The sequence below is a fragment of the Bifidobacterium favimelis genome (genome assembly GCF_037963085.1).
GTDB lineage: Bacteria > Actinomycetota > Actinomycetes > Actinomycetales > Bifidobacteriaceae > Bombiscardovia > Bombiscardovia favimelis.
Map to the genome: position 1 here is coordinate 1,040,126 of NZ_JBANDZ010000001.1, position 230,686 is coordinate 1,270,811.

Here is a 230,686-nt window from a genome sequence, read left to right on the forward strand (position 1 = left end):
CTCTATGTCACCCGCCAGGCGGTCTCGCGTTGGGAGACCGGGGAGACCTCACCCGGTATCGACATGGCCAAGCTGATTGCCTATGTACTCGAGGTACCGGTGGTGGAACTTCTGGAGATACCCCAGGGCCCCGTCTGCCAGTCCTGCGGCACTCCGTTCTCCTCGCCGGACATGGAACGAAGCCTGGAAGACGACGGGAGCGGGAACGCCGATTACTGCCGATGGTGCTATAGCGCCGGGGTCTTCACCCAGCAGGGGATGGACGACCTCATCGAAGCGACCGCCCCCTGCTTTGCACAAGCGACCGGGGTCAGCATCGAAGTGGCCGTTTCGTATCTGGGCGCCTTCCTGCCCAGCCTGAAACGGTGGCACCGGCAGAGCCACCTTATGGAGCATGGTGGGCAGACACATGCTCTCGGGTCCACTGCGTCAAGTCAAATCACGAACAAGGAGACAACATGCCGAGACCAAAGACAAAAGACGAACTGATCACAGCCAGTGCCGAGCAATTCGACAAGCTGATGACCCTTCTTGATTCCATGAGCACCGAGGAGCTCAACGGCGAATTCCATTTCGACCTGAACAAGGAGAAGGAAGCCCACTGGAAGCGCGACAGGAACATCAGGGACGTGCTGATCCACCTCTACGAGTGGCAGGTTCTGCTTCTGAACTGGGTCGAAAGCAACCAGAAGGGCGTGAGCAAGGACTTCCTGCCTGAGGGGTACAACTGGCGCAATTACGGGGAAATGAACCAGGAGTTCTGGAAAAAGCACCAGGCCACCCCATACGCTCAGGCCCTTGACCTGCTCAAGGACAGCCACAGCAAGGTGATGGACCTGATGAAGTCCTTCAGCAACGAGGAGCTCTTCACGCCCGGCTACTTCCCCTGGACCGGCAAGAACACCCTTGGTTCCGCTTTCGTTTCCAACGTTTCAAGCCACTATGAATGGGCCCTGAAGAAGATCAGGAAGTACGCCAGGTCTCTGAAAAAGTAGCACCTTCCATAGGCTTTTGCATATACACGCTCCAAGGCCTGATGGTCTGGGAGCGTTGTTCTTGTCTGTCGGCACGCAGGATCTGCTCATGCCCTCTTGGAAAGACCGGTCGACCTCTACCGGGCTGCAACCATCTCCAGCCGCTGCCGACTGGCTGAGGAATGAGGCCTATGGCAACCTGCTCCCGGCACTGCTCTCTCAGGATGAGCGGAGGTGCACCGCCGAATGCGCCCGATTGGATTCACCTCCCGCAGGTGGATGTGAAACGAACCGAAGGTGCGGTCCGGGAGAACGATCGGAGAATGACCCGTCTGGCCGCCACCGGACAACTTTACTCTCGCGGGCGGTAGCTGCGGTAGGCCTTGCTGCTTCATGAAGCAGCACTCTATCATCCAGTCGGTGCATAAGTCACTCTTCCTGTGGCCACTTCTGATGTTTCCGGCATCCTCCTCAATCCGGCATCAATGGATATAAACCGGTCTGTCAAATTGCACTCAGGGTTGACGGGCAGAAATTCAGGGATGAATCAGGGTATCACCGGATATTGCCTCACGGGTTTCCTTATAAGAATGGTTGGAACATATACCCCCACCCTGTGGAGGCCTTATAAGGAAGGAGGTAAACAGACCATGACCCGAACCTCACAATGTGATGAGGCTGTAGTCGCTGTTGGGCTGAGCAAGACTGTCGTCTCAGGCGGTGGGAACCTGACAACAGTATTCAGACAATCTATCCTTCATGGCAGGCCGGGGCATGACAGCCATCACCGGCCCCTCCGGATGCGGAAAGTGCACTCTGCTGTATTGCCTCTCGGGTTTGGAAGAGCCGACAGGAGGGGAGGTTCGGGTGCTGGGTGAAAACCTGCAGGAAATGAATCAACGCGAATTGGCCCTTTTCCGCAGGTCGCATGTTGGTTTTGTCTTCCAGGCATACAATCTGGTTCCCTCAATGACCGTATGGGACAATATCATGCTTCCTATAACTCTTGCCGGACGCAGGGTCGATCACAGAGCCGTGTCGGAACTGATTGACGAGTTCCTGCTGAAGGGGCATGAAAGGGATGCCGCTGGCTCCCTGTCCGGTGGGGAACAGCAGAGGGTCGCTTTGCTGCGCACCCTGCTCTCAGACCCTGATATCGTTTTTGCCGACGAACCCACGGGGGCCTTGGACCAGAGAAGGGGACGGATGGTGTTCGAAAAGCTCCAGGCTTTTGCCCATCATCCGCGCAAATGCCTGGTCATGGTCACGCACGACCCACACCTCGCCGAACAATGCGATTTCATATACACAATGCGGGACGGATAATTTGTCGGTCCGGATGCCACAGTACCTGCAGACAGACTGGCGCCGGCCGGCATCGTGATTCCGAAAGCGGGTGAGCAATGAAGTGGGCGTTGAATGATCTAAGGGCCAACAAAGATATATGGGCAAGTGTCTTGCTGGTGCTGGTGGTCACGCAGACGATTCTGTGCACCATGGGTGTGAGCATGGGAGTCAACAACCAATACATGGGGCTTTCGGACAAGACAAGGGACCCGGCCAAACATCTCGCCTCAGGCCTGAGTCTGGTGTATGGCACGGCCATCATCATCGACTGTCTGGTCATCATGCAAGCCCTTCAGGCGTCGATTCGGCAACGGAGGCAGAGTCTGGCGTTGTTGTCTCTCCTGGGTGGCACGCCACGTCAGGTATTGATGTTTACCATGGTGCGGGTGCTGGTTCTGGACTGTGCTGGCTTCTCTCGTCGGGTTGGTCCTGCCCCCTAGCCTTGCTCCCCGAATCCTCGATTTCTGCTCTTCTGGCATGAAAATGCCCATGCCTATTCCCTTCAAATGGCGTGACTTTCCGCAAATCGGATTTTACCGCTTGGCCGCTGGATTCGTCGTGACTTTACCGGCGACCTGACTGTGATATTTAATAATACGATCAGCTGTTAGGTGATTAGTCGACAACTCTTGTCCAACAATGTCGATGTCAATATTCCTGGAGTTAGGAAGTAGATATTTACTAATTAATGTCCTGATAAAGTTCATCACGTCCTCTTCCAAATGTTGTAAATCAGCTTGCGTGATAACTCGCGTTCCAGCTGGAACATGTGCCCGTGGATCAAGCGTTGTGTATGGATGCAAGAAGACAGGAATAGCGGAACAACCTGGATATTTCTCTGGGAACCAAGCCTCTGCTGAGTGAGTAAGTTGTTCCGCTTCACTTTTGCTGATCGTTTTATCATCCCGGGTTATTTCTGTTTTTAATTCGATGACAGCATATTGCTCAGTTGACATCGCCCACAGCACATCAGGGCCTCCATCCCCTTGTTCTTTTTCAGGCCGACTTGCGTCGAAGCCGAGTAAGTTGCCAAGTATCTTCACTGATTCTTCTGCTTTGTTTGCTGTCTCTTCGATGCCCCAAGCAATATTCGTAAACAAATCCTCGACATCAAGTTCTGACAGTTTTGGTTCCTTCAGTGATTGAAGATTGTCAATAACTTGTTGGCCCTGTAGTTTTGGAGCTGATAAGCGATGGTACATGGGCTTTTGGTCGGGCATCATGACTTCAGGATTACACCGTTTAGCTTCCTCTAAGCAGCTTCGCGCCTGATTATGATCCACAAATTCAAGATATCCTGATAGCTCTTCTTTATACCAGCCGCGTTCCGCGTCATCTTTCACATCGTTCAAGGCTTTTTCGAGGATAGACACAGCTGACGGGAAATCATTGATTATAGCAGCGTTGAATGCTCTGCGTCTCGCTATTTCAAGGTCGCTGATTCTCGCGTCAGAGTTGTATTCAACAGTTGCAGTGTTCGCAAGACTGCGTGAGACCCAACGATTATCTCGTTGAAGGAAAATCGAGAGTAGCTGCGTTATAGCTTCTAACCCTCCACCCTTCATTTGCTCTGCCAATTGACTGCTCAATTGTATCTGCGCTTTCGTCGCTGGTGAGTAAAACTGTAATTGTTGTTCATCTTTAATTGTTAAAGCTTCTGTTGAACCCAGTAAGAGCACTGCACAATAGTCTGTCACAGTACGGGTGCCTCTTCCCATTCCCTGCTCAATTTTTTGCACAATTTTGGCTTTGAGTGACGGCGACCGAGTCAACGCAGATTCTTCGCGCTGCTCACTGGGTGTTCTAGCTATGGGAACTCCATCAATAATAAGAAGCCTACATGCTTCATCAGGAAGGTCAACGCCATCATACTTATTTACTAATACAACGACTCCTATATCGTTTCTGGTTTTCATTTCTTGTATTACAGGACCCATATCTTGCACATGAAGAATATAGTCAGCTTGTCCTTGCCATTCCTTGGCCTTTTTATCACTAGGTACAAGCACGACAACGTTGATCGTTTCGGATTCTTTCTTCCCATCTAGGTCACGGTCGCCATTTGCAAAAGCCCTGGCCAGCTTGTGTATAGCAGAAGCATCCATTCGGGTATCAATAGCCAGCGGCGCTATAATAAGTCTGTCACCTAGGTCTGATGCCCTCTTAGGAACAATAACTTTCTTTACTGTTTCAGGATTAGCATTTAATTCAGTGACGAGTTCTCCTTCATCTTCAAGCGTAGCGGTCAAGTATATTTTCCTTTTTGCCTGTGCAAAAGAAAAGATGCGATTAATATCGGGGCAAGGAGTTTTTATTTCAATTGATTGTGTAGAGACTGTAATAACTGACAGCTTTAAATGGTCAGCTACATAAGGCCAGGTAAAAAAGATGGATGGGAGTTGATCGTCCTTTGCGAATGGTTGCATTATATCCAGTATTTCATCCGCATGCTGTATTACCGCTCTTGTTGGAACACGTATCGGGCTACTGAATTCACCCTCACAAATCTCGGAATATGCTTTTGCACTTTGTTGTTTCAACTGATTTTCGAACAGCTTAAGGAGCTGGGTAAAAGCCTTGCATTCCCGAGGTATCGAAACACTAAATAGGTTATCCGAGTTCGCTAATGCTGCATGAGCGTCATCTATGATAACTGTACCTAGCGCTTTTCTTGCAAGAACGCTGCGTCCGTTTAATAGCTTATAAAAGTTAGTTACTAGTATTGCTTTCGAAGCTAGAAAATCTTGATTACGTTCCTCTTGGGTAACGGGAATGCTCGCAAGTCTTGCTTCGGAGACAACTTGACAAGCTAAAAACTTATCGGGTACTAAATAAATCGATGGACCAATCTTCTCATTTAACCCCGATTGTGCTATGAGTAAACCCGTCAGAGTTTTTCCGCTTCCAGTATTCTGCTTAATTACAAGATCTGTTTCTTCTCGTCGTTGATACCAACATTCAAGCACTTCGTTTTGCTCAGGTCGCAATCTAGGGAATTGCCGACCGTTCAGAGAAGAATATATATCTCGCGGATCTGTGATTGCTTCTTGCTTGTTAGCTCCGATACTATTCCAATTTATATCAATGCTCATGCTGCTCCCTAAGAACATCTCTGTTACTCACAGTCTCTATAATAACAGTTGTGTATGAACGAGTTCTTTTCATATTGCTATACAGTTCCAGTCTGATCCTCGCTCCATCTGGAAGAATAGAAATGGAGCTTTCGGCAAACGGTCGTATACCCATGTTTTAGCCAGATATCCTCTATGCGTCATATTGCGTAAGCCGGGCGACGCATGCATAGGGGTATTGTGCAGTAACAGCGAGTTTGAACTTACCAAACTCTGATGTCCCAAAATTACTTATGCCTGGTGAAGTTGCAAGCCTGTTGGTTATACGAATATCAGCGTTGACTCGTTGGCGAAAAAGAACATCGAAAATTACTATACATGAGAGTTTATCAGTATGCGCGATATAACATCTACGAAGTAAACAAGTACTGAGCCGAGAATACGGCTATCCCCGAATGAGAGAGAAAGAAGGAAAACAGTGCCCCTCAGTTTTCCCCAAGCAAAGAACAGAACAGTATTCAGATATAGAAGCCACTTATTTCCTGACGTTTCGTCGGGCCGGCGGGATTTGAACCCGCGACCCCTTGACCCCCAGTCAAGTGCGCTACCAAACTGCGCTACGGCCCGACGGCGCATAAGCACCGAGAAGAAATGCTACCACAAGGCACGGAATCGTCCAACCTGGCGAGTCTCGCGGGGAATGGACCGTACGGGAGACCGGCTGATCCAGCCATCAGGGCCCAGGCCGGCGGGGTGGCGGTCAAGACAGGAACGGGTATCATAATCTGATGGAGTCCGGCATGCAGTTGGCCGGCAGGACCTGTAGGAAGCCCGAAAGGGGATACATGAACGACAATGCTTTCGAACTCTCCGCATCAAAGATGCGCGCGGAGGGCATGAGTGAATTTTCGATAGCACAGTTCAAGCACCTGTACGAATGCTGGAGGAGCGGGGATTTCGGGGGATCGGTCAGGGAGGCCGATGTGTCGCCCTTGAAGAACGTGCCGGCCATCCGTGACATCCACGAATCCATCGACATGGACATGGCCCTGGACGCCTTTTCGAAAACCGCCTTCCTCAAGCTGAATGGTGGTCTGGGCACCTCCATGGGTCTGGAGAAGGCCAAGTCCCTCCTGCCGGTCCGCCGCCACAAGGCCAGGCAGATGCGTTTCATCGACATCATACTGGGTCAGGTCCTCACCGCACGCAAGCGCCTGGGCGTTCCGCTCCCACTAACTTTCATGGATTCCTTCCGCACCTCCCATGACACGATGACGGTCCTGAAGAAGGACCGGCGCTTCATCCAGGAGGAGGTCCCCGTCGAAATCATCCAACATGTCGAGCCCAAGATAGATGCGCAGACGGGGGAGCCGGTATCCTTCCCCGCGGATTCCGACCTGGAATGGTGCCCTCCGGGCCATGGTGACATCTTCGCCACCATCTGGGAGTCCGGCCTGCTCGACACCCTCCAGGAGCAGGGGATGGAGTACCTCTTCATCTCCAATTCCGACAATCTGGGCGCCCGTCCCTCCCGCACCCTGGCAGGGCACTTCGCCCAGTCGGGAGCACCCTTCATGATCGAGGTCGCCCTTCGTACCGATGCCGACAGGAAGGGGGGGCACATCGTCATCGACAAGAAGACAGGCCATCTCCTCCTGCGCGAGATGACCCAGGTCGACCCTGCCGACAGGTCCGCCGCCATGAGCATCAAACGGCATCCCTACTTCAACACCAACAGCATATGGGTGCGGGTTGATGCACTCAAGGAGAAACTGGCCGAATACGAGGGGGTCCTGCCGCTTCCGATCATAGAGAACAAGAAGACCGTGGACCCTGCCGATCCCTCCACCCGCCCGGTCATCCAACTGGAGACAGCGATGGGGTCGGCCGTATCCCTCTTCGACGGGGCCACCTGCGTGCAGGTGGACCGGATGCGTTTCCTCCCCGTCAAGACGACCGACGACCTCTTCATCATGCGGTCCGACCGTTTCCACCTGACGGATGCCTACGAGATGGAGGACGGGAACTACAATTTCCCCAACGTGGAACTGGATGACCGCTACTACAAGAACATCGCGGATTTCAACGAGCGCTTCCCCTATGGGGTTCCCTCGCTGGCGGCGGCGAACTCGGTCACGATAAGGGGGGACTGGACCTTCGGCAGGGATGTGACCATGTATGGCGACGCCGTCCTGGACGACAAGGGGGTATCCTCATACGTGCCCAACGGCCAGTACATAGGACCCCAGGGAGTGGAACCCGACGAGTGGGTATGATTGCGGTGGTTCCCGAGGTTCAGCCTGTCAAGAAATGACATCGGATTTGCAGGTTTGAACCACGCCGGGCAAGAAAAGAATCTATGATGAGAGAGTGTGCGATAGGCGCACTACAGCATTTACCTTAACGATACGCGAGGACTGATGGCAGAGGGTACAAACGGAAGACGGCGTTTTTCTGACAAATGGGGCAAGCACGAGCTTGATGTCCTGGCCGTCTTATCCTCGGCGTTCCCTCAATGGCTGACGTCCCGCCAGATAGCCCAAAGGGTCAAGGCTTACGCCGATTCTTACGGGGAGCTGGCCGACCAGGCCGCCAAGGCCGCCTTCGCCAAGCAGTTCCAAAGGGACCGCGCCAAACTAGCCGCCATGGGGATCGCCATCGAGTCGCGTCAGCCCGAATACTCCTCCAAGTCGGAGGGACAGGATTTCGCCTCCTACCGCCTCCAGTTGGGCGACGAACCAAGGATCAGGATGCACTTCGACCAGGAGGATATGCCGGTCCTGGCCGCCGCCAACTATCTGGCCCGGTCCATCGCCATGTCGCAGGAGGCATGTGAGGAACCAGTCAGGCCTGTCTCGCGCACGACTCCACGCGTTCCACAGGTTCCCATACCGGGATTGGGCCTGGACTCCATCGCCCCGGGCCTGGGGGTCCAGCACCTGCCCGATGACCTGGTCAAGGTCATCGACTCCCGCCGCTTCGCAGCCACGGTCGACGTGGATGGGGAGAATCTCAACGTGGCCTATGCGGATTCCGACGACCTTGCCATGTTCGTCCTGGAGCACCCGGGCGCTTCCATCATCAGCCCCCAGGAGGCGGTCGATGCCTTCCGCCGCCGCCTGGATGCCGCCACCCGGTTCACCCTGGCGGATGAGTCCCTCAGTCCCGAGGCCGCCACTGTCGTCTCTCCCTCGATCGCCCGTAGGGCCGGATCGCAGGCAACCCCCTCACATTCCGGCGACCAGGAGGATCAGGAGGGACCCAAGGCCCGCAAGGTCAGCGCCTCGGCCTTTCAGACCGGTTCGGAGGTTGACCGTCGTCTCCGCCTCATGCTCTTCCTCTCCGCACACCTGGGGGAGGAGTTCTCCCTGGCCGAGCTTGCCGAAAGATTCATCGGCACGCCGAGGACCAATGAGGAGGAGCGCAAGTTCGTCAACACCATCCACAAGGACATCAACACCCTGACCACGGTCTCCGACGACGGGGAGATGGCGGGCAGCCAGTTCTTCGACATCGACTGGTCCCTCCTGGATGAGAGCGGAATCGTCTCCGCCACCAACTCCTTGGGGCTGGAGCGTCTGGCCGGCATATCGCCCCAATATCTGAGCATGCTGACGGCCTCGCTGAACTATCTGGCACATTCCCCCCTCCTGCCCGAAGACTCACGCGAACAGGCCGAGTCCCTCTATGAGCGCCTGCGCACCCATGTGGGCCCGGGGGAGACCCCCTGGTTGAGTCTGACCGGATACGAGACCGAACCCAGGGCCTTCTCCGTGGTCAGAAGCGCCATCAAGACCGACTCCCTCCTCGACATGGAGTACACGGACGGTGCCGGCAGGACCATCCGCAAGGTGGTGGCTCCGGCCAAGATCTTCGTGGACGAGGGTGTTTACTATGTGGCCGTCTGGACCGACATAGGCGACGCGGCGGAGGGGACCGAGGCCGAGGATGCCCCGGCCGACTCCAACTCCAAGAAGGGGACCCACCGCCACCTCAAGCAGGGGACCGGACGCAACAGGCAGTGGCAGGTCCTGCGCATCGCCCGCATCGAACGGGCCGTCATCGTCAAGCCCAAGCACAAGGTGGACTTCCCCGACGTCCCCGTCAGCGAGTTGCGGAAATGGAGCTTTGACAACGGCACGCCGGCCGTCTTCATCACGGACGTCCCCGGCCTGCCCTACATCAAATCCCTCCCTGGTGCTTCGGTGGAGCCCTGCGGATCGGGGCAGAAGGTCCACCTGGTGGTTTCCTCCGATTCCTGGTTCGTGGCCTTCTGCATCGCCCATGCCAAGCACATCACCGCCGTGGCCCCCCAGACCCTACGGACCATGATCCTGGCCCGTGCCCAGCGGGAGATCACCATCAGCGACGAGGCCGCCGACAGGCATGTCCAGGACCACAGGATCTGAGGAGGAACGATGCCCGGTTGGATATGGATCGTACTGGTTGTCTTCATGGTGGCCATCCTGGTCATCGGATGCGCCTACGCCATCATGCATGCGGTGGCAGCGGGGAAGGTCGTGTCCGCCATGTCCGAAGAGGTCTCCAGGCATATGCCCGATCTGGACGACGGGAAGCGGACGGCTTCGGATGAGGATCAGGCCCCCTTCTTCACCCAACCGATCTCCGTCGCCTCACATCGTTATGCGCGTGCCCATGCTGGGAAACTGATACGCCGTGACCGGTCCCGCCTGAGGCACGAGTCGATCTGGGTCAGGTGGGCCAGGTTCAATAAGTAAGCACCCGCTTCGGTTTTCGATGGAGTCTCCCGGTCTGCGCGACCGGACAGCCCCCGCCCTAATCTCATTCCGGCCGGAGGTTCCCTTCCGGCCGGAATGAGATTGGAAGACCCGGAGGAGCGACGACGGGGTAGAGTCTCTAATCAGTGAAGTGTGTCATCGGTCGAGGGACAAGTTCAGGGGAGGGCCACATGCCCTTCTCCCGTATGCCCTCGAGGCTGCAAGAGCCAGTTTCGCATGGAGGATAATGTCAAGTCATCAGCGTGTAAACAGGGTCGATGAGGACAGGGAGCCCGACCCCGCCCAACGGTATGCGGACTTCCGCAGGAGACGGCGGCGCCTGGTCGGAGCCTCCGGCCGGTTCGAGGCCGAACAACCCTTTGCCCTTGACGACTTCCAAAAGGAGGCCATCGAAGCCCTGGAGGACGGCGAGAACGTCCTGGTGGCCGCGCCCACAGGGGCAGGCAAGACCATAGTGGCGGATTTCGCCGTCTTCCTGGCCCAGGAGCAGAACGTCAAGGCCTTCTACACCACCCCGATCAAGGCCTTGAGCAACCAGAAGTACCATGACCTGGTCGACCGCTACGGCGAGGACAGGGTGGGGCTCTTGACCGGAGACACCTCAATCAACTCCGAGGCCGACATCGTGGTCATGACCACGGAGGTCCTGCGGAACATGCTCTACGAGCATTCGACCACCCTGACTGCCCTCAAGTACGTAATACTGGATGAAGTCCACTACCTCGCCGACCGGTTCAGAGGGCCGGTCTGGGAGGAGGTCATCATCCACCTGCCCGCCTCCGCCAGGATAGTGGGCCTTTCCGCCACGGTCTCCAATGTGGAGGACTTCTCCAGCTGGATAAGCTCGGTCAGGGGGGCGACCCGCCTTGTGGTCTCGGAAGACAGGCCCGTCCCGCTGGAACAGCACGTATTGGTCCAGGCCGACCGCAGAACGGAGCCTGAGATCATCGATCTCTACCGCCACGACGGTTCGGGCAGACAGACCAGCAGAATCAACCCCGCTCTGACCAGCCGCCTGGACCAGTTGACCAGGCAGCACGAACGCGCGCAGGAGGAGGGTCGAAAGGGCGGCCACCGCCATGGCAGGAAGGGGGCCGACCGGGACCGCAGGCGCCAGGGTGAACGGTACCGCCCCTCCCGCGAGGCGGTGGTGGATGAGCTCGACTTCATGGACATGCTGCCGGGGATCTACTTCATCTTCTCCCGCAACGGATGCGACCAGGCCGTCCAGCAGTGCATGAGGGCCGGCCTCCAGCTGACCACGGACGAAGAGGCGAGACGGATCAGACGGATCGTGGACTCCATGGTGGAGGGGCAGCTCAGCCGTGAGGACCTCAAGGCCCTCGGATTCGCCCAGTTCCGCTTCGCCCTGGAAGAGGGTTTCGCGGCCCATCACGCCGGTGTCATCACCCTCTTCAGGCAGATAGTCGAACATCTCTTCGAACTGGGTCTGATCAAGGTCGTCTTCGCGACGGAGACCCTGGCCCTGGGCATCAACATGCCGGCCCGTTGCGTGGTCGTAGAGAAGCTTGACAAGTTCGACGGTACCGGCCATGTGGCCCTGACGCCGGGGGAGTTCACCCAGCTGACGGGACGGGCCGGCAGGAGGGGGATCGACGACATCGGCCATGTCGTGGTCGTCGACCACAGGGACTTCAGCCCGCAGATCATGGCAGCCCTGTCCAGCAAGAGGGTCTACCCCCTGCATTCCAGCTTCCGGCCCACCTTCAACATGGCGGTCAACCTGCTCAACTCCAGCGACTACGACACGGCACGCACCACCCTCGACCACTCCTTCGCCCAGTGGGAGGCCAACGAATCCGCCTCGGAGCTTGAGGAAAGGATAAGGACGCTGACCCAGGCCCTGGAGGGATACGAAGAGGCGGCCAAGTGCAGCAGGGGCGACTTCATCGAGTTCGTCCGCATCAGGGCAGCCCTGTCGACGGCCCAGAAGAACGGCCGCAGGGAACTGGAGCGGCGACGGTACTCCGGGGAGCAAGAACGCGCCCAGGCCTATGCCCGGCTCGACGCCCACATTGAGGAACTCAAGGAGAGGGAGCGCCATCATCCCTGCCGTCAGTGCCCTGACCTGGCCAAGCACATGAAGTGGGGCCACAGGTGGGTCAGGGAGGAAAGGGAACTTGAACGTGTCCAGGCCCGGTATGACTCCCGGACCGGTTCCGTCTCCCGCCAGTTCGACAGGATCTGCACCATACTGACCAGGCTGGGTTACATCCGGCGCGTGGGCGGCAAGGACTACAGACTGACCGATCAGGGGCAGCTGCTCAGGGGGATCTACAGCGAACAGGACCTGACCCTGGCGCAGATACTGGTCAAGGGAATCTTGAACGACCTGGAACCCGAGGAACTGGCGGCGGCCATGTCCGGCATGATCTACGAGGCCAGGCGGGGGATGGGCGGCGAACCCCGTTACCTGCCAGGCGGACCCTCCGGCCCCTTGGCCAGGTCCATCTCGGCCATGGAGGCCCAGTGGGGACGGGTGGCCCAGGAGTGCGACGAGGCCGGCCTGATGGTGCCGGACGAGTTGGACTTCGGCCTTGCCAACGTCATCTATGACTGGGCCTGCGGCGACTCCCTGGCCGCCGTGCTCAACGATACGGAGCTGACTGCAGGGGACTTCGTCCGAAACGCCAAACGGCTCTCCGACGTACTCACGCAGATCGTGCAGGTCGAGGCCTACCTGGGGGAGGAGGGCCCCGCCCTGGCCAGGAAGGCACGCATCGCCGCCGATCAGGTCAACAGAGGGATCGTGGCCTACACGGGTGTGGAATGAAACAGGACCCAGCCGGCAATCGGACCGGCGGGGTGGGAATAATGAACAGGTCTTAGCTGTTCTGTAGCTTGGAAGCTAGAGGGAACGACCGGATGGAGGAAGAATGGCAGAACGCAGTCTTCGCGGCATGAGCATAGGTGCGAAGTCACTGGAATCGGACCAGAACGTTGATTTCGCAGCCAGGAGTGACGTGGCCTACGTCTGCCCCAAGGGGCACAGGACCATCCTCCCGCTCGCCGAGGGGGCCGAGATCCCTGATGAATGGGAATGCCGCTGCGGCCTGATAGCAAAGCGTGAGGGGAGCGACGAAAACCCGGACGACAAGAACGCGAAGCCGGCCAGAACCCACTGGGACATGCTGCTGGAGAGGCGGTCCGAAGAGGAGCTCCAAACCCTGCTCGACAAACGCCTCAAGATGCGTCGCGAGGGCTGGTTCCCCGATTACGAGTGATTTCGCCGGGCCCGGCGAAAGGGCTTGACGAGTCATGTTCAACCGGCACAGATCCAGCGGAGACAAGGAAGATGATTCAAAGGATGACTGCTTCACGACCGGGACGAAGGGTGGTCCTCTTGGACCTGGATGGGACCCTGACGGCCTCACACCCCGGAATCATAGCCTGTGTGCGCAAGACCTTCGAAGAGTTGGGCCATCCGGTCCCAGACGAGGCGGAGCTGCGCAGGTTCATCGGTCCTTCCATCGGTGAGTCCTTACGCCGCAATCACGTGCCTGAAGATGAAATCGAAGAGGGAATACGTATATACAGACACTATTACTCGGACGTTCCCGCCTTCGACGACCCCAACCAACCTGGCGGCAAGGTGCCCGGGCGACTGGTCAACACCGTCTTTCCGGGCATTCCGGACCAGCTGCGCATGCTGCGGGCTGACGGCTGCTTTCTGGCCGTTGCCACCTGCAAGCCCGAATATCAGGCCCTTCCTGTATGCGATCACTTCGGATTGACCGATCTGGTGGACGGCGTCTACGGGGCCAGCAAGGATTCCTCCCGTCTGGACAAGGAGGATGTGATTGCATGGGCATTCAGCCACATAGGCTTCAACAGTGACGACGGCGACCGTGCACTCATGGTCGGTGACCGCTGGACGGATGCCGAGGGTGCCGCCAAGATGGGCCTGGACTGTCTGGGCTGTGGTTGGGGCTACGCCGATGAGGGCGAACTCCTGGACCATGGCTGCTACAGGATCATAGACCGGGTCGACCTTCTCTCCGGCGCCGTCGAAGAGTACTTTGAAGGCAGGGGCTGATAAGACCTCCTGGAAGCCAGGGACTTATGGGACCGCCTGGAAGCAAGATACAGAAAACGCCGATAATGTACGTTATGTCAGATTAGATGTAGCGGCAAAATGCCACTCCACCCCCAGGGTCACCGTCCTGCCCTGGCCCTCATCTCGTGCTGTTCTTCCAGCCGATGCCGTATCCGCATGGCCGTTATTTCATCTATGGGCCGCTTGGGCAGTCCTGATTCCATTTCTCCGGTGGCCAGGTCCACGTGGTCCTGTGTCCTCAGCGAGTCATCCATGCGCTTGTAGATGGCGCCGACCGAAATGGCGAAAACCGCCCGGCCGGTTTTCATGAGGGAAAACACCTGATCTGCCGAAGAGCATTCGACCACCTGTTCACCATCACAGACGATGGTGACACGGGCCAACTGCCTCTTGGTCTGTCTGACCAGGTACCGCACGGCCCGGGTGGCGTTCTGCAGGTTCACACCGGCATCCAGCAGGCGCTTGAGCACGCAGAGAATGACCACATCCTTGAATGAGTACAAGCGGCGTGATCCTGAACCATGCGAGGGGTTGATCGAGGGCTCGAGAATCCCCTTCCGGGCCCAATAGTCCAATTGACGGTATGTGATGCCGGCCACGTCGGCGGCCACGGTCCCCCTGTAACCGCGTGTGACGCCCTCGGCATCCTCAGCGGTGAAGAGCTCGCCCTGTATCAGGCCCTGTGCATTGCCTGCCCGGGGAGGAGCAGGCAATGCAGCGGAATCGGATGGTCTGCCCACCGGATCGGTTCCCGGAATCCCGGCGGTGCCGACTGGCACTCCCCCACTGCCCGCTTCCGTATCAGAGCCCATATCCCCACCTTCCGGGTCCTTCCTGCCCTTCTCAGCCGGCAGCCCACCGGCCTTCACCGGGCCGGCGGCGTTATGACGGCGGACTTCGTGAAGTAGACCAGGCGGAACTTGCCGATCATCAGCTCGTCGCCGTTGTGAAGGTCCGCGGAATCCACCCTCTGACGGTTGACGTAGGTCCCGTTCAGACTTCCGGAGTCCTCCACCCTGAAGCCCCCGTCGATGCGGCGGAAGACCGCATGGGACCTGGAGACGGTTGCGTCGTCCAGGAGGATGTCCGCCTTGGGGTCGCGGCCAACCGTCACTTCGTCCTCATCCAGAAGGTACCGGGAACCGGAAGCCCCCCGTGTCGAGATGAGCAGTGCGCTTCCCTCAGGCAGCCTGGCCATGGTGTCCAGGTCCTCGGCCGTCAGGGGCCTCTCACCTGTGGACGTTATGGGAATGTTGATGGCGGGCATGCCGATGACCGTCGTCTCGCCTGCTGTGGGAATTGGTTCTGTCATATCGCCTATTCTACAGTCTTCGCGAACTGATAGGACCCCTGCCGTCGAACTTGGTCTATCTTCACCTCGTCGGACTGGGAGACGCTGACCGTGGCATTGAACTGAACCTTGATCCGGGAACCCACTCCCCCGGCGATCTGGATGGCGTTCTGAAGGGCATCGGGGTCACCGATCGCTTTTATGACATAAGGGCTGGCATACTCGGTGCCATCGCAGCGCAGTCCCTTCTTCGTGTCCGTCAGGTGGGTGCTGGTCACCACCCTGGTCTCGTTGAAGGACATGACCTCGGCCCCGGCGTTGCGCAGCTCTTCGATGACCGTGAACATGGTGGAGGCATCCAGCTTTGTGGGCCCCTCTCTTATGGTGATCACCACGCCACGCCCCACGGCCGGCAGCCTGCCCGAGAGTATCCCGCTGCTCTGTTCGTTCTGTTTGGCTATCCTGTCAGCCTCTTCCTGCTTGTCGGCGGCTGATTTGATGGCGGTCAGCTGTTGGCTTAACTCGCTCTTCCTCTCCTCCAGCTTGTCCACCTGGGTGCTGGTCTCGTCCAGGAGCCGGACCAGTTCGTCCTCGCTCAGACTCTGGTAGGTCGACTCCTTGTTGCGGACCTGTACGGCGTATCCGAAGCCGAGGAGGGCGCACATGAGGATGACCAGGACGCTGGTAACCAGCCTCGCCCGTGAAGCATTCGAGTTCAGAGAACGCGGGGGCTTCCTTCTGATGACCGGGAAGGACCCGGTCTGGGTGTCGTCACTGGACCTGTGGGTCCTCCCCTTGGGCTTGGGGGGAATGCGCACCGGTTCGGCATCGGAGGGGGCGTTTCTTTTCCACTTCATGCGCTCATCCCCTGAAGATGAATCGACGGATCGAAGATACGTTGGAGAAGATCCTGATGCCCAACACCACGATGACGGCAGTCGACAGCTGGGCGCCCACCCCCAGTTGGTTTCCGAGGAAGACGAGGAGTGTGGCCGTTATCACATTTGAAATGAAGGAGACGACGAAGACCCTGTCGGAGAAGCTGCGCTCGAAGTAGGACCTGGCAGCGCCCACCAGTGCATCCAGGGCCGCCACGACCATGATGGGCAGGTAGGGCTGGAGACCGATGGGGATATCCGGCTTGAGGAAGATGCCGGCGACTACCCCTACGATCAATCCCAGTATGGCCGCCATGTTCAATGACTCCTTCTCGCGTAGGACAGGTTGGGCATCCCCACCGCTTTCAGTGTAATGCTTCGTTCCTTGGATATCCTGACACGGATGTTCGCCTGTCTCATGGAATCCAGCCTGGGCTGGGCAGCAGCCTTGTCGAAGGCGGCGGCCAGCACGCCCGGATCCCCTATGGCCTCGACCGTGTACGGGCTTTCGACGGAGGAGGTTCCTACAAGTATGGTCTGACCGGCCGTCCTGACTGAGGTCTGGGTCCCGATGCGGCTGCCGTTGATGGCTACGGCCTCGGCCCCGGCCCCCCACAGGAGGGAGACGACCCATTGGAGGTCGTCGTCGCGCACCAGCTTGACCTTGGTGTTGGGATCCTGGTTCTCTGTGTTTGAAATGGGGTTCGACAGGACGACGGAGACCCCGCCCCCGGTCACCGAGGAGGCCCCGTTGGTGATGTCGTCGTCCTCCTGGACCGGATCCCTATGGCTGGCACCGGCCTGTGAGGAGAGCGCCTCTATCTGCGAACGCATGGAGGTTATATCTCCCGAAAGGGTCTCCGACCGGTCCCGGACGTCCTCGACCTGGGCAATCAGCTTCTGCCTGACCTTCTGCCTGGGGTCCCTGTTGAGGACCTGGACTATTCCGGTTCCGGCCAGGCCCACCACCGTGCAGATGATGAACACGATGACCCTGGTGGCCCAGATGTTGAGCTGCGAACGGTGCTCGCCCGCCAGCAGGCGGGCATCCTCGAACATGGGGTCCATGGGACGGTTGGTCAGGTCGTCGATGAGCCGGAGGGACTCGTCGTCGAGCTTGCGGCGTCTGGCCTCCTCAGCGCCGGGCTGGGACCCTTCCCCGTTGACGTACCTGGTGCTCAGACCAGCCGCCGAGCCGGAGAAGACAGCCCGCCGGTGTATAAGCGTCCTGTCTGGGGGGACGGCGAAGGATGGGAGCCCGGGCACCTTGTCATTCATGCGGACGGTCCTCCGCGAGAAGCCGTATCCCTTGCCGCAGGTAGATGATGCCTGACAGCCAGTAGAGGGCCACCCCCCATATCACGGCGGAAAGGGCGATCAGGTGGAAGACCCTGAAGAAGGCCGAGGTGCCCACATCTCCGAAGATGAGCGCCGGAATGGCAAGCATCAGCATGGCCGTACCCGTCTTGCCCACGAAGTGGACGGGAAGGGGTCCGTAATCATGCTGGGCCAGGAGGAAGACCAAAACCCCCATGATCACATCACGCAAGCCCACGAGGGCGAGGACCCACCAGGGCAGGATGCCGGCGATGCTGAGGGCGAGGACGCTGCACAGTATGAGAAGGCGGTCGGCCACGGGATCGAGTATCTGCCCCAGCTTGCTGACCTGGTTGAACCGCCGGGCGATGATGCCGTCTATGCCATCGGAGAGGGCGGAAATCAGCAGGACCACCAGGGCGATGATCAGATGGCGGTCGGCGACCAACCAGGCGATGACCGGGATCGAGAGGATGCGCAGGCAGCTGATCACGTTGGGCAGGGTGAAGACCACGTCTCGGGGCTCGGGGCTGTACTTGCTGCGTGAGAGACGCTCGATGAAAGACTTCACTCCCCAGCCACCCGCCCTGGCATGCCGGAGGCAGGGGACCACACCGGAACCGTCCGGGCGGACGGCCGGACACCTGTCTGCCAGGGCTGCCGGCAGACGGCCTCAATCAGTGCCTGCTCATCATTCATGGGCACTTCCCCCTTCAGCTTCCTGCGGCTCTCCTTCGCCGCCCTGCAATGACTCCGTGTCAACCGTACCCCTACGGGCGGCCTAGAGGGAGGAGGGAATCAGGGGCGGTAGGCCGCTGTGGCCTTCTCCCGGATGGCCTCGATGGCAGCGGCCCGGTCAGCGGCCCCGTAGACCGCGGAACCCGCCACCAGCACATCCGCCCCGGCCTGGGCTACCGTGGCCGCCGTGGACGGGCTGACGCCACCATCCACCTGTATGTGGGTGTCCAGCCCCCTCCGGCTTATCTCATCACGCAGGCGACGGGTCTTGGCCATCTGGTTGGCCAGGAACTTCTGCCCGCCGAAACCGGGCTCCACGGTCATGACCAGTATCATGTCGAACTCGTCCAATATGTCGAAGATGGGTTCGACCGGCTCGGCGGGACGGACCGCAAAGCAGGCTTTGACACCCATGTCGTGCAGCTGCCTGGCCAGACGGACCGGGGCATGGGCGGCCCCCATGTGGAAGGTGACGGAAGCCGCGCCGAGCTTGGCGAATTCAGGGGCCCAACGGTCGGGATCCTCGATCATAAGATGGACATCGACCGGAAGGTCGGTCACCTGGCAGATTCGTTCGACCACCGGCTCGCCCAGGGTCAGGTTGGGTACGAAGTGGTGGTCCATCACATCGACATGAACCATGTCTGCGCTGGCTATGGCCTTGAGGTCACGCTCCAGGTTGGCGAAGTCTGCTGACAGGATGCTCGGTGCTATCTGTATGCTCATAACCGTCATTCTACGGTCAACGAACGACCGGTTTCAGAGGTTTCCACCCTGTTCCGCCTCGCCTGAGGCCTGGGTCTGGCCCGGATCGGCCCCCACCTGATCGGCCTGTGGATCCGGGGTCCGGCCGCCGGACCGGTCGGCCTCCTTCTCCTGGCGCTTTTCAAGTTCCGTGACCGTCCTCAGCTTCTCCGACAGGAGTTGGATGGACTTGCCCAGCCGCATGTCCAGGACGAAAGCCAGGACACCGAGGATGAAGACGACCATGGAGACCCAGACATTGACTCTGATTCCCAGGAATTCGTGGGCGAAATCGATGCGGAGGGCCTCGATCCAGGTGCGGCCGGCCGTGTACCACATGACGTAGAGGGTGAAGAGGGCCCCGGCCTTCAAAGTCCTCACGGTCTTTCTCCCTATCCAGACAAGCAGGGCAGCCCCGACCAGGTTCCAGATCATCTCGTAGAGGAAGGTGGGATGGAAGAGGGTCCCGGTCGGACAGGTGGAACCGTCATAGCAGGCCTCGCCGTTGCCGATGGCCGAACCGGTCGCATCGATCTTCAACCCCCAGGGGAGGGTGGTGGGAGCCCCGTAGAGCTCCTGGTTGAACCAGTTGCCCAACCTGCCGACGGCCTGTGCGACCAGGAGGGCGGGCGCCACCGCGTCGCACAGGAGGGCGGCCGGATAACCGCGGTGACGGCACCAGGCCCAGGCGGCCAGACCACCCAGCAGTACGGCCCCCCAGATGCCCAGCCCCCCCTTCCAGATGCGGAAGATGTCGGCGAAATTGCCGGTCGGGCCGAAGAAACGTTCCGGCGTGGTGACCACGTGGTAGAGGCGGGCCCCGATGATGCCTGCCGGCACGGCACAGATGGCTATGTCCAGGATCTGCTCGAAATCGCCCCCCAGCCGCTTCCAGCGGACCGTCGTGATCCAGGCGGCGATGACGATGGCGGCCAGCATGGTCAGGGCATAGATGTGGATGGTCACCGGCCCGAGCGTGAAGGTCGATATGGCGGGTGAGGGAATGTAGGCAAGGTCCATAAGGCCTTCATCCTACCTGCAAGTCCCTACCGGGATCCGGACCGGTTCCCCACCCTGGCTGCCAGCTGTCCGCAGGCGCCGTCGATATCGGAACCGCGCGTGTCCCGCATGGTCGCCGCGATGCCGTTTGAATGGAGTATCTGCAGGAACCGCTCCTCGTCCTCCGGCTTGGAGGCGGTCCACCGGGACCCCTCTATCGGGTTCAGGGGGATGGGGTTGACGTGCACCCAGTCGTCTCCATAGTGGTTGAGCCGCCTGGCCAGGGTCCTGGCATGCTCGGCCTGGTCGTTGATCCCCCTCATCAGGGCGTATTCGATGCTGACACGCCTGCCGCTGGCCAGGTAGTAGTCGTGGGCGGCGTCCAGCACCTGGGTGGTGTTGAAACGGCGGTTCATGGGGACGAGTTCGTCCCTCAGGCCATCGGTGGGGGCGTGGAGGGAGACGGCCAGACGGACGGGGATGCCCTCCTTGGCCAGCTTGCGGATGCCGGGCACCACACCCACCGTGGAGACGGTGATGTTCCTGGCGGATATGCCGAACCCCCGGGGCGGCAGGGCGCTGATCTGACGGACGGCTGACATGACCGCCCTGTAGTTGCCCATGGGCTCCCCCATTCCCATGAAGACGACGTTGCTCAACCGACCCTGACCGCCGGCCACCTGACCGTCCCTCATCATGGCCGCCGCCACACGGACCTGTTCAAGTATCTCGCCAGCCGACATGTTCCTGGTCAGGCCCAGATGACCGGTAGCGCAAAAGGGGCAGCCCATCCCGCAGCCCACCTGGCTGGAGATGCATAGGGTGGCCCTGTTGGGGTAACGCATGAGGACCGACTCTATGCGGGAACCGTCAAACAGTTCCCAGAGGGTCTTGATGGTGGTCCCCCGGTCGGCCTCCTGCCTGGTGACCTCAGTGATCAGAGGCGGGAAGAAGGCCTGGGCCAAGGTTTCCCTCTGACCTGCCGGCAGGTCGGTGAAATCGGCCGGATCGGTGGACAGGTGGGCGAAGTAGTGGTTGGCCAGTTGCTTGGCCCTGAAGGATGGCACGCCCAGACGGGAGCAGACCTCCTTCCTCCCCTCCCCGTCAAGATCGGCCAGGTGGACGGGGGGCTTGCCCCTTCGTGCATGCTCGGTCGAGAGGACGTCCCGGAAGGCCCCGCTGTCTCCCCCCGGGGTGATGCCGCTGTCTTCTTTTTCCTCAAGGGTTGCCATGCTTCCGGTCATTCCCGGCACCTCCCTTTCACCGCTTATCCTGCCTTTCCTCCCGGGCCGCGAGAAGGGACCGGCCCAGCCGGACCGGTCCCGCCATGAATCAATTGTCTTCAGTGCCGCTGACCCGAAGGGGTCCGCTTGTTCACAGACCGGTCGCCAGAAGCAAGAGTGTCACAAATGGTGCGGACATGAGAATGGAATCCACCCTGTCCAGCACCCCGCCGTGGCCCTTGAGAAGGTGTCCCATGTCTTTGATGCCCAGGTCCCGCTTGATCATGGATGCCGAGAGGTCACCGAAGATGCCGGTGATTCCGACCATGAGCCCCATGAGGACGGCGACCCACCAGATGGACCCCCAGGAGGCCATGGGATAGGTGCAGGCGAAGATCACCAGGGAACCGATCAGGCTGCAGAGCATGGAGCCGAAGAGACCTTCCAGCGATTTGGCCGGGGAGATCTTCGGGGAGATCTTGTGCCTGCCGAACCAGGAGCCGAAGAAGAGACCGCCGATGTCGCCCAGGGCCGGCAGGAAGATCACCATGAAGGCATGGGCCGCCGGATGCCCCCCGAATGTGGTCGGCAGGACGATGAGGCAGGCCAGGAGGACGATGTAGACGGTTGTGAGCAGGGATACGCCGACGTTGGCGAAGCTGTTCCCCCTCCCACCGGCACCCGGCAGCCCCTCCGGGGTCTGTATGCCTTGGACCGGACCACCTGCGGCAACCTGCTTGGCAGTCACCGCACGGGAGAGACGGCCACCCAGCCTGTGAGGGAAGCTGGAGGCGATCGTCACGACCAGGGATGTGGCCAGAACGCCTGCGGACATCACGGCTACATGATCGCTGGCATAGAAAGAGGCGATCAGGGTGATGCAGGAGCAGATCCAGAGCTCCACGACCGGGATATGGAGGTCGGCCGTGGCGAAATCAACCCTGAGCTCCCACAAGCCCAGCACCATGAAGACGGCGATCAGGAAGGCGAAGGCATCGATCCTGATGAGGATGCAGGCCAGGATGATCACGACCAGGACCGCCCCCGTGGCCACGGCCTGGGGCATGTTGCGGCCTGTTTTCTTACTTACCGAGGCGGCGGATTCACCTGCCGTCTTTTTTTCCTGTGACATATGACTCACGATGCGGTAAAACCCCACTCCTCAGACTTCGAGGATCTCCTTTTCCTTGACGTCCAGCAGGCTGTCGACCAGGTCGCTCTGCTGCTTGGTGATGTTGTCCAGCTCCTTCTGGAGGCGGGCGCCTTCATCCTCACCCAGGTCTCCGTTCTTGACGGCGGACTCAAGCGTCTCCTTGCCCTTGCGGCGGATGTTGCGGATGGCGACCTTGCCCTCCTCCGCCTTGGACTTGGCTATCTTGACATAGTCGCGGCGGCGGTCCTCGGTCAGCTCTGGCAGGGTCACCCTGATCACGTTGCCGTCCCTGTTGGGGTTGACCCCCAGGTCGGAATCGCGGATGGCCTTCTCCACCGCCGAAGCCTGGCTGGGATCAAAGGGGGTCACCGCCAGGGTCCGGGGCTCGGGAACCCCGATGGAGGCCAGGTTCTTGATGGGAGTGGGAGACCCGTAATAGTCCACCACGATGTCATTGAGGAAGGCGGGGTTGGCCCTTCCGGTGCGGATGCCCGCGAAATTCTCTTTTGTGGCCTCGATGGTCTTGTCCATCTGGGCCTTGGCCTGATCCACGACGCTTGCCATGATTGTGCTCCTTGTTGCTCTTGGTCGAATCTGTCTGTCCTGTGCGGACCAACTCACTCCAGGATATCGTCCTCGGCGCAGACCCTGGTTCCCAATGTGGTCCCTTGGAGGGCCGCCGTCACGTTCCCAGGGCCTTCCAGGCCGAACACCCTGATGGGCATGGAATTGTCGCGCGCCATCGACAGGGCCGAGGCATCCATGACCGCCAGGTTGTCAACCAGGGCGCGGTTGTAGCTCAGGCTGGTGAACCTGCGGGCGGAGGGGTCCTTGCGGGGGTCTGCCGTATACACGGCATCGACCCCGTTCTTGCCCATCAGCACCTCCGCGCAGTGTATTTCAAGCGCCCGCTGGATGGAGACCGTATCAGTGGAGAAGTATGGCAGGCCGGCCCCCGCGCCGAAGATGACCACGCGTCCCTTCTCCAAATGGCGTATGGCCTTGAGGGGGATGTAAGGCTCGGCCACCTGGCCCATGGTGATGGCCGTCTGGACCCTGGTGGCCTGCCCCGCCTGTTCCAGGAAGTCCTGAAGGGCCAGACAGTTCATCACCGTGCCCAGCATGCCCATATAATCCCCACGGGACCTTTCAATCCCGGCCTGGCTGAGTTCTGCCCCGCGGAAGAAGTTGCCGCCGCCGACGACGATGGCCACCTGGACCCCGGAACGGACGGCCCGGACGATCTCGCCGGCGATCCGTTGGACGACTTTGACGTCGATGCCGACGGCGCCGCCCCCGAAGGCCTCGCCTGACAGTTTGAGAAGGACCCTGCGGGGAGACTGCGCGCCTACGGGCAATATCGGATTCCGATCGCTGGGGGCGGGTGATCCAGTCGGGGCCGATGCGCCCTCCGACGTCTGAGAACAGGTCATGGTGAACCTTCCTAATCATGGCGACGATATCGATAATGGCCGTATTCCAGCCTATCGATGAACAACGACAAGGTGCCGTCCAGGTCCCGGGGCGGAAGCCTCCTGTGTGCCCTTCCGCCCCTGATGGCCGAGCGCCGACCGCCGACCGCTGGAGGACAGGTCCGTCCGGCGGGCACGGCAAAGGGGCGGCCCCTGTCGGGACCGCCCCTCCTGCCCTGCCGAGACAACCACAGGGCATCAACCTCTTCAAACCGATTCGCCCGGGCTCACGCCCGGACCGGCTCACTGCTCCTCGTCGCCCTTGCCGACTTCGATCCGGGCGAAGGCAAGCGCCCTGCCGCCGGCCTGCTTGAACAGGTCGCCTATCGTCTTGGAGGAGTCCTTGACATACTGCTGCTCCAAAAGGACGGTCTCCTTGAAGAAGGCGTTCAGCCTCCCCTCGACGATCTTGGGGACTATCTTCTCCGGCTTGCCCTCGGCCAGCGACTTTTCGGTGGCCACACGGCGTTCGGATTCGACGACCTCTTCGGGCACATCCTCACGGCTGAGCCAACGGGGGCTCATGGCGGAAATCTGCAGGGCCACCTCGTGTGCCACGGAGGCACCCGGCTCGTCGGTGGCGATCATGGCCACGATGGAGGGCGGCATCTCCGCGGACTTGCGGTGGGCGTAGATCTCGACCCTGGGTCCTTCGATCCTGGCCACCTGGCCGATCTTGACATGCTCGTGGAAGAGGGCTCCTGCCTCCTCCACGGTTTCGTTGACCGTGCCGGACTTGGACGGGGCCTTGGCGGCCTCGTCGGCGTCCGAGGCGCCTGCCTTGGCCACATCCTCGATGACCTCCTCGCCGAACTCGACGAACTGGGGGGTCTTGGCCACGAAATCGGTCTCGGAGTTCAGCTCGACGGCGTAGCCGATCTGTCCGGCCCCCCCGTCGACGACCTTGGACGCAATGAGGCCTTCCTGGGCCTTGCGGCCCTCACGTGCTCCCGCAGCCTGGATGCCGGTGGCGCGGATGATCTCCTTGGCCCGGGCGATGTCTCCATCAGCCTCGGTCAGGGCCTTCTTCACATCCATCATTCCGGCGCCGGTCTGGTCACGCAGCTCCTTGATCAGCGCAGCGGTGATCTTTGCCATATGTAACTCTCCTGTCTATGCCCCTTCCGGCCGTGCCGGAAGGGGGTCAGATACCTTGGAAGGATATGTTCACTCAGCCTGGGCGGGCGCAGCGGGCTCGGCTGGCGCAGCAGGCTCGGCGGCCGCTGCAGGGGCGGCGGGGGCGCTCTGGGCGGTTTCACCGTCCTGGGGTTGGCCGTCCTTCTTCTCCAGCAGCTCCTTCTCCCACTCGGCCATGGGCTGCTCGGCCGTCTCCTCGGTCTGGGCGGCCTTGCCGGAACGGTCGATCAGACCGTCCGCCACGGCGTCGGCCATGAGGTTGGTCAGGAGTTCCACACCACGGATGGCGTCGTCATTGGCCGGAATCGGGTAGTCCACGGTCTCCGGGTCGGTGTTGGTGTCCACCAGGGCCACGACCGGGATGCCCAGCTTGTGGGCCTCGGAGACAGCCAGGGCCTCCTTGTTGATGTCCACGACGAAGAGGGCGGAGGGTGTGCGGCTCATGTTGCGGATGCCGCCCAGCTGGCGCTCCAGCTTGTCCTTCTCACGCTTGAGGAGGAGAAGCTCCTTCTTGGTCAGGCCGGAGCCGTGCACATCGGTGAAGTCCATCTCTTCGAGTTCCTTGAGACGGGAGACCCGCTTGGTGACCGTCTGGAAGTTGGTCAGCATGCCGCCCAGCCAACGCTCGGAGACGTAGGGCATGTTCACGCGGGTGGCCTGGTTCTTGATGGCTTCCTGCGCCTGCTTCTTGGTCCCCACGAAGAGGATGGTGCCGTTGTGGGCCACGGTCTGCTCGATGAAGTCGTACGCCTTGTCGATCAGGTCGAGCGACTTGAAGAGGTTGATGATGTGGATGCCGTTGCGCTCCATCAGGATGTACTGCTTCATCTTGGGGTTCCAACGACGGGTCTGGTGCCCGAAGTGGACTCCGGCCTTCAACATTTCGCTCATGGTGATCTGTGCCATGTCATTGCCTTTCATTGTCGGTTATTGCCTGGCCATGTGCGCCTGCGTGCAGCTCCGGGGAGCCGACCGACACAGGGCGTCGCGGACATGGCGCGATCTCGTACGCCCGGCTTGGTTCGGTTCATGCGGGAGGACCACCCGTGACAGCGGTTCTCCCATGTGGGCATACAAATAGTAATAATAGCATGGGGTGGGGTCCTCCATGCAGGACCCCACCCCATGCCGTCCGGCCCGGTGGCAGCCGGAGGGAGACAGTCTCAGCGCACCCGGCGGAGGTTGCGCATTGCCGCCTTCCTGACATCCTTCTCCAGCCGGTCTATGTAGACATGACCGTCCAGATGGTCGCACTCGTGTTGGATCATCCTCGCCATGATCCCATGCCCCTCCAGTGTCACCGGCCGCCCCTCCAGGTCGATTCCATGGGCCCGGGCATAGTCGGCGCGACGGGTGGGGTACCAGAGGTCCGGAAGGGAAAGACAGCCTTCCTCCCCATACTGCTCCCCCGACGTCTTGTCGATCACGGGGTTGATGATGTAGCCCACCTTGCCGCCAATGTTGTATGAGAAGACCCTCAGGTTGATGCCGATCTGGTTGGCCGACAGGCCCGCCCTCCCGGGGTCGTCCACCGTGTCCAAGAGGTCCCGGACCAGGCTCCTGATGGCGGGGGTCATCTCGGTGACGGGGTCACAGACGGTCCTGAGCACAGGATCGGGCACAACACGTATCTGGCGGATCGTCACCGCTTGTTCTCCTTCTCTCCCTGGTCCTGCCCCTCACCTGTCCTTTCGGCCGGATCCTCACGGCCGGCCTCGCGGCCCTCCCGAAGGAGACCGGAGACGCTGGCCAGGGAATCGGACACACTGGTCCTGGCCCGGTTGACGATCGGGGCCATGGATTCATTGACCTTGTCCCGCTTGATCTGGGCGGGGGCCGACTTCGGGGTCGCCTTGGGGGCATAAAGGACCCTGTCGATCAGCTCGGCGTACTGCTTGAGGACTTCCGGCCGAACCACCTTGAGGCTGGGGGTCAGGGTGCGGTCCTCCTCGCTGAAGTCCTTGTCCAGGATGATGAACTTGCGGATGGACTCCGCCCGGGAGACATTGCTGTTGGCCTCGTCGACGTACTGCTGCACGAAGGCACGGACGGCGTCGTTCTGCGCCACCTGCGCCGGGGTCATGTCCGGGTCGAGCTTCTGGGTCCGCAGCCAGGAGGAAAGCATCCCCTCGTCCAGGGTGACCAAGGCCCCGATGAAGGGGCGGCCGTCGCCGACGACCACGGCATGGGAGACGATGGGGCAGGTGGCGACCGTTTCCTCCATGGGTGCCGGGCTCACGTTCTTGCCCCCGGCGGTGATGATGACGTCCTTCTTGCGGCCGGTGATGAACACGAAGCCCTGGTCGTCGATTTCCGCCAGGTCACCCGTGTGAAGCCAGCCGTCAGCGTCAAGGACCGTGGAATCCAATTCCGGGTTCTTGTAGTACCCCATGAAGACGCTCGGCCCCTTGACCAGGAGCTCGTCATCGTCGCTCAGCCTCACCGTGATGCCGGAACCGGGCCTCCCAACAGAGCCCACCTCGTTGGCATCCTCGAAGTTGACGCAACAGGGGGCGGCCGTCTCGGTCATCCCGTAGCCCTGGATGAAGGTGATTCCGTCGATGCCGTTGAAGAAGTGCGCCAGGTCTGCGTTCATCGGGGCGCCGCCGCAGGCCAGGTAGCTCAGATTGGAGCCCAGGGCGCTCTCGATGGTGTTGCCGACGGTCTTCATGTAGAAGGAATGCTTGATCCTCATGGGCAGGGAGTGTCCCCTCCCCTCCTGCTCGCTCTTGGACCAGTGGATGAAGTGCCTGGTGGCGTTGGCGAAGACCCTGCCGGCGAACCCCGCACCGGCCTTCTGGGAGGCGGCGTTATACACCTTTTCGAAGACCCTGGGAACTCCGAGAAGATAGGTGGGCCGGAAGGTGCGCAGGTCGCTCAGCAGGTGTTTCGCATTGGAGACGTAGCCCACCACGCCCTGTGCACCGATGGCCACGTACTGGATGTAACGGGCGAAGCAGTGGGCCAGTGGGAGGAAGAGCATGAGGCGGGAGGGGGCGGCCAGCATGTGGTAGAGGACATCCCAGCCGACGAAGACGATGTGGACGAAGTTCCTGCTGGAAAGCATGGCCCCCTTGGGCTCGCCGGTCGATCCGGACGTGTAGACGATGGTGGCCAGGTCGTCGGCCTTGACCTGGGCTATGGCCTCGTCCAACTGACTGTCGTCGATGGATTCGCCGAAGTCGCTCACCGCGTTGAGACCCTCGGCTTCAAAGTTGAACACGTACCTGAGGTTGGGGGATGATCCCCGCAGCTGCTCCAGGGTCTGGGCATGCTCTTCGTCACCGGCGAAGGCCAGGACGCAGTCCACGTTCCTGACGATCTTCTCCGCCTGCCGGCTGGAGTCCGTTTCGTAGATGGGGACCGAGACGGCGCCGATGGCCGCGCAGGCGAAGTCGGTGACCCCCCAGTCATAGCTGGTGGCCGCGTAAATCACCACGGTGCTCCCCTTCGTCACGCCAAGGGCCATCATCCCCTTGGCCACGGCCCTCACGCGCGACATCATCTGACCGGCCGTCACATCATGCCAATTCCTGGTGACCGGATCCTGCCACTGCGCCACAAGGTCGTCGGCACCCCGGGCCGTCCTGTTGGCCAGCAGGGAGAAAATCGTGTCTTTATCGGTCGTCGGATGTTGAATCTCGACGGTATATTCACGCAACATGGTCTCCACTATATGAGCTCTACCGGCCAAAAGACCTCTTCAACCCATGTCGAGCCGGGTGCACAGCCAGCGGGAACCCAGGCGGTCATGGGTCTCGTTGACATGGACGGCACGCCCGGAGACCAGGAGGGTGACCGTGGATTCGAAACGGTCCGGACCTGTCCTGTAGAGTTCCACGACCAGGGGGATGACCGGGAAGCAGATGCCGGCCGCCTCCCCCGGCCTGTCCAACCGCCAGAGGTCCGACCCCCCGGCCAGGGTCGCGAAGAGGGAGAGCCGGTCCATACAGGCCTGACTGACCTGGCGACGCAGGATGTCGACCGTCAGACGGCCCCTGACCACGTCGAAGGCGCGGGCAGCCAGGATGCAGGTCCGTCCTGCCAACTCCGAGAGCGTTTCCCGCCCCTGCATGCTCAGCGAACCGGTGTTGTCGACAAGGCTGACCGCGACGCCCCGCTTCATCCCACCCAAAGGAATCCGCCAGTGTATGGCTGGCCGCCAACCCCCAGCCCCTGCCGACGGCTGGCCGTCTCCCCAGCCGACTCCTCTTCCGGCTTCCATGACGGCATCACCTCCGGGACCATCCTGACCCGGGGCGGGCAGGCAGAGACCCCCTGCCGGGAACCTTGTGGACAAGTGTACGGTTCCGGACAGGGGGCCTCATACCACGGTCCCGCAGGCGCCTTGCCGTGAGAGTGCGATGCCTGCAAGACCGGCGCGGTCTCAACGGGTGGGGGTTATGGCCACCTTGCATCTCTGGAAATCCTTGACGTCAACATAGCCGGTGGAGGCCATGGCCCGTCGCAGGGCGCCCATGAAGTTCAGACTCCCGTCGGCCCGGCTGGAAGGACCCCGCAGGATCTGCTCCAGGCTGCCGACGGAGCCCACCGGGACCCTCTGCCCGCGCGGCAGGGAGGTGTGGCGGGCTTCGGACCCCCAGTGGAAACCGAGGCCTGGGGCCTCATCGGCCCTGGCCAGGGGCGTCCCCAGCATGACCGCATCCGCCCCCATGGCGAGGGCCTTGACGAAACTGCCCGAAGTCCCCGTGCCGCCGTCGGCTATGACCTGGACGTAGCGGCCGCCGGACTCGTCCAAGTAATCCCTGCGTGCCTCGGCCACATCCGCGATGGCGGTTGCCATCGGGGCCTGGATGCCGATGATGCTTCCGTCGGAGGAGGCCGCCCCTCCCCCGAAGCCGACCAGGACGCCGGCTGCCCCTGTCCTCATCAGGTGAAGGGCCGCCTGGTAGGTGGCGGCTCCTCCGACGATGACGGGGACATCCAGGTCGTATATGAACCGCCTGAGATCGAGGGGCTCATGGGTGGAGGAAACGTGTTCGGCGGAAACGGCCGTCCCCCGGATAACAAAGAGGTCCACCCCCGCCTCGACCACTGTGGAGTAGAACTCCTGGGTCCTCTGCGGGGAGAGGGCGGCGGCCACTGTGACCCCGGCCTGCCGGATTTCATGCAGCCTTTCGGTGATCAGCTCCGGCTTGACCGGCTCCTGATAGACCTTCTGCATGACCGGGGTGGCATCCTCCCGGCCGGCTTGCGCGATCTGCCGGAAGACGGGGTCCGGATCCTCGTACCTGGTCCACAGACCCTCAAGATCCAGCACACCAAGGCCGCCCATCTTGCCCAGTTCGATGGCTGTCCTCGGACTCATCACCGAGTCCATCGGGGCCCCCAGGACAGGCATGTCGAACTCATAGGCATCCACCTGCCAACTGGTCGACACGTCCTTCGGATCCCTCGTGCGGCGCGAAGGGAGGATGGATATGTCATCCAACGAATAGGCCACTGAGGCCCTTTTGCCCAAACCGATTTCAATTTCCTGTGACATGGCTTCCAGGCTACCGCCCTCTTGAGACGCTGGCTGCGGCAGGGATCCCCATGCAGCGACTGCGCAACCGCTCCGCCGGGCCGGGCCCGGCCGTGAGACCAGGTCCTCCTCCCACGTTTTGTGAAGGCTGGGACCGGATGGGCATGAAGGGAGCGGGCTGCCCATACAATGGTGACGATGACGGGTTCCTTCAGGGGGTCCACGATTTTGAGGAGCTGATGTGAATCGGTTGCACAGGACGATCATGCGATGGATGGCCGCTGCGGCGAGTCTTACCCTCCTCCTGACAACGGCGGCATGCTCCTTCCACGAGGGTGCCAAGACCGGTTCCCCCTCCCCCACGACGAGCGGCCCGGCCAGGACGAAATCAGGCCACTTCGCAATCTTCCTACCCTCCGACGGCATCACGCTCTCCCAGCACACGCCCAACAACAAGTGGGCCGCCTTCCTGCCCGAACTGCGGCAGGCATTGAACGCCAACCATGTCGAGAAGTCAGACATCTTCGTATCCACAGACACCTCCCTGACCGACCAGAGCAGGTACCTTGCGGAGTATGTGACCTCCCGCATCAAGGACCGAAAGGCCGGCGACCCGACCACCATCATCCTTGCACCCGTGGCCGGTGCCGACTCCATCACGAGGCAGTACGGGGACTACGTCAGCCAGGACCTGACCAACCTGGCAGCCCAGGCCGCCCGGATCTCGGACCCAGCCGCCGGTGACGGCTCCACCGGGGACCAGGACAGGTCGCCAGCCGCCAGCCCTTCATCCGGCGGGACGAAGTCGGGCGGCAAGGAAGGTTCACCCACCCCGGCCCCTTCCGCTTCCAAGGAGGAGGAATCGGATGACGGGGACGACTCCGATCCGCAGAGGTGGAACGAAGACGCCATAGCATACAAGAAGATGGTATCGGCCCTGAAGAAGGCCCGGCAGAGCGGGATGCATGTCGTCCTCCTCTCCAGCGACCTCCCGGACGTAAACCCCGACCTCTTCGTCTCCTTTGCGGACGCCAGGAAGATAGGCAGGATACAGGCCACCGAGTTGGTCCGAAAGCTGGAGTTGGACAAGGCCAGCAGGCAGAATCCGCGCAGGGTCGAAATCCTCCTCCCCATCCAGGCGGAGGATGCCGATGCTTCGGCGCGGGCCGGCGACCAGACCCGGTCAGCCAGGAATCCCGGCACCTTCCCGGCCGAGGCCTTCACCGGAATCTGGGAGGTGTTGGGCCCGTACTTCAAAGACGGACGGGCCGTGAGCCCCTCCGCTCTGCTCGGCACGGGCAGCGGGCCTCAGGATTGGCCTTCCATTTCCTACGACCCCGGCAAGGACATCTCCGCGACCAAGGCCGAGCTGGCCAAACGCCTACATGGATCGGAAGGCGGCAGGACGGCCATCGACGGGGTCATCGCGATGAATGACTTCATAGCGTCGGGTGTCGTGTCCGAACTGGGTGATTTGGGTTATACGGGGTCCTCTGCAGACATCAACCCCGAAATATCCATATCCGGCATCGTCGGGAACTTCACGGGGCGGCGGGATCTGAACAAGAAACCGGTCCCCTCCCCCAAACCGACCGCCTCCCCGCACACCCCCCCTGCGGCCGACGGACGCAAGGGACCGGACGGGACCACCGTCCAGAATGGTCAGGAGGAGGATGCGGGCGGGACGGACCGGGCGGCCGGGACACCCGGCGATGACCGACCCTCATGGCCCATCGTCACCGGTTACGGTGCTTATACGGACAACATCCCCCAGATCGTCGACGGGGAACAATGGATGACCGCCCTGGAAGACAGGAAGGGACTGGCCAATGACCTGGCCCGCGCCTGCATAGGCCTGAACGAGAAGGGCAAGACGGGCGACATCGCGACGATCACACGGCTGAAGACGTCGGGCAGGGAGCTGATGACCCTGGACCGTCCATTGGTGGCGGTCTCCGCCTCCAACCTGAAGAGCGCCATGATCGACACCAATTACATCAAACCGGCCGACGCCGGCCTGTGACCCCGGTCAGGCCCCCTTACGCCCTGCATAGATGGACCGGTCGATGAGTTCGGCGTAGCGCTTGACGATTTCCGCGCGCCTGGGCTTGAAGCTGGGCGTTAGGAGCCCCTCCTCCTGGGTGAAGTCTTCGTCCAGGATCTCGAACCTGCGGATGGACTCTGCCTGGGAGACCAGCATGTTGGCCGCATCCACCGCTCGCTCCACCTCCGTCACGACGATGGGGTTGGCCCTGGCCTCCTTCAGGTCCGCCACCGGCTCGGCCCCCTGATTGTGGAGCCAGTTGTTCGTGGCGTCCAGGTCGAGTGTGATCAGGGCTGATATGAAGGGACGGCGGTCGCCGATCACCAGGCACTGGCTGATCACCGGCGATGAGAGAACCGCGGATTCCAGGATGCTGGGCGAGACGTTCTTGCCTCCCGCCGTGATGATGATCTCCTTCTTCCTCCCCGTCAGGGTGACGAAGCCATCATCGTCGATCCGGCCCAAATCGCCCGTATGCAGCCAGCCGTCGACCACCTGGGAATGGGTCAGCTCCGGGTGGTTGTGGTAACCCAGGCAAACGCTGGGGCTCTTGACGCAGAGCTCCCCCTCCTCGTCCACTCCCATGCTGACGCCCGGCATGGGTTGGCCGATGCTGCCGATTCTGTATCCCTTGACGGGGTTGACGGCGATCGGCCCCATGGTCTCCGTCAGTCCGTAACCCTCCAGGACCGGCAGGCCTATGCCGTCGAAGAAGCGGGCCACATCCAGATCCAGAGGGGCCCCGCCTGAGATGGCATATTGGACCCTTCCGCCCATGACGTCCAGGATGTCCTCATAGACGGCGGTCTTATAGAAGGCGTACCTGGCCTTGAAGGACAGCGAGGCCTCCTCCCCCTTCTGACGGAGGACGGAGGCCTGGCGGGCCACCCGGGCGGCATCGAGGAAGACGTGCCCCCTGGTCCCCGATCCGGCCTTCTGGGATGCCGCGTTGTAGATCTTTTCGAAGACCCTGGGGACGGCGAGGAAGAAGGTGGGTTTGAAGGACTGCATATCCTGCAGGAGGGTCTTCAGCGAAGAGGATATCCCCAGGGTCAGGTCCGTCCCGATGGCGAAGAACTGCAGGCAGCGTGCGAATGCATGTCCCAGCGGGAGGAAGAGAAGCAGCCGCCGGCCATCCCCCAGGCAGATCTCCGGCACGGCCTGGATGCCGGACTTGACGGTGAAGACTATGTTGGAGTGGCTGAGCTCGATTCCTTTGGGGCTGCTCATGGAGCCCGAGGTGTAGACGATGGTGGCCAGATCGCCCCCGTTCACCCCCTCGGCCCTCTCCGCGAACTCAGCGTCGGAAACCCCCTTGCCATACGCCGCTATCGTGCCCAGGGCCCCCCTGGTTATGACATAGACATCATTCAGGTAGGCGCACTGGGAACGGACCAGGTCGAGCTTCTCCCTCTGGTCGTCATCCTCCACGAAGATCATGACCACATGGGAATCGTTGAGGACCCTCTTGACCTGGGAGGGGGAGTTGGTCTCGTATAGGGGAACGCAGACCGCCCCTATCGAGAGGATGGCCAGGTCGAGGGCGGTCCACTCCCAGCGGTTGCGGGAGAGGATTGATACGGCATCGCCGGGCATGATCCCCTTGGCGATCAGCCCCTTGGCCAGCTCTGTCACTTTCGATTTGAAGTGGGTTGCATCGAAGGACCCCCATGAGCCGTCATGGTTCTTGTATTCGATCAGACTGTCGTCAGGTAACCTCTCCACCCGGTCCTCAAGCAAGGAAAAAACGTTGACATCATCCTCGATAGGTTCCTCAAGAGGACGGGTGTACTCCTTCAGCATGACTGGCTCCAGACTCTGCACATCCAGCTTGTGACACTGTTATGTGTTGATTCTATCCTGGCCGGGCCACACCGACGGCCAGGTTGCCTCCTTGTTTGCACATTCCCCCCAGAAAGTGCCCGGGTGGACATGATTCAAACCGGTTTGAGAACAATGCGACGGCCCCGGAGGCGCGACGCCGGATCAAGATAGGCTCCCCTCCCCGACAGGAGCCCCCAATGCAGGCACCTGTCCCCGCAGTGGTCGGACTCCCCTTCCACCCGGCCGAAGGGCGCTCCCTGCCGGACCGGAGTGCCTTCGGGCAGTTCGGTTCTTGCCGGTTCATAAGTTGAGGTCAGAGAACCGTGACGTATCGTGACGACGGCCTTGCCGGCGACCAGGCCTGCAAAGGCGATGTGGCCTTCAGCGGGCGAAAGGAGACAGGCACCCGGCGATGCCGCCAGGTCCACCCCCCTATGGCCGGGCAACCAAGGCCGGTCCGGAAGATCGAAAGGGGCGGTCACCACGACCGTGTCCCCTCCGGGTCTTCCACCCTGTGAGGACTCATGACAGGCCCCACCCCCCTGCAGGGGCCATATCCAACGCCCCCTGCAGGATGGGGCCGATGACAGGGACTTGCTCCCGACAGCCCCGACATGGCCACAGGCAGGGGGTATAGGGGGCAGGACCCCAGGCAGGCCGGGCTTGAGCATGGCCAGGGCCAGGACCGCTCCTGCAACCGTCGTCTTCGTCCACATCTCCGCCTCCTGAACCGGGGTTCCCGGAAAGAGGGAACCGGATGTATCCCATCCTGCCCGCTTCGTGGTTTCATGAAGGCCGGAAACGGCCATGTGGTCGAACATGCCGAAGTGGAGAGATGCATATGCCCGACCTGATGGTCTATGACACGTGCAGGCCCCCGCTGATTTGGAACCCTCAGGCCCGCGCCGGGGACGGGTGCGTCAATCCGTGCTCCGACCGTCAAGTTCCATGGCCATGACCACCTCGCCGTCTTCGATCTCGCCAGTGGCCCGGAACCCGACCTTCTGGTAGACGTGCTCTGCCAGGTCATTGCCCGGCAGGTAACTCAAACGGATCCGGTCATAGGAGCCGCTGCCGGCTGCCTCTTCGATGAGGAGACGGAGGGCCGAGGTCCCGTAACCCCTGTTGACGAACTTTTCGGGAATCAAGAGACGCCATAGGTCCAGTACCCGGCTGCCCTCCTTGGCATAGGTCATGAGGAAGCCGATTAGGTCCCTGTCGGCGTAGATGGCGCGAGGGTCCACCCTGCCGGTATCCCTGTAAAGCCAGGCCTCTGCCAGACTGAGGACGTTGGGGGCCACGAAGGCCTCGTCTTCGGGACGTTTCAGTTCCAGCACCTGGTAGAAGTTGTCATGATCCACTGCTCTGAGTTGGACGGTCAACGGCAGGCTCCTCCATCTCCTTCAACAAGACGGAGACCACTGTAAACCCACCTCCTCACCTTTTGTCCCACCTGCCCGGAAACCCTGTAAGAAGCCCCACCGGAAAATCGGGAGGAAGTCATGACAGTCACCGGGGTCGTAATCGTTTCAGCCACCCCAAGGCAGGGAGATCACATGAACCGGCCCCTCGCACTCTCAGACCCGGAGCGCTGAGACAACTGGAGAAGAAAGTGCTGCCGGGCCCTGTTCCTACCGCCTTGGGGAGCCCTTCTGATTAGAAGTCCGCGATGCCAGGGGAATCTCCTCGGACTGGCAGGCAACCCTTTCCCCAGTCCAGCCCTCCATGAATACCTGAGCCGAAGGTGTAGCCGTAAAGCGTTGGCAGTCACCGGACCCAAGCCGGCTTGAGCGGAGACGATCGCTCAGTTTCCCGGGTCGGCATCATCCGCATCCCTTGACTTTGGGACAGCCTGCTGACGCTGTCGAGCATGTCGGCTCATCCCGTCTCTTCCACATTTGCCGACTGCACCCCCTCTTCCCGACGCGGTTGAGTCTGACCGGCACAGGACGGCCGACGACATCCGTGCAGACCGCGAAAGAACTGCCCGCACCATGACGGATCCAGCCCGGGCGCTTGGAGGGGAACAGGGGATGAAGGAATAAAAAAAAAGCCGCCGGAGACCGGCGGCCTTTCAGCTCCCGCAGCTGGGCTTGAACCAGCGACATTTCGATTAACAGTCGAACGCTCTGCCAACTGAGCTATGCGGGAATGGTGTCTCGCTCAACTCTCGCTGAACACAATTACCATATATTAGCCTTCCGCCCCTTGCCGTGCAAACTGGCGTGTCCTGGTCAGACGGGTCAACTGGGGTAAACAGGCCAAACAGGCCTGACAGGCCATGGGCGGGGGCCGGCAGGGGCTATCACATCACGATCTTGTCCATGGGCATGGCCGAGTCGATGGCGAAGTCCGGCTGGGAGGGTCTGACCCCGGCTTGGACCAGGTTGGACCCCAGCATGGCCACCATGGCCCCGTTGTCCGTGCACAGCTTGAGTTCCGGTATGCGAACCCGGACCCCCTTCTGCCCTCCGACCTGGGCCAGTTTGGCCCTCAGCTGGGAGTTGGCCGAAAAACCTCCGCCCACGATCAGGGTGTCGGAGCCAAAACGTTCGCAGGCCGCTATGGCCTTCCGGGAGAGCACTGTGGCCACCGATTCCGCGAGGGAGGCGCAGACGTCATCGACCGGTACGGGCCGGCCTGCCGCCTCCTGCTCCTCGATCCACCTGGCGACTGCCGTTTTCACACCGGAAAAGCTGAAATCATACGGGTGTTCCAGGCCGGCCCGCCCCTGGGTCAGCCCCTGTGGGACCCGGATGGCATGGGGATCACCCTGCCTGGCGTGACGGTCTATGTGCGGGCCTCCGGGATAGGGAAAGCCCAGAAGGCGGGCTATCTTATCGAAGCACTCCCCTGCGGCGTCATCCAGGGTGGTTCCCACCACGTCGACATGCCGGGCGACGTCTTTCACGTGCAAGAGGGAGGTGTGTCCACCGGAGACGATGAGGGCCAGCGTTTCATCGGGGAAGGGCCCGAATTGGAGCTGGGTCACGGCGATGTGCCCGATGACATGATTGATGCCATAGAGGGGCTTTCCCGCAGCCCATGCGAGTGCCTTGGCCCCTGAGACGCCGACGGCCAGGCAACCGGCCAGTCCGGGTCCCGCGCTGACTGCGATGGCATCCACCTGGTCCAGGTCCAGGTCGGCATCCGCCAGGGCCCGGGAGACGACCGGCACGAAAGATTCCGCATGGGCCCTGGATGCTATCTCGGGGATGACTCCGCCATACCGGGCGTGCTCCTCCATCGAGGAGGCCACGACATTCGATACAAGGCTGGCGCCACGCACGACGGCTGCCGCCGTCTCATCGCAGGTGGATTCGATTCCCAGGACCACCGGCTCACTCATGCCCGCTCCCATCTTCTCCATGATTCATCGCATTTCTGTCCCCGCCCACCGGACCCACCGGGGCAGATCGCGGGGAAAGGTCGAGGGCCATCGTGTAAGCGTCGACATCCTCTGGTTGGTAGTAATGCCGTCTCAGGCCCAGCCGTCTGAATCCCATCTGGCCGTAAAGACAGAGGGCGGGATCGTTGTCGACGCGGACCTCCAGGAGCATTCTTCCCGACCCGTCCGATCGGGCCTGGGAGACAAGCTCCTCCAGGAGGCGGCGACCGATGGACCGGCGGCGGAGACAGGGATCCACGCCGATGGTCATGAGCTCGGCATCCTCCCCGTCGAACCAAAAGCCTCCGTAGGCCAGGATGCGTCCATCCACCTCGTAGACCAGGTAGGTGCGGGCCGGGGCTTCGAGCTCCTGCCTGATCATACCCTCACTCCATGCCCCCCTGCCGAATACCCGCTCTTCCAGGCGGGCCAAAGCAGGGATGTCGGCCTGTTCGGCCCCTCGGAACATCATGGCTGCATCACACGCTTCAAGGGGTTGGGGACGGAGACATCAGGCCGACGCAGGTAGAGCGGTTCAACCGGACCGGCAGCCCTATCCCGGGCCTGCCGGCGGGCGCAGCGGACGAACATCTCCAGACCGTCGGCCCCCGCCTCCAGGCAGGACCCGCCATCCACACCGCCCAGGCAGGGCAGGGCCGGCCAGGCTGCCGCATACCGCCCGGCACCATGTCCGACCAGGTCGACCTGGATGGGCCTGTCATCATCCCCCTTCAACCCCTGAACGGCCTGACTCACCCTGGCGACGATGGCATCCGGATAGTCGATGTCCATGGGGATGAGGACATGGGCGGCCTCCCGGCCGTCGCCGAAGTCATCGTAGAGGGAGAAGTAGAGCTGCCTCCGACGGGCATCGTTCACGGACAGGGTCAGACGGCGCGGGCCGCCGGACCCCGCCTGTTTCCCGACCTCGGCCTTCCGCCCGTAGGACCACCTCGCCTGGGGCTCGAGGATGTCCTGTCCCAGGAGGCGGGCACCGGTGGCATAGGCAAGGGCCTTGGCGGTGACGATACCGGTTCGCAGCCCTGTGAAGGGGGCCGGACCCACCCCCACGACGATCTCGGCCAGGTCCGATGCTCCAAGCCCGGCATCCGACATGACCCGGCCTATGTTGACCTGGAGATGCTCGACGTGTGACTTTGAATCCTTCTCGACCAGTGGAAGGCCGCCAAGAAGGCCGACCGTGGATCCGAATGACGTGTCTATGATCAGAGTCGCCCCTGGCACGCCCTCATGATCCACATCGTTCGAACAGCTCATGCGCCGACCGCCTTCCGCAGGTTCTCCTTACGTGAGGTCCATGCCGGACCTACAAGATTCATCGTGACCAGCCGTCTGCCCTGGCTGGTCATAGGGGCATCAGGATCCACATGCGCCAACGGCCTGTCGATGGAAAGGTCCAGGCGCTGATCGCTCAGGGCCGAGGCCATCTGCGACCCCCATTCCATGAGGACGACCGTGTTCTGCCCGGGTTCCTCCAATTCCTCGTCGAGGCCGATCGACTCCAGCTCGTCCAGGAGGAGGCCCACCCGGTTCTCGCCCGGCACATAATCCATCCCCCCCAAGCGGTAGGCGTCCACATGGACCAGCCTGACCGGTTGGCCGGTGGCCAGGCGACCTCTCAACTCCCTGGCGATTGTGAAGGTGGGCGAGACCACGGGCCCATCCACGTGCAGGCCCCGGCCAAGTCCCTGGGCAAGGGTGGTCTTGCCTGCACCCAGAGGACCGGAGAGGACGACGACATCTCCGCCCTTCAGGCAGGAGGCCAGGCACCCACCAAGACGAAGCATGTCCTGCGACGTGGGCACTTCGACCTGGAAGCTGTCCCCGCCCGCGCACCCGGCGGACGGATGTGACGCGCAGGGGCGATCACCGCTTTCACCGCTCATTGCCTCGTCTCTCCTTTTGCTCCTATCAGACCGATGGTCCGTTCCAGAGCGTACTCCGGATCCCCCCCGGCCCCCTTGCAGCGCTCGTCGGCATCGGCCAGAGCCTCTATGCACCTGCCCAGCCCCCGTGAGGTCCACCCGCGCAGCTGTCTTTTGGCCGACCGGAGCTGCCAGGGGGAAGCCCCGGCCTCGGCCTGGCTGATGGCGCCGGATTCGATGGCGGACACCTTGCCCATCATCCGCAGTTTCAAGGCGAGGGCACCGATGATGGCTATTGGGTCGGTCCCCTGCTCCACGGCGGACCGCATGGCCACTATCGCCTGGGCTGTATTGCCTTCCACCGCCCTGTCGGCCACTAGGAAACCGGTGGCCGCCGGGTTGTCAGTCAGGTACTCATCCACAAGGTCCAAGGTGACAGGGTCCGTGTCGAAATCGAAGCAGAGCTGGGAGCACATGGCGGCCAATTCACCCGTGCGCTCCCCCAGGACATTGACCAGCTGCTGGGCGGCGGCGGGTTCGATCCTGCGCCTGCGCGAGGCGAACTCCTGATTCACGAATTTGATCTTCGCATCGTACTTCTTCAGATCGGGTACCTTCTCCTCGGCCGCACCCGCCCGGACAAGGGCGTCAAGAAGACGTCTGCCCTTGTTGCCCCCCTCATGGCGGGCCACAACGATGCTGAAGGCAGCCGGATCCTTGACGGCCCGCTTGCAGAAGTCGACGAGGGCCTGGCCGAGTCCGTCGCCCGACTGTTGGAGGTTGTCCAGACAGACGATGGAGGTTTCACTCAGGAGGGTGGGGCTGACGGCCTCCTCGAACGTGTAGGCGTCACAGTCGGCCGCATCCAATTCCATGCACTCCGCCTGAGGACGGGCCTGGCAGGCCCTGTCCCGCAGCCGGGCGAAGATCTGCCCGTTGAGGAAGCCGTCCCCGCCTACCACCACACGGACCGGTGAATCCTCTGATCGAGCTTGTGCCATAGTCTTCAATCTCCCTGTATCGGTGGACATTCAAGGCCTCGAAGACCCATTTTCTCACGGTCCCCCATCCAACTCACCTCCATCGCCACGGGCGTGACAGGCCGGTTCGAAAACGGCAGCCCCCAAGCTCTGCCAAGCCTCTTTGACGCGGCCGCTGAAGACCACCCACAGAGGCATCCTGTATCCCTGACCGCACTCCTCACTCCCCCTCCAGGAGCCGGTCCGGCCATCAGAGGCCACCTCCCCGCCCCCTGCGATCGTCGGGGATGGGTCCCCTCCGGCACGGTCCTCCAGCCTGAGGAGGCGGGTCGCCCCGATGAGGGCGATCCATATGGCCGCCTCACAGAGGATGACGCAGCCAGCACCTGCCAGCCCGGACGGCCATGCCAGGACGGAGACCGGCCCCCCTCCAAGCCACCTGGCGCAGACCTCCATGATCTTTGTCCCCCTGCCAGCCCCCCAGGCACAGACAAACCCCAAGTCCGGCCAGAGCCAGGCCGTCAGCAATCCGGCCAGACCAATCATTGTTGACAGATCGACGAAGGGGGTGACCAGGAGGTTGGCGGCCAGGGAGAAGAGGGGGATCTGCGGGTTCATGAGTACCTGCACCGGCAGGGTCGCCACCTGGGCCGCCAGACTGGTGGATAGGGGGCCGATCACGCAGGTCGGCAGGAAACCCCTCATCCTCCGCCCCCACCCATCGGCCAACAGGGTGATGCCCAGGACCGCCGAAGAGGACAGGGCGAAACCGTAGCTGGTCGCCATCCCAGGGGCCAACAGGAGGACCAGCAGAACCGTCCATGAGAGTGCATTCAGACTTTGGTTGGGCCTGCCCCGGGCCAGGGCCAAGGCGCCCACCAGACCCATCAGGGCCGCCCTGACCACCGAATCGGACGGATACATGAGTGATGCCAGCCCCAGGCACAGGCAGGCCTGTGCCAGACCCCGCCAGACCTTGCCGACCTGGAGGGCCCTGAGGAGGCGGTCGGCCATCGCGCCGACAAGGAGGAAGTGGCCTCCTGAGACGGCCATCAGGTGCAGGATGCCGGAGCGTTTGAAATCCTCCTTCAACCTGGCTGCGTATGCCGGGTCGACCCCTTCCGAAAGGCCATGGATTCCACCCTGTCCGCCATCGCGGCTGCCACCCGGGCCAGCCCCTCCGTGAAGGCAGGGCAAGAAACCGTCAATCTTCCCGCCGGCCACCACCCCCTCCTGGCCCAGCACCCCCATGGTCAGCCCCGGCACCAGGACCTGCCCCTGATCGTCCAGCCGCCTGGCGACTATCAGAAAACACTGCCGCATGATCTCCACGGCGCGCTCCGGGCCGGACGGCCCTTCCAGGACCTCGACGCCCTGTCCGCCCCCTCCGCCGGTCCCGGCGCCCCTCCCACCGGCCGCCACCTCCAACCAGAGCGGGTCCCGCCCGAAGGTGGATCTGAGGAGACGTCCCGACAGGCGGTATCGGCCGCCTTGGACCACCGAGCAGGCCGGCCCACGGGCATATACCCGTATCGCCGACCGCGAAGGGGACCTGACTGCACCTGACAGGATGTCCTCCAGGCGGGCCCGGAAACGGCAGTCCCACCCGAACCGTTCCGAGGCCGTCATCGGGGAGGTGGCCTTGGCCTGGACTCGGACGGTGACGGGACCCGCCACAGCCTGCCTGTAAACGGGGTCACCGATGACCGAGACCTCCTCCCCCGCCGCCCCAAGCGCAGCCAGCAGGGCGACGCAAACCAGAAGGATGCACTGGCAGCGCAATCCTGGACGGGCCGAACGGATCAGGAGAAACAGGAGGAAGACCGCGAGCGCAGGAAGGAGGGTCGGCTCGGTCTGGGTCCCTCCCTTCCCCTTCGCAAACTGAGGGGCAAGAAGGGTATGGACCAGGAGGACGGCGGTCCAGGCGACCAGGGCGGCCGGAAGCATCTTCGCGTCCCGGCTGCCGGACTCCGAACCCGCAGGTTCTTTGCACCCAGACCCCATGTCATGGCCCCGGCACAGGCCGGATGCCGCCCCTCCCCCATGGAGGATCCGGCCGGTCGGTGGACGGCGCTTCCAACCCGCCATCAGCCGACCACCAGCCAGGGTCTGATCTTCTGCAAGGTTCTGGCTCCCAAGCCTGGGATTTCCATCAATTGGTCCAGGCTGGAGAACCGTCCGATCTTCTTCCGCCTGTCGACGATCTTCCCGGCCATGACCGGTCCTATCCCCTTGATGGACATGAGCTGGTCGGCCGTCGCCGTATTGATGTCCACAGGGGCGGAGCCCCCATCGCCACCATGTGGACCGGCATTCTGACCGGCTGGACCGGAAACCCCACCCGGGCTGGAGGGTCCGGCGGACGATCGCCCGCCACCCCCCGTGGGCTTTCCGGCGGCCTGTCCGCCTTCTGCCTGCATGCTGCCGGGTTTCCCGGATGCACCCTTGCGGGAGGGGCCTGCGCCGGCCTGAACAGGATAAGGTTCCAACGAACGGATTGACAGGTACTGCTGGACCAGCAGGGTCAGGCTGGCCGCAAGGGCGGTTGCAAGGATCAGGACGGCGACCAGGGCGTGCACCGGCCTGACGCTCAGACGGGGCCGGTCTCGTCTCCGGACCGCCTCCTCGCCCTGGCCACGGGAGGCCCTGGACAGGGCCGTGATCGCCAGGAGTCCGTCAGGACCGCCTGCAGCCCCTCCTGCGGACGACAGGGGCGGGGGCGGGGGGCCTGCCCCTGTCCCGCCGTCACCTGAGTCGGCTTCCGACCGATGCACCACTGAAGAGGCCCCTGGGCTCACCGGGACCGCTGCATCCGCCGACCGCCCGCTCAGCCTGCGTATTCTCTCTGATGGGGTTCTCATGCCATCAGTATGTGGGGCAGGCAGGCAGGACGATGGCCGACCCGAACCCTGTGGTCGAATGGGGACCTTCTCCACACTGCAGGCGGCAGGTCATGGGCCCTCACACCGCTCGCACCTCAGGGGAGGCGGGCCGGCCCCCTACTCGGCCGGGACTATGGAGACGATCTTGGGTGCCTTGACGATCACCTTCCTGGGCTCCTTGCCGCCCAGTCGCTCCTGGATGGCCGGCAGGGCGAGGGCCTGGTCCCGAAGATCGCCCGCCGAGATGTCGGGGCTGACCTGGAGTTTGCCCCTGACCTTCCCCTTGATCTGGACGACGGCCGTGACCATGTCCTCGCCCAGGTACCGTGCCTCGTAGGTCGGCCAAGACTCCCAGGCCACACTCCCCCGATGGCCCAGACGGCTCCAGAGTTCCTCGCAGATGTGAGGGGCCACGGGAGAGAGCATGAGGATCAGGGGTTCTACGGCGGCCCTCGGCGTGCGCTCGCAGGAGGTGAGATGGTTGTTGAGGACGATCAGCTTGGAGATGGCCGTATTGGGCCTCATCCCCTCCATCTCGACGGTCACGTCGTGAATGGTCCTGTTCAGGAGCTTGAGCGTCTTCTCGTCCAGGGGATCATCGCTCACGCGCACCTGGCCGGTTGTTTCGTCGATGACGTTTCGCCAGAGCCTCTGCAGGAAGCGCATTCCGCCTATGACATTGCGGGTGTTCCAGGGACGGGACTCATCCAGGGGGCCCATGCTCATCTCATAGAGGCGGAAGGTGTCCGCCCCGTAGGTCCGATACATGTCATCAGGGGTGATGATGTTCTTCAGGCTCTTGCCCATCTTCCCGAATTCACGGTTGACCGGCTCCCCATGCCAGGTATAGGCCGCACGGCCCTCCTCCTGGACCTCCTCGACCTCGTCGGCCGGCACGTACTGGCCGCGCTCGTCGGTGTAGGCGTAGGCCTGGATCATGCCCTGGTTGAAGAGCTTGTGGAAGGGCTCCTTGGACGAGACATAGCCCAGGTCGTAGAGGACCTTGTGCCAGAAGCGTGCGTAGAGGAGGTGGAGGACGGCATGTTCGACGCCGCCCACGTACAGGTCCACCCCGCCGGATTCGCCGGCGGTCGGGTTGTGGTCAGGGCCCAGCCAGTAGTCGAATTCCTCAGGCTCCACCAGGTGCCTGTCGTCGTCGGGGTCGATGTAGCGCATGTAGTACCAGCAGGAACCCGCCCAGTTGGGCATGGTGTTGGTGTCCCTGTGGTAGGTCTTCGGGCCGTCGCCAAGGTCCAGGGTCACGTCCACCCAGTCCTGGTTCCGGCTGAGCGGGGCCTCGGGGCTGGATTCCGCATCCTGCGGATCGAAGGTCTTGGGGCTGTAGTCCGGCACGTCGGGCAGGCTGACCGGAAGCTGGTCGTCCGGTATCAGGTGTGGCAGACCCTGGTCGTCATAGACCACGGGGAAGGGCTCCCCCCAATAACGCTGGCGGGAGAAGAGCCAGTCACGCAGGCGGTAGGAGACGGTCCCCTTGCCCACGCCGGCCTTTTCCAGCCAGGCGGTGACCTTCTCTATGGCCTGGTCCACCCTCAGGCCGTCCAGGCTCAAAGCGTCGCCCAGGGCATGCGTGCGCTCGACCGAGGAGTTGATGACAACCCCGTCGTGGGAGACGAAGGGGGCATGGCCCCTGTAGCCCTCGAGGTCCTCGCCGGAATCGGGCAGTGGCTGGACGGTGTATATGACCGGGAGACCGTACTTGTCGGCGAAGTCATAATCCCTCTGGTCCCCACCGGGCACGGCCATGATGGCACCCGTGCCGTAATCCATCAGGACATAATCCGCGGTGAAGACGGGCAGCTCTGCTCCGGTTATGGGGTTTATGGCGTAAAGTCCGGTGAACAGACCGGTCTTCTCCCCGCCCTCGTCCACCCTGTCCTTGGCGGTCTTGGACTCGGCGGCCAGCCTGTAGGCCCTGACGGCCTGGCGGGGGTCCTCATAGCCTCCCGTCCACTCTTGGCTGACCCCCTGCGGCCACCGGTCCGGCACATGCGAAAGGAGGTCATGCTCCGGGGAGACGACGGCGAAGGTGGCGCCGAAGAGGGTGTCGGGACGGGTGGTGTAGACCTCCATATCCTGGTCTCCGTCCGACGTGGGCACCGTGAAATGAACCGAGGCCCCGTGGGATTCCCCGATCCAGTTGCGTTGCATGAGCTTTACTTTTTCAGGCCAATCCAGGGTGTCCAGGTCTTCGATCAGGCGATGCCCGTATGCGGTGATCCTCATGGACCACTGCTTGAGTTCCCTCTGGAAGACCGGGTAGTTCCCCCTCTCGCTCCTGCCCTCGGCCGTGACCTCCTCGTTGGCCAGGACCGTACCCAGGCCGGGGCACCAGTTGACGGGGGACTCGGAGATGTAGGCCAGACGATGGTCGTTCAGGATACGGGAACGCTCGGAGGCGTCCAGGTCGTCCCAGGATTCACCCTGGTGGCCGGGTATCGGTTTGAGGCCCCGGCGGAAGGCATCGACCAGTTCACTGATGGGTCTGGCCGACCCGATTCCCCCGTCGGCCCGCTTGTAGTCGGGGTCGTACCATGACTCGTAGATGCGGGAGAAGATCCACTGGGTCCAACGCACGTAGCCCTCGTCGATGGTGGCGAAGGAACGCCGGTCGTCGAAACTCAGGCCGAGCCTGTGCAACTGCCAGCGCATGTTCTCTATGTTCTGCTCGGTGGTGGTCCTCGGGTGCTGGCCGGTCTGCACGGCGTACTGCTCGGCAGGCAGGCCGAAGGCATCATAGCCCATGGCATGCAGGACGTTCTCGCCCTTCATCCGGTGGTAGCGGCTGACCACGTCGGTGGCTATGTACCCCAGGGGGTGGCCCACGTGCAGGCCCTTGCCCGAAGGGTATGGGAACATGTCGATGACGTAATACGGGGTCCTGCCGTCCGCGTTGCGGCCCTTGCCGTCCTTGAGTCCGCCTTTGACATTGGCCGCCCAGAAGGTGCCGTCCTTCTCCCAGCGGTCCTGCCAACGCTCTTCTATGTTCTGAGCCATGGCGGCGTCATAGCGGAAGGGTGGTTGTTCCGCCCTGTCCCCGCGCTCGCCCTGGTCGTCCTTCATGCTCTCATTCGCAGTCATAAGGTGAATTATCATCAATCATGTGGACACAGGAGGGATGGGGTCCACCCCTTGGAAAGACCGGGGTCTTCGGACTTCAACGGACTTCCGAGGACAGGGATCCATCCAGCCTGTCGGGACGGCGGGAGGACGGGTCCACCTGGTAGCCGATGGAGGAGGCGGCCTCCTTCACTGCGGCGGCCCAGCCCCCATCCTTCATCATCTTCTCCAAGGCGTGGTTGATGGTCGAGACCAGCTCGGCCTGGTCCTTGCGCACCCCGACACCGTACCGTTCCCGGGTGAAGGGGACGCCGACCAGGCGGAGCTGGCCGCCCCCCTTGACGTGGGCGAGACCGGCCAGGACGAAATCATCCGAGCTGGCCGCGTCTGCATCCCCGCTCAGGAGGGCCGTGATGCACTGGCCCAGTTCATCGCGCTCCTGCAGGAGGGCCTTGGGGGCACGCCGCCTGATCACCTGGGAGGAGGTCGACCCCTTCTCCGTGCAGACCCGGCGGTCCTCCAGACTGTCAACCCCCTTTATGGACCCCTCGTCCTTGCGGACCAGGAGGTCCTGCCCGGCCATGAAGTAGGGGCCGGCGAAGTCGACCACCTGTTTGCGGGCCTGGGTGATCGAGTAGGAGGCCAGGACCATGTCGACCTGGCCCGAGGTCAGGGCCCCCTCCCTGCTTCCGGGTCGGACCTGCTTCCAGACGATCTGATTGGGGGAATAGCCCAGATCCTGGGCGATCAGCCGGGCCAGGTCCACCTCCAGCCCCTTGTACTCGCTCGAGTGGGAGAACCCCAGGCCTGGCCTGTCGAAGGTGATGCCGATGTTGAGCTTGGGGCCGATGGAGCTGGCATCGTATTCGGAGGCCCCTTCGCCGCAGCCGCACAGGGAGACCGCCATGGCCGCCGCAGCCAGGACCCCCAGGACCTTCCTGATGCTCATGCGTCCCTCCTCAAGTTCCTGCGGCCGGCCGGCCGTCGTCCCACCTTCACTGTCTCATACCCCCTGGTCCCCGGACCTCCGGCATCGGACGACCCCGGCGGGCTACTTGAACATCCTGGATCTGGTGAGGAACCAGGTGACCAGGGCGGTCAGGGCCACGGAGGCTATGACCACCGCTGCGAAGCCCCAGGGCTTGTCTGTCAGCGGCATGCCGAACATGCCGCTGTTGAAGTTCATCCCGTACATGGAGAAGATCAGGGTGGGGACCGACAGGCTGATGGAGATGATTGTGAAGATCCTCATCACGTTGTTCACGTTGTTGGACACGATCGAGGCGAAGGCATCGGTCATGCCCGAAAGCACGCTGGAGTATATGTTTGCCATCTCGATGGCCTGCTTGTTCTCGGTGATGACGTCGCCCAGGAGGTCCTCGTCGTCCGGGTACCGCTTGATCCGTTCCAGGTTGGTCAGCTTCTCCAGGACGATCTCGTTCGATTTCAGGCTGGTCGCGAAGTAGACCAGGGTCTTGTTGAGTTCGAGAAGCATGAGGATCTCGCGGTTCTGCATGGAATGGCGCAGTTTGAGCTCGAGCTTGTCCGATTCGCGGTCGATGATCCGCAGGTAGCGCAGGTAGAGGGTGGCGTTGCGGTAGAGGATCTGCAGGATGAACCGGGATTTCATGAAGGTGTTGAACCCCCGTATGGTCCCCTCCATGAAGGGGTGGAGGAGGACCGTGTCCTGCATGCAGACCGTGACGATCAGATCCTCGGTGACGATGATGGACAGGGGGATGGTTTCGTAGTAGTCCCGCCCGTCACGTTCCTCGGCACGCGGGATGTCGACGATCACCATGGTGTAGTCGTCCTCGACATCCACCCGGGAACGTTCCTCGTCATCCAGGGGGGCGCGCAGGTCGGCAAGATCGATGCCGGTGGACTGGGCCACGTTGGCCAGTTCCACGTCGGTGGGGGCGGACAGGCATATCCAGGAACCCTTCTCCGCCCGTTTGATCTGCTCGATCTGACCGTTCATGGTGCTGAATACCCTCATCATCGCCATCACCACCTTTCATAGGAAGGCCCGCAGGACTTCACAGCGGCCGGTGGGAACAGATACTAACAGAATCCCCGCCGCCATCTTATCCAAGAAAGCAGGATAGTCCCGGCCCCGGTATTCGACGCGCCGGGGGCCGCAGCGTGCCCAAAGTGGTCGCATGGCCCATGCGAACCGATGGACGGCCCGTGAGTCTTCGCGTTTCCCTGTCGGTGGAAAATCCCGTCAACTCCGCCAAGGTCTCGGGACCGGGGGGCGACCCGATTGCCGCCAAAGCGGCAGTGCCCGGCGATCGGCCTGCGCTTGTTGCCTGCCAGGCAGGTCGTCAGGACCCTCCAGGGTCTCCCTGCGGGGCGCAGCCTTCCCCGTGCACCCCGGGTGCATGGGTCACCGGACCCTGTTTCGCAGGTCCTGTCCGGCCCGGTATCGGCGGAGGTTGTCGATGCAGATCGCGATGATCTTCCCCACGTTGGAGGCCAGGTGGGACCCCCCGGCGACATGCGGGGTGATCAGGCAGCGTGGCTGGGACCACAAGGGGTGGTCCGGGGGAAGAGGTTCGGGTTCGGTCACGTCCAATCCTGCGCCGAATATGCCCCCCTTTTCGAGTGTGGAGGCCAGGGACCGGCAGTCCACGGCATCACCCCGTCCCACGTTGAGCAGGATGGCCCTTTTCTTCATAAGGGCCAGCCGGTCGGCATCGATGATGTGACGTGTCTGCGGGGTCGAGGGGAGGGCCAGGGCCACGACGTCCACCTTAGGCAGGAGCCCATCAAGGGAGTCAAAGGGGAAAATCTCGTCAAAGCCTTCCACGGCCTGGTCGGCATGCCTTCTAACCCCGTAGGTGACCGCCCCCGCGCCCTTGCATAGCCTGGCGAAGTGGGCCCCGATGTCGCCGGTGCCCAGGACCAGGACGGTCGACTCCTGCGGGGAATAGACCTCTCCCCCGGGGTGCCAATCCCTTTCAGCCTGCCTGTCCCTGTAGAAGGGAAGGTCCTTCATCAGGGCCAGCATCATGGCGAACATATGCTCGGAGACCGCTTGTCCATATGCCCCGCTGGCGCTGGTCAGAATGGCGTTCCCTGGCAGGATGCCCGGGGCCGTGTAGGCATCCACTCCGGCGCTGGAGGTCTGAAGCCATCTGAGCCTGTGGCAGTGCGAAATCTGCTCGGCGCTGGGATTGCCGAAGATGATGGTGGCATCGCTGATGTCCGACTGGGATATGCCCATGGGCCACTGCATGTGGTCTCGGACGCTGACATCCGTCACGAACCTCTGCCTGATGCCCCCGGCCGCCTGGACGAACCGGGCCCTCTCCCCCTCATTCAGGGGCAGGCAGTTGACGATCAGCTCCTCCTGGTCGGTCTCCCGACCCCTGCTTCCACCCTGTGTATCCATGATGCACCTGCTTCCTTCCCAACACGATGACTGACCTTGCCCCATCCGCCCGCCTGCCTTTGCGGGCCGGACTCCTGCAGGCGGACCCCGTACCTGAATGACCGGCGGGATGGCCGCCTGACTCCATCCTAACGCCTGATTTCCCCTCGGAGGGGGAGGCCCACGGAGTCGTGGCGGAGGGGCGCGACACACTGATTTGCCCGATTCCCGAGGGCTGGTGTACTATAAACAAGGCTTCAAGAGCACGGGGCTATGGCGCAGCTGGTAGCGCGTCTCCATGGCATGGAGAAGGTCGGGGGTTCGAATCCCCCTAGCTCCACGGAGCGCCCGTTGCTGCCGATGATTCGGCGGCAGCGGGCTTTCTTTTAACCGCATGCACCAATGGCGACAGTCGAAGTGGACCGTCCTGCCAGTCCTTTGACCAGCCGGATTCCGATGGACATGGGGGGCATGGGACAGAAACCGAGGGGAAGGGTCCACGACCCCTGACCAGGCCTGCATAGGCCTGACGCGCCCACCAGGTGCCACTGGCTTCCGCCACTGCCCCTGACCGGACGTGCATAGGAGATAGGACCTGACGAAATCACCAGGAGGGGAACCATGAAAGTCTTCAACCCGCCGTTTGCACGGCCCCTGACGGAAGCGGAGGTCGCCCGCCTGTGTGGCGACGGGACCCGGGCGGCCACCGACGCCCTCGCGGCGGACATAGGACTGGCCCCGGATCTGGTCGGTCTGATCCATGAGGCTGGCCGGGACCTGGACCTGTCCTCCCTCATGCCCCAGTTGGAAGGGATCTTCATACCCGAACGGTGGCAGGAATCGGTGGACAGGCTGACCCTGCGCACCCGGCGGGACCAGTCGGGCATGACCATCCTGGCCATATACCTGCGCTGCCTGAATGTGACCCGGAGGCGCTACGCCGACTTCGGCCTGCCGGACCGGACCTTCCGGGACACGATGGGCTTCTTCCCCCGTATGCTTGAAGCCTACCGGAGTGCTCACGGCAGGGTCTGGTTCGATGAGGCGAATTGGGCGGTCAGACAGGTTTCCCTGACCCTCCTGCGCATCGATGAGTTGGAGTTCGAGTTCATCGGCGGCGACAGTCCCCGGGTCGACCTCCACATTCCTTCCGATGCCAGCCTGGAGGCCGCCGACTTGGCCAGAACCTTCGCCGCCTTCAGGACCTTCCTGAAAGATCACTGCCCCGCCTGGACCGAGGCGGCCGTCCACTGCGAATCCTGGCTCCTGGACCCCGGCCTGGACGAACTTCTGCCCCAGCGCTCCCGCATAAGGGTCTTCAGGGGCCTGTTCCACGTGGAGGGTCTGCAATGGGCCGACGATTTCAGAGAGTGGACGGCCGGTCGTACCGACCTGGCCGATGCCGACCTGCCGGAGAGGACCAGCCTTCAACGCGCCATCAAGCGCCACCTTTTGGCCGGCGGCAGGATGGGCGTCGGCAAGGGCGTTCTCATCCCGCAAGCCGTCTCGGCTCTGGACGGGCGGGGGGACCTCGCCCGTCCGGCTCAGTGACCGGAAACGGCCCTGCCGCCATCGGCGGTCTGGCCCCCGCCGGGCCCCTGGTCACCGCTGGCGTCCCTTGAGCCCTTGCCTCCCCCGTTGTCCTTCTGACCTCCCCAGTCGGACCCCTGGTCCCCGCCCGTGGAGGAAGGGGTATCCGTCGGCGAATCAGAGGGTGTCGATGACGGGGGTGTGGTCTGCGAGGGACTTGAGGAGGGCTCTGGGGAGGCATCCTGACCGTTGTGTCCGGAGGGTGCCGGATTCTGCTCGGGCTTTCCGCTCTGGCTGGGCGAAGATGAAGGCGAGGGGGCGGGCGAGGACGAGGACCCGTTCCCTTCAGACCCGTCATGGTCCTCATGGGGCGACTCCCTCCCGCCGGGTTCCTGGGAGGGGGTCTGTACGCTCTGGGAGGGACTGACGATGTTGCGCACCACCTTGTCGGTCCCCTCCCCCTTGGTGATCAGGTTGATGACCAGGGCCGTCAGGAGGACGGCGACCAGTGCGCTGACGACGGAGACGACGACGATCTTGCGCTTCCTCTCCCTTGCCTGGGATGCCGAAAGTATGCCGGTGGAGGCCCTGCGCCCGGTCTGGCCGGAGGAGGCCGACCTGCGCGGGGTCCTGTCTGCGGTCCGGTCCGGCCCTGGAATCTTCATGGTCGGGGCGCCGGCTTCATCGGCCCCGTCCCCTTCTGCGGTCTTGGTCCGGCCGCCCGTGTCGGCCGCCTCCCCGGTCGGCTCCCCTTTGCTTGGAGACAGGACCAGGGTGGTTTCCCCCGCACTGCTGACGACCCTGGCCCCGGCCGTCTGCACGTCCGCCCCCTCGCCGTCGCCTCCATCACCGTCAGGAGCCCCGATCACCGTCTCCTGGAACTTCTGGCCCGAGGCGTCGAGGACGTTCTTGTATATCTGCGAGGCGACCGCCGAAACTATGGAACCTATTGCCACGCCGATGGCGGAGCCCGCAACGCCGATCTTGGCCGACAGGAAGAAGGAGGTGACGGCTGCGAGGGCACCAGCCGCAACCTGGGCCCAGGACAACCCATGGAAGAAGTTCCTCAAGACCGACTCCTCTCCTCCTATACGCTCCGCTGGCCGATACAACCATCATGATAACGCCCATGACCCGGCGCAGACCGGCCCGCCATCCGCCCTGGATGAACAATGATGAAAGGGTGAAGGAGCCGGAGAGGAGGAGAGTGTCCCCAAGTCGACAGGGAAGGCAGGACGGTCAGTCCGCCGCGACCACGTCGCGGGGTTCGTCCCAGTCACCCCGCATGGCGATGGCCGGCCCCAGGTTGTATTCGACCAGGCACCACCTGACCTGACCGTCAGGAAGGTCCCGGGGGGTGAGACGGGCCCAGTGGGCGTTGCGCATGGAATCCATGTTGGCGAATTCGGGGTAGGTCCGGCTCATCCCCAGGAGGGTCTGCAGGGACTGGGAGATGAGGGAGCCATGCGAGAAGACGAAGAGGTCCGTGTCATCTCCGGCACGTCCCGCCCAGTCCTCGATGGCCTGGGCCCCCCTGGCGCCCACGTGGCCCTTGGTTTCGGCACCATGGTTGAGTTCCCCACCGGTAGACGACATCCAGGAACGGAAGTCTTCAGGCCACCGCTCACTGGCCTGTTCGATGGTGACACCCTCCCACTGGCCGAAGCTGCGCTCACGCAGGCGGGAATCCGGATGAACCTCCAGATGGAGGGGGGCGGCGAAGACCTGGGCCGTCGTAAAGGCCCGACCAAGGTTGGAGGCAACGACCAGCTGCCTGCGTCCCCCTGGGGCGGCATCCACATACCTGCGGCGGAGTTCCTCACCGGTACGCTCGACCTGCCAGAGACCGACCGCGTTGAGGGGTATGTCTATCTGGCCCTGCCACCTGTGCTCGGCATTGTAGGAGGTCTGCCCGTGCCGGACCAGGATGATGGAATGGACATGCCTGCCTGCCGGCTTCTCTTCGGCCACTGCTCAAATCCTCCTCGTGGTGTCATTCTTCTTCTGATTGCGCCCCGCCCGGGTTGGCAAAACGGCCGCGCAGACCGGTCTCATCCAGACCAAGGTCGATCTGCTCCTCCTGGTCGCCAGGATCGTCGTCGGCCAGTGTGAACTGGTGCTCCAGCTGGAGGTCGACCCGGGGGCAGTCCTTCCACAGGCGCTCCAAATCGTAGAAACGGCGCGCCTGCTTGTGCATGACGTGGATGACGAAATCACCGTAATCCAGGAGGACCCACTGGGCCTCTTCCAACCCCTCGCGTGACCTGGCATCAAGGCCGCATTGGATGTGGAGCTGTTTCTCCACCTCCTCGGCGATGGCCAAGACCTGACGTTCGTTGCCACCGGTGGCCACCATGAAGATGTCGGTGATGGCGATGGGCTGTGACACGTCGAAAGCCACGATGTCCATGGCCTTGATGTCGTTGGCGGCCTTGGCCGCCACGCGTACGGCGTCGATTGAATCCTGCAGTGCTGGCACTGGTCCGCCTTTCAGGTCGGAAAAGAAACGTCACCTACCATTATTCAGCAAGCCTCGACCGCCGGAAGGCTTGACCCCTCAGCGCTCCCACTTGGGCTTCCAGCCCTCGACAACCTGCTGGTCGTTGTCGGAGTAAACCATGGACCCGTCGGGCACGGCGTGCCGGATCACCGACCCGGCCCCCGTGGTCACCCCATCGCCCACCTGAACGGGGGCGACGAAGAGGTTGCCGGCCCCCACATGCACGTCGGAGCCGATTTCGGTCCGGTTCTTGTGGACACCATCGTAGTTTGCCGTGATGGTCCCACCCCCCACATTGGTCCGCTCACCGATGTGGGCATCCCCGACATAGCTCAGGTGGGGGACCTTGCTCCCCCGGTCTATGTGGGCCTTCTTCATCTCGACGAAGGCCCCGGCCTTCGTGTCGGGCCCCAACTCGTTGCCCGCCCGCAGGTAGGTCCAAGGGCCTATCGTCGCCCTGGCGCCGATATGGGTCTCCTGCACGCGGGAGCGCTCCACGCTGGCCCCCTCATCCACCTGGGCGTCGATCAGCGTCGCGTACGGGCCGATCACGGCACCCGGGGCCACCGCGGTCTGCCCCTGGAGGAAGGAGCCTGGAAGGATGGTGACATCCTGGCCCAGAATGACATCGTCCTCAATCCAGGTGGTGTCGGGGTCCAGTATGGTGACCCCCTCCCGCATCCACCTCCGGCAGATGCGGGCGTTGTGGGCCTTGGCCAGGGAGGCCAGCTGGATTCTGTCGTTGACCCCCTCCACGCTGAGTGGATCGGCGGCCGTGAAGGCTCCGACCGACCCCATGCCCCGTGCCGGCTCCAGGGCGTCGGTCAGGTAGAACTCTCCCTGTGCGTTGCTGTTGTTCAGACCGGCCACTGCCCGTCTGAGCACACTGGCGTTGAAGACATAGACCGAGGTGTTGACCTCATGCACGGCCAGCTCGTTCCCGTTGGCGTCCTTCTGCTCCACGATCCGCAGGACACGTCCATCCCTGTCCCTGATGATGCGGCCGTATCCGTTGGGGTCCTCCAGGCGGGTGGTCAGGACCGTGGCCACGTCACCCTGGGCGGCATGATGCTGCAGAAGCCCGCGAAGGGTCCGTTCATCCAGAAGAGGCATGTCTGAGGCGACGACCAGGACACAGCCGTCAGGGTCGATCCTGTCGGCCAGCTGGTCCATGGCGCACTGGACGGCCCTTCCCGTACCAGGACGGTCGTCCTGGTTGACGATGAAGACCCCGGAGGAATAGGACCGGGCCGCCTGCGAGACCATCTCGGCCTGGTTATGGACCACGACGGCCAGGGTAGGGGGTTCCAGCGCTCCGACGGAGGCCATGACCCTTTGGAGGAAGGTCTTGCCGGCCAGCAGATGGAGGACCTTGGGGGTGGCGGACCGCATGCGGGTTCCCTCCCCCGCCGCCAGGATGATGGCGGCCGTGAGATTCAGGTCAGACTTCAAAAGTCCACTTCCCCACTCTCGGCGATGCTGATCAGGTCCTGAATGGAGTCGACCACCCTGTCCGGCCGGTAGGGGAAGGTCTCCACCTCCTTGCGGTGGGTTATCCCTGTCAGGACCAGGAAGGTGTTCAGGCCTGCCTCGACGCCGGCAACCACGTCTGTGTCCATCCGGTCCCCGATCATCGCCGTGGTTTCCGAATGGCCGCCGACCCGGTTCAGGGCTGTGCGGAACATGATGGGGTTGGGTTTGCCCACGAAGTAGGGCTCCCTGTTGGTGGCCTTGGTCACCAGGGCGGCCACGGCCCCTGCCGCGGGCAGGACTCCGTTCTCGCTGGGGCCGGTGGCATCCGGGTTGGTGCAGATGAAGCGGGCCCCGCCGAGTATGAGACGGATGGCGGTGGTGATCGATTCGAAGGAGTATGTCCTCGTTTCGCCCAGGATGACGTAGTCGGGTTTGGAATCGGAAAGTATGAAGCCCGCCTCGTGCAGGGCGGTGGTAAGGCCGGCCTCACCTATGACGTAGGCCGACCCCTGGGGGATCGTTCTGGAGACGAAGTCGGCCGTGGCCAGGGCCGAGGTCCAGATCTTGTCCTCGGGCACGTCGATCCCGCTGCGGCCCAGACGGGCGGAAAGGTCACGGGGTGTGTAGATGGGGTTGTTGGTCAGAACCAGGAAGTTCCTGTCGTTCTTCTTCAGCGTCTCGATGAATTCGGCCGCCCCGGGCAGGGCGGTGTTCTCATGGACGAGGACCCCATCCATATCGGTCAGCCAGGTCTCGATTTTCTTGACTGTCAAGACTCATTTCCTTTCAGTTGGTCACCGACCCCCTGAAGGCATCTCTCCGACATGGACCGGCGAGCGAAAGCTCCCCCACCTGGATTCGAACCAAGACTAAGGGTTCCAAAGACCCGTGTGCTGCCCTTACACCATGGGGGATCGGCGACGGCCTCAAGCCGACGCCACAAACATTATGCCACTAACCAGCGATTACGCCACGCTCGGCCCTCCCGGGGAAGCCCTGACCGGCAGGGGACGGACCTGCCGGGAGGAGGTCCTCACGCGAACAGGAAGCCCTGTCCGTGATGTGCGGGATAGGTGTCGAAGAGCTTGGCGACGGAGCCGTCCTCGAAGACCGCCTTGATGGCACTGGCCAGGAGGGGGGCGATGGAGAGGACCGTAAGCCCGTCCCACCGCTTCTCCGCCGGAATCGGCACGGTGTCGGTCAGGACGACCTCCTTGGCCCCGCAGGACTTGAGCCTGTCGACGGCAGGTCCGGAGAGAACCCCATGGGTGGCCACCACGGTGATGGACTTGGCCCCGGCCTCACGCAGGACCCCGCAGGCCTGGGCGATCGTGCCGCCGGTGTCGATCAGGTCGTCCACCAGGACGCAGTCCAGACCGGATACGTCGCCGACCACCCTGTTGGCGGTGGTCTGATTGGGTCGTGTGACATCGCGGGTCTTGTGGATGAAGGCCAGGGGGACCCCGCCCAGGCGCTGGGCCCACTGCTCCGCCACCCTGATGCGGCCTGCATCCGGGGAGACGACGGCGACATTGGAAAGGTCCATCCTGTCGCGCACATAGTCCACCAGGACCGGCATGGCGATCAGGTGGTCCACCGGTCCGTCGAAGAAGCCCTGGGACTGGGCGGCATGGAGGTCGACTGACATGATCCTGTCGGCACCGGCCGTCTTCAAGAGATCGAACATGAGGCGGCAGGAGATGGGTTCACGCCCCAGGTGCTTCTTGTCCTGGCGGGAATAACCCAGCAGGGGGCAGACGGCGGTGATGCTGCGGGCCGATGCCCTCTTGAGGGCGTCTATCATGATCAGCTGTTCCATGATGGACTTGTTGACGGGGTTCGCATGGGACTGCAAAACGAATACGTCGGCACCGCGCACGGATTCCGTATAGCGGACGTACATCTCCCCGTTGGCGAAATCGTAGGCCGTGGTTTCCAGGAGTTCGATGCCGAGCTGGTCGGCGACGTCTGCGGCGAGCCTGGGGTGCGCCCTGCCTGTCACAAGTATCAGATTCTTGCCTGGTCTGCCTTTGAGGATTGTGCTCACCATATCTCCAAACGTTGGTGTCGTTGAAGCGGACGTACCTCATGATAACCGCGTACTGTGACAGTCCAGTGGACCCCGTGTTGACCGGCGGGCCCCGTCAGGCCCCTACTCCCCCATGCCCTGAGGGCAGATTCCGGTCCGGTGTCAGCAGGGGGAATCCTCAATCAGACCCGGCTGCCGTCCCCGGCCCCGCCCCTGTCTTTGTAGAGCCCGTGCTTGTTGATGTACTGGACCACTCCATCCGGCACCAGGTACCATACGGGCATCCCGCGGCCGGCCCTGCGGCGGACATCGGTCGATGAGATGGCCAGTGCCGGTATTTCGATCATGTCGACCTTGTGGTCCGGCAGGGGGAGGTCCTTGAGGTTCGATGAGTAACCGGGTCTGGAGACTGCGACGAAGTGGGCCAGGTCCCACATCTGGTCTGCGTCCTTCCACCGCATGATCTCGGCCACGGCATCGGCCCCGGTGATGAAGTAAAGGTCGCTGTTGGGCCTCAGGGCCTTCATGTCGCGCAGGGTGTCGATGGTGTAGGTGATCCCCGGCCGGTCGATGTCGACCCGGGAGACGGTGAACTTGGGGTTGGAAGCGGTGGCGATCACGGTCATCAGGTAGCGGTCCTCCGCCTCGCTCACCTGCTTGTCGAGTTTGAAGACCGGCCTGCCGGTGGGGACGAAGATGACCTCATCCAGGTCGTAGACCCAGGCCACCTCCGAGGCGGCGACCAAGTGACCGTTGTGTATGGGGTCGAAGGTGCCGCCCATGATCCCGACCCGGCTCCGCCTGCCCTCCTGCCGACCGGATGCCCGGTCCCGGGCCTGACGGACCTCCAACCTCCCCAGGGAAGCGGGCGAAGGAAGTTCGGCCATCCGACGGCCTGTTTCCAACTGGCTCATTCCCCCTCCTCGCGTTGGGCCTCTTCGGCCTCCTGACGGGCTTCGGTCCGGGCCTCCTGCTTGATTTCGGCCGCACTGGGGTCGGCCTTTTCAGGATCGATCCTCTCCATGTCCGCGTTCCACTCCTCCTGCACCACCCTGTGGATTTCCGCATAGGTCGGCAGGGCGAAACCGGGCTGGTAAACCCTCCTGACCTCGGCCACACACTGGGTTATGAAAACCAGGGACGAGCAGAGTTCGGCGATCTTCCCCTCCCTCTCCTCCTTGCGGAATTCGGGCACCCGCTGCTCCATGGTCAGGATGTGCCGGTGTACCGTCTCCAACTGGTCAGGGTCCAGATCCCCAACCTCCTGGGAGTCCTGCTCGGGCCAGCCGATCAGGACAGCATCGGCGTACTCCAGACAGGCCCTCTGGTCGGCATCGGGGATTCCGTCCTCTATCTGGACCAGGAAGACGTAACGCAAGAGGCTGAGCCGTTCCGAGGCCACCCGCAGCCATATGCGCGGGTTGTCCTCCTCCCGGCGAAACAGCTCTTCAATCTGCTGTTCATTCACTCGTCCACCTACCCTCTTCGCGGTCCTTCAACGGCGCCGGCCGGTTGTCATAAGCGGAGGGGCGCACGATCCCCACCCCCATCCTTCCCGATTGTATCCCGCCCGGGCCCGAAGGAGGCGCCGTGTGGACGCGATGGCCGGGGCAAGGTGGGGGGCCGACGGTGAAAGGCAGCCCGGGAACGGCCCTGGCACAAGGACAAGGACGGGCACGGAGACGGGCCCTTGGTCAGTCGGTCTGGACCAGGCCGGGGTAGAGGGGGAAGTCTTCGACCAGGCGGTCCACCCTGGCCCGCAGGGCATCCACGTCCGCCCCCCTGCCGGCTGCCAGTGCCGTCCCGATGATGTCGGCCACCTCTTCATACTCTGCGGCGCCGAAACCCCTGGTCGCCAGGGCGGAGGTGCCGATGCGCAGGCCGGAGGACACCGAGGCCGGTCGGGGGTCGAAGGGGACGGTGTTCCTGTTGACCGTGATGCCTACCCTGGCCAGGAGGTCCTCCCCCTGCCTTCCGTCCATATCGCTCTCGCGCAGGTCCACCATGACCAGGTGGACGTCCGTCCCCCCGGTCAGGACGGTGATCCCCCTGGCGGCCAGGTCCGGCGCCATCAGACGTTCGGCAAGGATCCTCGCCCCCTCCAGGGTCCTGGCCATCCTGTCCTTGAACTCGGCGGTGCCGGCCAGTTTGAAGGCCACGGCCTTGGCGGCTACCACGTGCATGAGCGGACCGCCTTGGTTGCCTGGGAAAACGGCCGAATCAATCTTCTTCCCATACTCCTTCCTCGCCAGGATGAAGCCGGAACGGGGGCCGCCCAGTGTCTTGTGGGCCGTGGAGGAGACCACATCGGCCCAGGGGACGGGGCTCGGATGGAGGCCGGCCGCCACCAGGCCGGCGAAGTGGGCCATATCCACCCAGAAACGGGCTCCGACCTCATCGGCGATCTCCTTCATGGCCTGGAAATCCTCGATGCGGGGGTAGGCGCTCCAACCGCCGATGATCAGGGCTGGGTGGGTTTCCAACGCCCTGCGTCGGATGATCTCGGGGTCGATGCGGAAGGTTTCCGGGTTGACCCCGTATGACTCGGCCCGGTAGAAACGCCCGGAGAAGTTGATCTTCATCCCGTGGGTCAGGTGGCCGCCATGGTCCAGCGCCAGACCGAGCACCGTATCACCCGGCTCGATCAGGGCCTGATAGACGGCCGCATTGGCCTGGGCACCTGCATGGGGCTGGACGTTGGCGTATTGCGCCCCGAAGAGGTCACAGGCACGGGTCCGGGCGATGGACTCCACCCGGTCCACCCACTCGCATCCCCCGTAGTAACGCCGGCCGGGGTAACCCTCCGCATACTTGTTGGTCAGGACCGAGCCCTGGGCCTGGAGGACGGCCCTGGGGACGAAGTTCTCGGAGGCTATCATCTCCAGGCCTTCCCGTTGGCGCTCCAACTCCCGGTCGAGCAGGCCGGCGATCTCGGGGTCCACCGCCCGGATCGGAGAGTTGAACGCGTCGTCGGATACTTGTGCCTGATGTTCCCCGGTCATGGTTCTCTCCTTCGTTCGGCCTGCCGGGCCGCCGTCTGACGGCCGGTTGAGAACACTGTACTCCGCCGGGACCAGCGAATCACCAATCGCGACCAGGTTCACATTGCCGACAGGCGACGGCGGACAAGACCCCGGATTAGAATCGCACCCACCACCGGGTATCCGGCGGCGGACCAGGAGGAAGCAAAGGGCGGAGGACGCGACCCCATGATGTCATTCCACAGCACGCGGAGCACCGATTCGACCGTGACCGCCAAGCAGGCCATACGACAGGGAATCGCACCGGACGGGGGCCTCTTCGTGACCGACGCACTGGCCGCCCTCCAGGTGAACCCGGCATCCCTGGCGGGGCAGACCTACCAGGAGACCGCAGTGAGGATCCTGGGCCTCCTCCTTGATGACTACTCCGCCGAAGAACTGGACCTGTGCGTCCGGGCCGCTTATGGCGCCCAGTGGTCCGACACCGACATAACCCCCCTGGTCAGGGTGGGCGACGACTATGTCCTGGAGCTTTTCAACGGCCCCACCTCCGCCTTCAAGGACGTGGCCCTGCAGCTGCTCCCCCGCCTGATGAGCCGCACCCTGCCCCAAGCCGACGAGACCGAGCGGATCATGATACTGACCGCCACCTCCGGCGACACCGGCAAGGCAGCCCTGGCCGGATTCGCGGGGGCGCCCGGCACGGCGATCACGGTCTTCTACCCCGAGGGGAAGGTCAGCCAGGTCCAACGGCTGCAGATGGTGACCCAGGCCGGGTCCAACGTCCGCGTCTGCGCGGTCAGGGGGAACTTCGACGATGCCCAGGCCGCCGTCAAGGCCGTCTTCGCAGACCGGGACCTGGCCGGACGTCTGCGGGACCAGGCGGGCACGGTCCTCTCCTCGGCCAACTCGATCAATGTGGGCCGCCTGGTCCCCCAGGTCGTCTATTACTTCCGGGCCTATGGTTCCCTGATCGACCTGGGCGCCATCAAGGCCGGAGACCCGGTCGAGTTCTGCGTGCCCACCGGCAACTTCGGGGACGTCCTGGCTGGCTACTACGCCTCCATGATGGGTCTGCCCGTGGCCCGTCTGACCGTGGCCTCGGACAGGAACAAGGTGCTGACGGACTTCCTGTCCACGGGGGTCTACGACCGGAACCGCCCCTTCTACACGACCACATCCCCCAGCATGGACATCCTCATATCCTCCAATCTGGAACGGATGCTCTATTACATGTCAGGGGGCGACACCCAGCTGATCTCCTCCCTGATGGAGGACCTGTTCACCCAGGGCCGCTACCAGGTCCCCGCCGGCCTCCTGAAACGGATACGCTCCCTCTTCGCCTGCGGCTGGGCCGATGAGGACCAGGTGTCGGCGGCCATCCGTGAGTGCTGGCAGGAGAACCGTTACCTGATCGACCCCCATACGGCCTGCGGATACCGGGTGATGGGGCAGGCACCACGCCTGGGGGGCGTCCCCCGGGTCCTCCTGTCGACCGCCAGCCCCTACAAGTTCCCCCGGGTGGTCGGCCGGGCCCTGGGCCTGGAAACCCCCACCAGCGACTTCTCCTGCATGGATGCCCTCTCTGCGGCCACGGGGACCCTGCCCCCTCCGGGCCTCAGGGGGCTGGAGGGGGCAGGGATCCGCTTTGATGACTGCATCGACGTAGATGACATGCCGGCCTACGTGTACCGGACGGCTCTGTGTATGAAACCCTAGGGAATCACAGGTCCCTGTCCCGGTAGGCCTTGATGGAGACGGCCTTGGAGATCACATCGACGACAAGGACGACCAGGAGGGCCATCAGGCAGGTCCGCCGGGTGCTGGCCGTGAGAAAGTCCATGACCCTTGAGAACAGGTCCTTCCAATCCAGGGGGAGACGGGCCGCCAGGAGACACAAGAATACCAGGCCTAAGGCGTATATGGACAGTTTGACCATGGCACGGCTGAGGGGGTTCCTGTACAAGAGGGGAATGCACAGATCGATGATGATGATTCCAATGGCCAGGACGGCCAGACCCAGCAGGAAGAGTTCATCCATATGCCCCAAGGCGGCGCGGACATCGACCTTGCCACCCTGCCAGCCATCGTTGACGAAGCGGATGAGGATCAGCCCCAGGGCCATGAGGAGGGGGAAGACATGATTGGCCAGATACCGTCCCAGCACCTGGTTGGTCCGCCGTATCGGCATGATTCCGTATAGACGGCCCTCTGGCCCGTCGTTGGCCATGAAGCAGGTCGTGAGCATGGCGAGGAGGAGGCCGGACTCGCTGCCGGTCACGCCGACGGCCAGCCCGCTGCCGAACTCGCCCCTGTTGCCCGCCAGCAGGACGAGGAGGACGGCCAGGAGGGGGAAGCCCAGGAGGATGGCGAAAAAGGTCAGGCTGCTGCCGACGGTCGAGAAACGGCTCCACTCCACCCTGGCCGCCGTGATGATCTGCTTCATAGCACTTCCTCCTTCTCATCCTGCCTGTCATTGGCCCTGCCACCCCTGTCCGGGGCGGTGCTGTCGCCGTCCGGTCCAGCCTCTCCCGCCTGTCCGGATCCGGCCCTGCGCCCCGTCAGTCGCATGACGGTGTCGAAATCGGCCCGTTGGAAGAGGTATCGCCCCCCGGCTGCCGGCCCGGCGCTTCCCGTCGCCTCCTCCAGGAAGGTGCACCTGTCCTCGCTCCTGATCAGGGCATCGAAACCTGTGGGATAGGACCGCATTCCCTGTATCAGGGAGCCCTGTCCGGGGCTGACGTCACCCGGTCCCCCCTTGACCAGGAGGAAGGCGTCCTCGAACTCATCCTTGGGACCGGTGTAGTAGACCGAACCTGCGTTGATGTAGGTGATGAAATCCGCCACCTCCTCCAAGTCGGAGGTGATGTGCGTGGAGAGGAGGACCGAATGCCGCCCGTCCGACACATAATCGATGAGGGTGTCCATGAGTTCGTCCCTGGAAAGGACATCCAGACCGCTGGTGGGCTCATCCAGGATGAGCAGGCGGGCGTCGTGGCTGAGGGCGATGGCCAGCATGAGCTTCATCTGCATGCCACGTGACAGCTTCTTGATCTTCTGCCTGGGTTGCAGGCCGAACCGTTTCAGATAATCGGCGTACCGGGCCCGGTCCCATTTCGGATAGAAGGGGGCCATGACCCTCTCCGCCGCCTCGACGTACCACTGCTCGTTGAGGTATATGCTGTCGAAGACCACGCCAAGCTGGCTCTTGATGGCCTCTTCCGGCCCCAAATTGTCCAGGCCCAGCACCTGGATGTCCCCCGAGTCGCGGGCGGTCATGTTCAGGATCAACCTGATAAGGGTGGACTTGCCGGCCCCATTGGGACCGATGAGCCCCATGATGTATCCCATGGGAAGGTCCAGCGTCACCTGGTCCAGATGGAAACCAGGTCCGCCCTCCCCTGCCGTCTTCCTGCCGAAGAACCAGCCCGGCCCGCCACCTTTCCCCTTCCCCCTGACGGATCGGTATCGTTTGCTGACGTCACTGACGCGGAGGGCATACTGCGCCCCATCCCGGTTCATGGTGCCCATTGTCTTCATCCTTCCTGGTTTCCGATTCCCGATCCACCGTCCGCAGATGGGTTCTCCGGCTTTCCACCGGCCCGGGCATCCATGGCCTCTTCCAGGAGCCCGCGGACCTCGCCGGGTTCCATTCCCGCCTGGCGGGAAATCTGGATGGCCTCTTGGAAGAGGAGACGGACCCGTTCCTTCAGCTGTCTGCGCATGACCTCGTCCCCCCTGTCCATGACAAAGGTCCCCTTGCCCTGGATGTTCTCGACCAGACCCTCCCTGGCCAGCTCGTTGTAGGCACGGGTGACGGTCAGGACGGATACGCGCAGGTCGCGGGCCAGGCTGCGCAGGGAGGGAAGACCCTCCCCGGCCGTGAGGTCACCGGTCAGGATGGCAGAACGTATCTGGTCCTCTATCTGCTGGTAAATCGGTTCGCCGGACACGGATGAGATGATCAGTTTCATCCAGTCCTCCTTTTGCGTTCGAACAGGAACATCCCTGGTTGGTCTGTATCACTGTTAAACAAAACAATATAACAGTTATGACAACTGTGCAAGTCAATTGCATAACAGTTGCCGGACCCTTGGCCCCCATGCCTTCAGTCCGGCCATGACCAATGTCAGAGCCGGCGGGGTGCCTGGTCGAAGTCGTCCATGCAGCCGTCAGCCTCCCTCTGGATCAGTTCCCAATCCCTGTCGGAGGAGGGGTCGTACATGGCCCATACCTGCATGCCCAGGGACCGGGCACTGCGGATGGCGATGAGGATATCCTCGAAGACCGTGCAGTCGCCGGGGTCCAGGCCCAGTCCCTGTGCCGCGTGGAGGAAGATTGCGGGAGATTCCTTGCCGCCCTGGCCGGCATCGTCGACACTACAGGTCAGGTCGAAGCAGTCCAGGAGGCCTGCGTGTTCCAAGGCGGCCTGCCTGAGACCCGGCGACAGGCTGGTGGCCACGGCCAGAGAGGCCCCGCTGTCACGCAAATAATGGATGTACTCAACTGCATGGGGCTTGGTCCTGACCTGGGTGGCATATAGCCTGCGGGCGGTCCGGTCCCACTCCTCCATCACATCCCTTTTGTCCTCGTGCAGGCGGAAGCGACGGATGGTGTAATCGGCTATGTCACCGAATTGCATGGCCGCCACCTCGTGGGCGAAATCGGCCGGCATCGGTATCCCCCGCCGGTCGAAGAAGATCCTGTCGACCTCCTGCCAGACCCCCATTGAATCCAGCAGGGTCCCATCCAGGTCGAATATGGCCCCCTTGCCCCTGTTGGGACCCTCCTTGCGGCCCATCCTTCCCGACGCTGCCGGCCGTCGCCCGAATGCGGGCAGGGGGCTGGAGCCGTCACTGACTGCCCCACCTCCTGCCCGCTCCAGGTATGAGCCCCCATCGCGACCGTCCAGGGTGGCCTCGCCTGGCCCTCCGCAGACCGGCCCGGTCACAGGCGGCTGGATTCCAGGAGCTCCCGGGCATGGTCCAGGGAGGTGGCCGACTCGCTGCCGGCCAGCATGCGGGCTATCTCGCGCTCCCGGTCCCCCCCTGTCACACGGCCGACGCTGGTCTCGACCCTGTCATCCCCTGCCGGAATCTTGGAGACCACGAACTGGGCGTCCGCCCAGGAAGCCACCTGGGGTAGGTGGGTGACCACAATCACCTGGGAGGTGACGGCCAGACGGGCCAGTCGCCGGCCAAGCTCGACGGCAGCCCGTCCGCCCACACCAGCGTCGACCTCATCGAAGATGAAGGTCATCGTGGGGTTGTCCGTCTTCCCCGCCTCCGGCTGGTTCGCCCGGGCATCCGCGGCCACCAGCTCCAAGGCGAGCATGAGGCGGCTGAGCTCACCCCCCGAGGCGCTTTTGCCCATGGGCAGTTGCGGTGAACCCGGGTAGGGGGTGAAGAGGAAGTCAACGTCATCCAGACCGTGGGCATCCAGATCCTCATCCGGCCTCGGCCTGACCTTGACCTCCAACCCGGCCCCGGACATGGCCAGGGAACCCAGTTCCCCGCTCACCTTGCGCCCCAGGTCGCGCCCGGCCTCGGCCCTGGCATCGGACAGGGCCCGGCCGGCACGGAGAGCGGCTTCATGCTCCCGCTCGCAGCGGTCCTGCAGCTCCCCCACCTTCTCCGGCGAGGCATCCATGTCTTCCAGATCGTAACCGGCCTTCTCCCGCCAGGCCAGGACATCGTCGATACCTGGCCCCCACCGCTTGACCAGCTCGTCCAGGTCGTGGATTCGGGCGTTGATCTTGTCAAGGTCGTCCTCCTGGCCCCCTTCATCCACCTCCCCGCTCAGGGTGAAGACCAGGTCCGACAGTTCCGTGTTCAATGACCTCAGGCGTTGCGCAACCTCCTGAAAGGTCCCTTCCACACCGATTCCCTCCAGGGAGGATATGGCCTCCTCCACAAGGCCGGCCGCCGATGGGGCGTCAGCATCGGGATCCACCTGGGAGGGATCCAGGGCCCCCAGGGCCCGGGCCACCCCCTGGTTTATCTGGGCCGCGTGCTCGATCCGGTCCCGCCTGGCGCGCAGGTCCCTGTCCTCCCCGGGGTGGGGATCGACCTGGTCGATGCGGGCTATGGATTCTCGCAGGTAATCGGCCTGGACCATGACATCCGCCTGTTGGTTGCGCAGGGCGTCCAGCCGTTTCCTGGTCTGCCCGTAGGCCGACCAGGCCTGTGCGTAGGCCTCCAGGAGGTCCTGGTCCCCGGCGTAGGAGTCCAGGAAGTCCCGTTGCCTGGAGGGGTTGGCCATCCGCATCTGGTCGGCCTGGCCGTGGACCGTCACCAGGTCGGAAGCCACTTCCTGCAAGAGGGTGCGGGGGGCCGACCTCCCGTTCACGGCCGCCCTGGAGCGGCCCTCGAGCGGGATGTTGCGTGAGATGAAGACCTGTCCATCCTCCTCCCGGGGCAGACCGGCTTCTTCAATGGTCCGCAAGGCCGCTGACCCCTCATCCAGGCTGAAAACAGCCTGGACCCAGGCCTCATCACCTCCGGGCGAGACCAGTTCCGTGCGGGACGGGGAACCAGATATGAGGCGGATGGCGTTGAGGAGCATGGACTTGCCGGCACCGGTCTCACCCGTTATCGCCGTCATCCCCGGGGAGGGATCCAGGAGGGCGTGGTGGATGGGGCCCAGGTCCCTCACCTCGAGCTCGTCAAGCATCAGTTCCCCTCCTCCTTGGCATCCTGGTCGGTGCCGGCGGCAGGCCTGTCGCCGCCTTTTGCGTCGAGATCGACAAGGGGCCTGTGCTGCTCCCGCCAACCCCGGACGGGAAGGTCGAACTTGGTCACAAGGCGGCGGGTGAAGGGGACCCCGGAGAGCCTGGCCAGTCTCAGGATGTCGTGCGACTTCCTGACGGTGACCCGGGATCCCTTGGGGACCGCCCTCTGTCGGCGCCCGTCGCAGCATATCCACCCCTCCGAGGCGGAATCGTCGAGCAGGTCCAGGGTGAACCGGGAGTCCGGCCCGATGATCAGGGACCTGGCGAAGAGGGCGTGGGCGGCGATGGGTACCATCTGCAGGGACTCGGCATCGGGCCATACGATGGGGCCGCCGACCGAGAAGGCGTAGGCCGTCGAGCCGGTCGGGGTGGCCACGATCATACCGTCGCAGCCGAAGGAGCTCATCTCCACGTCATCGACCCGGACGCTGACCTCGATCATCTTCCCCCGGTCATAGCGTTCCAGGGTCATGTCGTTCAGGGCCCAGTCGGTCAGGGGACGGTCGTGGCCGGGCAGCCAGAGGTCCACGTGTGCCACCATCCGCTCGTCGATCGAGTAGTCATGGTCGGCAACCCTCCTGATGGCTTCCCCTATCTGGAAGCTCTCGAACTCCGCCAGGAAGCCCACATGGCCCAGGTTGACCCCCAGGATGGGGACATCGGTGCACTTGACCAGTTCTGCGGCCCTCAGTATCGTGCCATCCCCTCCGAGGACGATGACGATCTCCGTGTCCTCATCCACCGTCCGGACCGGCTGACCGAAGGCGGGGGCCTCGATGTTGTCCAGGATGGAGACCATGAACCCGTCCGTCTCCAGTTGATGGACGGCCTCCGTCACCAGGTTGCCACCGGCCCGTATCCGGGCGTGGGTGACCACCACGGCCTTGCGTCTGCCCATGTGACCACTCCTTCCAGAAGACCACGATACGGATCACGCCCCGACGGGCCGGTCTGCACCGCCGATCACATGTGTCCACATCTTACCCGCTGCCCCCTGCCCCGGAAGGAATCCTGCAGAAAGGCGGATTCCCGGAGCCCAGCGACCCGGTCCTGCTTCATGCAGCCTTGCGGGCCCGCCTGCCGGACTGTCCGGCAAGTATGTAGCGGGGCGGCCTCAGCCCATCCACGGCCTGGGAGTCGACGACCACCCTGCTGACGTCCTCCCTGTCGGGAATCTCGAACATGGCCCCCTCCAGGGTCTTTTCGATGATGGCCCTGAGCCCTCGGGCCCCGACCCCCCGTTCCATGGCGACCTGGGCGATCCGGTCCAGGGCGTCGTCGGTGAACTCCAGATCGGCCCCGTCATCCAGGAACATCCTCCGGTACTGGTTCACCAGTGCGTTGTCGGGCTCCGTCAGGACCTCCCTGAGCTCCTCCAGGCTCAGGGGAGCCAGTGTGGTGACCACCGGCAGCCGGCCGATGAACTCCGGCAGGAGGCCGAAATCCTCCAGGTCTTCGGCGCTCACCTGGCTGAGCAGACCATCCGGTCCGGAGACGGAAGCATCCTCCTGGCGGTCACGGGAGGCGGCGAACCCGCTCTCATGCAGGCCCAGCCTCCGCTCAACGATGTCGGAGAGGCCCACGAAGGCCCCGCCGCAGATGAAGAGGATCCCCTGGGTATCCATCCGAACGGTCTTGGCCTCTCCCCTCCGGTGACCGCTTTCCACCGGGACGTCGGCCACGGTCCCCTCGATGATCTTGAGGAGGGCCTGCTGGACCCCCTCCCCCGATACGTCCCTGGTTATGGAGGTGTTCTCACCGGACTTGCGGGCTATCTTGTCGATCTCGTCGATGTAGACGATCCCGTGCTGGGCTGATTCGATGTCCCCGTCCGCAGCCTGGAGGAGACGCTGGAGGACACTCTCCACGTCGTCGCCCACATACCCGGCTTCAGTCAAGGTGGTGGCATCCGCGATGACGAATGGGACGTTCATTATCCTGGCCAGGGACTGGGCAAGGTAGGTCTTGCCGACCCCAGTGGGGCCCATGAGGAGGATGTTGGACTTGGCCACCTCGACGTGAAGGGCCGGGTCACTTTCGGCAGCCATGGGCCGGGCACCCTCCTGGCCTCCACGCCCGCGCTCCCCGGCCCGATCCGATTCCGTATCCATCCCCTCCTCGGGCGTCCGGTTGGCTCCGATGCCATCTTCCAGGTCCATGTTGACCCGCTTGTAGTGGTTGTACACGGCGACGGAGAGGGTGCGTTTGGCCGCCCGCTGGCCGACGACATAACGGTTGAGGTAGTCGAATATCTTGCTGGGCACGGGTAGGTCCAAGCGGTCCGACCGGGCATCCTTCGCCTTGTCCTCGTCGATGATCTGCACGCAGAGCTGGATGCACTCGTCGCAGATGGCCGAGGTTGGGCCCTTGACCAGGCGGCGAACCTGATTTTCGGTCTTGCCGCAGAATTCGCAGCGGCTCAGTCCGTCGTTGTAACTCACCACTCGTCCCATCGAAGTGGACCACCTTCCTCATGGACTGTGTTCGTGCATATTCGGTCGGGGAGCCGGAGGGTCCGATGCGGACCCGCCCCACGAATCCCATTCTAGGGCTCACCCCTGATGCATGCATGCATCCGGCTGCTGGATACCTACAAGACGACCCCGGCCCGGTGCCTGCCGCTAGCTTCAGGCGGCCATGCACCGGGTCGGGGTCTGCTCCACCCTCATCGAAGGATGACGGTTCTTACTTGCGCCGCTCCAGGACCTCGTCGACCATGCCGTACTCCTTGGCCTCGGTGGCCGTCAAGATGGTGTCGACCTCGATGTCCTTGCGGATCTTCTCCACGGGTTGACCCGTGTGCTTTGCCAGGGTCTCCTCCAGCCACTCCCTCATGCGGAGCATCTCACGGGCCTGAATCTCGATCTCGGTGGCCTTGCCGAAGTCCTGCTGCATGGCGGGCTGGTGGATGAGCACACGGGCATTGGGCAGTATCAGACGCTTGCCCTTGGTCCCCGCCGCCAGGAGGATGGCCGCGGCGGAGGCCGCCTGACCCAGGCAGACCGTCTGCACGTCCGGCTTGATGTACTGCATGGTGTCGTAGATGGCTGTCATGGCGGTCATCGAACCCCCGGGGGAGTTGATGTAGATGATCACGTCACGATTGGGATCCTGGCTCTCGAGGACCAGGAGCTGGGCCATGATGTCATCGGCCGAGGTGTCGTCGACCTGGACGCCCATGAAGATGATCCGGTCGTCGAAAAGCCGGGTGTAAGGATCCTGCCGCTTGTAACCGTAAGGGGTCCTCTCCTCGAACTGGGGCAGGACATACCGGTCCGACGGCACCGCAACCGGCCCACGCGGACCCGCCAACCGTTGCGCACGGGCCATGAACTTCGCTTCTTCGGATGCCATCAACGCTCACTTCCCTTGTCTGCCCGCATGCTGCCGGGGGTGGTCACGATCTTGTCGACGAAGCCATAGTCCAGTGCCTCCTGGGCCGTGAACCAATGGTCGTATTCATTGTCGCGGTAAATCTCCTCCAGGGTGTGGCCGGTCTGATCGGCGGTCAGCTGGGAGAGGGTCTTCTTCATGTCCATGATCAGCTCGGCATTGATCCGCACATCCGTGGCCGTGCCTCCCACACCGCCCGAAGGCTGGTGCATGAGGACACGTGCATGGGAGGTGATGAACCTCTTGCCCTTGGTCCCGCTGGAGAGGAGGAACTGGCCCATCGACGCCGCCATGCCGACCGCCACGGTCGCCACGTCGGGTTCGATCAGCTGCATGGTGTCGTAGATGGCCATACCGGCGGTGATGGAACCCCCGGGCGAATTGATGTAGAGCCAGATGTCCTTGCGGGGGTCTTCCGCCGCCAGCATGAGCAGCTGCGCGCAAATCACGTTGGCATTGGCATCCTTGACTTCGTCACCCAGCCAGATGATCCGGTCCTTGAGCAGCCGGTTGAAGATTGGGTCGGTCACCGCAGGCGCCGAACCTTCGTCCTCATCGCTGACGGGCGTGATGGTCATCATTTCGCTCACCGTGTCTCCTTCGATAAACATGTCATGTGTCTGAGCCTACCGCCGCCTGGGCGGAGGGCCGATGTCTTTCCGCTCAGTGCGCAACCTGGCAGGGGGCCCTCATCCGGATGGTTCCCAGCCTAGCGGCCATCCACCCCGTAAGAACAAGCCACGCCGGCCGCCCACCCATACAGATGGGGACGTACCGACGTGGCTGTTCGAATTCGGGTGCAGGGTGACGCATTGCCGGACCGTGCACCTTCACGTCCAGGCTTCAGGCCTGGTCGGACTCCTCCTGCCCGTCACTCTCATCCTGATCGGACAGCTGGTCGGCCACAGCCGCGGCCGCGGAGGCCGCCTGCACGCTCTCGGACTCCTCCTCCTGGGGCTCTTCCTCGCCCAGGAAGCGGCTCAGGTCGATGACCTCACCGGCGGGATCCTTGAAGGTTACCGCCCTCATGCCGGCGAGCATGCCCTTGGAGCGGCCCACCTCCTGGACGGCTGAACCCAACTGGCCGTTCTGGATGATGGAGTTGATGAAGCGGCTGGGGTCCATGCCGTACTGTTGGGCGATGGAGGCCAGGAAGTTGGTCACGTCCACCTGGCTGACGGTGACCGCCATCTTCTCTGCCAGGGCATCGAGGGTCATCTGGTCGCGCAGTTCCTTCTCCACGCTCTCCTCGGCCGTCTTCTTCTCCTCGTCGGAGGCATCCTTGGGGTCCTTGCCGGTGTTCCTCAGCTGGTCTTCCACCATGGACTGGGCCACGCCCTTGGGCACGGGCATATCCAGGCCCTCCTGGAGCTTGGCGATGAAGGCGTCACGCGCATCGGTGGCCTGGCGTCCCTCCACATCGGCCTGGCACTGCTTGCGCACATCCTCCTTGAGCTCGTCCAGGGTGTCGAACTCGGAGGCCTCCTTGGCGAAGTCATCGTCCAGGTCGGGCAGTTCCTCGGCCTTGACCGAGTTGACCTTGACCTTGATCTGTGCCTTCTCGCCCTGGTGGTCGCCTGCTTCGAGGGTTCCCTCGAAGGTGGTCTCCTCCCCTGCCGACAGTCCGTCCAGAGCCTCGTCAAGGCCGTCCAGCATGGTGTTGGAACCCAGTTCGTAGCTCACGCCCTGCTGGGAGTCGACGGATTCGCCGTCGATCTCGGCGTCAAGGTCGATGTTGGCGTAGTCGCCCTTCTTGGCCGGACGGTCCACGCTGACCAGGGTGCCGAAACGCTGGCGGAGATTGTCCAGACGCTTGTTCACATCCTCATCTGTCACCTCGGGCCGGGCCACTTCGATCTCCATGCCCTGGACATCGGGCAGGTCGAACTTGGGGCGGATCTCCACCTCTGCGGTGAATTTGAGCTTGGTGGAGTCGGACGCGGACTGGGGGACCTCCTTGACGTCGATCTGAGGCTGCGCCATGGCATGCAGCTTCTTGTTCTCAAGGGCCTTGGAATAGAGCTCCGGCACACCGTTGTTGATGGCCTCCCCGGCCACGGTGGAGAAGCCTATGCGCTGGTCGACGATAGGTCCGGGCACATGCCCCTTGCGGAACCCGGGAATGTTGACCTGCTTGCCGATCTCCTTGCGGGCCTGGTCCAGATAGGGGTCCAGCTCGTCCGGGTCGACGGTGACGGTGAGCCTGACCTTGGTGGGCTCGAGGTTTCTGACGCTGATTTTCACGCTGCGCTCCAATTCATCACAACCATTTGATCTGCCAGTAAGGCAACCGTTACATAATAACTCGGGACAGGGACTCTGACAGGAGGGAGACCTGCCAGGGGCGGGACCCCTCCGCCGTCAGGAAGTCTGCCACGTCACGCCCAGCGGGGTCGTCGGTCCAACAAAGGTCACGCAGGTATTTGGGCTTGATCAGGATGTCCGCCGGGGTGTTGGTGTCCTGGGAGACCTGGTTGACCACCTTGCGGACCGCCTGAAGCCTCGCGAAACGCTCAGGATGGCGGTGCCTCCATACCTGCATGGACTTGGGGGCGTGGCACTCATCCGTCCGGCTCATCCCGGGCTGGACCGGCAGGTCCTGTGACGGCAGGGACAGGGCCTCGAGGATGGCCTCCTTCCAGACGGAATGCTTCACCTCACGTTGGATGGGTGCATACCTTTCGAACATCCTGTCCTGCTCGCCCCCGGTGTGGATGCGCACCCTCTGGTTGAGTGAGCGGATGGCGCGGAATTGCCTGCTGTTGCGGGGCTTGACCTGGGCGGCCTCGATGATGGCGGCATCTGACAGGAGGAGGTTGGGGGCTATGTCATATTGTCTGGCCAGGGCATCCCGCCTGGTCCACAGGGAGCGGGCCACGGCCAGGCCGCGACGGTCGTTGCGCAGGATGTTGATTCTGGATATGCGGCGCCAGGGTTGCTCCGGTTCGGGCTTGTCGCGTTGGCCGCGTGCCAGGAGCCAGGCGAACTCCTGGCGGGCCCATTCCTCCTTGCCCTGCCTCTTCAGGTCTTCAGCCAGGGCCGACCTGAGCGGTTCCAGGAGCTCCACATCCAATGCCGCGTAATTGCGCCAATCCCTTGGCAGGGGGCGGTAGGACCAGTCGGCCGCCGAGTGCTCTTTCGCCAGGGTGAGGCCCAGGTAGTGTTCGGTGACGGCGGAAAGCCCGAAGTGCTGAAGGTTGAGCATCCTGGCGGCCAGCTCGGTGTCGAAGAGGGAGGTTGGTTTCAGACCCAGCTGGTGGAAGCCGGGCAGGTCCTGGGGGGAATCATGGATAATCCACTCCGCCCCTTCCACAGCCTGGTTGAAGGGCTCCCACCCTTCGTCGAATCCGGCCACGGCGATGGGATCGATCAGGGCTATGAGGCGGCCCCTCTTGAACTGGACCAGATAGTCCCTGTGGTCATAGCGGAAGCCCGATGCCCTCTCCGCATCCGCCCCGAGGGGACCCGGGGCCTGCGAGAAATGTCGGCATATACGGGCGAACCCCTCCGGATCGCCGATGACGTCCGGCACTCCCCCACGCGGTTCATCCAACAGGTGCGGCTGATGACGTACAGGCAAATCCCGCCCTCCTCAGATTCGTTTCAAGGCCGGACACAGCATACCGCGCCACCCATACCTGTCCCTCTCCCTCACCGGTCCGGGGGCTGGCCCGGTGAGGGACCGGAAGGTCAATGGACAGGGCATGGGTGGAAGGCGGGCTGAACACTGCAGGGTCAGTAGACCACGAAACCGTGGGACTCAAACTGTTTTTTCACCCTGTCCTTCAAGGCGGCGGAGGGACCCTTGGCATCCTCCAGGGGGTAGGGTATGCGCAACTCGTGCCATTTGGGCCGCCCCAGCTGGTGGAAGCCGAGGACATCTATGTGCTCGACGGCGCTGCCGAATTCCTCGCAGATCTTCGCCACGTTCTCCACGTTCTCTTCGGAATCGGTGAGGCCGGGGACCAGGACGAAACGAATCCAGATCTTGGAGCCCCTGGCCGCCAGTCTCTTGCCGAAGTCGATGGTCGGCGCCAGGGTCCCCCCCGTCACCAACTGATAGGTCTTCTCATCGCCGGACTTCACATCGAGCAGGCAGAGGTCGATGTCATCGATCATCTCGTCGGTGTAATTGCGATTGAGGAAGCCCGAGGTGTCCAAGCAGGTGTGGACCCCCATCTCCTTGGCGGCCCTGAACACACGGGAGACGAAGGCCGCCTGCATCATCGATTCGCCGCCGCTGAAGGTGATGCCTCCACCGGTGGCCTTGAAGAGGTCCTGGTAGCGGTCCACCTTGTCGATCATGGCCTGGAGGTAGACGGGTTGGCCGTCCCGCATCTTCCAGGTGTCGGGGTTCTGGCAGTATTGGCAGCGCAGGGGGCAGCCGCTCATGAAGACGGTCATACGGGTGCCCGGTCCATCCACCGATGTGTTGATGTCCCATGAGTGGACGAAACCGATGTCGCCCGTTTTCAGGGCTGCGATCCTGTCGTGCCTGTCCAGCCCTATGGGCGATTCGAATCCGGACAACCCCCCCATCAGGGTCTGGCTGCGATAGACCTTTGACTCCTTGAGCATGTGCGGCCGAGTGCTGTGAAAGGTCGTGACCTGTGTCATGGAATTACATCCTCCTGCGTACATGATAAGGGGCGGGGCACGTGGCCCCGCCCCTTATCATCATCCGGTCCTCAGGGCCGGATGATTCCTTGGCATCCGGTGGGCTCAGTCAGTCACTGCACCCTGGTGGAAGGTGCGGGAGATGACATCGAGCTGCTGCTCACGGGTCAGCTTGACGAAGTTGACGGCGTAGCCCGAGACGCGCACGGTCAGGTGCGGGTACTTCTCGGGATGCTCGACTGCATCCTCCAGCTGCTCCTTGCGCAGGACGTTGATGTTGGCGTGGTAGAGGCCATGGCCGTTACCGGCGTCGAGGATGCCGACCAGGTTGCCGATGCGCTCCTCCTCATCGCGGCCCAGGCCGTCAGGAGTGATCGTATTGGTCAGCGAGATGCCGTCAAGGGCGTCGTCGTAGTCGATCTTTCCGACCGAGAACATGGAGGGGAGCATGCCGTGAGAATCCATTCCGTTCTCGGGGTTGGCGCCGGGTGCATACGGGGTGCCCTTCTTGTGGCCCGAGGGGAAGGAACCGGTGTTCTTGCCGTATTCCACGTTGGAGGTGATCGTCAGGATGGACTGGGTCGGGACGGCCCCACGATAGACGGGGAGCTTCTTGATCTGGCCCATGACCGTCGAGACGGTCCACTTGGCCAGGTCGTCGGCCCGGTCGTCGTCGTTGCCGTAAATCGGGAATTCGCCGACGGTCTTGTAGTTGACGATCAGGTCGTCATCGGCCCCTTCGACATACTCCGGGGTGCCCTTGGCATCCTTGTTGTAAATCGGATAGACCTTTGCGTACTTGATTGCGGACAGGGAGTCGGCCGCGATGGACAGACCGGACATGCCGCAACCGAGGGTGCGGTAGACCTCCTTGTCGTGCAGGGCCATCTCGATGGACTCGTAGGCGTACTTATCGTGCATGTAGTGGATGATGTTGAGGGCCTCGACATAGGTCTCGCTCAGCCACTCCAGGGCCTTCTCGTAATTGTCCTTGACCTCCTGGAAGTCCAGGGTGCCGTCTTCCTTCACATGGACCGGCTCGATGAGTCCCTTGTCGATGACCTGCATGCCGGTCATCTCGTCACGGCCGCCGTTCATGGCGTAGAGAAGGGCCTTGGCCGAGTTCACACGCGCTCCGAAGAACTGCATCTGCTTGCCGACCCTCATCGGGGACACGCAGCAGGCGATGGCGGCATCGTCACCCCAATGGGCGCGGATGTCCTTGTCGGACTCGTACTGGATGGCGGAGGTGTCGATGGAGATGCGGGCGCAGAAGCGCTTGTACCCCTCAGGCAGCTTGGGATCCCAGAAGATGGTGATGTTCGGTTCGGGACCGGGCCCCAGGTGCTCCAGGGTCAGGGTGGCCAGGAGACGGAAGGAGGTCTTGGTGACCATCGGCCTGCCATCGTCGCCGAAACCGGCATCGGACCAGGTGGCCCAGTAGGGGTCTCCGGAGAAGATGTTGTCATAGTCCTTGGTGCGCAGGAAGCGGACGATGCGCAGCTTCATGACGATGTTGTCGATGATCTCCTGGGCATCGGTCTCGTTGATCAGGCCCTTGGCCAGATCGCGCTCGAAGTAGATGTCGAAGAAGGCCGACAGACGGCCGATGGACATTGCCGCCCCGTCCTGGCTCTTGACGGAGGCCAGGTAGGCCATGTAGGTCCACTGAACGGCCTCACGGGCGCTCTGCGCCGGCCTGCTCAGGTCCAGACCGTATTCGTGGCCCAGGTTCAGCAGTTGCTTCAGGGCCTTGATCTGCTCCGCATGCTCCTCACGGAAGCGGATCCAATGCTCGATCTCGTCCTCGGTGAAGTCATTGCGGTAGGGGATGGAGTCCTTGTCGGCCTGTTTGCGGGCGATCAGCTCGTTGATGCCGTAGAGGGCCACACGACGGTAGTCGCCAATGATACGGCCGCGGCCGTAAGCATCGGGCAGACCGGTGAGGATCTTGTTGTGGCGTGCCAGCTTGATCCTCTTTGTGTATACGTCGAAGACACCGTCGTTGTGGGTCTTGCGGTAGCGGGTGAAGATCTTCTTGACCTCGGGGTCAGGCTCCTTGCCGGCCTCCTTGATGGCCTGCTCGACCATGCGCCAGCCGCCGTTCGGCATCATGGCGCGCTTGCAGGGGACGTCGGTCTGCAGACCGACGATCACGTTGTCCTGGGTCTCATCGGCGGGCTTGCCGTCGATGTAGCCGGCAGGGAAGGCGTCGATTCCGGCCGGGGTGTGGGTATCCACATCGTAGACGCGCTGCTTGCGCTCTACAGCCAGGTAATTATCGTCCAGATAGTGCCACAGGAACTTGGTCTTCTCCGTCGCAGGCGCCAGGAAGGACTCATCACCGGTGTAAGGGGTGTAGTTCTCTTGAATGAAATCCCTGACATCGATGTCTTTCTTCCAGTCATCGCCCTTGAAACCATCCCAGGCCTTGGCTTCCAGCTCCTCTTGAGAGACGGCCGTAGTCTCGACTGCTGTCATGCTCAACTCCTTGTTATGTGTCAACGGCGCTTCTTCACACCGCCGGTTTGTTCCATTATATCGTTTGTCAATAGTCACAAGCCTTAAACGAGAGTGACCTTAATCACATTCATCCCCGCCCAGGCCTTATAACCAGCCCAGACCGTCCTCGTGGTCCTGCCCAGGGTCCTGGCCATGATCCTGATCGATGTCGCCGTCCCCGCGGCCACCGCCTCTGTCGGAGGCCGGCCTTCCTCCCCCCTCCCCCTGCAGGCCATCGCCATTCTCGCCATCCCAGGCGGCCTTCCACTCCTTGTCGTCCTGGTCCCACTTCTTGTTGCGCTTCTTCACGATCTTCCAGGCATCGAGGGCCTCAGCCCTGGTCTTGTAGGGACCCATCCGCCAGTTGACCGGAGAGACGAGCCCCTGTTCCGCCTGCCCTGTGGCCGTATTGAAGTACCACTCTTTCCCGTCCATGGAAACCTCCTGTCGGCATGGACACCTCACACTGAAGGCACGGTTTCCTCCTGGGGCTGAAAGCGGCAGGCCGGGGGGGGGGGCCCCCGCCGGGGCCCCCCCCCCCCCGGCGGTCAGCTCCCGGACGGCCACCGTCACTCCCTGAAGGCGTTGGTGACCGGGAGCCTGCGGTCGCGGCCGAAGGCCAGGCCGGTCACCTTGGGACCCAGAGGATACTGCCGCCGCTTCCACTCGGCCCTGTCCACCAGGCGCATGACCGTGTCGACCGTGTCGCCGTCGAATCCGTCGGCCAGGAGGTCCGCCCGCCCATGGGCCTTTTCGATGTAGGCGGAGAGGACCTGGTCCAGCAGCCGGTAGTCGGGCAGGGAGTCTGAGTCCTTCTGACCCTCCCTCAGTTCTGCGCTGGGAGGCTTGACGATGGAGTTCTCGGGGATGGGCTCGGTCTTCCCCTCCTGCCGGGCCCGCTCGTTGCGCCAGCGTGCCAGATCCCACACCCTGGTCTTCAGGAGGTCCTTGATGGGGGCGTAACCGCCCACGGCATCGCCGTAAATGGTCGAATACCCGCAGGCCAGTTCCGACTTGTTCCCCGTGGCCAGGGCCAGGAGGCCATGCGAGTTGGAATAGGCCATGACTATGACACCGCGGATTCTGGCCTGGATGTTCTCCTCTGCCACCCCTTCGAGGTGGAGCATCTGCTGGAAGGCCTCGAACTCGGTGGCGATGGGCTGGATCTCGTAACGTGCGCCCAGGCGGGAGGCCAGGTCGGCAGCATCGTCCTTGGACCCCAGGGATGAGTAGCGGCTGGGCATGGAAATCCCCCAGATGTTCCCTCCCCCGCATGCGTCTGCGGCCATGGCGGCGACCAGGGCCGAGTCGATCCCTCCGGACAGGCCCAGGCAGACCCCCGTGAAGTGGTTCTTGGCCATGTAATCCTTCAGCCCGAGCACACAGGCCCGATAGACCTCCTCATCTCCCGCCAGGTCCGCGGCCATGACGGCATGCGGCCCGACCTGACAGCCGGCCTCGTCGCCAGCGGCCGGCAGGGTCCAATACCCCAGGTGCTCGATGAACTGGGGCGAGCGCTCCAGAAGGTCACCGGAGGGACTGATGACGAAACTGCCGCCATCGAAGACCAGGTCGTCCTGGCCGCCCACCTGGTTGACATACATGACAGGTGCTCCGACCTGCCGGGCCCTGCGGGCAGCCAGGTCCATGCGCACATGCCCCTTGCCCTCCTCGTAGGGGGACCCGTTGATGGTCAGAAGGAGGTCGATCCCTTGCTCGGCCATCTCCTGGACCGGCCCGCCCTCCTGCCAGATGTCCTCGCAGATGGCCAGACCCACCCGGTGCCCGTCGATGTCGAGAATGACGGTACGCTGCCCTGACGTGAAGATACGGTATTCGTCGAAGACCCCGTAATTGGGCAGGAAGTGCTTGTCATAACCAGCCCAGACAACACCCCGGTGGAGGACCACCATCCGGTTGCGGGGCCGGTCCCCGTCATGGTCGGTGCCCACCGTGCCCACGATGACGTAAAGGGGACCCAGTCCGGCCTTGTCCAGCTGCTCGGCCAGGTCGTTGGCCTGACTCCACGCAGCCTTCCGGAAGGTGGCACGCAGGGCCAGATCCTCGATGGGGTAACCCGTCAGTGTCATTTCCGGGAAGACCACGACCCTCGCCCCGTGCCGGGCGGCCCTGGCCGCATATTCCATGACCTTGCCCGCATTGCCGGCCAGGTCGCCCACGCAGGTGTCGATCTGGGCCAGGGCGAAGACCAGGGGGGACATGGCCCGGTCCTCCCCTCCCTGCGATGGGGTGACCTCTGAATTCTCATGCTTGTCCATACTGTCAGATTCTAGGGCAGGCTGACCCCGCACCGGGGCTGCGCCCCGCCAAGGCCTCTCCCCCTGCCTGACCGGCCGACTTGGCGGTCCCGGACGGCGGGCTTAGTATGGCACCTGTGCCATCTGCATCGATAGAGCGATCGAAGGGAACCGGGGAGGGGCCCTCCTCCTTCCCCTACCGGGTGCCGGGACAGGGAGGTCCCATCCGGTTCAGGGACGCCGTCGGATTCGGGGCCGGGGACTTCTACGGGGGCGGCAATCAGGTGATCAACGCCTCATACGTGGCCCTCTTCTGGACCAGGTTCTGCGGACTGAACATACAGACGGCCCAGGGGATATTGGGGTCGGCGGCCTTCGTCAGCGCCCTGGCCGCCCTCTGCTTCGGCGCCTTCGGCGACGGGCTCTTCCGTCACCGCCTGGGCAGGCGGTTCGGCAGGAGGCACCTCATCCTGGCCGTCTCCTGTCCACTGATACTCTTCGGCATCCTCCTGTGGGTGCCCGGCCTGCCTGCCTGGGCCTACCTGGCGGTCTTCATGATCTGGATCGTGACCACCCAACTCTTCCAGACCGCCTACGGGGCCCTGCCAAACGAGATGACCGAGGACTATCAGGACAGGACCCTACTGACGACCACCAGGCTCTTCATCTCCACCCTCTCCTGCACTCTCATCCCCTTGGTGGCAAGCGGCGTCCTGGCCCTCCTGGGTGAGGGGAGGGCGCTCTCCTACCAGGTCTTCGGCATGGGTTTCACCCTCCTCTTCTGCCTGGCCGTCTTCCACACATGGAGGACCACCTGGGAGCTGACACCCAGTCAGGCGGGCTACGGGCAGGACGGGCAGACGGCCGCGGGGGGAAACCCGGAAGGCCATGGGCGGCCCGCCCTGACCTGGTGGCGGCACCTGGCCAGGATGGGCCGGGAGTACCTGTCCACCCTGCGCATAGCCACCTTCCGCCGGCACCTGGCCATCTACCTCCTGGTACAGATGTCCATGGACGCCTTCGGCGGCACCTTCATGTTCTTCGTCCTCTTCGACTGGGACAGGTCGGCGACCTTCGGCTCCCTGATGCTGAGCTCCGTCTTCATCTCGCTGCCCCTCATGCCCCTCTTCGGCAAGGCCGTCAACACCATAGGACCCAAGCGCCTTTACGCGATCAACTTCGCAGGCTGTCTGACCGGTGTCGCCTGGCTGACCGCCTCCTGGCTCCTGGCAGGCCATCTGAAGGACCCGGCCTGGACCATCTTCACGGTGCTGGGCTGCCTCTTCTTCTTCGCATTCAAATCCCTGTGCGGTTTCATCCCCTGGAGCGTCTTCCCCCTGATAGCCGATGTGGACCAGATAATCACGGGGAAGAACAGGTCGGCCACCTTCGGTGGCCTCCAGTCCTGTCTGAGGCAGATCTGCTCGGGGGTCGTGACCACCTCGATCGGCCTGATCCTCGCCGCCAGCGGGTTCGACGCCTCCCGTCCAAGCCAGCCCAGGGGCGCCCAGCTGACCCTGGCGGCCCTCCTCCTGGGCTGGTTCGCGTTGAACATGTCAATCTGCTGGGTCATCTCGCGTCGGCTGGACATAGACCGCAGGACGGACGGCATCCTTGCGGCGGAGACCTCCCGTCTCAGGGCCGGCGGCAGCAAGGCCGACGTGGACCCTGAGACCAGGGCCGTGGTGGAGGACCTGACGGGACTGCCCTATTCCGCGGTCGAATCATACGAAAAGGGCTGAAGCGGTCGAACGGCCGGCACGACAACCGGGGACCCCGTCATGCCCTGTCGGCACCGGCCCTCTGGGCGGCCCTGCGCACCTGCACGGATGCCAGAAGACCGATGACGAGCAGGAGGCATGCGAAACCCATAGCCAGCTGCCCTGACCGAGTGAACCCGTCCGTCAAAGCCCCGGTCACGGCTGGCCCCAGGCTGCCGAACCTCCCATGGACACCCTGGGCCCTCATGACCGGGATGACGTTGCCGGCCGACGATTTGAGGGCCTGGGTCAGGCCGTATGCCTCCCCTCCCGACAGTCCTCCGACCTGGGCCAGTCGGCCGGGCAGGACCAGGCCGACGGCACCTGAGAGGATGCTGCCCGAGACGGCCGCGCCCAAGGCGGTGCCCCATTGACGGATGGTGGACTGGGTGGCCGAACCCTGACCGGATTGTTCGATGGGGACACCGGAGAGGACCAGGCTGGTCAGCTGTGCAGAGGCGAAGCCCAGCCCCAGGCCATAGACCACCAGGGTCACCATGATGGTCCACACGCCGACCGAATCGTTCATGAGGAGGGCGGACCCGGCCACCCCCAGGATCTCCAACCCCAGTCCCAACTGCACGGTTCCACCGGCGCCCAGGCGGGCGGAGACGAACCGGGCCATGCCGCCGGAAACCACCGAGCCGAGGGCCATCACGGCAAGGACGACCCCGGCCTGGAGGGAGGAGAGCCCCCTGGCGTTTATCAGGTAGAGGGGAAGTATGAAGATGACGGCGAACTGGCCGGCGTTGATGATGGCGGCGGTCAGATTCCCCCAACCGAAAGTGCCGATCGTGAACATGGTGACATCCAGGACGACGATTTTTCCCGTCCTCTTGCGGCCCAATTCCACGTGCACGAAGACGGCCAGAAGGACCAGGCCCAGGAGGAGACAGGGCAGTATGGGGGAGATGGCGGCCTTCTTGGACCAGGAGACGGGCCCCAGGGCCATGGTCGCCGACGGACGCACCCATCCGTACGTCCCACCCTCTATCAGGGCGAAGACCACCAGCGCCGACCCCAATGCGGACAGGACGATGCCCGCCCAATCACCGAACAGGCCGAGCCTGTCGCCGTCACCGGCCCCTGCCGCCTGACTCTCGGGGACGTAGGGGATGGAAGCGAGGAAGACGATCAATCCCAGCGGGAGGTTGACGAGGAAGATCCACCGCCACCCGATCGTGGAAGTGAAGATGCCGCCCAGAAGGGGGCCGACGGCGGCAGCCGCCGACATGACCGCCCCCCAGACCCCAAAGGCGGTGGCCCGGTACCGGCCACGGAAGGTGGCCGAAACCGTCGACAGGGTGCTGGGCATGACCAGGGAGCCTCCAATCCCCTGGACCACCCTGGCCAGGAGGAGGACGGTCCCGTTGCCTGCGCAGGCGGCGAAGATGGATCCGGCCACGAAGATGACCGTCCCAACCTGGAGGATCCGCTTGCGCCCGTACATGTCGCCCAGACGTCCAGAGGGCAGCAGAAGGGCCGCCAGGATGACGCTGTAGAGGGCGGTGACCCACTGTGCTGTTGACAGGTCGATGTGTATGGCGCTGATGATGGCCGGGATGGATACGTTGACGATCGAGGAGTCCAGGACAATCATGGCCAGACCCAATGCCAACACCCAGAGCGCCTTCCAGGGGGGCGCCGTCAGGCCTCCCCCATCGTCGGGGGACGGTCTTCCCTCCCCCGCCCGACCAGTCGCCTTCCCCTTCTGGATGGCAGGAGCCTGTTTCAGGCCCGATCCGCTGACTTCCTTCATGCTCTTCCCTCCGTGAAACCGTCGACCGCCGAGAACCCTGTCACAGCTTTTGAGACTATACGTCCCGAAAAACCCCGAGGCAAGCCTGCCACGCCATCCATCCGCTCCCCACCCGGAGCGACCTGCGTCAACCCAGTACACAGGAAGTGTGTAAATGCGGGCCCGCCCGTGGCCGACACAGACCTGGGGCCATAAGATGGGGCCCACATATCGAGCGACCCGGCCGACTGCAATCCGCATGCACCCAAAACCGGCTGCCTGTCCGGCCGCATGAAGGCACGACCCTGAACGGTCAGTCGGGCCCCGTCTGCCGGACGGCCGTCGGGAACGCAGCCACGCCCCGCTCAGAGGGGCCCGACGGGAGGAAAGAGAGGTGACAGGCTTGCCCCGAATCAAGGAGGCCACACTGAGCGAACACAGGACGGCCACCCGGACCTGCATCATCCAGGCGGCCGAATCCATCCTGCGCACCGGTGGCAGGCGGGCGCTGACCATGGCGGCGGTCGGCAGGAAGACCGGCCTGGCCAGGAACTCCATCTACCGATATGCAAAAGATGCCGACGCCCTGTGCGATCTGGTGCTCGAACGTCACCTGCCCAGCTGGTCAAGGGCGCTTACACAGGCCCTGGATGGGGTGGAGGACCCGGCCGAGACCATCGTCGTATGGACCAGGACCAATCTCAGCCAGGCCGGGGAACATGGTCACGGGTGGCTGATGGACCTGTATGCCGGAGACAACGACGAGGATTTCAGGCGGGCCTTCCGCTACGCGACGACCGCCGGGGGTCGGGCCGGTACCGCTCCCCTAGCCGAACGACCCCCCAAGCAGGCCATGGTGGACTTCCACCGTGCCGTCAATCAACCCCTGATCGATGCCTGGCGGGCCCTGCGCCCCGAGGGGGCCTGGACCGGTGTGGAGGTGACCAGGGGAATACTCCAGTCCGGAATGCGCTTGATGGATGCACTGACTGACCGACCCCCCTGTGGGGGGCAGGCAGCCCTGACCTCAGGCGAACGCCGCAGGAGGGTAAACGCAGTCATGAAGGATGTGACGGCCGCGACCAGGGCGGTGGTGGACGCCCTCGGTGATGACGGGGACGCCAGCCTCGGCTCAGGATGCACCGGCCGACAGCCCCGAACTGCCTGCAGGACCCCGGCAGGTCGGGAGGCGGGGCCCGGTCCGGCCGGGAAAACCGGGGTGAGGCCCTTCGACCGGCCGGAGGGGAATCTGACGGATTCCGAAGGAAAGGCTCGAAACACGTGAGCGACACGAGGGAAAGTCGGGAAGCGACATGAGACTGATAGGCAACATCATCTGGATTCTTCTGGGGGGTCTGGTCATCGCGCTGGGCTGGGTCCTGGTCGGGCTCGTGCTCTGTCTGAGTGTCGTGGGCATCCCCCTGGGCATCCAGGCCTTCAAGATGGCCGGCCTGACCCTGGCCCCATTCGGGAGGAGGGTCGTTTACGGGGGCGGTCTGGGTTCGACCTTCCTCAACATCGTCTGGATCGTCCTGGGCGGCTGGTGGCTGGCCCTGGCCTATCTGTTGGCGGGCCTGATCAACATGGTCACCATAATCGGAATACCCTTCGGCCTTCAGAGTCTGAAGATGGCCCGCCTGGCCATCATGCCCTTCGGCTCATCCATATACTGACCCCATGCCGGCAGCCCATGCCGGCAGTCCTCGACCGGCCCCACTCGGGGCCCCACCGGGCCCCCACCACGAAGAGGCGGCGGGGCGGGCGGCCCAGGCCTCGGGGGGGGGTCGGCCTGACATGACACAATCAGGGTATGACAACTATCATCATGCACACATCCGCAGGGGACATCCGTCTGGACCTCTTCGACGACAAGGCCCCCGAGACGGTAGCCAACTTCCTCTCCCTGGCGGAGGGAGACAAAGAGTGGACGGACCCGGCGACCGGTGAACGACGGCAGGACCCCTTCTACGACGGGCTCACCTTCCACCGGATCATCAAGGACTTCATGATCCAGGGCGGCTGCCCCCTGGGGACCGGGACCGGCGGGCCCGGCTACGAGTTCGATGACGAAATCGACCCCTCCCTCACCTTTGACGAGCCCTACAAGTTGGCCATGGCCAACGCCGGCCTGCGCAGGGATCCCCGGACGGGCAGGACCCACGGGACAAACGGTTCCCAGTTCTTCATCACCACGGTCCCCACCCCCTGGCTGAACGGACATCACACGATCTTCGGACAGGTGGCTGACGATGACTCCCGCAAGGTGGTGGACGCCCTGGATGCCCTGGAGACCGATGCCTCGGACAGGCCCCTGGAGCCCGCCATGATCGAGGGGATCGAAAGGGCCTGAACCAGGGAGGGGGGGGGGCCCCGGGCGGCCCCCCCCCCGGGGGTGGGCCGTGGATAAGCCCGCACAAATGGGGCGGGCGGGGGCCGCCCCCCTCCCCCTATCTCCGGACAGATGCTCCCACCCCCCGGGTTCGGACCAGGCACAGGAAGGACAAAGGGACCCAAAAGGGATTCAAGACCGGGAAAGAGGGTCGCAGGACCATGAGTCGCGGCACATATGAGCGCGGCACACGCAGTTACACCATGTCGAGAATCCGGGGCAAGGAGACCGGGATCGAACGCCAGGTGCGCAGCTACCTGTTCGCCCGCGGCCTCAGATTCCGCAAGAATGACAGACGCTACCCCGGTCATCCCGACGTGGTCCTGCCCAAGTGGAATGCCATCGTCTTTGTCAATGGCTGCTTCTGGCACATGCACCAGGGCTGTTCCAAGGTCTCCATACCAAAGTCGAATGTGGAGTTCTGGACGGCAAAACTCACACGGAACAAGCGGCGCGATGCCGCTCAGATCGAACAACTCACCGGTATGGGGTGGCGGGTCTTCACCGTCTGGGAGTGCCAGTTGGACCGGGAACATGCCCAGACGACCCTGGAGGAACTGTACCGGCAGATCGTGTCGGTCCGATCCTGACCCAGCCTGCCGGTAACATGGTTTAGTGAGTCGGCGGGATGGACCCTGCGATCAAGGTGGAGGGGGTCCCGGATGACTCGCCGGCGAGAACCCACACGCAAAGGAGCTTAAAGGTGAGCAGACTGAACGGTAAAAGACGGGAAGCGCAAGAGGAGGGTCTCAAGGTCAAAGTGGCCATACTGGGGGCCGGCGGCATAGCCCATCAGATGGCCCGGACCCTGTCGATGATGACCAAGGACGACCGCTACCGTGACCTGGTCACCCCCTACGCCGTGGCCTCCCGCAGCAAGGAACGGGCCCAGGCCTTCGCGGACACCTACGGGTTCCCGGTCTCCTACGGATCGTATGAGGAACTCATGGAGGACCCCCAGGTCGACCTTGTCTACATCGCCACCCCCCATAACTTCCATGCCAGCCAGGCCTGTTCCTGCCTGAGGGCCGGCAAGAACGTCCTGGTGGAGAAGTCCTTCACAGTCAATGCCGACCAGGCGCGACAGGTCATCGCCGTGGCCCGGCGCTCCAACCTCCTGTGCGCCGAGGCCATATGGCCCCGCTACATGCCCTCCCGCACCATGCTGGAAAAGGTCATCGACTCCGGACGGTTGGGCCGGATCCGCACGGGGAGCGCCACCCTGTGCGGGGACAACCACCGGATGGCCAGGATGAGCGACCCGGACCTGGCCGGCGGAGCCCTCCTGGACATGGGCGTCTACACCCTGAACTTCCTGGACATGGCCTTCGGGCCCAAATCCCCCTCCCGCATCACCACCGATGGGACCTTCGACGAGAACGGGCTGGACGAGCAGAGTTCCACGGCCCTTTTCTACGAGGACGGGACAATGGGCCTGTCCACCTGCTCCATGGTTTCCAACTGCGATGCAAGGGCAAGCATCTGGGGATCCGACGGCTATCTGGTATGCGACGGTGTCAACAACATCAAGACCATGTCCATCTACGGCAAGAACCACGAACTGGTGGAGACCCTGACCATCCCCGAACAGCTGACCGGGTATGAGTACGAGGTGGCGAGCGCAGCCAACGCCATCCTGGACGGACGGTGCGAGTGCCCGGAGATGAGGCACGAGGACACGATACGAATCATGGAGCTGATGGACTCGATCAGGGGCAAGTGGTCGATGAGATACCCCTTCGAGTCCTGACCGTTGCAGGGAGGGGGCCCACCTTCCAGGAGGACTCGCCCCCCCTGCCATGAGGGAGGGGCGGTCGGCAAAGGGACCGCCCCTCCCTTTTTGTGCTTGTTCACGACCGGGGTGGCCATCCCACCGGTGGTCCTCCTACTTGATTTTGGTCACCCTGCCCCTGCTGACCAGGTAGGCGTGTTCGGCCATGTCTATCATGGGACGGTCTGATTCACTGTCCGTGAAAAAGGCGTCCACACGGGCCTCCTTGCCGCACACCTGGCTGAAGTGGCCGGGTTTGGCCGGCCCGAAGTTGAGATACTCCACCCCAAGGTGGTCGGGGGTCAGCCTGGAACCCACACAGGTCCCGATTCCCAGTCTGCGGCAGGCCTCACCGACGACGACGTCGAAACTCCCTGTCAGGACCACGTCATCCTCCCTGGGTGAATACCAGTCCATGATCCTGTCCATATGGCCGTCCCAGAACCTGCTGACGGCATCCTCCAAATCAAAGCCCGGCTTGGAGTGGAGGAGAAGCAGGTATCGGTGCCCTATCGTCCTCATGGCATGGTCCATCTGATTCAGGGTCACCCTGCCCATTCGATAGAGAAGGGCGTAGCGCAGGGCGACGGGAAGAAAACTCAGGACCCTTGGGTCCATCCGGATCGTGAAGAGATAGAAGTCGAGCAGACTGGCCCCCTTGTACACGGTGCCGTCAAAATCGAGAACTCTCATACTACGCTTTCATCACATAAATGTCGGCTAAAAACATGGACAATTATATCTTCAAGCGTAAACCGTTACAGGTGCAGACGGTCAAGCCCTTCTCGTTTACCGCCAAAAGGCGGGGAAACCGCGGAAAAGTCCGTGAGACACACCAGAGAAAACAAACCTGATAGACCAGCATTATCCGCCCCTATGCTCTAAAATAATAAAGACAACCTCTGCAGAACAGGGGAAAACAGGGGTCAGTTGATGGAAAAATCGCCGACGAGTTAGAGGTCAATGTTGATAATTCAAACATTTACATTAGTAATAGGGGGAAAATGCTGAAGAAAAAACAATATCATCAATTGAGTGCCAGCATATCCGGTATCTACAGGCACTCGAAGATCGACTTCAATAGGCAGACCATGGAGGAATCTGTCCGTGGCACACAAAACGACCTGATCATGTACCTCAGTGATCATCCCGGCCTGAGCCAACGGCAGATAGCCAAGGACCTTTGCATAGACCCCAGCCTCCTGGCCAGGGACCTCAAGATCCTGACCGACTCGGGCTATGTCACCAGGCAGCAGAACGAGGCCGACCGGAGGGTCAACGTCATCAATCTGAGCGAAACCGGGGTCAAGTTGGCCAAGACGAGAATCGCCGCCATCAACAAGTGGTGGTCCGACCTGTTCGCCCAAAACCCAGGCATAGACCCCGACGCCTTCCACAAGGAACTTCGTGCGGTCTACAACAAGCTCCTGGCCGGTGACCGGTGACCGGAAATCGGGTAGGTGGTGCCTGCACCCCCTGAAGGTCTGAAACCGGCAGGACACCATCGGCAGCCCCCCCCCCGTGCGGGCTTGTCATAAAGGAGGTCCCTCCCCACCTCAGGGAGGGACCTCCTTGCACATAAGCAGGAGCGAGACCGCCCGGACCTCGGCAAAAGTCAGGAGGGCCTTTCAGACCTCCAGGCCCAGGGCCGAAGCCAGCTGGGTGTCGCTGGGCTCCACAAGGACACTTCCGTCACCCAGACGGATGACCGGGATGTGTTTGAGGCCACTGATCCTTTCAGCCTCCTCGGCCGCCCCCTCCTCGCTCTCCACGTCATGGTAGCGGTAAGACACGCCCAGACGGTCCAGGCAGGCCTTGGACCTGCGGCAGTCACCGCACCAGGCGGCCCCATAGAAGTCGACATCCCCCCGGGACCCGGCCCGGCCCTGTGCAAGGTTCTCCCCGGTGGCAACCATCATTCATCCTTTCCCTTGGCATCGGTCTTCCCTTCATTCCGCCCGTCCCTCCCCTCAGGGGCCGTCCGGGCTGATGATTGTTTCAGAATAGACCTGATGGCCGCCAGGCGGGGGGCGACCTCCCTCTCATAGCCGCGGTCGTTGGGGTGGTAATACTCGCGCCCGACCAGTTCGTCGGGCATGTACTGCTGGGGGGCAACGGCCCCCGGGGCATCATGGGCATACTGATAGCCCTCATGGTTCCCCCACTGCTTCATCAGACGGGTGGGCGCGTTCCGCAGGTGAAGGGGCACCTGGCCTATATGGCCCTCGTCCACGTCCTTCAGAGCCTGGTCAATCGCAAGATAACTGGCATTGGACTTGGGCGCCGTGGCCACGGCGATGACCGCCTCGGACAGGATCAGCCTGGCCTCGGGCATTCCCACCATGGCCACGGCCTGGGCCGCAGCCACGGTGATCTGAAGAATCTGCGGGGCCGCCATCCCCACCTCCTCGGCCGAGGCGATCATGATCCTACGGGCGATGAAACGGGGGTCCTCCCCCGCCCTGATCATCCTGGCCAGGTAGTGGAGGGAGGCATCCACATCCGACCCCCTCATGGACTTGATGAAGGCCGAGGCCACATCGTAGTGGTTGTCGCCCTTCTTGTCGTAGCGGACTGCGGCCATGTCCATCACCGATGACACCGTGTCGGCCCCCACCAGGGGTCGACGGGAGCCCTTGACACGGGGGCCCTTCGGGGTGACGGCTCCCGCCGCCGCCTCCAGGACTGTCAGGGCCTTGCGGGCATCCCCCCCGGCCAGCCTGACGATCTGGTCCAAGGCACCTTCGTCCACCCGGACCCGGCCGTCCAGCCCGCGAGGGTCCTTGACGGCCCTCTCGACCAGGCCGCGGATATCGTCGTCACCCAGGGATTCGAGCTTGACCACCACCGAGCGCGAGAGGAGGGGGGATATGACGGAAAAGCTGGGATTCTCGGTCGTGGCAGCCATGAAGGTGACGTCACGGTTCTCCACGCTGGGCAGGAGCGCGTCCTGTTGTGATTTGGAGAAACGGTGGACCTCGTCGATGAAGAGGACCGTCTCCCGGCCCTCGCTGACCAGACGCTCACGGGCCCGAGCCAGGACGGCCCGGACCTCCTTGACACCGGAGTCCACGGCCGAGACCTCCTCGAAGGCCCTGCCTGATTGATGCGCCACAATATATGCCAGGGTGGTCTTGCCCACCCCGGGGGGGCCGAAGAGGATGACGGAGCTGGGGGCTGTCAGCCGGTTGCCCGGCCCTGCCTCGGACAGCCTGCGCAGGGGACTGCCCGGACCGATCGCCTTGTCCTGACCCACCACTTCATCCAGGGTCCGGGGACGCATGCGGACCGCCAGGGGAAGGGTGTGCTCCTCGGGAGCGTCCGCCGCCTGGAACAAGTCGTCTGCCATGGCCACCTCTCTCTTCCGGGAATGGGGACGCACGGCCTGGGGCCTGCCCCCTCGCTTCCAGCATAGGACAAACCCGGGGCCCGGCCCCGGCAGGTCCTCCTGGCCGGGCGGTCACGGACCGCCGACCGGACATAGGCGGCCGGACCTATCGCTATAAGCGAAGTGGAAGGCGGACGGAATAGGCTGCTGCCCTGTCTTGTTCGATTTCCGTAAGGTCCACGCAATCTTTGCGCAACCTGTGTGCCGTAGCCTGTCGGCATTGTAAGGAACGAGATTCAGGCAAGTTGGATTTGTGTACTGATACGAATGCACTCTGAATGAGCAGTGAGTAAGGAGCGATGCATTGATGCCTGTCACAGCAGTCGGAAGCAGCCGGCCCAAGCGGGTCAGGGGGTGGATTGCGGTCCTGATCGCCTCCCTGACGGCCTTGACCGCACTCATCGGACTGGCGGCCGGACCCGCCGCCCCCGCCCAGGCTTCGAGCGTGTCGGATGCCGTCAGAGGCAAGACCTTCCGCATAGCCACCGACACGACCTTCGCCCCCTTCGAATTCAGGGACACGACCGGTGACCTGGTCGGCATCGACATGGACCTGATCCGGGAGATAGCCAAGACCGAGGGGTTCGAAGTCACGATCCAGTCACTCGGTTTCAATGCGGCCCTCCAGGCCCTCACCTCCAAGCAGGCCGATGCCGTCATGGCCGGCATGACGATCACCGAGCAACGCAAGCAGGCCTATGACTTCTCGGACCCCTACTTCGACTCCGGCGTGCAGATGGCCATAGCCGAGAGCAACGACCAGATCAAGGGGTATGAGGATCTCAAAGGAGCCACGGTAGCGGTCAAGACCGGCAGCGAAGGCGAAGCCTTCGCCAGGCGCAAGGCCGACCAATACGGTTTCCGGGTCAAATCGGTGGATCAGTCATCGACCATGTACGAGATGGTCAAGTCCGGCAACGCCCAGGCCGTGATCGACGACTACCCTGTCCTTGCTTACGGGATCAAACAGGGCAACGGGTTGAAAACGGTGACCGACAAGGTCCCGGGCGGTTCATACGGCCTGGCCGTGAACAAGGGGGCCAACAGGGAGTTCCTGGCCGCCTTCAACGAGGGCCTGGCCAAGCTCAAGACCAACGGCGAATACGGAAAGATCCTCGACAGATATGTCGGCAAAAAGGCCGGGCAGACGGCCGTCAAGACCGAGCGCCCCGGATTCTTCGGCCTGGTCAGGCAGTCCTTCCCCGCCCTCATGCTGGGTCTGAAGAACACCCTGCTGATCACCGCGATCGCCTTTGCCATCGCCCTGGTCATCGGTCTGGTCCTGGGCCTGTGGAGGATCAGCCCGAACAGGATCCTCAGCTGGATAGCCAGGATCTACGTGGCCGTCTTCAGGGGGACCCCGGTGTTGGTCTGGGCCTTCTTCTTCTACCTTGGGGTCCCCCAGCTCATCGGCCACAAGGTCAGCATCTGGGTGGCGGGCGCCCTGACCCTTGCCCTGAACTCCGGGGCCTACCTGGTCGAGATCGTGAGAGGGGCCATCCAGTCCGTGGACGTGGGCCAGATGGAAGGGGCCCGGTCCCTGGGCCTGACCCGCCGGATGTCCCTGCGCCGGGTCATCCTCCCCCAGGCCGTCAAAATCGCCACCCCCTCGATCATCAACCAACTGATCATCATGCTCAAGGACTCCTCCCTCCTCCTGGCCATCGGCTTCGGAGAGCTGCTCTACCAGGCCCAGCAGATATACGCGGCCAACTTCCGCGTGACCGAGACCCTCTTCATGGTCGGAGTGATCTACTTCGTGGCCATCAGCCTGCTCACCTGGCTGGCCAACAAACTTGACAAAAGGATGAATCGATGAAACTCACGACAAACAACCAGGACGACCTGGAAATCGCCGACATGAACACCGACCGTCTGACCCAGCGGATAAGGACCCGCCAGGCCAAGGAGGCCAAGGGCGAAGCCGGTGCTGCCGTGCAGATAATCGACCTGCACAAGAAGTACGGCGACACCGAGGTCCTCAAGGGGATAGACATCGAGGTGGCCTCGGGCGAGGTCATCTCGATCATCGGCCCCTCCGGTGCCGGCAAGTCCACCCTCCTGCGCTGCATCAACGGACTGGAGACGCCGACCAGCGGCAGGGTGGTCGTCTTCGGCATGGACCTTTCGGATCCGAAGACCAACATCGACAGGGTCAGGGAACACGTGGGAATGGTCTTCCAGCACTTCAACCTCTTCCCCAACATGAGCGTGGCCGAGAACATCATGCTGGCCCCCACCATGCTCCGCAAGACCCCCAAAGAGGATGCCTACCAGCAGGCCCTTGACCTCCTGGACATCGTCGGCCTCAAGGAGAAGGCCGACACGGGCCCACAGTCCCTGTCCGGCGGGCAGCAGCAACGTGTCGCCATCGCCCGGGCCCTGGCCATGAACCCTGAGATCATGCTCTTCGACGAGGCAACATCCGCACTGGACCCTGAGATGGTGGGCGATGTGCTGGAGGTGATTCGATCCCTTGCCCAGGGCGGCATGACCATGATCCTGGTGACCCACGAGATGGCCTTCGCCAGGGAGGTCTCCTCCAGGGTCATCTTCACGGACGCAGGCGTCATCGAGGAGGAGGGCACGCCCGAGCAGATCTTCGGCGACCCCCACAGTCCCAGGCTCAAGACCTTCCTGTCAAAGGTCCTGTGATCCCAACGGACGGTCCCGGGCCATCCCGGTTCCCCGCCGGCATATCAAAGGCGGGCAGACAGGTCCTGCCATGGGCGGGACCTTTGCCTGGACCGTCCCCTGCTTCCCCACATGATTTGACGCAATCGGGTTGAGGCACGAAACTGGAAGGCGATGCTGGGAACTTCACCGCTTTCCTGTGTGACCCCAATGGATGCCAGGTCCTCATCCGCAAGGAAGACGGGAGGAATCGTATCGCCCCAGCTGCAGCTGAATCGAGGACGATGTGAACCGGATAGCGAAAATGACCGTCTGGATAACCATATGCATCGCTTCCGTGCTGAGTTTTTTCATGTTCACGGTGCTTGACGACGAGCTGCCGGCCGGGACAAGCACCGCTTTCGAAATCTCACGGGTCGACACCGGCGATAAGGAGCAGGCCCTGTCACTCCTGCAGAAGACGGCTGAGAAATACAAGATCAACATCTACAAGATCAGTGCGGCCGACGGCGACTCCCTGCGGTCCCGGAGGCTTTTCGTCTTCATAGGCGACAGGGAGGGGTTCGACCGTCAGGGGGCATTTGATTACCCGGTCTTCTCCCCTTCGACAATGAAAACGGAGGTGAGGGCGGCCGCCGACATAAGCACCGAAGATCTGCGGGGAAGTTATGCCGCAAACGCCTCCTCTTCCCAGCTGCGGGCGATCATGTCGGATTTGGCCTCGCACAGGATTACCATGCGAATAGACGTCGGCACCTGGATCGGGGCCCTTCTTTATTCCCTGGGTGTGGGAAGCCTGGGCGCCCCCCTGGCCATCGGAGCCTTGGCCTTGATCGTGGCGTTTTCCTATTCCATCTCATCCAACCGGAAGATCCATGCCATAAAGAGCCTGCACGGATACAATGCCGGCCAGATTCTGGCCGCCGAACTGGCCGATTTCCTCCGCGTCTTCGCCCTAGGCCTACTCGGGGTGGCCATCGTAGGTCTCCCCTTCCTCTGGTTCTACAACCATTTCAACCAACTGACCCGCTTCCTGCTCACCACAGGGGGAATCCTCCTGGGCCTGTTGGTCTTTTCCCTCGTCCTCATCGTGGCCCTGGGAGGGGCTTCCACCTTGAGGGGCCGGATAGCCCTGACCATCGACGGTGAAGGGACCAGGGTCGGGGACGGCATCATGGCCGGGGTCGTCCAGGTGATCGTCCTGGCCCTGATATTCGGCACCGCCTCAGGCTCTTTGAACAGGTTGCACGCAGTCAGCCAGACCAGAAAGGAGCTGAGCCAGTGGTCGCTCATCCCCGATGCCTACCTTGCCAGGTTCTCCTTGGAGAGCGGAACAGAGGAACAGATTGACAAGGCCGGCGAGTTCATGTCCGTCATCCGCCGCATGGATGATGAGGGCAAGGTATTGGAAGCCTACAGCAACGACCCGCCGAGCAGCCAGGAAGGGTGGGACGAAATCGCCAAGGATCCCCTGATGCCATACGAGAATAACGGGTACAAGTCGATGATCGTCAACCCGACCTATCTGCGACTGATCGGCATCCGGGATTCCCACGGCAAGACCATGAGGGAGACCGACAGCCAGGGCCAACGGTTCAGCCTTTTGATTCCGGACTCCTACCGTGGGGATGTCGATGAGCTCCTGGCCTCATATGTCAGATCCTTCGATGAGATGTGCCAGGAGGAACTGAAAAAGGGCCGGACGACCCGGTGCCATCCCGAGGGGACGGTGGTCAGAACCCGGTCCGGACAGCGCCTCCCAGCCTTCAGAGGGACTGACTTCGAACCGGCCGAGGACCAGCAGATCTTCCACCTGGACGACCCGATAGTGGCGGTTGTGTCCACCTCGTCAGGCCTCCAGGACGGTCTGGACTTCGTCGCCGCCAATTCCCAAGGTCACCTCCTCTTCTTCGACGCAGACGAACTGGACCGCCGTCTGACACAGGCCGGAATACGAGACCAGTTCCAGGCCATCGACCGGGCCGAAGACTCGATCATGTCCACCCTGGCCATAACCCAGAGGGAGCAGACGGGAGACCTGATCGGACTGGCTCTCGGGGCCTTCGCCGTCGTCCTGGCCACCCTGGTGTGCGCTGCGGTCTACTGCGAGAAACGACGGAGGGTCTCCTTTGTGGAGCTGATCCATGGATACGGCTTCTTCAGACGGCACCGGGCCTTCCTGGCCGGCGAATTCGCCGCCTGCGTCGCGGCCCTCCTGGCAGTGGCCGTCCTGGGCCACATGTTCACATGGAGCGACCTGGGCATCGCCGTCGGCCTCCTTGCCATGGCCGCCGCCCTGACCCTGTCGTCGATCGGAATCTACGAGCACCGCTTCCAGGCGGCGGACATCAAACGTCCTTAGGGAGATGACAACCATGAGCGCATTGAAAGAGGAATCCTTCACGCTGAAAGTGGAGGGGCTGGAGAAAAGGTTCGGGGATAAGCCGCTCTGGAACGGTCTGACCTTTCAGGCCCCGTCGGGCGCGATGACCGCAGTCACGGGTGCCTCCGGGTCGGGGAAGACCACCCTCCTCAACTGCATCGGCCTGCTCGAGAATTTCAACGCCGGCAAGATCACCTACGGCCCCTGGACCTTCCAGGCCCGCAAGAAGGGACAACCCCAGAAGGTCCAGAGGGAGTGCCTGAGGGATGTCCTCGGCTTCCTCTTCCAGAACTACGGCCTGGTGGAGACCTGGAGCGTGGAGCGCAACCTTCTGGTCCCGCTGAAAATCAAGAAGGGGCACGGGGGGAAGAAGGCATGGGATGGCCTGATGGCCGGTGTCCTGGACAGGGTGGGCCTGGCCGGTTATCAGGGAAAGAAGATCTTCACCCTCTCGGGCGGCGAACAGCAGCGGGTGGCCCTGGCCCGCCTCATGCTGAAGGAGCCCTCGGTCATCCTGGCGGACGAGCCCACGTCAGCCCTGGATGAAGGTAACGCCGACCTGGTCATGGATATCCTCCAGGAGCAGGCCGACCAGGGGGCCCTGGTCCTGGTCTCCACCCATGGCGAGGAAATCGCGCAGAGGTGCTCTGGCAGGGTCCACATCGAGAAAATCCGCTGAACAGGCCTCCCGGAGGTCTCCGGTCAGACCTTCAGCAGGTCCTCGATCGGACCGACCTGGTACTCCTTGAAAACCACCTCGCCCCGGTCCTGGGTGGCATCCAGGTCGACCAGGCCGGCGATGCCCCAGTCATGGTCGCCTTCCGTGTCGTCGAAGATCTGACGGACCTTCCATGTATGGTCCCCCTGCTCCCCGGACTCATCCAAGTGGAAGAAATCTGCCGATCGGGCCTCTTCGTCAGTCCCGATTCCTTCATGCTCCTCGTAGAGGTCGTCCAGGGCATCCTGCCAGTCGCGCAGGCCATACCCCCAGTCCCCGTCCAACTGGGCCAGCTTCTCAGGCTGGTCGAAGGCGACAAGCTGGACCCGTCGGAACATGGCGTTGCGGACCAGGAGCCTCAGGGCCCTCCGGTCCGACACCACCTGGTCCGCGGCCTTGGGCGGGGCCGCATCCAAGGCCTGGCCTCCCCCGGCTTCGGCCTGTCCTGCCGCCTCCCACTCATCGACCAGGCTGGAGTCGACCGAACGGACGATCAGACCCAACCAGGCCACGATGTCTCCCAGCCTCTCGTCCAGGTTCTCCTGGGGGACCGTTCGGCTCAGTGCGCGGTAGGCATCCGACAGGTAACGCAGGAGGGTCCCCTCGGAACGGGAGATGCCATAGCGGGCTATGTAACCGTTGAAGTCCGAAGCCGTTTCGACCATGTCGCGCAGGACTGACTTGGGGTGGATCTCGTAGTCGTTGGCCCAGGGCACATCCTTGCAGTAATGGTCGAAGGCCTCGGTCAGGAGTTCCTCCAAAGGCTTGGGGTAGGTGACCTCCTGGAGGCGTTCCACCCGGTCGTCGTACTCCAGGCCCTCCTCCTTCATGGCGGCCATGGCCGCATCCCGGGCCTGCCTCTGCTGGGCTTTCAGAATCTGCCTCGGGTCCTCCAGGGTGGCCTCGACCATGGATATGAGGTCCATGTCATAGGAGGGGTCATCTGGATCCAGAAGTTCCAGCGCAGCCAGGAGGAAGGGAGAGAGGGGCTGGTCCAGCGCGAAGTTGTCGGGCAGGTCCACCGTGGTGAAGTAGTCCTCACCGCCGTCCTTCCTGGGCTCCGTTTCAATCACCCCGGAATCGATCAGGGTGTCGAAGATCTCGTCCGCCCTGTCCTGCAGGTCCTCCTTCTGCGTGGGGGTCTGGCGGGAGTCCTCTATCAGGTCGTCCACCCGCCGCCTGGCATCGCCGCCCTGGGCCACCTCGTTAAGGACCATGGAGTGTGTGATCTTCAAGTGTGGGACCAGGGTTTCGGGAGAGGCCTGGACCAGCCTGTCGAAAGTCCCCTGACCCCAGGTCACGAAGCCTTCCTGGGGCTTCTTCCGTTTGATCTTTTTGAGTTTCTTGGGATCGTTGCCGGCCTTGGCCACGGCCTTGGCGTTTTCGATCTCGTACTCCGGGGCCTCGGCCACCACCAGGCCCTCGGTGTCGAAGCCCATGCGGCCGGCCCGACCTGCTATCTGGTGGAACTCGCGGGCGCGCAGGCGGCGCATCCTGTTCCCGTCGAACTTGGTCAGCCCTGTCAGGAGGACCGTATGGATGGGGACGTTGATGCCCACTCCCAGTGTGTCCGTCCCGCAGACGACAGGGAGGAGGCCCTGCTGGGCCAGCTGCTCCACAAGACGGCGGTAGCGGGGCAACATGCCGGCATGGTGGACCCCGACCCCGGTGCGCAGGAGGCGTTGGAGGATCCTGCCGAAGGCCGTGCTGAAACGGGTTCCGGCCATGGCCTCCTTGATCCGGTCCCTCTGCTCCCTGCTCGACACCCCGCTGCCGGACAGGGCCTGGGCGGTGTCCAGAGCGGCATCCTGCGAGAAGTGGACGATGTAGATCGGGGACTGTCCTGCCCCCATCAGTTCCTCCACCGTGTTGGGCAGGGGGGTGTCCACATACTTGTAGGACAGCGGGACAGGTCGCGGGGCATCGGCCACCACGTCGACGGGGATGCCGGTGTCCTCCTCCAGGTCGTCGGCTATGGCGGTCACATCTCCAAGGGTGGCCGACATGAGGAGGAACTGGGTGCGGGACAGGGTGAGCAGGGGGACCTGCCAGGCCCAACCACGGTCGGGGTCACCGTAGTAGTGGAATTCATCCATGGCCACGCAGCCGATATCCGCCTGGTCGCCCTCACGCAGGGCCTGGTTGGCCAGAATCTCCGCAGTGCAGCAGATGACCGGGGCCTCGGTGTTGATGTGGGTGTCCCCGGTGATCATCCCGACCATGTCACGACCCAGAACCTCGACCAGGTCGAAGAACTTTTCGGAGACCAGGGCCTTGATGGGGGCCGTGTAGTAAGACCGCCTCCCAGTGCACAGGGCTATGAAGTGCATGGCCAGGGCCACCAGGGACTTGCCGGAGCCAGTGGGCGTGTTGAGGATCACGTGATCGCCGGACAGGAGGGAGAGGACGGCCTCCTCCTGATGGGGCCAGGGTGTGATCCCCCTGCCTTCCACCCAGCCGAAGAAGCGCTTGTAGATGGCATCCTCATCCAGGTTTCTGGCTTCCCCCCTCCCCGGCACCAACCTGCCCAGGGAGCCGAAGCCCTCCGGATTGGCCTGATCGTCCCCATCGGCCGGGGTTTGGGATTTAGGTGGGAGAGAAACTGACATGCCTCCAGTCTACCGATGGGGCGCCACAAGGCTGGGGGATTCCCTCCCCCGCCGAACCGGTGCTCCGGGACTAATCCCGGCCGTCATCTCCGTCCCGGCCCCCCGCCTGTCCGTCGGCGGATCGATTCCGAGGCGTCTCCGCCCCGTCGGCAGACCCGTCCTGGACGGCTCCGCCGGTCCTTCCGGGCCGGTCCCTACGGGTCGAACCGCGGCCGGCGGCACCTCCTTCGGACCTCTTCCCCTTCTTCTTGCCCCCTTCGAGAACAGGGCGCAGGAAGTCGGGAATCTCGGTCGACTTGTGATCCACCAGGGTCTCCGGTTGGGTCATGTCGTACCCCTGGATGTATCGGGTCTGCTTCCAGTGCCGTATGGAGGCGTTGCTGCCCCGGTGGTGGGCGTGGTACTGGCGGGGTGCCCCGCCGTACCGGTCCTTGTCCACTTCCTTGGCCACCGCTATCTGGTTGACGTTGGAGGGATCCATGATGGCCAGGGGGGGCACCGGCTCCAGGACCTCCGCCGGCGCCGCCGTCCGCTCCTGCAGGTGCTTGGGCAGCCAGCGGGCGAAACGGGAGAGGATGTTGCAGACGATGAAGTAGATGACGGCCGCGACCAGCAGGGTCTGCAGGATGTTGAAGTACATGGAGCCCAGCCTGCGCGACTCCTGGAGGAGGTCCGTGTACATGATGATCGAGCCCAGGGCCGTGTCCTTGAGGACCACGACCAGCTGGGTCACGGCGGCAGGCAGCATGGCGTAGATGGCCTGGGGCACCTCGATCTGCATCAGGGACTGGGTCTGCGTCAGGCCCAGAGCCAGGGAGGCCTCCCTCTGGCCGCTGGGCAGGTTGCCCACACCCGAACGGACCAACTCGGCTACGACGGATCCGTTGTAGAGGATCAGGCCCAGGACCACGGCCCAGTAAGAGGCCTCACTGAAACCCGCAAAGGAGAACCACCGCCAGAAGAAGATCATCATCAGCAGGACCGGAACCGCCCTGCAGAACTCGACGACCACCCCGGCCACCCCCCGGATCAGGGCCACCGGCAGCAGCCTGCCGATGCCGAAGACGATTCCGAAGACCACGGCTCCGATGACCGCCAGGACGGCCGCCTTGACGGTCAGCCAGAGGCCGGGCAGGTAGAAGTCGGACCAGGCTTCATAGTCCAAGGCCGGCTTCCAGAGCTCCCAGCTCAGCTGGTTCTCGCCGTCCGGTGGGTTGTGAAGGCGGGCCAGGACCAGGAAGAGGATGACGGCGAAGACCGCCACGGCCAGCCAGTTGATGATACGTATCTTACGGCGACCCTTGGGGCCCGGCTCATCGAAGAGGAGCGAACTCTCGCTTTCTCGTGCCATCCCGGTCACCTCCTCACTGCGAGCTTGTTGGACAGGAAGGTGGTCAGGGCCCCGATCGGAAGGACCAGGATCACGTAGCCCATGGCGAAGATGAGGAAGATCGCCACGATCGAATTGGCGTGGAACTCGATCATCTCGCTCATCAGCGACGAGCTTTCAGTGGCCACCGAAGCCGCAGCGGCCACGGTTGAATTCTTGAGCAGGGCTATGAAGGTGTTTCCCAGAGGGGCCACCGATCCCCGGAAGGCCTGGGGAAGGATGATCTGCGAAGCCGACTGGTAGAAGTCCAGCCCCAGGGCCCTCGCAGCCTCGGACTGCCCCTGTGGGACGGTGTTGATTCCCGACCGGAGGGACTCGCATACGAAGGCGGCCGTGTACAGGGACAGACCGGTGACGGCCAGCCAGAAGAAGTTGACCGAGAAGGTGTCCGAGAAACTCAGTTTGAGCTGGGCGAAGGCCCCCAGGACCATGAAGACCATGATGATGGTCAGGGGCATGTTCTGGAAGAACTCGACATACCCCCGGCCCACGGCCCTCAGTGAGGAGACCGGGCAGATGCGCATGACGACCAGGACCAAGCCCAGGATCATGGAGAATATGGCCGACCAGAAGGTCAGTTCGATGTTGACCAGGAAGGCCCCGGGTATGTCGTATTCACTGAAAAGTTCGAGTATGGAACCCATGGTCACTCCCCCTCATTCGGTACGGGCGGATTGTACTTGGGATTCGGCTTGAAGTTGGCTCCCTGGGTGTTGGACTCGAGCGCCCGCTGCCAGGAGCCGTTGGCGATCATGTCCTTGAGGGCGGCGTTGATCTTGGCTGCCAGGGCCTTGTCGCCCTTCTTGATCCCCACCCCGTAATACTCCTGGGTGAAGGGTTGGCCGACCACCTCCAACCGACCCCGTGAGGCCGAGGCCAGTCCCGCCAGGATGATGTCATCGGTGGTGACGGCATCGACGATCCCCGAGAAGAGGGCGGTGGCGCATTCGGCGTAACCGGGCTGCTCCATCAGCTGGACCTCCTTGGAGAACTTCTTCTTCACCGTGATGGCCGAGGTGGAACCGGTGACCGAGCACAGCCGCTTCCCGTTCAGGTCCTGGGGGCCCGAGATGGCATGGTCCCCCTTCCTCACCAGGAGGTCCTGGCCGGCCACCAGGTAGGGGCCCGCGAAGGAGACCGCCTTCTTGCGCTCGTCGGTGATGGAGTAGGTGGCCAGGATCATGTCCACATCGCCGTTCTGCAGCATGGCCTCACGCTGTTTGGAGGGTGCCTCCTTCCAGATGATGTCATCCTCTCCGTAGCCCATCTTCTCCGCTATGTACTGGGCCACATCCACATCAAAACCCACGTAGGTCCCGGCCTTCTTGAAGCCCAGACCAGGCTGGTCGAACTTGATCCCTATCCGTATCTTCCCCGCCTCCTTGTCGGTCCCGCAGGCCGACAGGGAGAAGAGGCAACCCAGGGCGCAGACCAGGGCGGTCAGGGTGCGCAAGAACCGCCCCGTCCCCCCTCTGGTGCCCTCCTTGTTCATTCTCATGCCCTTGTCCTCTCTCCGAACCGTCTCAACCAAACTCCTCCACCGCCTGCTCAGCGGGTCAGGATCTTGGAGAGGAAATCCTGGGCACGCTTCGTCTTGGGATGCTCGAAGAAGTCATCCGGCCTGCCCTCTTCCAGGATGCGGCCGTCCGCCATGAAGACCACCCGGTCGGCGGCCTTGCGGGCGAAGCCCATCTCATGGGTGACGCAGATCATGGTCATGCCCTCGTTGGCCAGTTCGATCATGACGTCGAGCACCTCGTTGACCATCTCGGGGTCCAATGCGGAGGTGGGCTCGTCGAAGAGCATGATCTTGGGCTGCATGGCCAGTGCCCGGGCGATGGCCACACGCTGCTGCTGCCCGCCGGAGAGCTGGGAGGGCATCTTGGAGGCCTGGGACTCCACACCCACCCGCGCCAGTAGGTCCATGGCCATGTCATCCGCATCCTTGCGGGACATGTGCCTGACCTTCATGGGTGCCAGGGTCATGTTCTCCAGGATGGTCTTGTTGGCGAAGAGGTTGAAGGACTGGAAGACCATGCCGACCTCGGCCCTCAGCCTGGCCAGCTCCTTGCCTTCCTGTGGCAGGGGCTCACCGTCGATCCTGATGACACCGGAATCGATGGACTCCAGGCGGTTGATCGTCCGGCACATGGTCGACTTGCCAGAGCCGGAAGGACCGACCACCACCAGGACCTCGCCCGTGTCCACGTGGAGGTTGATGTCCTTGAGGACGTGGAGGCTGCCGTAGTGCTTCTCCACATGGGAAAGCTCCACCAGGGGCCTGTTCCCGTCTGTTTGCCTTGTACCGCCCTCTCCGGGTCCGATCGGGGTCCGGGGGCCGCTCATATTCGTGGTTTCGCTCATGCTGGTCAGTCTACCCATTTGGGTTTCGACCGGTGTTCTTCCATCTTACGAGCGTGTAAACGTCATGGAAAAGCCCGGGGTCTTGGTCACCGCGAGGGGGCCAAGACCCCGGGCCGCCGCAGCGGAACCGTCTCAGGCCTGCTCGGCCTCCGGATCGTAATCCACCCCGGTCTCCGCCCGCTGGGCATCCGAAATCGGCGCAGGGGCGCCGGTCATCGGATCCTGGCCGCCTCCGGACTTGGGGAAGGCTATGACATCCCTGATCGAACTTGCCCCGACCAGGATCTGCGCGGTCCTGTCCCAGCCGAAGGCGATGCCTGCGTGGGGCGGGGCACCGTACTTGAAGGCCTCCAGGAGGAAACCGAACTTCTCCTGGGCCTCCTCCTGGCCGATTCCCAGAACGTCGAAGACCCTGTCCTGTATGTCGTCCCGGTGGATACGGACCGAACCTCCACCGATTTCCTCTCCGTTGCACACGATGTCGTAGGAGTCGCTCATGGCATGTTCAGGGTCCTTGTCGAACCTGTCCAGCCAGTCGGCCGAGGGCATGGTGAAGGGGTGATGCATGGAGGTCCACTTGGAGTGGCCCACCGCCACATCATCGTCATCAGGGTCGTCCGTGGGCTTGAACAGGGGGAAGTCCACGACCCAGGTCAAAGCGAACTGGTCGGGCTTGAGCAACCCCTGCCGACGGGCTATCTCGACGCGTGCCGCGCCCAGAAGGGTCTGGGAGGCCTCACGGGGGCCGGCCGCGAAGAAGACCGCGTCCCCGTCCTCGGCATGGACGGCCTCCTTGAGGCCTTCGCGCTCCTGGTCCGAGAGGTTCTTGGCCACAGGCCCCTTGAGCACCCCATCCGAGGAGAACTGGACGTATGCCAGGCCCTTGGCCCCGCGCTGCCTGGCCCACTCCTGCCAGGCATCGAACTGGCGGCGGGGAAGGTCGGCGGCCCCCTTGTAGACCACGGCGCCCACATAGGGGGCCTGGAAGACACGGAAGGGGGTGTCCTTGAAGTAGTCGGTCAGCTCCACGATCTGGTTGCCGAAGCGCAGGTCCGGCTTGTCGGAACCGTACTTGTCCATGGCATCATGCCAGGAGATCCGCTGGATGGGAAGCTGGACCTGGTAGCCTGCGGACTTCCAGACGGCGGCTATGACCTGCTCGGCCATGGCCATGACATCCTCCTGGGAGGCGAAGCTCATCTCGATGTCCAGCTGGGTGAACTCCGGCTGGCGGTCGGCGCGGAAGTCCTCGTCACGGTAGCAGCGAGCGATCTGATAGTACCGCTCGAAGCCGCCCACCATGAGGAGCTGCTTGAGCAGCTGGGGGGATTGGGGAAGGGCGTACCAGGAACCGGGCACCAGACGGGCCGGCACCAGGAAGTCACGGGCCCCCTCCGGGGTGGACTTTATCAGGGTGGGCGTCTCGATCTCGCAGAAGTCCATGTCGTCCAGGGCCGCACGGGCGGCCTTGTTCATCCTGGCCCGCATCCTGATGGAATGCTGCATGGAGGGGCGGCGGAGGTCCAGGTACCGGTAGCGCAGACGGACATCTTCGCCGGGCAGCTTGTTCTCCGACTCGTTTTCAAGGGCGGTTGAGACCTGGAAGGGCAGTGCCTCCGACCTGGAGAGCACCTTGACCTCATCGGCCACGATTTCGATGTGGCCGGTGGCCAGGTGGGCGTTGTCATTGCCCTCGGGGCGTGCACGGACCTGTCCGGTGACCTGGATGACGAACTCGCTGCGCAGGGGGCGGGCCACCTCCTCGTCATAGATGACGATCTGGATGAGCCCGGTCCGGTCCCTCAGATCGATGAAGGCCACACCACCATGGTCGCGACGACGGTCCACCCACCCGGCGACGGTGACCTTCTGACCGATTTCCGCCTCGGTCACACCTGTGGCGCAACTGGTTCTGTAAGCCGACTGGCCCATTCTTGCCTGTCCCTCCATTGTCTCAGACCCGACCCCGTCCTCAGGCGCCGAATTCCACTCTCTGCTGGGCATATACGCTATCCGGCGTCCAAGACAGGGCGTCGGCCGGCACCTGGTCGCCGGTGATGATGTTCTTGACCTCGTCGCCCGTGGCCTCCTCGCCCTCCTGGGCGGGGAACCAGACGTAGGGGATCCCCAGGTGGTCGGCATACCTGATCTGCTTTCCCACCTTGGCCGCGGTCGGGGCCACGTCCGCCGCGATGCCCCGGGACCTCAGCTTCTGGGCTATGTGGTCGCTGACCGACCTGTCCCCCTCGTTCCACACGGCAACAAGGACGCTGGCCGGGCTGACCCTGTTGGCGTGTGCACCCTTGGCGGACAGGAGGAAGGACAGGAGCCTGGACAGGCCGATCGACAGACCCACACCAGGGTAGGTCCGTTTGCCCTGGGTGGCCAGGTTGTCGTAACGGCCCCCGGAACAGATCGACCCGAGGGATTCCGCGCCCTCCAGGAAGGTCTCATAGACGGAGCCGGTGTAGTAATCCAGGCCCCTTGCGATCTTCAGGTCGGCTATGACCGAGCCCGGCCGTATCCTGTCGGCCTCGTCGATGATCATGGCCAGGGTGTCCAACCCCTCTTCCGCAAGGGAATAAGCCTGGCCACCCATGTCGATGCCGACCTGGCGGCACAGACCGTCGAACCTCTCGTGCAGCTGCCGTCCGTCCGAGGCCGTCAGACCGGCCAGGTCAAGGCAGGCCCGGGCCTGCTCGGGAGTGGCCCCGCACTGCGAGACCAGGAGGTCGCAGACCGCATTCGTGCCGATCTTGTCCAGCTTGTCGATCTCGCGCAGGACCCCTTCGACGTCATCCAGGCCCAGGCCACGGTAAAAGCCCTCCGAGAGTTTACGGTTGTTGGCGTGGACGGTCGCCTTGGGCAGGCCGAAGGCGCGCAGCTCCTCCAGGGCGCTGACCATGACCAGCGGGAGTTCCACCTCATAATGGGCCGGAAGCTCACCGTTGCCGACCACATCGACGTCGGCCTGGACGAACTCGCGGAAGCGGCCCTCCTGGGGACGCTCCCCCCTCCACACCTTCTGGATCTGCCACCGCTTGAAGGGGAAGGTCAGGTGGCCGGAGTTCTCGACCACATACCGGCTCAGGGGGACCGTCAGATCGAAGTGGAGGCCCAGACGGTCCTCGACTGGGACCTTGTCCTCCTCACCACGGTCCTGCAGGCGGGACAGGAGGTATATCTCCTTGCTGGTCTCGCCCTTCTTCAACAGGCTGGAACCAGGCTCCACCGCCCTGGTTTCGATGCCTATGAACCCGTTGAGCTCAAAGACCCTTCGCAGGGTATCGATGAGGGCCTGCTCGACCACCCTCTGCTCGGGCAGCCATTCCGGAAATCCTGATAGTGATGCGCCTTGTGACATATCAACTTATAATAGAAGAGGTTGCGGAAAAGGGCACCTGCCATTTTCCGCCACCCTCCATCACACAAGCTTAAGGAGCTGGCCATGGCCGACGAGACTGCCACCACATCCGAGGGGTTCGACACTTCCAAGGATGAGCAGACCACACAGGGCATCACAGGCACCACGCCTGGTGCCTCCGAAAATGCACAAAACCCCGCTGAAGAAGGGCAGGCCGCCGCCGCGGCCCCGGCAGAGGGGGAATCGGACCAGGCCAGGTCACAAGAGGAACCACAGACGGACGACCAGGTCTCCCCGACACCGGCACAGGCAGAGGAAGGGGTCCAGGCCCCGGCTGAGAGCGGACAGGATGCACAGGAGGGCCGGACCGGACAGGCTGCCCAGGCAGGACCGAGTGCCCGGACGCAACCTGCGGCACCCGAGGCCCGGCCCCGGTCAGCAGCCCCCAAGCCCGCGCCCACCCCGGCGGCCTTCGCCCGCAAGGCACCACACGTCACCCCTGCCCCGGCCACTCCGACCTACTCCAAGGAGGACCTGGCCAAGGCCGAGTCATTCGGCCGGGTCGACGACCAGGGCAACGTCTTCGTGAAGGACCAGGGATCCGAGCGCCAGGTAGGTCAGTTCCCTGATGCCAAGCCCGGGGAGGCCCTCGACCTCTATGCCCGCCGCTACCTGGACCTGAACGAGAAGCTCACCCTCTTCGCCACCAGGCTGAAATCGGCCAACATCAAGGCCCGCGAAATAGACGACTCACTGAAATCCCTGACCAAGGAGGTCGCCTCCCCAGATGTGGTGGGCGACATCGACTCCCTGCGCACCCGTCTGGAAGCGCTGAAGACCGAGGGGGCGGCCAAGAAGGAAGAACTCACCAAGGAACGCAGGGAGGCCATGGCCAAGGCGGTGAAGGAACGCACCGCCATCGTCGAAAAGGCCGAGGACCTGGTCGCCTCCCTGGACGAAACAACCAACTGGAGGAACACGGGCGACAAGTTCCGCTCCCTCTTCGACCAGTGGCAGCACCACCAGCGCACGACCATCAGGATCGACAAGGCCGATGCGGACGCCCTGTGGAAGCGCTTTTCCACGGCCCGCTCCGAATTCAATCAGGCCCGTCGCAAGTGGGCCCAGGAGCGTGACGAGGAACAGGGGGCGGCCAAGAGGATCAAGGAAGAAATCATCAGCCGAGCCAATGAAATCAAGGACTCGACGGATTGGGGCGCAACCTCCCATGAGTTCAACGAGCTCATGGACCGTTGGAAGCTGGCTGGCCGGGCAGGCCGAAACGAGGACGACGCCCTCTGGGCGCGCTTCCGCGCGGCGGCCGATGTCTTCTTCAACGCCCGCCAGGCCGACCGCGATCAGATGTCAAGCGACGAGAAGGAGAACCTGGTCAAGAAGGAGGCCCTCCTGACCAAGGCCGAGGCCCTGGTGCCCGTCAAGGACGCAAAGGCGGCCAAGCAGGCCCGTCAGGCCCTGGCCGCCATCCAGGAGGAATGGGACCAGATCGGCTACGTGCCCCGGAACGACGTGCGCAGGATCGAAGGCCGTCTGGATGCGGTCGACCGCCAGATCAAGGCGGTCGAGGACGCGGCATGGACCCAGTCCGACCCGGAAGCCGATGCACGGAAGTCCAGTTTCGAGGATCAGCTGAAGGCCCAGCTGGCCGATTTGGACAGGCAGATCGCCTCCGAGCAGGATCCGGACAAGCGAAGCGCCCTTCAGGCCGAGAAGGCCACCAAGGAGCAGTGGCTGAACGCCGTGAAGTGAGATGAATCCCCGGCGGTGATGCGTCCTACCGCCGGGGTTCTGATTCGCGAGGGCCGGGTCGGCACATCGTCCTGATGATTGCCGCCCGGCCCTTTTTCACATCCTGCGCATGCGGGGGGCCGAGGACCCCCTTGCCCCCGTCAGCCGGTAGGCGTCGAAGACCCCGTCGATTTTGCGCACGGCCGACAGGAGGGTGTTCAGGTGCTGGGGGTCGGCCATCTCGAAGACGAACTGGCTGACGGCCACCCGGTCACGGCCGGTGGACTGGCTTCCGGACAGGATGTTGACCCCGTGGTCGGCCAGCACCTGGGTGATGTCCGACAGGAGGTGGGGACGGTCCAGGGCCTCCACCTGGATCTGGACCATGAAGGTCCCCTGCTTGCTGGTCCAGGAGACTTCGACGATCCGTTCCGGCTGCTTCTTCTCCAGATCAAGCAGGTTCTGGCAGTCCGCCCTGTGCACGGATACGCCCTGGTTGCGGGTTATGAACCCGACGATCTCATCGCCGGGGACGGGGGTGCAGCAGCGGGCCAGCTTGACCCAGACGTCATCCACCCCCTTGACCGAAATCCCCTGGGTGGACTGGGACTCGTTGGAGTGGGCCACCTTGCTCAGGGGGATGGCCTCCTGCTCGACCTCCTCCTCCACATCCGAACGTCCCGCATCCTTGACCAGGCGGGAAATCACGTTCTGTGTCGAAATCTGCCCGTCCCCTATGGCCGCGAACACCGCATCCTCATTGGGGTAGTTCAACTCGTCGGCGATTCCGACCATGGCCTCCGTCGTGAGGAGGGCGGCCACGGGGAGGTTCCGCTTGCGCATGGCCCGGGTCAGCTCGTCCTTGCCCTCTTCGACGGTCTCAGACCGGCGCTCCTTGCTGAACCACTGACGGATCTTGTTGCGGGCCCTGGGGCTCTTGACGAAGCTGAGCCAGTCCCGGGAGGGCCCTGCCGTCTCGGACTTGCTGGTCAGTATCTCGACCGTGTCTCCGTTCTGCAGCTTCGTGTCCAGGGGGACCAGGCGGCCGTTGACCCTGGCCCCCATGGTCCTGTGCCCGACCTCCGTGTGGACGGCATAGGCGAAATCGACCGGTGTCGAAGCCGCCGGCAGGGAGATGATCTTCCCGTTGGGGGTGAAGACATAGACCTCAGAGGATCCCAGATCATCCTTGAGGGAGCCCAGGAACTCATCGGAATCGGGGGTTTCGCTGGTCCAATCGGCCAGTTGCTGAATCCATTTGAGATTGTCGGCTTCGGTCAGCTCGGGCTTTTCGACCTTCTCCCGCTTGACGTCCGACTTGTCGGGTTCGGAGAGCTCCCTGCCCGCCTTGCCGTTCTCCTTGTACTTCCAGTGGGCCGCGATGCCGAACTCGGCCCTCCGGTGCATCTGCCAGGTGCGGATCTGAATCTCCACGGGCTTGCCGCCCGGCCCCACGACCGTCGTGTGAAGCGACTGGTACATGTTCATCTTGGGCATGGCGATGTAGTCCTTGAAACGGCCCGGGACCGGACTCCACCGGGCATGGACCGCCCCCAGGGCCGCATAGCAGTCCCTGATGCTGTCGACGATGATCCGCACGCCTACCAGGTCGTAGATGTTGGCGAAATCGTGCCCTCGCACGATCATCTTCTGGTAGATGCTGAAGTAGTCCTTGGGCCTGCCGGTGACATAGGCGTCGATGCCCTGGGAGTCCAGGTCTTCGTGGATTTCATCGAGTATCTGCTTCAGATAGACGTCCCTCTGCCCGGCCCGCCTGGCCACCAGCACGACTATCTCGTCATAGATCTTCGGGTAGAGGGTCTTGAAACTCAACTCCTCCAGTTCGGTCTTGATGGCGTTCATGCCCAGGCGGTTGGCGAGGGGGGCATAGACATCCAGGGTTTCGCGCGCCTTGCGCTGGGCCGAGGAGGCCTTGACATACCGCCAGGTCCGGGCGTTGTGGACCCGGTCGGCCAGCTTGACCACGAGCACACGGACATCACGGCTCATGGCCACGATCATCTTCCGTATGGTCTCTGCCTGGGCGGAGTCCCCATAGTCCATCCTGCTGATCTTGGTGACCCCGTCGACCAGACCGGCCACCGTGTCGCCGAATTCCTTCCGGCACTCATCAAGGGTGTAATCCGTATCCTCCACGGTATCGTGGAGGAGTCCGGCGGAGACCACCGTGGGCCCCATGCCCAGGTCGGCCAGGATCTGGGCCACCGCCAGGGGATGGATGATGTAGGGCTCGCCTGATTTGCGGCGCTGACCGGAATGCTGTTTGACGGCCCGCCTGTATGCCTGCTCCAACATGGACAGGTCCTCGTCGGGGTGGTGGGCCTCACAGACCTGTCTGATCGGCAGGAGGGGGTTCAAGGGGTCATCGCTGACTTCACAGCCCAGGGCGCGCGAAGACAGCTCGAACGAACCGTCCCTGTTGACGTCGTTGTCGCAGACCCTGCCCTCCATCTCCACCATGGCTCCTCCTCTACCCCGATATTCCAACTATCCTACACGTCCGCCGGAAGTGGGACGCCCCCATGTCTGGTGGGCCGGGAGCCGGCCGTCACAGGCCCGTGGACCCGAAGCCGGACTCCGAGCGTTCGGACCCCGGCAGGCGGTCGGCCGGTATGAAACGGGCCTGGACGTACCGTTGGATGACCAGCTGGGCGATCCGATCGCCCGCGTGGAGGACCACCCTCTCCCGGGGGTCCAGGTTGATCAGGGGGACCTTGATCTCCCCCCGGTAACCCGCGTCGATGGTACCCGGTGCGTTGAGGATGGTGACCCCCATCCTTGCCGCCAGCCCCGAACGCGGGTGTACCAGGCCCACGTACCCCGCCGGGAGCGCCAGGCTAATGCCCGTAGGGACCAGGGCCCTTTCAAAGGGTTCCAGGCTTACGTCCACCCGTGTATGCAGGTCGGCGCCGGCATCGCCCTCCATGGCATAGGCCGGAAGGACAAAGCCCTCTCCCCCGTCCTGACAGCTGCCCCCGTCGTCGCCCTCGCCGGCAGGGGCGGCCTTCACCAGGACCTCCACCGACTCCGGTTCCACGTAGGTTTCGTCATAGGCCATCAGGCTGCACACTCCTTGCATACCGGCTGGCCGTCGGGGGTGGTGTAAGCCAGTTGGCTGCGATGCTTGACCAGGAAGCAGTTGGAACAGATGAATTCGTCACCCTGCATGGGGATGACCGTGACGGAAGAGTCCTCATTGCTCAGATCCGCACCAGGCAGCTCGTAATCCTCCGCTATCGCATTCTCATCATCGTCCAGGTCGGCCCCTGATTCCTGGCTGTTCTTGCCCAACTCCTGCAGGGATTCCTCATCCTCGTCCTTGTCGCGTGGGGAATCATAATCCTGTGCCATCGATATTCCTTTCGAGTCGTCGACGCGGCACCTGCTGCCGGTCTTTTGAAAAACACGACATGTACTGCGCATAGGATACACGATTTCAAATGCACGTAAAATACAGGTCATAGGGCAGAATGAAAGAAATCAAGGCTCAACGGAAGATAGGTGCGTGCATGTCTGAGGAACGGATCAAGAGGGCCGACTTTGATCACGTGAGCGACCAAGGTGACCTGGTGTTCGTCTGTGACCACAGACACTTCGCTGTGACCGTCGATGATGCGCTTGATCACGCCATTCTGGAGGCAAAACAGATACGGGAGGAAGAGGAGGGCACACCCCTGCCGCACACCTCCTCCGCCCTGCCCGTCTCCTCCATACAGGCGGCCGTCCGCAGCGGGATGGAGCCCTCCAAGGTGGCCCGACAGTTCGCTGTGAACGAAGCACTGGTCCGGCGTTTCGCGGCCCCGGTCGAGACGGAGAAGAAATACGCCGTTGAACAGTTCCTCACCCTGCCGGCCCCCCATGGAAGCCGTGGACGGACCAATGAGGAGGTCATCGACTCGGTCCTGGACGAGGCCGGGCTGGCGATGGGGGCGGTCAACTGGCAGGCGACACGCCGAGGGTACGAGCCCTGGAGGATCGTCGCCTCCATACCCTACGAGGGCAGGGTCTTGACGGCCAATTGGACCTGGAACATGCGTGACAACACCGTGACCTCCCTTAACAACCTGGCGGGGGCCCTCCTGGGCGAATCGGGACACGCCGGGCCGGCGGGGGCCGGCGACAGGTCACGCGCAGGGGAGGCAGGGGGCCGGCCAACCCCGGTGACGGCAGGCCCGGTTGCCGCCCAGGAGGGGTCACACCCCTCCACTGAAGGGGGCGGACAGACGGGTGCGAACGGTTCCGCCAGCCGGAACGGGGGAATCCGGCAGGTGGCCGCCCCTGCTCCACAGGCGGACCCCGCCCGCTCCAAGGACCCTGCCGGGAGACCGGCCAGGGAGGAAGGCGTGCAGAACGGATTCACCCCGGCACAGTCCACGACCGCCGATGCAGGCCTGCCTGCGGGCCGGGAGGCGGACGGAGCCGGAGAAGCGCAGGAGGGGCGCAGGTCGGCCCTGACCGCCTGGCTCTATGGTCCCTCGCCCTCCAAGAAGGCCGACGAGGGACGACCCTGGCCCAAAGGGGCCGGGGACGGCAACCCGCCATCAAAGGTCGATGCGGACGGCATGGAGCCCGGTGAGAGGGACGTGAAGGGTGCCGACAGGGACATGGCGGGGACCACAGTCCTTCCGGCCGTCCGCCCAGAGGGCAACGTTCAGAACGGCGAGACCTCCGAGGGGCCGGCGGCCCCAGGCCGGACATCCGGTGTTCAGGAGGGGGACGGGACCGGGCAGGAGGGCCGCGGACAGGACGGCGGCAAGCCGGGCAACCGCAAGCACCCGGGTCGGTCCGCCGTGCCCAGTTGGGACGAAATCCTCTTCGGGGATTGACCCCCTGGCCTGCCGTCCCCTGTGGACAGAAGCTCGCTGTCAGACCAGGTCGATGAGACAGGGAATCCGCGTCTCCAGGATGGTCCTGGAGCCATGCACGCCGGGCAGGCGGGTCGCGGCGTCTTTCTGTGTGCCGGAATCCACGAGGGTGACCTGCCCGCAGGCAGCGACCAGAACATCGCCTATCATGGGCAGGACCCTTTCGTCGACGCTGCCGAAGACCCCGGCGGCCACGGCTTCTCCCTTCGTCATGATCACGGCCCGGTCTTCCAGACCCTGACGCCAGCGTCCTGCCATGTCCTCAGGGTCCACACCATCCTGGGCATAAAGCATGACGGCCCTGGGCTCCCCTCCGACCAGTCGGACCCCGTCCATCAGGTCGGGACGCTGCCGGATGTCGATCCTCTCCTCCGGCAAGGCCTGGACCATGCCATGGTCGGCCGTGATGACCACCAGGGTCCCCTTGGGCAAGTTCCTCCGCAGGAGGGAGAGCCCGGCGTCGACCTCCTCCAGGGCCGCCACCCAGGCATCTCCCGTCCAACCCAGATGGTGGCCCACCTTGTCCACCTCGGGCAGGTACAGGTAGGTCAGACCGGGTTCCCGGCTGGACTGCGCGGCGGTCATGACCCTCTGCCGCAGGTCCCTGCCGGCCTTGTATTCACTCCCCCGCAGGCAGGCTCGGGTGAGGGCCGAATCCTTGAATTTCGGTTCGCCCACAGAGGTGACGCGGACCCCCCTGGAGACCAGGGTCTCGAATATGGTCGGCTGGGTCTGAAGACGGGTGGGCTCGATGGCGTTGCGGAACTGGATCTGCTGGCAGATTTCGTCCTTCTCGGGGTTGAGTTGGGTATACCCGGTCAGCCCTGTCAGACCGGGGCAGGTACCGGTGCCGAAGACCCCCATGGCCACGGCGGTGGTGGAGGGCAGGCAGGTGGATATCGGGACTGCATTGACCCCCTCGTTCATCAGCGAGCGCAGGTAGGGGGCATGCCCCAGCCGGCCCGCCAGGTTCCAGAACCCCAGGCCATCGGCCAGGACGACCAGGACGGAGCCGGCATCCGGCAGGTGGAGGGCCTCCTGCAAGGACCTGGGATCGGGGTGGACCGCCGTACGCACGGGGGAACCCAGCGCAGAACTCAGGGCCGGCAGGAGGGAGGACAGATGGCGCGCGCCTCCCTCCTGCCCCTGCAACTTCCGGTCCCCGTATGCAATCGGTTCGGAGGGTTTCAGCAAGTCATCCATACTGGGCAGATCCAAACTCATACCTCTCATTCAAGCACATGGGCGCCGGACGGGGCCCGGCGATTCAACCGGACCCCGACCTGCCCCCTCAGGACCTGGGCAAGGCATGCTTTGGGCCACCGTCCGGTTATCATGGTGCGGAACATGAGGAGCAGGAGCGGTCTACATGGCAAGTCATCAGAAGAGCAAGCCGGGTTACGATCCCAGGGCGGTCAAGGAACACATCGTCGAGACCCCTCTGAATGAGGAGATGAGCAAGTCCTTCCTGGAATACGCCTACTCGGTCATCTATGCCAGGGCCCTGCCCGATGCCCGCGACGGTCTGAAGCCTGTCCAGAGAAGGATCATCTATCAGATGGGTCAGATGAACCTGACCCCTGACCGCCCGTACATGAAGTCCGCACGGGCCGTGGGCGAGGTGATGGGCAAGCTCCACCCGCACGGCGACTCCTCGATCTACGAGGCCATGGTCCGTCTGGCCCAGCCCTTCGCCATGCGCCTGCCCCTGGTCGACGGCCACGGCAACTTCGGCTCCCTGGACGACGGTCCCGCCGCCTCGCGTTACACCGAAGCCCGCCTGGCCCCCGCCGCCCTGGGGATGAACGCGGACATCGACGAGGACACGGTCGACTTCACACCCAACTATGACAACAAGCTCAAGGAACCGGCCGTCCTCCCCTCGGCCATCCCGAACCTCCTGGTGAACGGGGCCTCCGGCATCGCCGTGGGCATGGCCACCAACATGATCACCCACAACCTGGGCGAAGTCGTGGCAGCTGCAAAGCACCTCATGTCCCACCCTGAGGCCGATCTGGACGAGCTCATGCGCTACGTGCCCGGGCCGGACCTGCCCGGAGGAGGCGTCATCGTCGGCCGGGAGGGGATCAGACAGGCCTATCTGCATGGCAGGGGGGCCTTCGTCACCCGGGCGGTGACCCATGTGGAGAACGTGACCGCCCGCAAGAAGGCCATCGTCGTGACCGAGCTGCCCTTCATGGTGGGCCCGGAGCGTGTATTGGAACGGATCTCCGAGGGGGTCAAGAACCACCGCCTGGAGGGCATATCCGGCGCGATCGACTTGACCGACCGCCACAACGGCACCCGCCTGGTCATCGAGATCAAGACCGGATTCGACCCGGGCAAGGTCCTGGGCAAGCTCTTCAAGTACACCCCCCTGGAGGATTCCTACACGATCAACAACGTGGCCCTTGTCCACGGCCGTCCCCATACGATGGGTCTCAAGGAGCTCCTGGAGGTCTGGATCGAACACCGGCGGACGGTGATCGGACGGCGCAGCGAGTTCCGACGGAAGAAGGCCAAGGACCGCCTCCACCTGGTCGAGGGGATGCTCCTGGCCATGGTCGACATCGACGAGGTGATCCAGGTCATCAGGACCTCCGAGAACGCCGACGCGGCCAAGACCCGTCTGATGGCCGTCTTCGACCTGGATGGGGAGCAGGCCCAGTACATACTGGACCTGAGGCTGCGCCGGCTCACCCGGATGAGCCGGATCGAACTGGAGGCCGAACGCGACGACCTCAACCGGCAGCTGGCGGAGCTGGAACGGATACTCAGTTCGGACCAGGAACTGGACAGGGTGGTCGTCCAGGAGATGGACAGGGCCGTGGAGGAGTGGGACACCCCCAGGAGGACGGTCATCCTGGACGAGGACCCCTCAGGTCACCTGTCCCCCGTCACCGCCCAGGAGGATGAGGACGCGGCCCGGAAGGCGGCCAGTGCGGCCCGGGCCCTGGCCGCTGCAGGGGAGCCGGGTCAGGCCGGCAAAGAAGATCCCTCCGACATGCAGCTGGAAGACGAGCCCTGTACGGTGGTCATGAGCGCCACCGGTCTGATCGGGCGCAGCGGGCCGGGAGCCCTGGATGCCTGGAGGGCCCGGTCGGCCGCGGATGCCAGGGCGGCCGATGACCAGATCATAGCCATTTTCAGGACCAGCACCCTCTCGGACTATGGCCTGGTCACATCGGCAGGCCGCCTGGTCACCGCCCATGTGGCAGACCTCCCCCTCCTCCCCGTGACCGTGGGGATGAGTGTGAGCGGGGGCATCCGAGGCGATGACCTTCTGGCCTCGATCATGGGAGGCGGACGGGATGGGCAGGAACAGGCCGTGACCGTCATCGACCTGGCGGACCAGACCCCGCTGGCACTGGGGACCCTTCAGGGGGTTGTCAAACGCTGGAACAGGGAGGCTCCGACCACCATGGACTCCTGGCCGATCATCGACCTGAAAGAGGCAGACCGGGTCGTCTTCGCGGCCCCCTGCGCCGATGATGACCGGTTGGTCTTCATCTCGACCGATTCCAGCCTCCTGACGTATGAGGGGGGCAAGGTGAGGCCTCAGGGCCGCAACGCCGGCGGCATGTCAGGCATCCGCCTGGCAGAGGGCGCCCGGGTGGCCGCCTTCGCCGTTGTCCCCGCCGGCGGCGTCTCCTGGACCTACGAGGAGGGCGAGAACGGACTGAGCAACCAGGCCGGTGCCGTCGTCCTCACCGTGGCCGGAGACTCGGAGGCCCTCCCGGGCACGGAGAACGGGTCAGCCAAGCTGACCCCCTTGGAGATGTATCCGGTCAAGGGTCGTGGAACCGGCGGGGTCCGTTCACAACGCTTCCTCAAGGGACAGGACACCCTGATCACAGCCTGCGTGGGCTCCTGGCCCCTGCGAGCCTCGACCGCATCCGGCCACCCCCTGGACCTGCCCCAGGTGGACATGAGGCGGGACGCCTCGGGCCAGGAGCTGGGAGCCCCCATCGCGCACGTGGCCTGACAGGTCAATGGGCTCGGGTCTCGGGGAAAATCCTCCATGGCCGCAACCGACGGACCTGACCAGGAGCCCCTGGACACCTGCATGGCCGCAACCGACGGACCTGACCAGGAGCCCCTGGATGCCTGCATGGCCGGACCCGGGACGGCACCCGCAATCCCCATCCCCGACTGCATGGACGGTCTGGGACCGGGGACCCGCCGGTGCGGATGTCAGTAGAGGCGGATGCCCTGCGGGGTGGGGGTGAACCCGGCCTCCCTCATGGCGGCCAGGTACGGGTTGGACCTGACCAGGGGCAGGCCATTGACATCGCGGAAAAGCGCCAGGGACGGCCCCTGCCTGTGGAGCCATGAGGACAGCTCCGTGAAGGCCGCGGCGACCTCACGACCGTCCAGGCCCTCGAAGACCAGCAGGTGCCGCCCCCTCACGGCAGCATAGATGGTCGGCCGTCCCTCCACCAGGACCACCAGGTTGCCGACCTTGCGTTGGGGACGGACCGTGACCGGCCCCCTGTCTGCCCCCTCCGTCGCCGCCAGGTCCGGCCAGGGGAAGACGGCCCCGTAGAGGTTCGCCGGGTCGCAGGCGTCAAGGACCAGGGTCCCGGCCTGGAGTCCCTCGTCGACTTCCCCCTGGTCCCGCCTGCCCTTGTCCGCGTATGCGCGCAGGTCCTCCACGGTCTCCCCGGGGGCGAACTGGGCCCCGCCCATCCCGTCCACGAAGACGCCACGAAGGGCACGGCCGGCATCCTCCATCTGCTGACAGACCGGATACAGGGCGGAGAACCCTCCTTCGACCCCCTCCAGGCCGGCCAGGCCAGGTGCAGCCAGGCCGTACCTGTCCATCATCCCCTCGACCTGGCGAACCCGCAGGATGGTCCCCCTGCCGGCTTCATCCTGCCAGGCTCCCCCATGCCCTGGTTGACCCCCCTGGTCCGGGGGGACGGCGAGTGAACCTTCCCGGCCCTGGGGAAGGTTGGACGTAACCGGTCCCTCCAAAGGTCCGACCAGGAGCCAGAGCCCCTGTTCGGCTGCGGCCAGGGGGCCGGAAACGGGAAAACGGGGACGGCGGAGGGAGGGGCCTGTGCGTCCATGCAGCCGCCTGGGAAGGTGGGGTCTGCGGTCGTGGCGGCCTTCCTGGGAAGCCACCAGGCTCCTCACAGGAGCGAAGGAGTCGCTCGTCACCAACCGTGAGGCAACCATCCGCCACAGGGCCGCGGCCAGGGCCGTCTCGTCCAGGGGGGCCTGGTCGGTCAAGCCGGCCCGGACTGCGGCCGCCAGTTGGCGGAAACGGTAGGCCCCTCCACCTGACAGGACCCTTCCGACAAGGGTTTCCAAGTCCTGCCGGCCATCGGATTCCCCGCTTGCGCCCCCCGCCATGGCCGGAGGGCCGGCATGTGGGGTGACGGCATCGGGGGTGACGGCATCCAGATCGTCGGACAGGAAGAAGGCGATGCCGCCCAGGGGAGGTTCGCCCCCTCCCCCGGCCAGCCAGATCACCTGGCCCGAAGCCAGGAGGGCATCGAGGAGGTGGGGGCCGTAATCAGGCACCCTGGCGGGGAAGACGGATGACTCCCACATGGAGGCGGGCAGGGAAAGGCCCTCCAACTGCCCGATGACGTCCAGGAGACCCTCCTGCCCCTGACGGCCCTGACCTCCTGCGGCCCCCAGGCCCTGGCGGGCACAGAGGAACCGGGTGTAGGCGGCGGATCCCACCGGTTTGGCCGCCTTCCTGGCCGCCGCCAGCGAGCGCGACCTGATCAGGCGGAAGACCCCGGCATCCAGCCAGGCCGAGCCCACCGTGCGGGTTCCATCGCCATCATGCGCGGGCAGGGGGAAGTTCCCCCTGAACAGCTTTCCCTCGGACTGCAGGCGGTCCAATTCGCCCAGGAGGGCTGCGGGGCCCAGACCGAAACGCCCTGCCACATCTTCAGTGGTGAAGGGACCGTGGGTGGCTGCATACTGGCCTATCAGATCGGCCAGCTCCCTTCCTTCTCCAGCAGCGCCGGCCCTTGCAGGCCCCCTGTCGGCCGGGCCGGCGGAATCCCCGCCCCTTCCAAGGGCCTGTCGGCCAAGGACGGCCGCCAACCTGTCCGCCTGCCCACGCCATATCCATCGGACCTGGCCTGCCACCGTCACCGGCCGCACCCTGCCTGCGTCCTGCAGGCCGGCCAGGATGGCGTTGACCTCATCGATGCCGGCGGGGGCTGAAGGATCGCTTCCGGAACGCAGCCTTGGCGCGATCTCCTGCGGGCTCAGGGGGCCCAGTATCCGCAGGAGGTCCGCCACCCCCTCAGCCCCCTTGACCCGTCTGTCCACGGTCAGGTGCTGGAGCCTGGCCTCAACCTGGTCGATGATCCCCCCATCCAGGAGGGAGGCCATGTCGACCTGTCCGATCATCTTGGCCAGGACAGCGGGGTCAATCGAGAGAAGGGCGGAATCACGCTCAGCCCGGGGCATGTCGTACTGGTACATGAAGGTGCCCACATAGCCGAAGAGGAGGTCCCCCGCCATCGGGGAGGGGGATTCGGTCGTCACGGAGACCAGGGCGATCCCGCCCTCCCCCAGGTCCCTCATCAGCCCCTCCAGGGCAGGCATGTCGTAGACGTCCTGAAGACACTCCCTCATGGTCTCGAGGACCAGGGGGAAGTTGCGCTCCTTGAGGGCGGCATCCTGCAGCTGGGAGGCCCTCAACCTCTGCTGCCAGAGGGGGACCCGCCTGCCGGGCTGGGTCCGGGGCATGTAGAGGGAGCGCGCGGCGCATTGCCTGAAGCGGGCAGCGAAGAGGGGGGAGGCTGTCAGATGGCCTATGACCGCCCGCCTGGCCTCATCGGGTTCAAAGAGGAAGACCTCCCGGTCGCTCAGGTAGCCGTCCGTGTCCGGAATCTGCACGACGATGCCCTCATCCGTGGCGTAAACCGACCCGTCGTACCCACGTCGGGCCTGCAGGCGGGATGATATGGCCATGGCCCAGGGTTCGTGGACCCTGCGTCCGTATGGGGAATGGAGGATGAGTCTCCAGTCGCCCTCCTCGTTGCGGCAGCGCTCCACCACCAGGGTCCTGTCATCCGCCACGAGACCGGTGGAGGCCTTCTGCTCAGCCAGGAAAGCGGCCAGATTGTCGATGGCGGGCCCATCAAGTCCGTCCGCTTGGAGGCGGGCGGCCTCCTTCGCGTGGAAGTGAGGTCCATGACTGGAGGATGCGGCCCCCTCCCGGCGGCCCATCCGGACCCCTTCCTCGGCCTTGGGCAGACCTGCCTGCACCGCCGGCAAGGTGCCCGTCAGGGAACCCGACAGGGCCCTGGTCAGGGCCCCCAGACGCCTGCCGAACCCTGCATCCCTCCCGGCCCCGTCACCATGCCAGAAGGGGAGACGGGCCGACCGTCCAGGTGCGGGGAGGACGACGACGCGGTCCCTGGTTATCTGCTGTATCCGCCAGGAGGTGGTGCCCAGGGTGATGACATCGCCCACCCGTGATTCGTAGACCATCTCCTCATCCAACTCACCCACCCGCCTGGCCTTGGATCCGGCCTCCTCCTGGGAGAGGACCACGCTGTATGCGCCCCGGTCGGGTATGGTCCCCCCGGAGGTGACGGCCAGCCTCTGCGCGCCCGGCCTGGCCGAGATGGTCCCCCCCTCGCGGTCCCATACCAGGATGGGGCGAAAGGCCGAGAAGTCCTGGGAGGTATATAGGCCGCTCAGCATGCCGATGACGCTGCGGTAGATGTCCCTGTCCAGGTTGGCGAAGGGGGCTGCCCTGCGGACCAGGTCGAACCAGGTGTCCTCGTTCAGGTCGTCCATGGCCGCCGCGGCCACGGTCTGCTGTGCCAGGATGTCCAGCGGGCTGTCAGGCATGACGGTGGGTTCGAGGTCCCCCTCGAGCATCCCCTCCACGCTGGCCGTCGATTGAAGAATCTGCCGACGGTTCAGGGGGTAGATCCTGGCGTGGGAGACGGAACCCACCTGGTGGTCGGCCCTGCCCACCCTCTGCAGGCCGCTTGCCGTAGAAAGAGGCGGTGCCACCTGGATGACCAGGTCGACGGAACCCATGTCAATCCCCAGTTCCAGGCTGGAGGTGGCGACTACGCAGCGCAGACGGCCGGCCTTGAGGTCGCTCTCGACCTGCCGCCGTCTCTCCTTGGAGACCGATCCATGGTGGGCCATGGCGATGACCCGCCCCTCGGGCCCTCCCCCCACCCGTTCGGAGGTGGACCCAGCTGTCGAATCATAGTGCAGGGCGGCGGGGGGCCGATTCCGGGCCTTCCCGCTCTTTCCCGCCAGGTCATGGGCGTAGAGGTCGTTCAACCGGGCGGTCAGCTTCTCGGCAAGCCCCCGGGAGTTGACGAAGACCAGGGTGGTGCGGTGGGCCAGAACCTGATCCAATATGGCCCTCTCGACCGCAGGCCATATCGATCCGGCCGCCCTCTGCCGGTCCGGGTCGTCCTCCCCGCCCCCGCCGGAAGAGGCGGCCAGGTCCGTCATATCGGCCAGGGGGGCCACGACCTTCAGCTCCATGGCGGGGGCGGTGCCGGGTTCGATGATGGTGACCGGCCTGCCACCTCCCAGGAAGCGGGCCACCTCCTGCCTGGGACGGACCGTGGCCGACAGGCCGATCCTCTGGATGTGACGGCCTGCCAGGGCATCCAGACGTTCCAAGCTTATCGCCAGGTGGGCCCCACGCTTGTCACCGGCCAGAACATGGATTTCATCAACGATGACGGTCTCCACCGTCTTCAGGGTCCGCCTTACCTTGGATGTCAGCATGAGGTAGAGGGATTCGGGGGTCGTCACCAGAATGTCGGGCGGATGGGAGGCCAGCGCCCGCCGTCCCCTGGCATCTGTGTCACCTGTGCGCATGCCCACCCTGATCGGGGCCGGATCGACCCCCTGCGACCTGCAGGCCTGCCGGATACCCTCCAGGGGCCCCTCCAGGTTACGGGCGACATCGGTGCCCAGGGCCTTCATCGGGGAGATGTACAGGACCCGGACCCCTCCGCCCCCCTTCCTGTCGGCGGTCAGGAGGGTGTCGATGGCCCAGAGGAAGGCGGCCAGGGTCTTGCCGGAACCCGTGGGTGATATGACCAGGACATCCTGACCGGATCTGATGGCCGGCCAGGCCTGGGTCTGCGTGGGTGTCGGCGGGCCGTAGGCCGCGTGGAACCAGGTCCGGGTCTGGTCGGAAAACCCCTGCAAACCGTCATCCATCCGGTCCGCCCCCTGCCTGTCCAAATCCCTGCCGCCGTGGATCACACGATCAGGTGTCTATCTTGCTGCGGTCGAAATCCTCCGCGTTGTCGACTATGAACTGCTTGCGCGGCGGCACGTCGTCACCCATGAGGAGGGGGAAGATCCCGGCCGCCTGCTCGGCATCCTCCATGCGGATCCTGCGCAGCATGCGCGTGCGTGGGTCCATCGTGGTGTCGGCCAGCTGGTCCGCATCCATCTCGCCCAGGCCCTTGTACCGCTGCACATCCGGATTGTAGTCGATGTGCCGCTCCCGCAGGTCGGCCAGCCTCCCTTCCAGCTCATCGTCCGAGTAGGTGTATATGAACTCCCCCTTGTGCTTGCCGGCCAGGGCGATGCGGTGGAGGGGGGGCACGGCGGCATACACATGTCCGTATTCGATCAAAGGCCGCATGTACCTGTAGAAGAGGGTGAGGAGGAGGATCCGGATGTGGGCACCGTCCACATCGGCGTCAGTCATCATGATGACTTTGTTGTATCGCGCCTGGGTTATGTCGAAGCTGGAACCCGACCCGGCCCCGACCACCTGGATGATGGAGGCGCATTCCTTGTTGGTTAGCATCTGCGTGAGGGAGGCCTTCTGCACGTTGAGTATCTTGCCGCGGATGGGCAGGAGGGCCTGGAACATTGAATTCCTGGCCGCCTTGGCAGTACCCAGGGCGGAGTCCCCCTCGACGATGAAAAGCTCGGCTATGTCGTCGTTGCCGGGCATGGAGTCGGAGAGTTTGGCAGGCATGGAGGCGGACTCCAAGGCGTTCTTGCGCCTGGTCACCTCCTTGGTCTTGCGGGCCTGGATGCGGGCGTGCATCTCCCCCACGATCTTTTCCAGGACCCGTTCCGACTGCTCCTTGAAACCGCGCTTTGACCCCGAGATCATCTCGCCGAACTGGCCGTCGGTCATACGGGTGACGATGGGCTTGACCTGGGCCGTGCCCAACACGTCCTTGGTCTGCCCCTGGAACTGCGGCTCGGCTATGCGGACGGTGACCACGGCCACCAGGCCCGCCATGACATCGTCCCTCTCGACCTTGCTGCGGGAGTCCTTCAGGTTCACCTTCAGACGACGGGCATTGGCCTCCACGTTCTTGCGCACCTGGCGGGTGATGGCGTTGAGGAAGCCGTCCACGTGCATGCCCCCGCCGGGCGTTTCGACCACGTTGACGAAGCTGCGGACCGTCGTGTCGTAGTCGTTGATCCAGCGCAGGGCTATGTCGACCCCGCAGGTCCGCCGGACCTTTTCGGCGTGGAGCTCACCGTCCGCACCGACCCGCTGGGTCTCCTCCTCATAGGAGCCCTCCCCGCTGATGTGCCAGATGGAGCTGACCGGCTCCCCCTTGGAGAGGAAATCGACGAAGTCCACGACACCTCCCGTGTGCAGGAACTCCTCCACACGACGGTGCCTTTCCTGGCGGATCGGACTGATTCCCAAGGCCTGAGCTGCCTGGTCCCCGTCCGCACCGTCCCCCGTCCAGTCAGGGGATTCTTCCTGGAATTCTTCCTGGGTGGCTTCTTCCTGGGTGGCTTCTTCCTGAGTTCCCCAGGCAGGCGCCCCGTCTTCAGCCGGGGCCTCCTCCTCGACCCCATCCTGCCCCTCTGACCGGTCGGCTGCCTCGTTCCCGGACCGACTACCGGCCTCCTGTCCGTCCAGTGGGCCTGCCGGGGTGTGTGCCCGGTCCCCGTCGACCTCCATGAACTCATCGTGGGCCGGATCTCCGGTTTCGGGTATGTTCTCGTCAATGACGGTTATTTTCAGGCCGGGCACCAGGAAACTGGTCTGTCTGACCCGGTCGATCAACTGGTTGTAATCGAAGCGGGCCGTGTCGTTGAAGATTTCGGGATCGGCCCAGTAACGCACCCTTGTACCGGTCCTGCGCTTGGGGACGGAGCCGACGACCTGCAGGACGGTCGGGCGGTTCTTCCGCGTGCGTCTGAATGTGGCATCCGGAGAGGGGCGGGTCGGGTCGGCATCCTCATAGACACCCGGGTGGCCCTGATGGAACTGCATACGGTGGGTCTTGCCGTCACGGTCGACTTCCACATCCAGGCGGGAGCTCAGTGCATTGACCACGGAGGATCCGACCCCGTGCAAACCTCCCACGGCCGTGTATGAGGCATTGCCGAACTTGGCTCCGGCGTGGAGCTTGGTCATGACGACCTCGACCCCGCTCAGGCCTGTCTTGGGCTCCACGTCCACCGGTATGCCACGGCCGTTGTCATCCACTTCGATGGATCCGTCGTCATGGAGGATCACCGTGATTTCGTCGCAGGCACCGGCCAGGGCCTCATCCACCGAGTTGTCGATGATCTCCCAGAGGCAGTGCATGAGTCCCTGGCTGTCCGTGGTGCCTATGTACATGCCGGGACGCTTGCGCACCGCGTCCAGGCCTTCCAGCACGGTCAGACTGCCCGCATCATAGGCCTCTTCCTTCTTCGCCCTGCTGCCTGCCATATCCTTCTTCGCCATGTGTGATTACCTCAACGCTGTCTGTCTGCGGCGGCATCCGAAGGGGATGCCCGCCTTCTGGCCACCCTACGCACACCCCTTCCGCTGTCGTGTGGAAGGGCGTCGTGCCTTCAGGGGGCCGGCCGGGAGGCTGTCCGGGGCCTGCCCCCCCCCCGCCCTCCTGCCGGGGGGCGGTGAGTGCCGCTCACAGGGCACTCACCGGGCGGCTCACTGGTCCAGGAAGTCCCTGAGGGTCTGGGAGCGCGAAGGGTGCCTGAGCTTGGACATGGTCTTGGACTCGATCTGCCTTATGCGTTCACGGGTCACCCCGTAGACGCGGCCGATGTCGTCCAGGGTCTTGGGCTGGCCGTCCTCCAGACCGTAACGCATCTTGATCACACCGGCCTCCCTGGGGCTGAGGGTCTCGAGGACCTGCTTGAACTGTTCCTGAAGGAGGGAGAAGGCGACGGCATCCGAGGGGGCTATGGCATCGGTGTCCTCGATCAGGTCGCCGAACTCCGAATCCCCGTCCTCGCCAAGCGGGGTATGGAGGGAGATGGGCTCACGGCCGTACTTCTGGACCTCCTGGACCTTCTCGACCGGCATGTCGAGTTCACGTGCCAATTCGTCGGGCGTGGGCTCACGTCCAAGGTCCTGCAACATCTGACGCTGGACCCTGGAGAGCTTGTTGATCACCTCGACCATGTGGACGGGCACCCGGATGGTCCTGGCCTGGTCGGCCATGGCCCTGGTGATGGCCTGCCGGATCCACCAGGTGGCGTAGGTGGAGAACTTGTATCCCTTGGTGTAGTCGAACTTTTCGACCGCGCGGATCAGTCCCAGGTTCCCCTCCTGAATCAGGTCCAGGAAGAGCATCCCACGGCCTGTGTAGCGCTTTGCCAGTGAGACGACCAGGCGGAGGTTGGCCTCCAGCAGGTGGTCCTTGGCCTTCTTGCCGTCGTTGGCGGCCCATTTGAGCTCACGACGGCGTTTGAAGTCCATCCCCTCGCCCTGGGTGTCGAGGAGGTGCTGGGCATAGAGACCCGCCTCGATCCGCTCGGACAGGTCCACCTCCTGCTCTGCATTCAGGAGGCTGACACGTCCTATCTGCTTGAGGTAGTCCTTGACGGGGTCGGCTGTGGCGCCTGCGGTGACCACCCTGCGCTTGGGATTGCCCGAGGGGGTGACGCTGTCATCGTCATCGGCGTCGCTGACGACGAAGGCTCCCTTGACCTTGGGGGCCTCGGTCTTGGGCTTGGGGGCGGCGTCCTCTGCGTCAATCTCCCCGTCCTCGACCTCCTGCGACTGCATCTCGTCATCTTCGGCATCATCCCCGACCTCATCGGGGTCATCCACCTTGTCGAGCTCATCCTCGTCCAGATCGTCGTCCACGGCGGTCTCATCGAACTCGGCATCCTCCAGCTCATCGGCCTCGTCCTGTGAGATGTTCTCCTCGGTGTCGGAGGTCGGCTTGGACTTGCGGGCTGCCGTCGGCTTGGAGGACTTCCTGGACTTGGCGGCGGCCGTCTTGCCGGTCGTTGCCGTCTTGCCGCCATGCACGGTCTTGGCCGGTCCCTTCTTGGCCGACTGGCCCTTGACCGAATCCTTCTTGGCGGATTCCTTCTTGGCCGATTGGCCCTTGACCGAATCCTTCTTGGCCGATAGGTCCTTGGCTGATTCCTTCTTGGCGGTTCCGCGCCGGGTTGCCGTCCCACTGGAGGCGGCGGCTGCCTTCTTCCGGCCGGTCCCCTCCTTGGAGGTGGCCTTTGATGCCCCCTTGGCCTTGCGGGTCGCGGTCACCTTGGGTTTCGTGGAAGCGTCGGCTGTCCCGCCACCTGCGTTGGAATCGGGTCCGGCCCCTGTCTTGCCCTTCCTCGAATCCAGTTCGGTCTGCTTCTTCGCCTTGGTGTCCTTGGTGGCCAAATTATTCCTCCCGGATCGTCCCGACCTGCATCACCGCCCACAGGGCGCAGTTATGGCAAGGTCAAATCGTCAACTAATACAGTGAACCATCTTGAGGGGACGATTATTCCCGGAGTCGTCAAAGGGGATCTTCCATGGGCGTAAAGGGAGGGGAAAGCGACCTGCCACTGCCCGCTTGCGCAAGGGGGGCATAGGCGGCCATGCCCGGTGGGTGTCCGGGCCGCTGCCTCTTTCATTCGGCCGCACGCATCACCGTCCCCTCATCCATGCGGGGTTCAGATCATGGCTGACCATGCTCAGGATGATGGATGCCAGGGTGCACGACCCATCCGCAGCCAGGGCCTTGAGGGCGTGCCCTGCAGGGTCCCCTTCTCCCGACCACCAGAGCACATAGGCGATCAGCGCCTGCGGCTGCGCCCGGTACGATCCTTCCATAAGGTCCGCCACCCCCTCCAAGACCTTCCTGCCGGCCCTGCACCGGACAGGGTCGGCCCTGGTTGAATGGTCCTTGAACACACCTTCCAATGCGTCACAGAGAAAGCGGACGTTGACGGGGCTGTGGGGGTTGACGCAGAGCTCCAGGAGGCGGTCTGGCGAGAGGGAGGGGATCAGGAGGGAGACCAGGAGGGCATCGCGTATGGGCAGGGTCTCGTTCATAGCGACACCCAGGGCGCAGAGGATGCCCTCATCAGGTTGTCCCCCCCGGCTCCGGGTGGGACAGGGCGTGCATCCAGGCCGCGACAGGGACCTCCATCCAGGTCCTGTCCGCCTTCCTGACCCCGACCTGTTTGCGCAACCGCCGGTAGCTGGCCACCAACCCTGCCAACCGCGGGCCCAGGGCCGTATCTTCCCCTCGATGGGTCCCGGCCCCTCCCTCCCCGCCCGGACAGTCGTGCGTCCTTCCTCTCTCACCCGCAGACTGGCTTTGCACAGACTTGCCATCCGCCTGTTCCACGGGAGGGTCGGTTCTCCGACGACCTCCGTCGCGGGCCCCGGAGCCGACGCCCGGATCCGCGCAGGCAGGTCCCAGGTCGCAGGGGGTCTTGCCACCCGCCATGACCGTTCCTTGGAGGGCCTCCGTTCGTCCGGGTCCCTGCCCCTCCCCCTTCATCGTCCTCGTCATCGGACCCGATCCTTTCCTCTGTACGTTCTGACTCCGGCAGCCGCCGGGCCTGGTGCCAGAATGAACCCTCAAAGCCGGCCGCCCGTTCCGAACTGGACGATGTGGTCGGATGTGGCACATGTCCACATGGCCTCCCCTGACCCTGCCCCTGGCCATGAGTGCGGTTACCCTCGGAAACATGATCATCGTCACGGCCGATGCAGTCGGAGAACGCATGGAACACCTGCTGGGGGACCTACGTGGTTCATCCGGCCTGCCAGGTTCATCCGACCGGTCCGGCCTGCCAGGCAGGAAGGCGGATGACAGGGCCCTGGATGCCGTCTGGGAGGAGGCCGTGGAGGCCGGGCGCGGAGGAAAGCGCCTGCGCGCCCTTCTTCTTTGGGACACCTACCGGGCGGTCGAACCGCAGGAGGACGAGGCCCGTGACCGGTCGGTCCTGGACCTGGCCTGCGCCGTGGAGATCTACCAGACCAGCGCCCTGGTCCACGACGACATCATCGACGACGCAGACATGAGACGGGGCCGGCCCTCCTCCCATAGGCAGCTGGGAGAGGCCATGTCCCTGTTGGCACCTCCCGGGCCGGGGCAGGAGGCAGGCGCCGGCACCGACGCGCAAAACCGCCGGTTGCATGACGGCCGCCGTGTCCGGGGCAGGGGCCTGGGGATACTCCTGGGCGACCTGCTCGCCACCGTGAGTGCGGACATCGCCCGGAAGGCGGGCGGACGACTGGGTCGTCTGGATGAGGTGACAGACACCTTCCTGGGTATGCAGAGGGCCGTCACCCTGGGTCAGGTGCTCGACCTGGGCATGGAGGACATGCCCCTGGACGACCCAGCCGGGCTGTGCAAGGCGGCACTGCGGACCATGCGCTGGAAGACAGCCAGCTATACGACGGTGGCCCCGATCCATCTGGGCCTCCTGGCGGCGGGGGCGGATGAGGGGCTGGCCACCTGGACTGCCGAAGGGGTTGGAGAGGACCTGGGTGTCGCCTACCAGCTCATGGACGATCTGGCCGACCTGGAGTCCGACAGTTCACAGACCGGAAAGCCGCGATATGGGGACATCCGGGAGGGCAAGCGGACGGTCCTGCTCTCCCAGGCCCTGACCAGCGCCACCGGGGCTGATCGGCGGCTTCTCGTCCAGGCCTACCAGGCCCCCCTGCGGGATGGGGAGATGGTTGACCGGGTGGCCTCCATACTCATCGGTTGCGGAGCCGTGGAAAAGGTCCGGGCCATGGCCGCAGACAGGGTGGACAGGGCCCGGACCCGGCTGGAAGAGGCCTGCGGGCGTCTGGCCCTGGGGGCGGATGGGGAGGCCATCTGGCGTCGGGCCTGCGGCCGTTTCGTGCCGAATGGCCCCAGGGCCCTGTGAAGGACCCTGTCATCAGGTAAGATGTGTGTGGATTTCAGTGCAGGTCGGCCGCGAACCGGTCGAGGACTCGTGGAAGGCCATGACATACAAGCATGAGTGAAGCGGCGGGCGCGAACGGGGGGCAGGTCATAGACGGCCGGTACCTCGTCGTAGGCAAGATAGCGGAAGGCGGGATGGCCAGCGTCTATGAGGCCATCGATCAACGCCTCTCCCGCCATGTAGCCGTCAAGGTCATGCACACCCAGCTTGCTCAGGGCCCCCACCGTGAGCAGTTCGAGGAGCGTTTCCGGCGCGAGGCCAGATCCGCCGCCGCCATAGCCAACCCCCACATCGTCCAGGTCTACGACACCGGCCAGTACCAAGGGCTGGATTACCTGGTCATGGAGTACGTGCACGGGGTGAACCTCCGACGCGAAATGAACGAACAGGGCACCTTCAGCGTCAAGGAGACCCTGCGCATCACGGCCGAGATACTGGACGGCCTGGCTTCTGCCCACCGGGCGGGTGTGATCCACCGCGACATCAAGCCGGAGAACATCCTGATCAACGACCGGGGACACGTCGAAATCACCGACTTCGGACTGGCCCGTGCCGCCTCGCAGGCGACCCTGTCAACGACCGGGATGCTCTTGGGGACGGCCGCATACCTGGCCCCGGAGACCATCGAGAACAATCTGGCGACCCCACGCAGCGACCTCTACGCCGTAGGCATCCTGGCCTATGAGATGCTGACGGGAGACGTCCCCTTCACCAGCGAGAACCCGGTCACCATCGTCTTCAAACACGTCCATCAGGATGTGCCCTCCCTGGTCGCCACCTGCCCGGGTATCAATCCGGAGATTTCGCATTTCATCGACCGGCTGGTCAGCCGCGACCCCGGAGAACGCCCCGAAGACGCCGCAGCCGCCCTCAAGGAGCTTGAGGATGTGAGGGCTGACCTGAGCCAGTCCGACCTCTCCTTGCGACAGGCCCGGAGGGGGGACCGGGAGGGGGGGTCAGAAGACCGATACCCAACCGGACCTTCCACCCCCCCGGCCCTGGCAGGGGCCGCCAACCCGCCACTCGCATCGGCCGGGCAGACCGAAGACGGTGCCGCTCCAGACAAGGTCACCCTGATGCAGGGTTCGGACCCCGACAAGACAGGGACCTCTGCCATGACCCGGACCATGCCCGGCGGCGCCGGCTCCGGTTCTGACACCAGACGCTACGCACTCACCACCCATGGCGGTCCCTCCTCAGCCGACCAAACCCAGGTGATCCAACCTGGCAGAGACCTGCCGGGAAGCGTCCCGCAGGCTGATTCACAACCCCCCGCCCCCTGGAACCGTGAGCGGAGTGCAGACCGTCCTGCCGCTGCCCTCATCCCCGCCGGGCAGACGACGGCGAAGAAGAAACGACACCTCCTCCCCCTCATCCTGGTCCTCGTCATCCTCCTGGTGGCAGGAGTAGGAGGGGGGTCTTGGTGGTACTTCCTCGGGCCGGGCAGCTATCTGACCCTCCCCCGCCCGGACGACATCTCCTGCAAGACCGGCTCACCCTGCAGTCTGGCCGGGGCCGACTTCAGCCGCTACCAGAGCACGTTGAAAGTTGCCGGCATAGAGGTGAAGACGACCTACGTCTTCGATGACAACCAGCCCAAGGGGAAGATCGTCTCCTCTGACCCCGACCAGGTGGGCGCGAAAATCACCAAGAGGGGCGGGCGCCTGTCCGTCTCCGTCTCCAAAGGCCCCCGTCAGGCCACGATTCCCTCCGACATCCTCAAAGCGGACACGGACAACGGCAGGGACCCCCTGGCCGCCCTGAAACGAGCCGGGTTCGACAGGGTGATCCATCAGGGCGCCGAGGACGAATACTCCATGGATGTGCCCGAGGGGGCGGCGATTTCAGTGGATCCCGCCCCGGGCACGACCGCCAGACACGACAGCGAGGTCAGGGTCAGGCTGTCCAAGGGGAAGATGCCCGTGACCATGCCCGACATAGTCGGGCAGACCCGGGAGAACGCCGATGCGGCCCTCAAGGCCGTGCATCTCAAGGCCGAATACAAGGAGGATTGGTCGGACAAGGTGGAGGCCGGCAAGGTCATATCCAGTTCGCAGCCCGCCGATGCCGACCTCCACTGGGGCGACCAGGTGGAGGTCACGGTCTCCAAGGGTCCTCAGACGGTCGTGATGCCCAAGGTCGAAGGAAAGAGCCAGGACGAGGCTACACGGATACTGAAGGGCCTGGGGCTCGAAGTCAAGATTTCCGCCCCCCTGGGCAACTTCACCCACACGGTCCGCTTCCAGGACCCGCCCGCCGGCACGAAGGTCCAGGTGCTCAACGGGAACGGCGACCCCAGCGTTGTCACCCTCACCGTCGTCTGAAACCAATCCAAACCCCCGGCCAGGAGAATCGCTACAGACCCTGCTCAGACCTGGTCAGACCTGGTCCTGACCGGTCTTTCCGCCCTTTTTGACCACCTGGGCGTATACATCCACATACTGCTGCCCGCTCATCTCCTGTATGGCCTGCATGACCCTGTCCGTCAGGTTGCGGACCTCCTCGTGGGTCAGCGTGTTCACAGGGAGCTTGGGGACGGGTATGGGCTTGCCGAAGATGACGGTGGTCCTCCCCTTGTGCGGTATGACCCTGCCGGGCTCCTGAAGCTGGCGGGAACCGATGATGGCAGCAGGAACGATCGTCGTCCCTGTCTCGAAGGCCAGACGGGCAACCCCGGTGTGCCCCCGGTAGAGGCGGCCGTCCGGGCTCCTGGTCCCCTCCGGGTGGATGCCGAACACGTCCCCCTTCTCCAGCAGGTGGCGGGCCGTCTCCAAGGCTCCCAGGGACTTGGAGCCCCCGGAGCGGTCCACAGGGAAGACACCCACCGAGGTGAACCACCACTTTTTGAACCAGCCCTTGATCCCATGACCGTTGAAGTACTCGGCCTTGCCCATGAAATGGATCATCCTGGGGCTGACCAGGGGCAGGAGGGCATCATCGATGACGGCCAGATGGTTGGAAGCGATGATGGCCGCACCGGTCTTCGGTATGTTCTCCAGCCCCACCGGGGTGGGTTTGAACCAGTGACGTGCCAGCGGGCCGAGCAACTTGACGAAGAACCAATACAGCACGACGACTCCTTGGTGGCGGATGGCATCCGGCCAGATTACGATTGTACCCATGACCCAGCATGACGATGACAAGGCCGGTGACCAGTATACAAACAGGGAGGAGACCGGCGACGGCCCCTCGGACGGATCCTGGGAGGACTTCGTGAAGTCCCATCAGGATGACCTGGGATCCGTGGCCTCCTCGGGGACGGCCAGAAGGTTCGAGCGCAAGGCCCGGAGGAGGGAGCGCCGTGAGTCCAAAAAGTCCCAATTCGACGTGAAAGACCTTGAAGGCGACTCCTTCGTCGGTGGGGGCGGCCATGGTCCAAGGGACTTCGAATCCAGCTGGCTGGATGTGGACAGGGTCATGGACCAGTCATCTGATTTCACACCGCCGAATCCTGATCTGAGCAATCTGCGCCGCTCGAGGCTCCTTTTCATCGCGCTCACGGTCCTGGGGGCGGCAGGCCTCCTGGCCAGCCTGCTCATCCCTTCCTGGGGCATGCTGCTCGGTTCGATCGGCGCCTTCTGCCTCCTCGTCGGGGTCACAGGGTTGATCACCGGCAGGAAGAACTTCAGGGACCCTTCCAGCGGTCTCTTCGATGACGACAAGCACTTCCGCCGCTGAGGGACCGGCATCTTCCCAGGCGGGAGGGACCGACACGATGATGGGGCGGGACCCGGAGAGGGTCCCGCCCCATCATCGTTCAACGGTCAGGATGCCGCCCTGGCTCAGTGCTCGTTCTGCCCGTGGCACATCTTGTACTTGCGGCCCGACCCGCAGGGGCAGGGGGCGTTCCTGGGGGTGCCGGGGAAGGTGCGGCCATCGGACCAGGGGGAATGCTCCTCCTCGGCCTTGGGCCTCTTGCTGGCGGGCACCTTGCCCTCCGCATGGCTCATGGGTTCGGGGCCGACGATTCCCGCCGCCTCGCTGACTTCTTCCTCCTGGATGTCCACCGAGCCGGATTCCTCTTCGGAGGAGGCGATGCCCGACTCCGCATCCCTGTCCTCGATTTGTGTGATGTCCTCCCCGGTGGCGTCGGCCTCCGCCTTCTCGTCGGCCGCTGCGTCCACATCGGCGTTCTCGTCCTCGGCATCAGGATCGCTCGGAGCCTGGTAGTTCACCTCCGCCTGCGAACCCTCATCCTCTTCGCGCAGGTTGCGCTCCTCCGCCTCCTGGCTGGCGGCGATCTGGTCCAGGTCGACGTTGAAGAGGAGCTGAACGCTCTCCTCCTTGATGGCATCGATCATGGAGTTGAACATCTGATAGCCTTCGCGTTGGTACTCCACCAGGGGGTCGCGCTGACCCATGCCGCGCAGGCCGATCCCGTCCTTGAGGTAGTCCATCTCATAGAGGTGCTCGCGCCACTTGCTGTCCAGGACCGAGAGGACGACCTGACGCTCCAGCTTTCGCATGCCGGGTTCGCCCAGTTTCTCCTCCCGCTTTGCATAGGCTTCGTCCGCGTCATCTACCACCTGGTCGAGGAGGGCGTCGATGGCCTTCTCCCCCTTGAGCTTGTCCAGCGATTCCAGGGCCTTGTCCTGGTCCAGGGTAATCGGATAGACGCTCTTCAGGGCCTTCCAGAGGCCGTCCATGTCCCACTCGGCCGGCTTGTCGGACCCCTTGCAGGCACCCTGGATGTAGGAGCGGATGGTCTCGCTGATGAACCGCCTGACGTCCTTGCTGATGTCCTCCCCCTGGAGGACGGCCTGACGCTCCGAGTAGATGACCTGACGCTGCTTGTTCATCACGTCGTCGTACTTGAGGACGTTCTTGCGGATTTCGTAATTGCGGGATTCCACGGTCTTCTGCGCGTTCCTGACGGTCTTGGATACGACCTTGGAATCGATGGGCTCCCCTTCGGGGTAACTGGAGGACATGATCCGGGCGACCATCTGGGTGCTGAAGAGCCTCATCAGGTCATCCTCCAGACTCAGGTAGAAGCGGGATTCACCCGGGTCGCCCTGGCGGCCGGAACGTCCGCGCAGCTGATTGTCGATGCGGCGGGACTCATGGCGTTCGGTGCCCAGCACATACAGGCCGCCCGCCTCGACCACCTGCTCGTGCTCCTCCTTGACCTGCTCCTTGACCTGGTTGAGCATCGAAGGCCAGCGCTTCTCATACTCCTCAGGGGTGTCATCGGGGGAATACCCCTCCTGCTTGAGCTTCTGATCGGCCAGGAATTCCACGTTGCCGCCCAGCATGATGTCGGTGCCTCGGCCGGCCATGTTGGTTGCCACCGTCACGGCCCCCTTGCGGCCTGCCACGGCGACCACGGAAGCCTCGCGCTCATGCTGCTTGGCGTTCAGCACCTGGTGGTCGATTCCCGCGATGTCCAGGAGGGTGGAGACGACCTCGGAGGATTCGACCGATGCCGTGCCCAGGAGGATCGGCTGCCCCTTGGCGTGGCGGCGGGCCACATCCTTGACGATTGCCGTCAGCTTCTCCTTCTTCGTGCGATAGACCAGGTCGGTCTGGTCCTTGCGGATCATGGGCTTGTTGGTCGGAATCGGAAGCACGCCCAGCTTGTAGGTGTTCATGAACTCGGCGGCCTCGGTCTCGGCCGTGCCCGTCATGCCCGCCAGCTTGTCGTACATGCGGAAGTAGTTCTGCAGGGTGATGGTGGCGAAGGTCTGGTTTTCCGCCTTGACCTCGACCCCTTCCTTCGCCTCGATGGCCTGGTGCAGGCCTTCGTTGTACCGACGGCCGGGCAGGAGACGGCCGGTGTGCTCGTCGACGATGAGGACCTCGCCGCCCTGGACCACATAGTCCCTGTCGCGGATGAAGAGCTCCTTGGCCTTGATGGCGTTGTTCAGGTAGCCGATCAGGGCCGTGTTGTCGGGCTCGTACAGGTTATCGATGCCCAGGTAGTCCTCGACCTTTGTGATGCCTGGATCCAGGATGCCAACGACCTTCTTCTTCTCGTCGACCTCGTAGTCCTCATCCCTGTTGAGTTTGGGAACCAACTTCGCGAACTGCCGGTACCAGCGGGTCACGTCGCCCTCGGCCGGACCCGAGATGATCAGCGGGGTCCTGGCCTCGTCGATCAGGATGGAGTCCACCTCGTCGACGATGGCGTAGTGGTGGCCCCTCTGGACCAGTTCCGACTTGTCCCAGGCCATGTTGTCACGCAGGTAGTCGAATCCGAACTCATTGTTGGTGCCGTAAGTGATGTCGGCCTGGTACTGCTTGCGGCGCTCGGCGGGCTTCTGGTCGGTTATGATGCAGCCCACGCTCATGCCCAGGAAGCGGTAGATGCGCCCCATGAGCTCGCTCTGGTAGGAGGCCAGGTAGTCGTTGACCGTGACCACATGCACTCCCTTGCCCTCCAAGGCGTTCAGGTAGCTGGGGAGCGTGGCGACCAGGGTCTTGCCCTCGCCCGTCTTCATCTCGGCTATGTTGCCCCAGTGGAGGGCGGCCCCTCCCATCAGCTGCACGTCGAAGTGCCGCTGGCCCAGGGTCCTCTTGGACACCTCACGGACCGTTGCGAAGGCCTCCGGCATAAGCGAGTCCAGGGACTCGCCGTTTTCAAGCCGCTGCTTGAACTTCGGCGTCTGCCCCTTGAGCTCCTCGTCGCTCATACCCGAGATGTCATCTTCCAGGGCGTTCACCTTCTGGGCGACTCCCTGCAGTTTGCGAAGCTGACGTCCCTCACCCATACGAAGGATTTTGTCCAAGACTGCTACCACGTTGCGCTCCCTATGTATTCCACGATGACTCCAGCCCTTTGCACCCTTGAGCTGGGTCGGCCCAGACTGTGACCATATTACCTGTATCCGGGGATTTTCGGCCCACCCCCGGACTGCCATCATGTCAAGCCAGGCCCTCCGTGCCGGATTCCCCGGCAGGACCGGACCTGCGAAACTCAGCCATGACAGACCTTCAACCAGGTGACAGGGTCGGGCCCGGGGCCCCATCCGCCGCCAGGCCCCGGGTCCTGCACCCGGATCATCGGCTCACTTGCCGTTCTTCACCGTCTTGTTGACGTTTTCGGGTGTATCGATTTCAAAGACCCCGTAGCTCCACCCGTGCCGGCGGTAGACCACCGAGGGACGGCCCGTCTCCTTGTTGACGAAGAGGAAGAAATCGTGTCCGATCAGTTCCATCTCATAGAGGGCCTCATCGATGCTCATGGGCTCGGCGATGTGCAGCTTGCGGCGGATGACGATGGGGGTGTCACCCACCTGGACCTCCACCGACTGGCCAGGCTCCAAATCGGAGGCCACGGCAGTCTGTGCGCTGTTGTCGGGGTTCTCGAAATCGCCCTTGACCTCCACCTCATTCTCCACCGGGGGGAAGTCCATGGGCTGGGGGGCATGGTCCAGGCCACGGCGGTGATCCTTGCGACGGTCCCTGGCACGGCGCAGACGCTGGGTCAACTTGTCCAGGGCCATGTCGAGGGCGCTGAATTCATCCGCGCTGGAGGCCTCTGCCCGCACGACGGTCTTCCCTGCCAACATGGTCAGCTCGACCCGCTTGGCGCTGTCTGCCTGGCGCGGATTGCCCTCATGGGTCAGAACCACCTGGATGCGTTGGGCATCCGGGGCAATGGCCGTCACCCGGTTCATCTTGCTCTCGACGACATCACGGAACTTCTGCTTGACCTCGGTGTGACGTCCGGTAATGACGATCTCCATGGGGACCTCCTTGTGTAGTTTGAGCGGATACCCGCCGGAAGCCGGGCGACCGCAGTCACCTTCGACCTCCTCTTTCGATTGTAACTGATGGATGGGGTGACTCACGCGAGGGCCGGCCCGACGGGTGTCCTCCCCCGGTGCCACCGCCGGCAGGGTCGGACCAGAAGGTGAACCTGCCGGACATATCGTCGTCCTCCCCCGGTGCCTCCGCCGTCAGGCCCGGGAAGGGACGATCCTGTGACACGCCGCTGACCGCATGAGGTAAACTGTCTGAGCTGAGACCCCCTGGTGGCCGCGACGGTCCCTTTCGGACCGTTGAGGAACTTCCGGGCTCCACAGAGCACGATGGCGGATAACGTCCGCCCAGGGCGACCTGAGAGAAAGCGCAACAGAGAACAGACCGCCCGCCCATGCGACGGGTAAGGGTGAAACGGCGGTGTAAGAGACCACCGGGCCGCTGGTGACAGCGGTCGCATGGCAAGCCTCATCGGGAGCAAGGCCAAGCAGAAGACATTCAGGGGCTGCTCGTCCCGTCTTCGGGTAGGCCGCTAGAGCCTGGCGGCAACGCCAGGTCGAGATGGATGGCCACCCGTCTGTCCGGCCCCGGCCGGGCGGACGACAGAACCCGGGGTATACGGGGGTCTCACTTTCATTTTCCCCCTCTTTCCCCTCGAAATCCCGAAGGGAAAGAGGATTCAATCGAGGGGATCCCCACTGCCGAACACGTCTGCAGCCACCTGGGAAAGAAGACCAGGATCGTGGCCCTTGCGGCCCCCGGCACCCCAAAGGCGGCGACGCCTCACCTGCATGTCCAATCCCCTGGTCTTGGCCGCCACCTTACGGCCCAGCTCGTAGGCGGAGTCTATGAAGAGGCCCTCCCCGGCGGCCTGGGCCACGACCTCCTGGGCCAGGGACCGTGGCAGACCCTTCCTGGTCATTTCGTTCAAGGCCCCCCTCTCCCCCATATCCCGACCGAGACAGGAGCGGAGGAGGTCCTCGGCATATGAGCGGTCATCCAGGAGGCCCACCTGGAGCAGACGGTCAATCACATCATCAACGACCTGGCTCTGGAAACCCTTCTTCCTCAGGCGCTCCGCCAGGGCACCACTCGATCGGGCGGCGGCATCCAGAAGGGTGAGGGCGGCCTCCCTGCATGCGACGGGGTCATCCGCATCATCCCTGTGCTGACCTTCCCCGGACGAAGAAGCCAGGCCGAATCCACCAGGTCGAGGAATCCTGCCCCTTCGTCCGCCTGACCTTCTTGGCCGGCGGCCGTGCGGACCTTCCTTCTCCGCCCGTTCCGGGTCGCCCGGATCGGCCTCCTGGAGCCCATCCCCATCCGCCTGTTCCTCCACCCGCCTCCGGGGCGGGTTCGAAGCCAAGAAGGATTCTGCGTCTATCATGCGGCCTGTGCAGCGGCGACAGGCTCCCTGTCAGGGGTCTTGTCGGCTGTCCCCGCCGTCTCCGCCCGGGAATCGGAACCCTTGTCGGTCTCCCCCTCATCGTCCTCCTGAGGATCGTCGGGCTTGAGGCCGAAGGCAGCCTTGACCTTGTTCTCGATCTCCCTCGTCAGTTCGGGGTTGTCCTTGAGGAACTGGCGGACGTTCTCCCTGCCCTGGCCCAGCTGATCGCCCTCGTAGGTGAACCAGGAGCCGGACTTCTTGATGATGTTGGTCTGAAGGGCCATATCGAGAACGGACCCTTCCTTGGATATCCCTTCGCCGTACAGGATGTCGAATTCGGCGACCTTGAAGGGCGGGGCCATCTTGTTCTTGACCACCTTGACCTTGGTCCGGTTCCCCACGGCCTCATCCCCGTTTTTCAGGGTCTGGATGCGGCGGATGTCCAGGCGGACGGAGGCATAGAACTTGAGCGCCTTGCCGCCGGTGGTCGTTTCGGGGCTGCCGAAGAAGACGCCTATCTTCTCCCTGAGCTGGTTGATGAAGATGGCCGTCGTGTTGGCCTGGGAAAGGGCCCCCGTCATCTTGCGCAGGGCCTGGCTCATCAACCTGGCCTGCAGACCCACATGGCTGTCGCCCATGTCACCTTCGATCTCCGCCTTGGGCACCAGGGCGGCGACCGAGTCGATGACGATGACATCCAGGGCGCCGGAACGGATCAACATGTCGGCTATCTCCAAGGCCTGTTCTCCGTTATCGGGCTGGGAGACGATCAGGGAGTCCGTGTCCACGCCCAGTTTTCGGGCGTAATCAGGGTCCAGGGCGTGTTCGGCGTCGATGAAGGCAGCGACACCCCCGTTGGCTTGGGCATTCGCCACGGCATGGAGGGCCAGTGTGGTCTTGCCTGAAGACTCCGGCCCATAGATCTCGACTATCCTCCCCCTCGGCAGGCCACCGATGCCCAGGGCCATGTCCAGTGCCAGGGATCCCGTGGGAATCACCTCCACATCCTGCGGGGGCTTGTCTCCCAGACGCATGGCCGAACCCTTGCCGAAGCTCTTCTCCACCTGCGCCAGTGCGGTGTTCAAAGCGGCCTCACGACGCGGATCGATTCCCTCGGAATCCTCCTTCTTCGCCTTGCCGCCGTTGCTCTGTCGTGCCATCTGGCTCTCCTTCTTTGAAGTGAAGCGATACTGACCACGGTAATCGACCGTGACCCCGCAGCGTCCATATCATCCGTCTGGTGGTCGAACAGGCCCTGCCATCCACATCCGATGCGGTTCCAAGGCCCCGACCGTGTCCATATCGTCATTGTACTAGCTCATGCGAACAAATGTTCGAACGCCCGGTCCCTCGTGCAACGGGCGCAATCACGTCAGGCCGCGGGCATGGGGGGAGCGTTGTGGTCCTTCCCCCAACGGCGGGAGTCCGGCACATCCATCTGATCGCACAGAACGTTCCAGACCACCCTTGGCTCCACACCCCTGTCAAGGGCCTCGACGACCGTCATGGAATCCAGGTCCCTCAGGCGCTGGTCGCGGGCCAGGCTGCGCCCGTAGACCCTGCCGAAGACTTCCTCCAGCAACTGCCAGAACTCCCTCTCGCGCACCGCCCTCAACCGCCTTCCTCATCCTCTGTCCTCACCCGGCGACCCACCTGGGACCGGGTACCCCGTCTGACACGATCGGACATGGAAAACGCCCGACCACTCCGGCCGGGCGCGGATGCCACATCATATCCCACGCGGATTCACTCCTGGGTCGATTCCAGGTAATCAGCCACCATACGCAGGGTCTGGGGCACCCCCATCCCCAGGGCTTCGGCTATGGAGCTCAGCAGTTCGGAGCTGGCCTCCTTCTGACCGCGCTCCACCTCGGAGAGATAGCCCAGGGAGACACCGGCCTTCTCGCTCACCTCACGCAGGGTCTTGTGGTCATTGGTCCTCAACTCGCGCAGGACGTGGCCCAGGGCCTCCCTCAGGGAAACGGTATGGGTGGCCGAGGGGGAATCCTGAGCGTTCAACCTCTGCCTGCCGGTCTCCACGCCATCCTCCGCCATCCACATCTTGTTCAGGTTGGCCTGCCGCTCTTCCTTGGCCCGCTTCGCCGCCTTCGCACGCAGCACCTGCTGCTGGGCGAACATGACGGCCCGACGCTGCGCAGGAGTCAGATCGCGCACACGGGCGTTGTACTCAGCCGAGGGAGCAGCCGACTCGGCGTCATAGGTCTCGCCAGTCCTTGTCAACATGGTCTCTGTGCCGTTCATCGCGACCCCTTTCGTCTGAAGTCATCCATCTGCTTACACAGGGACCAACACACGGGTGCCGCGATTATTCCCCTGGATGAAAGCGGAACGGCACAATGTGACCAAGGTCACTATGTCACGCCAGTGCCAGCCCGAGTCTTTCCAGGACCTGGGCCACGGTCCCACGCCGCACGTCCTCCCTGCCACCCTGCAGGTGAAGCTCAAGGGAGCGGGCCCGGTAACCTTCCAGACGGGTCGGCCCAGAATCGTCGCCCAGGGCCATCCCTTCGGGAAGGGCGATGCCTATGTAAACCAGTCCGGCCGGATCCGCGCCGTCGGGCCCGGGACCGGCCACACCCGTCGTCGACAGGCCGATCACCCTGCCCTCATGCCCCCTCTGCGTGTAAAGACGGGCCGCGCCGATGGCCATCTGCTCAGCCACCTTGGGATGGACAGCCCCCTGAGATGACAGGAGATCGGCATCCACACCCAGGATCGAGGCCTTGGCGGCGATGTCATAGGTGACCGCCGAGCCGAGGAACACATCGGAGGCACCGGGGATGCGCACGAAGGCATCGGCCAGGAGGCCACCGGTCAAGGACTCCGCGGCAGCCAGGTAAAGGCCGGCATCGCGGCAGCGGTCCAAGGCCGACGCGGCCATCCTGTCAACTTCATCACGAGCGCTCGCAACCATGATCCATCCTCCCGTCAACAGCGACAGACAATTCCAGGGTACCCGTCACGGCCGCGGACGGGGGGAAAGGCCCGCCCCGTGCCTTCAGCGCTTTGATTCGGAGGCCGGGACCGAGGACCTCTTACGCGCGTTGAAGAAGGAGACCAGGTATTCCCCACCTGAGTAAAGGCACAGGACCAGGGCCAGGAGGATGACCGCCTGGCAGACGGAGGCGTAGGGGGCCCATTGGTCGAAGAGTGGGACCATGAGCATGGCCAGGCCCACGCATTCGAAGAGGGTCTTGTACTTGCCTGCCTGCGAGGCTGCTATGACGCTGCCGCCCTCGTCGATGACCAGGAAGCGCATCAGGGTTATCCCTATCTCACGCAGGAGGAAGAGGGCCGTCGCCCACCACCAGAACTCCCCGTGGATGGAGGCGATGATCAGCGCCGAGCAGATCAGGAGCTTGTCGGCTATGGGATCCATCAGCTTTCCCAACTCCGTCACCTGGTTGTAGCGACGGGCCATCCAACCGTCCAATTTGTCGGTCGAAGCCGCCACGATGAAGAGGATGGCCGCCGCCCAACGCAGGGATATGTCCGACTGACCCCAGGGGCCGGCCATGACATCGAGGACGATGAAGACCACGACCAGTGCTATCCGGGCATAGGTGACCAGATTGGGCGGACTGTTCCAACCCTCGAGCAGGGAGCGCCCTGCCTGATCTGCCTTGGACTCGGACCGATTCTGCATCATTTCTCCTAGAAGTCTCGTTTGTTTTCATTGTAACCGTACTTCACCCAGGCCCGCCAGGACGCGGGTTCAGCCGACCGCTTGCCCGTCGGGCCCGGCCTGCGGGGGGTCGATGGAGGTCCTGTCCCCCCTGATGAAGGACAGGGCCTCCTCCAGCTGCGGCGGCTGGATCAGGACCTCACGGGCCTTGGATCCTTCGGATGGACCGACGATCCCCCTGGATTCAAGGAGGTCCATCAGGCGTCCGGCCTTGGCAAAGCCAACACGCAGCTTTCGCTGGAGCATGGAGGTGGAACCGAACTGCGTGGTTATGACCAGTTCCGCCGCCTGGAGGAGCTCGTCCATGTCGTCACCGATCTCATCCTGGGCCTCGCTGCGGGCCTCAGAGGTCGCCTCCATCTGCTCGATGTCCTCCCGGTAGTGGGGCTTGCGCTGGGTGCGGACGTATTCAACGGCCTTGCGGATCTCCGACTCCGACACCCAGGCCCCCTGCACACGGGTGGGTTTGGCCTGCCCCATGGGCAGGAAGAGGGCATCCCCCTGACCTATCAGGGTTTCGGCCCCTGTGGAATCGAGGATGACCCTGGAATCGGTGGAAGAGGAGGTGGCGAAAGCCAGGCGGGAGGGGATGTTGGCCTTGATCAGGCCTGTGACCACATCGACCGAGGGACGCTGGGTGGCCAGGACAAGGTGGACGCCGGCGGCACGGGCCAGCTGGGTGATCCGCTGGATGGAGCTCTCCACGTCGTTCTTGGCTATCATCATCAGGTCGGCCATCTCATCCACCACCACCAGGAGGTAGGGGTAGGGGGCCACTTTCCTGTTGGAGCCGGCGGGAGCATGGACCTTGCCCTCACGGACCGCCTTGTTGAAGTCCTTGACATGGCGGAACCCGAAGAACTGGAGGTCGTCGTACCGGGCGTCCATCTCCTTGACCACCCACTCCAGGGCCTGGGCGGCCTTCTTGGGATCGGTGATGATCGGCGTCAGGAGGTGGGGAACCCCGGCGTAGGCGCTCAGCTCCACCCTCTTGGGATCCACCATGATCAGGCGGACCTGTTCAGGGGTGGCACGCATGAGGATGGAGACCAGCATGGAATTTATGAAGCTGGATTTGCCGGACCCGGTGGCACCGGCCACCAGGAGGTGGGGCATCTTGGTCAGGTCGGCGGTCACGAAGTGGCCCTCGACATCCTTCCCCACGGCGGTGAGCATGGGGTTGTCGTCGTTCTTGGCCAGGTCGGAGCGCAGGACGTCGCCCAGGTGGACGATCTCCCTGTCCACGTTCGGAATCTCGATGCCTATGGCGGACTTGCCCGGTATGGGCGAAAGGATGCGGACATCGGAGCTGGCCACGGCATAAGCGATGTTCTTCTGGAGATTGGTTACCTTCTCCACCTTGACGCCCGGGCCGAGCTCGACCTCGTACTGGGTGACGGAGGGGCCGCGGAGGAAGCCGACCACCCTGGCATCCACGTCGAACTGGCGGAAGGTCGATTGAAGGGCCCGGATGACGTTGTCGTTGGCCTCCGTCCTGACCGCGTGGGGCTTCCCCTTGACCAGGAGGTCCGTGCTGGGCAGGACATAGGGCCGGTCCTCATCAGGTCGTGCGGCCTCACCCAGGTTCGGGCCGGTGACCACCTCGCCCCCTGCCTTCCTTGATGTTGGGTCGAGACCCCCCTCAGAGCCCTGGTGACCCTCTTCCAGGCTCAGACGGGCGGTGTCGGCCGCCGCAGCAGCAGCAGCCGCCCAAGGGTCAGACGCCCCTACGCCCGACAGGGCCGCCCGGGTGACGACCGCCGTCTCCTGCGTGTCCTGGGTGTCCTGCCCCGGGGAGGGCTGACCCGCACCGGCCTGGAGGGGTGGAGCGGCCATGGGGCTGGTCCCGCCCTCCCCCTCATGTGATTCGCCGGTCTGAGAGGGGTAGGCGGAGGTCGGCGGATACAGGCCGTCGGACGAGGCGTCCGCCCCCCCTCCCTCAAGCAGGTTGGCCGCGTGGTCGAAGGGGTCATCAGCCTCATAGTGTTCCAGCCGGCCATCACCCCCGCCGGGCCGGCGGTGGAAAAGCCTGCCCAGCCAGCGACGGACCGGGCCCCTCCCCCGGGGATGCTCCTCTTGGTCCCCATCATGCGACGGGACCCCCGGTGCCATATCCAGGGTCCCGTCCGCCACACGAACCTCGTTGGGGAAATCCGCTTCCTTCCCCCTCCCCTCGTCCCGGACGGCCTGGTCCTCCTGCGCTTTGCCGGAGAACCACTTGGCCAGGTCCGCCACGTGGATCTGTGCGACAAGAAGGATTGCGAAGAGGGCGACCACGGCGAAGATGACCACCGCGAAGGCCTTGGACAGTCCCCAGGCGAGGGGGGAACCCAGAACGAAACCGAAAAGACCCCCCGCATGACGCAGGGCATGCCAGTCGAACCGATGGCTGTCCGAGGCCATGAGGACATCCAGTATGGAACAGATCGACCAGAGAAGGAGAACGAGTCCTCCGACCACGTGCAGGTTGCCCGACTGCCTGCCGGAGTAACGTACCAGCCGGTAGGCCACGATCAGCAGGACCACGGGCAGGATCACGCTGCACAGGCCCAGAAGGCCCGATGCCGCCAGATGCAGTCCCCTCCCCAAGGCCCCCGTGACCCGGACCCACTCACTGGCGCAGAAGAGGATGGCCAGGATGACCAGGACGAAACAGACCCCGTCCCTGCGGTAGGCTTCGTCGAAGCCCTCGGTACCGGTCTGCCTGCGCACCAGGGAACCTATCGCCCTGGGCACGGCCATGATGAACTTCTTCCATCCGGGTTCCGGCGACTGTCCCCTGCCGGAGCCACCCGTCCCGGCGGATCGGGTGCCTCCATCGGCCGACGGCTTCCCGCCCCGGCCACCCCTGTCTGAGCCCTGCATACGTGTCATAACCACTTCAGATTACCCAAGGCTCCCCCCGTGAGACCTGAGGGGAAGAGATGTTGCACAAAGAATTCAGAAGGCGGTGGGGACGGATGAAGGCAGGAGTAGGGGACGACCGGACCCAGCCCCCTGCCCGGACGGCAGGCCTGCACAGGATGGGGTACCATCGGTGGCATGACACCTGCGGAGCGCGAGAGCGCGGTGGCCTTTGCCCTGCGCAACTGCCGGTTGGATGGGATCGATCCCAGCGGGAAGGCCATGGAGGCCGCCGCCGGGTACACCTCCGGTGCCATAGCGGCCTCCCGCCTCCCCACCCTGCTGGCGCCAGGAGCGCAGAAGCCGTCAGGAGAAGCCGGTGGGGACCGGGAGCGGGGGGCATCTTCGGAATCAGGAAAAGACCGGTATGCCGATGCCGTCTTCGCCGGCACCATATTGACCTGCGAGCGCGGCTGGCGGCCCAGTGGCGACCTTGGCGAACTCCAGGCCATCCACGCTTCGGTCTTCGCCTTCACAGGCGCAGGGGCCGGCAGAATAAGGTCAGACCAGGAGGAGGGACCCGATGCCCAGGGGGATGATGCCTTCTTCCCGGCCGCCCTCCTCCAGCAGGGGGCGGCCGCCATCGGCAGCGGCCTGGCCGAGGAGGGGAACCTGGCCAACCTGGACTTTCCCGCCTTCATCGACCGGCTGACCTACTACTACGACGAATTGGGCTACCTCCACCCCTTCCCCTCGGGCAACGCCATGACCCTGCGCATGTTCGCCTCCCGTCTCTCCCATGACGCGGGATGGGACCTGGATTGGGCCCTGGTTGACAGGGCCGGCTACGAGAAGGCCACCCGGGCGGCCTACCTGGGCGACACCGGCCTTCTGAAGAGGATGCTCTGGGGAATCGCCAGGCCGGCCAATCCCACCCGCATCTTCCTGGTCGCCGGTTGGGAACAGGGCCCGGCCCACTGACCCGCCACGGGAGTGAGGGACCAGGCGGGCCCGTCACCCTCAGACCTCGCTGACCCGGATCAGGGACTTGATGGCCTGCCGGCGGTCCATGGCCTCGTAGGCCTGACCGATATGGTCCAGGTCGAAGGAGGCCGTGAAGACCCGGCCGGGATGGATCTGCCCCTGCAGGACCTGGTCCAGGAGGCCGCCCAGGTCGTACGAACGCACGGGGGCGGAACCCCCGCGCAGCCCTATGTTCTTGTAGAAGGTCCGGTCCGGGGGGATGGTCACGTCGTGGGGGACCCCGACCCGGCCTATGATGGCCCCCGGCCGCGCGATGTCAAGGGCGGTCTGAAATGCCTGGGCGGACCCGACGCATTCAAGGATGGCATCGGCACCGTAGCCGCCCGTCAGCTCCATGACCCGGTCCACACCCTCCTGGCCACGTTCGGGGATGATGTCGGTGGCGCCGAACGCTTCGGCCAACCGCTGCCTGTCCTCGTGGCGGCTCATGGCGACGATCCTGTCGGCTCCGCGCAGGCGCGCAGCCAGGACCCCGCACAGACCGACGGCCCCATCGCCGATGACCACGGCAGTATCCCCCTGCCTGACCTCGGCCGAAGCGGCGGCATGGTAGCCCGTCGCCATCACGTCGGAGAGGGTGAGCAGGTCGTCCAACATCTCCTCCGAGAATCCGCGCGCCCTCTCGGACCCGCCGGGGACCACCACCAGGGTCCCGTCCGCCAGGGGGACGCGGAGGTATTCGGCCTGGCAGCCCATGCCCGGATCAGAACCGAAGAAGCCGCCCCTGGGGCAACCGGATTCGAATCCGGCCCGGCAGACGGGGCAGGTGCCGCAGCTGAAGGGGAAGGGGACGATGACGAAGTCTCCCGGCCTGGCCCCATGGACCTCCGGACCGACCTCCTCGACGACGCCGATGGCCTCGTGGCCCAGGGTGGAGCCCGCCTTCTTGTCGGTGAGCCCCCGGTAATACCAAAGGTCGGACCCGCAGACACAGGCCCTGACCACCCTGATCAAAGCGTCCGTCGGCTCCTCGATGCCCGCCTTGGGGACCTCCCTGAGGGTGACCCCCTCCTGCCCGCTGCCTTCGAATATGACCGCTTTCATGCCGCTTCCTCCTTGATAGCCATGCTTCTTGCACGCTTTTCAGGCCTGACCTGACGGGCCCCGGCCGAACGACGGGCCGCCTGGATGATGTCTGCCCCCTGGTCAAGGACCTCCTTGGCCCCGGCCTGGTCGTGACCGCCCACCCTGGACCAGTATTCGATCTTCACTGAAACGTAAGCCCTCCTGATGCGCAGGAGCTCCATCTGCCTGTCCAGCCTGTCGCCCTGGGCCCGAAGGAGCTCGATCTGGCGGTCGGCCTTCCGGGGCCCCTGCGAGCGGTTGGCCAGATACTCCCTCATGTCGTCCAGGGACATGCCCGTGGCGCTCAGGCAGGAGATGGTCATGAGCAGGTCGATGTCCTGATCGTCATATGACCGGTGGCCGCTGCTGGGGTCCCTGGCGACGGGGGGTATGATGCCGATCGACTCGTAATAGCGCAGGGTGCTCTCGGGCAGGCCCGTCAGGACCGAAGCCTCGCGAATGGTGTGCCAGGTCGTGACGGATCCGCCTCCCCCACCGACACTTCCGGGGGGTGCAGGGTGGAGTGAATCTTCTTGGCTGCGGCCTGCGGGACCGTATTCCTCACCGGTTATGACATCCATAACGGTCAGCCTAAGAACTTAAAGCACTTGAAGTCAATCACACAGGGAACCGAGGGGGTGGCGGGCCCGGCCCGGATCCCCTTCACCATCGTCGAACCGGCCTTGATCCGCCTGGTCGATCAGGTCCAGGGCCCTGTCGACCAGGTCCGGGGCCAGGGCATCCAGCCAGTGGATCCTCGGGTCACGCCCGAACCAGCCCATCTGTTTGCGGGCCAGCCTCTTGGTCCGCTGAGCTATGAGAGCGTAGGCCTCATCCTCCCCCATGACCCCGTCCAGGTACCCGATGACCTCCTGATATCCCAGGGCCCTGGCCGCGGTGGGACCCAGACGGCCTCTCAGGGATCGGACCTCCTGTGTCAGACCACGCTGCCGCATGGACTCGGTCCTTTGGTCGATCCGCCTGTCCAGTTCCTCCCTGGGCAGGTCCAAACCCACCTGGAGGGCAGGCATGACGTACTGGTACCGGGGCAGGGTGGCGGAGTACGGACGGCCTGTCAGCTCGATGACCTCCAAGGCCCTGATGGTGCGGCGGACGTTGCGCGGGTCCATTCTCTGCGCCGCCTCGGGGTCCTTCCGGCGCAGTTCCTGGAAGAGGACGCCTCCCCCCTCCCTGTCGGCCCGGACCTCCAGGGCCGCCCTGACATCTGGGTCGGTGCCGGGGAAGCTGATGGCATCGATGACGGCCCGGGTGTACAGGCCGGACCCACCCACCAGGACCGGGCGGACGCCGCGGGCCTCCATGTCGGCGATCAGGCTCCTGGCCATCCGCTGGAAGCGGGCCACGCTCATGGCCTGGTCCGGTTCGACCACATCTATCAGGTGGTGGACGATCGCGCCCATCTCGGCCTTGGTGGGTTTGGCCGTGCCGACATCCAGCCCCCGGTACATCTGATAGGCATCGGCATTGATGATCTCCGCGCCCTCCCCCCGGGCGCACAGCCTCCCGGCCAGGGCGACGCCCAGGCCCGTCTTGCCTGAGGCGGTGGGGCCGACGATCGAGACCACCACCCTCTCCTTCTCACCTCCGTATGGCATAGGCCTGGCCAGCCTCGGGATCGGGATCGGCTATCAGATAATGCGGCCCGCTGCCGGTGACTGTGCAGGTGACCAGGTCGCCCGGAACCGGTGCCCTGTGACCCGCCGGTGTGCCGACATGGACCAGGATGCCCGTGCGCTCATGCCCGCTCACCCGGTGGGTCTGCCCGTCGTGGTGACCCTGGCGGGGTTGTATCAGCACCTCGACCGTGGAGCCGACCGCCTGGGACATCTGGTCGGTGGTGATGGATTCCTGCAGGGCCTGCAGACGGTCGAACCGGTCCTGGACCACCTGCTTTGGAAGGGGCTCCATGGCGGCGGCCGGGGTGCCGGGGCGGGGTGAGTACTCAAAGATGTAGGCCGATGTGAAGCGGGCCCTCCTGACCACCTCCATGGTCTGTTGGAAGTCCTCCTCGCTCTCGCCGGGGAAACCGACGATGATGTCCGTGCTGATACGGGCGTCGGGCATGGCCATGCGCACCCTGGACAGGATGTCCAGGAAACGTTGCGAGCGATAGGACCGCCTCATGGCCCTCAGGATCCTGTCCGACCCGGATTGGAGGGGCATGTGGAGCTGGTGCATGACGTTGGGCGTCTCCGCCATGGCCCGGATCACCTGGTCGGTGAAGGCGGCGGGGTGGGGCGAGGTGAAGCGGACCCGCTCCAGACCTTCGATCCGTCCGCAGGCGCGCAGGAGCTTGGGAAAGGCGTAGCGGTCACCTGTGGACCAACCGTAGGAATTGACGTTCTGGCCCAGAAGGGTCACCTCCTTGGCCCCGGACCGCACGCAACGGGCCACCTCGTCCAGGATCTCCCCCATGGGCCTGTCGCGCTCCCGCCCCCTGACCGAAGGGACGATGCAGAAGGTGCAGGTGTTGTTGCACCCGACCGAGATGGAAACCCAGGCCGAGCTTCTGGAAGCACGGACCGTGGGAAGCTGGCTGGGGAAGACGGCCAGGTCGTCAGCGACCTCCACCTGGGGGCTGCCCGTCCCGGCCGCCCTGTCGAGCAGGCGGGGCAGGGAGCCGATGTTCTTGGTCCCGAAGACGGCATCGACCCAGGGGGCGGTCCGGGTGATCCGCTGACGGTCCTTCTGGGCCATGCAGCCACCCACGGCGATGAGGGTGGAGGGGTTTGCCTGCTTGTAACGGGCCCAGCGTCCTATTGTCCCGTACATGCGCTTTGTGGCGTTGTCCCTGACCGCGCAGGTGTTGAGGACCATCACGTCGACCTGGCGGGCCTCCACCTGGCCGGGACTGGCCGGCCGGTAGCCGTCGGCCTCCAGGACGCCGGCTATGCGCTCGGAGTCGTGCTCGTTCATCTGACAGCCAAGTGTGTGGATGTAGTAGACGCCCTTGACGGGTGCCTTGCCCGCCCCATCCATGGTCTGCCGGGCGCCCCCGGTCCTCTCTGTGCTCATGGTTTCCGATTGTAGGCAAAGGGCGGGTCCGGCAGGCCCGGCCTGAAGGCGGGCGGGTTCATGCGCACGGCGCGCCGGAGGGGACCCGCCATGCAGCCCGGCCGTCACAGGGGCGGGAGCCCGGTCACAGGTCAGGTTGCATAATGGGGGACGTATCATCGGAGGTATTCACTGGGAGGCACACGTGATACTCGACCGCAACAATGCGATGAGCACATCTGAACTCAGGCAGAGCCTGTCTGCACTCGACGACGATCGCAGGCCCAAGCTCACCAAGGAGGAGATCGTGGACTTCGTGAACCTCATGCAGACCTATGAGGGGGCCATGTACGAGATCAGCACCAAGCTCGAAGTCCTAGACAGCGAGTTCCAGGTGCGTTTCAGCCACAATCCCATCCACCACATGGAACGGCGTCTGAAAAGCGTGGATTCGCTCATCGGCAAACTGGACCGGAAGGACCTGCCCGTCACCATCGAATCTGTCAAGGACCACATCTTCGACGTGGCCGGCGTCAGGGTCATCTGCAACTACAGGGACGACGTCTATGCCGTCTCCCGCTACCTGTCTGACCAGTCGGACATCCAGGTGCTCAGGGTCAAGGACTACATACGCAGTCCCAAGCAGAACGGGTACCGCAGCCTCCATGTCATATACGCCGTCCCCGTCTTCCTGACCTCGGGCCCCCACTACACGCCGGTTGAGGTCCAGTTCCGAACCATAGCCATGGACTACTGGGCCTCCCTGGAACACCAGCTGCGTTACAAGTCCGACCTGCCGGACAACAAGCTGGCCGAACACTCACAGACACTGCTGGACTGCGCACGGTCCCTGCAGAACATCGAGGTGCAGATGCAGTCCATCCACCGCGACATCTCAGGCGCCCCACAGGAGCAGGAATCGGACGACGCCAGAATCCGGGCGGCCGGCTCCCTGGCCGGAGATACGGTCCGGGAGGACGGCTCCGGCCCGGAGACCAGGGTCCAGGCCTGATTCAGCCTGGAGGCAGAGGGCAGGGACAGGTCCTCCTGTCCCCCTCCCCCTGCCTCTCCTTATGTCAGAAGTTGAAGTGGTCCGGGTCGCCCCCGGTCCTCTTTCCCGAGTCCATGGCCGTGATGGCGGCCATGTCCTCGTCGTCCAGCCTGAAGTCGAAGACCTGGGCGTTCTCCTCTATCCTGTTGCGGTGGACCGATTTGGGGATGACGATGACCCCCCTCTGGAGGTGCCAGCGTATGATCACCTGGGCCGGCGACTTGCCGTACTTGTCGCAGATCTGCTTGAGTCTGGGGTCGCCCAGGACCGAGCCGCCGGAACCTCCCAGGGGGCTGTATGCCTCCACATCCACCCTCAGGTCACCGTGGCAGTAATCGATCAGGTCCTGGTTGACGAACTGGGGGGATGATTCCACCTGGTCGACGGCCGGCTTGGTGGAGCTGATCGAGTGGAGCTCCTCCAGGTGGTGCCGCTGGAAGTTGCAGACCCCGATGGCCCTGACCCGGCGCTGTGTGTAAAGCTCCTCCATCTCCTCCCAGGCCTGCTGCCAGCCCCTGGCCGGCCAGTGGATCAGGTAGAGGTCTATGTAGTCGGTCCCCAGCCTGTCCAGGCTCTCCTGATAGGCCTGTCTGGTCCTGCCGGCGCGGATGTCGTCATTCCAGAGCTTGGTGGTGACGAAGACATCGCGGCGGCTGACCCCCGACCTGCGGATCCCCTCCCCTACGGATTCCTCGTTTCCGTAGATCATGGCGGTGTCGATATGCCTGTATCCCGCCTGGAGGGCCCAACAGACCGCATCGCTGGTGGCCTCCCCGTCGGGGGTGCGGAAGACGCCCAGTCCCAGTTGGGGAATCGGGACCCCGTTGTTCAAAGTGATCATGGTATCTGAGACAGTGCCGTCCATCAGGATTTCAATCCCCCTTGTTCTCATCGGTCCCGCAATCCGGGCCTCTCGTTCACGCCCCATCGTAGGTCAAGGGAGCCGTCCCCGGTCGACCCGACATGGCTGCGGGCGCCCGACGATTCCCAGGAGATACCCAGAATGAGATGCCCTGAAGTGTGTACACTGGTGAAAACGGCAGAAGGGGAACAAAAGGAGCGGGACCACCGGTCCCACGCCGGACTTCCGCAACCAACCGCTCGGCAAGGAGGAGCATATGGCATTTGACGGCCAGCCCCAGGGCAACGGTTATCAGAACAATCCCGGACAGGTGGGTTATGACCAGGCGGGACAGGGACAGAGGGGGTACCAGCAGCAGCCCCTGTACCGGCAGGAGCAATACCAGCAGACCGGATACGGACAGACGGGCTACCAGGCCTCCCAACCGCAGGCCCCTTACATGCAGGCCGCCTACGGCCCTGCCGGTTCCCAGGCCACCGGCTACACAGGAGGGGCGGTCAACACCGATGCCTCCTACACACGCGACCATGCGGAGCGCATATCCATGGCCCGCGCCTATGGGGAGATGGCAGTCGGCCTGGTCGTGACGGCTGCCGTGGCCTATCTCTCGGCGGCATCCGGCCTCCTCCTGCGCTTCCTCATGGCCACGGGAAGACTGGGCTGGATCGGGATCATGATCGTGCAGGTGGTCTTCGCCGTCTCCCTCAGCGCCAAGGTGATGACCATGAAGCCCTCGACGGCCAGGGTCATGTTCTATCTGTATGCGGCCCTCATGGGGTTCACTCTGAGCACAATCTTCATGACCTATTCCGTACCCGGTATCTTCCTGGCCCTGCTGATCAGCGCCGGCTTCTTCTTCGTACTCAGCATGCTCTCATTGACGACCAGGAAGAACATGCTTGGCCTGGGGTCCATATTCATGGTGGCCCTCCTGGCCCTCATCGCCGTCGAAGTGGTCCTCCTCTTCGTCGCCCCCTCCAACACCACCCTCATGCTGGTCGCGGCCCTGAGCATCGTCCTCTTCGCCGGGCTGACCATATACGACGCCCAACAGACCAGGGCCATCTTCGAGGCCTATGCGGGCCAGGGCACCGAGGTCATCGAGCGCGTTTCCATCCTCTGCGCCCTGAACCTCTACCTGGACTTCGTCAATCTCTTCGTCTACATACTTCAACTGGTCGGTCAAAGGGACTGAGAAGGCATCCGGCCTCCCCTGCAGGAGGAATGGAAAAGGGGAGGGGCACGGTGAAAACACCGTGCCCCTCCCCTTTTCCGACCCGCTTTCCCTTCTTCAGGCAGCGGGTTGCCGGCCATCCGGCACGGACGGCGGCCTTTTGCTGACTGCCCTGCCGGTCAAGGCGGGCAGGAGGAGGCCGGCCAGGATCATGAGAACGGCCCCCAGGAGGACGAAAGCCCCGGTCAATCCGAGGGCCCTGCCCTCAGGGAGCGATATGGCGAAGAAGTCGGCGACGAAGGGGATGAGGGCACCGATCACACCGGCCGCCGCGAAGACCAGGACAAGGACCCCCCTCCAGGAGCGCAGGGGGCTGGCCACCCTGGCCAGGACCATGACCCCCATGAAGAACAGGACGATGGCACAGACCGACCTCAGCGCCTCCAGATCCCCCGCAAGGGCCACCCGCCATCCCATCAGGGAGGGCAGGGACCAGGCGGCCGCAAGGACAGCCAGGGCGGTGGCTATGCCTCCTGGAAGGGCGAAGGCTACCACCCGCCTGAGGAAGCCGGGCTCATACCGCCGGGTGTTGGGGGCCAGGGCCAGGAAGAAGGCCGGCATTCCGATGGTCAGGGCGCCGATGTAAGTGATGTGACGCGGCAGGTAGGGGAAGGGTATCCCGCTCAGGACCACCCCCAGGGAGATGAGGGCGGAGTAGACGGTCTTGACCAGGAAGAGGCCGGCCACCCTCTCCATGTTGGCCATGACCTGCCTGCCCCGGGCCACCACATCGGGCAGGTGGGAGAATTTCGAGTCGATCAGGACCAGCTGGGCCACGGCCTTGGTGGCAGGTGCGGCGTTGCCCATGGCGATGCCCAGGTCCGCCTCCTTCAAGGCCAGGGAGTCATTCACCCCGTCTCCCGTCATGGCCACGGTATGGCCACTCAGATGGAGGGCTTGGACAATGGCCTTCTTCTGGTCGGGCAGCACCCTGCCCAGAACGTCGACATCCTCCAGGACTTTGGAGAGTTCACCGATGTCTTCGGGCAGCCGGCGGGCATCCATGGACCTGGGCTTGGCCTCCCCCGTCAGGCCCACCTTGCCGGCTATGGCCGCCACGGTGGCCGGATTGTCGCCTGAAATGACCCGGCAACGCACCCCCTGCTCCCTGAACCAGGCCAGCGTCGGTGCGGCATCCTCACGGATATGTTCGGAACATGCGATCAGGGCCAGGGGCTCCAGATCGCCGGGGAGGGTCCCATGCTCCGTGAACCAGCCGTCGTCGACCCTGGTCCCCGTAGGCAGGTCGAGACTTGCCAGCATGAGGACCCGGTGCCCGCCGTCGGCCAGCCGTTCCACCTCCTGCTCCACCCTTGGATGGCGGCCGGACTGCGGCGCCATGAGGATTTCGGGGGCACCGAAGTACCAGGCCCTGCCGCCCTTATGGACGATGGCGCTCCACTTGCGCGCCGATGAGAACGGGAGACGGGCCAGGACCAGGTCGGAGGGTCTGGTACCCGCCAAGCCTTGCAGGATGGCCCTCCCGGTGGCGTTGGGGTCCCCCTCGGCGCAGACGTCGACCAGGGCCTGTTCCAGAGCGCCCCCTTCCGGATCGCCACCCCCTGACCGGCCTCCTCCAGACAGGTCCCCGGGCGCCGTCAGGGTCCTGTCGGAGACCGGAGCCGGCGAATCGGGCCGGATGGGGATCAGATCGTCGAAGACTATGCCGCCATCGGTGATGGTGCCCGTCTTGTCCAGATTGAGTGCATCGACCCTGGCCAGGGTCTCCACCGATTCCATCTGCTGGACAAGGGTGTTCTTCCTGGCCAGACGGATGGCGGCCAGGGCGAAGTTGAGCGAGGTCAAAAGGACCAGGCCTTCGGGGATCATGCCCACCACGCCGGCCACGGCGGAGACCACGGCCTGCCGCCAGGAGCCGTCGGCCAAGGCCTCGTGGAAGCCCCCCACCGACCGCATCTGGGTGAAGATGAGCAGGATGCACAGCGGGACGACCACCACGGTCATGACCTTGAGGATGGTGTTGATCCCATCGTTGAGGTCCGAGTGGACCTTCTTGTAGACCTTGGCCTTGGCGGTCAATTTGGCGGCGTAACTCCGGGCGCCCACGGCGGTGACACGGGTCAGGGCCATGCCGGACACGGCGGTGGAACCGGAGTAGGCCTGGTCCCCCTCCCCCTTGCGGACCGTGCGTGATTCACCGGTCAGCATGGATTCGTCCAGTTCCAGCCCGTATGACCGCACGATGCTGACATCGGCCGGGACCTGATCGCCGGACCTGATCCACAGGAGGTCGTCCATGACGATGGCATCGTGGGCCACCGGCAGGTCGGCCCCCTCCCGGTGGACGTAGTAATCCGAGGCGACCAGGATGGAGAGGCGGTCCAGCGTGCTCTTGGCCTTGAGCTCAGTGGCTATCCCGATGCCCGTGTTGATGATGATGACCAGGCCGAAGACGGCATCCTTCCACTGGCCGGTGAGGAGGACGACGACCATGGCACCCAGGATTATCGCGTTGAAGAGGGTGAAGACGTTGGTACGGATGATCTGCCAGAGGGAGCGCGAGGACCCCTCCTCGGTCACGTTGACCCTTCCATCGGCCTGCCGTCGGGTCACTTCCTGGCTTGAAAGACCGGGTTCATCCACCCGGGGGAAGGAGGGTGCCTGACCTGCCGCGCCCTGATTCTTCTGGCCGGGTCCACCTGCCTCATCCCTGCCTGCAGCCATGTTCATTTCCTGTCCCCTCCTGCTTCGACGCCCTGATCCCGCCTGTCCAGGCGGACCTTGATTTCGCTTTCATGTCGTCCGTCATCGACCATGGTCTGTATCGCCCAGGTCAGGGGCCGTCCGGCGGGATCATCCCCCACCGTCAGCCTGGCCGCAAACAGGAGGGGATCGATGTCCACCTTGTCCGCCGACGAGGGGCCCTGGATGATGGCGACGGGAATTCCCGCCCTCCTGGCGGCCGAAAGGGCGGAGTCCCAATCCCCCTTGCCTGGGGAATGTATGAGAATCAGTGAGGCCCTCCTGCCGATGGCCTGGCCCACTGCCTCCTCCTGCTCCCGCGTGGAGGTGGCATCCAGGTAGAAGGCCCTCATCCTGTCCCGGTCCATGGCCTTGAGGACATCACTGTCCGACAGGCCATCAGGCTCCGTGGATTTTGCAGAAGGGGACGGGAGGGCGGCCGGTCCCCCGTCTGCGGGGCCCTCACCGCCACCATCCGTCAGGTCCTTGCCGGCCGGCCTGACGGCTCCGATGAATCCGACCAGGACATTCGAGCGGTCCACCCCGTCATGGTCGGCGGTCCCCACCTTCCATGTATTCCCCACGGCCCTGCCCGAAGGGGCGCAACCGGCCCCGGACAGGACAAGGATGCAGGCCAGAAGGAGGGGGAAGAGGAGACGACAGGTCTTAGGGCAGAGGGAAGGAAGTGGGCGCAAGAGCGCGCGGATAGGCCGGCCACCACCCGCATCCGGACCTCTTCCAGCCGCCGCCCCCGTCCGGAGCGGCACCTGGTGGGCCCCCCAGCCCAGAAGGTAATGGAAGGGGCGGGCCGGCTGCCTCATCGGGACTCCCGGGTCCTGGTGAAGACCGCTATGGTTTCCACGTGATGGGTCATGGGGTAGATGTCATAAGCATGGATCCAGTCCAACCTGTACCCCAGGTCGGACAGGGTCCTGGTGTCCCTTGCCAGACTGGTCGGGTCACAGGCCACGTAGATGATCCTGCCGGCGCCCGCCTGGGCGATCTGCCCGCAGACGGCCGCCTTGGCGCCCGCCCGTGGCGGGTCCAGGAGGACCAGGTCCGGCCTTGCCAACCTCCTGGGCAGACCCTTGGCGAGTATCCGCCCCACATCCCCCTGACGGAGGCAGACATCAGACAGTCCGGCCGCTTCAAGGTTCCTCCGGGCGTCCCGGACCGCCCGGGCCGAGCCTTCGACGGCCAGGACCCGGCGGGGGGTGGTCGCCCTGTCGGCCAGGGGGAGGGTGAAAAGGCCCGATCCGGAGTAGAGGTCCCACACCACCGGAGGACGGTCCCGCCCGGCGGAGGGTCCCGCCTGGGAAAGGACGGCCGAGACAAGGAGGGATGGGGCCTGGCAGTGGACCTGCCAGAAACCCGAGGCATCGACCCTGTATGAGTAAGTACGGACGCCGACCGCGACCTCCTCCCTCACCCTGGGCACACCCTGCCTGACATGACCGTCTTCCAGGATGGCGAAATCGTCTCCGGCGCCTCCTTCGGCGGCCGGAACGGCCAGGCGGATCCGGCTGCCGGGCCTGAATCCCCCCTCCCATATGCCGTAACGGTCCGCCAGATCGAGGAGGTCACGGGTGGCCAGGGGCATGGTCGTCAGCGGGACACGGTCATGGGAGGCCCGGCGCCGCATGGAGGGGCGTCCCTGCCCGTCCGCGACCAGGTCGATCCTGGTCCTCCAGTTCAGACCCGACCGTGCCAGATCTCCTTCCGGCCTGTCGATGGGGATTGGGGTGCGCACCCCTCCCAGCCGCTCCATCTGCTGGGCGATCACATCGGCCTTCCAAGCCAGCTGTCCGGACAGGTTCACATGGACCAGGTCGGCACCTCCCAGACCGCCGCCCCAGGCGAGGGGGCCGGCCAGGGGCCAGACAGGGTCCACTCGGTCGGGACTGGGCTCAAGGACGCGGACCACCTCGCCTGTGCGGAAGCGATCCCGGCGGTCGTGCGGCTCATCCAGGAGCACGTCGACCAATTCTCCGGGCAGGGCGAAACGGACGAAGACCACCTGGCCGTCAACATGGCCCACGCACCTTCCCTGATCGGCGTAACGTTCGACGCGCACACGCACTTCCATAAATGAATCGTCCCTTTCTCCGGAGGCGAACAGCCATGCAGGGTTCCGTCAGCAGCCGGGTGCCGAAGTTGATGGGGCACCTGGTCGGCCACAGGAGGATGGGCATGCCGGTTGATCGGGCTCCAGTCTACCCCCTGGACCCGGATTGGTGGCCTCAGGCCCCTTCAGCCCGGTCCCCCTCCCCCTCAGCCTGCTCGGCGGCCTCCCGCCCTGCGGCGAGTTCCTCGGTGTGGTGATGGAAGGGGGTGGCGATGATCAGCCAGGAGATCCAGATGGCCAGGGCGTACAGGGGGATTCCCATGATCAGACGGGCCGTACCCAGCAGGCCCACCGACTTGGTCAGGTAGAGGGGCACCTGGACGAGCAGACGGAGGGCGAAAACGGCGATCCACATGAGTGTGACGATGGTGTAGGCCTTCAGGAGAGGGCGGTCCGACCGCCACCTGCGGAGCCAGTCACGGAAGCCGGAAAAGACCGGGTCCCTCACATATTCCACCAGGGCCCCTATCCCGGGCACCTTGACCAGGACGGTGGCAGACAGGAGGACAATCCAGAAGATGTTGATCAGGAAGCCGGGCAGGTAGTAGTTCCTGGCATCCTTGCTCAGCCAGGCCCAGACCAGGCAGATGGCCACTGACAGGAGGCCGGTCAAAGCCCCCAGGAAGGACTGGCGGGTCACCAGGCGGATGGCCACCTGGACCAGGGCCAAGGCACCGGAGGCGATCACGGTCCATTTGAGCTCCCTGGTGGCGACGAACATGACGACGAAGAGGAGGCCGGGCAGGACGGATTCGACCATCCCCCTGACGCCTCCGATGGCTTCATAGACCGAAAAATCCTCGTCCGCCAGGGCTGCCAGCCCCGTGTGCCCTGTCCGCCCGGCCCCGGCTTCCTGCCGGGAATCGCCGGTGCTTGCGCCCTGACCGCCGCCTTCGTCCGCCACGGCCGCCCTCAGCGGACTTCCGAGAACATGGGGCCACGGGAGAGGGTGGTCTTCACCTCGGTCTGCTGATCGCTGTCAAAGGGGCCTTCAGGACGGTCAGGAATCTGGTCCTTGGCCTGGTCCTCCCCCTCCTGGTCGCCTCTGGCGGCCGCACGCTGCAAGGGGGTGACGGGGGTATGCATGGGAATCAGGTCGCGCGGGGCCAGGGGTTCCTCCCCACGGACGATGACCAGGTCGGAGAAGTACCTGTCGAGCACATCCTTCTCATCGCCCTCCTGGGCCGCCGGTCCGGAGAAGATTCCACGCAACATCCAGCGCGGGCCGTCGACACCGACGATCCTGGTCATCAACTCCTTGCCACGCAGGGTGACGGGGAGCATGAGCTCGGTGCCGAAGACCCCGTCGACCTCCTTGGCCTTGGGGTTGGCCTTGATGAGGTCCCTGCGGACATCGTCCCACATCCCCAGGCTCCTGGGGGCGGCGAAGGCCTCCAATTCGAGGCTGGAACCCCCGTAAGTGACGGTGGCGCCAAGAACCTGGCCCGTCTCACGGTTGGCTTTCAGCCTCAGTTCGCTCTTCTGGAGGAAGGGGAGCATGAGTGCGCCGATGTCCAGGTAGTCGTCGTAGTCGATGACGTCCTCGTCATCGCTGTCCCAGGGGCCGTGGTCCACACCGCGCTCACCCCTGGTGCCGTCATCGGCCTCCTCTCCACCGTCCCGCTCGCTGGAGCCCTCATCCTCGACATCCTTTTTTACGGCGGTCAGGTCCTCCTCTCCGGAGGGGGCCGTCTCCTGGCCCTTCCTGCGCTTCCTGCCGAATCCGAACAATCCCATGAGTCCTCGTTTCCTACCGTTTTCCACCTGTACCAGATTAACCGATGCCGCGACCGGCTGACGGACCGGTGCCCGGGCCTCATCGACCCCGGCAATGCGGGCGATCTCCCGACCAGACCTTACAAACACATCATATGGGCATGCTCATACCTCAGACCTCGTAGGTGACCCCCACGGCTGCATGGCCCCTCCAGGCCTTCCGCCCGAACCCGGGAGGTATGAGTAGGAAGCCAGTGGCGCTCCAGGCCAGTTCCGGTGTGACGCACTGGGCATCCACCCTGCGCCCGCGACCCCCCTGCCAGGCCGTGTAGAGTCCGGGTACGGGGCCCGCCATGTCCCTGACCACATCGACGAACTCGCCCTCCTCGAACACCCGGTCCATCCAGGCCGCCTCCTCCCGCTCCCGGGCCGGTCGACGGGCCGGGGAGGAGTCGGCGGACAGCCCGGACCTGTCCCCTTCAAGCTGCGACGCGACCGCAGACCCCCCGGTGGAGACCGCCTCCGGTCCACCCTGGTCGAGGGCCGTATGGACCATGTCGAAACCCCCGCAGACCACTGCCTGGCGCCCGCCGCCGGCGGCCTCGGTCTGGAGGAGGCGGAGACGGTCCTGTGCCCGGGCCAGGAAGTCGGCCCGGGGGGACCCGGCCGGGTGTACGGGAACCTCCGAGGGGGAAAGGCCATCGGGGCCGGGTACCGACAGGCTGACCATGGTGATGCCGTACCCCTGTGGAGAAATCAGGTCGGCCTGGACCCAACCTGTCCCCTGGACCCAACCCCTTCCCTGGACCCCGGCCGGCCCGCCTTCCCCTTCCGCCCGTCCACGCGCGCAAGGCGGACCGAGCGGAACCACCGCCACCGAGTCCTCTTCCTTTTCCTTCGCCTGCCGGACCTGTACGGGAGACGGGGCGGCCCCGGAAATCAGGGTGGCGGCACGGCTGACCTGTGATCCGGACCCTTGCAGGCAGCAGACATCCGGCCGCCGGGACATCACCGCCCCCAGGAAGGCGGGCAGGTCATGGTCGGCCATCCCGTGCAGGTTGATGCTGTACACGCTCAGGGTCATGGGACCAGGGTAACAGGGTGCCCTTCAGGTTTCAGGCCCTAGGGAAAGCCATCTCGTAACGATTCCTCAACTGCTCGATGGAGACGTGGGTGTATCGCTGGGTGGTGCGCAGGGAGGAGTGCCCCAGCATCTCCTGGACCTCACGGAGGTCGGCTCCCCCGTCAAGCATGTGGGTGGCGGCCGAGTGCCGCAAGGCATGGGGGCCTATGTCAGGCACGCCGGCCCTGGCCGCCTCCTCGTGGACCACCTGCCTGACCTGCCTCTGGCCCACACGGCCCCCCCGCGCCCCCAGGAAGAGGGGGTCTTTGATCGATGTCCGCCCCCATTCCACCCCGGAAAGGACGGGCCGGCCCCGTCTGATCCAGGCCTTCAGGGCCAGGGCGGCCGGTCTTCCGAAGGGAATCACCCTCTCCTTGCCCCCCTTGCCCATGACCTTGACGGTCCCTCCGGGCAGGTCAATGCCGGAGAGGTCAAGGCCGACCAGCTCAGCCACCCTCATCCCCGTGGCGTAGAGGAGTTCCAGCATGGCCGCATCCCGCAGGCGAAGGGCCCCTGCCCTGGAAGTCTCCTCCCCGGAACCCTCAACGGACGTGGGGACGGCACCCTGCGGGGCCGGCCGCCCCTTATCGGCAGCCCCCTGCAACCGGCCGGATGCCCTGTCCTCGGCGGTGTCCATCAGACGGGCCGCCTGTGTCCGGGTCAGGACCTCAGGAAGGTGCTCCCCCTGCTTGGGGGTGTCCAGCATGGCGGCCGGGTCCCTGTCGATCATGCCGTGGGCGGCCAGGTAGGAAAAGAAAGAACGGACGGCGGCCGACTTGCGGGCCATGGAGGAACGGGCATGGGTCCTGGATTCGTGGGCCATCCAGGAGCGCAGGTCGCCGATGTCCACCTGCGACAGGTCCGTGATCCCCCTGCGCCTGATGACGCCCAGAAAGGAGACCAGGTCCGCCCGGTAGGAGCGGACGGTGTTGGGGCTCCTCCCCTTCACCCTGGTCATGAAGTCCGTGTATGCGTCGAGTTCCCGTTCGAAGGTCAACCTGGCTCCCTCCTGCCTGCCCAGTCTACCCCGACCAGGTCCGCATATAATTGGCCCGGGAGGTGGATCATGCCCTTGCCACAGAGCATTCCCCCGGGCTCCCGCCTGGTCGTCAGGACGGCCGAAGGGGTCGACGGGGACGACGGGCGGATGAAGTTCCGCGACTACATAGGACACCTTGTGTCCTGGGACGGAAGGACCATGGTCCTCAACAGGGATGCATCGGCCAATGGGAGCCGGCCAGCCCAGGTGGTGGAGCTCCCCGCTGAGCGCATAGTCCGGATCAAACCCATTCCGGAACGCTCCTACCCCCTAGGCCGGCATGACGGGAGTCGGCCGGCCGGCAACCGGGCCCGCCCCTGAAGACGGTTCCAAGGGTCGGCACCGGGCCCCTGCAAGGCCTCACATGGTGGGCCCCCGACTGACCCTGACCCTTCGGGCGGTCAGGAACCTTTCCACCCGTTCCCCCCTCATGGCGGAAGCCGTCAGAAGTTCCCTCCAATCCTGGGCGCCCAGGTCGATGGTGGAGGTCGAAGCGCCCTCCCCGCCGGCCTGGGCCGTCTTATAGTCCCTGTATGGCTGCGCCTGACTGAAGAATGCCGCGAACCGGTCGGCCGTCGGCTCGCTCCGAGAGGACCCGCCGCCACCCGAGTCCGGTGCCAGCGCCTCCAGGTCCTCGGCAACAGCCGTCAGCCTTCGCGACACCTCCCTAAGAAGGGGGACCACCTCGGCCGCGTTCTCCTCCACCATGGCCCTGGTGCGCTCGGGATCGGTCAGGCTGACCCTGGTCATGTCCCGCCAGGAGCCGGCCGAGAGTTGGACGGCCAGGTTGCGGTCCGGGCTGTCCACGAGGGTGTCCGCCAGGGCGGTCGAAACCACGTGCGGCATGTGGGAGATAAGGGCCGTCGCCCGGTCGTGGGCCGCCGGATCCATGACGATCAGTTCGTCGCCGACACCCTGGGTGATCATGTCCGCCACCGTGAGGAACCTGCCAAAGTCCGTCCCCCCGTCCACACAGACAGCCCACAGGGCTCCTTCGAAAAGGTTGGGGTCGGAGGAGGAGAAGCCGGACCGTTCGTTCCCGGTCATCGGATGGACTCCCACGTAACGGTCACTCAGGCCGGCCCTCCCGACCCGGTCGGCCACCCACCCCTTGACGCTGCCCACGTCTGTCAGGGTGGTCGACGGGGTCAAAACGGGCGCGAGACGGTCCAACATCTCCGGCATGACCTTGAGCGGGGTGGCCAGTACAAGCACGTCCGGCTTGCCCGCCGCCAGATCCTCAAGGGTCCGCACACAATGAATCCCTGCCAGACGGGCCGCCTCATAAGGCCCCTCGTCATGGTTCCAGGCGATGACGAACCGCCCCCGGTCGACAAGGCGACGGGCCAGGGACCCTCCGATAAGGCCCAGACCGGCAATCGCTATCTTGTGGGCCGAGGTGAGGATGGGCGATGGGGCCATTCCCGGCAGGGGGTGCATGGCATCCGGTCCTGCCGAGCCCGACCGGGCATCGAGGAAGGGGGGCAGACCCCCGGTCTGCCCTGGGCCGCCGAGGCGGCCTCCGTCACGATCGGCCCCCGGTCCCACGGACAGGGAGGGAGCCGGGACAGGACCCCTGACGGACCTCCACGCATCCACTGCCCTGCCCTTTCCGCTGTCGTCTACCATAACAACTCCTTGTCCACATCCATCCCCGGGAGTCCATCTGGACCCATGGCCTTCCCCGCCCCGGCCCCTCCCCTGGGCAACATCCACTGGGCGATGGGGGGCTCCGGCCTCTGCCTGCCGGGGTAGACCGCCAGGGTCTTGACCCAGTCCCCCCTGCCCACCGACTCCCTCATCACGTCCCGCAGGCTGGGGTCCCAGGGGGCCGCGTCGATGGTGGCCATGAAGCTGTAAGTCCCGTCATTGCCCTTGATGGGGCGCGACATGAAACTGGTCATGTTGAGTCCCGCATCACGGATCCTGTCCAGGAGACCGGCCAGGACACCCGGTCCCGTGTCCAGGGGGATGAAGACGACCACGGACTCGTAGGCGCTCCCCCGGTCTCCCGTCCGGGGGGATCCTCCAGGTCCCCCACCCAGCCTTCGGGCCAGACCGGCCGCCTCCCTCCGGGCCGACAGGAGGAGGAAGTCCGTGCGGGCCCCCTGAAAGTCCTGGACGGAGCTGCGGTAGGTCTCCAGGCCATACAGACCGCCACAGACCGCCGGCCCCAGGGCCACCTGCCCCGGACGCAGATCACGACAGGCCGCCGCATTCGACGGGGCAGCCACCGGTTCCAGGCCGGTTTCGACTATGAACCTACGGCATTGGGCCAGACCATGCGGGTGGGCCACCACCTGCCTGAGGTCCTCATCACCCGGTCTGACGAAGGCGTCGAAGGCCACCTCCTGCACCAGAAGCCCGAAACCTGCCACCTCCAGGGCATCGGTCAGGGCATCCATGTTGGGCACCACATGGCCCTCGACATTGTTCTCCCATGCCAGCACGCCCAGACCGTCGCCGTCCTCCACATGGCCGATGACGTCGAAGGCCCTCTCGCAGGCGGCAAGGTGGGTCTCCAGCCTGAGAGCCCCCTTCAGCCTTTCCCCGGCGGCCATGGCGGCCTGATGGCTGAAGGATCCGAGCGGTCCCAGGAAGTAAAGCATCTTCCCGTCCTCGTTCTCAGTCATCCGGTCCCTCTCCGTCAGCCCCGTCGAGCGCGGGCGCGGCATCTGGACCCTGCGGCCCGTCCGTGACGGAATGCGCCCCGGAGGTTTCGTCCACCCCACGGGCATGATCCGGGGCCGGCCCCCCACCCAGGTAGGTGAGGACCCCGTCATGGAAGAGGCTGTCAGGCATGAGGAGGACGGCCAGTTGGAGGAAGACCACACCGCACAGCCAGAACCAGAAGGCATGGCGGGTCATGAAGGGGAGGGAGTCGCTGGGCAGGTCCAGGGGCATGAGCACGTCCCCTCCCGGTCCGTACCGGGCCATGAGCCAGACCATCACCGTGGAGGAGACCATGTGGAGGGCCAGGCCAAGTGCACCGGAGTCCAGACGGACCCACCAGGCGGCCAGGAGGACCAGGAGGTAGGCAAGGACAATCCCATATGGGAAGGAGGTCGCCGCCCCCGCCCGGTGGACCACGGTGCCTACCAGCCCGACGATCAGGCCTACGACCAGGGCCAGGAGGTAATTCCAAGGGGACCTGGCCACCCGGGTCCCCTCCCTGACCCTCCCGGCCGGGAGCCCCTGCTCACCGTGCGACTTTTCAGATGGAGACATGCCCTTCACCCTAGTATGACCCGAGTATGACAGAGCATGACAGAGCATGACCGGGTCCGGGTACGGATCCTGCCAGAAGGCACCGAAAATGCCTGATGGCCCGCCGGCAGGATGTCGGCGGGCCATCAGGGAAGCTCAGGGGGCAGGTCTCACTTGCCGGCGTTGGCCCTGCGCTGGCGGGCGTTCCACTTGTACCAGGCATCCCTGTCAAGGATGATCTTGCGCACGCGGATCGATTCCGGGGTCACCTCGACGCACTCGTCGTCGTTGGCGAAGTCCAGGGACTCCTCCAGGCTCATCTGGATGGGAGGGGTCAGGGTCTCCAGGACGTCGGCCGTGGATGAACGCATGTTGGTCATGTGCTTCTCCAGGGTGATGTTGATGTCCAGATCTCCCGGCTTGTTGTTGATCCCGACGATCTGCCCCTCGTAGACCGGTGACTGGGGCTCGACGAAGAAGTCGCCCCGGGCCTGAAGCTTCTGCATGGCATAGGGGCTGGCCTTGCCGGAGCGGTCGGAGACCATGGACCCGTTCTGACGGGTCTTGATCTCGCCGGCCCAGGGGGCGTACCCGGCCGAAATGGATGAGGAGATGCCCGTGCCGCGCGTGGCGGACAGGAGGGCTGTGCGGAAACCGATCAGACCGCGGGAGGGGACGGTGAACTGCATGCGCACCCAGCCGGACCCGTGGTTGGTCATCGTGTCCATCCGGCCCTTGCGGTCGGCCATGAGCTGGGTGACCGCCCCCATGTACTCCTCGGGGACATCGATGGTGTCGTTCTCCATGGGCTCGTAAATCTTGCCATCGACCTTCCTGGTGACCACTTCGGGCCTGCCGACGGTGAGCTCGTAACCTTCACGCCGCATCTGCTCGGCCAGGATGGCCAGGGCCAGCTCGCCGCGCCCTTGGACCTCCCAGGCGTCGGGACGGTCCGTGGGCAGGACCTTGATGGAGACGTTGCCGATGAGTTCGCGGTCCAGGCGGTCCTTGATCATGCGGGCGGTCAGTTTGTGGTCCTTCCCCTCGGTGCCGGCCAGGGGGGAGTTGTTGGTGCCGAAGGTCATCGAGATGGCGGGGTCGTCCACGTGGATCAAGGGGAGGGGACGGGGGTCGTCGATGTCGACGATTGTCTCGCCGATCATGATGTCCCCGACTCCTGCCACGGCCACGATGTCGCCGGGTCCCGCCTCCTCGACGGGGTAACGGTCCAGACCCTTGGTCCGCAGGATCTCGGTCAGCTTGAAGTTCTCCAGGGACCCGTCCACGCGGGAAAGTCCGTACTGCTTGCCCTTGACCAGGGTCCCGTTGTAGATGCGGACCAGTCCCAGACGCCCCAGGTAGTCTGAGGCATCGATATTGGTCACGTGTGCCTGGAGGGGGGCGCCCTCCTCATACTCCGGAGCCGGGATGTTGGTCAGGATGGCCTCGAAGAGAGGTTCCAGATCGCCGTTGTCGGGTTCGGCGCCGTCTGCGGGCTGCCTGGTGGAGGCCTTGCCCGCCTTGGCCGCGCAGTAAATCACCGGCAGGTCCAAGAGGGAGTCCAGATCCAGGTCGACCCCCTCCTCGCTCACATCCTGGGCCAGACCGAGCAGGAGGTCGGTGGACTCGGAGACGACCTCGGAGATGCGGGCGTCGGGACGGTCCGTCTTGTTGATAACAAGGATGACGGGGAGCTTGGCCTCCAGGGCCTTGCGCAGGACGAAGCGGGTCTGGGGCAACGGCCCCTCGGAGGCATCGACCAGGAGGACGACCCCATCGACCATGGATATGCCGCGCTCCACCTCACCGCCGAAGTCGGCGTGGCCCGGGGTGTCCACCACGTTGATGGTAATCCCCTCGGGATGGCCCAGCTTGGAGGCCAGGGGGCCCGTGTACTTGACGGCCGTGTTCTTGGCCAGGATGGTGATCCCCTTCTCGCGCTCCAGGTCGTTGGAGTCGAGGACCCTGTCGGGGATCTCCTCGCGATCGGAGAAGACGTGGGACTGCTGGAGCATGGCATTGACCAGGGTGGTCTTGCCGTGATCGACGTGCGCCACAATCGCCACATTCCGTATATCTCCACGTACCGCCATCAATACCTCATTCTCGCTGTTTCACTCTCAACATACCCGCCGCCTCGTGAAGCAACCCGGGAATCACCTGGTGACCCCCCGGGGATGCGCGACCGGGGCATGGTCCGGCAGACCGGACAAACAGACATAATCGTAACCGCGTCGCCTGACAGGAGGGGAGACCGTGAACCTGTCAGCACAATCTCCCCCTCAGACCCCCTGCCCGGCCCCCTCCTGGGCCTGGGCCAGGGCGGTCTCCTCATCCGGCAGGAAGGGTGCCAGGGAGGGCAGTTCCTCCAGTGAGTCCATCCCCATCTGCTCCAGGAAGAGACCGGTGGTGGTCAGGAGGGCCGCATGGGTTTCACGGTCGGCTCCATCCTCACGGATCAGCCCCCTGACCAGGAGGGAGCGCACGACCCCGTCGGAGTTGACGCCCCTGATCTGGGCCACCTGGCTCCGGGTCATGGGTTGGCGGTAGGCGATGATCGCAAGTGCCTCCAGGGCAGCCTGAGAGAGTCGGGAGGACTGTCCGTCGCGGACGAAGGCCGCGACGACCGGCTGGTATGCGGGGCGTGTGGTCAACTGCCAGCCCCTGGCCGAACGCCGCAACTCGAAACCATGCCCCTGGTAGGCGGCGACCAGGTCGGTCAGGTTTCTGACCACGTCGGATTCGTCCAGGGCCAGGACCCTGGCCAGGTCGGCGGTCTGGAGGGGTTGGTCGCTGGCCATGAGGACGGCCTCCAGACAGGCCCGCGCCCCGCCGGGGAAGTCGTCCACGTCAAAGTCCACATACTCCGGCCTGGTATCGGGAGGGTCCTGCCCCGGCCCAACCCCCTGCCGAGCGGACCGGTCCGTCTGGTCCGCAAGACCGCCGCCAACGTCTGCGCTCATGCGAAGTCTCCCTCATGTATGGTCTCGTCGGCCCCCTCGTCCTCGTCCCCCACCCATCTCAGGTAGAGGGGGGCATAGGGACCCTCCTGCTTGTACTGGATGACCTGCTGCTTGAAGAAGGCCAGGACCGCCAGAAAGCGGGCCACGACCTCAAGGGTGTTGGAGGCCGTGGCTATGATCGTGCCGAAGGCCACGGCCTGTCCCGGACTGGCCAGGAGGGCCCGCCTGACCACTGAGGCCTGTTCGTTCAGGTCCACCAGGGGCACGTGGAGCTGTCGGACCGAGACCTCGTCGGCGGGGGCGTTGGCCAGGGCGGTCGCCGCCAGGAGGGCCAGGTCGGCCGGGCCGACCTTCCACTTGAGATCCGGCGGGGCCGGCAGGGTCACATCATGAAAGCCCGGATGCGGGTACCGGCCTGAATTGGCGGCCAACCGGACCTGGAAGTCCTGGCTTGCCTGTTTGTAGGCCCGGTATTGAAGGAGGCGGGCGAAGAGGAGGTCCCTCTCCCGCAGGGCCTCCATGCTGGCCTCGTCCCTGAGGCCGTCCTCCTGGGCGGGCAGGAGGGCGGCGCTCTTTGCCTCCACCAGTATGGAGGCGACATCCAGGAAGGAACTTGCCTGGTCAAGACTGGAGGAGAAGTCCAGGCCGGATACGTAGGTCAGGAATTCGCCGGTGATTGCGGACAGGGATATCTCGGTCAGTTCCAGCCGGCGGTTGGCCAACATGGACAGGAGGACGTCGAAGGGCCCCTGGTAGACGTCAAGGTCGACGGAGAAGCCTTCGGAAGAGACCCTGCCGAAGGCATCCGGCCCCTCCCCCTGTGCGGCTGACGAGGATGCGACCACTGCGATCAGGCCACGATCCCGCGGGAGACCAACTCCCTGGACACCTCGCGATACTCCTTGGCCGTCTTGTGGTCCGGGGAGAACATGGTGATCGGCTCCCCCGCGACCGTTGCATCCGGCAGCTTGATGGACCGGGTGATAACGGAGTGGAAGACCTTGCCTTCGAAGGCCTCGTATATGCGCTGGAGGACCTCCTCCGAATGGAGCGTCCTCGTGTACATGGTGACCAGCACCCCGTACACCTGCAAGTCCGGGTTGATCCGGCTGCGCACCTTTTCGATCGACTGCATGAGGAGGGCCACGCCGCGCAGGGCGAAGAACTCGGCGGCGACCGGGATGATCACCCCGTCGGCGGCCGTCAATGCGTTGACGGTCAGCAGGCCGAGGGAGGGCTGGCAGTCGATGATGATGACATCGTATTCCTTGCGCAGGGGGCGGATGGTCGAGGCCAGCGCCTGCTCCCTGCCCACCTCGCTGACCAGCTGGATCTCGGCGGCCGACAGGTCGATGTTGGCGGGGATGACATCCAGGCCGGGGAACCGGGTGTGCATGACGACCTGGTGGACATCGAGCGTGGAATCGAACATGGCCGTGTATATCGTGTTGTCGACGCCGTTGGCATTGACCCCCAGACCCACCGTCGCGGCCCCCTGAGGGTCGAAGTCGACGATGAGGACCCGCCTGCCATATTGGCTCAGGGCCCCGGCGATGTTGATGGAACTGGTCGTCTTGCCCACACCGCCCTTCTGGTTGCACATGGCGATGACACGGGCCGGTCCGTGTTGTTTCAAAGGTTCAGGGGCGGCGAAGGTCTCATAATTGCGCCCCAGCAAATCGGTAGGCATACCCTTACCCTACCAACATCCGGGAATGATTGGGGTCAGCGGGTTCCGGCAGGGGCCGACGGACCCCGCAGCCGGGGCCTTACAGGGAAAGGGCCGGTGACCTGGGTGGGCGCGAGGTATTGGGAACCAGTGCGGGTGCCCATGATGACGGCAGATCCCTAACGGGCGCGTGGGTGCGAGGTCTGGTAGGCTTCGATCAGCTTCTGGGGACTGACATGGGTGTATATCTGCGTCGTTGTCACCGATGAATGACCGAGGAGTTCCTGGACCGACCTGACATCGGCCCCGCCTTCGATCATGTGGGTCGCGAACGAATGACGGAGGGTGTGGGGGTGAAGGGGGCGTTGGATGCCGGCGCGTTCCCCGGCCTGCCTCACCACCTCCCAGACGGATTGCCTGCTGAGCCTGCGCCCCCTCTTGTTGAGGAAGACCGCCCTGGATTCGGTCCCCCTTCTGGACCGGCCCTGGAGAGGTGACCGGCCCTGATTCAGATAGGCCGTCAGGGCCTTGCGGGCGTAGGAGCCGACCGGGACAAGACGTTGCTTGTCCCCCTTGCCCGTCAGACGGGCAAGGCCCTCGTCCAGATCCAGATCGTTCAGGTCCAGCCCCACTGCCTCCGACACACGGCAGCCAGTGGCATACATGAATTCCAGCAGCGCCCTGTCCCGCAGGACCACCGGGTCGTTGGACCCCCCCATGGAGGCCGCCTCCAAGAGGCGGGAGACCTCGTCTACGGTCAGCACATCGGGCAGGGTGGAAGGTCCCTTGGGCGCCTTGACCTTTTTCGATGGGTCTGCCCCGGTAAGCCCCTGCCTGAAGGCGAAATCATGCCATGCATGGACGGCGGCCATCCTGCGGGACCTGCTGGCCGGGCTCTCATCGGCCAAGGAGGCCAGGAAGCCCTCCACGTCGGACTCCGTCACCTCCCCCAGCTCCCGACGGCCAAGGCCTTCCAACCAGTGCACGTACATGGTCAGGTCGGACTGGTAGGCGGACACCGTGGCCGGGGCCAGCCCACGTTCCACGCCGATGTAAGCCAGGAACTGGTCCAGAAGGTCCGTCAGGGCGGCGGGGTCCCCTCCGGGGGCGGCGGCGGGGTCCGGCGACCCGCCCGTGCCCGGTCCCGGCCTGCCCTGAGTGATCATGGCCGTCATTGTAGTCTCAGGCAGGAACCCGCCCCATCGGTCTCGCCCCATACGGACCGGGCCTTGATGCCGCAACCGGCCCCGCCGAAGCCAAGCATGAACTCGCCCCATACGGACCGGGCCATGGTGCCTTGAGAACCGTTCAGGAGATCTGCCTGAGGAGGCCGCCTATCCCCTCCTCGCGAAGGATCCGCTGGTAGGGGCCCACCTCCCGGGAGATGATCCCGTCGATGGCGTGCATACCCAGCACCTCGACCGGGGCCTTGTCGTCGGTGAGGACCATGCCGCTGCCCTTGGCCACCGGAGTCAGGTCGGCAGACACCCTTTCCATCTCAGGCATGAGCTCCGTCTTCCCCCTGCCGTCCATGGCGGCAGCGGCCGAGGCCAGCCTGCCGGTCCCCGCCAGTGAGGCCATCGTGCCGCTCCCGCCCCCCTGGGCCCTGTCGGCGGTCTTTTTCGCGAAGAGTTCGCGGTTCGTGGTCTGGGGGACGTCCGCAGTCAGCAGGGAGTCCCTGCCGAAGACCTTGGCGATGGTGGCGGTGAGGGCGGCGTTGATGGACCCTTGGCCGTCGTCGATCATGTTCATGTTGACCACCATGACCCCGCCCGGGTTCAGGTGGTCCTTGACCAGGGAGAAGAACTCCACGGAGCTCATCTGGAAGGGGATGGTGATGTCCTGGTAGGCATCGACCATGATCAGGTCGTAATGCTGACGGCTGGCGGCCAGCCAGGCCCTCCCGTCGTATGTGGAGACCGGGAGGTCGGCGGGCTGGCCGAAATACCGGACGGCCAGGTCGCTTATCGACCGGTCGCTTTCTACCCCTTGTATGGACATTTGCGGATAGTAGCGTTTCAGCTGGCGGGCGTAAGTGCCCGTCCCCATGCCCAGGATCAGGGCGGAACGGGCCTGGTCAGCCATGAGCGGGGCCGCCAGGGCCGTGTCATAGTACATCCCGGTCATGCCGGGCCGTTTCATGGTCACGGACTGGACCCCGAACAGGACGTTGGTCGACAGTATGGTCCGGTCGGAGAGGGTTTTGACCTGGAGGTAGTTGTAGATGGACTCCCCCTCATAGGTCAGCCCCTTCTCCCAGAAGGCGAACCCCGTCAGCGGGGACAGGGCTGCCGATACCACGTAGATGGCAGCAGCCGCCGCGCAGGCCAGGCGTCGCACATAGGAGGAAAGGAAGTAGACCAGGGCGACCAGGAGGAGGACCCCGGAGAAGATCAGGAAGGTGACGAAGGTCCCCACGGCCGGGATGGTCACGAAGGTGGGCAGGAAGGTGCCCAGGATGGACCCCACGGTGTTGCAGGCGCTCAGACGGCCGACGACCGAGGCGTTGTCGTCCAGGGAATCGGTGGCGTTCTTCACCAGTCCGGGCGTGATGGTCCCCAGGAGGAAGAGGGGGGGTACGAAGATGACCAGGCAGGAGACGAAGGCGGCCAGGACCAGGAAGTTCGTGGACACCGTCACGATCAGGAGACCCGAGACAAGGATGATCAGGTACTTGCCGACCAGGGGTATCAAGGCGATCCAGACGGCGGCGACCATGATGCGCATGTAGAGCCGGTCCGGGTCCGGGTCACGGTCGGCCCAGCGGCCTCCGGCGACGGCGCCCAGGGCCAGGGCGATCATGATGGTCCCGATGATGATGGTCCATACGATCTGCGAGGAGGAGAAGTAGGGTGCCAGGAGGCGGGAGGCACCCAGCTCTGCCGCCATGACGGCCATGCCCGAGAAGAACTCGGTCACATAGAGGAAGATCCGTGACCCCAGTATGGGTCTGTCCGTCGGAGGCTTCCCCCTGTCCGACTTGCCAGCCCCGGGGACCCCCGCCCCGTCCTGCCCGGCCAGGGCGTGGTCATCTGTCATGGAGGCTCCCCTCGTTGGTGTCGTCAATCAACCTACCGTCCCCAGGGTGAATCGTCAAATAGGGAAGAACCCGCACAGGGAGCGTTTGGCCAGGTCATCCCGCTTCTCTGAAGGACATGGCACCGTCCCGCTTCCGGGGGTCCGATGGGTCCGCCCTACATCATATGGAGCACTGTCCGGCACAGGTGCCGGTGGTTCCGATGCCGAGCGCTTCGACGGGGCGGTCATCCACGTTCATCGTGATCATCGACCCGGCCCACACGCAGTTTCCTGATTCTTGCATTCAATGAAGGCACCTGCTCCTTTCCTACCTCATCGATCACTGCGAGGAAATCAACTTTGTATATCGGATTGCGTTCTGAAAGATCATGCAGTGACTGAATCGCGTTCACACGCACAATCCTGCTTTCCGACTTGTCGAGGGCCCATCGGGTCAAGAGATCAATGACCTCATCAAGTTCCCTGCCGGTAAGCGCCAGCCTCGATAGGAGCAGAGCCAGATGCCATTTGAACTCCGGATTGGCGGCTCTGCGGCTGAATGCCAGGATCTCGTCTTTATGAGGGGCGAGAAATCGAGGAGACCGTCGTGTCACCTTCTCGATGGCATCGATGCTCCGCATCCTCAGCAGACGTTTCCCTTCATGCAACAAGGAGAACAGCACGTCGAATTGTCTCTGCGTCTTTATGCCCGCGGCGACTTCATCCGCTTGCGCAATCGAACGCAAGTCACCTCCCAGCAACCGTTCCCTCATAGGTCGCGAGGCCTTCCCCCTCTCGGTGCCGTCTGTCAACATGCCGTCCCTCCATGAATCGTCGGATACGGAAGAACCCCGCACAGGGCGGGGTTCTGAACCGGGTGGACCAGGATCCGGCCCCGGTCGCAGGACCGGGACCACATCGCCGGACTCAGGCGGCGACCGGGGCGTTCACATCTTCCGGCAGGGCCTTCTTGGCCTCCTCGACTATGGCGTTGAAGGTGTCGATGTCGTTGACGGCCAAATCAGCCAGAGCGCGGCGGTCCAGCTCGATCCCCGCCAGGCGCAGGCCCTGGATGAAGCGGTTGTATGTGATCCCCTGGGCGCGGCAGCCGGCGTTGATGCGCTGGATCCACAGCTTGCGGAAGTCGCCCTTCCTGGCCTTGCGGTCGCGGAAGTTGTAGGTGAAGGAGTGCAGCAGCTGCTCCTTGGCCTTGCGGTAGAGGCGGGAACGCTGGCCCCTGTAACCGGACGCCCTTTCGAGGACGACCCTGCGCTTCTTGTGCGCGTTGACTGCCCGCTTGACTCTTGCCATGAATAATCCTCAGCTTTCTAACAAACTCACTCGATGACGACGGTTGGGGCCTTACCGGCCCAGCATCTTCTTCATGTTCTTGGACTGGCTCTTGGCAAGTACACCGTCGGTGGAAAGAGCGCGGCGCTTCTGGGCCGACTTGTGCTCCAGATTGTGGCGCATACCGGTGCCGGCGTGCATCAGCTTGCCGGTACCCGTCACCCGGATACGCTTCGATGCAGCGGAGTTACTTTTCATCTTCGGCATTGCTGCCCTCCTTGGATTTCGTTTTCTTAGGGGAAGTGTTTGCGCGCCCGCCGGCGGACTGGCCGGGGGCCTTCGTGGCGTCTATCTTGGCCACCGTCTCTTCGGCCGAGGACTCGGCCTCCTGACGGGCCTCCTTCTCGCCGCCCTTGGCCGCCAGGCGGGCGGCCTGACGGGCCTGACGTTCGGCCCGGGACTGTTCGCCGCGTCGACGCTGTTCGGACTGGGTGTGGACCTTCTTGCCCTTGGGGGCCAGGGTCATGATGATGTTGCGCCCCTCCTGCTTGGGGGCGAACTCGACGGTACCCAGGTCGGAGACGTCTTCGGCCAGCTGTCGGAGGAGTTCCACGCCGCCGATGGGACGGGACTGCTCACGCCCGCGCAGCATGATGGTGACCTTGACCTTGTCGCCTGCGGACAGGAAGCGCTGGACGTGACCCTTCTTCACCTCGAAATCGTGGTCATCGATCTTGAGGCGGAAACGGATCTCCTTGATCTCGGACGTGCTCTGATTGCGGCGGGCCTCACGGGCCTTGATCTTCTCGTTGTATTTGAACTTGCCGTAATCGATGAGTTTGGCGACCGGTGGCTTGGCTTTCGGGGCCACCTCGACCAGGTCGAGATTGGCCTCCTTGGCAAGATTGAGAGCGACCGAGGTCGCGATGATCCCGACCTGCTCGCCGTTCGGCCCGATCAGGCGGACTTGCGACACTCGTATCTCGTCATTGATCCTTGGTTCGTCGCTAATGATGACTCCTTCTCATAACCCATACCTCGTCACAGCCAGACGGACCCCGACAGGCAAGCCTCCGGTGGGATCCACGGAAACCGGAAGACCTCGGCTCACCAGCCGCCTATCCTCCTGGCCGACCATGGATGCAGGCGAAGTCGGGCGGGCACCGGTTCAGACCTCCAGGCCGGAGCTACACCTTGCAGACCATCGTCACATCCAGGCAGGCGGTCCATGCACTCATGCCATGGCCACCCATGTTTCGTGGACCCGGAACCATGATGGGCTCCCAGGTGGGAAAATCCGCTTTCTTGATTTCTCAAGCTGTATCAATGTAGCACAGCACCGCGGACATGACAAGGGGCTGGTCCCTGGCGGGTCATGCCCGATCCCGTCCCTGCCGGACCCCGCCTGGATTCAGGCGGCCATATCCATCAGGTCCGGTTTGGCCCCGTCGTGGATGAAGTAGACGTCATACCAGATCAGGAAGGTGAAGACCGTCCATATCTTCCGACGGTCATCCGTCTTCCCAGCGAAGTTGTCGTCCACCATCTTCAACAGGGCCTCCTGGTTGAAGAAGAGGGCGGTGTAATCCCTCTGGAATACCTCCCTGACCAGGCGGCAGTACTTCTCCTCGCGCAGCCACTGCCGGATGGGAACGGGGAACCCCATTTTCGGCCTTTTCGACCAGGCTGGGGGCAGATGGCGGCCGGCCGCCAGGCGGAAGGCGTACTTGGTGTTCTCATCGGTGATCAGGTACCGGGTGGGGACCTGCTCGGCCACCGTCATGAGCTGCTGGTCCAGGAGGGGGACACGCAGTTCCAGGGAGTGGGCCATCGTCATCTTGTCGGCCTTGAGGAGGATGTCGCCCGGCATCCACTGGTGCATGTCAAGATACTGCTTCTTCTTGAGTTCGGAAAGGTCCTGCCCCTTCAGCCTGTCGTAGGTGGCCCCGACGATCTGCCACACGTCGGGTGAGGAGCGGAAGCCCGGCGTCAGGAGCCGGTCAGCCTCCTCCGGGTCGAAGACCATGGCCTGACCGATGAAGGTCTCCTCGGCCGGGCCCAGATTCGAGGAGAGCTGAAGGGCGCCGTGGAAGTTCTTGCCCTGGGCCCACCGGCCTATGGCGTACCTGGCCGGCCGGGGCAGTTCCCCCAAAAGCCTGGTGAAGACCTTGATCAGCTTGGAGCGTGTGTGCACCCCGTAGTCGGTGTAGCCGGCGAAGAGCTCATCGGCCCCCTCCCCGCTCAGAACCACCTTCAGATCCCTGGCGGCCAGCTCCGAGAGGAAGAAGAGCGGAACGCAGGAGGGGTTGGAATCAGGCTCGTCCATGTACCACTGGATCTGGGGGAAGGAGGCGAAGGCCCTGTCTCCGTCGAGGACCTCCGACGTGTTGTTCAGATCCAGCAGTGCTGCCAACTCGTCGGCCTGCTCCGACTCGTCCTTCCCGCCCTCGGCAAAACCGATGGAGTAGGTGTGGCAGGGGCGCGCCAGGGCGGCGACATAACTGGAGTCCACGCCCGAGGAGAGGAAGGACCCGACTTCGACATCCGCCACCTGGTGGACCCTTACCGAGTCCTGGACGGCGCTGTCGATGGAATCGACAAGATCATCCAGGGACTGCCCGCCCTCGGAGAAGCGGCAGTCATAGTACCTGCTGATCTTCAATTCGCCGGCCTCGTAGGTGAAGCAGTGCCCCTCGGGAAGGGCGAAGACCCCCTTGAAGAAGGTCTCATGCAATGCCGGATACTGGAAGGTCAGGTAGGGGCGGAGGGCCTGCTCGTTGAGCTCCTTGCGGAAACGGGGGTGGAGGAGAAGGCTTTTGATTTCAGAGGCATACATGAAGGTGCCGCCCATTTGCGCGTAATAAAGGGGCTTGATGCCGAAGTGGTCGCGGGCGCCGAACAACCTGCCCTTCTCCCGGTCCCATATGACGAAGGCGAACATGCCGCGCAGGCGGTTCAGGACGCCCTCCCCCCACTCTTCGTATCCATGGAGGATGACCTCCGTGTCGGAGGCGGTCGTGAAGGTGTGCCCCCGCTTCGTGAGCTCCTCCCTGAGCTCCTTGTAATTGTAGATCTCCCCGTTGAAGGTGATGATCATTGAGGAGTCCCTGCTGCAGATGGGCTGGTTCCCGCCCTGGAGGTCGATGATGCTCAGGCGGCGGAAACCCATGGCCACCTGACCGTCCACGTAATGTCCCTCGTCGTCGGGACCCCGGTGCTTGAGCACATCGGTCATGGAACGCAGGACAGGCGACTTCTCGTCCGCCGGGGCGTCATCGACAAAACCAGCTAAACCACACATGCAGGCTCCTTACAACGTTGTGGATATGCATATGGCAATACACTCAAATGACACGATACACCTGTATGTCGGGGCTGAACCCCTCCCCCGAAGCATTGTTGACAAGTGGATTAGTCCCTCCCGGGGCCTTCCCGACAAGGAGCCAGGCCGCGGGCTCACGGCCGGACGGCCCTTGCCACGGCGAAAAGGGACGGCCCCGGGACCTGTCTGCAGGCCCGGGGCCGTCGATGCCTTCATGAGGGATAGCCGTCATCTGCCGCCGTCTGCCGACCCCTCCCCATCCAGGAGAGGGAGGAAGTCCGCATATCCCTCGGACTCCATATCCTCACGGGGTACGAAACGCAGGGCTGCCGAGTTCATGCAGTAGCGCAGGCCACCGCGATCACGCGGCCCGTCATCGAAGACATGGCCCAGGTGGATGCCCGTCCCCGCCGTCCTCACTTCGATGCGGGGCCTGCCAAGGAGTCGGTAATCCTTCCTCCTGACCAGGAGGTCGGGGTCTATGGGCTTGGAGAAGGCCGGCCAGCCACAACCCGAGTCGTACTTGTCCGTCGACAGGAAGAGGGGCTGTCCGCTGACCACATCCACATAGATGCCGGGCCGGAACTCCTGGTCGTACCTGTTCGCAAAGGGCCGCTCGGTGGCGGCGTGCTGGGTCACCTCGTACCCCTCCCTGTCCAGGGACCAGATAGCTTCGATGTAGCGTTGCCGCTGACGAACCTGACTCATGGCCTCGGCGGGTATGTGGCAGTATCCGTCCGGATGCTTGGCCAGGTAATCCTGGTGGGACTCCTCGGCCGGATAGAAGTTTTTCAATGCGTCGACCTCGACGGCCGGCCGACGGCCTGTCCGGGCCTCAAGCTGGTCCAGGGCCTTGCGGAAGACCGGCTCCTGCCGTGCCCTGTCGCCCTCCTGCCAGTACAGGCCGCTGCGGTATTGGCGGCCACGGTCGTTGCCCTGCCTGTCGACGGAGAAGGGGTCGATCACATCCAGGAGGAGGAGGGTCAAAGTCCGCAGGCCGACCCTCTCGGGGTCGTAATCGACCCGGACGCACTCCACCGCGTCGGTGGTGCCTGAACAGACCTCCTCGTACGTGGGAGAGGGGACCAGGGACTGGGCATAACCCACCTGGGTGTCGACGACCCCGTCCACCTCCTGGAAGTACCTTTCCACCCCCCAAAAGCAGCCCCCGGCCAGATAGGCCGAAGCCGTGGAAGCCGAACCTCCGGCCCCTGCCGAACCCCGCATGTCAGATTCGAATGCCATGGCACTGCCTCCTGTCTGTTCGTGCGGACCTTCGGACCGGGGCATACGGCGCTCCCGGCCTTCGCCCGCTTGACCACGGCCCACGATGAACCCGTCCGCAGAATCATCGTGTGTGGTCAACAGGTCCGCTCGTCCGTCTATTCCCCAGGAACCGCTTATTTTGCAGACCCGTACACCATCTCCACAGTCCTCCCCTTCGGGTGAGCGGAACCGCCTGAAGGGGGATCGGCCGCCCGACGGCGCGGGCGCGGGGGCCAAGAGGCCGACGGGGCCCTGTGGACCAAGGTCAAGCCGACGGCGCGGGCGAATCGGACCAGGGCCGCGTCCCCCCGCCGGCGACCGGCAACCTCCCCTGAAGACGGGGCTCGGGCCGGAATCCACGATCAGGGAGGGTGGCGGCGCCGGGATTGAAGGCTGAGATTGAAAGGAGGTCGGCCACGTGCTTAGCTGGAGGACGAAAGGCGGTGACCATGGTCCGAATCAACAGGGGGACCTGTCATATATGGGGTGCCGGAGACTACTACGGCAATGAGGGCCTGCCGGCCGCCGGCGACTGTGTGATCGCCGCGGACGGAGGGGCGGACCGGGCCTCCCTGGCCGGGGTGACCCCCGACCTGATCATCGGTGACTTCGACTCCATCGGCCCCCGTCCGGCTCCCCCAGGCACCGACATCTGCCGACTGCCGGCGGACAAGGACGACACGGACATGTTGGCCGCAGCCAAGATCGGCTGGCAGCGGGGCTACATCCGCTTCCGCATATACGGCGGACTGGGCGGCAGGATCGACCACACCCTGGCCAACCTCAACCTCCTCAACAGGATCACCGCCGCCGGGGGGCAGGCCCTCCTGTACGGCAGCGGGTCCATCGTGACGGCCCTGAGCCGGGGCAGCCTCTCCTTCCCCGCCTGGCGGCCGAAGGGCAACCGCACGATTTCGGTCCTTTCCTCCAGCGACCTGTCCCGGGGGGTATGGGAGAGGGGGCTCAGGTATGAGGTCGAAGGGATGTCGATGACCGACACCGAGGTGACCGGGGTCAGCAACGAATTCCTGCCCGGCCGGCCCTCCCGCATAGAAGTGGCCTCGGGGACCGTCTACGTGACCTTCCCCGACAAGGCACCGGAACCGACCTGGGCCACCGACATGACGGCGGCCCCCTCCCTGGGCGAGGTGACACGGGAACGCTCACACTGGCTGACCGTGGGAAGATATCTGCCGGAAGAGCCGCACGAGGGTGAACCAGACAAGGAACGAGTAAGTGGAAGGGACGAGATATGACGGTGAGGGAGGCGGTCTTGGGCCACCCCGACGGGCCCGGGGACGATGAGGCGGCAGGAGGCGGGAGGGCAGCGGGCGACCTCCCTCTCCTCCTTTGCTACCGCCCCTGCTCCACCTGCGCCAGGGCCAGGGCCTGGCTGGAGGCGGCCGGCATCGCCTACCGCGAGCGCGACATCAAGGCAGACAACCCCGGTCGCCAGGAGATCGAAGACTGGCAGGGGGCCTCCGGGCTCCCCCTGAGAAGGTTCTTCAACACCTCCGGAAGGGCCTATCGGAGCCTGGACCTGGCCCGTCGCCTGCCCGGCATGTCTCGGGAGGAGGCGCTCGACCTCCTCTCCTCTGACGGCATGCTCCTGAAGAGACCCATCCTGGTAACGGGCTCGCAGGTCCTGGTGGGTTTCCGACCCGACCAGTGGGCCGATCGGTTCGGCCGACAGGCTGACAGAGAAAAACAGGGCGGGGATATGAACGGAAATTCTAACAAATCATGATCTGTTGGAAACCCAAACGCACAACATTTTCTACCATTTTTTTTGTTCGTTTTTCGTAGGGTAAAGCGGGCGCTGCGGCTTGCTGGAAGTACACACACCGCATTAGAGTATGAGATGTTATCAATAAAAGGACGTGTTCAGCCCGGTTGCGTCTGTGCTGTATACGCCCAGTCTCCAAGGGAGAATTCAATGACAGTCAAGATTGGTATCAACGGCTTCGGTCGTATCGGACGTCTGGCCTTCCGTCGCATCTTCGAGCTCCAGGCCCGTGGCGGTGACGCATCCAACATCGAGGTCGCGGCCATCAACGATCTGACCACCCCGTCGATCCTGGCCTACCTGCTCAAGTATGACAGCACCCAGGGCAACTTCCGTCATGACGACGGCACCCCCGTCGAGGTCACCTCCACCGACACCGCCATCGTGGTGGACGGCAAGGAATACCCGGTCTACGCCGAGAAGGATGCCAACAACATCCCCTGGGTGAAGAACGACGGCGTGGATTACGTCCTGGAGTGCACCGGCTTCTACACCTCGGCCGAGAAGTCCCAGGCCCACCTGAACGCCGGCGCCAAGAAGGTCCTCATCTCCGCCCCGGCCAAGGATGACACCACCCCCACCGTGGTCTACGGCGTCAACGAGGAGACCCTGAAGGCCTCCGACAAGATCATCTCTGCAGGCTCCTGCACCACCGGCTCTCTGGCCGCCATGGTGAAGATGCTGGATGACAACTTCGGCATCCGTCTGGGCTACATGACCACCATCCACGCTTACACCGGCTCCCAGATGCTCCTGGACGGCCCCAAGGGGAACAAGCCCCGTGGCACACGTGCTGCCGCCATCAACACGATCGAGCACTCCACCGGCGCCGCCAAGGCCATCGGCAAGGTTGTCCCCTCCGTGGACGGCAAGCTTCAGGGCCACGCACAGCGCGTGGCGGTCCCCTCCGGCTCCGTCACCGAGCTGACCTGCATCCTCGACAAGAAGGTCACCAAGGAAGAGGTCAACGAGGCCGCCAAGAAGGCCTTCGCCAACACCGATTACTACGGCTACAACGATGAGGGCATCGTCTCCTCCGACATCATCGGCGACACCCACGGCGGCGTCTTCGATGCCACCCAGACCGATGTCAACACCCACGGCGATGACCAGATGGTCCGCACCGTCGCCTTCTATGACAACGAGTACGGCTTCACCAGCAACATGATCCGCACCCTCCTCTACTTCGCCAAGCTCGGCGAGTGAGCCAGGCAGCGGCACCGCTCTTCCGGTTCTGAATCCGGTAGCGCCCGGGTCGGATGAACCCATGGGGTCCATCCCCGTCCGGGTGGGACCGTACAGGTTCCCGGCAGGCGGATGAATCTGATGGAATCGGGCCCCCCCCCCCCCCCGGGGGGGGGGGCCGATTCGCATTGGACCGGCGATATCCCCCCCCCCGGGTCAGCTGCGGACCCTGGCCAGGGTCTTCATCAGGAGGTCGGACAGACAGCCCACCACCACGCCGACGACGAATCCTATGAGCATGACGGCCAGGGGGTTGTCGGCCAGCCAGGCTGAAGCCAGATAGCCGAGGATCCACATGTAGACCGACCAGAGGAGCCCCGCCAGGGCCGACAGGGGAACGTATCGGGAGAGTGGGTAATGGGCCGCCCCCGCCGTCAGGTTGATGATGGTCCTGCCCCAGGGGACGAAGCGGGAGGCCACGGTGAAGAAGCCCCCTCCACGTTCGAAGGCCCGATGGGCCCAGGAGATGACGGCCTTCCCCTTGGCCCCCTTGAAGAGGGACATCTTGTGGAGGGGAACCAGCCGACCCAGCCAGTAGGTGCAGACGTCACCACCGGCAAAGGCCAATGCACAGACCAGGAAGACGGCGAGAGGGTGGGGGGAACCGGTCGCCCTGAACGATGAGGCGGCGGCCAGGACCGCCAACTCCGTTGGAATCGGGACGATGAGTGCGTCCAGGAAGGCTGCCACGAACAGGGTCGGCAGACCCCACCCGGAGGAGACGGCGGCCAGGAGCCAGGCGTTGACAGTCCCCATAACGATCATGACCTCCCATTCGAACATTCAACTGCACACAGGCCCCCGCAGGAGGCCGTCTCCGACAGGTAGTCGACCTTACACCGAGACCGGGAGAGAATCCAGGAGGGGGTAGCGGCAGACCGGCCCGGCCGGTCCGGAGGCGGGCGGGCAGACCCTGCCTACCATGGTTGCATGAGCAGAAAGCACAAGAAGGAGGGGGCCGAGATCCCCACACCGGCCATTGCCCAGTTGGAGGCCGCGTCGATCCCTTACGCGATTTACGAGTACGAGCACTCTGCCGACCACATGGATGATGGGTATGGACTGGAGGCGGCCAGGCGGCTGGGCATGGACCCGGGCCGCATCTACAAGACACTGATGGCAGATGTCCATGACCGGAGGGTGATAGGCATCGTCCCGGTGGACGGCCACCTGAACCTCAAACATCTGGCAGCGGCCGTGGGGGCGAAGAAGGCCAGGATGGCCGACAGGGAGGTCGCCCAGAGGGAGAGCGGCTACGTCCTTGGGGGCATTTCACCCTTCGGGCAGAAGGTCAGGCATCAGACGGTCCTGGACCAGGGCGCCCTCGCGTTCGACCGGATCCTGGTCTCGGGCGGGCGTCGCGGACTGGACGTGGCGGTGGCCCCTCAGGACCTGATCGACCTCCTGGAAGCCCTGACCGCCCCCATATCCACCTGGTGAATTCCCGGACCCGGGCTTTTCTCCGCCCCGGACGCAAGGAGGCCTGTCAGCGACCGGCCCCCCGCAGGGCGGAGGGGAGGACGAAGTGCATGTTCTCTTTTATCGTCTCGGCATGGGTCACCTGATCGAAGCCGAGACCGGCCAGGGCCTCGAGGACGCCATCAACCAGGTCCTCCGGCACGGAGGCACCGGAGGAGACCCCGACCGAGACGAGGCCTGCGAACCAGGAGGGGTCCAGCTCTCCGGCATCATCCACCCGATGGGCCCGCCCCAGCCCACCCGATCCGGCATCGACCCCTTGGGCGGCGAACCTCCTGTCCAGGGCGGACTGGGCCACTTCAACCAGGCGGACCGAGTTCGACGAGTTGGCCGAGCCCACGATGACCACACAGTCCGCGCATCCGGCCACCAGTTTCACGGCCTGCTGGCGGTTCTGGGTGGCATAGCAGATGTCCGAACCCGGCGGCTCCTCGATCCAGGGGAACCGCTCCTTGAGGGCCGCCACCACTTCGGCCGTTTCATCCAGGCTGAGGGTTGTCTGGGTGAGCATGACCAACCTGACATCGGGGGTGAAATCCAGCGAGTCTATGTCGTCCACATGCTCGATCAGGTGGACCCGGTCCGGGGCCTCCCCCACGACCCCGATGGCCTCGTCATGCCCCCGGTGCCCTATGTAGACGATCTGATAACCGTTGCGGACGAAACGGTGGACCTCCCGGTGGACCTTGCTGACCAGGGGGCAGCTGGCATCGATGACGTTCATCCCCCGCCTGTCGGCCTCCTCCTGCACAGCCGGCGCTATGCCATGGGCCGAAAAGACGACGGGCACCCCGGCCTGCACCGCCCGGTCCGGAATCTGGCCCAACTCATCCACGAATACGGCCCCCCGCCCGGCCAGGTCCTCCACCACGTGACGGTTGTGCACGATCTGCCTGCGCACATAGACCGGGGGCAGGTCGCCGCCTGCAACCGACCGGCCGGAAGCGTCCTGGGAACGACGGTCAAGGATGGTGCTGACGGTCTGTATGGCACGGTCCACACCGGCGCAGAAACCCCGGGGGTCGGCCAGGATGACCCTGCGCCCGCCCCCATCCGCACTTCCCGTCGGCCTGAATCCCTGCATCCTTCCTCCCATCGGTGACTTGCTACCAGCGTCATGATAAAGGTCCCACCCACCGCCCGCCAGGCATTCCGGCCGTCTTTCACCAAGCGCACCCAGACCCGGGCCGAGGCGGGCCAGACAGGCATGCAGGTATCATGGGGAGAGGAAACATCCACGAGCACATGGAAGTGGGGATATGCATCACAGTGAGATGACAGGCGTTGCCCTGCCAAGGACAGGCCAGCAGTTTTCAATCGGATTCGGTGACTATACGGCGGTCGTCACCGAGCTGGGCGCCATCCTGAGGGTACTCAGATACCGCGGGAAAGACCTTGTGGTCCCCTTCGACCCCGACGGCCAGGTGCCCTGCAGCAACGGAAACGTCCTGGTCCCCTACCCCAACCGCATCGAGGACGGCGAGTACACCTTCCAGGGGCGGACCTACCAGATGCCCATCGACGAGCATGAACGCAACAACGCCATACACGGATTCGGCTACCGCTATTACTGGAGTCTGCAGAGACTGACCGAGAACGGCGTCACCCTCACATGGAGGGTGCCGGACCTCAAGTCCTATCCCTTCGACGTCCTGGTCACCGTGACCTATGCCATCGACGATCAGGGACTGACCATGACCACAAGCGCCACCAACATGGGGGACGAGCCTGCCCCCTGGGCCTTCGGCATCCACCCCTGGCTGTCCAACGGGAAGCGGTCCACCGGCGATGCCATAGAGGAGGACAATTCGGCCTGCTCCCTCAGACTCCCCTGCCGGACCCACGTCACCGTGGACCCGGACCGACTCCTGCCCACAGGCCAGGAGGACATAAGCGGCATCTACGACCTGACCCAGGGTCCCAGACTCCAGGGGAGGTCCTTCGACGATGCCTGGAGCGATCCAGACCGTGACGGGGACGGGACCAGCACGGCGGTCTTCACCAGGCCGGACGGCATCCAGGTCAGCCTGTGGGGCGATGAGACGATAAACTCCTGGCAGGTGTGCACCGGGACCGGTTTTGATGCCAGCTTCCGGCCGGCAGGGGTCGCCGTCGAGCCCATGACCGCCTATGCCAACGCCTTCCGGACGGGCAAGGACCTGGTCGTCCTCAAGCCGGCGGCCACCTATACCACCCAGGTGGGTTACCACGCCCAGACCCTGTGAAAGGGTGCCGCTCCTCCCCCTCCCCGCTTCTTCCGGTTACGGCATGCGGGCCGGGAAGAGGGCCGCATCCTGCGGTTCGCCGTCGTCCTGCAGGCCCTGTCCCGGGCAAAGGTCAAGCGATTGTGCGATACTGTAGCAGGCTTGTTTCATATTCAGCAGCAAAGGAGTCCATCATGGGTATGCGCGGACGCAAGCGCAGGGATCGCCGCAAGAAGGCCGCCAATCACGGCAAGAGGCCGAACACCTGATCGTCGACCCCGGTTCCGTCAGGAGCCGGGGTTCTTTTTTTCTTCACCCCTGCACAGCCCGTCCATGCCTCCACCGGCAAAGACCACCGGAGGGAACGCAGACAGGGGTGGCGGAGGCGGCAGGAGACGCTTGGCCCTCCCCTGGGGAGTCAAGTCCTGCGCCGGATTTGGCCGTGGAAGATCATCCGTCCAGGTCGTCGAACATGTGTTGAAGTCGGTCTATCAGGCAGGCGGGGGCCGTTGTCGGCCTCAGATAGGCCCTGAGTTCCTCTATGACCCGCCGTTCACGCTCGTCGCAGCAGGTGGCGGGGTCGAAGCAATCGGCCGAAGGGTCCTGGGCCGATTCGATGTGCAGGCTGGATGCCGTGACGCTGACGCCGTCCCCGTCGCTGCGCGCGATATAGCGACTCACCTCTACGTGTCCGGCCATGTCGACCCTCCCTGTTTCCTTCCTGCAACGACCCTGTGCGGTCATGACTTCATACTAGGCTTCACAGGCCTGCGCCCGCCAGGTTCCGCTGACGGCGAGCCGGTCTCCGCACCTTCCTTGCCCTGGCCATAGCCCCGCTCGGCCGCATACCTCTCCAACTCCTGGCGCAGTTGCGTGCGGGCACGGTTCAGCCGGCTCATGACGGTCCCGATCTTGATCCCCTGCTCATCCGCCACCTGCTGGTAGCTCTTGCCGTCGATGGCGGCGTCGATGAAGACCCGGCGGCGCTCCGGGCTGAGCCTGTCCAAGGCGGCCATGATCTCCTGGGGGGCGAAGGTCTCCAGGTACTCCTGTTCGGCTGATTTGAGGCCCTCAGACCCATGTTCGGAGGCTGAATAGATGTCCCAGTCGTTGTACTCGCCGGTGGAATCGTTGGCCCTCTGCGGCCGGCGCTTGGCCTTGTGGTACTGGTTGAAGAAGGCGTTGCGCTCGATCGTCGTCATCCAGGCCTCGAAGTTGCTCCCCGGCTGGAAGCGGTCGAAGGCCTTGAAACCCCTCTCGAAGGTGTCCTGGACCAGGTCCTGGGCGTCGTCGGGGTTGTTGGTCAGTTTCATGGCCTGGCGGTAGAGCACATCCACTGCGGGCATGGCGAGCTCCTCGAACCGGCGTTTCCTGTTTTCAAGCTCGTTTTTTTCTGCCACAGCTCCATTGTGCCATCGAGGGGGACGAAGACGCGCAGCGACATCCGAACGGCCCGGCCCCCTTGAGAACCGCTTCGGCTACCATGTTGACTAACAGGAGGGGATTGGCGACCATGATCGACGATGTTTTCACAGCTATGGAAGAGGCGGTGACCCAGGCACCCACGCAGGGGGCGGACACCCGGCTCGACGAATCATGGCTTTTGGGATTCGACACCGAAACCACCGGCACCAAGCCAGGCAAGGACGCTATCGTCTCGGCCAGCCTGGTCCTTCGGGACCCGGAACAGGGATACGAGGGCGACTCCGTGGCCAGCTGGGTGATCAACCCCCACCGCCACATCAGCAAGGGGGCCAGCCGGGTCAACGGCTTCACCGACGAGTACCTGGCCGAGAACGGGAGCGAACCGGCCGAGTCCATCGCACAGATCGCGGGGATCATCGCCGGCGCCCAGGCGAAGATGATCCCCCTGCTGGCCTACAACGCACCGTTCGACGTCCACATGCTCAACGGCGACATCGGCAGGTGGGCCGGAGGGACCGTGCCCGAATTCGTGCCGGACGACATGCTGGTGGTGGACCCCCTGGTCCTGGACAGGGCCATATCCCACCGCTCCGGCCGGCGGACGCTGAGCTACACGGCCGAATACTACGGGGTCCGCCCGCACGGCAACTACCACGATGCCACAGCCGACACGGTCGTCTCCATCGACCTGATCAAGCCCATGACCACCCTCTACCCCCAGCTGGCCCGAATCACGTTGGACCATCTCATGGATTGGCAACGCCAGGCCCACGAGGAATGGAAGGCCTCCTTCAACCAGTGGCTGACCTCCCACATGAGGCGCCCGATCACCGACAGCTGGTTCTGATCCGTCCGACACGCCAGCCGCTCTCCCCATTTTGTCCATTCGGTCAAGGCAGGCCGTCCGGCCCCGTCCTGGACAGGCGACGGATATAGACTTGGGACCGGTCGTCTGAACGGCGGTGACGGGCCGCCGACGGGCCCGGTCCCGGCATGGGGCCAGCCGGCATCGCACGGGACGGGCACCCCTGCCCCGGCTGACGGCGCGATCCGGTTGTGAACAAAGGAACGGCACGCATGGCTTTGACATTGGAATCCGCAGTGGAGACGCTCGCCGGGCACCGACTCCTGCGGGAAATCATCCAGGGGGACAGCTGGTTCCTCGATCCCGGGCGGCTGCCTGATGCCCGCAGGCCCTTCACCGGGGTCTCCTATGACTCACGAACGGTGACGGAGGGCGCTCTTTACTTCTGCAAGGGCTCGTTCAAGCCCGACTACCTGGTGCAGGCGGACAGGGCCGGCATGGCGGCCTACGTATCCGAAACCCCCATGAACGAATGCACAGGGGCTCCAGGGATCATAGTCAACGACGTCCGCAAGGCCATGAGCCTTCTGGCCGCCGACTTCTACGGTCACCCCGAAGACGACCTGGCCCTGGTGGGGATCACCGGAACCAAGGGGAAGACCACCACCGCCTACTACGTGCAGGGCATCCTCAACCGGTCCAGCGGGGGGAGGGCGGCCCTCCTCTCCTCGGTCGACAACTGTCTGGACGGGAAGCACTACGAGGAGTCCCAGCTGACGACGCCGGAATCCCTGGATCTTTTCCGCATGATCAGGCAGGCCGTTGACGGGGGCATGCGCTACCTGGTCATGGAGGTGTCGTCACAGGCCTACAAGGTGGACAGGGTCTATGGGCTCACCTTCGATGTCGGGGCCTTCCTCAACATATCCCCTGACCACATCAGCCCGATCGAGCACCCCACCTTCGAGGACTACCTTTACTGCAAGCGCCGGATCGTCCAAAACTGCCGCCGCCTGGTACTCGGATCCGCCTGCGGCCATGCCGACCTGATCCGCGAGGATGCCGGGATGGCCGGAGTGCCCGTGACCACCTTCGCCCTGTCCGACCGGCAGGACGGGTCCCCGGCCGACGGCGATTTCATGGCCGTCCCGGTCGACCAGGCGGATGAGGCGGGGGGCCTGCCCGACACCTTCCTCCTTTATGGGAGGGGGAAGGAGATCGGCCGCCTGACCCTGTCCATGGACGGCGACTTCAACGGACTGAACGCCGCGGCGGCGATGGCCATCGTCTCCTGTCTGGGCCTGAATCCAGGATCCGATGACCTCACAGCCTTGAGTCGGATCCGCGTGTCCGGACGTATGGAGCGCTTCTGCGCAGACAGCCTGGTCGTCTATGTGGACTATGCCCACAACCAGGCCAGCGTCGGCGCCCTCCTGGACTTCGTGGAGGGCAGGTACGGCGAAAGGGACCCAAGGGTCACCCTGATCACGGGGTCGGCCGGAGGCAAGGCGCAGGACCGCCGGTCCGGCATCATCACGGCCGCCCAGGACAGGGTCGACGAGATCATCCTGACCACCGACGACCCCGGCGATGAAAGCGCGGAGGAGATCTGCAGGCAGATGGCGGGCTTCGTGACCAACAGGGAGGTAGAGGTCCGTACGGTCATCGACCGTACGGAGGCTATCCGCACGGCGGTCGACCAGGCCGGATCCGATGGACGCTTCGACGTGGTCCTGGTCATAGGCAAGGGGGAGGAACGGTGGATCAAGAGCCAGGGCCGCCACCTGCCCTACGAGGGCGATGACCGGGTCGTCGCCCGCCTCCTCTCGGACAGGTCCCCCGCCACCCCACCCGGGGAGGGGTCCCGTGTTGCCCGGTGAGAAAGACGGCCGGCCTTCCGGGGCGTCCGCACACATACACCTTCAGGATTCACCAGCTAAGGAGATTCAGGTGAGCAAGTCAACCCGGCGGTTCCAGCCGGTCATACTCGGCAGCGACATCAACGCCTATGGCATGGCCCGTGCCTTCCATGAGGCTTACGGGGTCAAATCGACGGCCTTCGCGCACATGCAGCTGTCGCCCACCAAGTTCAGCCGTATCATCGACGTCAACATCGTCAAGGGGTTCGACCGGCCTGAAATCTTCACCCGCACCCTGACCGAGTGGGGCCGGTCATACAAGCGGGAGCATCCGGACACCACCCTCCTCCTCCTGCCCTGTGGTGACGTCTATGCCAACCTCCTGGACGCCGACGGGGGGGCTCTCAGGCAGTGGTTCGTCTTCAACGCCATCGATTCCGGCCTCAACCGCAGGCTCAGCCTCAAGTCGGAGTTCTACAGGCTCTGCGACCGGTACCAACTCCCCCACCCACGGACCAAGACCGTGGACAAGAAGGGGGTGGAGAGGGGGGACTACAAGGACCTCCCGTTCGATTACCCGGTGGCCATGAAACCGGCCGACAGCGCCGAGTGGCTGGGCATAGACTTCGAAGGCAGGAAGAAGGCCTTCATCTTCGACTCCCCCGGTCAGCTGGAGACCATGATCCGCCGGGCCTACGCGGCAGGTTACCGGTCCGAGATGGTGATTCAGGATTTCATCCCGGGAGATGACAGCCGCATGCGGGTCCTGAATGCCTATGTCGACCGGAACCACAAGGTGCGCATGATGTTCCTGGGTCACCCCCTCCTGGAGGACCCCACCCCTGAGGCGGTCGGCAACTACGCCGCCATCATCCCCGACTTCAACCAGGGTGTCTTCGACAGGCTCAAGTCCTTCCTGGAGGACATCGGCTACAGCGGGGTCGCCAACTTCGATATGAAATACGACGAGCGCGACGGGGAGTACAAGCTGTTCGAAATCAACCTCCGTCAGGGGCGCAGCAGCTACTTCGTCACACTGAACGGGTGCAACCTGGCCCGCTACTTCGTGAACGACCTGGTCGACGGCACCCCCTTCGACGGCGATACGCTCTACGCCCGCGGGGACCGGCTCTGGATGGAGATACCGGTCGACATCTTCCGCACCTACGCAGCGGACAATGAAGACAAACGGCGGGGACTGGCCATGATCAAGAGCGGCAGGTGGGGGACCACACTGGCTTACCGGAAGGATTCGGGCCTCCTGCGCAGACTGATGATCAGGCACATGTACTCCATCTACCGCGAGCGATACGCACGTTACTTCAAGGACAAGGGGGGCATGGCATGAGGGACTTCTTTGCAGTGCTGGGAGGCATGGGGACCCTGGCCACGGAGAGTTTCGTCAGGGTGCTGGACAAGATGACGGACGCCCACCGGGACCAGGATTTCCTGGACTACGTGGTCTTCAACCACGCCTCGGTCCCCGACCGGACCGCCTTCATACAGGGCCTCAGCGGGGACGACCCCTTCCCCTGCCTGGCCGAGGATGTGCGCCAGGCCAGCGACATGGGGGCCTCCTTCATCGTCATGGCCTGCAACACGGCCCACCGTTCACTCCCCCAGCTCCAGGCCCTGACCCGGGTGCCCATCGTGGACATGCCTGCGGAGACGATCGACTGGGCCTGCGACCGCTTCCCGGCACAAGACCATCCTCGCATGGGGTACATGGGGACTGAGGGCACCAGGTTGGCGGGGATCTACGAGGGGCCTGCCGGGAGGGCCGGCTACACCCTGGTGGAACCGGACCGGGAGACCCAGCTGAAGGTCAACGACCTGATCTACAGGGACGTGAAGGAGGGTCGGCTGGACCGGGACCGCTACCTGGCCGTCCTGGACATCTTCCTCAAGGATTACGGGTGTGACACGGTCCTCCTGGGCTGCACCGAACTCTCCGTCCTCAACGAGGTCTACCCCATGCCCGATCTTCCCATCGTCGACTCCCAGGCCATCCTGGCCGAGCGGACGGTCCAGATGGCCAGGGCACTCAGGGCCGGCCGCTGAGACGGGGGGCGGGGGCGGCCCCCGCCCTCATCGGCCCAGGTCGGAGTCAGGGCCCCTGTCCAGCTTCTGGGAGATTACTGCCGAGACCCCATCCCCCCGCATGGTGATCCCGTAGAGGGCATCGGCGATGCCCATGGTCCGCTGCTGGTGGGTGATGATGATCAACTGGGCGTGTTCGCGCAGCTGATTGAAGGCCCTGATCAGCCGTGTCAGGTTGACGTCGTCCAGGGCGGCCTCGACCTCGTCCATGACGTAGAAGGGGCTGGGCCGGGCCGTGAAGATGGCGAAGAGGAGGGCCAGGGCCGTCAGCGACCTTTCCCCTCCGGACAGGAGGGAGAGCTGCCTGACCTTCTTTCCGGCCGGGCTGGCCTCCACGATGACGCCGGTCGTCAGGAGGTCGTCAGGGTTCTCCAGCCTGAGACGGCCGGACCCCCCGGGGAAGAGGGTGGAGAACATCCGCTCGAAGGCGGCCGCCGTATCGTCGAAGGCGCTCTTGAAGACCTGGACCATGGTGGCATCGAGGTCCTTGACCAGGCCCATCAGGTCATCCCGGGTCTTGACCACATCCGCCTTCTGGTCGTTCAGGTAGCTGTTGCGGGCCTGGAGGGCCTCATACTCCTCCGTGGCCAGGGGGTTGACCTTGCCCAGGGCCGCCAGATCCCGCTTGGCCTTTTCCAGGCGCTTGGCCTGCTCGTCCCTTACATAGGGCACCGTCCTGTATCGGCCTTCGGCCCGGGTGTCGTCGCCCTGGGCCTGGGCCTGCCCGGCCTGCGGGTCCTCCAGGGGGACGGGGTTGCCCTCCTCGTCCAGGACGGGAACCGGGCGGTCGGGCCCGTAGTCCCGTATCAGCCCGTCGGTCTCCATGCCCAGCTCGTCATGGATGCGCTGCTGGAGCTGGCCGTCCTGGGTGGCCAGGCGTTCCCTGGTCACGTCCAGCTCGTGCTCACGGTCCCGCAGGGCTCCCACGCTGGGTTCCAGCCCGTCCCGTTCCTTGCGGAGGCCGGCCAGTTCCTCGTCCTGGGCGCTGGCCTCCTCCTTGAGGCGGCTGCGCTCGCGGTCAGCCGAGGTCAGCGCCTGACCCGCAAGGTCGGACATCCTGCCCGCCCGCGCGGCCAAATCTGACAGGACGGCAGCCTGATGCCGCCTCTCCTGGTTGCGGACGGCCACCTTTTTGCGGTGTTCGGCCGCCTGCGCGGCCTGGTCGTGCAGAAGACCGGCCTGCCTGGACAGGGACTGGGCCTTGCGGGTGGCCTCCTGCCAGGCCATCTTCGCCTCCATCTCACGGGCCCGGCCCTGATCCAGGGAGGATTCAAGCTCATGCTCACGCCGGTCCATGTCGTCGAAATCCACCTGGTCCGACCCCTCCTCGCCGGCCTTGTCCAGCCCGCTCTTGAGGTCGTCGTATTTGATCTGGTGCATCCGCTCGTCCTCGGCCGTCCGTTCGGCCTTCTCCTGGAGCTCCTTGATCCTGGACTCCAGCGTGGCGGCCTGCCGACGGGCCTGGGAGATGGCGGCCCCCCTCTGTTCGGCCCTGACCCGGGCCTCGGTCTGCCGGGCACGGGCCTGATCAAGACGTTGGGACGCCTGGGCTTGGACCTGCTCGGCCTGGCCGATCTGAACGGCCAACCGGTCCATCTGCTCCTTCAGACTCCCGGCCTCCTCCAGGGCCCTGTCCCTCTTTGCCGTCAGGGCCAGATCGCTGGTGGCGGCACCGGACCCACCGATGCCCCCGCCCCGGTCGAAGAGGTCCCCCTGTCTGGTGACGGCCTGATCCCAACCTGCCGAGAGCGCCTTCAGGGCCTCCTGACCGTCCTCTACGGCTGCCGTGCCCGCCAGGAGGAGGCGGAGGGTATCGAGGACGGCGGCCGCATGCTTCCCGTCGGCGGCCCCCTCCCGCAGCCGGACCAGGCCGGCTGCCGGGATGGCTGGACCAGATGGGGCGGCCCCTCCCCCTCGTGCGGCGGTTGCAGGGTCGGCGCGGGAAGTCCCCCTGTCGGCCAGGAGGAAGGCGGACCGGCCAAGGTGGTCCCTTCTGACCTGGGCAAGGGCCTCGAAGAGGGAGTCGGGGCCGTCTACGACCAGGGCACCGTCATAATCGCGCAGGGCCAGGGCCAGGGCCTCCTCCCACCCCTCCTCGACCTGTATGTAATCGGACAGGCGCCCCAGAACGGGCAGGTTCCTCCCGTCCTGGCCCTGGTCCAGACCCCGGTTGGACAGGGTGTCATCAAGGGCATCGGCCTTGGCCTTCAAAGAGACCGCCTGGGCCTGCATGACGCGCTGCCTGTCCCTGAGAGCCTCCAGGGCCTGGCCGGCCTCGCTGCCAGCCTGGGTCGCCTGCTGGAGTTCATCGCCCCCGTCGGCCTGGTCCGACTGGTCCTCCAGGGTGAGCCCGTCCACCTGCCGCCTGACCTGTTCCAACTGTTCCCGCGTGGTTCCGATCTGGCCCTTGAGGTCCTCCTGCCGGCTGACGGCCAACTGCCGGGCGGACTCCTCCCTGGCCATCATTTCGCGCAGGCTGCCCATCTCCGTGTCCCTGCGTCTGGCGGCGGTCCTCAGCTCAGTCAGGGTCTGTCTGATCCCTGCCAGTTGACGTTCGGCATCCGCCCGGGCCTCGACGGCACGGTCCAGGTCCAGCCTGGCCCGGGAGACGTCCGTCTCCTTCTCCTTGGCCTGGCCGTCCAGCTCCGCGGCCCTGGCCTCGAGAATGTCAGGGTCCTCCCCAGGGTTCCGGTCCACCTGCCCCATGAGGGACCTGGACCGTTCCCCCGCCAGGGAGGACAGGGACCGGAAGCGCTCCTGCAGACGGGTCAGGTCATGCCAGACCTGGTTGATGGACTCCAGCTGGGGGCTGGACTGCCTGTTGCGGCCTTCGATCTGCTCGATCTGCATCCTTATCCTGGCCAGGTCCCGCTGACCGGCTTCCAGCCGGGACCTGGTGGATGCCATCTCCCGGCGAACCTGTCCCAGACGGGTCCTCGAGTTGAGGGCGTCCTCCGCATAGATCCTGGCCTGGGCGTCCCTAAGGGAGACCTGTATCATGTCCGCCCTGCGGGAGACCTTGGCCTGTCGGCCCAGGGGCCCCAGCTGCCGGTGTATCTCCCCTATCAGATCGTCCAGGCGGGAGAGGTTGGTCTGTGTGTTGGCGAGCTTGCGCAGGGCCCGTTCCTTGCGTTTGCGATGTTTGAGGATACCGGCGGCCTCCTCGATGAAGGCCCGGTGGCCGCTGGGGTCGGCCCTGAGGATGGCATCCAGCCTGCCCTGTCCCACGATCACGTGCATCTGCTGTCCCAGGCCGGTGTCGCTGAGAAGCTCCTGGATGTCCAGGAGGCGGCAGGAGGAACCGTTGATGGCGTACTCCGACCCCCCGTTGCGGTAGATGGTCCGCGAGATGGTCACTTCGGCGTAGTCGATGTCCAGGGTGTGGTCGCTGTTGTCTATGGTCAGGCTGACCTGGGCCCTGCCGAGGGGGGGCTTGGACGAGGTGCCGGCGAAGATGACGTCCTCCATGGAGGACCCGCGCAGGCTCTTGGCCCCCTGCTCCCCCATCACCCAGGCAAGGGCGTCCACGATGTTGGATTTGCCCGACCCGTTGGGCCCCACGACGGCCGTGATGCCGGGTTCGAAACGCAGGGTGGTGGCGGAGGCGAAGGACTTGAACCCCCTGAGTGTGAGCTCCTTGAGATACATCAGGCCTGACCCGCCCCCCTGCCGTCATCCCCGTCATCCCCTTCGGCCTCGTCGGCCCCGGGGACCGACCGGCCCGAGGGGTCTTCCGCACGCTGCGACTTCGGCTTGGCCAGATCCGGGTCCGGGGTCTCCTTGAGGAGGGTCCTGGCGTCGCCGGCCGTGACGAAGCTTCCGCAGATCAGGACCCCGCGCCCGTATCCGACCCCGGTCTCATCCTGGGAATCCACCAGGTCGACGGCCTCCTGTATCGCATCAGGCAGTGAGTCCCGCCTGATCACGCGGTCGGGGCCGAAGACCTTGACGGCGATCTTCTCCAGGTCTTCGGCGGGCATGACCCGTTCCCGCCAGGAGTTCTCGGTGACCACCACCTGGCTGAGTATGGGCTCCAAAACGCCAAGGTAGTCCTCCACCTGCTTGTCGGCCATCATGGCGACGACCCCCACCAGCTGCTGGAAGTCATAGTTCTCCTCTATGGCGGCCCGGAGGGATTGGGCCGCGTTCAGGTTGTGGCCCCCATCGACGATGATCGTGGGGGAGGTCCTCACCTGTTCGATCCGGCCGGGCACCTTCACCTGGCTGAGGGCCTCAGCCACCAGATCGCCGTCCAGGGGGCCGTTGACCGGGATCACCGTCTCGGCGGCGGCCAGGGCGGCCAGGGCGTTGTGGGCCTGATGGACTCCGAATTTGTCGATCGGGACCTCCTCATAATCCCCGTTGGGGGTGCGCAGGCTGGCCACCTGCCCTCCCACGGCGGGCGTCCTGGAGAGGACCTCCAACTCCTGTCCGTCGTGCAGGACGCTGGCGGCCCCCCGCTCGCGGGCAGCCTCTTCCAGGATGGGCATGACCTCCTCCTCGTGGGGTTGGGCTCCGATGATGACCGTGGACCCCTTCTTGATGATCCCCGCCTTTTCCGTGGCGATCTGCCCGACAGTGTCTCCCAACCACTGCATGTGGTCCATGTCGACGGGTCCGATGACGGCCGCATCCGCGTCCAGGACGTTGGTGGCGTCCCACAGGCCGCCCATCCCCACCTCGATCACGGCCACGTCCACCGGGGCGTCGGCGAAGGCCCATATGGCCATGGAGGTCAGGACCTCGAAGAAGCTCATGGGGGCCTGACCCTCCTGCTCGCTCCTGGCGTCCACCAGGGCTATGAAGTCCTTGATCTGGTCGTAGGCATCGACGAAATCGTCGTCCGAAAGGTCCCTGCCGTCTATGGCGATCCTTTCGTTGATCCTCTCCAGGTGGGGGGAGGTGTACAGGCCGGTGCGCAGGCCGTAAGCCCTGACCAGGGCCTCGGCCATCCGTGCCGTGGACCCCTTCCCGTTGGTCCCGGTGACGTGGATCACTCGGAAGCTCTTCTCGGGGTGGCCAAGAAGGTCCAGCATCATGGACATCCGCTTGAGGTCCAGCCCCTTGTTCTTGTGCTCAGTGGGCCTGGACATGATGGCCCTCTCCACCTCGTGGATGCTGTGACCCTCACGATTGGGATGCTCGAATGACATGCTCCGCCTTTGCCTGTGTGAAATCCTATGCACTTAGCCGGGTTCCATTCTATGCTCTGGCCCTACCGGATGGGCTACATCCACCCTGGGCACAGCCCCCTGCGGACCCGGTCTGGGATTCATCTGAGGAAGGCACTAGGATGAAAGAACCACCGTATGATCCGCTTGGTGCTTCATCCCCGACCCGGAGGGACGGTCATTCGACCGCCTGCGGCGTGGGGAAGACAGGCGCATCTCCACAATGTCAAGGAGGCAGGATTCATTTGAGCGTTACGACCGGGAACCAGAAGGACGGCAGCGGCAGCCGTTATGTTGACATCGACGAGCAGGACATGCAGGATCGGGTCAACAACCGCACTCTGAGACCCAATTCGGCCTCCTTCCAGAAGTTCATGACCACCGGGTGGGGTTCCCAGGAACCCAGGGTGGAACCTGTGGAACCTTTGGAGTCCAGCAGGTACATCGGGCGGCGCCTGGCCGAGCTGGGCGAACGCTTCCCCGGTGAACGCCTGATAATCCCCGCTGGAGGGTACAAGACCCGCAACAACGACGACGACTACCCCTACCGGCCCGACACGACCTTCGCCTATTACACGGGCCTGGGGGAGGACTATGAGCCTGGAGCCATACTGGTCCTGGACCCGGTCGCCCCCGACAGTCCGGAAGCCAAGGGGGGCAAGACCCATCTCCCCCTCCTCTTCGTCCACCCCCGGGCCGACCAAAGCACCCAGGACTACTACCGTTCCGCCCAGTACGGTGAATATTGGGTGGGTCCCCGGGCCGGCCTGGACGAGCTGGCAACGATGACGGGCATCCCCACCCGGGACATCGCCACCTTCAAGGAGGCCATCTCGCTCGATGCGGGCCCGGACGACGGGGCCGTGCGCCTGAGGGTCATCCGCTACACGGACCCGGAGGTGACCGCCCTGGTCGACTCGGTCCGCAAGGCAAAGGGAATCGGCGGGCCTGATCAGAACGAGGCGGCGGACGACAAGTTCATCGAATTCACCTCCGAGGCCCGTATGCTCAAGGATTCCTACGAGGTGGCGGAGATGCGCAAGGCCATCGCGGCGACCAAGGACGGATTCGACCGGATCCTGTCCCGCCTGCCCGACGTGGTCGGCAAGCCTCGCTCCGAGAGGATGTTGGAGGGGGCCTTCAATTCGAACGCCCGTGAAGAGGGCAACGACGTGGGCTACGGGTCGATCATCGCCTCCGGCAGCCACGCCCCCATCCTCCACTGGATGAGGAACAACGGCACCGTCAACCAGGGCGATCTCCTCCTTATCGATGCCGGGGTGGAGGTCAACAGCCTCTACACGGCCGACATAACCCGCACCTTCCCGGTGGGCGGAAAGTTCACCCCCCTCCAGCGCAGGATATACGAGACCGTCCTCAAGGCCCAGCAGGCCGGCTTCGAGGCCGCCCGGCCCGGGGCCACGTATTCGGACATCCACCACGCGGTCATGAGGGTCCTGGCCGAGGCCCTGCACGAGTGGGGTATCCTCAAGGTGAGCGTGGAGGAGTCCCTCTCACCCCAGGGTCAGCAACACCGCCGCTGGCACGCCTGCGGCTGTGCGCACCACCTGGGACTGGATGTGCACGACTGTGCCGAGGCCCGGTACGAGTCCTATCAGGGGGCCGCCATCACCCCGGGGATGATCTTCACGATCGAGCCGGGCCTCTACTTCAAGGAGAACGACCTCCTGGTCCCCGAGGAGTTCAGGGGCATCGGGGTGCGCATCGAGGATGACATCCTGATGACCGACCAGGGTCCTGAGTGGCTTTCCAAGGCCATCCCCAAGACACCGGACGAGGTGGAGGCCTGGATGGCGCGTCAGGCACGGAGCTGACATGACCACGCCCGACTTCATCCTGAAACTCCGCCGTTCCATCGGACATGACCTCCTCTGGCTGAGCGGGGTCAGCGCCTATGTGGAGGATGGCCGGGGCCGCCTCCTCCTCGGGCGCAGGTCCGACAGCGGCCAATGGGCCATGGTTTGCGGGATCAACGAGCCGGGCGAGCAGCCTGCGGACACAGCCGCCCGGGAGGTGAAGGAGGAGACCGGCGTGGACGTCCTGGTGACCGATCTGGTGGCCGTCACCTCCTCCACCGAGCCTGTCGTCTACGACAACGGCGACCAGACCATGTTCATGGATCACCTCTTCATCTGCCGGCCCGACCCCTATGGGAACCAGGACCCCTTCGTCAACGATGACGAGAGCCTGTCCGTCGGCTGGTTCCAACCCAAGGAACTCCCCCAGCCCCTGGCCTGGTCGACCGTCGAACAGATAGCCAGGATCCACCGCTACAGGGAACGGTCCGAGGACGGGGACAACCACGCCCTGTTCATGTTCGAAGGCATCGAGGGCCCTGCCGTCTCCTGAGGGCGGTCCTGCCCCACCGCCTGCCAGGAGGGCGGGACCGCACCCCGTCCCGGCGGAAGCACCCGGCCTGGTTCGGACAGGGTCGGGCCATGCGCAGACCCTTCAGACCCCCTGCCCGAAGAAGGTCAGCGGGTTGTCGATGAACTTTCTCAGGCCCACCTCGGCGGCCCCCCTGAGGGCGGGGTACTCGGCCACGGAGGGCATGAGAACCCTCACCTTCACGGCCTGTCTGCCCAGGACCAACTGGGTCAGACGGTCCTCCAGACGCTGGGCCAGGTTCCCTCCGAAGTTGGACCAGAAACCTCCCAGGATGACCGTGTCCACATCAACGGTGTTGATGGCCGATGCCATGACCGAGATCATGGCGTCCAGGCCCCGGTCGATGGCGTCAACCGCTCCCGGGTCACCCGCCTCCCAGCGGCGGTAGAGCTCGTCGGCGGCCCTGGGGCTGACGGCCCTGGCGCCGGTGACTATGTCGGCGGCCTCGACCAGGGCCCGGCGGCCCGCATAGGTCTCCAGGCACCCCCGCCTTCCGCAACGGCAGGTGGGACCGTTCAGATCGACCGAGACGTGGCCTAATTCCCCCGCGAAGCCGTGGTCGCCCACATCGACGGTCCCCCTCTTGACGACGGCTCCGCCGATGCCTATGTCGGTCGAGATGTAGATGAAGGAGTCGGTCGGTGAAAGCCGGCTGTCCCCTCCCCCGACCGGCCTCTGGGTGGCATAACCGGGTATCTGGGCCAGGGCGGCCATCCTGGCCTCGTTGCCGGCGACGGGACCCAGCCGGCGGAAGAGGTCGAAGCGTTCCAGTTTCAATTGCCCCCAACCCAGGTTCCTGGCCATGAGCAGCTCCCTGCCGTCGGCCACCAGGCCGGGCAGGGCCAGACCGGAACCGACCGTCCGGTACCCCTTCCGCCTGAGGTCTTCCTCGATCGGGCCGCTGATGGCATCCAGACGGGCGAAGATGTCGTCAGGGTCCGTCTCCCGCATGTCGTCGTCCTCCCACCTGGAGTCGATGACGGTCCCGTCCAGGTCCAGCGCCATGCAACCGTATCCATCCGTGTTTATCTGCAGGCCTATGCCTGCCCACCGGCCGTGGGCCACCGTGAAGGGGGTGCTGGGGCGTCCGTATGTGGACTGGCTGGAATCAGGCTGCATCTCCCTGACCACCTGGTTGTCCAGCAGCATGGCGCCCAGGAGGGACATGGTCGCCTTGGTCAACCCCGTGGCCTTTGCCAGGTCGGCTCGGGAGAGGGGACTGGACGAGCGCAGGATGGTGTCGATGATCACCGAGAGGTTATGGTTTCTCAGATCTTCCTGATTTATGCTGCGCAACGAGGCCATGTAAATCTCCCTTATTCACGGGCGGCCGCCTTTTGCGGTCTCTTCATCTATCGCTTGGTGTTCCCTCATACTCTCACGGATGGGAGCCAAATGGTACAAGACCGGTGGAACTGGCCCCGCCCGTATTTAGTTCAACCATCTAATGATGAGTGTAGGATGAAGATGTGCGCCCAGGGCGCCCTGGGCCGCCGCCCATCCGGCCGCCGCCCAGGCCGACTGCCGGCTGCGGCAGGCAGAGGGCCGGTGCTGTTCCGATACTGTGGAAGACGATGGAGGTTGACATGGCAAGGGTTCTCGTGGCTGGGGTGGACACATCCACCCAATCCTGCAAGGTGAGGGTGACCGATGCCCTGACGGGCCGCCTGGTCAGGTTCGGCAAGGCCCCCCATCCCGACGGGACAAGCGTGGATCCGCAGGCCTGGTGGGAGGCCTTCCTCCAGGCCAGCAAGGAGGCCGGTGGGCTGGACGACGTCTCCGCCCTGGCCGTCGGCGGGCAGCAACACGGCATGGTCCTCCTGGACAGGGAGGGCAGGGTGATCCGCCCGGCCCTCCTGTGGAACGACACCAGGTCCGCCCCCAATGCCGACAGGCTGATCGGGGTGCTGGGCCAGGACCCTGTGGACCCGGCGGAACCGGGAGCCTCCGACCTGGATGCCGATCCGGTGATGAGGGGGAGGCAGCGGTGGGTCAGGGCCGTCGGCTCCTCCCCCGTCGCCTCGCTGACAATCACCAAGGTGGATTGGGTCCGTGAACACGAGCCGGAAAAGGCCGGATCCATAGCCGCCATCTGCCTGCCCCACGACTGGCTGGGCTGGTGCATCGCCGGACACGGCCCGGCCTCACGCCCCGGCGACCGGCCAGGTCTGGAGGACCTCTGCACGGACCGTTCCGACGCTTCGGGGACGGGATACTACGACTCAGCGGCCAATTCCTACCGGCGGGACCTCCTGGCCCTGGCCCTGCCGGATGGGATGGCCGGGGAGGTCATACTCCCACGCGTCCTGGCACCGAAGCAGACCCTTCTCAAGGCCGACCCCCGCTTCGCCGGCCGGGATGTGCCAGGTGGCTGCCTGATCGCCCCGGGCGGGGGCGACAACGCCATGACCGCCCTGGGCCTGTCCATGCAGGTGGGCGATGTCTCCATCTCCCTGGGGACCTCGGGTGTGGCCGCGGCCGTCAGCCCCGTCCCCGCCTATGACATGACCGCCTCGGTCACCGGCTTCGCAGACGCGACCGGCCACTGGTTGCCCCTTGCCTGCACGATCAACGCCTCACGGATTCTGGATGCAGGCCGTCATGCCCTCGGTGTGGACTACGACGGACTGGCACAACTGGCCGATCAATCCACCCCCGGCGCCCAGGGGGTCACCCTGGTCCCCTACTTCGATGGCGAGAGGACACCCAACAGGCCCGGAGCCAGGGCCAGCATCAACGGCCTCTCCCTGGAGAACACGACCCGACCCAACCTGGCCAGGGCCTTCGTCGAAGGCCTCCTGTGCTCACAACGGGATTGCCTGGAGCTCCTGCGCCGCCTGGGAACGGACGTCAAACGTCTCCTCCTGGTAGGAGGAGGGGCGAAGTCCCAGGCCGTACGGGCCTATGCCCCACAGATTCTGGGGATGGATGTGGAGCTGCCTAGAATCGACGAGTACGTGGCCATAGGGGCCGCCCGTCAGGCGGCCTGGACCCTTACCGGCGGGCAGGAGCCCCCCGCCTGGCCGGTCGAGATAGAGACCACCCTGACCGGCCGGGAGACCCCCCGGGTTTACGAGCAGTACGCCCGTTGGCGGGGGTGAGGACCGACCGGCCTACTTGGCCTGGAAGCGCAGGTGGACCCCGAAGGTGAAGGCCTGGTCGTCCAGGCGGTACTCGGGGGCAAGCGCCGGTCCGCAACTGTTGGAGCCGATGCCAGCCTGAGCCCAATCCAGGCAGAGGACGGTCGAGGGGTCCTCGGCCAGGTCGCAGTCATGCCCCCTGGCCGTCAGCTCCTCCTGGCTGTAGGGCGAGCAGTTGAAGGAGAAGGGGCTGTCTGCGACCGCCTGGAGGGCGGTGAAGGAGTCCTCCACCATCACGTAGTCACAGCCCCAGTGAGATCCGTTCTCCTGGGGCCTGAGGTAGTGCTCCACGGACCCCCGGGCCGTGCCGGAGAAGACACCGTACCTGCTGGCCCGGTGAAGGTCACGGTAGCTCTCATACGGTCCATAGCCGCAGTAGGTCACCCTCTCCATCCCCTTGGGCAGGAAGAGGCGCAGGCCGAATCTGGGCAGAGGGGGGAAGGCCGGGTCCCGCCTGACCTCCATCCTTGCGTCCAAACCGCCTGCGGGGGTTATCGTCCAGGTCAGCTTGATCCTGCCCGCCGGTTGTATGATCGGTGAGACCATCTCCAGGTCGCACTCGATGGTGACCCGGGACCTGGCGGGGTCCACCCGACAGGAGGAGGAGAGGGCCCTGGTGGTGGTCCGGTCGTAATGGGCCCGCCTCCACTCGCCCTTGACCCCCTGGTCGTTATCCGTCGGCGCCCGCCAGGTATTCACCTCCATGGGCCTGTCCAGGATCGGCCTTCCGGAGACGTCGATTGAATCGAACATGCCGGTGCGCCTGTCGAACAGATAACGCCACCCCTCCCCCTCGACGTCGAAGCAGCGGGCGCTCTCGTGGACGCGGGGCGGCAGTCCGGCCCCCCTGCCACGGTCGCCGGAGGCGATGACCGTCCTCACCAGCCCGTTGGGGCGGGCCTCCAGGCCCAGCTCCGCGGCCCCCAACTCATCGAAGCCCAGGGGGTGCCCCTTGGGGAGGACCTGGCTGCCCTCCTTGAGGGCATATCGGACCAGGAGGGTCACCTTCCCCTTCTCAGGCCAGTCGATGGAGGGCAGGGCCACATCTCCCTCCTCATGGGGGGCTATGTGGAGGGCGGCCCTCAGGCCCGCCCCGTCCAGACGGCCCCTGTCAACCGTTTCACCGTCTTTCAGCAGGGCCCAGGAAACCGTCAGGTAATCGTCCAGATAACGGAAGTCCATATAGTTGTGCAGGCGCAGGGTCATCCTGTCACGGTCGAAGGAGACCACCCTGGCAGGCCTGTAGACGTTCTTGAACTCCATCAGCCCGGTATGGGGGCGGCGGTCGGGGTAGACCAGCCCGTCCATGCAGAAATTCCCGGCATGCGGGAACTCCCCGTGGTCACCGCCATAGGTGTAGACCTGGTGGCCCTCCAGGTCCCTCCCCTGGTAGATGGCATGGTCGGCCCATTCCCAGATGCAGCCCCCAAGAATGCCCGGGTGCTTCTGGATCACCTTGAAGTAGTCCTCCAGGTCGCCCGGCCCCAAACCCATGGCATGACAGAACTCGCAGAGGAAGTATGGGCGTCGACCCCCGTCGCCGTCATCGCCGTTCCGGCTGGTGCCGTGAGGCCCTTCGGGGGTGAAGTAGTCTTCGATCTGCCGGATCGAAGGATACATGCGCGAGAAGAGGTCCAGGTTTGAATAGTCCAGATCGGTGCGCGGCGAGCCGTTGATGGCCGACTCGTAATGCGTCAGACGGGAGGGGTCCCTCCCCTTGGTCCAGGCCAGGGCCGCCTCGAAACCACAGCCGTACCCGCTCTCGTTGCCCATGGACCAGATGATGATGCATGGATGGTTCTTGTCACGTTCGACGCTGCGCTGCACCCGGTCCACGATGGCCCCGGTGAAGGCGGGGTCGTCGGAGATGAGACCGTTCCAGTGGTCCTCCTGACGCTCCCCCTCCTCCCGGTAGAGGGATTCGACGCCGTGGGATTCCATGTCCGCCTCGGCGATCACGTAGAAGCCCAGCCTGTCGAAGAGGGAGTAATACTGAGGGGCGTTGGGGTAGTGGGAGGTGCGGATGGCGTTGACGTTGTGCTCCTTCATCAGTGTCAGGTCACGCATCATCTGCCCCTGGTCGATGGCGAAACCCGTCACCGGGTCCCCGTCATGCCTGTTGACCCCATGGATCTTGATCGGGCGGCCGTTGACCTTGACCACCTGCCCGTCCACGTCGACCCGTCGTATGCCTATGTAATCGGTTATGGTCTCCGATCGGCCGGCCCCCAGGTCCAAGAGCAGTTCCAGCCGGTAGAGTTCGGGTTCTTCGGCATTCCACAGGATGGGGTCGCGGACCTCCATGGAAAGGGTCGTGGTCCCCGCCCCGGATGGTGGATCCTCGACCTGAACCTGGCTGCAGTCCAGGCCGACCTGGCGGCCGGAGGGATCATAGAGCCTCGCTTCGACCCTGACGGGACCCCCGTCGCCGCCGGCGGCCTCCAGGTCGGCATCGACCGACAGCCTAGCCTTGTCCATGCCGTCGGACAGGTCGGTGTGCACGAAGTAATCCCTGATTGACACGGTCGGCCGGCGCAGGATGTACACGTCCCGGAATATCCCGCTCATCCTGAACTTGTCCTGGTCTTCCAGATAGCTTCCGTCACACCATTTGAGCACCAGGACGGCAAGCTGGTTGCCCCCCTCCCTGAGCAGGTGGGTCAGTTCGAATTCGCTGGTCGAATGGGAGACCTGGCTGTACCCGACGAAGTGTCCGTTCAGCCAGACATAGAAGCAGGAGTCCACCCCCTCGAAATTCAGGAAGGCCCTGGGGGCGCAGCGCTCGGTCCTGTAGTCAAAGTCGCGCAGGTAAACGCCGCAGGGGTCGTCCTTGGGCACACGCGGGGGGTCGAAGGGGAATGGGTACTCGTAGTTGGTGTACTGGTTGTTGTCGTAGCCCTGCGTCTGCCAGACGGATGGGACATCCATGGGGCTCCAGACGTCCCGGCCGTCCGCCTGCGGGCCGAAACCGCCGTCGCAAAAAGCCCCGTCCCCCTCCTGCCGGGCCTCTTCCACCTCCTCGTCCAGATCATAGATGCTCTCGAAGTACCTGAACGACCAGGACCCGTCCAGGTCGAGGAAGCGGTCCGACCCCCGTCTCAGGTCCCCCCTGACGTCCATGGGGATGGAGGCGGGAATGAAATAGGCACGGCTGGGCACCGTCCCCACATGCAGGGTTTGAGTGTCTTCGTAAAAGGGCTTAATGAACATGGCTCCATCTTCCTTGGCGGGGTAGGGCTGCCGGCCCTCAAGACCGGCCACACGCATTCATGATAGACAGGGGCGGGGCCAGACTTGCCCGGACCGACCTGCCCGCCGAGGGCATGGGCCTGCACTCAGACCTGGAGGGGGACTTTGACCGGCTCTGGCACGACGCTTGCGGTGCTTTCGCGGATGACCAGACGGGGGGTCAGTATCCTCCGGTTCCCGCTGACGACCGCCCCTTGGAAGATCTTGAGCAGGAGATTCGCCACCTTGGTGCCGTACAGGCCGGCATCACGGTGGACGGAGGTGATGGTGGGACAGGTCGACTGGCAGATGAAACTGTCTTCGAAACTGACGATGGCCGGCAGGGGGGAGCCCTCCCCGCCCGCCTGGATCAGCGAGCGCAGGCTGGCGGCCGCGAGTATCTCGTTCTCGTAGATGAAGGCCGTGAAGGGGTTCGGCCCCCCGCTGAGCCTGCGCGTCATGTCGGCGGCACGGTCGGGGTCGAAATCCGTGAATTCCACGTCGGTGGAATCCAACCCGTGCTGGCGGGCGAACAGGCGGAAGGAGGAGACCCTGGCCTTGCTGTAGTCCAGGTTGCCGTCACCCGACAGGTAGGCGATGTGTGTATGCCCGCGCTTGCTGAGATGTTTCAGTATGGTCGTCATCGTCCGCGAATCATCGATGGACAGGGAGGGCAGGTTGTTTTCGGGATCAGGCCCTCCCGCGAGGACGGCCGGCATGCCCAGTCCACGCAGGAGGGCCGGCCGTGGGTCGTCGGCCAGGAGGTCAACCAGGACCACCCCGTCCACCCGCTTGCGTCTGGACCAGTCCATGTATGTGGCCAACTCCTCATCGAGACTGGCGCATGGTCGGAAGAGGAGGCCGTAGCCCTTGTCGCTCAATGAAGCATGAATCCCGGCCATGAAGTGGAGCATGAAATTCTCGGTCTGGAAGGCGTCCATGGAGCGGGCGGGTGCGAAGCCGACGGTCATGGTGCGGGAGGAACCCAGGGCCTGGGCCGCATAGACCGGACTCCACCCCAGCCGGGCCGCCGTCTCCTTCACCCTTTTCTTCGTCTTCTTCGAAACCCCCGGCTTGTCGTTGATGGCGAAGGAGACGGCGGTCTGGGATATGCCCAGCTCGTTGGCGATGTCTTTCAGACTCACCCGAACCCGGTCCGGAGGGGGTGGCTGCTGTCCCCCCTCCTCCGCCGGTTCCAGCTCGTTCATCTGCTGCTCCACTCCCAAAGCGAATACCTCCGACCACTATACCTGCGGGTTTGGTCTCTCATCGTTGATCCCTGGAAAGGATTTCGACCATGGCCCCGATCACCGATGACGGCATGTGCGAACTGAACCATGCCGGCTCCCCGTAATCGCCAGGAGGCATTTCCATGGTGAGCAGGGAGGGCAGGGCCGCCCCTCCCTGCCTCTGCACCTCCTGCCAGGCTTTCTCCTTGGTGAAATAGAGCATCTGAGCGTCCTGGAGGAGGGAGAAGACATCCTCGGATGTCGGGTTTTCCGCCACCTCCAAGGGGGCCAGGAATCCGACTTCGATCCGGGCCCCACAAGGCCTGCGCCCCAGGTCCACCGTGAGGGTCAGGGTCTCCCTGTCATAGGAGACAGCCGGAGCCACCTCCTCCCCGTCCACGGTCACCCGCACCTGGTCGGAACCCAGGGGGTCGACCCCCCGCAGGCGCAGCCTCCACCTGCGCATCCCAGGGATCACGTCCCCAAGCGACGGCCCACCTTCACCTCCCGAAAGCCCGTCTCCTCCTGCTGCGGACTCCCCCCGGCCCCCATCGGCGGCTCTCCCCCCTTCCAGCCGGGCCGGTCCGATGACGAATGACCTCCGACCGGACCGCCAGTTGAGCACAAGGTCCGTGCGGACCCAGGTCACGCTGTCCTGAGGCCCTCCATCGTCCTCCCACAGGACGAAGTGGCCGTCCGCACCGGGGAATATGCACACCGTCAAGGAGTCGGGGTTGGCGACCGAATTCAGCCGCCGGCCTGGACCGGACCCAGCCCCGTCCAGGTCCTGGAGGGGGACGATCCCCCCGGCCCTGCAGAAGACGGGCACCCTGTCCAGTCCCCGCCAGACCTGCATGGTCCTGCCGCCCTCGAGGGGGGAAGCATAATGACGTCCGTCGCTCCAATCGAACCAGAGGCCCTGCGGAAACCAGACATCGGCCCTCCCCCGCTGGACCTGCCTGTCGTTGGGCTCCAGGACCGGCGAGACGATCATCTCCGTGCCGAACTGGAACTGGGTGGGCACGTTGCCCCCCCGGTAGTTCCAGTACATGGGTTCCACCAGGGGCCGGTTCTCATATGCGGCCCTGCGGTTCATGCTGTACAGATAGGGAATGAGGGCATGCCTCAGCCTCAGGGCACGGATCATGGCCTGCCTGGCGGGTTCGTGGAAGTTCCAGGGCTCCTTCCCGTTGAAGGGGGACGAGGTCGAATGGAGCCGGCAGATGGGGCTGAAGGTCCCAAGCTGGTACCAGCGGGCTTGCAGCTCCTCATCCCTGTAGCCGAACATGTGGCCGCCGATGTCGTGGCTCCACCATCCGTAACCGATGTTGCTGGCCATGGCGGTGAAGTATGGCTGGAATTTCAGACTCTCCCAGCTCACGATTGTGTCCCCGGAGAAACCGATGGGATAACGGTGGGACCCCGGGCCGGCATACCGGGAGAAGGTGAGGGGGCGGGACCCCGGCCCCCCTGCCGAATCCAGATAATGCAGATGGTTGAGAAGCCAGAGGGGGTCCAGGTCCTTCTGCCTGGCCACTGAGCCCTGCTGCCAGTCCACCCACCAGAAGTCGACGCCTTCCTCCTGCATGGGGTGGAGGATGCAGTCGAAATAGGCGGCCATCTTGCGGGGGGAGGTGACATCGAAGTCGACCGTCCTGCCCGAGGCGGGGTCGATCCCCGCCGCACGCGCGGCATCCGCGTAACGGTCCTCGAACGCCCTGACCCCATCCCTCGGATGCAGGCTGAGCGTCGTCTTCAGACCGTGCCGGTGCAGCCAGTCCAGGAAGGCGGGCGGGTCGGGAAAGAGATCGCGGTTCCATGTGTAACCGGTCCAGCCCGAGCCGTAACGGGGATCGATGTCGACCAGGTGCCAGTCCATGTCGATGACCGCCACGGTGAAGGGGATGCCCTCCCGGTCGAAACGCTCCAGAAGGTCTTCGTATTCCTCGCTGGAGTAAGCATGGTACCGGCTCCACCAGTTGCCGAAGACGAACCGGGGCAGGAGGGGGGTGGGACCTGCCAGGTGACAGTAGTCGTCGATCGCCTGTCCTATGTCCTGGTCATAGCCGAAGAAATACAGGTCTTCGGACGGGCTGGTCTTGGCGAACACCCAGGTGCCGAAGGGGTTGTCTTCGCCCGCCACCCTGTCCGCCCGGCGGATGAGGTCCGTCCTGGAGTCGTCGATCAGAGCCCACCCGTCCTTGGCGATCAGACCCGGGTCCAGCTTCACCGACCCGTTGACCTGGTCCAGGGTCCTCGTCGTGCCGCCCAGGTTGCCGCACTGACGATCCCCATAGTGCCAGGTGGCGTCCGCAGAAGCCGACCGCTTCAGGTGGACGCTCAGCCCCTCCCGGCTGAAGGCCTTCCCGTCGTAGTCGATGACGAGCTGGTCGGTTTCGATGCTGACCGACCCCTCCCTGCCCTTGCGCACAGTGAAAGGCGGCGGGTCGAACCACCGGTCGATTGCAAACGGGGTGGCATCGTCCACGAAGACGCCGTCATCCGACCATTCGAACCTGACCAGCCTGTCCGTCAGGATGCCTATGCGCCAACCCTGGCCGACGACCGTGCATTCAGGATTCATCCGGGGACGCGCCCCCATGGCCTCCATGGAGAAAAGCCCTGCCTGGACCATGGCACCTCCTATGCCAAGAACGACTGCGTATGCATGCTGCATACGTGCGGGACGGGTCACAGACCCGTCCCGCACGTATGCCCGCCCTTCACCGGGCGGACCGGCGCGCATGGTGGCGCGCCGGCCGATGCGACATCACTCCTTGATGCCGCCTACCTCAAGACCCTGGAATATGTACCTCTGGCATACGAAGAACACCAGGAGCACCGGGACCAGGGCTATGACCGTCCCTGCGGCGACCAGACGGGGGTCGTTGACGAACGTCCCCTGCAGGCGGGACATCCCCAGGGTCAGCGTGTAGTGGGTGTCGTCACTGAGCACCACCAGGGGCCAGAGGAAGTCGTTCCAGGAGCCGATGAAGGAGAAGATGGCCACCAGGGCCATGGTCCCCTTGACCTGGGGGGCGCAGATCATGTAGAAGCGCTGCCAGTTGGAAGCCCCGTCGACCTCCGCGGCCTCTATGAGGTCTCGGGGGATGGCGCGGAAGGCGTTGATGAAGAGGAGTATGTTCATCGCGCCGGCTATGCCGGGCAGGGCCACACCCAGGAGGCTGTTCTGCAACCCCAGTGCCCTGATGATCAGGAACTGGGTGACCAGAATCGTCTCACCGGGGATCAGCATGGAGAGGAAGAGGAAACCAACCACCAGTTTCCTCCCCTTGAACTTGAGCAGGGCCAGGGCATAACCTGCCATGGTCCCGGTCGCGATCTGCCCCACGATGTTGATGGCCGCCACGAACAGGGTATTGGCCGCATAGCTCCAGAGGGGAAGACGCTTGAACACTGCAGGGAAGTTCTGCAGGGTGAAGTCATGCGGCCAGACATATGGCGGGATGGCGTACAGGTCGTCCTTGGGCCCCTTGAAGGCGAGCGAAAGCTGCCAGATGAGGGGGCATGCAAGGAAGAAGAACATGAGCAGGAGGACCAGGAATTTGGCCACCTTGCCCGGTGTCAATCGCTTATTCATCGTCCGACCTCGCTTCCAGGAACCACTGGACCAGGACCAACACTCCCAGGACGACGAACATGACCATGCCGATGGCGCCCGCGTATCCTGTCCGGGCACTGATGCCGGTGCCCTCGTCCTTGATGAGCATGGTCATGGTGATGTCGGCTCCGCCCAATCCACCGCTGCCGTTGGTCAGCATGTATATCTCGCCGAAGACTCGGAAGGCTGACATGGACGAGAGGAGGGAGATCAGCACCATGGTCCACCTGCAACCCGGCAGGGTGACATGTATGAACTGCCTGATGCCGCCAGCACCGTCTATTTGTGCGGCCTCATAGAGACCGGGGTCGATGTTGGCGATCGAGGCCAGGTAGATCATCATATAGTAGCCCAGGCCCGTCCAGATGGTCACCAGCATGGCGCTGAACAAGAGGAGCCAGCGGTCCACCAGGAAGGGGACCGGCTTGGAGATCCAGTGCAGGGCCTTGAAGAGGTTGTTGATCAGCCCCTTCGTATCCAGCAGGTTGGTCCAGATGAGGCCGACGACCACGCTGGACATGACCACCGGCACATAGAAGGACGTGCGCAGGAATCCCATTATCCTGGTCTTCTCGGCCACCAGTGCGGCCAGCATCAGCGGGAGGAGGACCATGAAGGGGACCACGCAGACCACGTACAAGGAGGAGTTGGTTATGGCGTTGATGAAGTGCGGGTCATGGATCATGCGCTTGTAGTTGTCCAGACCTATGAACTTCCCCGGCACCAACATGGTCGAATCCGTGAAGGAAAGACGGATGGTGTTGAAGAAGGGGATGAGGGAAAAGACGCTGATCCAGATGATGGGAATGGCCACATAGAGCCATGGCGTCAGCTGGTCATGCAGGGATGAGCGAATCTTCTTCTCCGGCGGGCCTCCTGAGGGGCCCGGGACCAGGGCGCGTCTTGCGGCGCGCCCCACCGAACCGGTTTCGGTTGCGATTGACATGTCACTGCAACCCGTCGTTCGCCGCTTTGACCGCGGTGTCAAGAGCCTCCTGAGGGGAGATCTTGCCTTGGACGGCCAGGGCCACCTGCTCGCCGAAGGGCTTGCCTGCAGGCCCCGTAAGCTGCGGAGGACCCCAGATTCTGCCGTTGCGGACCTGCTTGGCGCACATCCTCATGGCCACGGCATCCAGATCATCGCCCGTGGGGTTGAAGAAGGGATCGTCAATCGTGCCCTTGGACGAGGGGAAGACGTTGGCCTTCTTGTCGAACGAGAGCTGGTTCTTGGGATTGGTCACGAACTTGGCCAGTTTCAGAGCCATGTCCTTATGGGCGCTGCTGGCGTTCACCGTCATCATCTCCAGCATCATGTTGGGGTGGGTGTTGGCCACCATGGTGGTGATGCCCACATGCTTGAAGAGGGAGGGCGAATTCTTGCGGATGTCGTCCACGCTGTACAGGCTCCCGTTCATGAAGGCCTGGGTGCCGCTGTTGAAGTTCTTGCTGTCTGTGTTGGAGTTCACGTTGAGCGTGTCGTCGGTGAAGGCCTTGGACTTGTACATGTCGGCATAGTGCTGGATGAACTCGACGCCCTTCTTGTCATTGAAGGTGAACTTGGTCTTGTCCTTGTTCATCAGCGGGACGCCGTACATGCCGAAGTCCTGGATGCTGGGCAGGCCCGTCGTCATGGCGTACATGCCCCCGCACTTCTCGCCGAAGGTCTTGGCCTGGTTGAACATGTCGTCCTGCGTCTTGGGCAGGTTCTTCTCGTCCAGACCGCACTCCGCCAGGAGGTCCTTGTTGTAGAAGGTGGGGCCGGTGTTGAGGTACCAGGGCAGGCCATAGGTTCCTTCCTCCACCCGGGAACCCTTCATGGTCGCCGCGTCCCAGGCGGCCGGGATGTAATCGTCCTTGGCGCTCGGGTCCTCCTTGGCTATGTTGAGGAGGGCGCCGGCGCTGGCCAGTGCGTATGTGGGCTCAGGACCCATGTCGATCACGTCCGGAAGCTGCTTGGCGGCCGCGTCGGTGGAGAGTTTCTGCTGGTAGTTGTCGGCCGGCTGGTCGACCCACTTGATATGGACCCCCTTGTTCTCCGTCTCGAACTGTTTGATCAGCCCTTCGAAATAGTCGGTGAACTTCTCGTTCTTCAGGTTCCAGGTCTGGAACTTGAGTTCGATGGAACCGTTCTGCGAGGAGGATCCTCCCCCTCCCCCGCAGCCGGCGAAGCTGCAGACGGCGGCTACGGTGCACACCAATGACACGGCAACCTTGGCTGTCTTTGTGTTCATCATTTCTCCTTTGTTATCCTCAATCTTCTCTGATTCAACTTCTTGGATTCAGCTTCGAATCCTCGGCCAGAGAAAGCCGAAGTGTTGTTATCTGGAAGGGGGCCAGTCTGATCTCGGCCCCCTGTGCCGGACCCTCTCCCGTCAGGGCGTCGGGTTCTCCATCGTAATGGCGGTCCCTTTCAAGCAGGTCCGTCTCACGTATCCCGGCCGTCGCCAGGGGGCCTGACACCCCTATCCTGGTCCTGGCCTCCGCGCCGGCCGCCTCGTAAATGCGGACGATGACGTCGCGTGAACCATCGTCGGCCAACTTGATCCAATCGATGACCGGGACCCCCTCGACATCGGTCAGGGTGACCGGGGGGGCGACATCAGGGAAGCTGTCGATGACGGGTGCATTGATCTCAGCGGCGGCCGAGAGCGTGGAGGGCAGGTCCCCGCCCACCACCAGGGCCCAGTCGAACCCATGGACGCCAAGATCGCAATCCGGATCCGGAGCCACGGGCGAGGCCAGCAGGGTCAGCCTCAGCTTGGTCCCCAGGGCGGCCCCGCGGTTCCCGTCGAACAGGCCGTTGACGTCCGACCCGTAGGTCGACGCATTGACCAGGCCCACGCCGTAACCGCCGTCGGCTATCCTGACGAAGCGGTGGGTGCAGCTTTCGAATCTTGCCTCGTCGCCCTCCGTGTTCTTGATGACCGGGCGCTCCACGAGGCCGTATTGGGTCTCGTACTGTGCCCTGTCGGCCTGGATGGCAAGCGGGAAGGCGACCTTGAGCAGTTTTTCAGGCACCTTCCACTCGACATCGGCGTGGAAATCGACCTGTCTGCGGCCTGGCCGCAGGCTGATCCGGGTCCTGATGCGGCTTGACCTGTAGGATGCCAGGGCGTTCACCTGAGCCGTCCCCCCCTCGGTGACCCCCACGTCGGTCAAGGTCCCGGAGACCAAGGGCGTGGCGCAGAGGAAGGCATCCCTCTCGACGTCCCAGGCATCGAAGACGCCGGGCTCATCCTTGAGGACCTCATAACGTCCCAGACCTTGGCCGGGTGCGACCAGTTCCCGATCCGCGACCAGGTCATACAGGGAGGAGATGCTGCCGTCTGAGCAGACGGTGGCCCTCACCAGCCCGTTGTCCAGGATGACGGAGCCGTCCGGCCTGCCTTCAGCCGTGGCCGGGGTCGGGCCTTCCTCCCCCTGGACGGTGTCCACGGGGACCGGTCGCCAGGCCTGATCGGATTCACCGCCCTCACCGCAGCATTGACTGATGCGCACACCCTCAAGAATCCGCCTATCCGGCAGGGCCCGTCCGACCGTCTGCGCCGCCTGAGCCACCAGGTCACGCAGGCTGGCGATGTCACGCCGGTACTCCTGGCGCGCCACGTCGTAGATCCAAGCGATGCCCGACCCTGGAAGGATGTCATGGAACTGGTTGAGCAGGAGGGTCTTCCATATGCGGTCGAGCTCCTGACGGGGATACGCGTAGTCAGGATCCACGAGCGCGGCCAGGGCACAGGAGTACTCGGCCGTCCGCAGCCATGACTCCTCCTGCCGGCACCCCTTCTTCATGTCCTGCTGGGAGGTCAGGGTCTTGCGGTGGAGCTCCAGGTAGAGTTCGCCCTTCCAGACCGGCATCTCGTCGCCGGCCTGGGCCGCCATGTCCTCATAGGCCCTGTCGAAGAAACCGTCAGGCGTGTCGTAGACCACTCTGGGCAGCCCCTCGAAGCTGTGCAGCCGGCTGGCCCGCATGGTCATCTCGCGTGTGGGACCGCCTCCCCCGTCCCCGTAACCGAACAGGAGGATGGCGTGGTCGGACAGGTCCTTGTCCTTGAAGTTCTTTTCCGCATAGTTCAAGTCCCCGGCCGAGAGATCGGAATCATACTTGTCGGCGGGCGGGAAGTGGGTGAAGATTCGCGAGCCGTCGATGCCCTCCCACATGAAGGAGTGATGGGGCATCCGTGTGGTGTCGTTCCAGCAGAGCTTCTGGGTGAGGAACCAGCGGCAGCCGCTCCTCCTGGCTATCTGCGGCCAAGACCCGGTGTACCCGAAGCTGTCCGGCAGCCATACCCCGTGGGTCTCCACACCGAACTTCTCCTTGAAGTACCTGCTTCCGTAAGACAGCTGACGGATCAGGGACTCACCCGAGGGGACCATGCCGTCGGATTCCACCCACATGCCACCAACCGGGACGAACCTGCCCTGGCGGACGTATTCCTTGACCCGCTCGAACAGGTCGGGATTGCGCTCCTCCAGCCAGGCATACTGCTGGGCCGAACTCATGACATAGATGAAGTCGGGGTCGGAATCCAGCAGGGTCAGGACGTTGGAGACCGTCCTTCCCACCTTTCGTTTGGTCTCCCGGACGGGCCAGAGCCAGGCTGAGTCGATGTGGGCATGGCCCATGGCCGACAGGGTCAGGGCCGAATGGTTGGCGGGGCTGTCCATGGCGGACCCGATCAGTCTCCTGGCTTCGGGCAGGGTCCTGGAGATGGTCTCCTGGTCCGCCCCGTCATAGGCGTTGATCGACCGTTGCATGCCCTTCGCCAGCTTCCAGTATCTCGGGTCCCCCTCGTCCATGCAGGCGAGGGCCCCGCTCACCACATCCAGGTCCACCCAGTATTCGTGCAGGTCCTGCCGGTACTCGCACAGGTCCACCGAATGGAACTCGTAGCGCTGGTCGGCCCTTCCCGTCGGACCCTTTCCCAGCTGGGTCACGGTGAAGGAGGGGACGTTGGGGTTGTAGGCCGCCTCCACATAGAGGGTGAAGGCACCGTCATCCCCGACGGCCCTGTCCCTCCTCCCGTCCGCCCCGACGAAGGGGATCCACTGGTTGCGGGGGTGGATGGCCTTGATCGCGGTTCCGTCCGGCCGGTAGACCATCCCCTCGATGTGGCCCCCAACCGGCCAATCCAGCCAGCCCAGGTCGAATACGATTTCCATGCAGAGCCCTGCGGCCTCCTTGGGCAGGCGGCCGGTCACCTTCATCCAGGTGGTCCCCCAGGAGGTGCCCCAGGGCTGGCCCTCCTCCAGCTTGGAGAAGACCACCCGGCCGGCCTCGGCATCCGCGATGAAGGAGGCAGGCATGACCGGTTCGCCGGGATTGCGCGAGGCAGTCACCTGGCAGGAGGCCAGGGGACGGTGGACCCTGGGCCAGACCCTCTCCCTCATCACCCGCCTGCAGCGGTCTATCTCACGCTGGACTTTGATCAGCATCTCCACCCTCCTCGGTGTGTCGTTGGTGTTCCGGACCCTTCCGGTCCTCGATCTTCAGGACCTGCGCCCGACCCGGTCAGGACGGCGGCGGGCCATGGTCACGGCCGGAGCCCCTGCAGCAAGAAGGATGAGGGCCAGGAGAACCGGCCCGACGTCGGAGCCTGTCGCTGCCAGACGGTCCCCGCCATGGGCCTTGTGCTTGTCGGCCTTGCCAGGGTCCTTCCTGTTCACGGCCGGCTTCGTCTTGTCCCTCTGTCCGCCCGGGGTCTGCGGGCCCTTCTCCTTGTGGACGGCTGTCAGGGAGTCCAGGACCCGGTTGAGCACATCGGTCCTCATGGATATGTCGGCGGCCGTGTAGGTCCTGGCCGTCAGGGTCTCCAGGGCTCCCGACCGGGCCTTGACAAGGACGGCCACCTTGTCGGCCGGATGGGTCTTCCCGTCGGCCAGGAGCTCATCGGCCCGCCCCAGGGCCTTGTAGAGGTCCTGCAGGTCGATGGTCGACAGGTACTCCTCCAGCGTGGGGTCGAAGGAGGGATCGTACGCCCCCTCGTAGTCAGGTCCGAGGATCGCCTTGTCGATGTCGTACAGGGTCTCGCCCTGGGCCACGGCCTTGCGGATGGCCGGGTCCACGGGCTTGGAGGCCTGATGACGGTCGAGGAAGTGGTTGGCCGCCGCCCTGGCCTTGTCCAGGGTCATCCCCCTGGTCTGGGCGATGGCGGTCTTGGTCCACAGGAGGGTGGAGGGAACGATGTGGTTCAGGTCATGGTCGTCATAGGTCCGGCCATCCCGGTCCAGGGCGTACATGAACATGCCGCCCAGCCCCCTCTTGTTGGCATAGGAGGCGATGTCGTAGACGTTGCTCTCAAGGTAGGGCTCGGTGGCATCAAGCCAACGGTTGTTCATGTCGCCCTCCTCGGGGAAGGCGAGGCCGGGGACGAACCGGGAGGCGGGGACCAAGGACCTGTAGTCCTCCAGCGCCCTGGCGGTCCTGTCGGACCTGCTGCCGTACTGCTGGTAGGAGATGAAGTCGAAGCTGTCGGCGACATTGCGCAGGGGGAGGAGGTTGGACCCGTTGGTGTCATAGATGAACACGGTGCCGTTGGACGCCTTCGGTCCCAGATACTTGGAAAGGGACTTTATCACCATGTCGGACACGGCGGCCTGGGCCGTGGTGGGATAATCCTCCATGTCGATGTCCATGCCGTCGAGCCCCAGGGAGGTCACCTTGTCGGCCACCAGGGTACGGGCGTACCGATCGCACTCCTCCTTAGTCGGTGTCTCGCCGGCGTGGGGGACCTTGAGGAGGTCGGAGTAGCCGATCCCCCTGACCATCTTGATCCCCCTGGCGTGCAGGTAGGGACCGTATGATGATTTGAGCGTGTCATAGAAGGGCTTGGCCCTGTCCTCCTGCCCCCTGGGCACATAGGAGAAGACGTTGACCACATCGACCCCGTAAGGGATGTCGTACATGGTGATCCAGTTGTCATCGGGGAGGTCCGTGTTGACCCCCTTCATGGTCTTGTCCCTCCAGGCCCGGTAATAGACCATGAAATGCCTGGGGGCCGAGGGGGCCGCCTGCACCACCCCGGCCAGGCGGCCTTCTTCCCCGTTGCCGGCCGGGGCCGCTGAGGCTCCCGTCCCGGCCAATGCGACGACCATGGCCGCAGCGGTTCCAAGGGCCGCTCCGACCCTTCTCATCCTTGACATGTCCATATCCGTTACCTTCAACTTCCCTGTTGAACTGACTTCCTCGTCACGTATGGGACTGCGCGCCTTGGCGGCTTCATCCGGGCCACCGGTGGCGGCGGCCGGACGGACCGGACCGCCACCCCGGGGATGCTCAGACCACCGCCTGGTGCAGGAGGGAGGGGTCGGAGACGGCGCCATAGGCGTCACCGGACCGGGCCTCCACCCTGACCAGCCGATCGATTTTCCTCTTCGCCATCACGGCCGGGTCGGCCGCGTCGATCGAGGTGACGAAGGTGGGACGGCCGCCCTCCTGCGACAGGTCCATCCACCTGTCGAAGAGGGAACCGCCGGGGGCACAGGCACTGCGCTTGGTCGGCACTCCTGCGTCGTCACATGGAATAACTATGGCCGTGGTCCTGGGGTCCGGCGATGCGTCGTCCCCCCTGCCGTCCTCCTTGGCCAGGGAGGCGAAGACCCGACCGATCGGTTTGAGCCTCCTCCCCTCGTCGAACAGACCCAGATGGTGTTCGAAGGGGGGAAAGTCGCCCATGCCGGATGCCACGTCGTGAGAGCACCACCAGGTGATTCCGTACAGGCCCCTGCAGCCCGCGGCATGTCTGACCGTGGCCTCGCAGAAGTCCGCCTCGTCCCCGGCCTCTATGACATTGCCGGGGGCCCCGATCTCCTGGAGCCAGATGGGTCTGTCGGGATCGGGGCTGAAGGCCCGTGCGAGCTCCACCAGGTATTCGGCGTGTCTGGCTGCGATTTCGGACCGGGCCCCGTACCGCTGGGCGGTGCCGTTGAACACCCAGGAGTGGATGGCGGTGATGTCTCCCTTCCCAGCCGCATGACGGGGGTTGAAGCAGTGCCCGTCCTCATACCAGACGGCATCGTTCTCACTGTGGAGCAGGACCCGGCCGGAGCCCGCCGCCTCCTGCCGGACCGGTGCCAAGAGGGAATCGATCCAGTCGCCGGCCTGTTCCGGGGTGACCGACATGGCAGCCGGATGATGCTCCTCGGCGAATTGATTGCACTCGTTGCCCAGGGTCAGCCCTTTGAAGTTGGGGAGGTCATCCAGGCTTCCGTAAACGGCTGCGACCAGTTCGGCCTCGGCCGCCACGGCCTGCGGGTCCGTGAACATGTTCCTCCGGTGCCAGGTGACCAGCCAGCTGGGCAGGAAGTCGAAGCTGGACAGGTGCCCCTGGAGGACGTCTACATACACGTCCAGGCCGCGCCGGCCCGCCAGGTCGACCATCCGCCGAATGTCATCCAGGGCAGATGGGTTGATCATGGTCCTGTTGGGCTGGAGGACGGGCCAGAGGGGGAAGATGCGGATATGGTCCAACCCCAGGGCCCCTATGTCATCCAGATCCCGCTGGACCGAATCCCAATCCGGCCGCAGCCAGGCGTGGAACCAGCCGCACGACGGGGTGTAATTGACTCCGAACCGCATGCGACCCTCCTATTCCTTGATCCCGCCCTGTTCCAGACCCTGGAAGAAGTACTTCTGGAAGCAGGCGAAGAAGATGACGATGGGCAGGAGGGAGACGATGGCACCGGCGGCTATCAACCTGGGGTCCTGTATGAACATGCCCTTGAGCCGGTTCAGACCGATTGTCAGGGTGTAGTGAGATTCGTCGGAGACGACGATCAGGGGCCAGAGGAAGTCGTTCCAGGCGCCGACGAAGGCGAAGATGCCGACCACCGTCATGGTCCCCCTGACCTGGGGGACGCATATGTGGATGAACTGCTGCCAGACATTGGCGCCGTCCACCTGGGCGGCCTCTTCGAGTTCCTTGGGTATCCCCTTGAAGGCGTTGGTCATGAGGATGATGTTGATGGCTCCGACCAGGCCGGGCAGGGCGATTCCGATCAGCGTGTTCTGCAGGTGCATCCCCTTGATGATCAGGAACTGGGAGATGATGATGCCCTCGACGGGGATGACCATCGTCAGCATGAGCACGGTGAAGACGGTCTTGCGCCCCCGCCATTCCAGCCTGCCCAGCGCGTATCCGGCCAGGGTCGACAGGATCACATTGCCGGCGATCGACATGGCGGCGACGATCAGGGTGTTGACCACGTAGTGCATGATCGGCACCTGACGGAACACCTGCTTGAAATTCTCCCAGGTGGGCGACTTCGGGATCAGGTAGGGAGGCACGGCATAGACGTTGTCCGCCCTGCCCTTGAATGCCAGGGAGATCTCCCAGACGAAGGGTCCCACCAGGAGGATGAACATGAGGATCAGGATCGTGTACTGCACGACCTTCCCTACGGTTACCTTCTTCTTAGTCATTGTCCCTCCCCGACCAGCGCTCGACGACGGACTGCAGGATGAGCATGGTGCCCACGATGACCAGGACCACCAGGCTGATGGCACTGGCATAACCGGTATGGGCCATCAGGCCGGTCCCCTCCCTCTGGATCAGCATGGACATCGTGATGTCCTGGGCGCCGGGGCCTGCGGTGCCGTTGGTCAGCACATAGACCTCGTTGAAGACTCGGAAGGCCGCGATCGTCGACAGCATGAGGATGAGGAGCATGGTGGAACGCACCCCGGGCATGGTCACGTAGAGGAACTGCCTGACGGGCCCGGCCCCGTCCAGCTCGGCGGCCTCATAGAGTGAGGGGTCGATGTTGGCCAGGGCCGTCAGGTAGATGACCATGTAATACCCCAGCCCCAGCCAGATCGTGACGAACATGGAGCTGAAGAGGATCAGCCACCGGTCCGACAGGAAGGGTATTGGCGAATGGATGATGTGGAGGGACTCCAGGATGGAGTTGACCAGGCCCTTGGGGTCCAGAAGGTTGGACCAGATCATGCCGACGACGACCGCCGACATGACCACGGGCATGTAGAAGGAGGTCCTGAAGAACCCCATGATCCTGGAATTCCCGGTCACCAGATTGGCCAGAATCAGGGGGAGGATGACCATGAAGGGCACGACGCAGACGACATACAGTGTGGAGTTGAGCAGTGCCGTTGAGAAATACTCATCATGGAAGAGCTCGATGAAATTCTGTATTCCTACGAACTTGCCCGGTTTCAACAGGGTCGAATCCGTGAAGGCCAGCCTGAAGGTGTTCAGGGCGGCGATGAACACGAATATGACCACGATGCACATGGCCGGGAAGACGAAGAGATAGGGGGCCAGGTTCGTCCCCAGGCTGCGATGGACCTTGGCCCCCGCAGGACCGGGGCCTTCGCTTTCCTTGACCGGGGCGGGGGTTGGCCCGCCCCTCCTCGCTTTTGTTGTCTGCGTCTCTGTCATGATCAGTTCTTCAGATGCTTGTTGGCGAAATCGACCGACTTGTCCAGCGCGTCCTTGGCGGACTGCTTGCCTTGGAGCGCCAGGGCCACCTGTTCACCGTAATACTGGCCGCCAGCGGTGTCCGTGAACTCCGGCGGGCGTGAGGACCTTCCGTTTTTCACAGCATCGAGCGTGATCTTCAGGGCCTTGCCCTTGACGCTGTCCTCGCTGGCTGCGGAGGCGAAGTAGGGGTCGTCGATGGTGCCGGCGCTCGACGGGAAGACCGCTGCCTTCTTGTCGAACTCCAGTTGGTTCTTCGAATTGGTGACATACTGGGCGAAGGCCAGGGCCAGGGGCTTGTTCTTGGTCTTCTGGTTGACGCCGAGCAGCTCATAGGCGACGGTCACCGAATGCGGGGTGTCGTTGATCTTGGGGCCAACGGCAAGGTTCTTGTAGAGGTCGGGCGCGTTCAGCTTGAACCCGTCGGCCGAGTATGCGCTTCCTCCCATGGATGCGATGGAACCGCGCTGGAAGAAGTCGGCCTGCTGGCTCCACTTGGCGTCCAGGGCCTCCGGAGGGATTCCGCCCTTCTTGAAGAGGTCCACGAACTTCTGCAGGAACTCTACGGCCTCGGGCGTATTGAAGACGTACTTGGAGTGGTCGTCGCTGATGATCTTGATGCCGGCGGAGGCCAGATCGCCCATGTCGTTGCCCATCATGGTCGACATGTAGTCGCCCTTGCAGTTCTCGGTCAGCTTGTTCGCCGCCTGGAAGTAATCATCCCAGGTCTTCGGCAGCTTCTCCGTGTCCAGGCCGCACTTCTTCATGAGCTCCGTGTTGTAATACTGGGGCCCGTCGTTGACGTACCAGGGGAAGGCGTATACGCCCTTCTCGACCCCGTTGCCCTCGAACGTGGCGTTCTTCCAGCTGCCCGGGGTGTAGTTCTTCTCGGCGTCCGGCGCCTCCTTGGACACATCCATGAGCACGCCTGCCTTCGCCAGCATGTACATCATGGAGGCACCGGCGTCGACGATGTCAGGCAGCTGGTCGGCTGCCGCATCCGCGGAGAGCTTCTGCTCGTATCCGTCGGAGGGCTGGTCGACCCAGTTGATATGCGTTCCGGGATTGTCCGTTTCGAACTTCTTGATCAGATCCTTGAAGTAAGGCGTGTACTTGTCGTTCTTCAGGTTCCAGGTCTGGAAGGTGATGTCGCCGCTGAGCTTCCCGCCCTTGGAGCCTCCTTCGTCACTCCCCTTGCCGGAGCCGCCGCAGGCCGCCAGCGAGGTGGCCATAGCGGTTGCACACAGCAGTACTACGGCATTCTTTACAGCTTTCATGCGAGCCGTCCTTTTCTCTTCTCGTGTTGATCTTTCTCGTGTCTTGTGTCCCTGCAGGTCGTGCTTTTCTCTTTTCCTCTCACCTCCTGTGGAACCTGAGCGTGGTGAACTGGAAGGGCGCGAAGTCGAGTGGCGCCCCTTCGGCCTTTACTTCGCCATCGGCCCGGAGGCCGTGGCGCAGATCGGAGGGCAGGGGTGCGTCCTCCAAGGAGTTGGTTTCCCTCACACTTGCCCCCTCGAGCAGTCCGGCCAGATGAAGGCAGCCGACCGCCGGGGAGGAGTCGGGATCGTAGAGCCTGGCGATGAGGTCCCCGCTGCCGTCGTCGGCCATCTTCACCCAGTCGATGACCAGACGGCCGGACAGGCTCTCCACGGACACCAGCGGCTCCACCTGGGGCAGCCCTCCGGCGAAGACGGGTGCGTTGAGGCGGTAGGCCTGGCGGAGCACCTCGTTCTGATCCTCGCAGGGGACGACCGACCAGGCGAAATCATGGCGGCCCCGGTCCGTGTCGGGATCCGGGTAGACCGGGGAGGACAGGAGGGTCAGACGGATCATGGTCCCTCCCTGCCGGCCGGCCGCCGGGTCGTCAGGTATGGGGGTGGTGTCGGCCCCGTATGTGGATGCGTTCACCACGCCGACCGCCAGGGCGTCGTCGCGTACACGGACGAAGCGGTGGGTGCAGCTTTCGAACTGGGCCTCTTCGGCCTCGTTGTTCTTCTGAATGGGGCGGTCGATGAACCCGTACTGGCACTCGAACTGGGCGTAACGTGCCTGAACGGACAGGGGCAGGTCGACCTTGAGGACCTGCTCGTCCTCGTGCCAGTCAACCGTGGCCTCGAAGTCCAACCGGCGGGCGCCGGGTTTCAGGGTGATCCTCGTGGTTATGCAGGTGTCCCCGTCTTGTCTGACGACGCTGACCCCGTCGTCCAGTGGGTCGATGCGGACCGGGCCAGGGACTTTGACGGCGCTCAGGAGGGCGTCACGCTCCAGATCCCAGGCATCCCACATGGCCGGTTCATCCCTGAGGAGCTCGTATCCACCCATGGAGGAGCCGGCCGGCACCAGGTCCCGGCCCGACCTGGCGTCCACCAGGGAGTGGACCTCCCCGTCGGAGCCTATGGCGGCCCGGATCAGACCGTTGTCCAAGGTGTACGAACCGTCGGGGCGGCCGACCAGGGATACGGCCGCCGCCTCGAGGGGCATGGGGTCGGCCTCGACGACCTCCCAATCGCCCTTCTCGCCCCCCATGGGGTTCACGATGGCACCTGCCACCAGGCCGGGGCTGGGGGCGGCCTCAGCCAGGGCCCCTGCCGCCTCCTGTCCGATCTGCCTGAGGCGGGCTATGTCACGACGGTAGTCCTCACGTGCAAGGCGGTGGACCCAGGAGATAGCCGAGCCCGGCAGGATGTCATGGAACTGGTTGAGCAGGAGGGTCTGCCAGATCCGGTCCAGTTCCTGCTTGGGGTAGGTGTACGCGGGCGATGCCAGGCAGGCATATGAGCAAAGGTATTCCACCGTCCGCAGCATGGCCTCCTCCTGCCGGCAACCCTTCTTCATGTCCTGCTGGGAGGTCAGGGTCTTGCGGTGGAGTTCCAGGTAGAGCTCCCCCCTCCAGACAGGCATCTCCGCACCGGCCTTGGCGTGTATCTCCCTGCTGGATTCGTCGAAGAAGTCCTCGGGTGTCTCGTACCTCACCCTGGCTGCCCCCTCCACGTCATGCAGGCGGTCGTAGCGTCCGAGCATCTCGCGGGTGGTGCCCCCGCCCCCGTCCCCATATCCGCACAGGACCAGGGCCCGGGTGGAGATGTCCTTGTCCCGGTAGTTCTCCTCGGAGTGGTTGAGCTCCCTGGCCGTCATGGTCGAGGCATACGTGTCCATGGGCGGGAAGTGGGTGAAGATGGAGGTGCCGTCCACCCCCTCCCAGTCGAAGGTGTGGTGGGGGAACTTCGTCGTGTCGTTCCACGAGATCTTCTGCGAAAGGAAATAATTCATACCGGCCCTGCGCGCTATCTGGGGGAACTGGCCGGTATAGCCGAAGCTGTCCGGCTCCCAGACGATGTCGGTGTCGACGCCCAGGTTCTCCCGCAGCCAGCGCTTTCCGTAAGTGAACTGGCGGGTCAGCGACTCCCCGGCGGGCAGCATCCCGTCCGACTCCACCCACATGCCTCCGACGGGTATGAACCTTCCCTCCTCCACCCTGCGCCGCAGGCGGGCGAAGAGGTCCGGATGGTCCTCCTGCAGCCAGGCGTATTGCTGGGGGGAGCTCATTGCGTAGATGAACTTGGGGTCGCGCTCCATCAGGGCCAGGATGTTGGAGACGGTCCTGGCCACCTTCCTCCTGGTCTCCCGCTTGGGCCAGAGCCAGGCGGAGTCGATGTGGGAGTGCCCCACCACAGCGTGGTCCAGGGAGCTTGGCACGGCGGGGAGGGCCAGCTCGGCAGCCAGGGCCCGCCGGGCGGGTTCGATGGTCGAAAGGTCCCTCTCCTCATAGATGTTCAAGGAGCGCTGCAGGGCCTTGCCCAGCCGCCAATAACGGGGGCTGTCCTCCTTGCTCTCACGGATCAGCTGGCAGACCACCTCCAGGTCCAGGTAGTAGTTCCAGGCTGCGTGGTCGAAGTGGCAGACATCCAGGCGGGTGAGGATGCTGGGCTCATCGGCCCGACCGGTGGTCCCCTCCCCCAGCCTGGTCTCCACGAATGGGGGGACCCCGAGGATAAGCGGGTTGCAGGCCGCTTCCAGATAGAGGGTGAATGACCCGTCCGGCCTGATTACGGAGGTTTCCTCGTCGGTCGGCAGGCCGTCCAGGTCCCTGCCGTCCAATGGGATCCAGCGGTTCTTCGGGTTGATGGCCTTGATGATGGATCCGTCTGGCCTGTAGGCTTCGGCCTCATAGTGCCCGCCGGGCGAATCAGGCTGCCAGCCCAGATCCACGATGAGCTCCAGGGGGTTGTCATCCATGTGTGCGGGGTCGATCCGTCCTTCAACCTCCATCCAGGTGGTCCCCCAGGTGGTCCCCCAGGTCTGGCCCAGGCCCAGCGGTTGGAAATCGACGGTACCGGCGCAGACCTGCTCGAAGAAGGCGGAGGAGGGCACGGGCTCCCCGGGGATCTGATGCGACCTGACCGTGCAGGTGCCGACCACCCGGTCGATCTTGGGCGCAAGCCGCTGGCGCATGACGCGCGTGCACCTGTCGAGTTCACGATCAACCTTCAGCAACATCCCCTACAACCTCCTCGTTGTCACCTCGTCAACAGCTTTCTCACTAAAGCGGTTTAGTTATTATTATAACCCATCTGCAGACAACCTACAAATCCTGTTGCGGGCGGCCTGGAAACCCGGCCCGCCGGCCTTCACGCGGCGTGTCCAGGCGGGGAAAAGCCCGCCCTCGGGGCAGGAGGGCCAGAAGGGGAGGTGCCCATGCCTCCAGCGGACGAAAAAAGGCGGCCCTCCCGGGATCAACCCGGGAGGGCCGCCAGAATGCCGTCGGCCGTCCTCCTACTCCCCCGCCTCCCTGTAGTCGAAGTGCATGAAATCGGCCGGGGCCCCGTAGCCGGAAAGGTCCACGGCAGCCATGCCCACGAAGGCCCCGGTGAAGAAGCCCCCCTCGTGCTGGGCGGCGTGGTCGTCGGAGAGGACGGCCGCATCCAGCGTGACGGGGAGGCGGTGGGTCCGCCCTCCGTCGAAGGAATACTCGTACCAGTACTTGTCCCTCCTCACCACGGTCCGCAGCCAGACCGACCCGACCCCATCGGGTACGGCCACGGCCCGGTCCCTGAGGAGGGAGGTGTGCCTGTCCCAGTCGTGTTGGGCCACCTCGATGACCCTGCAGGAACGCGCTTCGTCCCAAGTCAGGTAGGCCCAGGACCAGAAACGGTCGTTGTAATAGTTGGTCAGACCTGCCATCTGCATGTATGTGCGGGGGTCGAAGGCGACCTGGACCTGGGCCTCGAAGGAGGGCGCCTGCCAGCGCCTGGCGACCAGGGAGAGGTCGAAGGTGTTGCAGAGGGAACCCTGCCCTTTCAGTCGCAGGCATCCATGCCCCAGGCTCCCCATGGCGGGCCCGAAGGGGACACGTGGGGTCATCCACTGGCGGCCGAGATGGTCCGAGATGAAGTCGTCATGGCTATGTCCCTCCTCCCCGCCGGCCACGGTCGGGGCGTCATCAGGTCCCTGCACATACCGCAGGCCGGACCGGCCGCCGACCACGCGCGGCCAACCGTCCGCATCCCAACGCACCTCCTGTATGGCGGTCTCCCTGCCCAGGGGGCACCACCCCCTGGGTCCGGAAGCGGGTTCGTCGCCATGCCTGAAGGGGCGGGCGCACAGGGATGCGTAATACCACTGACCCTTCGGGGTCTCCACCAGGGACCCGTGCCCCTGCTTCTGCAGGTAGGAATCCGGGTCGTCCCGGTCGCTCAGCAGGGGGTTGCCCGGCATGACCTGAAAAGACCCCGCATCGAGGGAGGTGGACCGGGCCACGGACTCCTGGTGCTCGTACCCGGTCCCCCCCTCGGCGGCGAAGAGGTAATACAGGCCTGCCCTCTTATACAGGCGGGGGCCCTCGATCACCCCCGCCGAGGTGCCGGCCCATATGGTCCGCGCCGTCTCAGGCAGGAGACGTCTGGAGTCCGGGTCGTAGCGGGTCAGGGTTATCCCGTCGAAAGAGGGACGGTATTCGCGGAAGTCCCAGGTCTGCTGGACCAGGTACTTGCAGCCGTCGTCGTCATGGAAGAGGCTGGCATCGAATCCAACCCCGTTCAGCCTGATCGGGTCGCTCCATGGCCCTTCGATCCTCTTGGAGGTCACCAGGTAGTTGGTGCAGTCCTTGAAGGTCCCGTTGACCACTCGCACATTCGCGTAGACCAGCCAGAAAAGGCCGTCGGCGTAGGAAAGGTCAGGGGCCCAGACCCCACCCGATGAGGGCACCCCCTTGAGGTCGAGCTGGGAGGTCCTGTCCAGAGGGGGCGGCAGGGGGATCCAATGGGCCAGGTCCTCGGACCGGTAGAGGCTGACCCCCGGCCACCATTCAAAGGTGGAGCAGGCCATGTAGTAATCACCGTCCACGCGGATCAGGCAGGGGTCCGGGTTGAACCCCCTGAGGACAGGATTGGATATCTTCATTGCATCTCCTTGTCGTCCCGGCAGGGCGGGACAGGTTCGAATTCGAATTCTATATCAGTCACGTGCCCGAGGCTCCTTCAGCCTTTGACCGCGCCGGTCAGGCCGCCGACGACGATATAGAACACGGGCTCCAGATGATGCTAACGAAGTTGAACAAAGGGGCGGCCGGTCCGCAGGCAGGTGGTCATGCCCACCACCCTGAAGGTCCGCAACAGCACCCGTGCGCCCCGCGGCGAGGAGCGGAAGGGGGCCTGAAATGACTGCGCCCGCCTGCGCGGCGGCGCAGACGGGCAGGAAGCCGTGGGGGGCGGGACCACCGGAGGGCCCGCCCCCCACAAGAGGATGGACTCACTCGGAGAGGGCGTCCACGATGTAGTTGTTGATCGTGGCCTTGACGACCTCCAGATGGTCGGACTTGTCGGCGGCGATCAGCTCGGACTGGGGCTTGTCGATGCTGTACTCCTCCAGGGAGGCCAGGCTGGCCGAACCGTCTTCCACGGTCTTGCCGATGCCGGAGTCGAAGGACTCATAGCGGGTCTGCTGGAGGTTCTCGATGTACTTGTCCTCGTGCATCTTCGCGGCGACCAGGAGGCCGGCCGCATAGGTGTCCATGCCCACGATGTGGGCGCGGAAGAGGTCCTCGGGCAGGAAGGAGGAGCGACGGGGCTTGGCGTCGAAGTTGAGCCCTCCGTGGGGGCCGATGCTTCCGGCGGCCATGACCTCCCACATGACGGCTGTGGCATCGTAGAGGTCGGAGGGGAACTCGTCCATGTCCCAACCGATCAGCTTGTCGCCCTGGTTGGCGTCCAGGGAGCCCAGGAAGCCAGCCTCGCGGGCCACGCGGACCTCATGCTGGTAGGTGTGCATGGCCAGGTTGGCATGGTTGCCCTCGATGTTCAGCCTGAAGTCGTCCTGGAGGTCGTAGGTGCGCAGGAAGTTGATCGTGGTGGCCGCGTCATAGTCGTACTGGTGGAGGGTGGGCTCCTTGGGCTTGGGTTCGATCAGGAACTGGGCGCCGAAGCCGATCTCCTTGGCGTAGTCCACGCACATGTGGAAGAACTTGGCCATGTGGTCCTGCTCACGCTTCATCTCGGTGTTCCACAGGGACTCGTAGCCCTCACGGCCGCCCCAGAAGACGTAGTTCTCGGCACCCAGACGCTTGCCGATCTCCAGGCTGTGCTTGAGCTGGCCCGCGGAATAGGCGTAGATGTCCGCGAAGGGCGAGGTGCCGGCACCGGCCTCGAAACGGGGGTTGGTGAAGAGGGAGGAGGTGTTCCACAGGAGCTTGACCCCGGTGGACTTCATGTTCTCCTCTATCTTGTCGACTACCTTGTCAAGGTTCGCGTTGGTCTCGCGCAGGGTGTCGCCCTCCGGTGCCAGGTCGCGGTCGTGGAAGCAGAAGTACTCGACGCCCAGTTTGGTGAAGAGCTCGAAGGCGTAGTCCACCTTGGCCAGGGCCTGGTCCATGGGGTCCGTGTACTTGTAGTAGGGCCGCTGGGCCGTTGGGTCGCCGAAGGGGTCAACCAGTCCCTGGTTGAAGGTATGCCACCAGGCGACGGCGAACCGCAGCCAGTCCTTCATCTTCTTGCCGGCGACCACACGGTCACGGTCGTAATAACGGAAGCCGAGCCCTTCCTTCTCGCCCTGCCTTCCGACGTATTCAATCTTGTCGATGTCCCACAATCCCATGCCTTCTGCTCCTTTGCGCGGAAAATCGTATGGTGGCGGGAGATTTACTCCCATCAGAAGGCATGATACGACCCATCGACCTAGTTTGTCAATCGGTTTAATTTAGTGTGTCGCTCACTACGACCTGAGGAAGTCGGCGAAGGACCAGATGACGTGGGAGACCCTACGGAGTTCCGACTCCCTGCTGACCCTTCTCCAGACGCTCCTGTAGGTCTCGAACCACTCTTCCAGCTCCGCCGCCACGGACCAGGCCTGGGGTGGCTCCGCCCCGGAACCGCCTGACAGGCCCTCCCGGGAGGCCAGGACCCAACCGACATCGTTGAAGATCTCCTGTCCCCTCAGAGCCACTTCCTGCGCCTGCAGGGCACCCTCGACATCCCCCCTGCCCTGTGAAATGCTCAGGGCCAGGTCGGCCGCTATCCCCTCCAGGTCCCGGTTGTAATCAGGGGCCTTGAAGGCCCTCTGCCCACACCAGGCCATGTAGTCATGGCGGGTCTCCTTCAGGTCGACGGGGTCCTTGCCCTGCCAGATCTCCGGGAAGCCGCCGGCCAGGCAGCCGGACACGTCCTTGTTCACCCCTCCCCTGCCGTCATCGAGTTCGACATAACGGACCATGTCATCCCAACCAAAGGAGATCGCATGGGAGGCCCTGGCGAACGACCGGGCATAGCGGCCGCTGGCATCCCCGTATTCGAGTTTCGACAGGGCGTCATCGGCCTCCTCCCTGTCCATCCCGTCCGGGTCCCAGAAATTCTGGGCCGCATAGACAAGGCCGGGCACGCTCATGCGGGGGTCGTTGATATGGCCGTAGTCCCCCCAATCAGTGACCATGGCACCCACCGCACCGTACTTGATCCCGAAGGTGCTCAGCCTGTGTATGTTCTGCCAGGCACCATCCATGGAGGGAAGGAGGCTGTTCCAGGCATGCACGGCCGAGCACACATACTGCTTGGCCCCGGTGGAGGAGACCAGGGCGACCTTCTCCTCCCCCACCTGGGGGTCATAGAGCCAGTTGAGCAGGGGGCAGTCCTTCGGCAGCCGCTCCAGGACCTCGGGCATGGAGACGGCTATATCGCCCCAGAACATTGGCTCGCCGCCCTTGTCGCGCACATGGTCGCAGAGTCTGACCACGTAATCCGCATACATGGCGGCCACCCCCACCTGCTCGGCCCGGGCCTTGGAGCGCCCCTTGCCCAGGTCGAAGGTCTCGTCTGCCCCGATGTTGAACTTGTTCGACCTGAACAGCTGGGCGTAGGAGTCGATCAGCCGGGTGGAGAACTTGAAGGAGTCGGGGTCCGTCACATTCAGGGTATGGTGTTCCTGGCGCTCGATGAAGCTGTATGGCCTGTCGGCGTCCTCGGGGAACTCCCCGAGAGAGCGCAGGGTCCGGGTGCGCAGGTTGGTGTAATGGTGGCTGAAGGTCGATATGGACGGCACCAGTTCGATGCCGAGGTCGGCGCAATATCGGTCGTACTCGAGGATGTCCTCTGGCTTCAGGGGGCTCTTCCCCCTCCAGGCCTCGCTCATCCCGTCGAAGGCGAAGGAGTGCTCGATGTAGAGCTGCAGCTGGTTGAACTTGTACAGGGCCAGCTTGTCGGCCCACCTCTTGAGCCAGTCCAGGGTGGGCACCCTGCCCCTGGTGACGTCCAGGTAGTAGGAACGCACGGAATAGGCGGGGTGGTCCTCGATGTGGAGTACCGGCAAGAG

General features: G+C 64.1%; 181 protein-coding genes, 4 tRNA genes, 1 other RNA gene and 4 pseudogenes (1 of these 190 only partly in view). 50 read left to right on the top strand and 140 right to left on the bottom strand.

Annotated features, from left to right (window positions below):
- The 4 genes from V6584_RS04230 to V6584_RS04245 form a co-directional block, all read left to right on the top strand.
- Positions 1–489, top strand: a 489-nt coding sequence (locus V6584_RS04230) for a zinc ribbon domain-containing protein (protein ID WP_340486217.1), incomplete at its 5' end; no start/stop codon positions are given.
- Positions 459–995 carry a ClbS/DfsB family four-helix bundle protein gene (locus V6584_RS04235; RefSeq protein ID WP_340469210.1) on the top strand — a complete coding sequence of 179 codons (537 nt, stop codon included), beginning with the start codon at positions 459–461 and terminating at the stop codon, positions 993–995. The genes V6584_RS04230 and V6584_RS04235, both read left to right, overlap by 31 nt.
- Before the next feature lie 753 nt (positions 996–1,748).
- Positions 1,749–2,300 (top strand): ABC transporter ATP-binding protein, encoded by a 552-nt coding sequence (locus tag V6584_RS04240; RefSeq protein WP_340469211.1) that lies wholly within the window; start codon positions 1,749–1,751, stop codon positions 2,298–2,300.
- Between the two features lie 77 nt (positions 2,301–2,377).
- On the top strand, positions 2,378–2,761 hold the full coding sequence (locus V6584_RS04245; protein ID WP_340469212.1) for a hypothetical protein: 384 nt from the start codon (positions 2,378–2,380) through the stop codon (positions 2,759–2,761).
- A 93-nt stretch (positions 2,762–2,854) separates the two neighbouring features.
- On the opposite strand, the gene V6584_RS04250 is transcribed toward V6584_RS04245, so the two are convergent.
- Positions 2,855–5,413: a DEAD/DEAH box helicase gene (locus V6584_RS04250; protein WP_340469213.1), complete on the bottom strand. Its 2,559-nt coding sequence runs from the start codon at positions 5,411–5,413 to the stop codon at positions 2,855–2,857.
- Positions 5,414–5,945: 532 nt separating this feature from the next.
- Positions 5,946–6,019: transfer RNA gene (locus tag V6584_RS04255), tRNA-Pro, on the bottom strand.
- Between the two features lie 218 nt (positions 6,020–6,237).
- On the opposite strand from V6584_RS04255, the gene V6584_RS04260 reads away from it, so the two are divergent.
- The 7 genes and pseudogenes from V6584_RS04260 (at position 6,238) to V6584_RS04285 (ending at position 14,209) form a co-directional block, all read left to right on the top strand.
- Positions 6,238–7,668 (top strand): UTP--glucose-1-phosphate uridylyltransferase, encoded by a 1,431-nt coding sequence (locus V6584_RS04260; RefSeq protein ID WP_340469215.1) that lies wholly within the window; start codon positions 6,238–6,240, stop codon positions 7,666–7,668.
- A 144-nt stretch (positions 7,669–7,812) separates the two neighbouring features.
- A pseudogene (locus V6584_RS07945) lies at positions 7,813–8,596 on the top strand (helix-turn-helix transcriptional regulator); the annotation flags it as partial.
- Positions 8,597–8,676: 80 nt separating this feature from the next.
- A pseudogene (locus tag V6584_RS07950) lies at positions 8,677–9,801 on the top strand (helix-turn-helix transcriptional regulator); the annotation flags it as partial.
- A 9-nt stretch (positions 9,802–9,810) separates the two neighbouring features.
- Complete coding sequence (locus V6584_RS04270; RefSeq protein ID WP_340469217.1) at positions 9,811–10,131, top strand: hypothetical protein; 321 nt, start codon at positions 9,811–9,813, stop codon at positions 10,129–10,131.
- Between the two features lie 247 nt (positions 10,132–10,378).
- The gene (locus V6584_RS04275; RefSeq protein WP_340469218.1) at positions 10,379–12,946 is read left to right on the top strand and encodes a DEAD/DEAH box helicase; all 2,568 of its coding nucleotides are present in this window, start codon (positions 10,379–10,381) and stop codon (positions 12,944–12,946) included.
- A 103-nt stretch (positions 12,947–13,049) separates the two neighbouring features.
- Positions 13,050–13,397, top strand: a complete 348-nt coding sequence (locus V6584_RS04280; RefSeq protein ID WP_340469219.1) for an RNA polymerase-binding protein RbpA — start codon at positions 13,050–13,052, stop codon at positions 13,395–13,397.
- Between the two features lie 83 nt (positions 13,398–13,480).
- Entirely contained in the window at positions 13,481–14,209 is a 729-nt protein-coding gene (locus V6584_RS04285) for an HAD hydrolase-like protein (protein WP_340469220.1), read from the top strand.
- 119 nt (positions 14,210–14,328) lie between these two features.
- Here the strand turns inward: V6584_RS04285 and V6584_RS04290 are convergent, their stop codons facing one another.
- The 18 genes from V6584_RS04290 to V6584_RS04375 all read right to left on the bottom strand — a co-directional run bounded on the left by V6584_RS04290 (position 14,329) and on the right by V6584_RS04375 (position 30,688).
- Positions 14,329–14,970 carry a MerR family transcriptional regulator gene (locus V6584_RS04290; protein WP_404802630.1) on the bottom strand — a complete coding sequence of 214 codons (642 nt, stop codon included), beginning with the start codon at positions 14,968–14,970 and terminating at the stop codon, positions 14,329–14,331.
- 125 nt (positions 14,971–15,095) lie between these two features.
- Positions 15,096–15,542, bottom strand: a complete 447-nt coding sequence (locus V6584_RS04295) for an FHA domain-containing protein (protein WP_340469222.1) — start codon at positions 15,540–15,542, stop codon at positions 15,096–15,098.
- A gap of 5 nt (positions 15,543–15,547) precedes the next feature.
- Positions 15,548–16,378: a DUF881 domain-containing protein gene (locus tag V6584_RS04300; protein WP_340469223.1), complete on the bottom strand. Its 831-nt coding sequence runs from the start codon at positions 16,376–16,378 to the stop codon at positions 15,548–15,550.
- 4 nt (positions 16,379–16,382) lie between these two features.
- On the bottom strand, positions 16,383–16,715 hold the full coding sequence (locus V6584_RS04305) for a small basic family protein (protein ID WP_340469224.1): 333 nt from the start codon (positions 16,713–16,715) through the stop codon (positions 16,383–16,385).
- A gap of 2 nt (positions 16,716–16,717) precedes the next feature.
- Positions 16,718–17,677 (bottom strand): DUF881 domain-containing protein, encoded by a 960-nt coding sequence (locus V6584_RS04310; protein WP_340469225.1) that lies wholly within the window; start codon positions 17,675–17,677, stop codon positions 16,718–16,720.
- Positions 17,670–18,287 (bottom strand): CDP-alcohol phosphatidyltransferase family protein, encoded by a 618-nt coding sequence (locus V6584_RS04315; RefSeq protein WP_340469226.1) that lies wholly within the window; start codon positions 18,285–18,287, stop codon positions 17,670–17,672. Before V6584_RS04315 ends, V6584_RS04310 begins: the two co-directional genes overlap by 8 nt.
- A 227-nt stretch (positions 18,288–18,514) precedes the next feature.
- Positions 18,515–19,180, bottom strand: a complete 666-nt coding sequence (rpe, locus tag V6584_RS04320) for a ribulose-phosphate 3-epimerase (RefSeq protein ID WP_340469228.1) — start codon at positions 19,178–19,180, stop codon at positions 18,515–18,517.
- 33 nt (positions 19,181–19,213) lie between these two features.
- On the bottom strand, positions 19,214–20,218 hold the full coding sequence (lgt, locus tag V6584_RS04325) for a prolipoprotein diacylglyceryl transferase (RefSeq protein WP_340469229.1): 1,005 nt from the start codon (positions 20,216–20,218) through the stop codon (positions 19,214–19,216).
- 26 nt (positions 20,219–20,244) lie between these two features.
- Positions 20,245–21,429, bottom strand: coding sequence for a dual-specificity RNA methyltransferase RlmN (gene rlmN / locus V6584_RS04330; protein WP_340469231.1), 1,185 nt, complete (start codon positions 21,427–21,429; stop codon positions 20,245–20,247).
- Positions 21,430–21,571: 142 nt separating this feature from the next.
- Positions 21,572–22,561 carry a phosphatidate cytidylyltransferase gene (locus tag V6584_RS04335; protein ID WP_404802590.1) on the bottom strand — a complete coding sequence of 330 codons (990 nt, stop codon included), beginning with the start codon at positions 22,559–22,561 and terminating at the stop codon, positions 21,572–21,574.
- A gap of 21 nt (positions 22,562–22,582) precedes the next feature.
- On the bottom strand, positions 22,583–23,137 hold the full coding sequence (gene frr, locus V6584_RS04340; RefSeq protein WP_340469233.1) for a ribosome recycling factor: 555 nt from the start codon (positions 23,135–23,137) through the stop codon (positions 22,583–22,585).
- Positions 23,138–23,190: 53 nt separating this feature from the next.
- Positions 23,191–23,931, bottom strand: a complete 741-nt coding sequence (gene pyrH, locus V6584_RS04345; protein ID WP_404802591.1) for a UMP kinase — start codon at positions 23,929–23,931, stop codon at positions 23,191–23,193.
- 357 nt (positions 23,932–24,288) lie between these two features.
- Entirely contained in the window at positions 24,289–25,143 is an 855-nt protein-coding gene (gene tsf, locus V6584_RS04350; RefSeq protein ID WP_340469235.1) for a translation elongation factor Ts, read from the bottom strand.
- 69 nt (positions 25,144–25,212) lie between these two features.
- Complete coding sequence (rpsB, locus tag V6584_RS04355) at positions 25,213–26,088, bottom strand: 30S ribosomal protein S2 (RefSeq protein ID WP_340469237.1); 876 nt, start codon at positions 26,086–26,088, stop codon at positions 25,213–25,215.
- 257 nt (positions 26,089–26,345) lie between these two features.
- The gene (gene def / locus V6584_RS04360) at positions 26,346–26,828 is read right to left on the bottom strand and encodes a peptide deformylase (RefSeq protein WP_340469238.1); all 483 of its coding nucleotides are present in this window, start codon (positions 26,826–26,828) and stop codon (positions 26,346–26,348) included.
- Entirely contained in the window at positions 26,825–28,846 is a 2,022-nt protein-coding gene (locus V6584_RS04365; RefSeq protein WP_340469736.1) for an AMP-dependent synthetase/ligase, read from the bottom strand. Before V6584_RS04365 ends, def begins: the two co-directional genes overlap by 4 nt.
- Before the next feature lie 39 nt (positions 28,847–28,885).
- The gene (locus tag V6584_RS04370; protein ID WP_340469239.1) at positions 28,886–29,407 is read right to left on the bottom strand and encodes a hypothetical protein; all 522 of its coding nucleotides are present in this window, start codon (positions 29,405–29,407) and stop codon (positions 28,886–28,888) included.
- 162 nt (positions 29,408–29,569) lie between these two features.
- On the bottom strand, positions 29,570–30,688 hold the full coding sequence (locus V6584_RS04375; RefSeq protein ID WP_340469240.1) for a GuaB3 family IMP dehydrogenase-related protein: 1,119 nt from the start codon (positions 30,686–30,688) through the stop codon (positions 29,570–29,572).
- A gap of 253 nt (positions 30,689–30,941) precedes the next feature.
- Between V6584_RS04375 and V6584_RS04380 the strand changes: the two genes are divergently transcribed.
- Positions 30,942–32,690, top strand: coding sequence for a type 1 periplasmic-binding domain-containing protein (locus V6584_RS04380; RefSeq protein ID WP_340486220.1), 1,749 nt, complete (start codon positions 30,942–30,944; stop codon positions 32,688–32,690).
- Between the two features lie 6 nt (positions 32,691–32,696).
- Here V6584_RS04380 and V6584_RS04385 read toward each other — a convergent pair whose 3' ends face one another.
- The 15 genes from V6584_RS04385 to V6584_RS04455 all read right to left on the bottom strand — a co-directional run bounded on the left by V6584_RS04385 (position 32,697) and on the right by V6584_RS04455 (position 50,146).
- A complete protein-coding gene (locus V6584_RS04385) occupies positions 32,697–34,514 on the bottom strand; it encodes an AMP-dependent synthetase/ligase (protein WP_340469243.1) in 1,818 nt (605 codons plus the stop codon).
- 134 nt (positions 34,515–34,648) lie between these two features.
- Complete coding sequence (locus V6584_RS04390) at positions 34,649–35,251, bottom strand: peptidoglycan DD-metalloendopeptidase family protein (RefSeq protein ID WP_340469244.1); 603 nt, start codon at positions 35,249–35,251, stop codon at positions 34,649–34,651.
- Between the two features lie 204 nt (positions 35,252–35,455).
- Entirely contained in the window at positions 35,456–35,917 is a 462-nt protein-coding gene (locus V6584_RS04395) for a GNAT family N-acetyltransferase (RefSeq protein ID WP_340469245.1), read from the bottom strand.
- A gap of 696 nt (positions 35,918–36,613) precedes the next feature.
- Positions 36,614–36,686, bottom strand: a tRNA-Asn gene (locus tag V6584_RS04400).
- Positions 36,687–36,840: 154 nt separating this feature from the next.
- Positions 36,841–37,884, bottom strand: coding sequence for a tRNA (adenosine(37)-N6)-threonylcarbamoyltransferase complex transferase subunit TsaD (tsaD, locus tag V6584_RS04405; RefSeq protein ID WP_340469246.1), 1,044 nt, complete (start codon positions 37,882–37,884; stop codon positions 36,841–36,843).
- Positions 37,877–38,395, bottom strand: coding sequence for a ribosomal protein S18-alanine N-acetyltransferase (gene rimI / locus V6584_RS04410; protein ID WP_340469247.1), 519 nt, complete (start codon positions 38,393–38,395; stop codon positions 37,877–37,879). Before rimI ends, tsaD begins: the two co-directional genes overlap by 8 nt.
- Positions 38,392–39,201, bottom strand: coding sequence for a tRNA (adenosine(37)-N6)-threonylcarbamoyltransferase complex dimerization subunit type 1 TsaB (tsaB, locus tag V6584_RS04415; protein ID WP_340469248.1), 810 nt, complete (start codon positions 39,199–39,201; stop codon positions 38,392–38,394). Before tsaB ends, rimI begins: the two co-directional genes overlap by 4 nt.
- Positions 39,198–39,830 carry a tRNA (adenosine(37)-N6)-threonylcarbamoyltransferase complex ATPase subunit type 1 TsaE gene (tsaE, locus tag V6584_RS04420; RefSeq protein WP_404802592.1) on the bottom strand — a complete coding sequence of 211 codons (633 nt, stop codon included), beginning with the start codon at positions 39,828–39,830 and terminating at the stop codon, positions 39,198–39,200. The genes tsaB and tsaE overlap by 4 nt, the downstream gene beginning before the upstream one ends.
- Positions 39,827–40,810: a DNA polymerase III subunit delta gene (gene holA, locus V6584_RS04425; RefSeq protein WP_340469249.1), complete on the bottom strand. Its 984-nt coding sequence runs from the start codon at positions 40,808–40,810 to the stop codon at positions 39,827–39,829. Before holA ends, tsaE begins: the two co-directional genes overlap by 4 nt.
- Before the next feature lie 54 nt (positions 40,811–40,864).
- A complete protein-coding gene (locus V6584_RS04430; RefSeq protein ID WP_340469251.1) occupies positions 40,865–42,736 on the bottom strand; it encodes a ComEC/Rec2 family competence protein in 1,872 nt (623 codons plus the stop codon).
- A 140-nt stretch (positions 42,737–42,876) separates the two neighbouring features.
- Entirely contained in the window at positions 42,877–43,650 is a 774-nt protein-coding gene (locus tag V6584_RS04435; protein ID WP_340486223.1) for a ComEA family DNA-binding protein, read from the bottom strand.
- A gap of 138 nt (positions 43,651–43,788) precedes the next feature.
- Positions 43,789–46,752 carry a leucine--tRNA ligase gene (leuS, locus tag V6584_RS04440; RefSeq protein ID WP_340469254.1) on the bottom strand — a complete coding sequence of 988 codons (2,964 nt, stop codon included), beginning with the start codon at positions 46,750–46,752 and terminating at the stop codon, positions 43,789–43,791.
- A gap of 94 nt (positions 46,753–46,846) precedes the next feature.
- Positions 46,847–47,698 (bottom strand): glutamate ABC transporter substrate-binding protein, encoded by an 852-nt coding sequence (locus tag V6584_RS04445; RefSeq protein ID WP_340469256.1) that lies wholly within the window; start codon positions 47,696–47,698, stop codon positions 46,847–46,849.
- A 102-nt stretch (positions 47,699–47,800) separates the two neighbouring features.
- Positions 47,801–48,751 (bottom strand): magnesium transporter CorA family protein, encoded by a 951-nt coding sequence (locus tag V6584_RS04450; protein WP_340469739.1) that lies wholly within the window; start codon positions 48,749–48,751, stop codon positions 47,801–47,803.
- Positions 48,752–49,138: 387 nt separating this feature from the next.
- Complete coding sequence (locus tag V6584_RS04455) at positions 49,139–50,146, bottom strand: D-2-hydroxyacid dehydrogenase (protein WP_340469258.1); 1,008 nt, start codon at positions 50,144–50,146, stop codon at positions 49,139–49,141.
- 246 nt (positions 50,147–50,392) lie between these two features.
- Here V6584_RS04455 and V6584_RS04460 point away from each other — a divergent pair.
- Positions 50,393–50,465, top strand: a tRNA-Ala gene (locus V6584_RS04460).
- A 281-nt stretch (positions 50,466–50,746) separates the two neighbouring features.
- The gene (locus V6584_RS04465) at positions 50,747–51,676 is read left to right on the top strand and encodes an acyltransferase domain-containing protein (protein ID WP_340469259.1); all 930 of its coding nucleotides are present in this window, start codon (positions 50,747–50,749) and stop codon (positions 51,674–51,676) included.
- Here V6584_RS04465 and V6584_RS04470 read toward each other — a convergent pair.
- The 10 genes from V6584_RS04470 to glyA all read right to left on the bottom strand — a co-directional run bounded on the left by V6584_RS04470 (position 51,670) and on the right by glyA (position 60,659).
- Positions 51,670–52,725, bottom strand: coding sequence for a hypothetical protein (locus tag V6584_RS04470; RefSeq protein WP_340469260.1), 1,056 nt, complete (start codon positions 52,723–52,725; stop codon positions 51,670–51,672). The two genes, V6584_RS04465 and V6584_RS04470, sit on opposite strands and share 7 nt — an antisense overlap.
- Positions 52,726–52,894: 169 nt before the next feature.
- Positions 52,895–53,626, bottom strand: a complete 732-nt coding sequence (locus V6584_RS04475; protein ID WP_340469261.1) for a histidine phosphatase family protein — start codon at positions 53,624–53,626, stop codon at positions 52,895–52,897.
- Positions 53,627–53,648: 22 nt separating this feature from the next.
- On the bottom strand, positions 53,649–54,134 hold the full coding sequence (rsfS, locus tag V6584_RS04480; protein WP_340469262.1) for a ribosome silencing factor: 486 nt from the start codon (positions 54,132–54,134) through the stop codon (positions 53,649–53,651).
- A gap of 78 nt (positions 54,135–54,212) precedes the next feature.
- Complete coding sequence (glmU, locus tag V6584_RS04485) at positions 54,213–55,595, bottom strand: bifunctional UDP-N-acetylglucosamine diphosphorylase/glucosamine-1-phosphate N-acetyltransferase GlmU (protein WP_340469741.1); 1,383 nt, start codon at positions 55,593–55,595, stop codon at positions 54,213–54,215.
- An 8-nt stretch (positions 55,596–55,603) separates the two neighbouring features.
- Positions 55,604–56,401, bottom strand: a complete 798-nt coding sequence (locus tag V6584_RS04490; protein ID WP_340469263.1) for an HAD-IIA family hydrolase — start codon at positions 56,399–56,401, stop codon at positions 55,604–55,606.
- Positions 56,402–56,471: 70 nt separating this feature from the next.
- A tRNA-Gln gene (locus V6584_RS04495) sits at positions 56,472–56,542 on the bottom strand.
- 119 nt (positions 56,543–56,661) lie between these two features.
- Positions 56,662–57,678: a ribose-phosphate diphosphokinase gene (locus V6584_RS04500; protein ID WP_340469264.1), complete on the bottom strand. Its 1,017-nt coding sequence runs from the start codon at positions 57,676–57,678 to the stop codon at positions 56,662–56,664.
- Between the two features lie 161 nt (positions 57,679–57,839).
- Positions 57,840–58,571, bottom strand: a complete 732-nt coding sequence (gene nadD, locus V6584_RS04505; RefSeq protein WP_340469265.1) for a nicotinate-nucleotide adenylyltransferase — start codon at positions 58,569–58,571, stop codon at positions 57,840–57,842.
- A complete protein-coding gene (locus V6584_RS04510; protein WP_340469266.1) occupies positions 58,568–59,125 on the bottom strand; it encodes a phosphoribosylglycinamide synthetase in 558 nt (185 codons plus the stop codon). Before V6584_RS04510 ends, nadD begins: the two co-directional genes overlap by 4 nt.
- 226 nt (positions 59,126–59,351) lie before the next feature.
- Positions 59,352–60,659, bottom strand: coding sequence for a serine hydroxymethyltransferase (glyA, locus tag V6584_RS04515; protein ID WP_340469267.1), 1,308 nt, complete (start codon positions 60,657–60,659; stop codon positions 59,352–59,354).
- A 207-nt stretch (positions 60,660–60,866) separates the two neighbouring features.
- Between glyA and thrC the strand changes: the two genes are divergently transcribed.
- Positions 60,867–62,357, top strand: a complete 1,491-nt coding sequence (gene thrC, locus V6584_RS04520) for a threonine synthase (RefSeq protein WP_340469268.1) — start codon at positions 60,867–60,869, stop codon at positions 62,355–62,357.
- Between the two features lie 4 nt (positions 62,358–62,361).
- Here thrC and V6584_RS04525 read toward each other — a convergent pair whose 3' ends face one another.
- From V6584_RS04525 to V6584_RS04595, 15 genes are all read right to left on the bottom strand, one after another.
- On the bottom strand, positions 62,362–63,084 hold the full coding sequence (locus tag V6584_RS04525; RefSeq protein ID WP_340469269.1) for an ABC-2 transporter permease: 723 nt from the start codon (positions 63,082–63,084) through the stop codon (positions 62,362–62,364).
- On the bottom strand, positions 63,081–64,169 hold the full coding sequence (locus tag V6584_RS04530) for an ABC transporter ATP-binding protein (RefSeq protein ID WP_404802593.1): 1,089 nt from the start codon (positions 64,167–64,169) through the stop codon (positions 63,081–63,083). Before V6584_RS04530 ends, V6584_RS04525 begins: the two co-directional genes overlap by 4 nt.
- A gap of 5 nt (positions 64,170–64,174) precedes the next feature.
- The gene (locus V6584_RS04535; RefSeq protein WP_340469271.1) at positions 64,175–64,612 is read right to left on the bottom strand and encodes a GntR family transcriptional regulator; all 438 of its coding nucleotides are present in this window, start codon (positions 64,610–64,612) and stop codon (positions 64,175–64,177) included.
- Between the two features lie 155 nt (positions 64,613–64,767).
- Positions 64,768–65,439 (bottom strand): HAD family hydrolase, encoded by a 672-nt coding sequence (locus V6584_RS04540; protein WP_340469272.1) that lies wholly within the window; start codon positions 65,437–65,439, stop codon positions 64,768–64,770.
- Positions 65,440–65,585: 146 nt separating this feature from the next.
- The gene (gene recN / locus V6584_RS04545; RefSeq protein WP_340469273.1) at positions 65,586–67,310 is read right to left on the bottom strand and encodes a DNA repair protein RecN; all 1,725 of its coding nucleotides are present in this window, start codon (positions 67,308–67,310) and stop codon (positions 65,586–65,588) included.
- Positions 67,310–68,266: an NAD kinase gene (locus V6584_RS04550; protein ID WP_340469274.1), complete on the bottom strand. Its 957-nt coding sequence runs from the start codon at positions 68,264–68,266 to the stop codon at positions 67,310–67,312. The genes recN and V6584_RS04550 overlap by 1 nt, the downstream gene beginning before the upstream one ends.
- 157 nt (positions 68,267–68,423) lie before the next feature.
- Complete coding sequence (gene clpX / locus V6584_RS04555) at positions 68,424–69,821, bottom strand: ATP-dependent Clp protease ATP-binding subunit ClpX (RefSeq protein WP_340469275.1); 1,398 nt, start codon at positions 69,819–69,821, stop codon at positions 68,424–68,426.
- Between the two features lie 232 nt (positions 69,822–70,053).
- A complete protein-coding gene (locus V6584_RS04560) occupies positions 70,054–70,722 on the bottom strand; it encodes an ATP-dependent Clp protease proteolytic subunit (protein WP_340469276.1) in 669 nt (222 codons plus the stop codon).
- Complete coding sequence (locus V6584_RS04565) at positions 70,722–71,342, bottom strand: ATP-dependent Clp protease proteolytic subunit (RefSeq protein ID WP_404802631.1); 621 nt, start codon at positions 71,340–71,342, stop codon at positions 70,722–70,724. Before V6584_RS04565 ends, V6584_RS04560 begins: the two co-directional genes overlap by 1 nt.
- Positions 71,343–71,604: 262 nt before the next feature.
- Positions 71,605–73,005: a trigger factor gene (gene tig / locus V6584_RS04570; RefSeq protein ID WP_340469279.1), complete on the bottom strand. Its 1,401-nt coding sequence runs from the start codon at positions 73,003–73,005 to the stop codon at positions 71,605–71,607.
- Between the two features lie 49 nt (positions 73,006–73,054).
- Entirely contained in the window at positions 73,055–74,341 is a 1,287-nt protein-coding gene (locus V6584_RS04575; protein ID WP_340469280.1) for an HRDC domain-containing protein, read from the bottom strand.
- 155 nt (positions 74,342–74,496) lie between these two features.
- The gene (pflA, locus tag V6584_RS04580; protein WP_340469281.1) at positions 74,497–75,378 is read right to left on the bottom strand and encodes a pyruvate formate-lyase-activating protein; all 882 of its coding nucleotides are present in this window, start codon (positions 75,376–75,378) and stop codon (positions 74,497–74,499) included.
- Between the two features lie 105 nt (positions 75,379–75,483).
- Entirely contained in the window at positions 75,484–77,859 is a 2,376-nt protein-coding gene (gene pflB / locus V6584_RS04585) for a formate C-acetyltransferase (RefSeq protein WP_340469282.1), read from the bottom strand.
- Between the two features lie 126 nt (positions 77,860–77,985).
- Positions 77,986–78,315 (bottom strand): hypothetical protein, encoded by a 330-nt coding sequence (locus V6584_RS04590; protein ID WP_340469283.1) that lies wholly within the window; start codon positions 78,313–78,315, stop codon positions 77,986–77,988.
- Between the two features lie 134 nt (positions 78,316–78,449).
- Positions 78,450–80,102 carry an NAD+ synthase gene (locus V6584_RS04595; RefSeq protein WP_340486279.1) on the bottom strand — a complete coding sequence of 551 codons (1,653 nt, stop codon included), beginning with the start codon at positions 80,100–80,102 and terminating at the stop codon, positions 78,450–78,452.
- A 173-nt stretch (positions 80,103–80,275) separates the two neighbouring features.
- Here V6584_RS04595 and V6584_RS04600 point away from each other — a divergent pair, with 173 nt between their 5' ends.
- Complete coding sequence (locus V6584_RS04600; RefSeq protein ID WP_340469285.1) at positions 80,276–81,880, top strand: MFS transporter; 1,605 nt, start codon at positions 80,276–80,278, stop codon at positions 81,878–81,880.
- Positions 81,881–81,917: 37 nt separating this feature from the next.
- Here the strand turns inward: V6584_RS04600 and V6584_RS04605 are convergent, their stop codons facing one another.
- On the bottom strand, positions 81,918–83,657 hold the full coding sequence (locus V6584_RS04605; RefSeq protein WP_340469286.1) for an MFS transporter: 1,740 nt from the start codon (positions 83,655–83,657) through the stop codon (positions 81,918–81,920).
- A gap of 382 nt (positions 83,658–84,039) precedes the next feature.
- On the opposite strand from V6584_RS04605, the gene V6584_RS04610 reads away from it, so the two are divergent.
- The 5 genes from V6584_RS04610 (at position 84,040) to V6584_RS04630 (ending at position 87,775) form a co-directional block, all read left to right on the top strand.
- Positions 84,040–84,921: a TetR/AcrR family transcriptional regulator gene (locus tag V6584_RS04610; RefSeq protein ID WP_340469288.1), complete on the top strand. Its 882-nt coding sequence runs from the start codon at positions 84,040–84,042 to the stop codon at positions 84,919–84,921.
- A gap of 28 nt (positions 84,922–84,949) precedes the next feature.
- A complete protein-coding gene (locus V6584_RS04615; protein WP_340469290.1) occupies positions 84,950–85,309 on the top strand; it encodes a YccF domain-containing protein in 360 nt (119 codons plus the stop codon).
- A gap of 137 nt (positions 85,310–85,446) precedes the next feature.
- The gene (locus tag V6584_RS04620) at positions 85,447–85,986 is read left to right on the top strand and encodes a peptidylprolyl isomerase (RefSeq protein WP_340469291.1); all 540 of its coding nucleotides are present in this window, start codon (positions 85,447–85,449) and stop codon (positions 85,984–85,986) included.
- A gap of 200 nt (positions 85,987–86,186) precedes the next feature.
- Positions 86,187–86,615, top strand: coding sequence for a very short patch repair endonuclease (locus V6584_RS04625; protein ID WP_340469292.1), 429 nt, complete (start codon positions 86,187–86,189; stop codon positions 86,613–86,615).
- A 113-nt stretch (positions 86,616–86,728) separates the two neighbouring features.
- Positions 86,729–87,775, top strand: coding sequence for a Gfo/Idh/MocA family protein (locus V6584_RS04630; protein ID WP_340469293.1), 1,047 nt, complete (start codon positions 86,729–86,731; stop codon positions 87,773–87,775).
- 135 nt (positions 87,776–87,910) lie between these two features.
- Here the strand turns inward: V6584_RS04630 and V6584_RS04635 are convergent, their stop codons facing one another.
- Positions 87,911–88,489: a haloacid dehalogenase-like hydrolase gene (locus tag V6584_RS04635; protein WP_340469294.1), complete on the bottom strand. Its 579-nt coding sequence runs from the start codon at positions 88,487–88,489 to the stop codon at positions 87,911–87,913.
- A 338-nt stretch (positions 88,490–88,827) separates the two neighbouring features.
- Here V6584_RS04635 and V6584_RS04640 point away from each other — a divergent pair, with 338 nt between their 5' ends.
- Positions 88,828–89,241, top strand: a complete 414-nt coding sequence (locus V6584_RS04640; RefSeq protein ID WP_340486226.1) for a MarR family winged helix-turn-helix transcriptional regulator — start codon at positions 88,828–88,830, stop codon at positions 89,239–89,241.
- Between the two features lie 183 nt (positions 89,242–89,424).
- Here the strand turns inward: V6584_RS04640 and V6584_RS04645 are convergent, their stop codons facing one another.
- Both V6584_RS04645 and V6584_RS04650 read right to left on the bottom strand, forming a co-directional pair.
- Entirely contained in the window at positions 89,425–89,715 is a 291-nt protein-coding gene (locus V6584_RS04645) for a glutaredoxin domain-containing protein (protein WP_340469296.1), read from the bottom strand.
- Entirely contained in the window at positions 89,712–91,145 is a 1,434-nt protein-coding gene (locus V6584_RS04650; protein ID WP_340469297.1) for a replication-associated recombination protein A, read from the bottom strand. Before V6584_RS04650 ends, V6584_RS04645 begins: the two co-directional genes overlap by 4 nt.
- Before the next feature lie 346 nt (positions 91,146–91,491).
- Here V6584_RS04650 and V6584_RS04655 point away from each other — a divergent pair, with 346 nt between their 5' ends.
- The 4 genes from V6584_RS04655 to V6584_RS04670 all read left to right on the top strand — a co-directional run bounded on the left by V6584_RS04655 (position 91,492) and on the right by V6584_RS04670 (position 96,880).
- Complete coding sequence (locus tag V6584_RS04655) at positions 91,492–93,003, top strand: amino acid ABC transporter substrate-binding protein/permease (protein ID WP_340469298.1); 1,512 nt, start codon at positions 91,492–91,494, stop codon at positions 93,001–93,003.
- Entirely contained in the window at positions 93,000–93,839 is an 840-nt protein-coding gene (locus V6584_RS04660) for an amino acid ABC transporter ATP-binding protein (protein WP_340469299.1), read from the top strand. Before V6584_RS04655 ends, V6584_RS04660 begins: the two co-directional genes overlap by 4 nt.
- A gap of 283 nt (positions 93,840–94,122) precedes the next feature.
- Entirely contained in the window at positions 94,123–96,180 is a 2,058-nt protein-coding gene (locus V6584_RS04665) for a bacteriocin-associated integral membrane family protein (protein WP_340469300.1), read from the top strand.
- Between the two features lie 13 nt (positions 96,181–96,193).
- On the top strand, positions 96,194–96,880 hold the full coding sequence (locus V6584_RS04670) for an ATP-binding cassette domain-containing protein (protein WP_340469301.1): 687 nt from the start codon (positions 96,194–96,196) through the stop codon (positions 96,878–96,880).
- Positions 96,881–96,903: 23 nt separating this feature from the next.
- Here V6584_RS04670 and V6584_RS04675 read toward each other — a convergent pair whose 3' ends face one another.
- The 7 genes from V6584_RS04675 to hisS form a co-directional block, all read right to left on the bottom strand.
- On the bottom strand, positions 96,904–99,528 hold the full coding sequence (locus V6584_RS04675; RefSeq protein WP_340469302.1) for a DEAD/DEAH box helicase: 2,625 nt from the start codon (positions 99,526–99,528) through the stop codon (positions 96,904–96,906).
- A gap of 70 nt (positions 99,529–99,598) precedes the next feature.
- A complete protein-coding gene (locus tag V6584_RS04680) occupies positions 99,599–100,879 on the bottom strand; it encodes an amino acid ABC transporter permease (protein ID WP_340469304.1) in 1,281 nt (426 codons plus the stop codon).
- Positions 100,880–100,884: 5 nt separating this feature from the next.
- Positions 100,885–101,562: an amino acid ABC transporter permease gene (locus V6584_RS04685; protein ID WP_340469305.1), complete on the bottom strand. Its 678-nt coding sequence runs from the start codon at positions 101,560–101,562 to the stop codon at positions 100,885–100,887.
- Positions 101,563–101,564: 2 nt separating this feature from the next.
- Positions 101,565–102,416 (bottom strand): glutamate ABC transporter substrate-binding protein, encoded by an 852-nt coding sequence (locus V6584_RS04690; protein WP_404802594.1) that lies wholly within the window; start codon positions 102,414–102,416, stop codon positions 101,565–101,567.
- 50 nt (positions 102,417–102,466) lie between these two features.
- Positions 102,467–103,264, bottom strand: coding sequence for an amino acid ABC transporter ATP-binding protein (locus tag V6584_RS04695; RefSeq protein WP_340469745.1), 798 nt, complete (start codon positions 103,262–103,264; stop codon positions 102,467–102,469).
- Between the two features lie 150 nt (positions 103,265–103,414).
- On the bottom strand, positions 103,415–105,214 hold the full coding sequence (gene aspS, locus V6584_RS04700; protein WP_340469306.1) for an aspartate--tRNA ligase: 1,800 nt from the start codon (positions 105,212–105,214) through the stop codon (positions 103,415–103,417).
- 40 nt (positions 105,215–105,254) lie between these two features.
- Positions 105,255–106,646, bottom strand: a complete 1,392-nt coding sequence (gene hisS / locus V6584_RS04705) for a histidine--tRNA ligase (RefSeq protein ID WP_340469307.1) — start codon at positions 106,644–106,646, stop codon at positions 105,255–105,257.
- 84 nt (positions 106,647–106,730) lie between these two features.
- Here hisS and V6584_RS04710 point away from each other — a divergent pair, with 84 nt between their 5' ends.
- Positions 106,731–108,413, top strand: a complete 1,683-nt coding sequence (locus tag V6584_RS04710; protein ID WP_340469308.1) for a DUF349 domain-containing protein — start codon at positions 106,731–106,733, stop codon at positions 108,411–108,413.
- A gap of 96 nt (positions 108,414–108,509) precedes the next feature.
- On the opposite strand, the gene V6584_RS04715 is transcribed toward V6584_RS04710, so the two are convergent.
- The 3 genes from V6584_RS04715 to V6584_RS04725 form a co-directional block, all read right to left on the bottom strand.
- Positions 108,510–110,864 (bottom strand): RelA/SpoT family protein, encoded by a 2,355-nt coding sequence (locus tag V6584_RS04715; protein WP_340469746.1) that lies wholly within the window; start codon positions 110,862–110,864, stop codon positions 108,510–108,512.
- Between the two features lie 97 nt (positions 110,865–110,961).
- Complete coding sequence (gene dut, locus V6584_RS04720) at positions 110,962–111,471, bottom strand: dUTP diphosphatase (RefSeq protein WP_340469309.1); 510 nt, start codon at positions 111,469–111,471, stop codon at positions 110,962–110,964.
- Positions 111,471–111,764, bottom strand: a complete 294-nt coding sequence (locus V6584_RS04725; protein ID WP_340469310.1) for a DUF4193 domain-containing protein — start codon at positions 111,762–111,764, stop codon at positions 111,471–111,473. The genes dut and V6584_RS04725 overlap by 1 nt, the downstream gene beginning before the upstream one ends.
- A gap of 158 nt (positions 111,765–111,922) precedes the next feature.
- Between V6584_RS04725 and sepH the strand changes: the two genes are divergently transcribed.
- Positions 111,923–113,239: a septation protein SepH gene (sepH, locus tag V6584_RS04730; protein ID WP_340469311.1), complete on the top strand. Its 1,317-nt coding sequence runs from the start codon at positions 111,923–111,925 to the stop codon at positions 113,237–113,239.
- Between the two features lie 39 nt (positions 113,240–113,278).
- On the opposite strand, the gene V6584_RS04735 is transcribed toward sepH, so the two are convergent.
- Entirely contained in the window at positions 113,279–114,502 is a 1,224-nt protein-coding gene (locus tag V6584_RS04735) for an alkaline phosphatase family protein (RefSeq protein ID WP_404802595.1), read from the bottom strand.
- A 145-nt stretch (positions 114,503–114,647) separates the two neighbouring features.
- On the opposite strand from V6584_RS04735, the gene V6584_RS04740 reads away from it, so the two are divergent.
- Positions 114,648–117,263 carry a DNA gyrase/topoisomerase IV subunit A gene (locus V6584_RS04740; protein ID WP_340469313.1) on the top strand — a complete coding sequence of 872 codons (2,616 nt, stop codon included), beginning with the start codon at positions 114,648–114,650 and terminating at the stop codon, positions 117,261–117,263.
- A 644-nt stretch (positions 117,264–117,907) separates the two neighbouring features.
- Here V6584_RS04740 and V6584_RS04745 read toward each other — a convergent pair.
- The 5 genes and pseudogenes from V6584_RS04745 to V6584_RS04765 form a co-directional block, all read right to left on the bottom strand.
- Positions 117,908–122,461: pseudogene (locus tag V6584_RS04745) on the bottom strand (DEAD/DEAH box helicase); the annotation flags it as partial.
- A 49-nt stretch (positions 122,462–122,510) separates the two neighbouring features.
- Positions 122,511–124,964 carry a toprim domain-containing protein gene (locus V6584_RS04750; RefSeq protein ID WP_404802596.1) on the bottom strand — a complete coding sequence of 818 codons (2,454 nt, stop codon included), beginning with the start codon at positions 124,962–124,964 and terminating at the stop codon, positions 122,511–122,513.
- A gap of 207 nt (positions 124,965–125,171) precedes the next feature.
- Positions 125,172–126,743 carry an RNA polymerase sigma factor gene (locus V6584_RS04755; RefSeq protein ID WP_404802632.1) on the bottom strand — a complete coding sequence of 524 codons (1,572 nt, stop codon included), beginning with the start codon at positions 126,741–126,743 and terminating at the stop codon, positions 125,172–125,174.
- Positions 126,744–127,115: 372 nt separating this feature from the next.
- A complete protein-coding gene (locus V6584_RS04760) occupies positions 127,116–127,523 on the bottom strand; it encodes a hypothetical protein (RefSeq protein WP_340469318.1) in 408 nt (135 codons plus the stop codon).
- Positions 127,524–127,554: 31 nt separating this feature from the next.
- Entirely contained in the window at positions 127,555–127,989 is a 435-nt protein-coding gene (locus tag V6584_RS04765; protein WP_340469319.1) for a hypothetical protein, read from the bottom strand.
- Between the two features lie 118 nt (positions 127,990–128,107).
- Here V6584_RS04765 and V6584_RS04770 point away from each other — a divergent pair, with 118 nt between their 5' ends.
- Together V6584_RS04770 and V6584_RS04775 are read left to right on the top strand one after the other, a co-directional pair.
- Positions 128,108–129,361 carry a polyprenyl synthetase family protein gene (locus V6584_RS04770; protein WP_340469320.1) on the top strand — a complete coding sequence of 418 codons (1,254 nt, stop codon included), beginning with the start codon at positions 128,108–128,110 and terminating at the stop codon, positions 129,359–129,361.
- Between the two features lie 92 nt (positions 129,362–129,453).
- The gene (locus tag V6584_RS04775) at positions 129,454–131,724 is read left to right on the top strand and encodes a protein kinase domain-containing protein (RefSeq protein WP_340469323.1); all 2,271 of its coding nucleotides are present in this window, start codon (positions 129,454–129,456) and stop codon (positions 131,722–131,724) included.
- A 54-nt stretch (positions 131,725–131,778) separates the two neighbouring features.
- On the opposite strand, the gene V6584_RS04780 is transcribed toward V6584_RS04775, so the two are convergent.
- A complete protein-coding gene (locus tag V6584_RS04780) occupies positions 131,779–132,471 on the bottom strand; it encodes a lysophospholipid acyltransferase family protein (protein ID WP_340469748.1) in 693 nt (230 codons plus the stop codon).
- A gap of 49 nt (positions 132,472–132,520) precedes the next feature.
- Here V6584_RS04780 and V6584_RS04785 point away from each other — a divergent pair, with 49 nt between their 5' ends.
- A complete protein-coding gene (locus V6584_RS04785; protein ID WP_340469324.1) occupies positions 132,521–133,078 on the top strand; it encodes a hypothetical protein in 558 nt (185 codons plus the stop codon).
- Between the two features lie 104 nt (positions 133,079–133,182).
- On the opposite strand, the gene secA is transcribed toward V6584_RS04785, so the two are convergent.
- Together secA and hpf are read right to left on the bottom strand one after the other, a co-directional pair.
- The gene (gene secA, locus V6584_RS04790) at positions 133,183–136,140 is read right to left on the bottom strand and encodes a preprotein translocase subunit SecA (RefSeq protein WP_340469326.1); all 2,958 of its coding nucleotides are present in this window, start codon (positions 136,138–136,140) and stop codon (positions 133,183–133,185) included.
- Positions 136,141–136,407: 267 nt separating this feature from the next.
- Positions 136,408–137,088, bottom strand: coding sequence for a ribosome hibernation-promoting factor, HPF/YfiA family (hpf, locus tag V6584_RS04795; protein ID WP_340469327.1), 681 nt, complete (start codon positions 137,086–137,088; stop codon positions 136,408–136,410).
- A gap of 276 nt (positions 137,089–137,364) precedes the next feature.
- Here hpf and rnpB point away from each other — a divergent pair.
- An RNA gene (rnpB, locus tag V6584_RS04800) (RNase P RNA component class A) lies at positions 137,365–137,738 on the top strand.
- Positions 137,739–137,783: 45 nt separating this feature from the next.
- On the opposite strand, the gene V6584_RS04805 is transcribed toward rnpB, so the two are convergent.
- The 7 genes from V6584_RS04805 to V6584_RS04835 form a co-directional block, all read right to left on the bottom strand.
- Positions 137,784–138,491: a regulatory protein RecX gene (locus V6584_RS04805; RefSeq protein WP_340469329.1), complete on the bottom strand. Its 708-nt coding sequence runs from the start codon at positions 138,489–138,491 to the stop codon at positions 137,784–137,786.
- On the bottom strand, positions 138,488–139,651 hold the full coding sequence (gene recA, locus V6584_RS04810; protein ID WP_340469331.1) for a recombinase RecA: 1,164 nt from the start codon (positions 139,649–139,651) through the stop codon (positions 138,488–138,490). The genes V6584_RS04805 and recA overlap by 4 nt, the downstream gene beginning before the upstream one ends.
- Positions 139,652–139,863: 212 nt before the next feature.
- Positions 139,864–140,097, bottom strand: a complete 234-nt coding sequence (locus V6584_RS04815; RefSeq protein ID WP_340469332.1) for a DUF3046 domain-containing protein — start codon at positions 140,095–140,097, stop codon at positions 139,864–139,866.
- Positions 140,098–140,237: 140 nt separating this feature from the next.
- A complete protein-coding gene (locus V6584_RS04820) occupies positions 140,238–140,753 on the bottom strand; it encodes a helix-turn-helix domain-containing protein (RefSeq protein WP_404802597.1) in 516 nt (171 codons plus the stop codon).
- 115 nt (positions 140,754–140,868) lie between these two features.
- On the bottom strand, positions 140,869–141,426 hold the full coding sequence (locus V6584_RS04825; RefSeq protein ID WP_404802598.1) for a CinA family protein: 558 nt from the start codon (positions 141,424–141,426) through the stop codon (positions 140,869–140,871).
- An 84-nt stretch (positions 141,427–141,510) separates the two neighbouring features.
- Positions 141,511–142,158: a CDP-diacylglycerol--glycerol-3-phosphate 3-phosphatidyltransferase gene (pgsA, locus tag V6584_RS04830; protein WP_340469753.1), complete on the bottom strand. Its 648-nt coding sequence runs from the start codon at positions 142,156–142,158 to the stop codon at positions 141,511–141,513.
- Between the two features lie 69 nt (positions 142,159–142,227).
- The gene (locus tag V6584_RS04835) at positions 142,228–145,071 is read right to left on the bottom strand and encodes an FtsK/SpoIIIE family DNA translocase (protein ID WP_404802599.1); all 2,844 of its coding nucleotides are present in this window, start codon (positions 145,069–145,071) and stop codon (positions 142,228–142,230) included.
- Positions 145,072–145,239: 168 nt separating this feature from the next.
- Here V6584_RS04835 and V6584_RS04840 point away from each other — a divergent pair, with 168 nt between their 5' ends.
- Entirely contained in the window at positions 145,240–146,022 is a 783-nt protein-coding gene (locus tag V6584_RS04840; protein ID WP_340469335.1) for a Fic family protein, read from the top strand.
- Positions 146,023–146,061: 39 nt separating this feature from the next.
- On the opposite strand, the gene V6584_RS04845 is transcribed toward V6584_RS04840, so the two are convergent.
- The 4 genes from V6584_RS04845 to miaB are packed head-to-tail and all read right to left on the bottom strand — an operon-like array spanning position 146,062 to position 150,186.
- On the bottom strand, positions 146,062–147,129 hold the full coding sequence (locus tag V6584_RS04845; protein WP_340469336.1) for a zinc-dependent alcohol dehydrogenase family protein: 1,068 nt from the start codon (positions 147,127–147,129) through the stop codon (positions 146,062–146,064).
- Entirely contained in the window at positions 147,126–147,731 is a 606-nt protein-coding gene (locus tag V6584_RS04850) for a MerR family transcriptional regulator (RefSeq protein WP_340469337.1), read from the bottom strand. Before V6584_RS04850 ends, V6584_RS04845 begins: the two co-directional genes overlap by 4 nt.
- A 33-nt stretch (positions 147,732–147,764) precedes the next feature.
- A complete protein-coding gene (miaA, locus tag V6584_RS04855) occupies positions 147,765–148,766 on the bottom strand; it encodes a tRNA (adenosine(37)-N6)-dimethylallyltransferase MiaA (protein WP_340469338.1) in 1,002 nt (333 codons plus the stop codon).
- On the bottom strand, positions 148,750–150,186 hold the full coding sequence (gene miaB / locus V6584_RS04860; RefSeq protein ID WP_404802600.1) for a tRNA (N6-isopentenyl adenosine(37)-C2)-methylthiotransferase MiaB: 1,437 nt from the start codon (positions 150,184–150,186) through the stop codon (positions 148,750–148,752). Before miaB ends, miaA begins: the two co-directional genes overlap by 17 nt.
- 208 nt (positions 150,187–150,394) lie before the next feature.
- Here miaB and V6584_RS04865 point away from each other — a divergent pair.
- A pseudogene (locus V6584_RS04865) lies at positions 150,395–151,087 on the top strand (GTP pyrophosphokinase); the annotation flags it as partial.
- A gap of 154 nt (positions 151,088–151,241) precedes the next feature.
- Here V6584_RS04865 and V6584_RS04870 read toward each other — a convergent pair.
- Positions 151,242–152,081 carry an aldo/keto reductase gene (locus V6584_RS04870; RefSeq protein ID WP_340469339.1) on the bottom strand — a complete coding sequence of 280 codons (840 nt, stop codon included), beginning with the start codon at positions 152,079–152,081 and terminating at the stop codon, positions 151,242–151,244.
- Positions 152,082–152,334: 253 nt separating this feature from the next.
- On the opposite strand from V6584_RS04870, the gene V6584_RS04875 reads away from it, so the two are divergent.
- Complete coding sequence (locus V6584_RS04875) at positions 152,335–153,273, top strand: Bax inhibitor-1/YccA family protein (RefSeq protein WP_340469340.1); 939 nt, start codon at positions 152,335–152,337, stop codon at positions 153,271–153,273.
- A 96-nt stretch (positions 153,274–153,369) separates the two neighbouring features.
- On the opposite strand, the gene V6584_RS04880 is transcribed toward V6584_RS04875, so the two are convergent.
- From V6584_RS04880 to V6584_RS04910, 7 genes are all read right to left on the bottom strand, one after another.
- Positions 153,370–155,997: an HAD-IC family P-type ATPase gene (locus tag V6584_RS04880; protein WP_340469341.1), complete on the bottom strand. Its 2,628-nt coding sequence runs from the start codon at positions 155,995–155,997 to the stop codon at positions 153,370–153,372.
- Between the two features lie 2 nt (positions 155,998–155,999).
- The gene (locus tag V6584_RS04885; protein WP_340469344.1) at positions 156,000–156,836 is read right to left on the bottom strand and encodes a hypothetical protein; all 837 of its coding nucleotides are present in this window, start codon (positions 156,834–156,836) and stop codon (positions 156,000–156,002) included.
- Positions 156,833–158,101 carry a class I SAM-dependent RNA methyltransferase gene (locus tag V6584_RS04890; RefSeq protein ID WP_340469345.1) on the bottom strand — a complete coding sequence of 423 codons (1,269 nt, stop codon included), beginning with the start codon at positions 158,099–158,101 and terminating at the stop codon, positions 156,833–156,835. Before V6584_RS04890 ends, V6584_RS04885 begins: the two co-directional genes overlap by 4 nt.
- A 154-nt stretch (positions 158,102–158,255) precedes the next feature.
- Positions 158,256–158,960, bottom strand: coding sequence for a DUF3159 domain-containing protein (locus V6584_RS04895; protein ID WP_340469755.1), 705 nt, complete (start codon positions 158,958–158,960; stop codon positions 158,256–158,258).
- 92 nt (positions 158,961–159,052) lie between these two features.
- A complete protein-coding gene (locus V6584_RS04900; RefSeq protein WP_340469347.1) occupies positions 159,053–159,877 on the bottom strand; it encodes a DUF3710 domain-containing protein in 825 nt (274 codons plus the stop codon).
- A 151-nt stretch (positions 159,878–160,028) separates the two neighbouring features.
- Entirely contained in the window at positions 160,029–160,940 is a 912-nt protein-coding gene (locus V6584_RS04905; RefSeq protein WP_340469349.1) for an exonuclease/endonuclease/phosphatase family protein, read from the bottom strand.
- A 31-nt stretch (positions 160,941–160,971) separates the two neighbouring features.
- The gene (locus V6584_RS04910) at positions 160,972–161,976 is read right to left on the bottom strand and encodes a tyrosine recombinase XerC (protein ID WP_340469350.1); all 1,005 of its coding nucleotides are present in this window, start codon (positions 161,974–161,976) and stop codon (positions 160,972–160,974) included.
- Positions 161,977–162,045: 69 nt separating this feature from the next.
- Between V6584_RS04910 and V6584_RS04915 the strand changes: the two genes are divergently transcribed.
- Positions 162,046–162,339: a DUF6725 family protein gene (locus V6584_RS04915; RefSeq protein WP_340469351.1), complete on the top strand. Its 294-nt coding sequence runs from the start codon at positions 162,046–162,048 to the stop codon at positions 162,337–162,339.
- A gap of 39 nt (positions 162,340–162,378) precedes the next feature.
- On the opposite strand, the gene V6584_RS04920 is transcribed toward V6584_RS04915, so the two are convergent.
- From V6584_RS04920 to msrB, 15 genes are all read right to left on the bottom strand, one after another.
- Positions 162,379–163,440: a prephenate dehydrogenase gene (locus tag V6584_RS04920; RefSeq protein ID WP_340469757.1), complete on the bottom strand. Its 1,062-nt coding sequence runs from the start codon at positions 163,438–163,440 to the stop codon at positions 162,379–162,381.
- 200 nt (positions 163,441–163,640) lie between these two features.
- Positions 163,641–164,651, bottom strand: coding sequence for a prephenate dehydratase (locus tag V6584_RS04925; protein ID WP_340469352.1), 1,011 nt, complete (start codon positions 164,649–164,651; stop codon positions 163,641–163,643).
- A complete protein-coding gene (locus tag V6584_RS04930; protein WP_340469353.1) occupies positions 164,644–165,246 on the bottom strand; it encodes a hypothetical protein in 603 nt (200 codons plus the stop codon). The genes V6584_RS04925 and V6584_RS04930 overlap by 8 nt, the downstream gene beginning before the upstream one ends.
- 149 nt (positions 165,247–165,395) lie before the next feature.
- Positions 165,396–167,318: a translational GTPase TypA gene (gene typA, locus V6584_RS04935; RefSeq protein ID WP_340469354.1), complete on the bottom strand. Its 1,923-nt coding sequence runs from the start codon at positions 167,316–167,318 to the stop codon at positions 165,396–165,398.
- A 189-nt stretch (positions 167,319–167,507) separates the two neighbouring features.
- On the bottom strand, positions 167,508–168,188 hold the full coding sequence (gene scpB / locus V6584_RS04940; RefSeq protein ID WP_340469355.1) for an SMC-Scp complex subunit ScpB: 681 nt from the start codon (positions 168,186–168,188) through the stop codon (positions 167,508–167,510).
- Positions 168,185–169,033, bottom strand: a complete 849-nt coding sequence (locus V6584_RS04945) for a segregation and condensation protein A (RefSeq protein ID WP_404802601.1) — start codon at positions 169,031–169,033, stop codon at positions 168,185–168,187. Before V6584_RS04945 ends, scpB begins: the two co-directional genes overlap by 4 nt.
- Positions 169,034–169,038: 5 nt before the next feature.
- The gene (locus V6584_RS04950; RefSeq protein WP_340469356.1) at positions 169,039–169,878 is read right to left on the bottom strand and encodes a ParA family protein; all 840 of its coding nucleotides are present in this window, start codon (positions 169,876–169,878) and stop codon (positions 169,039–169,041) included.
- A 158-nt stretch (positions 169,879–170,036) separates the two neighbouring features.
- Positions 170,037–171,023, bottom strand: a complete 987-nt coding sequence (gene xerD / locus V6584_RS04955; RefSeq protein WP_340486230.1) for a site-specific tyrosine recombinase XerD — start codon at positions 171,021–171,023, stop codon at positions 170,037–170,039.
- Positions 171,024–171,165: 142 nt separating this feature from the next.
- Complete coding sequence (locus V6584_RS04960; RefSeq protein ID WP_340469358.1) at positions 171,166–172,896, bottom strand: spermidine synthase; 1,731 nt, start codon at positions 172,894–172,896, stop codon at positions 171,166–171,168.
- 224 nt (positions 172,897–173,120) lie between these two features.
- On the bottom strand, positions 173,121–173,690 hold the full coding sequence (locus V6584_RS04965) for a hypothetical protein (RefSeq protein WP_340486231.1): 570 nt from the start codon (positions 173,688–173,690) through the stop codon (positions 173,121–173,123).
- Positions 173,691–173,802: 112 nt separating this feature from the next.
- Positions 173,803–174,186 carry a 50S ribosomal protein L20 gene (gene rplT, locus V6584_RS04970; protein WP_340469361.1) on the bottom strand — a complete coding sequence of 128 codons (384 nt, stop codon included), beginning with the start codon at positions 174,184–174,186 and terminating at the stop codon, positions 173,803–173,805.
- 51 nt (positions 174,187–174,237) lie between these two features.
- Positions 174,238–174,432 (bottom strand): 50S ribosomal protein L35, encoded by a 195-nt coding sequence (gene rpmI, locus V6584_RS04975; protein WP_340469362.1) that lies wholly within the window; start codon positions 174,430–174,432, stop codon positions 174,238–174,240.
- Positions 174,413–175,180: a translation initiation factor IF-3 gene (infC, locus tag V6584_RS04980; protein WP_340469759.1), complete on the bottom strand. Its 768-nt coding sequence runs from the start codon at positions 175,178–175,180 to the stop codon at positions 174,413–174,415. The genes rpmI and infC overlap by 20 nt, the downstream gene beginning before the upstream one ends.
- 396 nt (positions 175,181–175,576) lie before the next feature.
- Positions 175,577–177,466: an asparagine synthase (glutamine-hydrolyzing) gene (gene asnB, locus V6584_RS04985; RefSeq protein ID WP_340469363.1), complete on the bottom strand. Its 1,890-nt coding sequence runs from the start codon at positions 177,464–177,466 to the stop codon at positions 175,577–175,579.
- A gap of 249 nt (positions 177,467–177,715) precedes the next feature.
- Entirely contained in the window at positions 177,716–178,732 is a 1,017-nt protein-coding gene (gene msrB, locus V6584_RS04990) for a peptide-methionine (R)-S-oxide reductase MsrB (protein WP_340469364.1), read from the bottom strand.
- Positions 178,733–179,202: 470 nt separating this feature from the next.
- Between msrB and V6584_RS04995 the strand changes: the two genes are divergently transcribed.
- From V6584_RS04995 to gap, 3 genes are all read left to right on the top strand, one after another.
- A complete protein-coding gene (locus V6584_RS04995; RefSeq protein ID WP_340469365.1) occupies positions 179,203–180,009 on the top strand; it encodes a thiamine diphosphokinase in 807 nt (268 codons plus the stop codon).
- The gene (locus V6584_RS05000) at positions 180,006–180,500 is read left to right on the top strand and encodes an arsenate reductase family protein (RefSeq protein ID WP_340469366.1); all 495 of its coding nucleotides are present in this window, start codon (positions 180,006–180,008) and stop codon (positions 180,498–180,500) included. Before V6584_RS04995 ends, V6584_RS05000 begins: the two co-directional genes overlap by 4 nt.
- A gap of 189 nt (positions 180,501–180,689) precedes the next feature.
- Positions 180,690–181,745, top strand: coding sequence for a type I glyceraldehyde-3-phosphate dehydrogenase (gene gap / locus V6584_RS05005; protein ID WP_340469368.1), 1,056 nt, complete (start codon positions 180,690–180,692; stop codon positions 181,743–181,745).
- A gap of 195 nt (positions 181,746–181,940) precedes the next feature.
- On the opposite strand, the gene V6584_RS05010 is transcribed toward gap, so the two are convergent.
- A complete protein-coding gene (locus tag V6584_RS05010) occupies positions 181,941–182,549 on the bottom strand; it encodes a DedA family protein (protein WP_340486233.1) in 609 nt (202 codons plus the stop codon).
- Between the two features lie 165 nt (positions 182,550–182,714).
- Between V6584_RS05010 and ybaK the strand changes: the two genes are divergently transcribed.
- Positions 182,715–183,224, top strand: coding sequence for a Cys-tRNA(Pro) deacylase (ybaK, locus tag V6584_RS05015; RefSeq protein WP_340469372.1), 510 nt, complete (start codon positions 182,715–182,717; stop codon positions 183,222–183,224).
- Between the two features lie 46 nt (positions 183,225–183,270).
- Here the strand turns inward: ybaK and V6584_RS05020 are convergent, their stop codons facing one another.
- Positions 183,271–184,347 carry a 4-hydroxy-3-methylbut-2-enyl diphosphate reductase gene (locus tag V6584_RS05020; RefSeq protein WP_340469373.1) on the bottom strand — a complete coding sequence of 359 codons (1,077 nt, stop codon included), beginning with the start codon at positions 184,345–184,347 and terminating at the stop codon, positions 183,271–183,273.
- 175 nt (positions 184,348–184,522) lie between these two features.
- Here V6584_RS05020 and V6584_RS05025 point away from each other — a divergent pair, with 175 nt between their 5' ends.
- Both V6584_RS05025 and V6584_RS07955 read left to right on the top strand, forming a co-directional pair.
- Complete coding sequence (locus V6584_RS05025; protein ID WP_422678585.1) at positions 184,523–185,488, top strand: aldose 1-epimerase family protein; 966 nt, start codon at positions 184,523–184,525, stop codon at positions 185,486–185,488.
- Between the two features lie 173 nt (positions 185,489–185,661).
- Positions 185,662–185,736, top strand: a complete 75-nt coding sequence (locus V6584_RS07955; protein WP_099327425.1) for a 50S ribosomal protein bL37 — start codon at positions 185,662–185,664, stop codon at positions 185,734–185,736.
- 181 nt (positions 185,737–185,917) lie between these two features.
- Here V6584_RS07955 and V6584_RS05030 read toward each other — a convergent pair whose 3' ends face one another.
- Positions 185,918–186,166 carry a hypothetical protein gene (locus tag V6584_RS05030; RefSeq protein ID WP_340469376.1) on the bottom strand — a complete coding sequence of 83 codons (249 nt, stop codon included), beginning with the start codon at positions 186,164–186,166 and terminating at the stop codon, positions 185,918–185,920.
- Between the two features lie 41 nt (positions 186,167–186,207).
- Positions 186,208–186,813 carry a sigma-70 family RNA polymerase sigma factor gene (locus V6584_RS05035; RefSeq protein ID WP_340469761.1) on the bottom strand — a complete coding sequence of 202 codons (606 nt, stop codon included), beginning with the start codon at positions 186,811–186,813 and terminating at the stop codon, positions 186,208–186,210.
- Positions 186,814–186,980: 167 nt separating this feature from the next.
- Here V6584_RS05035 and V6584_RS05040 point away from each other — a divergent pair, with 167 nt between their 5' ends.
- From V6584_RS05040 to V6584_RS05055, 4 genes are all read left to right on the top strand, one after another.
- On the top strand, positions 186,981–187,739 hold the full coding sequence (locus tag V6584_RS05040; RefSeq protein WP_340469378.1) for an exonuclease domain-containing protein: 759 nt from the start codon (positions 186,981–186,983) through the stop codon (positions 187,737–187,739).
- A gap of 230 nt (positions 187,740–187,969) precedes the next feature.
- Positions 187,970–189,577 carry a UDP-N-acetylmuramoyl-L-alanyl-D-glutamate--2,6-diaminopimelate ligase gene (locus V6584_RS05045; protein WP_340469380.1) on the top strand — a complete coding sequence of 536 codons (1,608 nt, stop codon included), beginning with the start codon at positions 187,970–187,972 and terminating at the stop codon, positions 189,575–189,577.
- Positions 189,578–189,710: 133 nt separating this feature from the next.
- Complete coding sequence (locus V6584_RS05050; protein WP_340469762.1) at positions 189,711–190,904, top strand: carboxylate--amine ligase; 1,194 nt, start codon at positions 189,711–189,713, stop codon at positions 190,902–190,904.
- A complete protein-coding gene (locus tag V6584_RS05055; protein ID WP_340469381.1) occupies positions 190,901–191,617 on the top strand; it encodes an aspartate/glutamate racemase family protein in 717 nt (238 codons plus the stop codon). Before V6584_RS05050 ends, V6584_RS05055 begins: the two co-directional genes overlap by 4 nt.
- A gap of 27 nt (positions 191,618–191,644) precedes the next feature.
- Here the strand turns inward: V6584_RS05055 and smc are convergent, their stop codons facing one another.
- Positions 191,645–195,304, bottom strand: coding sequence for a chromosome segregation protein SMC (gene smc / locus V6584_RS05060; RefSeq protein ID WP_340469382.1), 3,660 nt, complete (start codon positions 195,302–195,304; stop codon positions 191,645–191,647).
- Positions 195,304–196,809: a bifunctional folylpolyglutamate synthase/dihydrofolate synthase gene (locus V6584_RS05065; RefSeq protein WP_340469384.1), complete on the bottom strand. Its 1,506-nt coding sequence runs from the start codon at positions 196,807–196,809 to the stop codon at positions 195,304–195,306. Before V6584_RS05065 ends, smc begins: the two co-directional genes overlap by 1 nt.
- 317 nt (positions 196,810–197,126) lie before the next feature.
- On the opposite strand from V6584_RS05065, the gene V6584_RS05070 reads away from it, so the two are divergent.
- Together V6584_RS05070 and V6584_RS05075 are read left to right on the top strand one after the other, a co-directional pair.
- Entirely contained in the window at positions 197,127–198,662 is a 1,536-nt protein-coding gene (locus V6584_RS05070; RefSeq protein WP_340469764.1) for an aminopeptidase P family protein, read from the top strand.
- A 1-nt stretch (position 198,663) separates the two neighbouring features.
- The gene (locus V6584_RS05075) at positions 198,664–199,197 is read left to right on the top strand and encodes an NUDIX hydrolase (RefSeq protein ID WP_340469386.1); all 534 of its coding nucleotides are present in this window, start codon (positions 198,664–198,666) and stop codon (positions 199,195–199,197) included.
- A gap of 102 nt (positions 199,198–199,299) precedes the next feature.
- On the opposite strand, the gene V6584_RS05080 is transcribed toward V6584_RS05075, so the two are convergent.
- Positions 199,300–200,541: an ROK family protein gene (locus tag V6584_RS05080; RefSeq protein ID WP_340469387.1), complete on the bottom strand. Its 1,242-nt coding sequence runs from the start codon at positions 200,539–200,541 to the stop codon at positions 199,300–199,302.
- Positions 200,542–200,822: 281 nt separating this feature from the next.
- Between V6584_RS05080 and V6584_RS05085 the strand changes: the two genes are divergently transcribed.
- Entirely contained in the window at positions 200,823–202,337 is a 1,515-nt protein-coding gene (locus V6584_RS05085) for a xylulokinase (RefSeq protein WP_340469388.1), read from the top strand.
- Positions 202,338–202,349: 12 nt separating this feature from the next.
- Here V6584_RS05085 and V6584_RS05090 read toward each other — a convergent pair whose 3' ends face one another.
- The 16 genes from V6584_RS05090 to V6584_RS05165 all read right to left on the bottom strand — a co-directional run.
- The gene (locus V6584_RS05090; protein ID WP_422678586.1) at positions 202,350–205,637 is read right to left on the bottom strand and encodes a glycoside hydrolase family 2 TIM barrel-domain containing protein; all 3,288 of its coding nucleotides are present in this window, start codon (positions 205,635–205,637) and stop codon (positions 202,350–202,352) included.
- A 74-nt stretch (positions 205,638–205,711) separates the two neighbouring features.
- Positions 205,712–206,812: a LacI family DNA-binding transcriptional regulator gene (locus tag V6584_RS05095; protein ID WP_340469765.1), complete on the bottom strand. Its 1,101-nt coding sequence runs from the start codon at positions 206,810–206,812 to the stop codon at positions 205,712–205,714.
- A gap of 58 nt (positions 206,813–206,870) precedes the next feature.
- Positions 206,871–209,468: a glycoside hydrolase family 31 protein gene (locus V6584_RS05100; RefSeq protein ID WP_340469391.1), complete on the bottom strand. Its 2,598-nt coding sequence runs from the start codon at positions 209,466–209,468 to the stop codon at positions 206,871–206,873.
- A 135-nt stretch (positions 209,469–209,603) separates the two neighbouring features.
- Entirely contained in the window at positions 209,604–210,434 is an 831-nt protein-coding gene (locus tag V6584_RS05105) for a carbohydrate ABC transporter permease (protein WP_340469392.1), read from the bottom strand.
- On the bottom strand, positions 210,427–211,401 hold the full coding sequence (locus V6584_RS05110) for a carbohydrate ABC transporter permease (protein ID WP_340469394.1): 975 nt from the start codon (positions 211,399–211,401) through the stop codon (positions 210,427–210,429). The genes V6584_RS05105 and V6584_RS05110 overlap by 8 nt, the downstream gene beginning before the upstream one ends.
- 1 nt (position 211,402) lies before the next feature.
- Positions 211,403–212,686: an ABC transporter substrate-binding protein gene (locus tag V6584_RS05115; RefSeq protein ID WP_340486235.1), complete on the bottom strand. Its 1,284-nt coding sequence runs from the start codon at positions 212,684–212,686 to the stop codon at positions 211,403–211,405.
- Positions 212,687–212,720: 34 nt separating this feature from the next.
- On the bottom strand, positions 212,721–215,891 hold the full coding sequence (locus tag V6584_RS05120) for an alpha-mannosidase (protein ID WP_340469397.1): 3,171 nt from the start codon (positions 215,889–215,891) through the stop codon (positions 212,721–212,723).
- Between the two features lie 54 nt (positions 215,892–215,945).
- Complete coding sequence (locus tag V6584_RS05125) at positions 215,946–217,604, bottom strand: EndoS/ChiA family endoglycosidase (RefSeq protein WP_340486238.1); 1,659 nt, start codon at positions 217,602–217,604, stop codon at positions 215,946–215,948.
- A gap of 127 nt (positions 217,605–217,731) precedes the next feature.
- The gene (locus V6584_RS05130) at positions 217,732–219,033 is read right to left on the bottom strand and encodes a glycoside hydrolase 5 family protein (protein WP_340469400.1); all 1,302 of its coding nucleotides are present in this window, start codon (positions 219,031–219,033) and stop codon (positions 217,732–217,734) included.
- 9 nt (positions 219,034–219,042) lie between these two features.
- On the bottom strand, positions 219,043–219,876 hold the full coding sequence (locus V6584_RS05135; RefSeq protein WP_340469401.1) for a carbohydrate ABC transporter permease: 834 nt from the start codon (positions 219,874–219,876) through the stop codon (positions 219,043–219,045).
- On the bottom strand, positions 219,869–220,852 hold the full coding sequence (locus V6584_RS05140; protein WP_340469402.1) for a carbohydrate ABC transporter permease: 984 nt from the start codon (positions 220,850–220,852) through the stop codon (positions 219,869–219,871). The genes V6584_RS05135 and V6584_RS05140 overlap by 8 nt, the downstream gene beginning before the upstream one ends.
- 2 nt (positions 220,853–220,854) lie before the next feature.
- Complete coding sequence (locus V6584_RS05145; protein WP_340469404.1) at positions 220,855–222,168, bottom strand: ABC transporter substrate-binding protein; 1,314 nt, start codon at positions 222,166–222,168, stop codon at positions 220,855–220,857.
- A 79-nt stretch (positions 222,169–222,247) separates the two neighbouring features.
- Positions 222,248–225,388, bottom strand: coding sequence for an alpha-mannosidase (locus V6584_RS05150; protein WP_340469405.1), 3,141 nt, complete (start codon positions 225,386–225,388; stop codon positions 222,248–222,250).
- Positions 225,389–225,664: 276 nt separating this feature from the next.
- Positions 225,665–227,290: a glycoside hydrolase family 43 protein gene (locus tag V6584_RS05155; protein ID WP_340486241.1), complete on the bottom strand. Its 1,626-nt coding sequence runs from the start codon at positions 227,288–227,290 to the stop codon at positions 225,665–225,667.
- Between the two features lie 348 nt (positions 227,291–227,638).
- Positions 227,639–228,979 carry a xylose isomerase gene (xylA, locus tag V6584_RS05160; protein ID WP_340469407.1) on the bottom strand — a complete coding sequence of 447 codons (1,341 nt, stop codon included), beginning with the start codon at positions 228,977–228,979 and terminating at the stop codon, positions 227,639–227,641.
- 117 nt (positions 228,980–229,096) lie between these two features.
- Positions 229,097–230,686, bottom strand: the 3' portion of a protein-coding gene (locus tag V6584_RS05165) for a beta-N-acetylhexosaminidase (protein ID WP_340469408.1). Its footprint extends 402 nt past the window's final position; 1,590 of the gene's 1,992 nt are visible here — the last part of the coding sequence; its start codon lies off the right edge, out of view — the gene reads right to left on this strand; the stop codon is at positions 229,097–229,099.

Bases quoted from the DNA above. Each gene is read 5' to 3' on its own strand.
- thrC (WP_340469268.1), top strand. From the start codon at position 60,867: ATGATGTCATTCCACAGCACGCGGAGCACCGATTCGACCGTGACCGCC.
- V6584_RS04650 (WP_340469297.1), bottom strand. From the start codon at position 91,145: ATGGCAGACGACTTGTTCCAGGCGGCGGACGCTCCCGAGGAGCACACC.
- V6584_RS04550 (WP_340469274.1), bottom strand. From the start codon at position 68,266: ATGGGCAGACGCAAGGCCGTGGTGGTCACCCACGCCCGGATACGGGCC.
- pflB (WP_340469282.1), bottom strand. From the start codon at position 77,859: ATGACAGCAGTCGAGACTACGGCCGTCTCTCAAGAGGAGCTGGAAGCC.
- rimI (WP_340469247.1), bottom strand. From the start codon at position 38,395: ATGATGTTCCGAGGGGCCGAACAGGCCGACATCCCTGCTTTGGCCCGC.
- hpf (WP_340469327.1), bottom strand. From the start codon at position 137,088: ATGGAGATCGTCATTACCGGACGTCACACCGAGGTCAAGCAGAAGTTC.
- holA (WP_340469249.1), bottom strand. From the start codon at position 40,810: ATGGCACAAGCTCGATCAGAGGATTCACCGGTCCGTGTGGTGGTAGGC.
- V6584_RS04740 (WP_340469313.1), top strand. From the start codon at position 114,648: ATGGCAAGTCATCAGAAGAGCAAGCCGGGTTACGATCCCAGGGCGGTC.
- miaA (WP_340469338.1), bottom strand. From the start codon at position 148,766: ATGCCATACGGAGGTGAGAAGGAGAGGGTGGTGGTCTCGATCGTCGGC.
- V6584_RS04685 (WP_340469305.1), bottom strand. From the start codon at position 101,562: ATGGGTTCCATACTCGAACTTTTCAGTGAATACGACATACCCGGGGCC.
- V6584_RS04385 (WP_340469243.1), bottom strand. From the start codon at position 34,514: ATGCTGAAGGAGTACACCCGTCCTCTTGAGGAACCTATCGAGGATGAT.
- frr (WP_340469233.1), bottom strand. From the start codon at position 23,137: ATGGCAAGCGTCGTGGATCAGGCCAAGGCCCAGATGGACAAGACCATC.
- V6584_RS04850 (WP_340469337.1), bottom strand. From the start codon at position 147,731: ATGGATGTCATAACCGGTGAGGAATACGGTCCCGCAGGCCGCAGCCAA.
- V6584_RS05040 (WP_340469378.1), top strand. From the start codon at position 186,981: ATGATCGACGATGTTTTCACAGCTATGGAAGAGGCGGTGACCCAGGCA.
- V6584_RS04920 (WP_340469757.1), bottom strand. From the start codon at position 163,440: ATGGCCCCATCGCCCATCCTCACCTCGGCCCACAAGATAGCGATTGCC.
- V6584_RS04870 (WP_340469339.1), bottom strand. From the start codon at position 152,081: ATGGACGGCACTGTCTCAGATACCATGATCACTTTGAACAACGGGGTC.
- tsaD (WP_340469246.1), bottom strand. From the start codon at position 37,884: ATGAGTGAGCCGGTGGTCCTGGGAATCGAATCCACCTGCGATGAGACG.
- leuS (WP_340469254.1), bottom strand. From the start codon at position 46,752: ATGAAGGACGACCAGGGCGAGCGCGGGGACAGGGCGGAACAACCACCC.
- V6584_RS05110 (WP_340469394.1), bottom strand. From the start codon at position 211,401: ATGTCAATCGCAACCGAAACCGGTTCGGTGGGGCGCGCCGCAAGACGC.
- V6584_RS05100 (WP_340469391.1), bottom strand. From the start codon at position 209,468: ATGGTCCAGGCAGGGCTTTTCTCCATGGAGGCCATGGGGGCGCGTCCC.
- V6584_RS04770 (WP_340469320.1), top strand. From the start codon at position 128,108: ATGTCCACATGGCCTCCCCTGACCCTGCCCCTGGCCATGAGTGCGGTT.
- V6584_RS05120 (WP_340469397.1), bottom strand. From the start codon at position 215,891: ATGCTGATCAAAGTCCAGCGTGAGATAGACCGCTGCAGGCGGGTGATG.
- pflA (WP_340469281.1), bottom strand. From the start codon at position 75,378: ATGACACAGGTCACGACCTTTCACAGCACTCGGCCGCACATGCTCAAG.
- V6584_RS04735 (WP_404802595.1), bottom strand. From the start codon at position 114,502: ATGAGTTTGGATCTGCCCAGTATGGATGACTTGCTGAAACCCTCCGAA.
- V6584_RS04390 (WP_340469244.1), bottom strand. From the start codon at position 35,251: ATGTGGACGAAGACGACGGTTGCAGGAGCGGTCCTGGCCCTGGCCATG.
- V6584_RS05095 (WP_340469765.1), bottom strand. From the start codon at position 206,812: ATGAACGAGCTGGAACCGGCGGAGGAGGGGGGACAGCAGCCACCCCCT.
- V6584_RS04370 (WP_340469239.1), bottom strand. From the start codon at position 29,407: ATGGAAGCCGGAAGAGGAGTCGGCTGGGGAGACGGCCAGCCGTCGGCA.
- V6584_RS04435 (WP_340486223.1), bottom strand. From the start codon at position 43,650: ATGAGAACCCCATCAGAGAGAATACGCAGGCTGAGCGGGCGGTCGGCG.
- V6584_RS04680 (WP_340469304.1), bottom strand. From the start codon at position 100,879: ATGGCACGAGAAAGCGAGAGTTCGCTCCTCTTCGATGAGCCGGGCCCC.
- V6584_RS04840 (WP_340469335.1), top strand. From the start codon at position 145,240: ATGACACCTGCGGAGCGCGAGAGCGCGGTGGCCTTTGCCCTGCGCAAC.
- V6584_RS04365 (WP_340469736.1), bottom strand. From the start codon at position 28,846: ATGTTGCGTGAATATACCGTCGAGATTCAACATCCGACGACCGATAAA.
- V6584_RS04445 (WP_340469256.1), bottom strand. From the start codon at position 47,698: ATGAGCATCAGGAAGGTCCTGGGGGTCCTGGCTGCGGCGGCCATGGCG.
- V6584_RS04915 (WP_340469351.1), top strand. From the start codon at position 162,046: ATGCCCTTGCCACAGAGCATTCCCCCGGGCTCCCGCCTGGTCGTCAGG.
- V6584_RS04235 (WP_340469210.1), top strand. From the start codon at position 459: ATGCCGAGACCAAAGACAAAAGACGAACTGATCACAGCCAGTGCCGAG.
- V6584_RS04750 (WP_404802596.1), bottom strand. From the start codon at position 124,964: ATGGCGAAGAAGGATATGGCAGGCAGCAGGGCGAAGAAGGAAGAGGCC.
- V6584_RS04675 (WP_340469302.1), bottom strand. From the start codon at position 99,528: ATGTCAGTTTCTCTCCCACCTAAATCCCAAACCCCGGCCGATGGGGAC.
- rlmN (WP_340469231.1), bottom strand. From the start codon at position 21,429: ATGGCAACCCTTGAGGAAAAAGAAGACAGCGGCATCACCCCGGGGGGA.
- scpB (WP_340469355.1), bottom strand. From the start codon at position 168,188: ATGAGCGCAGACGTTGGCGGCGGTCTTGCGGACCAGACGGACCGGTCC.
- V6584_RS04725 (WP_340469310.1), bottom strand. From the start codon at position 111,764: ATGGCACAGGATTATGATTCCCCACGCGACAAGGACGAGGATGAGGAA.
- V6584_RS04560 (WP_340469276.1), bottom strand. From the start codon at position 70,722: ATGGCATCCGAAGAAGCGAAGTTCATGGCCCGTGCGCAACGGTTGGCG.
- V6584_RS05065 (WP_340469384.1), bottom strand. From the start codon at position 196,809: ATGTCATTCGAGCATCCCAATCGTGAGGGTCACAGCATCCACGAGGTG.
- rpe (WP_340469228.1), bottom strand. From the start codon at position 19,180: ATGAGCATACAGATAGCACCGAGCATCCTGTCAGCAGACTTCGCCAAC.
- V6584_RS05155 (WP_340486241.1), bottom strand. From the start codon at position 227,290: ATGAAGATATCCAATCCTGTCCTCAGGGGGTTCAACCCGGACCCCTGC.
- V6584_RS04280 (WP_340469219.1), top strand. From the start codon at position 13,050: ATGGCAGAACGCAGTCTTCGCGGCATGAGCATAGGTGCGAAGTCACTG.
- V6584_RS04270 (WP_340469217.1), top strand. From the start codon at position 9,811: ATGCCCGGTTGGATATGGATCGTACTGGTTGTCTTCATGGTGGCCATC.
- V6584_RS04775 (WP_340469323.1), top strand. From the start codon at position 129,454: ATGAGTGAAGCGGCGGGCGCGAACGGGGGGCAGGTCATAGACGGCCGG.
- recN (WP_340469273.1), bottom strand. From the start codon at position 67,310: ATGCTTGACGAGCTCGAGGTGAGGGACCTGGGCCCCATCCACCACGCC.
- xylA (WP_340469407.1), bottom strand. From the start codon at position 228,979: ATGGGATTGTGGGACATCGACAAGATTGAATACGTCGGAAGGCAGGGC.
- V6584_RS05075 (WP_340469386.1), top strand. From the start codon at position 198,664: ATGACCACGCCCGACTTCATCCTGAAACTCCGCCGTTCCATCGGACAT.
- recA (WP_340469331.1), bottom strand. From the start codon at position 139,651: ATGGCACGACAGAGCAACGGCGGCAAGGCGAAGAAGGAGGATTCCGAG.
- V6584_RS04765 (WP_340469319.1), bottom strand. From the start codon at position 127,989: ATGACGAGGACGATGAAGGGGGAGGGGCAGGGACCCGGACGAACGGAG.
- V6584_RS04885 (WP_340469344.1), bottom strand. From the start codon at position 156,836: ATGAGGCAGCCGGCCCGCCCCTTCCATTACCTTCTGGGCTGGGGGGCC.
- V6584_RS04535 (WP_340469271.1), bottom strand. From the start codon at position 64,612: ATGAAACTGATCATCTCATCCGTGTCCGGCGAACCGATTTACCAGCAG.
- V6584_RS04260 (WP_340469215.1), top strand. From the start codon at position 6,238: ATGAACGACAATGCTTTCGAACTCTCCGCATCAAAGATGCGCGCGGAG.
- V6584_RS04590 (WP_340469283.1), bottom strand. From the start codon at position 78,315: ATGGACGGGAAAGAGTGGTACTTCAATACGGCCACAGGGCAGGCGGAA.
- V6584_RS05130 (WP_340469400.1), bottom strand. From the start codon at position 219,033: ATGCGGTTCGGAGTCAATTACACCCCGTCGTGCGGCTGGTTCCACGCC.
- V6584_RS05030 (WP_340469376.1), bottom strand. From the start codon at position 186,166: ATGGCCGGACACGTAGAGGTGAGTCGCTATATCGCGCGCAGCGACGGG.
- V6584_RS04285 (WP_340469220.1), top strand. From the start codon at position 13,481: ATGACTGCTTCACGACCGGGACGAAGGGTGGTCCTCTTGGACCTGGAT.
- rpmI (WP_340469362.1), bottom strand. From the start codon at position 174,432: ATGCCGAAGATGAAAAGTAACTCCGCTGCATCGAAGCGTATCCGGGTG.
- pgsA (WP_340469753.1), bottom strand. From the start codon at position 142,158: ATGCAGAATCGGTCCGAGTCCAAGGCAGATCAGGCAGGGCGCTCCCTG.
- tsf (WP_340469235.1), bottom strand. From the start codon at position 25,143: ATGGCAAAGATCACCGCTGCGCTGATCAAGGAGCTGCGTGACCAGACC.
- V6584_RS04455 (WP_340469258.1), bottom strand. From the start codon at position 50,146: ATGGATACACAGGGTGGAAGCAGGGGTCGGGAGACCGACCAGGAGGAG.
- V6584_RS05135 (WP_340469401.1), bottom strand. From the start codon at position 219,876: ATGACTAAGAAGAAGGTAACCGTAGGGAAGGTCGTGCAGTACACGATC.
- typA (WP_340469354.1), bottom strand. From the start codon at position 167,318: ATGGCGGTACGTGGAGATATACGGAATGTGGCGATTGTGGCGCACGTC.
- aspS (WP_340469306.1), bottom strand. From the start codon at position 105,214: ATGGGCCAGTCGGCTTACAGAACCAGTTGCGCCACAGGTGTGACCGAG.
- V6584_RS04760 (WP_340469318.1), bottom strand. From the start codon at position 127,523: ATGAACGAGACCCTGCCCATACGCGATGCCCTCCTGGTCTCCCTCCTG.
- V6584_RS04620 (WP_340469291.1), top strand. From the start codon at position 85,447: ATGACAACTATCATCATGCACACATCCGCAGGGGACATCCGTCTGGAC.
- xerD (WP_340486230.1), bottom strand. From the start codon at position 171,023: ATGATCACTCAGGGCAGGCCGGGACCGGGCACGGGCGGGTCGCCGGAC.
- V6584_RS04950 (WP_340469356.1), bottom strand. From the start codon at position 169,878: ATGCCTACCGATTTGCTGGGGCGCAATTATGAGACCTTCGCCGCCCCT.
- V6584_RS05050 (WP_340469762.1), top strand. From the start codon at position 189,711: ATGGCCCGTGCCTTCCATGAGGCTTACGGGGTCAAATCGACGGCCTTC.
- V6584_RS04595 (WP_340486279.1), bottom strand. From the start codon at position 80,102: ATGTCCCCCCTGGTCTTCGCCCTGGCCCAGATCGACACCTGCGTGGGC.
- V6584_RS05020 (WP_340469373.1), bottom strand. From the start codon at position 184,347: ATGCAGGGATTCAGGCCGACGGGAAGTGCGGATGGGGGCGGGCGCAGG.
- V6584_RS05045 (WP_340469380.1), top strand. From the start codon at position 187,970: ATGGCTTTGACATTGGAATCCGCAGTGGAGACGCTCGCCGGGCACCGA.
- V6584_RS05105 (WP_340469392.1), bottom strand. From the start codon at position 210,434: ATGAATAAGCGATTGACACCGGGCAAGGTGGCCAAATTCCTGGTCCTC.
- V6584_RS05150 (WP_340469405.1), bottom strand. From the start codon at position 225,388: ATGTTGCTGAAGGTTGATCGTGAACTCGACAGGTGCACGCGCGTCATG.
- V6584_RS04300 (WP_340469223.1), bottom strand. From the start codon at position 16,378: ATGAAGTGGAAAAGAAACGCCCCCTCCGATGCCGAACCGGTGCGCATT.
- V6584_RS05125 (WP_340486238.1), bottom strand. From the start codon at position 217,604: ATGGACATGTCAAGGATGAGAAGGGTCGGAGCGGCCCTTGGAACCGCT.
- V6584_RS04660 (WP_340469299.1), top strand. From the start codon at position 93,000: ATGAAACTCACGACAAACAACCAGGACGACCTGGAAATCGCCGACATG.
- asnB (WP_340469363.1), bottom strand. From the start codon at position 177,466: ATGTGTGGTTTAGCTGGTTTTGTCGATGACGCCCCGGCGGACGAGAAG.
- V6584_RS04655 (WP_340469298.1), top strand. From the start codon at position 91,492: ATGCCTGTCACAGCAGTCGGAAGCAGCCGGCCCAAGCGGGTCAGGGGG.
- sepH (WP_340469311.1), top strand. From the start codon at position 111,923: ATGTCTGAGGAACGGATCAAGAGGGCCGACTTTGATCACGTGAGCGAC.
- V6584_RS04825 (WP_404802598.1), bottom strand. From the start codon at position 141,426: ATGGTTGCGAGCGCTCGTGATGAAGTTGACAGGATGGCCGCGTCGGCC.
- V6584_RS04525 (WP_340469269.1), bottom strand. From the start codon at position 63,084: ATGAAGCAGATCATCACGGCGGCCAGGGTGGAGTGGAGCCGTTTCTCG.
- V6584_RS04305 (WP_340469224.1), bottom strand. From the start codon at position 16,715: ATGGCGGCCATACTGGGATTGATCGTAGGGGTAGTCGCCGGCATCTTC.
- V6584_RS04875 (WP_340469340.1), top strand. From the start codon at position 152,335: ATGGCATTTGACGGCCAGCCCCAGGGCAACGGTTATCAGAACAATCCC.
- V6584_RS05010 (WP_340486233.1), bottom strand. From the start codon at position 182,549: ATGATCGTTATGGGGACTGTCAACGCCTGGCTCCTGGCCGCCGTCTCC.
- V6584_RS04930 (WP_340469353.1), bottom strand. From the start codon at position 165,246: ATGTCTCCATCTGAAAAGTCGCACGGTGAGCAGGGGCTCCCGGCCGGG.
- V6584_RS04380 (WP_340486220.1), top strand. From the start codon at position 30,942: ATGGCCGCTGCGGCGAGTCTTACCCTCCTCCTGACAACGGCGGCATGC.
- V6584_RS04245 (WP_340469212.1), top strand. From the start codon at position 2,378: ATGAAGTGGGCGTTGAATGATCTAAGGGCCAACAAAGATATATGGGCA.
- V6584_RS04375 (WP_340469240.1), bottom strand. From the start codon at position 30,688: ATGTCACAGGAAATTGAAATCGGTTTGGGCAAAAGGGCCTCAGTGGCC.
- V6584_RS04625 (WP_340469292.1), top strand. From the start codon at position 86,187: ATGAGTCGCGGCACATATGAGCGCGGCACACGCAGTTACACCATGTCG.
- V6584_RS05000 (WP_340469366.1), top strand. From the start codon at position 180,006: ATGACGGTGAGGGAGGCGGTCTTGGGCCACCCCGACGGGCCCGGGGAC.
- V6584_RS04430 (WP_340469251.1), bottom strand. From the start codon at position 42,736: ATGCTTCCGGCCGCCCTGGTCGCCTGGACCGCCGTCCTCCTGGTCCAT.
- V6584_RS04500 (WP_340469264.1), bottom strand. From the start codon at position 57,678: ATGGTGAGCACAATCCTCAAAGGCAGACCAGGCAAGAATCTGATACTT.
- V6584_RS04310 (WP_340469225.1), bottom strand. From the start codon at position 17,677: ATGAATGACAAGGTGCCCGGGCTCCCATCCTTCGCCGTCCCCCCAGAC.
- V6584_RS04995 (WP_340469365.1), top strand. From the start codon at position 179,203: ATGGTCCGAATCAACAGGGGGACCTGTCATATATGGGGTGCCGGAGAC.
- V6584_RS04965 (WP_340486231.1), bottom strand. From the start codon at position 173,690: ATGTTGACAGACGGCACCGAGAGGGGGAAGGCCTCGCGACCTATGAGG.
- V6584_RS05080 (WP_340469387.1), bottom strand. From the start codon at position 200,541: ATGGCCTCGTTGCGCAGCATAAATCAGGAAGATCTGAGAAACCATAAC.
- V6584_RS04665 (WP_340469300.1), top strand. From the start codon at position 94,123: ATGACCGTCTGGATAACCATATGCATCGCTTCCGTGCTGAGTTTTTTC.
- V6584_RS04605 (WP_340469286.1), bottom strand. From the start codon at position 83,657: ATGAAGGAAGTCAGCGGATCGGGCCTGAAACAGGCTCCTGCCATCCAG.
- V6584_RS04845 (WP_340469336.1), bottom strand. From the start codon at position 147,129: ATGAAAGCGGTCATATTCGAAGGCAGCGGGCAGGAGGGGGTCACCCTC.
- glyA (WP_340469267.1), bottom strand. From the start codon at position 60,659: ATGACCGGGGAACATCAGGCACAAGTATCCGACGACGCGTTCAACTCT.
- V6584_RS04835 (WP_404802599.1), bottom strand. From the start codon at position 145,071: ATGACACGTATGCAGGGCTCAGACAGGGGTGGCCGGGGCGGGAAGCCG.
- V6584_RS04890 (WP_340469345.1), bottom strand. From the start codon at position 158,101: ATGGAAGTGCGTGTGCGCGTCGAACGTTACGCCGATCAGGGAAGGTGC.
- V6584_RS05025 (WP_422678585.1), top strand. From the start codon at position 184,523: ATGCATCACAGTGAGATGACAGGCGTTGCCCTGCCAAGGACAGGCCAG.
- V6584_RS04465 (WP_340469259.1), top strand. From the start codon at position 50,747: ATGAAAGTCTTCAACCCGCCGTTTGCACGGCCCCTGACGGAAGCGGAG.
- clpX (WP_340469275.1), bottom strand. From the start codon at position 69,821: ATGGGACGAGTGGTGAGTTACAACGACGGACTGAGCCGCTGCGAATTC.
- lgt (WP_340469229.1), bottom strand. From the start codon at position 20,218: ATGGACCTTGCCTACATTCCCTCACCCGCCATATCGACCTTCACGCTC.
- V6584_RS04250 (WP_340469213.1), bottom strand. From the start codon at position 5,413: ATGAGCATTGATATAAATTGGAATAGTATCGGAGCTAACAAGCAAGAA.
- nadD (WP_340469265.1), bottom strand. From the start codon at position 58,571: ATGAGCCAGTTGGAAACAGGCCGTCGGATGGCCGAACTTCCTTCGCCC.
- V6584_RS04905 (WP_340469349.1), bottom strand. From the start codon at position 160,940: ATGACCCTGAGCGTGTACAGCATCAACCTGCACGGGATGGCCGACCAT.
- V6584_RS04785 (WP_340469324.1), top strand. From the start codon at position 132,521: ATGACCCAGCATGACGATGACAAGGCCGGTGACCAGTATACAAACAGG.
- V6584_RS05055 (WP_340469381.1), top strand. From the start codon at position 190,901: ATGAGGGACTTCTTTGCAGTGCTGGGAGGCATGGGGACCCTGGCCACG.
- V6584_RS04925 (WP_340469352.1), bottom strand. From the start codon at position 164,651: ATGACTGAGAACGAGGACGGGAAGATGCTTTACTTCCTGGGACCGCTC.
- hisS (WP_340469307.1), bottom strand. From the start codon at position 106,646: ATGTCACAAGGCGCATCACTATCAGGATTTCCGGAATGGCTGCCCGAG.
- V6584_RS04635 (WP_340469294.1), bottom strand. From the start codon at position 88,489: ATGAGAGTTCTCGATTTTGACGGCACCGTGTACAAGGGGGCCAGTCTG.
- msrB (WP_340469364.1), bottom strand. From the start codon at position 178,732: ATGGCATTCGAATCTGACATGCGGGGTTCGGCAGGGGCCGGAGGTTCG.
- V6584_RS04695 (WP_340469745.1), bottom strand. From the start codon at position 103,264: ATGAGCGGCCCCCGGACCCCGATCGGACCCGGAGAGGGCGGTACAAGG.
- V6584_RS04690 (WP_404802594.1), bottom strand. From the start codon at position 102,416: ATGAGAATGAACAAGGAGGGCACCAGAGGGGGGACGGGGCGGTTCTTG.
- V6584_RS04820 (WP_404802597.1), bottom strand. From the start codon at position 140,753: ATGAACGGCACAGAGACCATGTTGACAAGGACTGGCGAGACCTATGAC.
- V6584_RS04530 (WP_404802593.1), bottom strand. From the start codon at position 64,169: ATGGGCACCATGAACCGGGATGGGGCGCAGTATGCCCTCCGCGTCAGT.
- V6584_RS04715 (WP_340469746.1), bottom strand. From the start codon at position 110,864: ATGGAGGGCAGGGTCTGCGACAACGACGTCAACAGGGACGGTTCGTTC.
- V6584_RS04240 (WP_340469211.1), top strand. From the start codon at position 1,749: ATGACAGCCATCACCGGCCCCTCCGGATGCGGAAAGTGCACTCTGCTG.
- tsaB (WP_340469248.1), bottom strand. From the start codon at position 39,201: ATGAGCTGTTCGAACGATGTGGATCATGAGGGCGTGCCAGGGGCGACT.
- V6584_RS04295 (WP_340469222.1), bottom strand. From the start codon at position 15,542: ATGACAGAACCAATTCCCACAGCAGGCGAGACGACGGTCATCGGCATG.
- miaB (WP_404802600.1), bottom strand. From the start codon at position 150,186: ATGAGCACAGAGAGGACCGGGGGCGCCCGGCAGACCATGGATGGGGCG.
- rpsB (WP_340469237.1), bottom strand. From the start codon at position 26,088: ATGGCACAGATCACCATGAGCGAAATGTTGAAGGCCGGAGTCCACTTC.
- V6584_RS04880 (WP_340469341.1), bottom strand. From the start codon at position 155,997: ATGGCTGCAGGCAGGGATGAGGCAGGTGGACCCGGCCAGAAGAATCAG.
- rplT (WP_340469361.1), bottom strand. From the start codon at position 174,186: ATGGCAAGAGTCAAGCGGGCAGTCAACGCGCACAAGAAGCGCAGGGTC.
- V6584_RS05145 (WP_340469404.1), bottom strand. From the start codon at position 222,168: ATGAAAGCTGTAAAGAATGCCGTAGTACTGCTGTGTGCAACCGCTATG.
- V6584_RS04805 (WP_340469329.1), bottom strand. From the start codon at position 138,491: ATGATAGACGCAGAATCCTTCTTGGCTTCGAACCCGCCCCGGAGGCGG.
- V6584_RS04670 (WP_340469301.1), top strand. From the start codon at position 96,194: ATGAGCGCATTGAAAGAGGAATCCTTCACGCTGAAAGTGGAGGGGCTG.
- V6584_RS04900 (WP_340469347.1), bottom strand. From the start codon at position 159,877: ATGGGATTGTTCGGATTCGGCAGGAAGCGCAGGAAGGGCCAGGAGACG.
- V6584_RS04645 (WP_340469296.1), bottom strand. From the start codon at position 89,715: ATGATGGTTGCCACCGGGGAGAACCTTGCACAGGGCCGGGCCGGGTCC.
- V6584_RS04710 (WP_340469308.1), top strand. From the start codon at position 106,731: ATGGCCGACGAGACTGCCACCACATCCGAGGGGTTCGACACTTCCAAG.
- V6584_RS04960 (WP_340469358.1), bottom strand. From the start codon at position 172,896: ATGACAGATGACCACGCCCTGGCCGGGCAGGACGGGGCGGGGGTCCCC.
- ybaK (WP_340469372.1), top strand. From the start codon at position 182,715: ATGAGCAGAAAGCACAAGAAGGAGGGGGCCGAGATCCCCACACCGGCC.
- V6584_RS05085 (WP_340469388.1), top strand. From the start codon at position 200,823: ATGGCAAGGGTTCTCGTGGCTGGGGTGGACACATCCACCCAATCCTGC.
- V6584_RS04615 (WP_340469290.1), top strand. From the start codon at position 84,950: ATGAGACTGATAGGCAACATCATCTGGATTCTTCTGGGGGGTCTGGTC.
- V6584_RS04450 (WP_340469739.1), bottom strand. From the start codon at position 48,751: ATGATGAGGGTATTCAGCACCATGAACGGTCAGATCGAGCAGATCAAA.
- tsaE (WP_404802592.1), bottom strand. From the start codon at position 39,830: ATGAGCGGTGAAAGCGGTGATCGCCCCTGCGCGTCACATCCGTCCGCC.
- smc (WP_340469382.1), bottom strand. From the start codon at position 195,304: ATGTATCTCAAGGAGCTCACACTCAGGGGGTTCAAGTCCTTCGCCTCC.
- V6584_RS05115 (WP_340486235.1), bottom strand. From the start codon at position 212,686: ATGAACACAAAGACAGCCAAGGTTGCCGTGTCATTGGTGTGCACCGTA.
- dut (WP_340469309.1), bottom strand. From the start codon at position 111,471: ATGGCCTATGACGAAACCTACGTGGAACCGGAGTCGGTGGAGGTCCTG.
- V6584_RS04540 (WP_340469272.1), bottom strand. From the start codon at position 65,439: ATGGGCCGCAAGGAGGGTCCCAACAGGGGCAAGGGGGCCATATTCGAC.
- V6584_RS04275 (WP_340469218.1), top strand. From the start codon at position 10,379: ATGTCAAGTCATCAGCGTGTAAACAGGGTCGATGAGGACAGGGAGCCC.
- V6584_RS04565 (WP_404802631.1), bottom strand. From the start codon at position 71,342: ATGATGACCATCACGCCCGTCAGCGATGAGGACGAAGGTTCGGCGCCT.
- V6584_RS05035 (WP_340469761.1), bottom strand. From the start codon at position 186,813: ATGCCCGCAGTGGATGTGCTCTACCGCCAGGCCATGAAACTGACCAAC.
- V6584_RS05140 (WP_340469402.1), bottom strand. From the start codon at position 220,852: ATGACAGAGACGCAGACAACAAAAGCGAGGAGGGGCGGGCCAACCCCC.
- gap (WP_340469368.1), top strand. From the start codon at position 180,690: ATGACAGTCAAGATTGGTATCAACGGCTTCGGTCGTATCGGACGTCTG.